Annotated in this window: 209 protein-coding genes, 10 tRNA genes, 1 other RNA gene and 1 pseudogene (1 of these 221 cut by a window edge); 149 read left to right on the top strand and 72 right to left on the bottom strand. The window is 70.3% G+C overall.

Going from position 1 to position 229,579, the window contains the following annotated elements:
* The 4 genes from GH740_RS11565 to GH740_RS11550 form a co-directional block, all read right to left on the bottom strand.
* A protein-coding gene (locus GH740_RS11565) for a mechanosensitive ion channel family protein (RefSeq protein ID WP_153746233.1) crosses the window boundary here: on the bottom strand, window positions 1-827 show its 5' portion. The gene continues 253 nt to the left of window position 1, outside the view; only the first 827 of its 1,080 coding nucleotides appear in the window; the start codon lies at window positions 825-827; its stop codon lies off the left edge, out of view.
* A 122-nt stretch (window positions 828-949) separates the two neighbouring features.
* Entirely contained in the window at window positions 950-3,499 is a 2,550-nt protein-coding gene (gene pepN / locus GH740_RS11560; RefSeq protein ID WP_367641512.1) for an aminopeptidase N, read from the bottom strand.
* A 74-nt stretch (window positions 3,500-3,573) separates the two neighbouring features.
* Window positions 3,574-5,271 (bottom strand): SulP family inorganic anion transporter, encoded by a 1,698-nt coding sequence (locus GH740_RS11555; RefSeq protein ID WP_153746232.1) that lies wholly within the window; start codon window positions 5,269-5,271, stop codon window positions 3,574-3,576.
* A complete protein-coding gene (locus GH740_RS11550) occupies window positions 5,268-5,636 on the bottom strand; it encodes a helix-turn-helix transcriptional regulator (protein WP_153746231.1) in 369 nt (122 codons plus the stop codon). Before GH740_RS11550 ends, GH740_RS11555 begins: the two co-directional genes overlap by 4 nt.
* 81 nt (window positions 5,637-5,717) lie before the next feature.
* Between GH740_RS11550 and GH740_RS11545 the strand changes: the two genes are divergently transcribed.
* On the top strand, window positions 5,718-6,215 hold the full coding sequence (locus tag GH740_RS11545; protein ID WP_153746230.1) for a ribose-5-phosphate isomerase: 498 nt from the start codon (window positions 5,718-5,720) through the stop codon (window positions 6,213-6,215).
* On the top strand, window positions 6,215-7,216 hold the full coding sequence (locus GH740_RS11540) for an Fpg/Nei family DNA glycosylase (RefSeq protein ID WP_153746229.1): 1,002 nt from the start codon (window positions 6,215-6,217) through the stop codon (window positions 7,214-7,216). The genes GH740_RS11545 and GH740_RS11540 overlap by 1 nt, the downstream gene beginning before the upstream one ends.
* A gap of 10 nt (window positions 7,217-7,226) precedes the next feature.
* On the opposite strand, the gene GH740_RS11535 is transcribed toward GH740_RS11540, so the two are convergent.
* The gene (locus tag GH740_RS11535; protein ID WP_153746228.1) at window positions 7,227-7,712 is read right to left on the bottom strand and encodes a Dps family protein; all 486 of its coding nucleotides are present in this window, start codon (window positions 7,710-7,712) and stop codon (window positions 7,227-7,229) included.
* Between the two features lie 152 nt (window positions 7,713-7,864).
* On the opposite strand from GH740_RS11535, the gene GH740_RS11530 reads away from it, so the two are divergent.
* The 8 genes from GH740_RS11530 (at window position 7,865) to GH740_RS11495 (ending at window position 15,255) form a co-directional block, all read left to right on the top strand.
* Window positions 7,865-10,012 (top strand): acyltransferase family protein, encoded by a 2,148-nt coding sequence (locus tag GH740_RS11530; protein ID WP_367641511.1) that lies wholly within the window; start codon window positions 7,865-7,867, stop codon window positions 10,010-10,012.
* Between the two features lie 9 nt (window positions 10,013-10,021).
* Window positions 10,022-10,558 carry a gamma carbonic anhydrase family protein gene (locus GH740_RS11525; RefSeq protein WP_153746226.1) on the top strand — a complete coding sequence of 179 codons (537 nt, stop codon included), beginning with the start codon at window positions 10,022-10,024 and terminating at the stop codon, window positions 10,556-10,558.
* 678 nt (window positions 10,559-11,236) lie between these two features.
* The gene (locus tag GH740_RS11520; RefSeq protein WP_153746225.1) at window positions 11,237-11,620 is read left to right on the top strand and encodes a hypothetical protein; all 384 of its coding nucleotides are present in this window, start codon (window positions 11,237-11,239) and stop codon (window positions 11,618-11,620) included.
* Window positions 11,617-12,219 carry a hypothetical protein gene (locus tag GH740_RS11515; protein WP_153746224.1) on the top strand — a complete coding sequence of 201 codons (603 nt, stop codon included), beginning with the start codon at window positions 11,617-11,619 and terminating at the stop codon, window positions 12,217-12,219. Before GH740_RS11520 ends, GH740_RS11515 begins: the two co-directional genes overlap by 4 nt.
* A 210-nt stretch (window positions 12,220-12,429) precedes the next feature.
* Window positions 12,430-12,891, top strand: a complete 462-nt coding sequence (locus GH740_RS11510; protein WP_153746223.1) for a hypothetical protein — start codon at window positions 12,430-12,432, stop codon at window positions 12,889-12,891.
* Between the two features lie 83 nt (window positions 12,892-12,974).
* Window positions 12,975-13,691: a DUF3800 domain-containing protein gene (locus tag GH740_RS11505; protein WP_153746222.1), complete on the top strand. Its 717-nt coding sequence runs from the start codon at window positions 12,975-12,977 to the stop codon at window positions 13,689-13,691.
* Window positions 13,692-13,874: 183 nt separating this feature from the next.
* Entirely contained in the window at window positions 13,875-14,357 is a 483-nt protein-coding gene (locus GH740_RS11500; RefSeq protein WP_153746221.1) for a hypothetical protein, read from the top strand.
* Window positions 14,358-14,616: 259 nt separating this feature from the next.
* A complete protein-coding gene (locus GH740_RS11495; protein ID WP_153746220.1) occupies window positions 14,617-15,255 on the top strand; it encodes a tyrosine-type recombinase/integrase in 639 nt (212 codons plus the stop codon).
* A 37-nt stretch (window positions 15,256-15,292) separates the two neighbouring features.
* Here the strand turns inward: GH740_RS11495 and GH740_RS11490 are convergent.
* A tRNA-Gly gene (locus tag GH740_RS11490) sits at window positions 15,293-15,366 on the bottom strand.
* A gap of 415 nt (window positions 15,367-15,781) precedes the next feature.
* Here GH740_RS11490 and GH740_RS11485 point away from each other — a divergent pair.
* The 6 genes from GH740_RS11485 (at window position 15,782) to clpX (ending at window position 20,839) form a co-directional block, all read left to right on the top strand.
* Window positions 15,782-15,855: transfer RNA gene (locus GH740_RS11485), tRNA-Pro, on the top strand.
* Between the two features lie 72 nt (window positions 15,856-15,927).
* On the top strand, window positions 15,928-17,427 hold the full coding sequence (tig, locus tag GH740_RS11480; protein WP_153746219.1) for a trigger factor: 1,500 nt from the start codon (window positions 15,928-15,930) through the stop codon (window positions 17,425-17,427).
* Between the two features lie 65 nt (window positions 17,428-17,492).
* Window positions 17,493-17,996, top strand: a complete 504-nt coding sequence (locus GH740_RS11475) for a tetratricopeptide repeat protein (RefSeq protein ID WP_153746218.1) — start codon at window positions 17,493-17,495, stop codon at window positions 17,994-17,996.
* Between the two features lie 117 nt (window positions 17,997-18,113).
* Entirely contained in the window at window positions 18,114-18,698 is a 585-nt protein-coding gene (locus GH740_RS11470; protein ID WP_153746217.1) for an ATP-dependent Clp protease proteolytic subunit, read from the top strand.
* Between the two features lie 20 nt (window positions 18,699-18,718).
* On the top strand, window positions 18,719-19,393 hold the full coding sequence (locus GH740_RS11465; protein ID WP_153746216.1) for an ATP-dependent Clp protease proteolytic subunit: 675 nt from the start codon (window positions 18,719-18,721) through the stop codon (window positions 19,391-19,393).
* 174 nt (window positions 19,394-19,567) lie between these two features.
* Window positions 19,568-20,839 (top strand): ATP-dependent Clp protease ATP-binding subunit ClpX, encoded by a 1,272-nt coding sequence (gene clpX / locus GH740_RS11460; RefSeq protein WP_153746215.1) that lies wholly within the window; start codon window positions 19,568-19,570, stop codon window positions 20,837-20,839.
* Window positions 20,840-20,841: 2 nt separating this feature from the next.
* Here clpX and GH740_RS11455 read toward each other — a convergent pair whose 3' ends face one another.
* Both GH740_RS11455 and GH740_RS11450 read right to left on the bottom strand, forming a co-directional pair.
* Window positions 20,842-21,456 (bottom strand): methyltransferase domain-containing protein, encoded by a 615-nt coding sequence (locus tag GH740_RS11455; RefSeq protein ID WP_153746214.1) that lies wholly within the window; start codon window positions 21,454-21,456, stop codon window positions 20,842-20,844.
* A gap of 5 nt (window positions 21,457-21,461) precedes the next feature.
* The gene (locus GH740_RS11450; RefSeq protein WP_153746213.1) at window positions 21,462-23,519 is read right to left on the bottom strand and encodes a M3 family metallopeptidase; all 2,058 of its coding nucleotides are present in this window, start codon (window positions 23,517-23,519) and stop codon (window positions 21,462-21,464) included.
* Window positions 23,520-23,610: 91 nt separating this feature from the next.
* Between GH740_RS11450 and GH740_RS11445 the strand changes: the two genes are divergently transcribed.
* Together GH740_RS11445 and GH740_RS11440 are read left to right on the top strand one after the other, a co-directional pair.
* Window positions 23,611-24,216: a helix-turn-helix domain-containing protein gene (locus GH740_RS11445; RefSeq protein ID WP_153746212.1), complete on the top strand. Its 606-nt coding sequence runs from the start codon at window positions 23,611-23,613 to the stop codon at window positions 24,214-24,216.
* Entirely contained in the window at window positions 24,213-24,428 is a 216-nt protein-coding gene (locus GH740_RS11440) for a hypothetical protein (RefSeq protein WP_153746211.1), read from the top strand. Before GH740_RS11445 ends, GH740_RS11440 begins: the two co-directional genes overlap by 4 nt.
* Before the next feature lie 10 nt (window positions 24,429-24,438).
* Here GH740_RS11440 and GH740_RS11435 read toward each other — a convergent pair whose 3' ends face one another.
* The 4 genes from GH740_RS11435 to GH740_RS11420 all read right to left on the bottom strand — a co-directional run bounded on the left by GH740_RS11435 (window position 24,439) and on the right by GH740_RS11420 (window position 29,563).
* On the bottom strand, window positions 24,439-24,681 hold the full coding sequence (locus GH740_RS11435; protein ID WP_153746210.1) for a hypothetical protein: 243 nt from the start codon (window positions 24,679-24,681) through the stop codon (window positions 24,439-24,441).
* A gap of 1 nt (window position 24,682) precedes the next feature.
* Complete coding sequence (gene valS / locus GH740_RS11430) at window positions 24,683-27,262, bottom strand: valine--tRNA ligase (protein WP_153746209.1); 2,580 nt, start codon at window positions 27,260-27,262, stop codon at window positions 24,683-24,685.
* A gap of 110 nt (window positions 27,263-27,372) precedes the next feature.
* A complete protein-coding gene (locus tag GH740_RS11425) occupies window positions 27,373-28,203 on the bottom strand; it encodes a CAP domain-containing protein (protein WP_172978358.1) in 831 nt (276 codons plus the stop codon).
* A gap of 7 nt (window positions 28,204-28,210) precedes the next feature.
* Window positions 28,211-29,563: an MFS transporter gene (locus tag GH740_RS11420; protein WP_367641510.1), complete on the bottom strand. Its 1,353-nt coding sequence runs from the start codon at window positions 29,561-29,563 to the stop codon at window positions 28,211-28,213.
* A gap of 332 nt (window positions 29,564-29,895) precedes the next feature.
* Between GH740_RS11420 and GH740_RS11415 the strand changes: the two genes are divergently transcribed.
* The 5 genes from GH740_RS11415 to ndk all read left to right on the top strand — a co-directional run bounded on the left by GH740_RS11415 (window position 29,896) and on the right by ndk (window position 36,842).
* Entirely contained in the window at window positions 29,896-30,735 is an 840-nt protein-coding gene (locus GH740_RS11415) for an endonuclease domain-containing protein (protein WP_153746207.1), read from the top strand.
* Between the two features lie 555 nt (window positions 30,736-31,290).
* The gene (gene ileS, locus GH740_RS11410) at window positions 31,291-34,677 is read left to right on the top strand and encodes an isoleucine--tRNA ligase (RefSeq protein ID WP_153746206.1); all 3,387 of its coding nucleotides are present in this window, start codon (window positions 31,291-31,293) and stop codon (window positions 34,675-34,677) included.
* Window positions 34,674-36,026 carry a folylpolyglutamate synthase/dihydrofolate synthase family protein gene (locus GH740_RS11405; protein ID WP_153746205.1) on the top strand — a complete coding sequence of 451 codons (1,353 nt, stop codon included), beginning with the start codon at window positions 34,674-34,676 and terminating at the stop codon, window positions 36,024-36,026. The genes ileS and GH740_RS11405 overlap by 4 nt, the downstream gene beginning before the upstream one ends.
* Window positions 36,014-36,424, top strand: coding sequence for a DUF4233 domain-containing protein (locus tag GH740_RS11400; protein WP_367641509.1), 411 nt, complete (start codon window positions 36,014-36,016; stop codon window positions 36,422-36,424). The genes GH740_RS11405 and GH740_RS11400 overlap by 13 nt, the downstream gene beginning before the upstream one ends.
* A 1-nt stretch (window position 36,425) precedes the next feature.
* Window positions 36,426-36,842, top strand: a complete 417-nt coding sequence (gene ndk, locus GH740_RS11395; RefSeq protein ID WP_153746204.1) for a nucleoside-diphosphate kinase — start codon at window positions 36,426-36,428, stop codon at window positions 36,840-36,842.
* A gap of 10 nt (window positions 36,843-36,852) precedes the next feature.
* Here ndk and GH740_RS11390 read toward each other — a convergent pair whose 3' ends face one another.
* Window positions 36,853-37,464, bottom strand: a complete 612-nt coding sequence (locus GH740_RS11390; protein ID WP_153746203.1) for a vitamin K epoxide reductase family protein — start codon at window positions 37,462-37,464, stop codon at window positions 36,853-36,855.
* 300 nt (window positions 37,465-37,764) lie between these two features.
* Here GH740_RS11390 and GH740_RS11385 point away from each other — a divergent pair, with 300 nt between their 5' ends.
* A complete protein-coding gene (locus GH740_RS11385; RefSeq protein ID WP_367641508.1) occupies window positions 37,765-40,131 on the top strand; it encodes an Rne/Rng family ribonuclease in 2,367 nt (788 codons plus the stop codon).
* A gap of 9 nt (window positions 40,132-40,140) precedes the next feature.
* Here the strand turns inward: GH740_RS11385 and GH740_RS11380 are convergent, their stop codons facing one another.
* A complete protein-coding gene (locus GH740_RS11380) occupies window positions 40,141-40,407 on the bottom strand; it encodes a DUF4031 domain-containing protein (RefSeq protein ID WP_367641507.1) in 267 nt (88 codons plus the stop codon).
* A gap of 248 nt (window positions 40,408-40,655) precedes the next feature.
* On the opposite strand from GH740_RS11380, the gene rplU reads away from it, so the two are divergent.
* The 10 genes from rplU (at window position 40,656) to GH740_RS11330 (ending at window position 47,424) form a co-directional block, all read left to right on the top strand.
* Window positions 40,656-40,964, top strand: a complete 309-nt coding sequence (gene rplU / locus GH740_RS11375; protein ID WP_367641506.1) for a 50S ribosomal protein L21 — start codon at window positions 40,656-40,658, stop codon at window positions 40,962-40,964.
* A gap of 35 nt (window positions 40,965-40,999) precedes the next feature.
* Window positions 41,000-41,257 (top strand): 50S ribosomal protein L27, encoded by a 258-nt coding sequence (gene rpmA, locus GH740_RS11370; protein WP_153746202.1) that lies wholly within the window; start codon window positions 41,000-41,002, stop codon window positions 41,255-41,257.
* Window positions 41,258-41,338: 81 nt separating this feature from the next.
* Window positions 41,339-42,844 (top strand): GTPase ObgE, encoded by a 1,506-nt coding sequence (gene obgE / locus GH740_RS11365; RefSeq protein ID WP_153746201.1) that lies wholly within the window; start codon window positions 41,339-41,341, stop codon window positions 42,842-42,844.
* Window positions 42,841-43,707 carry a glutamate 5-kinase gene (gene proB / locus GH740_RS11360; protein ID WP_367641505.1) on the top strand — a complete coding sequence of 289 codons (867 nt, stop codon included), beginning with the start codon at window positions 42,841-42,843 and terminating at the stop codon, window positions 43,705-43,707. The genes obgE and proB overlap by 4 nt, the downstream gene beginning before the upstream one ends.
* A 9-nt stretch (window positions 43,708-43,716) precedes the next feature.
* A complete protein-coding gene (locus GH740_RS11355) occupies window positions 43,717-44,976 on the top strand; it encodes a glutamate-5-semialdehyde dehydrogenase (protein WP_153746200.1) in 1,260 nt (419 codons plus the stop codon).
* 63 nt (window positions 44,977-45,039) lie between these two features.
* The gene (locus GH740_RS11350) at window positions 45,040-45,264 is read left to right on the top strand and encodes a hypothetical protein (protein WP_153746199.1); all 225 of its coding nucleotides are present in this window, start codon (window positions 45,040-45,042) and stop codon (window positions 45,262-45,264) included.
* A 9-nt stretch (window positions 45,265-45,273) separates the two neighbouring features.
* On the top strand, window positions 45,274-45,870 hold the full coding sequence (nadD, locus tag GH740_RS11345; protein ID WP_153746198.1) for a nicotinate-nucleotide adenylyltransferase: 597 nt from the start codon (window positions 45,274-45,276) through the stop codon (window positions 45,868-45,870).
* A complete protein-coding gene (locus GH740_RS11340; RefSeq protein WP_153746197.1) occupies window positions 45,867-46,904 on the top strand; it encodes a hypothetical protein in 1,038 nt (345 codons plus the stop codon). The genes nadD and GH740_RS11340 overlap by 4 nt, the downstream gene beginning before the upstream one ends.
* A complete protein-coding gene (gene rsfS, locus GH740_RS11335) occupies window positions 46,901-47,278 on the top strand; it encodes a ribosome silencing factor (RefSeq protein WP_367641504.1) in 378 nt (125 codons plus the stop codon). Before GH740_RS11340 ends, rsfS begins: the two co-directional genes overlap by 4 nt.
* Window positions 47,279-47,351: 73 nt before the next feature.
* Window positions 47,352-47,424 (top strand) — tRNA-Ala (locus tag GH740_RS11330).
* A gap of 242 nt (window positions 47,425-47,666) precedes the next feature.
* On the opposite strand, the gene GH740_RS11325 is transcribed toward GH740_RS11330, so the two are convergent.
* Window positions 47,667-48,437 carry a cache domain-containing protein gene (locus GH740_RS11325; RefSeq protein ID WP_153746196.1) on the bottom strand — a complete coding sequence of 257 codons (771 nt, stop codon included), beginning with the start codon at window positions 48,435-48,437 and terminating at the stop codon, window positions 47,667-47,669.
* Window positions 48,434-49,243 (bottom strand): FadR/GntR family transcriptional regulator, encoded by an 810-nt coding sequence (locus tag GH740_RS11320; protein WP_153746195.1) that lies wholly within the window; start codon window positions 49,241-49,243, stop codon window positions 48,434-48,436. Before GH740_RS11320 ends, GH740_RS11325 begins: the two co-directional genes overlap by 4 nt.
* 121 nt (window positions 49,244-49,364) lie before the next feature.
* Here GH740_RS11320 and GH740_RS11315 point away from each other — a divergent pair, with 121 nt between their 5' ends.
* Genes GH740_RS11315 through GH740_RS11300 form a run of 4 tightly spaced genes read left to right on the top strand, consistent with a single transcriptional unit; the run spans window position 49,365 to window position 53,379 of the window.
* A complete protein-coding gene (locus GH740_RS11315) occupies window positions 49,365-50,459 on the top strand; it encodes an ABC transporter ATP-binding protein (RefSeq protein ID WP_153746194.1) in 1,095 nt (364 codons plus the stop codon).
* Window positions 50,456-51,670: an ABC transporter substrate-binding protein gene (locus GH740_RS11310; RefSeq protein WP_367641503.1), complete on the top strand. Its 1,215-nt coding sequence runs from the start codon at window positions 50,456-50,458 to the stop codon at window positions 51,668-51,670. Before GH740_RS11315 ends, GH740_RS11310 begins: the two co-directional genes overlap by 4 nt.
* Window positions 51,671-51,673: 3 nt before the next feature.
* Window positions 51,674-52,591: an ABC transporter permease gene (locus tag GH740_RS11305; RefSeq protein WP_367641502.1), complete on the top strand. Its 918-nt coding sequence runs from the start codon at window positions 51,674-51,676 to the stop codon at window positions 52,589-52,591.
* Window positions 52,588-53,379, top strand: coding sequence for an ABC transporter permease (locus GH740_RS11300; RefSeq protein WP_153746193.1), 792 nt, complete (start codon window positions 52,588-52,590; stop codon window positions 53,377-53,379). Before GH740_RS11305 ends, GH740_RS11300 begins: the two co-directional genes overlap by 4 nt.
* Before the next feature lie 86 nt (window positions 53,380-53,465).
* Here the strand turns inward: GH740_RS11300 and GH740_RS11295 are convergent, their stop codons facing one another.
* Window positions 53,466-54,533, bottom strand: coding sequence for a LacI family DNA-binding transcriptional regulator (locus GH740_RS11295; RefSeq protein WP_153746192.1), 1,068 nt, complete (start codon window positions 54,531-54,533; stop codon window positions 53,466-53,468).
* A 79-nt stretch (window positions 54,534-54,612) separates the two neighbouring features.
* On the opposite strand from GH740_RS11295, the gene GH740_RS11290 reads away from it, so the two are divergent.
* Window positions 54,613-55,587, top strand: a complete 975-nt coding sequence (locus tag GH740_RS11290; RefSeq protein ID WP_301538759.1) for an NAD(P)-dependent oxidoreductase — start codon at window positions 54,613-54,615, stop codon at window positions 55,585-55,587.
* Complete coding sequence (locus tag GH740_RS11285) at window positions 55,584-56,819, top strand: Xaa-Pro peptidase family protein (RefSeq protein WP_153746190.1); 1,236 nt, start codon at window positions 55,584-55,586, stop codon at window positions 56,817-56,819. The genes GH740_RS11290 and GH740_RS11285 overlap by 4 nt, the downstream gene beginning before the upstream one ends.
* A 69-nt stretch (window positions 56,820-56,888) precedes the next feature.
* Here the strand turns inward: GH740_RS11285 and GH740_RS11280 are convergent, their stop codons facing one another.
* From GH740_RS11280 to GH740_RS11270, 3 genes are read right to left on the bottom strand one after another with little or no spacing between them, the layout of a single operon-like run.
* Window positions 56,889-58,265, bottom strand: coding sequence for an NADP-dependent succinic semialdehyde dehydrogenase (locus GH740_RS11280; RefSeq protein WP_153746189.1), 1,377 nt, complete (start codon window positions 58,263-58,265; stop codon window positions 56,889-56,891).
* Between the two features lie 37 nt (window positions 58,266-58,302).
* Window positions 58,303-59,592, bottom strand: coding sequence for a dihydrolipoamide acetyltransferase family protein (locus tag GH740_RS11275; RefSeq protein WP_367641501.1), 1,290 nt, complete (start codon window positions 59,590-59,592; stop codon window positions 58,303-58,305).
* A 1-nt stretch (window position 59,593) separates the two neighbouring features.
* Entirely contained in the window at window positions 59,594-61,783 is a 2,190-nt protein-coding gene (locus GH740_RS11270; RefSeq protein ID WP_153746188.1) for a thiamine pyrophosphate-dependent enzyme, read from the bottom strand.
* 124 nt (window positions 61,784-61,907) lie between these two features.
* Between GH740_RS11270 and GH740_RS11265 the strand changes: the two genes are divergently transcribed.
* From GH740_RS11265 to GH740_RS11235, 7 genes are all read left to right on the top strand, one after another.
* Entirely contained in the window at window positions 61,908-62,432 is a 525-nt protein-coding gene (locus GH740_RS11265; protein ID WP_153746187.1) for a VOC family protein, read from the top strand.
* A 19-nt stretch (window positions 62,433-62,451) separates the two neighbouring features.
* Complete coding sequence (locus GH740_RS11260) at window positions 62,452-63,129, top strand: GntR family transcriptional regulator (RefSeq protein WP_153746186.1); 678 nt, start codon at window positions 62,452-62,454, stop codon at window positions 63,127-63,129.
* 273 nt (window positions 63,130-63,402) lie between these two features.
* Window positions 63,403-63,801, top strand: coding sequence for an SgcJ/EcaC family oxidoreductase (locus tag GH740_RS11255; protein WP_153746185.1), 399 nt, complete (start codon window positions 63,403-63,405; stop codon window positions 63,799-63,801).
* A 57-nt stretch (window positions 63,802-63,858) separates the two neighbouring features.
* Window positions 63,859-65,382 carry a sugar ABC transporter ATP-binding protein gene (locus GH740_RS11250; RefSeq protein ID WP_153746184.1) on the top strand — a complete coding sequence of 508 codons (1,524 nt, stop codon included), beginning with the start codon at window positions 63,859-63,861 and terminating at the stop codon, window positions 65,380-65,382.
* A gap of 36 nt (window positions 65,383-65,418) precedes the next feature.
* Window positions 65,419-66,375: an ABC transporter permease gene (locus tag GH740_RS11245; protein ID WP_153746183.1), complete on the top strand. Its 957-nt coding sequence runs from the start codon at window positions 65,419-65,421 to the stop codon at window positions 66,373-66,375.
* Between the two features lie 33 nt (window positions 66,376-66,408).
* On the top strand, window positions 66,409-67,815 hold the full coding sequence (locus tag GH740_RS11240; RefSeq protein WP_153746182.1) for an amidase: 1,407 nt from the start codon (window positions 66,409-66,411) through the stop codon (window positions 67,813-67,815).
* 42 nt (window positions 67,816-67,857) lie between these two features.
* On the top strand, window positions 67,858-68,868 hold the full coding sequence (locus tag GH740_RS11235) for an asparaginase (RefSeq protein ID WP_216644937.1): 1,011 nt from the start codon (window positions 67,858-67,860) through the stop codon (window positions 68,866-68,868).
* Here GH740_RS11235 and GH740_RS11230 read toward each other — a convergent pair.
* Both GH740_RS11230 and GH740_RS11225 read right to left on the bottom strand, forming a co-directional pair.
* Entirely contained in the window at window positions 68,865-70,163 is a 1,299-nt protein-coding gene (locus GH740_RS11230; protein ID WP_153746181.1) for an MFS transporter, read from the bottom strand. The two genes, GH740_RS11235 and GH740_RS11230, sit on opposite strands and share 4 nt — an antisense overlap.
* 111 nt (window positions 70,164-70,274) lie before the next feature.
* Window positions 70,275-70,661: a RidA family protein gene (locus GH740_RS11225; protein WP_153746180.1), complete on the bottom strand. Its 387-nt coding sequence runs from the start codon at window positions 70,659-70,661 to the stop codon at window positions 70,275-70,277.
* A gap of 207 nt (window positions 70,662-70,868) precedes the next feature.
* Between GH740_RS11225 and GH740_RS11220 the strand changes: the two genes are divergently transcribed.
* The 5 genes from GH740_RS11220 (at window position 70,869) to GH740_RS11200 (ending at window position 76,012) form a co-directional block, all read left to right on the top strand.
* Window positions 70,869-71,525, top strand: coding sequence for a helix-turn-helix domain-containing protein (locus GH740_RS11220; protein ID WP_153746179.1), 657 nt, complete (start codon window positions 70,869-70,871; stop codon window positions 71,523-71,525).
* A gap of 198 nt (window positions 71,526-71,723) precedes the next feature.
* Window positions 71,724-72,926 (top strand): oxidoreductase, encoded by a 1,203-nt coding sequence (locus tag GH740_RS11215; protein ID WP_153746178.1) that lies wholly within the window; start codon window positions 71,724-71,726, stop codon window positions 72,924-72,926.
* 129 nt (window positions 72,927-73,055) lie between these two features.
* Window positions 73,056-74,177, top strand: coding sequence for a substrate-binding domain-containing protein (locus tag GH740_RS11210; RefSeq protein ID WP_153746177.1), 1,122 nt, complete (start codon window positions 73,056-73,058; stop codon window positions 74,175-74,177).
* Window positions 74,178-74,283: 106 nt separating this feature from the next.
* On the top strand, window positions 74,284-75,468 hold the full coding sequence (locus GH740_RS11205; RefSeq protein ID WP_153746176.1) for an LLM class flavin-dependent oxidoreductase: 1,185 nt from the start codon (window positions 74,284-74,286) through the stop codon (window positions 75,466-75,468).
* Window positions 75,469-75,577: 109 nt separating this feature from the next.
* Window positions 75,578-76,012, top strand: coding sequence for a VOC family protein (locus GH740_RS11200; protein ID WP_153746175.1), 435 nt, complete (start codon window positions 75,578-75,580; stop codon window positions 76,010-76,012).
* Window positions 76,013-76,075: 63 nt separating this feature from the next.
* Here the strand turns inward: GH740_RS11200 and GH740_RS11195 are convergent, their stop codons facing one another.
* Entirely contained in the window at window positions 76,076-77,458 is a 1,383-nt protein-coding gene (locus GH740_RS11195; protein WP_153746174.1) for a Xaa-Pro peptidase family protein, read from the bottom strand.
* Window positions 77,459-77,562: 104 nt separating this feature from the next.
* Between GH740_RS11195 and GH740_RS11190 the strand changes: the two genes are divergently transcribed.
* Both GH740_RS11190 and GH740_RS11185 read left to right on the top strand, forming a co-directional pair.
* Window positions 77,563-78,015 (top strand): VOC family protein, encoded by a 453-nt coding sequence (locus tag GH740_RS11190; RefSeq protein WP_216644936.1) that lies wholly within the window; start codon window positions 77,563-77,565, stop codon window positions 78,013-78,015.
* A 145-nt stretch (window positions 78,016-78,160) separates the two neighbouring features.
* Window positions 78,161-78,727 (top strand): flavin reductase family protein, encoded by a 567-nt coding sequence (locus GH740_RS11185; protein ID WP_367641500.1) that lies wholly within the window; start codon window positions 78,161-78,163, stop codon window positions 78,725-78,727.
* Window positions 78,728-78,826: 99 nt separating this feature from the next.
* Here GH740_RS11185 and GH740_RS11180 read toward each other — a convergent pair whose 3' ends face one another.
* Entirely contained in the window at window positions 78,827-79,294 is a 468-nt protein-coding gene (locus tag GH740_RS11180) for a RidA family protein (RefSeq protein ID WP_172978357.1), read from the bottom strand.
* Window positions 79,295-79,444: 150 nt separating this feature from the next.
* Entirely contained in the window at window positions 79,445-79,630 is a 186-nt protein-coding gene (locus tag GH740_RS11175; protein ID WP_153746172.1) for a DUF1918 domain-containing protein, read from the bottom strand.
* A gap of 77 nt (window positions 79,631-79,707) precedes the next feature.
* Between GH740_RS11175 and GH740_RS11170 the strand changes: the two genes are divergently transcribed.
* Window positions 79,708-80,397, top strand: coding sequence for a LuxR family transcriptional regulator (locus tag GH740_RS11170; protein ID WP_153746171.1), 690 nt, complete (start codon window positions 79,708-79,710; stop codon window positions 80,395-80,397).
* A 134-nt stretch (window positions 80,398-80,531) separates the two neighbouring features.
* On the opposite strand, the gene GH740_RS11165 is transcribed toward GH740_RS11170, so the two are convergent.
* Window positions 80,532-81,086: a cysteine hydrolase family protein gene (locus tag GH740_RS11165; protein ID WP_367641499.1), complete on the bottom strand. Its 555-nt coding sequence runs from the start codon at window positions 81,084-81,086 to the stop codon at window positions 80,532-80,534.
* Entirely contained in the window at window positions 81,083-82,534 is a 1,452-nt protein-coding gene (locus GH740_RS11160; RefSeq protein ID WP_367641498.1) for a cytosine permease, read from the bottom strand. The genes GH740_RS11165 and GH740_RS11160 overlap by 4 nt, the downstream gene beginning before the upstream one ends.
* A gap of 129 nt (window positions 82,535-82,663) precedes the next feature.
* Here GH740_RS11160 and GH740_RS11155 point away from each other — a divergent pair, with 129 nt between their 5' ends.
* Both GH740_RS11155 and GH740_RS11150 read left to right on the top strand, forming a co-directional pair.
* Window positions 82,664-83,779 carry a sorbosone dehydrogenase family protein gene (locus GH740_RS11155; protein WP_153746169.1) on the top strand — a complete coding sequence of 372 codons (1,116 nt, stop codon included), beginning with the start codon at window positions 82,664-82,666 and terminating at the stop codon, window positions 83,777-83,779.
* 22 nt (window positions 83,780-83,801) lie between these two features.
* Complete coding sequence (locus GH740_RS11150; protein ID WP_153746168.1) at window positions 83,802-85,475, top strand: acyl-CoA dehydrogenase family protein; 1,674 nt, start codon at window positions 83,802-83,804, stop codon at window positions 85,473-85,475.
* A gap of 3 nt (window positions 85,476-85,478) precedes the next feature.
* Here the strand turns inward: GH740_RS11150 and GH740_RS14335 are convergent, their stop codons facing one another.
* The 4 genes from GH740_RS14335 to GH740_RS11130 all read right to left on the bottom strand — a co-directional run bounded on the left by GH740_RS14335 (window position 85,479) and on the right by GH740_RS11130 (window position 88,755).
* On the bottom strand, window positions 85,479-86,195 hold the full coding sequence (locus tag GH740_RS14335; protein ID WP_153746167.1) for a DUF805 domain-containing protein: 717 nt from the start codon (window positions 86,193-86,195) through the stop codon (window positions 85,479-85,481).
* 70 nt (window positions 86,196-86,265) lie between these two features.
* The gene (locus GH740_RS11140; protein WP_153746166.1) at window positions 86,266-86,979 is read right to left on the bottom strand and encodes an SOS response-associated peptidase; all 714 of its coding nucleotides are present in this window, start codon (window positions 86,977-86,979) and stop codon (window positions 86,266-86,268) included.
* A gap of 37 nt (window positions 86,980-87,016) precedes the next feature.
* Window positions 87,017-88,054: an App1 family protein gene (locus GH740_RS11135; protein ID WP_153746165.1), complete on the bottom strand. Its 1,038-nt coding sequence runs from the start codon at window positions 88,052-88,054 to the stop codon at window positions 87,017-87,019.
* Between the two features lie 5 nt (window positions 88,055-88,059).
* On the bottom strand, window positions 88,060-88,755 hold the full coding sequence (locus GH740_RS11130; RefSeq protein ID WP_367641497.1) for a DedA family protein: 696 nt from the start codon (window positions 88,753-88,755) through the stop codon (window positions 88,060-88,062).
* A gap of 93 nt (window positions 88,756-88,848) precedes the next feature.
* Between GH740_RS11130 and GH740_RS11125 the strand changes: the two genes are divergently transcribed.
* The 5 genes from GH740_RS11125 to holA all read left to right on the top strand — a co-directional run bounded on the left by GH740_RS11125 (window position 88,849) and on the right by holA (window position 96,754).
* Window positions 88,849-90,066, top strand: a complete 1,218-nt coding sequence (locus GH740_RS11125; protein ID WP_367641520.1) for an anthranilate synthase component I family protein — start codon at window positions 88,849-88,851, stop codon at window positions 90,064-90,066.
* A 76-nt stretch (window positions 90,067-90,142) separates the two neighbouring features.
* On the top strand, window positions 90,143-92,668 hold the full coding sequence (gene leuS / locus GH740_RS11120) for a leucine--tRNA ligase (protein ID WP_367641496.1): 2,526 nt from the start codon (window positions 90,143-90,145) through the stop codon (window positions 92,666-92,668).
* A gap of 92 nt (window positions 92,669-92,760) precedes the next feature.
* Window positions 92,761-93,357: a helix-hairpin-helix domain-containing protein gene (locus tag GH740_RS11115; RefSeq protein WP_367641495.1), complete on the top strand. Its 597-nt coding sequence runs from the start codon at window positions 92,761-92,763 to the stop codon at window positions 93,355-93,357.
* A gap of 1 nt (window position 93,358) precedes the next feature.
* Window positions 93,359-95,683: a ComEC/Rec2 family competence protein gene (locus GH740_RS11110; protein ID WP_153746162.1), complete on the top strand. Its 2,325-nt coding sequence runs from the start codon at window positions 93,359-93,361 to the stop codon at window positions 95,681-95,683.
* 9 nt (window positions 95,684-95,692) lie between these two features.
* Complete coding sequence (holA, locus tag GH740_RS11105) at window positions 95,693-96,754, top strand: DNA polymerase III subunit delta (protein WP_153746161.1); 1,062 nt, start codon at window positions 95,693-95,695, stop codon at window positions 96,752-96,754.
* Window positions 96,755-96,835: 81 nt separating this feature from the next.
* Here holA and rpsT read toward each other — a convergent pair whose 3' ends face one another.
* Window positions 96,836-97,096, bottom strand: coding sequence for a 30S ribosomal protein S20 (gene rpsT, locus GH740_RS11100; protein WP_367641494.1), 261 nt, complete (start codon window positions 97,094-97,096; stop codon window positions 96,836-96,838).
* Between the two features lie 296 nt (window positions 97,097-97,392).
* Between rpsT and GH740_RS11095 the strand changes: the two genes are divergently transcribed.
* Window positions 97,393-98,652: an MFS transporter gene (locus GH740_RS11095; protein ID WP_153746160.1), complete on the top strand. Its 1,260-nt coding sequence runs from the start codon at window positions 97,393-97,395 to the stop codon at window positions 98,650-98,652.
* On the opposite strand, the gene GH740_RS11090 is transcribed toward GH740_RS11095, so the two are convergent.
* Window positions 98,591-99,325, bottom strand: a complete 735-nt coding sequence (locus tag GH740_RS11090) for an alpha/beta fold hydrolase (RefSeq protein ID WP_153746159.1) — start codon at window positions 99,323-99,325, stop codon at window positions 98,591-98,593. The two genes, GH740_RS11095 and GH740_RS11090, sit on opposite strands and share 62 nt — an antisense overlap.
* Before the next feature lie 65 nt (window positions 99,326-99,390).
* Here GH740_RS11090 and lepA point away from each other — a divergent pair, with 65 nt between their 5' ends.
* The 12 genes from lepA to leuA all read left to right on the top strand — a co-directional run bounded on the left by lepA (window position 99,391) and on the right by leuA (window position 113,162).
* On the top strand, window positions 99,391-101,241 hold the full coding sequence (gene lepA / locus GH740_RS11085; RefSeq protein WP_153746158.1) for a translation elongation factor 4: 1,851 nt from the start codon (window positions 99,391-99,393) through the stop codon (window positions 101,239-101,241).
* Between the two features lie 63 nt (window positions 101,242-101,304).
* Window positions 101,305-101,955, top strand: a complete 651-nt coding sequence (locus GH740_RS11080) for a DUF1990 family protein (RefSeq protein ID WP_153746157.1) — start codon at window positions 101,305-101,307, stop codon at window positions 101,953-101,955.
* Window positions 101,955-103,172, top strand: coding sequence for a radical SAM family heme chaperone HemW (gene hemW, locus GH740_RS11075; protein ID WP_153746156.1), 1,218 nt, complete (start codon window positions 101,955-101,957; stop codon window positions 103,170-103,172). Before GH740_RS11080 ends, hemW begins: the two co-directional genes overlap by 1 nt.
* A 1,022-nt stretch (window positions 103,173-104,194) precedes the next feature.
* Window positions 104,195-105,229, top strand: a complete 1,035-nt coding sequence (gene hrcA, locus GH740_RS11070) for a heat-inducible transcriptional repressor HrcA (RefSeq protein ID WP_153746155.1) — start codon at window positions 104,195-104,197, stop codon at window positions 105,227-105,229.
* 45 nt (window positions 105,230-105,274) lie between these two features.
* Window positions 105,275-106,393: a molecular chaperone DnaJ gene (gene dnaJ, locus GH740_RS11065; RefSeq protein ID WP_367641493.1), complete on the top strand. Its 1,119-nt coding sequence runs from the start codon at window positions 105,275-105,277 to the stop codon at window positions 106,391-106,393.
* Window positions 106,394-106,398: 5 nt separating this feature from the next.
* A complete protein-coding gene (locus GH740_RS11060) occupies window positions 106,399-107,136 on the top strand; it encodes a 16S rRNA (uracil(1498)-N(3))-methyltransferase (protein WP_367641492.1) in 738 nt (245 codons plus the stop codon).
* 57 nt (window positions 107,137-107,193) lie between these two features.
* Window positions 107,194-107,544 (top strand): HIT domain-containing protein, encoded by a 351-nt coding sequence (locus GH740_RS11055; RefSeq protein WP_153746154.1) that lies wholly within the window; start codon window positions 107,194-107,196, stop codon window positions 107,542-107,544.
* On the top strand, window positions 107,534-108,613 hold the full coding sequence (locus GH740_RS11050) for a PhoH family protein (protein WP_153746153.1): 1,080 nt from the start codon (window positions 107,534-107,536) through the stop codon (window positions 108,611-108,613). Before GH740_RS11055 ends, GH740_RS11050 begins: the two co-directional genes overlap by 11 nt.
* Window positions 108,610-109,080, top strand: coding sequence for an rRNA maturation RNase YbeY (ybeY, locus tag GH740_RS11045; RefSeq protein WP_153746152.1), 471 nt, complete (start codon window positions 108,610-108,612; stop codon window positions 109,078-109,080). Before GH740_RS11050 ends, ybeY begins: the two co-directional genes overlap by 4 nt.
* On the top strand, window positions 109,077-110,354 hold the full coding sequence (locus GH740_RS11040) for a hemolysin family protein (RefSeq protein WP_153746151.1): 1,278 nt from the start codon (window positions 109,077-109,079) through the stop codon (window positions 110,352-110,354). Before ybeY ends, GH740_RS11040 begins: the two co-directional genes overlap by 4 nt.
* Window positions 110,351-111,244 carry a GTPase Era gene (gene era / locus GH740_RS11035; RefSeq protein ID WP_153746150.1) on the top strand — a complete coding sequence of 298 codons (894 nt, stop codon included), beginning with the start codon at window positions 110,351-110,353 and terminating at the stop codon, window positions 111,242-111,244. Before GH740_RS11040 ends, era begins: the two co-directional genes overlap by 4 nt.
* 157 nt (window positions 111,245-111,401) lie before the next feature.
* Window positions 111,402-113,162 (top strand): 2-isopropylmalate synthase, encoded by a 1,761-nt coding sequence (gene leuA / locus GH740_RS11030; RefSeq protein ID WP_153746149.1) that lies wholly within the window; start codon window positions 111,402-111,404, stop codon window positions 113,160-113,162.
* A 10-nt stretch (window positions 113,163-113,172) separates the two neighbouring features.
* Here leuA and GH740_RS11025 read toward each other — a convergent pair whose 3' ends face one another.
* The gene (locus GH740_RS11025) at window positions 113,173-113,865 is read right to left on the bottom strand and encodes a trimeric intracellular cation channel family protein (RefSeq protein WP_367641491.1); all 693 of its coding nucleotides are present in this window, start codon (window positions 113,863-113,865) and stop codon (window positions 113,173-113,175) included.
* Window positions 113,866-113,901: 36 nt separating this feature from the next.
* Between GH740_RS11025 and recO the strand changes: the two genes are divergently transcribed.
* The 3 genes from recO to GH740_RS11010 are packed head-to-tail and all read left to right on the top strand — an operon-like array spanning window position 113,902 to window position 116,178.
* Complete coding sequence (gene recO / locus GH740_RS11020) at window positions 113,902-114,651, top strand: DNA repair protein RecO (RefSeq protein ID WP_367641490.1); 750 nt, start codon at window positions 113,902-113,904, stop codon at window positions 114,649-114,651.
* A complete protein-coding gene (locus GH740_RS11015) occupies window positions 114,648-115,457 on the top strand; it encodes an isoprenyl transferase (RefSeq protein ID WP_367641489.1) in 810 nt (269 codons plus the stop codon). Before recO ends, GH740_RS11015 begins: the two co-directional genes overlap by 4 nt.
* Before the next feature lie 46 nt (window positions 115,458-115,503).
* Entirely contained in the window at window positions 115,504-116,178 is a 675-nt protein-coding gene (locus GH740_RS11010; RefSeq protein ID WP_367641488.1) for a DsbA family protein, read from the top strand.
* Window positions 116,179-116,247: 69 nt separating this feature from the next.
* Here GH740_RS11010 and GH740_RS11005 read toward each other — a convergent pair whose 3' ends face one another.
* Entirely contained in the window at window positions 116,248-116,754 is a 507-nt protein-coding gene (locus GH740_RS11005; RefSeq protein ID WP_153746147.1) for a glutathione peroxidase, read from the bottom strand.
* Between the two features lie 57 nt (window positions 116,755-116,811).
* On the opposite strand from GH740_RS11005, the gene dusB reads away from it, so the two are divergent.
* From dusB to GH740_RS10970, 7 genes are all read left to right on the top strand, one after another.
* Entirely contained in the window at window positions 116,812-117,975 is a 1,164-nt protein-coding gene (gene dusB, locus GH740_RS11000; RefSeq protein WP_367641487.1) for a tRNA dihydrouridine synthase DusB, read from the top strand.
* Complete coding sequence (locus GH740_RS10995; protein WP_367641519.1) at window positions 117,968-119,350, top strand: deoxyguanosinetriphosphate triphosphohydrolase; 1,383 nt, start codon at window positions 117,968-117,970, stop codon at window positions 119,348-119,350. Before dusB ends, GH740_RS10995 begins: the two co-directional genes overlap by 8 nt.
* Window positions 119,350-121,200: a DNA primase gene (dnaG, locus tag GH740_RS10990; RefSeq protein ID WP_153746145.1), complete on the top strand. Its 1,851-nt coding sequence runs from the start codon at window positions 119,350-119,352 to the stop codon at window positions 121,198-121,200. Before GH740_RS10995 ends, dnaG begins: the two co-directional genes overlap by 1 nt.
* A 41-nt stretch (window positions 121,201-121,241) precedes the next feature.
* On the top strand, window positions 121,242-122,033 hold the full coding sequence (locus GH740_RS10985; protein ID WP_153746144.1) for an ATP-binding cassette domain-containing protein: 792 nt from the start codon (window positions 121,242-121,244) through the stop codon (window positions 122,031-122,033).
* Window positions 122,034-122,089: 56 nt separating this feature from the next.
* Window positions 122,090-122,165, top strand: a tRNA-Asn gene (locus tag GH740_RS10980).
* 306 nt (window positions 122,166-122,471) lie between these two features.
* On the top strand, window positions 122,472-122,675 hold the full coding sequence (locus tag GH740_RS10975; protein WP_153746143.1) for a hypothetical protein: 204 nt from the start codon (window positions 122,472-122,474) through the stop codon (window positions 122,673-122,675).
* Between the two features lie 94 nt (window positions 122,676-122,769).
* On the top strand, window positions 122,770-123,315 hold the full coding sequence (locus tag GH740_RS10970; protein ID WP_367641518.1) for a ribonuclease H: 546 nt from the start codon (window positions 122,770-122,772) through the stop codon (window positions 123,313-123,315).
* Window positions 123,316-123,319: 4 nt separating this feature from the next.
* On the opposite strand, the gene def is transcribed toward GH740_RS10970, so the two are convergent.
* On the bottom strand, window positions 123,320-123,886 hold the full coding sequence (gene def, locus GH740_RS10965; protein ID WP_367641486.1) for a peptide deformylase: 567 nt from the start codon (window positions 123,884-123,886) through the stop codon (window positions 123,320-123,322).
* Between the two features lie 42 nt (window positions 123,887-123,928).
* Here def and GH740_RS10960 point away from each other — a divergent pair, with 42 nt between their 5' ends.
* The 3 genes from GH740_RS10960 (at window position 123,929) to GH740_RS10950 (ending at window position 125,516) form a co-directional block, all read left to right on the top strand.
* Window positions 123,929-124,927 (top strand): DMT family transporter, encoded by a 999-nt coding sequence (locus GH740_RS10960; protein WP_367641485.1) that lies wholly within the window; start codon window positions 123,929-123,931, stop codon window positions 124,925-124,927.
* A 64-nt stretch (window positions 124,928-124,991) separates the two neighbouring features.
* Window positions 124,992-125,065: transfer RNA gene (locus GH740_RS10955), tRNA-Ile, on the top strand.
* Between the two features lie 139 nt (window positions 125,066-125,204).
* Window positions 125,205-125,516: a hypothetical protein gene (locus tag GH740_RS10950; protein ID WP_153746141.1), complete on the top strand. Its 312-nt coding sequence runs from the start codon at window positions 125,205-125,207 to the stop codon at window positions 125,514-125,516.
* Between the two features lie 89 nt (window positions 125,517-125,605).
* On the opposite strand, the gene GH740_RS10945 is transcribed toward GH740_RS10950, so the two are convergent.
* The 3 genes from GH740_RS10945 to GH740_RS10935 all read right to left on the bottom strand — a co-directional run bounded on the left by GH740_RS10945 (window position 125,606) and on the right by GH740_RS10935 (window position 128,887).
* A complete protein-coding gene (locus GH740_RS10945; protein ID WP_153746140.1) occupies window positions 125,606-126,271 on the bottom strand; it encodes an NAD(P)H-hydrate epimerase in 666 nt (221 codons plus the stop codon).
* 44 nt (window positions 126,272-126,315) lie between these two features.
* The gene (locus GH740_RS10940; RefSeq protein ID WP_153746139.1) at window positions 126,316-126,771 is read right to left on the bottom strand and encodes an SRPBCC family protein; all 456 of its coding nucleotides are present in this window, start codon (window positions 126,769-126,771) and stop codon (window positions 126,316-126,318) included.
* A 118-nt stretch (window positions 126,772-126,889) separates the two neighbouring features.
* Complete coding sequence (locus GH740_RS10935) at window positions 126,890-128,887, bottom strand: DUF262 domain-containing protein (protein ID WP_153746138.1); 1,998 nt, start codon at window positions 128,885-128,887, stop codon at window positions 126,890-126,892.
* 198 nt (window positions 128,888-129,085) lie between these two features.
* On the opposite strand from GH740_RS10935, the gene GH740_RS10930 reads away from it, so the two are divergent.
* Together GH740_RS10930 and GH740_RS10925 are read left to right on the top strand one after the other, a co-directional pair.
* Window positions 129,086-129,859, top strand: coding sequence for a hypothetical protein (locus tag GH740_RS10930; RefSeq protein ID WP_153746137.1), 774 nt, complete (start codon window positions 129,086-129,088; stop codon window positions 129,857-129,859).
* Between the two features lie 205 nt (window positions 129,860-130,064).
* Window positions 130,065-130,568, top strand: a complete 504-nt coding sequence (locus GH740_RS10925; protein ID WP_153746136.1) for a DUF3145 domain-containing protein — start codon at window positions 130,065-130,067, stop codon at window positions 130,566-130,568.
* Window positions 130,569-130,710: 142 nt separating this feature from the next.
* Here the strand turns inward: GH740_RS10925 and GH740_RS10920 are convergent, their stop codons facing one another.
* The 6 genes from GH740_RS10920 to aceE all read right to left on the bottom strand — a co-directional run bounded on the left by GH740_RS10920 (window position 130,711) and on the right by aceE (window position 138,277).
* The gene (locus GH740_RS10920) at window positions 130,711-131,949 is read right to left on the bottom strand and encodes a beta-ketoacyl synthase (RefSeq protein WP_153746135.1); all 1,239 of its coding nucleotides are present in this window, start codon (window positions 131,947-131,949) and stop codon (window positions 130,711-130,713) included.
* Window positions 131,950-132,008: 59 nt separating this feature from the next.
* The gene (locus tag GH740_RS10915) at window positions 132,009-132,257 is read right to left on the bottom strand and encodes an acyl carrier protein (RefSeq protein WP_153746134.1); all 249 of its coding nucleotides are present in this window, start codon (window positions 132,255-132,257) and stop codon (window positions 132,009-132,011) included.
* Between the two features lie 72 nt (window positions 132,258-132,329).
* On the bottom strand, window positions 132,330-133,331 hold the full coding sequence (locus tag GH740_RS10910; protein WP_153746133.1) for a beta-ketoacyl-ACP synthase III: 1,002 nt from the start codon (window positions 133,329-133,331) through the stop codon (window positions 132,330-132,332).
* Window positions 133,328-134,245 (bottom strand): ACP S-malonyltransferase, encoded by a 918-nt coding sequence (locus tag GH740_RS10905; RefSeq protein WP_367641484.1) that lies wholly within the window; start codon window positions 134,243-134,245, stop codon window positions 133,328-133,330. Before GH740_RS10905 ends, GH740_RS10910 begins: the two co-directional genes overlap by 4 nt.
* Before the next feature lie 83 nt (window positions 134,246-134,328).
* Window positions 134,329-135,543 (bottom strand): CdaR family transcriptional regulator, encoded by a 1,215-nt coding sequence (locus tag GH740_RS10900; RefSeq protein WP_153746132.1) that lies wholly within the window; start codon window positions 135,541-135,543, stop codon window positions 134,329-134,331.
* 7 nt (window positions 135,544-135,550) lie between these two features.
* Window positions 135,551-138,277 (bottom strand): pyruvate dehydrogenase (acetyl-transferring), homodimeric type, encoded by a 2,727-nt coding sequence (aceE, locus tag GH740_RS10895; RefSeq protein ID WP_367641483.1) that lies wholly within the window; start codon window positions 138,275-138,277, stop codon window positions 135,551-135,553.
* A 179-nt stretch (window positions 138,278-138,456) separates the two neighbouring features.
* Here aceE and GH740_RS10890 point away from each other — a divergent pair.
* From GH740_RS10890 to GH740_RS10880, 3 genes are all read left to right on the top strand, one after another.
* Window positions 138,457-138,529 (top strand) — tRNA-Val (locus GH740_RS10890).
* 1 nt (window position 138,530) lies between these two features.
* Window positions 138,531-139,268, top strand: a complete 738-nt coding sequence (locus GH740_RS10885; RefSeq protein WP_367641482.1) for a zinc ribbon domain-containing protein — start codon at window positions 138,531-138,533, stop codon at window positions 139,266-139,268.
* 22 nt (window positions 139,269-139,290) lie between these two features.
* Window positions 139,291-141,015 carry a bifunctional 3'-5' exonuclease/DNA polymerase gene (locus GH740_RS10880; protein WP_367641481.1) on the top strand — a complete coding sequence of 575 codons (1,725 nt, stop codon included), beginning with the start codon at window positions 139,291-139,293 and terminating at the stop codon, window positions 141,013-141,015.
* A gap of 3 nt (window positions 141,016-141,018) precedes the next feature.
* Here the strand turns inward: GH740_RS10880 and GH740_RS10875 are convergent, their stop codons facing one another.
* Window positions 141,019-142,779 carry a DUF4012 domain-containing protein gene (locus GH740_RS10875; protein WP_153746131.1) on the bottom strand — a complete coding sequence of 587 codons (1,761 nt, stop codon included), beginning with the start codon at window positions 142,777-142,779 and terminating at the stop codon, window positions 141,019-141,021.
* Window positions 142,780-142,782: 3 nt separating this feature from the next.
* Entirely contained in the window at window positions 142,783-143,445 is a 663-nt protein-coding gene (locus GH740_RS10870; RefSeq protein ID WP_253941377.1) for a cell wall protein, read from the bottom strand.
* 155 nt (window positions 143,446-143,600) lie between these two features.
* Between GH740_RS10870 and rnpB the strand changes: the two genes are divergently transcribed.
* Window positions 143,601-143,967: RNase P RNA component class A (gene rnpB / locus GH740_RS10865), an RNA gene on the top strand.
* A 115-nt stretch (window positions 143,968-144,082) separates the two neighbouring features.
* On the opposite strand, the gene ppgK is transcribed toward rnpB, so the two are convergent.
* On the bottom strand, window positions 144,083-144,847 hold the full coding sequence (ppgK, locus tag GH740_RS10860) for a polyphosphate--glucose phosphotransferase (RefSeq protein WP_153746130.1): 765 nt from the start codon (window positions 144,845-144,847) through the stop codon (window positions 144,083-144,085).
* A gap of 117 nt (window positions 144,848-144,964) precedes the next feature.
* On the opposite strand from ppgK, the gene GH740_RS10855 reads away from it, so the two are divergent.
* From GH740_RS10855 to GH740_RS10845, 3 genes are read left to right on the top strand one after another with little or no spacing between them, the layout of a single operon-like run.
* Window positions 144,965-145,186: an SPOR domain-containing protein gene (locus GH740_RS10855; RefSeq protein WP_153746129.1), complete on the top strand. Its 222-nt coding sequence runs from the start codon at window positions 144,965-144,967 to the stop codon at window positions 145,184-145,186.
* 38 nt (window positions 145,187-145,224) lie between these two features.
* Window positions 145,225-146,562: a type I glutamate--ammonia ligase gene (gene glnA, locus GH740_RS10850; protein WP_153746128.1), complete on the top strand. Its 1,338-nt coding sequence runs from the start codon at window positions 145,225-145,227 to the stop codon at window positions 146,560-146,562.
* Window positions 146,563-146,569: 7 nt separating this feature from the next.
* Window positions 146,570-149,560: a bifunctional [glutamine synthetase] adenylyltransferase/[glutamine synthetase]-adenylyl-L-tyrosine phosphorylase gene (locus GH740_RS10845; protein WP_153746127.1), complete on the top strand. Its 2,991-nt coding sequence runs from the start codon at window positions 146,570-146,572 to the stop codon at window positions 149,558-149,560.
* 294 nt (window positions 149,561-149,854) lie between these two features.
* On the opposite strand, the gene glnA (GH740_RS10840) is transcribed toward GH740_RS10845, so the two are convergent.
* Window positions 149,855-151,279 (bottom strand): type I glutamate--ammonia ligase, encoded by a 1,425-nt coding sequence (gene glnA / locus GH740_RS10840; RefSeq protein WP_153746126.1) that lies wholly within the window; start codon window positions 151,277-151,279, stop codon window positions 149,855-149,857.
* 127 nt (window positions 151,280-151,406) lie between these two features.
* Here glnA (GH740_RS10840) and GH740_RS10835 point away from each other — a divergent pair, with 127 nt between their 5' ends.
* Window positions 151,407-151,835 (top strand): RDD family protein, encoded by a 429-nt coding sequence (locus GH740_RS10835; RefSeq protein WP_367641480.1) that lies wholly within the window; start codon window positions 151,407-151,409, stop codon window positions 151,833-151,835.
* A 6-nt stretch (window positions 151,836-151,841) separates the two neighbouring features.
* Here GH740_RS10835 and GH740_RS10830 read toward each other — a convergent pair whose 3' ends face one another.
* Window positions 151,842-152,552, bottom strand: coding sequence for a DUF4191 family protein (locus tag GH740_RS10830; protein ID WP_153746125.1), 711 nt, complete (start codon window positions 152,550-152,552; stop codon window positions 151,842-151,844).
* A 115-nt stretch (window positions 152,553-152,667) separates the two neighbouring features.
* On the opposite strand from GH740_RS10830, the gene GH740_RS10825 reads away from it, so the two are divergent.
* Complete coding sequence (locus GH740_RS10825) at window positions 152,668-153,951, top strand: hypothetical protein (protein ID WP_153746124.1); 1,284 nt, start codon at window positions 152,668-152,670, stop codon at window positions 153,949-153,951.
* Between the two features lie 9 nt (window positions 153,952-153,960).
* Here the strand turns inward: GH740_RS10825 and sucB are convergent, their stop codons facing one another.
* The 3 genes from sucB to GH740_RS10810 all read right to left on the bottom strand — a co-directional run bounded on the left by sucB (window position 153,961) and on the right by GH740_RS10810 (window position 158,647).
* Entirely contained in the window at window positions 153,961-155,736 is a 1,776-nt protein-coding gene (gene sucB / locus GH740_RS10820) for a 2-oxoglutarate dehydrogenase, E2 component, dihydrolipoamide succinyltransferase (RefSeq protein ID WP_153746123.1), read from the bottom strand.
* 65 nt (window positions 155,737-155,801) lie between these two features.
* Complete coding sequence (lpdA, locus tag GH740_RS10815) at window positions 155,802-157,175, bottom strand: dihydrolipoyl dehydrogenase (RefSeq protein WP_153746122.1); 1,374 nt, start codon at window positions 157,173-157,175, stop codon at window positions 155,802-155,804.
* Window positions 157,172-158,647, bottom strand: coding sequence for a leucyl aminopeptidase (locus GH740_RS10810; protein WP_153746121.1), 1,476 nt, complete (start codon window positions 158,645-158,647; stop codon window positions 157,172-157,174). The genes lpdA and GH740_RS10810 overlap by 4 nt, the downstream gene beginning before the upstream one ends.
* A 100-nt stretch (window positions 158,648-158,747) precedes the next feature.
* Between GH740_RS10810 and GH740_RS10805 the strand changes: the two genes are divergently transcribed.
* The 3 genes from GH740_RS10805 (at window position 158,748) to GH740_RS10795 (ending at window position 162,011) form a co-directional block, all read left to right on the top strand.
* Window positions 158,748-159,680: a proteasome assembly chaperone family protein gene (locus GH740_RS10805; RefSeq protein ID WP_153746120.1), complete on the top strand. Its 933-nt coding sequence runs from the start codon at window positions 158,748-158,750 to the stop codon at window positions 159,678-159,680.
* A gap of 238 nt (window positions 159,681-159,918) precedes the next feature.
* A complete protein-coding gene (locus GH740_RS10800) occupies window positions 159,919-161,316 on the top strand; it encodes an RNA polymerase sigma factor (protein ID WP_367641479.1) in 1,398 nt (465 codons plus the stop codon).
* Entirely contained in the window at window positions 161,313-162,011 is a 699-nt protein-coding gene (locus GH740_RS10795; RefSeq protein WP_367641478.1) for a coenzyme F420-0:L-glutamate ligase, read from the top strand. The genes GH740_RS10800 and GH740_RS10795 overlap by 4 nt, the downstream gene beginning before the upstream one ends.
* Before the next feature lie 4 nt (window positions 162,012-162,015).
* On the opposite strand, the gene GH740_RS10790 is transcribed toward GH740_RS10795, so the two are convergent.
* On the bottom strand, window positions 162,016-163,035 hold the full coding sequence (locus tag GH740_RS10790; protein ID WP_153746119.1) for a sugar-transfer associated ATP-grasp domain-containing protein: 1,020 nt from the start codon (window positions 163,033-163,035) through the stop codon (window positions 162,016-162,018).
* Window positions 163,036-163,208: 173 nt separating this feature from the next.
* On the opposite strand from GH740_RS10790, the gene GH740_RS10785 reads away from it, so the two are divergent.
* The 3 genes from GH740_RS10785 to GH740_RS10775 are packed head-to-tail and all read left to right on the top strand — an operon-like array spanning window position 163,209 to window position 165,912.
* Window positions 163,209-164,225, top strand: coding sequence for a sugar-transfer associated ATP-grasp domain-containing protein (locus GH740_RS10785; RefSeq protein ID WP_172978356.1), 1,017 nt, complete (start codon window positions 163,209-163,211; stop codon window positions 164,223-164,225).
* 2 nt (window positions 164,226-164,227) lie between these two features.
* On the top strand, window positions 164,228-164,887 hold the full coding sequence (locus GH740_RS10780) for an alanine racemase C-terminal domain-containing protein (RefSeq protein WP_153746117.1): 660 nt from the start codon (window positions 164,228-164,230) through the stop codon (window positions 164,885-164,887).
* A complete protein-coding gene (locus GH740_RS10775; RefSeq protein WP_153746116.1) occupies window positions 164,884-165,912 on the top strand; it encodes an alanine racemase in 1,029 nt (342 codons plus the stop codon). Before GH740_RS10780 ends, GH740_RS10775 begins: the two co-directional genes overlap by 4 nt.
* A gap of 7 nt (window positions 165,913-165,919) precedes the next feature.
* Here the strand turns inward: GH740_RS10775 and GH740_RS10770 are convergent, their stop codons facing one another.
* The gene (locus GH740_RS10770; protein WP_153746115.1) at window positions 165,920-166,138 is read right to left on the bottom strand and encodes a hypothetical protein; all 219 of its coding nucleotides are present in this window, start codon (window positions 166,136-166,138) and stop codon (window positions 165,920-165,922) included.
* Window positions 166,139-166,325: 187 nt separating this feature from the next.
* On the opposite strand from GH740_RS10770, the gene GH740_RS10765 reads away from it, so the two are divergent.
* Window positions 166,326-168,410 carry a type IIA DNA topoisomerase subunit B gene (locus GH740_RS10765; protein WP_367641517.1) on the top strand — a complete coding sequence of 695 codons (2,085 nt, stop codon included), beginning with the start codon at window positions 166,326-166,328 and terminating at the stop codon, window positions 168,408-168,410.
* A gap of 497 nt (window positions 168,411-168,907) precedes the next feature.
* On the opposite strand, the gene GH740_RS10760 is transcribed toward GH740_RS10765, so the two are convergent.
* Window positions 168,908-171,364 (bottom strand): DNA topoisomerase (ATP-hydrolyzing) subunit A, encoded by a 2,457-nt coding sequence (locus GH740_RS10760; RefSeq protein ID WP_153746113.1) that lies wholly within the window; start codon window positions 171,362-171,364, stop codon window positions 168,908-168,910.
* 60 nt (window positions 171,365-171,424) lie between these two features.
* Here GH740_RS10760 and GH740_RS10755 point away from each other — a divergent pair, with 60 nt between their 5' ends.
* Window positions 171,425-172,552 (top strand): alkaline phosphatase family protein, encoded by a 1,128-nt coding sequence (locus tag GH740_RS10755; RefSeq protein ID WP_153746112.1) that lies wholly within the window; start codon window positions 171,425-171,427, stop codon window positions 172,550-172,552.
* Between the two features lie 24 nt (window positions 172,553-172,576).
* On the opposite strand, the gene sepH is transcribed toward GH740_RS10755, so the two are convergent.
* Window positions 172,577-173,629: a septation protein SepH gene (gene sepH / locus GH740_RS10750; RefSeq protein WP_153746111.1), complete on the bottom strand. Its 1,053-nt coding sequence runs from the start codon at window positions 173,627-173,629 to the stop codon at window positions 172,577-172,579.
* 219 nt (window positions 173,630-173,848) lie between these two features.
* Between sepH and GH740_RS10745 the strand changes: the two genes are divergently transcribed.
* Window positions 173,849-174,142, top strand: coding sequence for a DUF4193 domain-containing protein (locus tag GH740_RS10745; protein ID WP_153746110.1), 294 nt, complete (start codon window positions 173,849-173,851; stop codon window positions 174,140-174,142).
* Window positions 174,143-174,150: 8 nt separating this feature from the next.
* On the opposite strand, the gene GH740_RS10740 is transcribed toward GH740_RS10745, so the two are convergent.
* On the bottom strand, window positions 174,151-174,651 hold the full coding sequence (locus GH740_RS10740; protein WP_153746109.1) for a DUF3093 domain-containing protein: 501 nt from the start codon (window positions 174,649-174,651) through the stop codon (window positions 174,151-174,153).
* 12 nt (window positions 174,652-174,663) lie between these two features.
* On the opposite strand from GH740_RS10740, the gene dut reads away from it, so the two are divergent.
* The 6 genes from dut to GH740_RS10710 all read left to right on the top strand — a co-directional run bounded on the left by dut (window position 174,664) and on the right by GH740_RS10710 (window position 182,288).
* Window positions 174,664-175,119, top strand: coding sequence for a dUTP diphosphatase (gene dut / locus GH740_RS10735; RefSeq protein WP_367641477.1), 456 nt, complete (start codon window positions 174,664-174,666; stop codon window positions 175,117-175,119).
* Window positions 175,116-175,712, top strand: coding sequence for a DUF3710 domain-containing protein (locus GH740_RS10730; RefSeq protein ID WP_153746108.1), 597 nt, complete (start codon window positions 175,116-175,118; stop codon window positions 175,710-175,712). Before dut ends, GH740_RS10730 begins: the two co-directional genes overlap by 4 nt.
* On the top strand, window positions 175,709-176,476 hold the full coding sequence (locus tag GH740_RS10725; RefSeq protein WP_367641476.1) for a DUF3159 domain-containing protein: 768 nt from the start codon (window positions 175,709-175,711) through the stop codon (window positions 176,474-176,476). The genes GH740_RS10730 and GH740_RS10725 overlap by 4 nt, the downstream gene beginning before the upstream one ends.
* A 137-nt stretch (window positions 176,477-176,613) precedes the next feature.
* Complete coding sequence (gene acnA / locus GH740_RS10720; protein ID WP_367641475.1) at window positions 176,614-179,442, top strand: aconitate hydratase AcnA; 2,829 nt, start codon at window positions 176,614-176,616, stop codon at window positions 179,440-179,442.
* 92 nt (window positions 179,443-179,534) lie between these two features.
* A complete protein-coding gene (dxs, locus tag GH740_RS10715; protein WP_153746106.1) occupies window positions 179,535-181,475 on the top strand; it encodes a 1-deoxy-D-xylulose-5-phosphate synthase in 1,941 nt (646 codons plus the stop codon).
* Window positions 181,476-181,829: 354 nt separating this feature from the next.
* Complete coding sequence (locus tag GH740_RS10710) at window positions 181,830-182,288, top strand: hypothetical protein (RefSeq protein ID WP_153746105.1); 459 nt, start codon at window positions 181,830-181,832, stop codon at window positions 182,286-182,288.
* A gap of 8 nt (window positions 182,289-182,296) precedes the next feature.
* Here GH740_RS10710 and GH740_RS10705 read toward each other — a convergent pair whose 3' ends face one another.
* The 4 genes from GH740_RS10705 to GH740_RS10690 all read right to left on the bottom strand — a co-directional run bounded on the left by GH740_RS10705 (window position 182,297) and on the right by GH740_RS10690 (window position 187,515).
* A complete protein-coding gene (locus GH740_RS10705) occupies window positions 182,297-184,465 on the bottom strand; it encodes a 3-hydroxyacyl-CoA dehydrogenase NAD-binding domain-containing protein (protein WP_367641474.1) in 2,169 nt (722 codons plus the stop codon).
* A complete protein-coding gene (locus tag GH740_RS10700; protein ID WP_367641473.1) occupies window positions 184,462-185,667 on the bottom strand; it encodes an acetyl-CoA C-acyltransferase in 1,206 nt (401 codons plus the stop codon). Before GH740_RS10700 ends, GH740_RS10705 begins: the two co-directional genes overlap by 4 nt.
* A gap of 77 nt (window positions 185,668-185,744) precedes the next feature.
* On the bottom strand, window positions 185,745-186,941 hold the full coding sequence (locus tag GH740_RS10695) for an HRDC domain-containing protein (protein WP_367641472.1): 1,197 nt from the start codon (window positions 186,939-186,941) through the stop codon (window positions 185,745-185,747).
* A complete protein-coding gene (locus tag GH740_RS10690; protein WP_367641471.1) occupies window positions 186,934-187,515 on the bottom strand; it encodes a DUF3000 domain-containing protein in 582 nt (193 codons plus the stop codon). The genes GH740_RS10695 and GH740_RS10690 overlap by 8 nt, the downstream gene beginning before the upstream one ends.
* Before the next feature lie 25 nt (window positions 187,516-187,540).
* Here GH740_RS10690 and GH740_RS10685 point away from each other — a divergent pair, with 25 nt between their 5' ends.
* A complete protein-coding gene (locus GH740_RS10685) occupies window positions 187,541-188,743 on the top strand; it encodes a S9 family peptidase (protein ID WP_153746103.1) in 1,203 nt (400 codons plus the stop codon).
* Between the two features lie 3 nt (window positions 188,744-188,746).
* Here the strand turns inward: GH740_RS10685 and GH740_RS10680 are convergent, their stop codons facing one another.
* Both GH740_RS10680 and GH740_RS10675 read right to left on the bottom strand, forming a co-directional pair.
* Window positions 188,747-189,187 carry a SufE family protein gene (locus tag GH740_RS10680; RefSeq protein WP_153746102.1) on the bottom strand — a complete coding sequence of 147 codons (441 nt, stop codon included), beginning with the start codon at window positions 189,185-189,187 and terminating at the stop codon, window positions 188,747-188,749.
* Window positions 189,188-189,207: 20 nt separating this feature from the next.
* Entirely contained in the window at window positions 189,208-190,113 is a 906-nt protein-coding gene (locus tag GH740_RS10675) for a sulfurtransferase (protein ID WP_367641470.1), read from the bottom strand.
* Window positions 190,114-190,325: 212 nt separating this feature from the next.
* Between GH740_RS10675 and zapE the strand changes: the two genes are divergently transcribed.
* The 3 genes from zapE to GH740_RS10660 all read left to right on the top strand — a co-directional run bounded on the left by zapE (window position 190,326) and on the right by GH740_RS10660 (window position 193,268).
* Window positions 190,326-191,288, top strand: coding sequence for a cell division protein ZapE (gene zapE / locus GH740_RS10670; protein WP_153746250.1), 963 nt, complete (start codon window positions 190,326-190,328; stop codon window positions 191,286-191,288).
* A 107-nt stretch (window positions 191,289-191,395) separates the two neighbouring features.
* Window positions 191,396-192,700, top strand: a complete 1,305-nt coding sequence (locus tag GH740_RS10665; RefSeq protein ID WP_153746101.1) for an ammonium transporter — start codon at window positions 191,396-191,398, stop codon at window positions 192,698-192,700.
* A gap of 16 nt (window positions 192,701-192,716) precedes the next feature.
* On the top strand, window positions 192,717-193,268 hold the full coding sequence (locus tag GH740_RS10660; protein ID WP_367641469.1) for a type II toxin-antitoxin system PemK/MazF family toxin: 552 nt from the start codon (window positions 192,717-192,719) through the stop codon (window positions 193,266-193,268).
* 25 nt (window positions 193,269-193,293) lie between these two features.
* Here GH740_RS10660 and sigJ read toward each other — a convergent pair whose 3' ends face one another.
* Window positions 193,294-194,181 (bottom strand): RNA polymerase sigma factor SigJ, encoded by an 888-nt coding sequence (gene sigJ, locus GH740_RS10655; protein WP_153746100.1) that lies wholly within the window; start codon window positions 194,179-194,181, stop codon window positions 193,294-193,296.
* A 145-nt stretch (window positions 194,182-194,326) separates the two neighbouring features.
* Here sigJ and GH740_RS10650 point away from each other — a divergent pair, with 145 nt between their 5' ends.
* Entirely contained in the window at window positions 194,327-194,674 is a 348-nt protein-coding gene (locus GH740_RS10650) for a DoxX family protein (protein ID WP_153746099.1), read from the top strand.
* 51 nt (window positions 194,675-194,725) lie between these two features.
* On the opposite strand, the gene GH740_RS10645 is transcribed toward GH740_RS10650, so the two are convergent.
* A tRNA-Val gene (locus tag GH740_RS10645) sits at window positions 194,726-194,798 on the bottom strand.
* A gap of 153 nt (window positions 194,799-194,951) precedes the next feature.
* On the opposite strand from GH740_RS10645, the gene GH740_RS10640 reads away from it, so the two are divergent.
* The 7 genes from GH740_RS10640 (at window position 194,952) to GH740_RS10610 (ending at window position 199,841) form a co-directional block, all read left to right on the top strand.
* Window positions 194,952-195,024: transfer RNA gene (locus tag GH740_RS10640), tRNA-Gly, on the top strand.
* A 50-nt stretch (window positions 195,025-195,074) separates the two neighbouring features.
* A tRNA-Cys gene (locus GH740_RS10635) sits at window positions 195,075-195,148 on the top strand.
* A 30-nt stretch (window positions 195,149-195,178) separates the two neighbouring features.
* Window positions 195,179-195,253, top strand: a tRNA-Val gene (locus GH740_RS10630).
* A 122-nt stretch (window positions 195,254-195,375) separates the two neighbouring features.
* Window positions 195,376-196,572: an acyltransferase gene (locus tag GH740_RS10625; protein WP_172978355.1), complete on the top strand. Its 1,197-nt coding sequence runs from the start codon at window positions 195,376-195,378 to the stop codon at window positions 196,570-196,572.
* A 40-nt stretch (window positions 196,573-196,612) separates the two neighbouring features.
* Window positions 196,613-197,122 (top strand): glycine cleavage system protein R, encoded by a 510-nt coding sequence (locus tag GH740_RS10620; protein ID WP_153746097.1) that lies wholly within the window; start codon window positions 196,613-196,615, stop codon window positions 197,120-197,122.
* A 161-nt stretch (window positions 197,123-197,283) separates the two neighbouring features.
* Entirely contained in the window at window positions 197,284-199,293 is a 2,010-nt protein-coding gene (gene thrS / locus GH740_RS10615) for a threonine--tRNA ligase (RefSeq protein ID WP_367641468.1), read from the top strand.
* Window positions 199,290-199,841 (top strand): HIT domain-containing protein, encoded by a 552-nt coding sequence (locus GH740_RS10610; protein WP_367641467.1) that lies wholly within the window; start codon window positions 199,290-199,292, stop codon window positions 199,839-199,841. The genes thrS and GH740_RS10610 overlap by 4 nt, the downstream gene beginning before the upstream one ends.
* 122 nt (window positions 199,842-199,963) lie before the next feature.
* On the opposite strand, the gene pdxY is transcribed toward GH740_RS10610, so the two are convergent.
* Window positions 199,964-200,815 (bottom strand): pyridoxal kinase PdxY, encoded by an 852-nt coding sequence (gene pdxY, locus GH740_RS10605; RefSeq protein WP_367641466.1) that lies wholly within the window; start codon window positions 200,813-200,815, stop codon window positions 199,964-199,966.
* A gap of 7 nt (window positions 200,816-200,822) precedes the next feature.
* Window positions 200,823-202,145, bottom strand: a complete 1,323-nt coding sequence (locus GH740_RS10600; protein ID WP_153746096.1) for an aminotransferase class I/II-fold pyridoxal phosphate-dependent enzyme — start codon at window positions 202,143-202,145, stop codon at window positions 200,823-200,825.
* Window positions 202,146-202,223: 78 nt separating this feature from the next.
* On the opposite strand from GH740_RS10600, the gene pdxS reads away from it, so the two are divergent.
* The 3 genes from pdxS to GH740_RS10585 are packed head-to-tail and all read left to right on the top strand — an operon-like array spanning window position 202,224 to window position 204,242.
* On the top strand, window positions 202,224-203,120 hold the full coding sequence (gene pdxS, locus GH740_RS10595; RefSeq protein WP_153746095.1) for a pyridoxal 5'-phosphate synthase lyase subunit PdxS: 897 nt from the start codon (window positions 202,224-202,226) through the stop codon (window positions 203,118-203,120).
* The gene (pdxT, locus tag GH740_RS10590; RefSeq protein WP_367641465.1) at window positions 203,110-203,718 is read left to right on the top strand and encodes a pyridoxal 5'-phosphate synthase glutaminase subunit PdxT; all 609 of its coding nucleotides are present in this window, start codon (window positions 203,110-203,112) and stop codon (window positions 203,716-203,718) included. The genes pdxS and pdxT overlap by 11 nt, the downstream gene beginning before the upstream one ends.
* On the top strand, window positions 203,715-204,242 hold the full coding sequence (locus GH740_RS10585; RefSeq protein WP_153746093.1) for a DUF1697 domain-containing protein: 528 nt from the start codon (window positions 203,715-203,717) through the stop codon (window positions 204,240-204,242). The genes pdxT and GH740_RS10585 overlap by 4 nt, the downstream gene beginning before the upstream one ends.
* Here GH740_RS10585 and GH740_RS10580 read toward each other — a convergent pair.
* Window positions 204,232-205,608 carry an aminotransferase class V-fold PLP-dependent enzyme gene (locus tag GH740_RS10580; protein WP_153746092.1) on the bottom strand — a complete coding sequence of 459 codons (1,377 nt, stop codon included), beginning with the start codon at window positions 205,606-205,608 and terminating at the stop codon, window positions 204,232-204,234. The genes GH740_RS10585 and GH740_RS10580 overlap by 11 nt on opposite strands.
* 85 nt (window positions 205,609-205,693) lie before the next feature.
* On the opposite strand from GH740_RS10580, the gene GH740_RS10575 reads away from it, so the two are divergent.
* From GH740_RS10575 to GH740_RS10540, 8 genes are all read left to right on the top strand, one after another.
* Entirely contained in the window at window positions 205,694-206,452 is a 759-nt protein-coding gene (locus GH740_RS10575; RefSeq protein WP_153746091.1) for a YebC/PmpR family DNA-binding transcriptional regulator, read from the top strand.
* Window positions 206,453-206,513: 61 nt separating this feature from the next.
* Window positions 206,514-207,086 carry a crossover junction endodeoxyribonuclease RuvC gene (gene ruvC, locus GH740_RS10570; RefSeq protein ID WP_153746090.1) on the top strand — a complete coding sequence of 191 codons (573 nt, stop codon included), beginning with the start codon at window positions 206,514-206,516 and terminating at the stop codon, window positions 207,084-207,086.
* A gap of 49 nt (window positions 207,087-207,135) precedes the next feature.
* Window positions 207,136-207,753 carry a Holliday junction branch migration protein RuvA gene (gene ruvA, locus GH740_RS10565; RefSeq protein WP_153746089.1) on the top strand — a complete coding sequence of 206 codons (618 nt, stop codon included), beginning with the start codon at window positions 207,136-207,138 and terminating at the stop codon, window positions 207,751-207,753.
* Window positions 207,746-208,777, top strand: a complete 1,032-nt coding sequence (gene ruvB, locus GH740_RS10560) for a Holliday junction branch migration DNA helicase RuvB (RefSeq protein ID WP_153746088.1) — start codon at window positions 207,746-207,748, stop codon at window positions 208,775-208,777. Before ruvA ends, ruvB begins: the two co-directional genes overlap by 8 nt.
* A gap of 75 nt (window positions 208,778-208,852) precedes the next feature.
* On the top strand, window positions 208,853-209,266 hold the full coding sequence (yajC, locus tag GH740_RS10555; protein WP_153746087.1) for a preprotein translocase subunit YajC: 414 nt from the start codon (window positions 208,853-208,855) through the stop codon (window positions 209,264-209,266).
* 31 nt (window positions 209,267-209,297) lie between these two features.
* The gene (secD, locus tag GH740_RS10550) at window positions 209,298-211,037 is read left to right on the top strand and encodes a protein translocase subunit SecD (RefSeq protein WP_367641464.1); all 1,740 of its coding nucleotides are present in this window, start codon (window positions 209,298-209,300) and stop codon (window positions 211,035-211,037) included.
* On the top strand, window positions 211,037-212,026 hold the full coding sequence (secF, locus tag GH740_RS10545) for a protein translocase subunit SecF (RefSeq protein WP_153746086.1): 990 nt from the start codon (window positions 211,037-211,039) through the stop codon (window positions 212,024-212,026). The genes secD and secF overlap by 1 nt, the downstream gene beginning before the upstream one ends.
* Window positions 212,027-212,100: 74 nt before the next feature.
* Window positions 212,101-214,356, top strand: a complete 2,256-nt coding sequence (locus tag GH740_RS10540) for a bifunctional (p)ppGpp synthetase/guanosine-3',5'-bis(diphosphate) 3'-pyrophosphohydrolase (protein WP_153746085.1) — start codon at window positions 212,101-212,103, stop codon at window positions 214,354-214,356.
* Here GH740_RS10540 and GH740_RS10535 read toward each other — a convergent pair.
* The 3 genes from GH740_RS10535 to GH740_RS10525 form a co-directional block, all read right to left on the bottom strand.
* Window positions 214,326-214,889: a type IV toxin-antitoxin system AbiEi family antitoxin gene (locus GH740_RS10535; protein WP_153746084.1), complete on the bottom strand. Its 564-nt coding sequence runs from the start codon at window positions 214,887-214,889 to the stop codon at window positions 214,326-214,328. The genes GH740_RS10540 and GH740_RS10535 overlap by 31 nt on opposite strands.
* Window positions 214,890-214,984: 95 nt before the next feature.
* Window positions 214,985-216,226, bottom strand: coding sequence for a DUF349 domain-containing protein (locus GH740_RS10530; RefSeq protein WP_367641463.1), 1,242 nt, complete (start codon window positions 216,224-216,226; stop codon window positions 214,985-214,987).
* Window positions 216,227-216,387: 161 nt separating this feature from the next.
* Window positions 216,388-216,672 (bottom strand): dioxygenase, encoded by a 285-nt coding sequence (locus GH740_RS10525; RefSeq protein WP_216644935.1) that lies wholly within the window; start codon window positions 216,670-216,672, stop codon window positions 216,388-216,390.
* 98 nt (window positions 216,673-216,770) lie between these two features.
* Here GH740_RS10525 and GH740_RS10520 point away from each other — a divergent pair, with 98 nt between their 5' ends.
* From GH740_RS10520 to GH740_RS10465, 12 genes and pseudogenes are all read left to right on the top strand, one after another.
* Window positions 216,771-218,099 carry a replication-associated recombination protein A gene (locus tag GH740_RS10520; protein ID WP_367641462.1) on the top strand — a complete coding sequence of 443 codons (1,329 nt, stop codon included), beginning with the start codon at window positions 216,771-216,773 and terminating at the stop codon, window positions 218,097-218,099.
* 360 nt (window positions 218,100-218,459) lie between these two features.
* Window positions 218,460-219,089: a 30S ribosomal protein S4 gene (rpsD, locus tag GH740_RS10515; RefSeq protein WP_367641461.1), complete on the top strand. Its 630-nt coding sequence runs from the start codon at window positions 218,460-218,462 to the stop codon at window positions 219,087-219,089.
* A 117-nt stretch (window positions 219,090-219,206) separates the two neighbouring features.
* Window positions 219,207-219,467 (top strand): ATPase, encoded by a 261-nt coding sequence (locus GH740_RS10510; protein ID WP_153746083.1) that lies wholly within the window; start codon window positions 219,207-219,209, stop codon window positions 219,465-219,467.
* Between the two features lie 70 nt (window positions 219,468-219,537).
* Window positions 219,538-222,198 (top strand): alanine--tRNA ligase, encoded by a 2,661-nt coding sequence (gene alaS / locus GH740_RS10505; RefSeq protein WP_153746082.1) that lies wholly within the window; start codon window positions 219,538-219,540, stop codon window positions 222,196-222,198.
* Between the two features lie 13 nt (window positions 222,199-222,211).
* Window positions 222,212-222,685 carry a Holliday junction resolvase RuvX gene (gene ruvX, locus GH740_RS10500; RefSeq protein ID WP_153746081.1) on the top strand — a complete coding sequence of 158 codons (474 nt, stop codon included), beginning with the start codon at window positions 222,212-222,214 and terminating at the stop codon, window positions 222,683-222,685.
* Between the two features lies 1 nt (window position 222,686).
* Window positions 222,687-224,147: an endolytic transglycosylase MltG gene (mltG, locus tag GH740_RS10495; RefSeq protein WP_153746080.1), complete on the top strand. Its 1,461-nt coding sequence runs from the start codon at window positions 222,687-222,689 to the stop codon at window positions 224,145-224,147.
* Window positions 224,117-224,980 carry a shikimate dehydrogenase gene (locus GH740_RS10490; protein WP_367641460.1) on the top strand — a complete coding sequence of 288 codons (864 nt, stop codon included), beginning with the start codon at window positions 224,117-224,119 and terminating at the stop codon, window positions 224,978-224,980. Before mltG ends, GH740_RS10490 begins: the two co-directional genes overlap by 31 nt.
* 30 nt (window positions 224,981-225,010) lie before the next feature.
* Window positions 225,011-226,284, top strand: a pseudogene (gene aroC, locus GH740_RS10485) (chorismate synthase).
* On the top strand, window positions 226,281-226,820 hold the full coding sequence (locus GH740_RS10480; RefSeq protein WP_153746079.1) for a shikimate kinase: 540 nt from the start codon (window positions 226,281-226,283) through the stop codon (window positions 226,818-226,820). The pseudogene aroC and the gene GH740_RS10480 overlap by 4 nt, the downstream one beginning before the upstream one ends.
* A complete protein-coding gene (aroB, locus tag GH740_RS10475; RefSeq protein WP_153746078.1) occupies window positions 226,817-227,899 on the top strand; it encodes a 3-dehydroquinate synthase in 1,083 nt (360 codons plus the stop codon). Before GH740_RS10480 ends, aroB begins: the two co-directional genes overlap by 4 nt.
* Window positions 227,896-228,354, top strand: a complete 459-nt coding sequence (aroQ, locus tag GH740_RS10470; RefSeq protein WP_153746077.1) for a type II 3-dehydroquinate dehydratase — start codon at window positions 227,896-227,898, stop codon at window positions 228,352-228,354. Before aroB ends, aroQ begins: the two co-directional genes overlap by 4 nt.
* A gap of 51 nt (window positions 228,355-228,405) precedes the next feature.
* Window positions 228,406-229,579, top strand: a 1,174-nt coding sequence (locus tag GH740_RS10465) for a DUF222 domain-containing protein (RefSeq protein ID WP_153746076.1), incomplete at its 3' end; no start/stop codon positions are given.

The raw sequence follows: 229,579 nt of genomic DNA, 5'->3' as shown, positions 1-229,579 counted from the left end.
TTCATGACCACGCGCAGCACGAGCGTGTCGCCGGCCACCGACTGCAGGCCCCACAGCTCGGGATACCCGGTGATCCGGGTGCGCCAGCTCGGGTCCTTCGTGAGCGTGGTCGCGGCCTCCAGCATCCGCTTCTCCGCCTCGGCGACATCCGCGTCGTGCGACATCGTCACGTCGACGATCACCCGCGACCACCCCTTGGACATGTTGCCGATGCGGGTGACCTCGCCGTTGCGGACGTACCAGAGCGTCCCGTTCACGTCGCGCACGTGCGTGACGCGCACGCTCACGTACTCGACGACGCCGGTGGCAAGACCCAGGTCCACGACGTCGCCGATGCCGATCTGGTCCTCGGCGACGATGAAGATCCCGTTCAGCACGTCCTTGACGATGTTCTGCGCGCCGAAGCCGAGGCCGGCGCCCAGGGCCGCGGTCAGCAGTGCGAACGAGCCCAGGATGCCGGGGAACAGGATGTTCACGATCAGGATGATCGCTATCACCGCGACGAGCACGTTCACGATGTTGCTGAGGATCGTGCCGAGCGTGCGGGTGCGCTGCACGACCCGCACCGCGGCGATCGGCGAGCGTTCCAGCGCCTGCGTGTCCTGCACCTGCGCCTTGTTCTTGGCGCCGTTGACGATGCGGGCGACGACCCGCCGGATGACGATGCGCAGCAGCCACGCGACGATGGCCGCGCCGACGACGACCCCGACGGCTCCCGCGACGCGGAGACCCGCATCGGCGAGGGACTGCAGCACCGTCTCGAGCGGGGTCGGGTCGTCCTTGGCGGCGGCGGCCGCGGTCACCACGGAGAGCAGGAGGGGGGACATCGTCTCGATCCTAACGAGGGATGCTCCGGCCCCGCTGGCAGGCGGGCCCGCCGGTCACCCGAATGCCGGCGCGGTCGGGGCGGATTCGTGCGCAGGATGCTGCACGAATCCGCCCCAACCGGTCAATCCTGCCGGTCGCGGGCCTGCACGGACAGCGCCCGCTCGACACCGGCGAGGTTCTCGGCCACGATCCGGCGCAGCGCCGCCGGAGCGTCGGGGTTCTCGGCCAGCCAGGCCCGCGTCGCGTCTCGCAGCGCGGTGTTCGCCAGCGGCGCCGGGTACAGCCCCGAGATCAGGTAGTGCGCGATCTGGTACGTGCGGCTCTGCCAGATCGGCAGCAGCATCGCGAAGTACTGCGGCACGAACGCGTCGAGCACTCCCACCCCGGCGGGGTGCACGAAGCCGGCGGCGGCGGCGCGCACGACGGTGTTCGGCAGGTCGTCCCGGCTGATGAGGCTGTCCCACGCGGCCCGCTTGGCGTCCGGGGTCGGCAGCGCGGCGCGCGCCTGCGCCGCGAACTCCCCGCCCTTGGCGGTGTTGTCGGCCGCCAGTGCCGCATCGATGTCGCCGGAGGAGACCTGGCCGCCGGCGGCGAGGGACACCAGCAGCTGCCACGACAGGTCGGTGTCGATCTCCAGGCCGGCGAGGGTGGTGGCGCCGTCGCGCAGCGCCCGCACCTGCTCCCACTGGCGATCCTCGGCGGCCGCGGATGCGAACGCCGTGACCAGCTGAAGCTGGCTGTCGCTGCCGGCATCCGCCGCCTGCGCGAGCGTCCACAGGCGGTCCGCGACCTGCACGCGGGTCGTGTCGCGGTGCTCGGGCGCCACATACTCGTTGGCGGCCAGCAGCAGCTGTGCGAGCGTCGTGCGGATCGTCGTCGACTCGGTCTCCGAGCCGATGTTGCCCAGGACCAGTTCGACGTAATCGCTCGGCGAGGCCTCGGCATCCCGGGTCTGATCCCACGCCGCACCCCACACGAGCGACCGGGCGAGCGGGTCGCTGATCTTGTCCAGGTGCGCGATGGCGGTGACCAGCGACCGGTCGTCGAGACGGATCTTCGCGTACGCGAGGTCGTCGTCGTTCAGGAGCACGAGGTCTGGCCGCTTCATGCCCTTCAGCTCGGGCACGTCGGTGCGGTCGCCGTCGACGTCGAGCTCGAGGTTGTGCACGCGCACGAGCGCATCGCCCTGCAGGTTGTAGAAGCCGATGCCGAGGCGGTGCGGGCGGATCGTCGGGTAGTCCGCGGGCGCCGTCTGCACGACCCCGAACCGGGTGATCAGGCCATTCGCATCGTCCTCGATGAGCGGCGTCAGCGTGTTCACGCCGGCGGTCTCCAGCCATTTGCGCGACCAGGTCCCCAGGTCGCGGCCGCTCGTGACCTCGAGTTCGGCGAGCAGATCGCGCAACTCGGTGTTGCCCCACTCGTGCTTCGCGAAGTACGCGGCGACGCCTGCGAAGAAAGCGTCGATGCCCACCCACGCGGTCAGCTGCTTGAGCACCGATCCGCCCTTCGCGTAGGTGATCCCGTCGAAGTTGACCTGGACGTCCTCGAGGTCGTCGATGCGGGCCACGACCGGGTGGGTCGAGGGCAGCTGATCCTGGCGGTACGCCCAGCTCTTCTCCATCGCGTTGAACGTGGTCCACGCCCCGGTCCATTCGGTGGCCTCGGCGGTGGCGATCGTGGAGGCCCATTCGGCGAACGACTCGTTCAGCCACAGGTCGTTCCACCACTTCATCGTGACGAGGTCGCCGAACCACATGTGCGCGAGCTCGTGCAGGATCGTGACGACCCGGCGCTCCTTGACCGCGTCGGTGACCTTGCTGCGGAACACGTACGTCTCGGTGAACGTCACCGCCCCGGCGTTCTCCATCGCGCCCGCGTTGAACTCCGGTACGAAGAGCTGGTCGTACTTCTCGAACGGATACGGGTACTGGAACTTCGACTCGTAGTACGCGAAGCCCTCCCGGGTCTTGTCGAAGATGTAGTCCGCGTCCATGTACTGCCACAGGCTCTTGCGGGCATACACCCCGAGCGGGATGACACGGCCGGACGCGCTGGTCAGCTCGGAGAACGTCGCCTCGTACGGGCCGGCGATGAGGGCCGTGATGTACGAGGAGATGCGCTTGGTGCGCGGGAACTCCCACGTGGCGACGCCGTCGCCGGACGGGACCGGTTCGGGGGCGGGCGCGTTGGAGACGACCTTCCACGCCGCCGGCGCGGTCACCGTGAACCGGAAGGCCGCCTTCAGGTCGGGCTGCTCGAACACCGCGAACATGCGGCGCGAGTCCGGAACCTCGAACTGGCTGTAAAGGTACACCTCGCCGTCCACCGGGTCGGTGAACCGGTGAAGCCCCTCACCGGTGTTCGTGTACAGGCAGTCCGCCACCACGACGAGCTCGTTCTGCGCGGCGAGGGACTCAAGGGCGATCCGCGAGTCGGCGAACGCGGTCGCGGGGTCGATCGCCTGGCCGTTCAGGGTGATCGAATGGACGTCCCGAGCGATCAGATCGACGAATGTCGCGGCCCCCGGGGTGGCGGCGAAGCGGATCGTCGACGTCGAACGGAACACCTCCGGGCCGGTGGTCAGATCGAGGACGACGTCGTACTCCTCGGTGTCGACGACGGTGCGGCGCTCCAGCGCCTCGATGCGGGTGAGGTTCTCTCCTGGCACTGCATTGCTCCCGTGGGTGTGGGGTGATGGATGCCGCGCACGGCGCTGCTGGCACCGGCGACAACCCACCCAGCCTAGGCGCTCCGCGCGCGGGCATTGCGCTGGATATGGGATCGCGCGTGGTCGACCGCGTCGTCGAGCCGGGTGAACAGGTGCTTGTGGTGACGCAGCGATGCGAGCACGCCGACCGAGCGGAACAGCTCTTCGTGCCCGGCCTGGACACCCTTGATCAGCACGGTGACTCCGCGGCGCTCGAGCGTCTGCACGATGTCGCTGAGGATGTGGGCGCCGGTCGCGTCGACGAGTTCGAGTTGCGACATCCGCAGGATGACCACCTCCACACCGCTCAGCTTCGTGACGGTGTCGAACACGCGATCGGCGGCCGCGAAGAACAGCGGCCCGTCGAACCGGATGATCGCGATCCGCTCGTCTCCGGTGTCTGCGGCGCCCGGGAGCGGCTCGCGTCGCACGCCGGTGCCACGGGAGAGGTTGCGGACGGCGAAGAACCCGGCGACCAGCACACCGATCACGACGGCGACGATCAGGTCGACCGAGACGGTGACCACGGCGGTCACGACGAAGCCGACGGCATCCGCTCGGGTGGAGCGCAGGATTGAGCGCACGGTGCCCGTCCGGATCATCCGTGCCGCCGTCACCATGAGCACCCCCGCCAGAGCCGCCAGCGGGATGCGCCCAACCGGGCCGGATGCGGCGAGCACGACGACCAGCAGGACGACCGCGTGGAAGGCGGAGGCCAGGCGGGTGCGCCCACCGGAGCGGACGTTCACGGCCGTGCGCGCTATCGCCCCCGTCGCCGGCATCCCTCCGAACAGCCCCGACCCGATGGATGCCAGGCCCTGACCGACCAGTTCCCGATCCGGGTCGTATGCGCCGGTGTCGGCCATCGAGGCGGCAACCCGCGCGGACAGCAGCGACTCGATCGCCGCGAGGGCTGCGACGGTGACGGCCGGCATGATGAGTGCTCCGACCGTCGCCGCATCGAGGTTCGGCAGGCTCGGCAGGGGCAGCGTGCGCGGAAGCTCGCCGATCACCGCGAGCGGAGACGGGATGGCGAATGCCAGGACCGCGACGATGATGATGCCGATCAACGACCCGGGCAGGGCGCGGTGGAGGCGGGGCGCGAGGAGCATGACCGCCACCACGAGGACCACGGCACCCAGCGACCACAGCAGATATCCCAGATCGGCGGACGTGAGCGACTGCACCGCCGCGATGACCGCATTGGAGCTGTGCTCACCGGCGCTGGGCCGATGCGGGGACGTGATCATCGGAATCTGCTGCATGAAGATGATCACCGCGATGCCGAGCGTGAACCCCTCGATCACCGGCCAGGGGATGAACGAGATCGCCCGCCCCAGGCGGAGGGCTCCTGCAGCGAGCACGATAAGGCCTGCGAGGACGCTGACCGCGGCGACCGCTCCCACGCCGTGACTGGCGACGATGGGAAGGAGGACCACCACCATGGCGCCGGTGGGGCCCGAGATCTGCACGTGCGAGCCGCCAAACACCGCGGCCAGCACACCAGCGATGATCGCGGTGATCAGGCCGGCCTCGGCGCTCACGCCCGAGCTCACGCCGAAGCCGAGGGCGAGCGGGAGCGCCACGATGCCGACGGTCAGACCCGCCAGCAGGTCCGATCGCCACGATCGTCGTGCACCCCGATAGTCCTCCGGCGCGGGCAGCAGCGCACGCACGGCGGCCCACGCACGGACGAGCCGACCGCTGGACCCGAGACGGAGGGAAGAGGTCATCGGCTGCCCGGCCCGATCGCCGGCAGTGCGCGGGCATCGTCCAGCATCGCACCGTCGTGCTCGAGCAGCACCAGCAGCAGGGCACGGGCGGTGGCGAGCAGCTCTGCGACCGCCGGGTCGGTGAGACGGTAGTACACGTGGCTCCCGCGCCGCTCGGACTCCACCAGGCGGTGACGTCGCAGCACCGTGAGGTGCTGCGAAAGGTGCGAGGCCTCCAGCCCGGTGTCGTGCTGGAGTACCGCTACGGAGACCTCCGGGGCGGCACTCAGCAACTCCAGCACGCGGATCCGGAAGGGGTGGGCGAGTCCCTTGAAGAGGTTGGCCTTCACCTCATACAGGGGCAGCCGCTGGTGATCTATTGACATGATGGATCCATCATGCCGCAGGGCGCCTGGGAGACCGATGGACGAGGGCGCCCCGCTGTGGCCGCTCCCTAGGATGAAGACATGCGCATCCATATCGCGACCGACCACGCCGGCCTCGAGTTCTCCACCCATCTGCAGCACCACCTCGGCGACCAGGGGCACGAAATAGTGGACCACGGGCCCCTCGAGTACGACGCCCTCGATGACTATCCCGCGTTCTGCATCCGCGCCGCGCAGGCCGTCGTGCGTGATCAGGAGGCGGGGATCCCGACTCTCGGCGTCGTGTTCGGCGGCTCCGGCAACGGCGAGCAGATGGCGGCCAACAAGGTCGTCGGCGTCCGGGCGGCGCTGGTCTGGAACATCGCCACCGCCGAGCTCGCCCGCGAGCACAACGATGCGAACGTGATAGCGATCGGCGCGCGCCAGCACACGTTCGACGAGGCGGCCTCATTCATCGACCGGTTCATCGCCACCCCGTTCTCCGGCGAGGAGAGGCACGCCCGCCGGATCGCGCAGATCCGGGAGTACGAGGTCGACGGAACCGTGCTGCCGGACCCGCGCGCCACCGAGACCGCCTGATGCCCGAGGGCCATTCCGTCCATCGCATCGCTCGCCAGTTCGATCGCAACTTCGTGGGCCGCCAGGTCGTGGCATCCAGCCCCCAGGGGCGCTTCGCCGAAGGAGCCTCACTCCTGTCGGGTCGTGAGGCGACGGCAGTCAAGGCCGTCGGAAAGCAGATGTTCCTCGCGTTCGACGACGAGCTGTGGCTGCGCGTGCACCTGGGGCTCTATGGCGCGTGGGACTTCGCCGGCGAAATCCTCGTGGACCCGACGATCGCGGCCGCGAACGGCCGGATGGGACAGACGAATCAGCGTGGAACGGTCCTCGACCCCGAAGCGGTGATGGATGACGCGGGCGAGAACTCACTGACCTCCATCGGCGCGCCGCGCCGCGCCCGTGTCCACATGCGGATGTCGGAGCAGACCAGCGGCCTGGCCGATGAGGGCACGGAATGGCCGCCGCCGGTGGTGGGACAGGTGCGGCTGCGGCTGCTCACCGACCTCACCTGCGCGGATCTGCGCGGTCCCACCGCGTGCGAGCTGCAGACGCCCGACGAGATGCTCGCGGCGGTGGCGAAGCTCGGCCCGGACCCGCTCGTGGATGACCCGGCCGCGGGCGAGGAGCGCTTCACGGCGATCGTCCGCCGCAAGCCGACCGCGATCGGCCTGCTGCTGATGGATCAGAGCGTGGTCAGCGGGATCGGCAACGTGTACCGGGCCGAGATGCTGTTCCGGGCCCGGCAGAACCCGCACACGCCGGGACGGGATGTCCCCGAGGACGTCGTCCGGGAACTGTGGCGGGACTGGACGCGGCTGCTGCGGATCGGCGTCGAGACCGGCCAGATGATGACGATGGACGATCTGACGCCGGCGGAGTACCGCAAGGCGATGGCGCACCGCGACGACCGGCACTGGGTGTACCACCGCGCGGGCCTGCCGTGCCGCGTGTGCGGAACCGCCATCGTCGTGGAAGAGGCGGCGGCCCGCAAGCTCTACTGGTGCCCGCGCTGCCAGGCGTGAGACCCGGCGGTCACGCGGCGAGGTGGGCGAAGAGGAACCAGCGGTCCTTCTCGATGCCTTCCTTGATCGTGATGACGATGTCCTGACTGGTCAGGTCGATCTCGTCGAGGCCGTCGATAGCGGTCTGGATGTCGGCGATCACCACGTCCATGTCGGCGATCACGGCGCGCACGACGTCCTCCCATGGAGTGAACCCGGCGGGAACGGCGGTCGCGGCGACCTTCTCCGCGATGGTGCCCAGGCGCGCGTCGATGGGAAGGCCCACAGCGACGACACGCTCGGCCGCCAGGTCGGCCCACTCCTGTGCGTGTGCGACCACGCTGTCCAGAAGTTCGTGGATTGCGATGAAGTTCGCGCCGCGCACGTTCCAGTGCGCCTGCTTGCCGTTGACAGCGAGCGCCTGCAGGCCGAGGACGACCGGGGCCAGGAACTGCGCGGAACCGGCCGCGACGGTCGCGTCGACTGCGGCGGCGGGGGTGGTGTGGATGTCGGTCATGTCATGCCTCCGTCTGGTGAGGGCAACGTCGTCGTCGTCAACGTTACGTGCGTCGTGGGAATCCGCAAGGAAGCGAAGGCTCGGCTCACCTGAGGGCGGGGCACGGCCGCGCCGATGCGGGCATGGGCGCCGGCAGCGGCTACCGTCGAGGGGTGCCTTCCGCAGACCACGACCTCGGCCCGCAGGATCTGACCGTCCCCGCAGCGCCTCGCCGGCGGCTGCGCCGTGACCGCTCGCGCGAGCACGCGGAGCCGTCGCGATTCATCCCGCACGTGCAGGGCCTGCGCGCGATAGCGGTGCTGCTGGTCGTGCTCTACCACTTCTGGCCCGGCCGGCTGCCGGGCGGATACGTCGGCGTCGACGTGTTCTTCGTGATCTCGGGCTACCTCATCACCGCGCACATCTGGCGGGAGCTGAGCACGACCGGAGGAGTGCGGCTGGGGCAGTTCTGGGCGCGCCGCGCGCGGCGGCTGCTGCCGGCATCCCTTCTCGTGCTGCTGTTCTGCGCGCTGTGCGTGATGTCGCCGTACCTGATGCCCACCTCGGCGCTGCAGAACGAGGTGAAGGAGATCACGGCGTCCACCTTCTACGTGGAGAACTGGTTCCTCGCCCTGAACTCCGCCGACTACCTCGGCCACTCCGGGAGCCCGACCACGGTCCAGCACTACTGGTCGCTGTCGCTGGAGGAGCAGTTCTACGTGATGTGGCCGCTGCTGATCCTGCTGGCCGCGTGGATCGCGGTGCGGTGGATGCGCGGCCGGCGCCGGTCCGCCGTGGTCGCCACCCTTGCCGCGGTGTCGGTGGCATCGTTCGTTTTCTGCGTGGTGTTCACCCTCACGAACCCGGCACCGGCGTACTTCGTCACGTTCGGGCGGATGTGGGAGTTCGGCCTCGGCGGGATCATCGCGCTCGTGCCCGGAATGCACGTGCGCCAGCGGTGGCTGAGCTTCGTGCTGGGCTGGGGCGGCATCCTCGCCCTGATCTACACGGCGTTCACGTTCGACGGGCAGACGGCGTTCCCCGGGTACGCCGCGGCCCTGCCGGCCCTGGGCGCGGCGGCCGTGATAGCGGCATCCAACACCGACCGCTGGTGGTACCCCACCCGCGTGCTGGCGTGGCGTCCCGCGCAGTTCACCGGCGACATCTCGTACTCGCTGTACCTGTGGCACTGGCCGCTGATCATCATCGCGCCGTCGGTGCCGTTCTGGGGGCTGACGATCTACCATCGCGTGGCGCTGCTGGTGATCTGCTTCGTGCTCGCGTGGCTCACCAAGCGGTTCGTCGAGGACCCGGTGCGGCGCTGGAAGAAGCTCACGACCCGGCGTGCGCGCGTGTCGCTGCTGGCGTCGCTGGCGGCGATGGTGCTGGTGGCCGGTACCGCGGGCGCCGCCTGGGCCGTCAATGCACCGGCCTACCGCGAGGGGGTGCAGGCGATCCAGCAGGTCCGCGACGATCCGCCGGCGTGCTTCGGCGCCGCCGTCGCCCTCGACCCGTCGTGCGCGGGAACCGAATTCGGCACCACGATCCTGCCGGCGCCCGGGTTCGCCGGGGCCGACACACCGCACGACGACCAGTGCTTCGTGCAGCTGAACGACGCCCGTCCGGTGGAGTGCGGGTTCGGGTCGGAGGATGCCGCGGCCCCCGTGGTCGTGCTGATCGGCGACAGCCACGCCTACCAGCTGCTTCCCACGTTCCAGCGGATGGCCGACCGCAACGGGTGGCGCCTGGTCACGTTCTTCAAGGGCGCGTGCCCATGGAGCACTTCGCCGCTGGCGACGCCGGGCGCGTTCGGCGACGCGTGCACGCAGTGGCGCGGCGCCGTACAGAAGCGCCTCGCCGACCTGAAGGCGGATGTCGTGTTCACGGCGGCGCTGGCCACGACGCCGTACGCCGCGGACGGATATCCGACCGTGCACGACGCGGCCGTCGCCGGGTATCGCGACGCGTGGAAGCCGGAGCTGGCGCGCGGCACGAAGATCATCACGGTCGTCGACAACCCGGTCTGGGAGACCGACCCGAACAAGTGCCTGCGCACGCGTGCGCAGTCCGACTGCGTGCGTCCGCGCGCCGAGGCGCTGGCCGCGGACGATGCCCTGGCGGCGGCCGCGAAGGGCGTGGAGGGGGTGACGCTGCTGGACTTCACGAACGCGTACTGCGACGACACGACATGCTTCCCGGTGGTGGGCGGGGCGAACCTTTTCCGCGATCAGGATCACCTGACGGTGACGTGGGTCAACACGCTCGAGCCCTGGTACACGGCCGCGATCAAGGACGCGCTGGGGGAGAGAGCTGCGGGATAAAGTCGGAGCATGACGACTGACCCCGCAGCATCCGTCCTGTCCGTCGGCGGCGTGTCGCCGCAGATCGACGTCTCCGCGTTCGTGGCCGCCGGCGCCCGGGTGATCGGGGCCGTGCGGCTGGCCGAGGGCGCGAGCGTCTGGTACAACGCGGTGCTGCGCGGCGACGGCGACACCATAACGATCGGCGCCGGAAGCAACCTGCAGGACAACGTGTCGGTGCACGTCGACAAGGGTTCCCCGGTCGTGATCGGGCGGGATGTCTCCGTCGGTCACAACGCGGTCGTGCACGGCTGCACGATCGGCGACGGGTCGCTCGTCGGGATGGGCGCGGTGGTCCTCAACGGTGCACGCATCGGCGCCGGGTGCCTGATCGCCGGGGGAGCCGTCGTGCTGGAAGGCGCCGACATCCCGGCCGGATCCCTCGTCGCGGGCGTCCCCGGCAAGGTGCGGCGCGAGCTCAGCGACGCGGAGAAGGCGCGGCTCGTCGCGAACGCGCACACATACCGGGAGCACCTCGCCGCGCATCGCGACGCCCGGCCGGCGTAAGGACCGCGTCGCGCGTCGCGGCCGCGGCGGCGCGGCGGTGCGTCTCGCTCGGCGCGTCTCGCTCCGCGCGCTGTGTGACGGCTCGCGTGGTGCCGCCCCGCGGCATCCCGCACCACGACTGCGGCACCTTCCTGCAACCGCGGCATCGATCGGTGGCGCGGTCGCCGGAAACAGGCGCAGACGTGGGGTTGGCAGACTACGTGGCCGGCGAGCGTGTCGGATCGTGCGGCTCCGTTCCAGATTGCGCGATTGCGGCCCCTGTGGCGCAGTTCTTGCAATCTCGGCGGTCTCGTTGCCGAAAACCTCGGGGCGCGGCCGCTGGGAACAGGCGCGGACGTGACGCGGTGGAGGGGATGACGGGAATCGAACCCGCGTAATCAGTTTGGAAGACTGATCTGCCCCGAATCCGACTGCGGCGGGATCTTGCGGAACACCTGATCGGCCGGGCAAAGACTCGTTGCACCCTGCGTCATGCTGACTCACCTTTGTGCCACTCCTTATGGCACGCGGATGGCACGCGCGGCCGAATCTGAGAGCCACCCCCCGGCATGGTGATTTCGTCGCGTAGGCGGGCGGATATCGGTATCTGGCCTTACATCCGACAGGGGGTCGAGAGCATCCCAACTTAGGGCATTAGTAGGGATAGCCTGTGAGCGAATCAAGTGGAAGGTGAGCGGGATGCGGACCATGGCCGGCGGGCTGGCAGGTCGAGTAGGCGCGGGACTCGTACTCGCCGGGCTGGTGCTCGGCCTTGCGGCGTGTTCGGGAGGGGCGTCGTACTCCTCGCCCGAGGCGCTGAAGGATGCCTACGTGGATGCGGGCGGCTCGTGCGACCACCCCCAGGACCTGCCCGAGTCGATGATCTCCGAAGGCGCGCACGCGATTCTTTGTGCTCCGCCGATGGCGATGCTCTTCGTCTTCGATTCCGAGGATGCCAAGAATCGGTGGATCGCCACGACCGGGGATTCGGATATGTACACCGTTGCCGGTGAACGCTGGGCGGTGGCGGGTGAGGATAAGGGCATCATCGACAAACTCGGGGGCGCCGAGGTCAAACGGTGAACTGGCTCGGCACGGTCCTTACTGCGGCAATCGCCGTGTTTGGCACTCTGACCGCAACGTGGATGACACATGCATACGCCAACCGTCGCGACGCGCGGGCGTCGCAGCGGGAACAGGTCCAGCATCGCGCCGATGACCTTCGGAGCGCGGCCCGCCGGTTGTCCGATCTTCTGTTAGCCGAGAACATCGCTCACGAGAGACTGAGCCACGAGAGCCGCGGCCGTGACGATGATTTCAACGAGCACTATGAGGCTCACCTGTGGGAGGGGAGCCTCTTTAGTCTGCGCCAAGCCGTCGCAATGCTCCCGGATGAGGTCGCCCGGCAGCGCTTGGAAATCTTGATGCGCGACCTCGCCGATTCCGAGGTGTTTCCCAAGTTTCAAGGACAGGCCTGGTCACTCACCTCCGGGGTAATCCTCCGGGTCGCGAGCGCAATTGCCAACTCATGCGCACGCGGACAGGAACCGGACGACGACACCACCGAGCAATACTGGGAACTGAAAGAAGTACATGAGGCGGTAAGCGCTGCTAGCCTCGCGCAGGCCAAGGCACTGCACCCATCAACCTTCATGAAGCAGAGAGTGGCCGATACTCGCTAGGTCGCTTGTCCGAGAACTCGGCCAGGCTACCCGCAGCGACCTCCTGATCGCAGGCGCGGGCCTCTTGCTCGGGCTCGGTGCGAGCATCTGGGGTACGTCCAGTTAGAGCAGGATTGCCCATCCGGCGTGTCATCTCCGCATCGCAATGCTAGGCAGAATACGACTGAAGCGCAGCGCTCGGCTGTGGAGCGTTAACGGAAGGATTACGCAATGGGGGTATCAAACATCTGGTTTGCCCGTCGACTGACTGCGGGGGCTGCACTTGCCGGACTCGCATTGAGCCTTGCAGCCTGCGGCGGCACCCCTATTGCACAGGAAGGGTCGCCGACGACGTCATCGATCGCCTCGCCGTCCGTAACGGCGCCCGCAACCATCGAGACCGTATGGCAATCGCTCGCCTGCAAGACCAACGACGTTATGGGGACGCTCGGCATCTTGGAGAGTGGCGACGCGCCAGTCGAACAGCACGGCTCGTGCAGGCCATACGAAGACGGCGGCACAGTCTTCTTCTTTCAACTCCCCACCCCAAGCCAAGCGGTCAACTATCTACGCAGTGGCGCCCTGGACATCGGAGCGAAAGAAGCGGTCTTCGTCGAGCGCCGCGTAATCATGATCACGTCCGATGCGGTCGCGTCCAGCCGACTCGCCGAGCAATTCAAGGCCTACCAGTGACGGGATGCCGAGCATGGCGGCTCAGCGACGCCTGTCTCGGGGCGAGTTGCTTTGCCTTTTGCGGCCGGGGATAGATTCGCACTATGCGCGCGGTCTACATCGATGAGTCGGCTCGAGGTAACGACTACTACTTCTTCGGGGCACTCATCGTGGACGACGAAGCGGTCCTAAAGGTAGAGCGAGGGTTGAACGGCGTGGGGAAACTTCTCGCGGAGCACGTTGACGGCTTTCGTCCGCGGACGGAGTTCCACGGATCATGCATGTTCCAGGGCAACGAGGAGTGGAAGTCAGTCCCGATCGCGTGGCGCGTGAAGGCAAGCGACCTCGTGGCTAAAATTCTCGAACAGTCCGGCGCCGAGTTCATCTGGCGGGGTATCGACCTGAACGCGTTGCGGCGCCGCTACATCGACCCGTACCCGCCACACCTTCTGACTCTGGCTCAGATTCTCAACCAGGTCGACAAGCGACTGTCGCGCCTTGGGGACGTTGGGGTTGTACTTGCTGACGAGCATCACAGCGCTGCCACGAGCAGGCGAAAACTGGTGGATTTCAAGATCGGCAGCGTGCCCGGGTACACGGGGAGAGTGCTCACCAATCTCGCTGACACTCTGTACTTTGGTCCCTCCCATGCCAGCCGTCTACTTCAGGCAGCGGACGTCGCGACCTACTTCTTGAATCGTCAACGAACGATGACTGAATCGGATCCCCGCAGCGCCGCCGCAGTACGAAGAATCGCGCGCCGGATCCTAAACATCACAGTTCATCGCTACATCTGGGCACCACAACCAACCTGGCGATAGTCCCGACCGACAGAACACAACACCCCGCCGAGGCGGGGTGTTGGCTGGTACGGGAGGCCCGGAGGCGTCCTGTTATTGCAACGCTACACTCACGGTCTGACACCGGGCCCTATTGAGGATCCACAAGTTGCGGCCAGGGTCCTCGCCAGGGAGCGATGTCCGTTTTCCGCTAGTCTTGATCTCATGGCGGGTGATGACAACTCTCGGACAAACCGGCCGATGCGGCGCGGAGACGGGATGCAGCGGGCGGCCGAGGGTTGGCACCTTCGCGTCATCGGCCGGACGTGGCAGCAGATCGCCGACGAGTTGGGATACGCGAATCCGAGCAACGCATACCGGGCGGTAATGCGCTTCGCGGGCACGGTCCCCGATCCGCAGCCGAACACTCTGCGGGAGTTGTGGCGGGCTCGGATGGAGCGGCTGTGGACGATTGCGCAGCGGGATGCTGAGGCGTCGCGGCCTGGCGCTCTCCGTGCCGGTGTGGCGGTCGCACAGCGGGCGGCGCAGTTGGACGGGCTGGATGCGCCGAGCCGGGTGGTCGTGACGCCTGAGGATGCAGAACTGGAGCGCATCGTGGCGCGCCTTCTGGAGCGGGGCGGGCAGGTCGATGTCGTCGAGGCCGAGGTATTGGAACTGGAGCAGTTGCCTGACGACGCTACCGATTAGCGCGTGGGGCGACCGGCCGGATCCAGCCGCCCCACGCTGACCGGGAGAGCACCGGCCGCCCGCTACGCACGGCCACGACGCGCCGACTGTCGCGCCGTCTCGCCCGGATTCTGGTCACGTCGAGGGCGCGACTCGACTTCGCCAGTCGTACGCAGTCCTGAAGGCCGTCCTCAACACGGCAGCATCTGACGCATTGATCGCAGATAACCCATGCAGGATCGTCGGCGCCGGGGTGGCGCAATCGCCCGAGCGTCCGCACATGGACCCGCATGCGCTCGCCGAGATCGTCGCCGCGATGCCCGGTCACTACGCGCTCGCCGTCCGCGTCATGTTCGGCGGCCACCTCCGGCTCGGCGAACTCCTGGCGCTCCAGCGCGCCGACTTCGATGCAGCGACCGGCGCGCTTCGAATCGAGCGGCAAGAGATCGTCGTGCAGGGCGAAACGCTCGTGACCGACACGAAGACAGGTGGGGCGCGCACGGTCACGCTGCCGCCTTCGGTCGCCGTGGCGCTCGCACAGCACCTGGCAGAGACCAAGGGATTCGGACGTGGGCCCATGTTCAGCCAAACCGACGGCGCAGCGCTCACCAGGCACGGAACACAGCAGGCATGGCGCAAGGCGGCACGGTCGACCGGGCACGAGCGCTACCACCTCCACGACGTGCGCCACGCGGGGCTCACGCTGGCAGCGCAGAGCGGCGCGACGACGCGGGAACTGATGGCGCGAGCCGGGCACCGCACAGCCCGCGCGGCGATGATCTATCAGCACGCCGCGGAGGAGCGAAACGCGCTCATCGCAGCGGCCATGGACGGCCTCTCCGGCGGCGCTCTCGGGGGTACTAGTGGCACGCGGGTGGCACGACCAACCCCTCCAGCAGTGGAGCGTGGCAACGCCTGAGATGCGGAAACCCCCGGCTCACCGGGGGTTTCTCTCATGGAGGGGATGACGGGAATCGAACCCGCGTAATCAGTTTGGAAGACTGAGGCTCTACCATTGAGCTACATCCCCGGGGGCGCGAGGCGCACCTCGGCAAGTGTACTGGATGCCGTTGCCTCGTCCCGCAGCGCCCGCAGAAGTATCCGTCCCGTCGTGCCGCATCGCGGCGTCGAGGCGACCACACGGGACGGCGATTCGGTGCGGCCGGCCCGGCTAAGACAATTCCCGTCCCGTCGTGCCGCATCGCGGCGTCGAGGCGACCACACGGGACGGCCATTCGGTGCGGCTGGCCGACTCAAGCCACATCCCCGTCCCGTCGTGCCGCATTCAGACGCCGGATGCGACCACAGGGGACGGGATGTCGAACCCGGCGCCGACGCGCCCAGGATGCCGCGCCGCCACCCCTCCCCGCCCGCCCAACGCCCCGCGCACGCCGTCACAGTCGCGTCGGCTAGACTTTCCCAGGCCGTTTCGGCGCCGCGCGCCCCGGGGCGTAGCTCAGCTTGGTAGAGCGCCCGCTTTGGGAGCGGGAGGCCGCAGGTTCAAATCCTGTCGCCCCGACGTCACGGCCCCCAAGACCCACGACCTTCAGCCGCCGCCTCGCGTGCGGAAACCAGAGGAGAACGAACAGGCATGGTCACGAGCACCGTCGAGAAGCTCAGCCCGACCCGCGTGAAGCTGCACATCAGCGTGACGCCCGACGAGCTTGGGCCCAGCATCAAGCACGCGTACGAGCACATCGCTCAGGACGTCCAGGTGCCCGGCTTCCGCAAGGGCAAGGTGCCGGCGCCGATCATCGACCAGCGCATCGGCCGCGGCGCCGTGATCGAGCACGCCGTCAACGAGGGCTTGGACCGCTTCTACCGCGAGGCCGTAAGCGCGCACGAGGTGCACACCGTGGGCCGGCCCAGCGCCGAGATCATCGAGTGGCCGAGCGAGAAGGACTTCACCGGCGACCTGAAGGTCGAGATCGAGGTCGACGTGCGGCCCGAATTCGACCTGCCCGACTACGAGGGCACCACCATCACCGTCGACGCCGCCGAGACGGACGAGGCCGCGGTCGATGCCGAGCTCGACCGCCTGCGCGGCCGCTTCGGCACGCTGATCACCGTGGACCGCCCGGCCAAGACGGGCGACTTCGTCGAGCTCGACCTCGTCGCCACGATCGACGACGCCGAGATCGACCGCGCCGAGGGTGTGTCGTACGAGGTGGGCTCGGGTGAGCTGCTCGAGGGCATCGACGAGGCTATCGAGTCGCTCACCGCCGGCGAGGACACAACGTTCCGCTCCACCCTGATCGGCGGCGACCACGCCGGTGAGGAGGCCCAGGTCGCGGTCACCGTCAAGGCCGTCAAGGAGCGCGAGCTTCCCGAGGCGGACGACGACTTCGCCCAGATCGCCAGCGAGTTCGACACCATCGCCGAGCTGCGCGAGTCCCTCGCCGGGCGCGTCGACCAGCAGGCCGTGTTCACGCAGGGCACCGCGGCGCGCGACAAGCTCGTCGAGGAGCTGCTCGCCAAGGTCGACATCCCGGTCCCCGCGCAGCTGGTCGAGGACCAGGTCCGCGAGCACCTCGAGCAGGAGGGGCGCCTGGAGGACGACGAGCACCGCGCCGAGGTCACGGAGGCCAGCGAGAAGCAGTTCCGCACCCAGGTGCTGCTGGACAAGATCGTCGAGAAGCACGACGTCCAGGTCTCGCAGGACGAGCTGACGCAGTACATCGTCCAGTCCGCCGCCCAGTACGGCGTCGCGCCGCAGGAGTTCGTCGAGGCCCTCCAGCAGAACGGCCAGCTGCCGGTCCTGGTCGGCGAAGTCGCCCGCAACAAGGCCCTCGCGGTCATGCTCGGCAAAGTCACGGTCGTCGACTCCGCGGGCAAGCCCGTCGACCTGACCGGCTTCATCGCCGTCGAGGACGAGGATGCCGCGGCCGGCGATGCCGCCGCGGACGACGCCCCGGGCGAGACCGCCGCCGCGGACGAGAAGCCCGCGAAGAAGGCGCCCGCCAAGAAGGCTCCGGCGAAGAAGGCTCCGGCCAAGAAGGCGGACGCCGAGCCGACCGAGAAGCCCGCGAAGAAGGCCCCCGCCAAGAAGGCGCCGGCGGCCAAGGCCGCGTCTGAGAAGGCCGCGGAGTAGGACCACCCGAGAAAGGGGCGGATGACCACGGTCGTCCGCCCCTTTCCGCTCCCGGAAGGACGAACATGGCCGACCTCATCGACGACTGGCAGCGACGCGTGGACGCGGTATGGCGGGACCGCACGCTCGACGACGCCGCGCGGATAGCGGCGATCGACGCGCTGGCCGCCGAGCTCGGCGACACGCACCCGGTGGCCCTTTTCGAACGCGCCGGCGTCCGCGACACCGCCGGCGCGGAGCTCGACGCCGAGCCGCTGTACCGGGCGGCGCTGGCGGCCGGGCTCGACCCCGCCCGCCGTACCCGCGCGGTGATCCAGCTGGCCAGCACCGTGCGCAACCTCGGCCGCGTCGAGGAGGCGCTCGGGATGCTGCGCGATGAATATGCCGCGACCCGCGGCGGCGCGCTGGCCGACGAGGCCGCCGCGTTCTACGCACTCGCCCTCGCCTCGTCCGGGGACGCCGTGCAGGCGGCATCCGTGGCCCTCACCGCCCTCGCCCCGCATCTGACCCTTTACACCCGCTCCGTCACCGGCTACGCCGCCGAGCTGCGCGACCCGCGGCCGCAGTGACCCGCGCGGCCGGGATGCCACGCCCGGCAGCCCGCCCGCTCTGCCCAGGGCGAACAGGGGCGGGTCGCCGTGCCCGCCCCGGTATGTTCGAAACACGCAACCGAATCAGGAGCAGGAATGGCTGAACCCCTTGTCGCGACCAGCGTCTTCGACAGGCTGTTGAAGGACCGCATCATCTGGCTGGGATCAGAGGTGCGCGACGACAACGCCAACGAGATCTGCGCGAAGATCCTCCTTCTCGCCGCAGAGGACTCCCAGAAGGACATCTACCTCTACATCAACTCGCCGGGCGGATCGATCACCGCCGGGATGGCGATCTACGACACGATGCAGTTCGTGCCCAACGACATCGTCACCGTCGGCATCGGGATGGCCGCGTCGATGGGTCAGCTGCTGCTGACCAGCGGAACCAAGGGGAAGCGCTACATCACCCCGAACGCCCGCGTCCTGCTGCACCAGCCGCACGGCGGGTTCGGCGGCACCGCCAGCGACATCCAGACCCAGGCGCAGCTGATCCTCGACATGAAGAAGCGTCTCGCCGAGATCACCGCGGCGCAGACCGGCAAGACCGTCGACCAGATCAACGCCGACGGCGACCGCGACCGCTGGTTCACGGCCGACGAGGCGCTCGACTACGGCTTCGTCGACCACATCCGCGAGCACGCCGAAGACGTGCACGGCGGCGGCGGAACCAACCAGTGAGACACGACGGAGACATGAGCATGCACACCCCCTCTTTCGGTCTTCCGATCACGCCCCGCGCGTTGCAGATGCCCTCGAGCCGGTACATCCTGCCGCAGTTCGAGGAGCGCACCGCCTATGGCTACAAGCGCCAGGACCCGTACAACAAGCTGTTCGAGGACCGCGTGATCTTCCTGGGCGTCCAGGTGGACGACGCGTCCGCCGACGACGTGATGGCGCAGCTGCTGGTCCTGGAAAGCCAGGACCCCGACCGCGACATCGTCATGTACATCAACTCGCCGGGCGGCTCGTTCACCGCGATGACGGCGATCTACGACACCATGCAGTACGTGTCGCCGCAGATCCAGACCGTGGTGCTCGGGCAGGCCGCCTCCGCCGCCGCCGTGCTCCTGGCCGCCGGCGCCCCCGGCAAGCGGCTCGCGCTGCCGAACGCCCGCATCCTGATCCACCAGCCCGCTGTCGGCGAGGCCGGGCAGGGGCAGGCGTCGGACATCGAGATCCAGGCGAACGAGATCATGCGGATGCGCACGTGGCTGGAGGAGACGCTCTCCAAGCACTCCAAGCGCACGCTCGACGAGGTGCACAAGGACATCGATCGCGACAAGATCCTGTCGGCCCAGGATGCCGTGGAGTACGGCCTGGTCGACCAGGTCCTGACCACGCGCAAGCGCGGGCAGACCGCTCTCACCGCGTAACGCGCATCCGCGCACAGGCCCCGTCGACCGCTCGGTCGACGGGGCCTTCCGCTGTCGGCAGAACCCGCGGCCGGCCTCGACATCTGCGCCGCCGCAATGCGTTCGGATGTCGCCGCCTGCGATTAGGCTCGAACGAGGCGGGCGCACCTGGCCCGCCGCAGACGAGGAGGGCCCATGGCACGCATCGGCGAAAGCGCTGACCTGTTCAAGTGCTCGTTCTGCGGAAAGAGCCAGAAGCAGGTGCAGCAACTGATCGCCGGTCCCGGTGTGTACATCTGCGATGAGTGCGTCGAGCTGTGCAACGAGATCATCGAGGAGCGGATGGCCGAGTCCGGCGACGGCACGGTCTCCGAGTTCGATCTTCCCAAGCCCCGCGAGATCTTCGCGTTCCTCGAGGAGTACGTGGTCGGTCAGGACGACGCCAAGCGCGCCCTCGCCGTCGCCGTGTACAACCACTACAAGCGGGTGCGCGCGCACGCGACGATCCAGTCCGCGGAGGAGCGGGCCGAGGAGATCGAGATCGCCAAGAGCAACATCCTGCTGCTCGGGCCCACCGGCTGCGGCAAGACCTACCTTGCGCAGACACTCGCGAAGAGACTGAACGTGCCGTTCGCCGTCGCCGACGCCACGGCGCTCACCGAGGCCGGGTACGTCGGGGAGGATGTCGAGAACATCCTGCTGAAGCTGCTGCAGGCCGCCGATTTCGACACGAAGCGCGCCGAGACCGGGATCATCTACATCGACGAGGTCGACAAGATCGCGCGCAAGGCGGAGAACCCCTCGATCACCCGGGATGTCTCCGGTGAGGGCGTGCAGCAGGCGCTGCTGAAAATCCTCGAGGGCACCGTCGCATCGGTGCCCCCGCAGGGCGGCCGCAAACACCCGCACCAGGAGTTCATCCAGATCGACACCACGAACGTGCTGTTCATCGTCGCCGGCGCGTTCGCCGGCCTCGAGGACATCATCTCGGCGCGCGTGGGCCGGCACGGTGTCGGATTCGGGGCCTCGCTGCACCGCAAGGACGAGGACCTCAACCTGTTCGGCGAGGTCCAGCCTGAGGATCTGCACAAATTCGGCCTGATCCCGGAGTTCATCGGGCGGCTCCCCGTCGTCGCGTCGGTGTCGCCGCTGGACCGCGAGGCGCTGATGGAGATCCTCACCACGCCGAAGAATGCGCTCGTCAAGCAGTATCAGCGGATGTTCCAGCTCGACGACGTGCAGCTGGAGTTCGAGCACGACGCACTGGAGGCGATCGCCGACCTCGCCGTGCTCCGCAAGACCGGTGCCCGCGGCCTGCGCGCGATCCTCGAGGACGTGCTCGGCCCGATCATGTTCGAGATCCCCTCGACTCGGGATGTCGACAAGGTGATCGTCACGCGCGCCGCCGTCGAGGAGGGCGCCGCACCCACGCTGGTGCTGCGGGAGAAGCGCCGCAAGAGCGCCTGAGGTCAGCCGCGCACGGCCTGCGCGATCAGGATGCGGTCGTCCGCGCGCGCCCATGTGGCGATGCGGTCGATGCGCAGTCCGAGCGGGGTGTACGCGCCCTGCAGGCGCTCCGGCGTCGCGAACGGGGCGTGGTCGCGCCGATAGGGGACCGCCTCGGGCTCGCCGTGCGGCGTGTGGTGGCCGGCGCTGACGAATGTCGCCGTGACGACCCGGCCGCCCGGGCGCAGAATGCGCGTCCACTCCGCAATGGCGAGTTGGGCATCGGGGAACAGGTGCAGCGCCGTGACGCACGTGACGAGGTCCGTGGACGCGTCTGCGATCGGCAGCGCGGCGGCATCCGCCTGCACCCACGCGGCGGACGGGAGCGCCGCGCGGGCCACCGCCAGCATGCCGCCGGAGATGTCGACGCCGGTGATCCGCAGCCCGGGATGCCGAGTCGCGAGCGCGCGGGCGACGAGCCCGGTGCCGGTCGCGACATCCACCACCACCTCGTCCTCGGCGACGTGCGCGAACTGCGCGGTCGACGTGGCGAGCGCGCGATGCATGGCGTTCGCGTCGTACTGCAGGGCCCGCGCGTCGAACGAGTCGCGGATCGCCGCCAGCTGCCCGTCGGTCATCGCGGTCAGCCCTCGAGCCCGCGGCGCTTCAGCAGCGGCTGGATGTCGGCATCCCGGCCCCGGAAGTCGCGGAACGCCTCGAGCGGGTCCTTCGCGCCGCCGACACCGAGCAGGCGGTCCCGGAACCTGTCGCCGTTGGCTCTCGTCAGCCCGCCGTTGTCCTTGAACCATTCGACGGTGTCGGCGTCGAGTACTTCGCTCCAGATGTACGAGTAGTACCCGGCGCTGTAGCCGCCGGAGAAGATGTGCTGGAAGTACGTCGAGGAGTAGCGGGTGGGGACGGCGGGGTTCGCAAGGCCGATGGATGCCAGGGCTGACGCCTCGAACGCCGCCACGTCGTCCACGGCGGCCGCCTCCGCCTCGGTCAGCGTGTGCCACGCCTGGTCGAGCCACGCTGCCGCCAGGTACTCGCTGGTCGCGAAGCCCTGGTTGAACGTCTCGGACGCGTGCAGCTTCTCGACCACCTCGGCCGGCAGCGGCGCGCCGGTGTCGATGTGCCGCGCGTAGTGGTCCAGGACCTCGGGCCACAGCATCCACATCTCGTTGACCTGGCTGGGGAACTCGACGAAGTCGCGGAACACCGCGGTGCCCGCGAAGTGCGGGTAGGTCACGGTCGCGAAAAGGCCGTGCAGGGCGTGCCCGAACTCGTGGAAGAGCGTGCTCACCTCGTCGAACGTGAGAAGTGTCGGCCGCCCGGCGGCGGGCTTGGGCACGTTGAGGTTGTTCACCACGACGGCCTGCGTGCCCAGGAGCGCCGACTGGTCGACGATGGCGTTCATCCACGCCCCGCCGCGCTTCGTGTCGCGCGTGTACAGGTCCAGGATGTACAGGCCCTGCGTCGACCCGTCCTCGTTGTGCACCTCGAACACGCGGGCGTCGGGATGGTACGCCTGCAGGTCTCCGCGCTCCGTGAACGTGATGCCGTACAGCTGTGTGGCCGCCCAGAACACGCCGTCCTGCAGCACGCGCTCGGCCTCGAACCACGGCCGCAGGGCCGCGGTGTCGATGGCGTACTCGGCCTGCCGAACCTTCTCGGTGTAGAACGCCCAGTCGTGCGCGGCCAGGGGGAAGGCATCCGGGCTTTCGTCGACGATCCGCTGCAGGGCGGCCTGCTCGCGCTGCGCGTTGCGCGCGGCGGGCGCCGCGAGGCGATGCAGCAGCTCGCTCACGGCCTGCGGTGTGCCGGCCGTCTCGTCCGCGGTGACGTACGCGGCGTGCGAGTCGTATCCGAGGAGCGCCGCGCGCTGCGCGCGCAGGCGCACGATCCGCCGCAGCACGTCGCGGTTGTCGTCGGGGTTCCCGCGCGAGCCGCGCGCGCGAGACGCGTCCATGATCCGCCGGCGCGCATCGCGGCCCCGCAGCCCGGCGAGATAGGGGTGTCCCGTGAACAGGGGCAGGGTGACCACGTATCGGCCGGAAAGGCCCCGGTCGGTGGCCGCGGATGCCGCAGCCGACAGTTCGCCGTCGCTGAGTCCGTCCAGGTCGCCGGCGTCGTCGAACACGACCGCGAGGTCGTTCGTGTCGGCCAGCAGGTGCTTGTCGAACAGCGTCGTCAGCGTGGACAGCTCCTTGTTCAGCTCCGTGACGGCGGCCTTCGCCTCGTCGTCCAGGCCCGCGCCCGCGTGCGTCATCTCCCGGTGCCAGCGCTGCACGAGGTATTGCTGCTCGGCGCCCAGGTCCAGCTCGTCGAGCCGGTCGTGCAGTGCGGTGATCCGCTCGTACAGCTGCGCGTCCAGCCGGACCGCGTCCTCGTGGGCGGCCATCAGCGGCGCGAGCTGCTCCTCGACCTGCTGGATCTCCGGCGTCGCGTCGGCGGAGGAGACCGTGTAGAACGCGCGCGCGACATCGCCGAGGAGGCGTCCGCTGCCCTCCAAGGGCACCATCGTGTTCTCGAACGTCGCCGCGGACCGCACACGCGTGATGGCGGCGATCTCCTCCAGGTGCTGCGCGAACGCGGCCTGGAACGCCGGCAGATAATGCGCCGGATCGATCAGCGCGTACGGCGGCAGACCGTAGGGAAGCGGACTGGGGGACAGCAGAGGGTTGGCCGAGGCATCCGTCATGGTCTCAGCGTAATCCGGGCGACCCGCATCACAAAGAATCTCTTGCAAAGAAGTTCTTGCAAAGGGATGAGTGCAAAGGTATCTTTGGAGCATGTCCGATGAGAGCAGATACCCCGACGGCGCCGAGCCCCGGCCCATCGACGGAGGAGCCCTGCGCGCCCTCGCTCACCCGCTGCGGATCGAGATCTACGACATCCTGTCCCAGTACGGTCCGCAGACCGCCAGCACGCTCGCGGAGCTGACCGGCGAGTCCACGGGATCGACGAGCTACCACCTGCGGGCCCTCGCCAAGCACGAGCTGATCCGCGAGGTCGAGGGGCGGGGCAACGCGCGCGAGCGCTGGTGGGAGCGTCCCAAGGGGTCCGTGACGTTCGGCAGCCCCGAGGGGATGAAGACCCCGGCCGGGCGCGCCGCGACGCAGTTCGTGATGAACGAGTTCTTCACGCGCCGGCACGAGCAGCTGATGCGCTACATCGCCGACGGGCTGCGCAACCCCGACGAGGTCGAGGACACCGGCATGATCACGACCGCCACCGCGCGGCTGACCCCCGAGCAGATGAAGGGCCTGACGACGCGGCTCACCGCGATCATCGACGAGGTCGTGGCCGAGCACCGCGACCAGGTCGGCGACGACGTGCGGACCGTGACGATCCGTGCCGACGTGTTCGCCCTTCCCGAGAAAGGACCACGGACATGACCGCGATGACAACCCGGGCTCTCCCGGTGCGGCCGTATCTGGCGCCGCCGACGTTCGTCGAGCGGATGCTGCTGTCCGGCGCGCGCGCCCTCGAGGCATCCGCCCTGCGTCGGATGGCCCGGCGCCAGCTGGACGCCCGGCGCGCCGTCGACGGCTTCGACCCCGTCGAGCAGCGGCGCGCGCACATGGCCGACGCGTACCGGCGCCGCTGAGGCTCGCGACTTAGGCGAACCCGTCCTCGTCATCGTGCCGGACGACGACTGCGCCGGCGTGATCGACGGTCACGATGATTCCGACGTCGAGCTCGGCGACGGGCCGGCCCTCCAGCCAGGTGAGCGTCCACCGGGCCGCGCCCCGCTCGGTCGGGGGCAGGTCGGCCTCGACGGACCGCAGCTGCGCGACGAACTCCGGCGTCAGCCGCGCCGGCGGCTCTGCGCCGGCGGCCCAGCGAGTGCCCAGCTGCATGTCAGGCCTCCTGGATAGCGAGTTCGATCGCGGCCACGCCGAGGTCGTCCGCCGTCGCGTACGAGGCCTCCGCGATCCGGCCGACGGCCTTCAGGTCGCCCTCCGCGAGCCGGATCGCGGCCAGCGCATCCTCGGGCCCGGCGATCGTGACGTGCGCGACCGGGGTCTTCTGCGACGCCTTCGCCTCGGTCTTCGCGCGCCGGATCCCCACGAGCGCCGCGCTCACGGCCACCAGGACCGCCGGGTCGCCGTCGAGCCCGAGCGGCTCGGGCCAGGCGGCGCGGTGGATCGAGCCGTCCTCGAACCACGACCAGGCCTCCTCGGCCGCGAACACGAGAACGGGTGCCAGCAGGCGCAGCAGCGTCGACAGCGCGAGCCGCAGGGCGAGGGCGGCCGAGGCCTGGCCCACGTCGGTGCGGTCGTAGGCGCGCTCCTTGACGAGCTCGAGATAGTCGTCGCAGAACGTCCAGAAGAACGCCTCGGTGACCTCCAGCGCCCGGGCGTGGTCGTACGCCTGGTACGCCTTCGTCGCCTCGCGCACGACGCCGTCGAGCGTCGCCAGCATCGAGGCGTCCAGCGCGTGCGTGACCTCGGCCCCGTCGGGGACCGGGAACGACAGCACGAACTTCGCCGCGTTCAGCACCTTGATCGCGAGGCGCCGCCCGATCTTGACCTGGGTAGGATTCTGCGGGTCGAACGCCGCGTCGGCGCCCAGCCGGCTGGATGCCGCCCAGTACCGCACCGCGTCCGTGCCGTGCTGGTCCAGGATGTCGGCGGGCGTGACGACGTTGCCCTTCGACTTGGACATCTTCTTGCGGTCCGGGTCAACGATGAACCCGGAGATCGCCGCGTCGGACCAGGGCGCGCGGTGGTCCTCGAGGGCGCTGCGCAGCATCGTCGAGAACAGCCAGGTGCGGATGATGTCCTGTCCCTGCGGACGCAGGTCGAACGGGGCGACCATGCTCCACAGTTCGTCGTCGCGCTGCCAGCCGCCGGCCAGCTGCGGGGTCAGCGACGATGTCGCCCACGTGTCGAAGATGTCCTTCTCGGCGACGAACCCGCCCGGCACGCCGCGCTGCGCCTCGGTGTACCCGGGCGGCACGTCGGTCGTGGGATCCACGGGCAGGGCGGCCAGATGCGGGGGTAGCACGCGGTCGTGATCGGGCTCGCCGTCCGCGTCCAGCGCGTACCAGAGCGGGATCGGCACCCCGAAGAAGCGCTGCCGTGACACGAGCCAATCGCCGGTCAGGCCGTTCGTCCAGTTCTCGTACCGCACCCGCATGAAGTCCGGATGCCACGCCATGCCCTGTCCGAGGGCTATCAGCGTGTCGCGCACGGCCCCATCCCGGGCGCCGTTGCGCAGGTACCACTGCCGCGTGGAGACGATCTCCAGCGGCCGGTCGCCCTTTTCGAAGAACTTCACGGCGTGGCTGAACGGTTTGGACACGTTCTTCAGGTCGCCAGACGCCTCCAGCAGCTCGACGATCACCTTGCGGGCGCTGAACACCGTCTTGCCCACCAGCTGCGCATACGCCGCGGCGCCGGCATCCGAGGTGATCGCGTCCGGGGTCTCGGCGAGGATTCGTCCGTCCTTGCCGATGATCGTCCGGTTGGGCAGGTCCAGCTCGCGCCACCACACGATGTCGGTGACGTCGCCGAATGTGCAGATCATCGCGATGCCCGAGCCCTTGTCCGGCTGGGCCAGGGGATGGGCGAGCACGGGAACCTCGACATCGAACAGCGGCGTGCGCACCGTGGTGCCGAACAGCGGCTGGTACCGCTCGTCATCGGGGTGGGCGACCAGGGCCACGCACGCCGGCACGAGCTCGGGTCGCGTGGTCTCGATGAGCACGTCCCCGGTCCCGTCAGCGCGGTGGAACGCGACGCGATGGAAGGAGGCCTGCTGGTCGCGATCCTCGAGCTCGGCCTGGGCTATCGCCGAGCGGAAGTCGATGTCCCACAGGGTGGGGGCCAGGGCCTGGTACGCCTCACCGCGCTCCAGGTTGCGCAGGAACGCCAGCTGGCTCGTGCGCATCGTCTCATCCGAGATGGTGCGGTACGTCTGCGTCCAGTCCACGGACAGACCGAGCTGGCGGAACAGGCTCTCGAACTGCTTCTCGTCCTCGAGCGTGAGCCGCTCGCACAGCTCGATGAAGTTGCGGCGGCTGATCGGCTGCTGGTCGGCGGCCTTGCTGCTCTTGTTCGTGCCGCCTTCGTACGGCGGGGTGAAGTCCGCCTCGTACGGCAGCGACGGGTCGCACCGCACGCCGTAGTAGTTCTGCACGCGGCGTTCGGTGGGCAGGCCGTTGTCATCCCAGCCCATCGGGTAGAACACCACCTTGCCGCGCATCCGCTCGAAGCGGGCCTTCAGATCGGTGTGCGTGAACGAGAAGACGTGCCCGATGTGCAGGCTCCCGGACGCGGTCGGCGGAGGCGTGTCGATCGAGTACACGCCGTTGCGGCCCTTGGCGCGGGCGGAATCGCGGTCGAACAGGTACGTGCCCTGCTCGCGCCACTGCGCGTCCCACTTCACTTCGAGACCCTCGAGGGCGGGCTTGTCGGGAATGTGCGCGTCGGCCATGGGTCTCCTTGAGCGATATGGGCGGCACTGTGTGAGCGTGCCTGAGTGTGGGATGCCCCTTCATCTTATGCGGGTGGCCCGGGATGCCGCGGCCCGGCGGCGGCGTGCGGTCAGGTCCGGCGGCGGCGCACCATGCCGACGATCACGATGCCGAGCCCCAGCAGCAGCACGGCCACGCCGAGCGGCGCGACGGACGGCGCCGCATCGGTCGCGGCCGTCTCCAGCAGGGCGAGCGGTGTCGCGGTCGCCGTGGCGGTGGGGGCGGGTGGAGCGGATGCCGCGGACACGGCGGCGGTCGGCGTGGGCGTCGCGGCAGGTGTGACGGCGGGCGTCGGGGCGGGTGCCGACCGGGCCTGTGCGGACGCCGGCCCCGCGGGCCGGTTCGGCGCGGGCGGGGCGTTGTGCGCGGGGGCCGGGGCCGCCTTCGGCGGGGCCTTCGCCGGCGGTGCGGCGGGTTTCGGCGCGGCCGTCGCGTACTTCGCGAACACCTCGACGCCCCAGACCTGGCCGTTCGCGACGAGGAAGGCGACGCCGACGTGCGTATAGTCGCCCAGGATGTTGGCGCGGTGACCGGGGGAGGCCATCCACGCCGCCTCCATCGCCTCCGGGGTGGGCTGGCCCATCGCGACGTTCTCGCCGAGGGCGCGCCACCCCGCAGGCGCCTGGGTCGCGAGGTTCGGGTTGTGCGACATCCGGCCGCTGTCGGCCATGTGGTGCGCCCACGTCACCGCGATGGCGTCCAGGGACGCGCTGCGCGCGAGTGCGGGCACCCCATGGGCGGCGCGATCGCGGTTGACGAGGGATGCGAGGGTTCCGCTGCCGCTCGCGAACGCCGGAGAGGCGAGGCCGAGCAGCGTGAGAGCGGCGGTGAGGATGATCGCGACGACGGCGACCGGGCGGCGGTAGGTGCGGGAGCGGGCAGCCGGTGCGGTCGTCGTCATCCCAGTCCTATCCGTTGGGGGCGGTGTCGGATGCCGCGCCGACGGCGCGCAGCTGACCCTCATCCTGCCTGATCCAGGGCGAATTCCGGTGCGCGACCCACGCTGCGACCAAAGTGATCGCAGAGAGGATCGCGAGCACTATCCCGGGGTGCCACCAGGCGAAGCCGGTCGCGTCGCCGAGCGCGAGCGTGATCAGGGGGATGAACCCGCTGATCGTGGCGGCGATCGCGTAGGCGATCGACAGGGCGGAGTAGCGGAAGTGGTCGGGGAACAGGTCGTCCATGAGCCCGCCGAGGGCCGCCCACGACATCGTCGGAAGGATGCCGCCGATGATCATCGTGCCCACGAGGATCGGGAACGTCGCGAACTGAAGCATCCAGTACATCGGGAACGTGATCAGCAGCGTGCCCAGCGCGCCCCACAGCACGACGCGCGCGGAGCTGCGTCGGCTCGCCCAGGCGCCGAACAGCGGGATGGTGATGAACTGCAGCAGCGCCCCGATCGTCGTGGCGATCAGCAGGTCCTGGAACGCGAACCCGAGATGGGCGACGCCGTAGTTGATCGTGTACGTGTTCATCAGCGAGTAGGAGCCGATCCCGAGCAGCGCCGCACCGATGGCGACGATCAGCGCGATGGGCCGCTGCCGGAACACGGTGGCCACCGGCATCCGGTCCCGGCGTCCCTCGGTGACGACGCGGCGGAACACCGGCGTCTCGTCGATCGACCAGCGCAGGTAGAGGGAGACCGCGAGCAGCGGGATCGCCAGCAGGAACGGGATGCGCCAGCCCCAGCTGGCGAGGGCCTCCGCGGGCATCGTCGCGGCCATCACGAGGAACACCGTCGCCGACAGCGTCGAGCCCGCGGGTGAGCCGAGCTGGGGGATCGCCGCATAGAACGCGCGCGAGACGCGGCCGGAGTGCTCGGTGGCCAGCAGGATCGACCCGCCCCATTCGCCGCCCAGGGACAGGCCCTGCACGACGCGCAGCAGGACCAGGAGCACGGCGCCGAGCCACGCCGCCTGCCCGAACGTGGGCAGCAGGCCGATGAGCCCGGTCGCGACGCCCATGATGCCGACGGTCCACAGCAGCGTGGCGCGGCGGCCGAGGCGGTCGCCCATGTGGCCGAAGATCACGGCGCCGATCGGGCGCACCACGAACGCGACCGCGATCGTCGAGAACGCGGCGAGCGTCGAACCCACCGGGCCGAGCGGGTCGAAGAACAGGGGGCCGATGAAGTACGCCGAGAAGTAGGCGAACACGTAGAAGTCGAACGACTCCAGGGACGTGCCCACCATGGACGCCCAGGCGACGCGTCGGGTGGGGGCGGTGGATGTCGGGGGCACCGTGGTTGCTGTGGTCACGGGGATCCATCATGCCACCTGGCGGGCATACCTGGACGCGGTACATCAATTGGAGGGTGAGCGCCGGGCCCCTCCCCGTGCGCTCCCTCTGCCCGTGCCTCTGCCCCTGCCCCTCGCCGTGCCTCTGCCCCTGCCCCTCGGCCGAGCCGAGGAGAATGGCCGAGCAGAGGGGGGTTTCGCATGCTCTGGTCCTCGCCTGGTCCAATCCCCTCGGCTCGGTCGAGGAAATGCGGGATGCCGCGCCCGGCGGCGGCTCCTCCCCAGGCCCGCCACTGTCCACACATGGGCGAATCCCGCACCGGACGGGTCGCTGCCGCGGCAGTGTTCACTGCATGCAGAACCGAATCGATGCCGTGGTGCGCCAGGTGCGCAACCGGGGCGGGGTAGTCCGCAGCCAGACCCTCGTGCGCGCCGGCATCGACAAGCACGACATCGAGGCAGCGATCCGCGCCGGAGTTCTCGTCCGCGAGAGACGCGTGTGGGTCGCGACGCCGGATGCCGACACGATGCTGCGGTTCGCGGCGCGTGCCGGTGTCATCCTCTCGTGCGTGACGCAGGCGAAGCGGCTCGGGCTGTGGGTGCTCGAGGCGTCGACGGTGCACGTGGCGTGTGGAGCGCACGCGGGCATGGTCGCGGTGCCGGGCGGCGTTCTGCACCGGTTCGCTCCGCTGGTGCCGCGCAATCCGAACGCCCTCGTCGACGCTGTCGAGAACGTGCTGCAGGCGGTCGCGCTGTGCCAGCCCTACGAGGCGGCGCTCGCCATCTGGGACAGCGCGATGAACAAGGGGCTCATCGACATCAAGAAGCTCGAGCGGCTGCCGTTCCGTGGGCAGGCGCGGGCGCTCGTGACGGCCGTCGTGCCCTTCCATGATTCCGGGCTCGAGACGTTCATCTACCCTCGGCTGAGCTGGCTGAACGTGCCGATCCACGCGCAGTCGTGGCTGTACGGGCACCGCGTGGACTTCCTCATCGGGGAGCGACTCGTCCTCCAGATCGACGGAGGCCACCACGTCGGTGCGCAACGAGCGGCCGATCTCGCCCATGACGCGGAGCTGATGCTGCGCGGCTACTTCGTCATCCGGGTGGGGTACGACGACGTGATCAACCACTGGCCCGAGGTGCAGGAGCGGATCCTCGCCGCGATAGCGCAAGGCCTGCACCTGGCCGCGTGACGGCATCCCGCCCCTCGTCTCAGCCGACCCGGAGATGCCCGCTGGCCCTGACATCCCGGAACTCCTCGGCTCGGCCGAGGGGAATGGCCGAGCAGAGGACCGATTGCGGCAAGACTGTCCTCGCGTCGGCCGATCTCCTCGGCTCGGCCGAGGGCTGGGGCCGGGGCGCCGGGCGCGAGGAGGAGGGGGCCGGCGCGCCGGGCGCGCTGGGGCCGGCGCGCCGGGCGCGAGGAGGAGGGGCCGGCGCGCCGGGCGCGAGGGGGTGGGGGCCGGCGCAGCCGCGTGGGTGGACAGGGCACGGCGAAGGCGTGGGATGCCGCGGCCGGCCGCCCCGGCGCATAGACTGGGCAGACAGGCATCGATCCGGTCATCACCGGGGAGCTCTCGGAAGAACGGCGCAAGCCCAGTAGAACCGAGCGGGGCAGGCCCGTCACAGCCGCCGTGAAAGGGGAGCGTACGCCGCGGGCGTGCGCTCACGCGGGGTGGTACCGCGGCTCGGTGCTGAAGTGGACCGGGTCGTCCCGGCGCAGAAGATCCGAGCCCTGCGAGACGCCCATGCCCTACCCCCGCGAATCCGCCTTCGGCCCCGCCGCGGACCTCGTCCCGAGCCCCCGGTTCCCCCAGATCGAGCGCGACACCCTCGCGTTCTGGGACAGCGACGACACGTTCCGGGCATCCATCGCGCAGCGCGACGGCGCGCAGGAGTGGGTGTTCTACGACGGCCCGCCGTTCGCGAACGGGCTCCCGCACTACGGGCACCTGCTCACCGGGTATGCCAAGGACGTGTTCCCGCGCTTCCAGACAATGCGCGGCATGAAGGTCGACCGCGTGTTCGGCTGGGACACCCACGGCCTTCCCGCCGAGCTCGAGGCGATGAAGCAGCTCGGGATCACCGAGAAGGACGAGATCGAGCGGATGGGCATCGCCACCTTCAACGAGAAGGCGCGCAGCTCGGTGCTCGAGTACACCCGCGAATGGCAGGACTACGTCACCCGCCAGGCGCGCTGGGTCGACTTCGACCGCGGCTACAAGACCCTGGACACGTCGTTCATGGAGTCCGTGCTGTGGGCGTTCAAGACCCTGTACGACAAGGGCCTCGCGTACGAGGGCTACCGCGTGCTGCCCTACTGCTGGCGCGATGAGACGCCGCTGTCCAACCACGAGCTGCGCATGGACGACGACGTCTACCAGATGCGGCAGGACCCGTCGGTGACCGTCACGTTCCCGCTTACCGGCCCGAAGGCGGCCGCGATCGGCATCGAGGGCGTGCGCGCCCTGGCCTGGACCACCACGCCGTGGACCCTCCCGACGAACCTCGCGCTCGCCGTGGGGCCCGACATCCCGTACGTCGTCGTCCCCGCCGGTCCGGACGGCGCGCGCGACGGTGGCGAGCACCGCTACCTGCTGGCGCGGGACCTGCTCGGCGGCTACGCGAAGGACCTCGGCTATCCGTCCGCGGATGCCGCCGCCGCGGCCGTCGTGCAGACGATCGCCGGTTCCGACCTCGCCGACGTCACGTACGAGCGCCTGTTCGATTACTACGCGGATGTCGACGCGTACGGCACGCAGAACGCCTGGCGGGTCCTCGTCGACGACTACGTCACGACGACCGACGGCACCGGCATCGTCCACCAGGCGCCCGCCTACGGCGAGGACGACCAGCGGGTCACCGGCGCCCACGGCATCCCGGTGGTGCTGAGCCTCGACGACGGCGGGCGGTTCCTGCCGCAGGTGGCGGATGTCGCCGGCCAGCTGTGGATGGATGCGAACCGTCCGCTCATCCGGCTCCTGCAGCAGCGCGGGCGGCTGCTGCGCGAGGCCAGCTACGAGCACTCGTACCCGCACTGCTGGCGCTGCCGGAACCCCCTCATCTACCGCGCCGTCTCCAGCTGGTTCGTGCGCGTGACCGACATCAAGGACCGGATGCTCGCGAACAACGCGCAGATCACCTGGGTGCCTGAGAACGTGAAGGACGGGCAGTTCGGCAAGTGGCTCGAAGGCGCCCGGGACTGGTCGGTGAGCCGCAACCGGTACTGGGGATCGCCGATCCCGGTGTGGCGCAGCGACGACCCGGAGCACCCGCGCATCGACGTGTACGGCTCGCTCGCCGAGCTCGAACGCGATTTCGGCAGGCTGCCGACGGGCCCGGACGGCACCGTCGACCTGCACCGCCCGTACATCGACGAGCTCACCCGTCCGAACCCCGACGACCCGACCGGCCGCAGCACGATGCGCCGGATCGAGGACGTGTTCGATGTGTGGTTCGACTCGGGGTCGATGCCGTACGCGCAGGTGCACTACCCGTTCGAGAACCAGGAATGGTTCGACTCGCACGCGCCCGCAGACTTCATCGTCGAGTACATCGGGCAGACGCGCGGCTGGTTCTACGTGATGCACGTGCTGTCCACGGCCCTGTTCGACCGCCCCGCGTTCACCGGCGTGAGCTGCCACGGCATCGTGCTCGGCAGCGACGGACAGAAGATGTCGAAGTCGCTGCGCAACTATCCCGACGTGTCCGAGGTGTTCGACCGCGACGGGTCCGACGCCATGCGCTGGTTCCTGATGTCCAGCTCGGTGCTGCGCGGCGGCAACCTCGTCGTCACCGAGGAGGGCATCCGCGCCGGCGTGCGCGAGTTCCTGCTGCCGCTGTGGAACGCCTGGTACTTCTTCGCCACGTATGCGAACGCGGCCCGCCCGGGCGGCTACCACGCGCAGTGGCGGACCGACTCGACGGATGTCCTGGACCGCTACATCCTCTCGCTCACCGGCCGCCTGGTGACGGACGTCGCCGCGGACCTGGAGGGCCTGGACTCGACGACCGCGACCGAGCGGCTGCGCGACTTCGCCGAGGCGCTCACGAACTGGTACATCCGCCGGTCCCGCGACCGGTTCTGGCTGGGCGTGGACGACGCCGACTCGCGCACCACGGAGGCGTTCGACACGCTGTACACGGTCCTGGAGACCGTCTGCCGCGTCGCGGCGCCGCTGATCCCGCTCGTGTCCGAGCGGGTCTGGCAGGGGCTGACCGGGGGCCGCAGCGTGCACCTCACCGACTGGCCGGACGCGGCCGCGTTCGACCCCGCCGACGAGATCCGCACGGCAATGGATGCCGCGCGTGAGGTGTCCTCGATCGCGAACGCCCTCCGCAAGAAGGAGGGCAAGCGCGTGCGGCTCCCGCTGCCGGCGCTGTCGGTCGTGACGACGGATGCCGCGGCCCTCGCCGCCTATGAGGACATCCTGCGGGACGAGCTGAACGTGAAGGGCGTCGCCCTGATCGAACTGGGCGCGTCCACGGCATCCGAGTACGGGATCACGCACCGGCTGAGCGTGAACGCCCGGGCCGCCGGCCCACGCCTGGGCAAGCAGGTGCAGCAGGTCATCCGGGCCGCGAAGGCGGGGGGCTGGAGCGAGCGGGACGGCGTCGTGACCGCGGGCGGGATCGCCCTCGAGCCCGCCGAGTACGACCTCGTGCTGGAGACGACCGGCCGACCGGACGGGGAGGCGCTCGCGCTGCTCCCGCGCGGCGGATTCGTCCTGCTGGAGACCGCCACGACCCCCGAGCTGGAGGCGGAGGGGCTGGCGCGCGACGTCATCCGCGCCGTGCAGGACACCCGAAAGGCGGCCGGCTTCGACGTGAGTGACCGCATCCGCCTGGAGCTGCTGTTCGCGAGCACCGCGGACGGGGACGCCGTCGCCGACGCTTTCGCGGTCGCCGGCGTCGCCGAGGAGACGCTCGCGGTCGAGCACGACCTGAAGGTCGTCGGTCGCGACGTCCACTTCGCCGACGACCTCGCCGAGCAGCCCGATAGCTGGTCCGGCGAGACCCTCGCCGGCGTCGCGTTCGAGCGGCCGCCGCATCACGTCGCGTCGTTCCCGGCGCGAGCATTCGCCAACACAGGCCCGTTCTGGGTCGCGGTCACGAAGGTTGAGGCATCCGTATGAACGATCGCGAGCGCGCAGACGCCGTCTACGCCGAGCTCCTCAAGCGGCAGGGCGAGCGGTGGGTGCAGCCGCGGGTCGAGCGCACCCGGCGCGTGCTGGAGCTGCTGGACGACCCGCAGCGCACGTATCGCGTCGTTCACATCACGGGAACCAACGGTAAGACGTCCACGGCGCGGATGATCGAGAGCCTGGTCCGCGCGCACGGCCTGCGCACCGGACTGTTCACGAGCCCGCACCTGGAGCGCTTCACCGAGCGGATCATGATCGACGGCGCCCCCGCAGACGACGGCGTCGTTGCCGACGCGTGGGACGAAATAGTGCCGTTCATCGGGATCGTGGATGCCGAGCTGGAGGCGGCCGGGGACGCTGCCCTGACGTTCTTCGAGATCCTCACGGTGCTCGCGTTCGTGGTGGCCGCGGACGCCCCCGTCGATGTGCTCGTCCTCGAGGTGGGGATGGGCGGCTCGTGGGATTCCACGAATACCGCCGACGGCGAGGTCGCCGTGTTCGCGCCCATCGACATGGACCACGCCGATCGTCTGGGGGACACGATCGAGAAGATTGCGACGGTCAAGTCCGGGATCATCAAGGACGGCGCCGCCGTCGTGTCCGCGCGGCAGCGGCCCGAGGCCGAGCGGGTGCTGCGGGCCGCCGCCGCCGCCCGCGGCGCGACGATAGCGTTCGAAGGCGAGGAGTTCGCCCTCGTCGAGCAGCGCCTCGCCGTCGGCGGGCAGCAGATCACGCTGCGCGGCCTGGCGGGCGTCTACCCCGACGAGTACCTGCCGCTGTACGGCGCGCACCAGGGGTTCAACGCCGCGCTGGCCGTCGCCGCCGTGGAGTCGCTGATCGGCGGCGGGACCACGCCGATCCCGGCCGGCATCGTCACAGACGGGCTCGCCGGGGCGACCTCGCCCGGCCGGCTGCAGCTGCTGGGCACCGCGCCGACCGTGCTCGTGGACGCCGCGCACAACCCGCACGGGGCGCACTCGCTGCGGGCCGCGCTGCGAGAGTCGTTCGACTTCGACGAGTGGGGTCTGGTGTTCGGCGTGTTCGCCGACAAGGACGCCGCGGGGATCGTCGATGAGCTGTCGACGGTCGTCTCCCGCGTGTTCGCCACCTCGCCGGAGTCCGAGCGGGCGCTGGATGCCGACGCCGTCGCCGATCTCGTGGAGGGGGCGGGCCTTCCGGTCACCGTGCACCCCGACCTCTCCGACGCGGTGGACGCGGCGCGGGAGTGGGCCGCGGCATCCGATCGCCGCGCCGTCGTGATCGCGGGGTCGATCGTGCTGGCGGGGCAGGCCGTGGTGCTGTCGGCTGCCGAGGACTGGAAGGCCGGGTGGCACGGGTGACCGGCACCGCGCGCCCCCGCCGCCGTCGCGGCGCCGCCGAGTCGCTCGGGCAGATAGTCCTCGTGTTCGAGTCGATCATCGTGTTCCTCGCGGGCCTGGTGGTCTTCGGCCTGAAGGCGCTGCCCGCCGGCATCCCGGACTGGTGGGGGATCGTCGGCGGTGCCGTCGCCGCCGTCCTGATGCTGCTCGTCGGCGGCTTGCTGCGTCACCGGTGGGCGCTCGTGCTCGGCTGGGTGCTGCAGGTCGTGGTCGCCCTCGCCGCGTTCCTGGTGCCGGCGATCGTCGTGGTCGCGGTGGTTTTCGGGGGAATGTGGGCGTATGCGACGATCAAGGGGGCGTCCCTGGACCGCCGCAACGCGCGGCTCGCGTCGGAAGCGGACTCTGCGAATGGAGAATGACATGGCCACCGAAGAGACCCTCGTCCTGGTCAAGCCCGACGGCGTCGCACGCGGACTGACCGGCACTATCCTCGCGCGCGTCGAGGCGAAGGGCTACTCGCTCGTCGATCTGCGCCTGGTCGAACCGGACCGGGAGCGCCTCGAGCAGCACTACGCCGAGCACGCCGGAAAGCCGTTCTACGAGCCGCTGCTCGAGTTCATGATGCAGGGCCCGTCGGTGGCGATCCGCCTGGCGGGCGAACGGGTCATCGAGGGCTTCCGGTCGCTGGCCGGCACCACGGATCCGACGACGGCGGCGCCCGGCACCATCCGCGGCGACTTCGGAAGGGACTGGGGGCTCAAGGTGCAGCAGAACCTGGTACACGGCTCCGACAGCCCGGAGTCGGCGGCCCGCGAGCTTCAGATCTGGTTCGGCTGAGGCGGCCGGGTCACCCGAAGATGGTCTGCAGGATGTTCGGGATGGCGTCCAGGCGGAGCTGGGCCATCAGCACCACGATGCCGTAGCCGAGGATCGTCATCAGCGGCACCCAGGCCATCAGCCGGTCCGCGACGCGGCGGCCTCCTGCCGACATCGGCACCACCCCGGAGCGCAGCAGGTGCACGGTGACCGCGAAGAACGACGGGATCGTCACCGCCCACGTCACCATGCACCATGGGCACAGCGTGCCCAGCACGAAGATGCTCTGGAAGATCAGCCAGCCGACGAATCCGATAGCGAAGACGAACCCGGCCCAGAAGGTCCACCAGAACCAGGCGGCGAAGCGGGCGCCGGCGAGGATCGCGAACCCCACGACGATCGGGGCGACCCAGCAGGCCACGCCGATCAGCGGATTCGGGAAGCCGAAGGCGTTGCCCTGAGGCGACTCGATGTTCTTGCCGCACTGCACGAGCACGCTGAAATCGCACGATGCGCTCGAGCCGGGATGCTCCAGCAGGAAGATCTTCTCCAGGGTGAGCTGGAACGCCGCCCACCATCCGATCACCGCCGCGATGATCAGCCAGATGGCCAGACCTTTCGGGTGCGTGTGCGTCTGCGGCATGGCCGGATTATGGCATCCGCCGCTATGGAGCCGGGCGCGGCAGGCCGTGATAGCCCGCCACTCCGCCTCGCCGGAGCGCTCGCTTCGCACTTTCCGGCCGGGAAGTGCGATAATGACCTGAGATGCATTCGCGGCCGCGCCGCGAGTCCATCGCCGAGACTTCGGGCGACGAAAGCCCTTCGCAGCAGCGCCGTGAGCCTGTTGCAGACCGAGTGAGTTCGCGGCCCCCTCCCGGAGCGGGACGGCGCCGCACGAGATTTCGCCGGGTGACGCGCGGTGTCACCCGCAGGGAGTACGCCGGTGACGGTCGATGAGAACAACGAGACCCGTGACGATCAGCAGGCAGGGGATGCGGCAGGCGAGGGGCCAGCGGCGCTGACCCCGGACGCCTCGCCCACGGCGGTGACGCCCGACGACGCGGCGCCCGTTGCCGAGCCGAGCGCTGAGCCGTCAGTGGATGCCGCGGAGCAGCCCACCGCGGAAGAGCCTGCCGCGGCGGAGGATGTCGCGGCAGAGCCTGCCGTGGACGAGCCCGCGACGGACGAGCCCGCCGCGGACGAGCCCGTAACGGACGAGCCCGCAACGGACGAGCCCGCAACGGACGAGCCCGCAACGGAAGAGCCCGCCGCGGCGGAGGATGTCGCGGACGAGCCCGCAACGGACGAGCCCGGTGCCGAAGAGCTCGCCGCGCCGAGCGCGGTGAGCCTCGGCCTGCTGCCGGAGACGTTCGTGTCCGCGGTCTCGACGGACCTGCACTTCTACGCCCCGCAGATAGCGCTGCTGCCCCCGCTGCCGGTCGAGCCGAAGCCTGCCGAGCCGAACGGCTCCCGTCGGCGCAACCGTCGTCGCGGTGGGGACACTGAGGACACCCGCGAGCGCATCGTCGAGGTGGTCACCGAGCCGCAGCGCATCAAGGGATCCACGCGGCTGGAGGCCAAGAAGCAGCGTCGCCGTGACGGCCGCGAGGCCGGGCGTCGCCGTCCCGTGGTGACGGAGGCCGAGTTCCTCGCCCGCCGCGAGTCCGTCGACCGCGAGATGATCGTGCGCTCCAAGAACGGCCGCATCCAGATCGGCGTCCTCGAGGACAAGGTCCTCGCCGAGCACTACGTCGCCCGCAGCCAGGACGCCTCGCTGATCGGCAACGTGTACCTCGGGCGCGTCCAGAACGTCCTGCCCAGCATGGAGGCCGCGTTCGTCGACATCGGGCGCGGACGCAACGCCGTCCTGTACTCCGGCGAGGTGGACTGGGATGGCGTGGAGACCGGCAACCAGCCACGTCGCATCGAACTGGCGCTGAAGAGCGGCGACCGGGTCCTCGTCCAGGTGACGAAGGACCCCGTCGGCCACAAGGGCGCCCGCCTGACGAGCCAGATCTCACTGCCCGGCCGCTACCTCGTGTACGTGCCCGGCGGGGCGATGAACGGCATCTCGCGCAAGCTTCCCGACACCGAGCGGGCGCGGCTCAAGCGCATTCTCAAGGAGGTGCTGCCGGAGTCGTCCGGCGTCATCGTGCGTACGGCCGCGGAGGGCGCGACCGAAGAGCAGCTGACCCGTGACGTCCAGCGGCTCACCGCGCAGTGGGAGCACATCAGCCGCCTCGTCGAGACGACGCAGGCGCCGACGCTGCTGCACTCCGAGCCGGACCTGCTCGTGAAGATCGTCCGGGATGTCTTCAACGAGGACTTCTCGACCATGCTGATCCAGGGCGAGGACGCGCACAACACGATCTCCAGCTACCTGCAGGCGGTCGCGCCGGACCTGCTCGAGCGCGTCGGCCGGTACGAGGGTGACGGTGATCCGTTCGACGAGTTCCGGATCACGGAGCAGATCGAGAAGGCGCTGGACCGGAAGGTGTGGCTGCCCTCGGGCGGATCGCTCGTGATCGACCGCACCGAGGCGATGACCGTCATCGACGTGAACACCGGCAAGTTCGTGGGCACCGGCGGGAACCTCGAGGAGACCGTCACGAAGAACAACCTCGAGGCGGCCGAGGAGATCGTCCGTCAGCTGCGGCTGCGCGACATCGGCGGGATCATCGTCGTGGACTTCATCGACATGGTGCTCGAGTCCAACCGCGACCTCGTGCTGCGCCGCCTCGTGGAGTGCCTGAGCCGGGACCGCACGAAGCACCAGGTGGCCGAGGTGACGTCGCTGGGACTCGTGCAGATGACCCGCAAGAAGATCGGGCTCGGCCTGGTCGAGACGTTCAGCGAGCCGTGCGAGGTGTGCGCAGGCCGCGGGATCATCGTGCACCACGACCCGGTGGTCAAGCACCGCGCCCCCGCAGGCGGTTCGCGCCGCTCACGGCCGGCCGTGCCGACCACGACGCCGGTCGGTGCGACGCACGTGATCACCGAGGGTGCGAAGTCCGCGCTCGCGCAGATAGTGGCATCCACGATCCACCCCGTCGAGGGCGAGGATGTCACGGCCGCGGACGAGCCGGAGCCCGCCGAGCAGCCCGCTGTGGAGCGTCCTAAGAAGCGGAAGAAGCGCAAGGAGAAGGACGCGGGTCGATCGCACGAGCCGAAGACCGAGCGCGACATCCTGCTGGACTCGGTGCTGGACGCCCTCCCCGAGCCGAAGGCTCCCGGTCAGGGGCGCTCGCGTCGCCGGGTCACGACGGCGGCGCTGACCGGCACCCCGGTGCCGACGGGCACGGAGGACTGACGGCCCGGCTCACCGCCGGTCACGGGCCCGCACCCGCAGGCCCGAGGCGATGAGCCGGCGCACGAGCTCATGGCCGTCCACGTGCTCGGCGCCCGCGGCCACGAGCCGCGCGTGCGCGTCGGCGGGGACGTCGTAGTGATCGACGTCGAACGCGCGCCGGGGGATGCCGTTGCGCTGCGCGAATGCGTGCAGCTCGTCCAGCGAGCTGTCCGTGACCAGGTGCGCCCACAGCCGGCCGTGTGCCGGCCAGCGGGGGTCGTCGATCAGGATCGCCACGGGCTCGATCCTAGAACTCCGGGCGTGTTTTGCCGGGTGCCCCGGTATCCGGTAAAGTGGACCCCTGGTGCATCCGGTCGTGCCGCTCCCCGCGTGCGTCGGCCGGCCCGGACCGTGTCCGGGCCGTTCCCGCACCGTGACTTCATCTTTCCCACGGGCGCAGCCTCGCAAGAGAGCAGAGTCTCCAAAGAGAGCAGAGTCTCGAAAGACAACCGGAGCCGTGCGCTCCCAGACGAAACAGGTGTGAAGTGGTTTACGCAGTTGTGCGCGCCGGTGGCCGGCAGGAGAAGGTCGAGGTCGGCTCGATCGTCGTCCTGGACCGTCAGAAGGCCCAGGTCGGCGACACCCTCGAGCTGCCGGCGCTACTCCTGGTGGACGGCGACGCCGTGACCAGCGACGCCGCGAAGCTGGCCAAGGTCACCGTCACCGCCGAGGTGCTCGGCGAGGAGCGCGGCCCCAAGATCGTGATCCAGAAGTTCAAGAACAAGACCGGCTACAAGAAGCGCCAGGGACACCGTCAGGACCTCACGCGCGTCAAGGTCACCGGCATCAAGTAGGCCCCGGCATCCGGTAGGCAGAGAGAAGACGCGAGATGGCACATAAGAAGGGCGCAAGCTCCACCCGCAACGGCCGTGACTCCAACGCCCAGCGCCTGGGTGTGAAGCGCTTCGGCGGGCAGGCCGTGAGCGCCGGCGAGATCATCGTCCGCCAGCGCGGCACCCACTTCCACCCCGGCGTGAATGTCGGGCGCGGCGGAGACGACACGCTGTTCGCGCTGTCGGCGGGCGCCGTCGAGTTCGGCACCAAGGGCGGCCGCAAGGTCGTCAACATCGTCGCAGCCGCGGAGTGATCCCGGCTCGAGCGTGATTTCTGCGAGGGGCGGGCTTCGGCTCGCCCCTCGCGGCATATCCCATCCACAACGAGGAGCGTCATGGTCACCTTCGTCGATCGCGTGACGCTGCACCTGCGCGCGGGTAGGGGCGGCAACGGCTGCGTGTCGGTGCGTCGTGAGAAGTTCAAGCCCCTCGCCGGCCCCGACGGCGGCAACGGCGGCAACGGCGGCGACATCATCCTCGTCGCCGACCCGCAGGTGACGACGCTCCTGTCGTACCACCACTCCCCGCACCGCAGCGGGGGCAACGGCGGGTTCGGCATGGGCGATAACCGCTCCGGCGCGCTCGGCGAGTCCCTGGAACTGGCGGTGCCGGTGGGGACCGTGGTCCGGGATGTCGACGGTGAAGTGCTCACCGACATGATCGAGCCCGGCATGCGCTTCGTCGTGGCGCCCGGCGGCCGCGGCGGCCTCGGCAACGCGGCGCTCGCGACCACGAAGCGCAAGGCGCCCGGGTTCGCGCTGCTGGGCACCCCCGGCTGGGAGGGGGATGTCGACCTCGAGCTGAAGACCGTCGCCGACGTGGCCCTCGTCGGGTTCCCGTCCGCGGGCAAGTCCAGCCTCGTCGCCGCGGTGTCCGCGGCACGGCCCAAGATCGCCGACTACCCGTTCACGACGCTGCATCCGAACCTCGGCGTGGTGCAGGCCGGGGATGTGCGGTTCACCGTCGCCGACGTCCCGGGCCTTATCGAGGGCGCGAGCGAGGGCAAGGGGCTGGGCCTGGAGTTCCTGCGGCACGTCGAGCGCTGCACCGCGCTCGTGCACGTGCTGGACTGCGCCACGCTGGAGTCCGGCCGCGACCCGATTACCGATCTCGACGTGATCCGCGCCGAGCTCGCCGCGTACCCCGTGCCCGACGGGCAGGTGCCGCTGCTGGAGCGCCCCCAGCTCGTGGTGCTCAACAAGGTGGACGTCCCGGAGGCGAAGGACCTCGCCGCCCTCGTCCGGCCCGAGCTGGAGGACCGCGGTTACCGGGTGTTCGAGGTCTCCACGGTCAGCCACGCGGGCCTGCGCCCGCTGACGTTCGCGCTGGCCGAGATCCTGTCCGCGCACCGGGCGGCCGAGGCGGCGAAGCCGGCCGCGCCGCGCATTGTGATCCGCCCGCAGGGATCCGAGCGGGACTTCGTCGTGCGCGTCGAGGGCGGCACATACGGACCGCTGTACCGGATCCTCGGCGCGAAGCCCGAGCGGTGGGTGCAGCAGACGGACTTCCAGAACGACGAGGCCGTCGGATTCCTCGCCGACCGCCTGGACAAGCTCGGCGTGGACGCCGAACTGTACAAGGCCGGCGCCATCCCCGGGGCGACGGTCGTGATCGGCCCCGGCGACGGGGTCGTGTTCGACTGGCAGCCGACGCTCACCTCCGCCGCCGAGGTGATGGTCGCGCCTCGCGGCAGCGATCCCCGCATCGACCCCAGCACGCGGCGCACCACCGCGCAGCGTCGTGAGCGCTACCACGAGCGTATGGATGCCAAGAGCGCCGCCCGCGCGGAGCTGGAGGCCGAGCGGCTGAGCGACCGCGCCGAGCAGGACGACGAACGGTGAGCGCCGTGCAGCGCACGGACCTGCCGAGTGCCCGGCGCGTGGTCGTGAAGGTCGGCTCGTCGTCGATCAGCGGCGACCGCGCCGGCAGCATAGCCCCGCTCGTGAACGCTCTCGCCGCCGCGCACGGCCGGGGCACCGAGGTGGTCCTGGTATCGTCCGGTGCTATCGCAACGGGGATGCCATACCTGCAGCTGACCTCCCGCCCCACGGATCTCGCGACCCAGCAGGCCGCCGCCGCGGTCGGGCAGAACGTCCTGATCTACCGGTACCAGGCCGCTATGCGCGAGTTCGGGATCGTGGCCGGGCAGGTGCTGCTCACCGCCGGCGACCTGGAGAACCGGGTGCACCGGTCCAACGCGCGCCGGGCCATGGAGCGCCTCCTGAGCCTGCGGATCCTGCCGATCGTCAACGAGAACGACACCGTGGCCACGCACGAGATCCGCTTCGGTGACAACGACCGGCTTGCCGCCCTGGTCGCGCGGCTCATCCGCGCGGACGCGCTCGTGCTGCTCAGCGACATCGATTGCCTCTACACCTGCCCGCCCGAGCTGCCCGAGGCGCGCCCGATCGAAGACGTCGCGTTCGGTGACGACCTGGCGGCGTTCGAATTCGGCTCGGTCGTCGTCAACAGCGTCGGCACCGGGGGAGCGGCCACCAAGGTGTCCGCGGCCCGGCTCGCTGCGGCATCCGGCATCGGCGCCCTCGTCACCAGCGCCGATCTGGTGGCGCAGGCCCTGTCCGGGCAGCACGTCGGCACCTGGTTCGCGCCGAACCCGTCGCCGCCGGAATCGACGCTGACGGCCGCTCTGCGCCTGGCGTCACCGGGTGCCGCGGCGCATGCCGGGGCACCGGCCGCTGGATAGACTCGTGGCATGACCTCGCCTGCCGCCACCGCCCGCGACCGCATGCTGAGGGCGAAGGATGCGGCACGCTCGGTGGCCCTGCTCACGGACCTGCAGAAGCAGGACGTGCTGCACGCCGTCGCCGACGCCATCGACGCTGCGGCACCCGCTGTCGTCCGGGCGAACGAGAGCGATCTGCGCCGCGGCCGTGATGACGGCCTGTCCGTCGCCATGCAGGACCGGCTGCGCCTGGACGAGGCACGGGTCGCCGCGCTGGCAGCCGCGGTGCGGGATGTCGCTGCGCTGCCCGATCCCGTCGGTCGCGTGCTCGACGAGCGGTCGCTGCCGAACGGCGTGCGGCTGCAGAAGGTGTCCGTCCCGTTCGGTGTGGTGGGTGCCATCTACGAGGCGCGCCCGAACGTGACCGTCGACATCACGGCGCTGGCACTGCGGTCCGGCAACGCCGTGGTGCTGCGCGGCGGGACGGCCGCGCAGGAGACGAACGCGGCGCTCGTGGACGTCATCCGCGGGGCGCTCGCGTCGGCGGGCGTGGACGCCGAGGCGGTGCAGACGCTCGACGAGTTCGGCCGCGACGGTGCGCGCGAGCTGATGCACGCGAGGGGTGTCGTCGACGTCCTTGTCCCACGGGGGAGTGCCCAGCTGATCGAGACCGTCGTCACGGAGTCCTCCGTGCCGGTGATCGAGACCGGTGCCGGGGTCGTGCACATCCTGCTCGACGAGACCGCCCCGCTGGACTGGGCGCGCGACATCGTCGTGAACGCGAAGGTGCAGCGGCCGAGCGTGTGCAACGCCGTCGAGACGGTCCTCGTGCACCGGGCGGCGGCGCAGCGCCTGGTCGGTCCGGTCGTGGCGGCGCTGCAGGGTGCCGGGGTCACGGTGCACGGCGATGAGGATGTCGCCGCGCTCGCATCGGACATCGTGCCGACCACCGACGAGGACTGGGCCATCGAGCACCTGAGCCTGGACCTGTCGATGCGCGTCGTGGACGACCTGGACGACGCGCTCGCACACATCCGCCGCTATTCGACGCACCACACCGAGTCGATCATCACGACCGACGAGGCGAATGCGGAGCGGTTCCTCGCCGAGGTGGATTCGGCCGTTGTGATGGCCAACGCGTCCACCCGCTTCACCGACGGCGGCGAGTTCGGCTTCGGCGCGGAGGTGGGCATCTCGACGCAGAAGCTGCACGCCCGAGGCCCGATGGGGCTGGCCGAACTGACCAGCACGAAGTGGCTGGCGCGCGGTGCCGGGCAGGTGCGGGTCTGACGGCCTAGACTGGACTGCGGCGCGCTCGACCGCGCCACCGGAATCTTGGGAAACGGAGCACCGATGACCTTCGCCTCGCTGATCGCGTTCGCCGCCGAGGAGGCCGAGCACTCGGGCAACGCCATGCTCGAGACGCTCTGGTTCCCGATCGTTGCGATCGCCGTGTTCACGTTCCTGGGGATCGTGACGCTGTCCCACCGGAACGTGTCGAACCGGCACGCGCACAAGGCGGAGGCGTATGCGCGGGAGCACGCGGTGGACGTTCAGCAGAACGGACACGGCCACTAGGCCCACGGCATGACGTCGACCCGACCGCCCCGCGTGGGGGTGATGGGCGGAACGTTCGATCCGATCCATAACGGACACCTCGTCGCGGCATCCGAGGTGGCCGAGTCGTTCGACCTCGACGAGGTCATCTTCGTGCCCACCGGCCGGCCGTGGCAGAAGTTCGAGGTCAGCGCCAGCGAGCACCGCTACCTGATGACGGTGATCGCCACGGCATCCAACCCACGGTTCACGGTGAGTCGCGTCGACATCGACCGCACCGGATTGACGTACACGATCGACACGCTGCGCGACCTGAAGACGGAGCGACCCGGGTCCGATCTCTTCTTCATCACCGGCGCCGATGCCGTAGCGCAAATTCTCAGTTGGAGGGACCATGATGAACTGTGGGATCTCGCCCACTTCGTCGCGGTCTCGAGGCCCGGCCATGTCCTGAGCACGGACGGCCTCCCGAGCGATGACGTCAGTCAGCTCGAGATACCCGCATTGGCGATCTCCTCGACCGACTGTCGGGAGCGCGTGCGCAAAGGCCACCCCGTGTGGTACCTCGTGCCCGACGGGGTCGTCCAGTACATTGCGAAGCATCACCTTTATCGGAGCAAGGCATGAGCACACCCGAGCAGCCGAGCACTCCGCCGCTGACCCGAAAGCAGCTGCGCGAGCTGCGCAACACCGGCGCGACCCCCGTCGTGCCCGCCGGCGGCGCGCCTGCACCCGCCCCGGACGACGCGGCGGATAGCGGCACAGCGCCCAGCGACCCCGCCGCCGTCGAGCCCGCCCCGGCCCCGCCGGCCCCGCTTCCGCGCGCCGCTGAGCCGGTGCAGATGCACACCGCGCCGGTACCCGACGCGTCGGTCGACCTCGGTGAGTCGCCGCTGACCCGGCGCCAGGCCAGGCAGCAGGAGCGGATCCGCACCGCGTCGGTCCCCGTGATCAGCCCGGATCTGGGCGCGGTCGCCGCTGCCGGCCAGACGATCACGCCGAGCGCGCCGGTGGCCCTGATCGACTCCTCCCCGTGGCCGTTCGAGGACGATCCCGTCGCCGCGACGCCGGCGGCCGGGGTCGGCCAGGTGGCGCAGCCCGTCGTCGAAACGGCGCACACCGAGGCGCCGGCGGTGTCTCATGAACCCTCCTCGGAGCGGGCCGTGCTCAATCCGATGTTCGGAGCGGGCCTGCTGGCCGGCGAGGCGGCTGCGAACCGTCCGGCATCCTCGTTCGAACAGCTGCTGACCCGCGACCTGGACACGACCGGTTCGGTCGCGGCATCCAGCGCCCTGATCATGTCGCACGCCTCTGCGGCGCCGCTGGTCGGCCCGATCGGTGGAACCGGCGAGGTGCTCGTCACCGGCACCTTCGCGCTGCCTGAGGGACTGGGGTCGACCGGCCAGATCCGCGGCACCGCCGACGGCCGCGAGGTGGATGCGGTGCTCGTGGACGGCGAGCTGCCCGCGCACTCGTCGCCGACGCCGATCGCCGCGAGTGCGGCGGTGAGCACGATCAAGTCCAGCGAGGACATCATCCAGCCGCCGGCACCCGACAAGGGCGGCAGGCTGATGCTGACCCTCGCCATCACCGCAGGCGTGCTTGCGCTGGCGCTGGTCGGCGTGCTCGTCTATGCGCTGGTGACCGGGGTCATCTCGTGACGGCGACCGATCAGGCGCGCGAGATGCTGCAGGTCGCGGCCGCCGCCGCGCAGGCGAAGGGCGGCGAGGACCTCGTAGCCCTCGATGTGTCCGAGCCGCTGCCGCTGGTGGACGTGTTCCTCATCGTCTCGGGGCGCAGCGAGCGCAACGTCGCCGCCATCGCGGACGAGATCGAGGAGAAGCTGCTCGAGGCCGGCCACAAGCGTCTGCGTCGCGAAGGACGACAGGAGGCACGCTGGATCCTGCTTGATTTCGGCGACCTCGTCGCGCACGTCTTCCATGAGCAGGAGCGCACGTACTACGGGCTCGAGCGCCTGTGGAAGGACTGCCCGGTCGTGGCGATCGAGCCGGTGGCGGCCGCCGCCGCGGAGTGACCGGGATTTCGCCCCCGCATCGGAATGTAGTAATCTGAACGGGTTGTCCCGGAGCGATCCGGGACGAATTTCTGGGCCTGTGGCGCAGCTGGTAGCGCACCTGCATGGCATGCAGGGGGTCAGGGGTTCGAGTCCCCTCAGGTCCACATTTTCTTCCGCTGCATCACCGGCATCGTGACGGCTCAGTCCCTCTCCGTACATGGGCCTGCAGATCTCGGGGCGGTGGCGCGAGCGTAGGTCTTCCCTCCTTTCGCGAGGCATCCCTCAACTTCGCGAGGCATCCCTCAACTTCGCGAGGCATCCCTCAATTTCGGGGCTGCCTCGCGAAGTTCGGGGCTGCCTCGCGAGGTGTGAATCGCCCGGGCTCGTGGAGGGCGAGTTCTCCCAGTCACGCGGTCCGTCGAAACTCTGCCGCGGTGACGGGCGGGCCGGTGACGACATACAGGGGCAGATCCGCGATCTGTCGTACCAGATCTCCGGCGGTGGGCACTGTCGGGTCGCCGCGGAATGGCATTCGCATGCGCTGACCGGGAGCCAGATCCGTGTGCACGGCGGCGACGACGCGGCCGGAACCGTTCACGAGCGCGCACGGTCCGGGGTGACGCGTCATCCGGGCTATCGCGAGCCGTTCGACGTCGTCGGCGTACACATCCGCGCCGATGATGCCTGCGAACCGGCCTGCACGCCGGACGGGGACGCTGAACGTCAGCGTGTACTGGTCGGTGCACATGTAGTCCACGTACGGGCCCGCGATGTGCCGGCTGCCCGACCGGGCCGACACCGAGAACCATCCGAGCTCCGTGTAGTCGCGGAACAGCTCGCCGGCGGGGTCGAGCTCGACGTGCAGACGCCGGGCGGTTCCGGTGGCGGGGCGGTCGTAGTCCGACCACCACTGCAGCCAGTACGTGGAGTCGGCCAGAATGCCCGGGGCCGCTGCGTAGCCCGCCCCCACGATGAGGGCGTCGCCCTCTTCGACGGCGGCGATCGAGGGAGCGTCGATGGCCGCGAGGTCCGCGGTGTGGGGGCTCGGCGCCGCGAGCGCCGTCTCGACGGCAGTGCGGAGGTCTTCGAGGGCGGCGAAGACGCCGTCGAAGGTCTCGGTGAGCTCGGCTGCGATGCGGTCGATGCCGGCATCGTCCGACGTCCGGGGGCGGGTCACAATGTCTCCTTCAACTCGCGCGCCCAGGCGAAGGCCTGGTCGATGTGGTGCTCGGCGGCACTCCGCGCCGCGACGGCGTCGCCGGCGGCGACCGCCTCCGCGAGCTGCACGTGATGGGCCGCCGCCGTGCGAAGGGACGTTGCATCGGTGATCGGAAGCCACAGCACGGGCGCGATCTCGCGCTGCAATGCGATCTCCTCGCGGGTCAGCCGGGGTGACTGCGACGCCGCGGTGACCTCTAGATGGAACTGTCCCTCGGCGTGGCGATGTGCACGCCGGTCCGCGGCGGGCAGCTCGACCGCGGCGGCCGCACGGATCCGGTCGGCGTCCTCATCGTCGACCCGCGCCGCCGCGAGAGCGGCCGCTGCCCCGTTGACCGACCGGTAGTGGTCGCACAGGTCGCGCAGATCGGCCATCGACATGTCCCTGAGCCGGGCGCGCACCACGTCGCGCGCCGTGTCGCCGGGCGCCTTCACGAAGCTGCCGCCGTTGCGCCCACGCCGGGTTGCGATGAGACCCTGCTCCCGCAGCATCCCGAGCGCCTGCCGCACCGACACGGTCGAAACTCCGAATTCGTCGGCGAGCTCGGATTCCGACGGCAGCTGTTCGCCATCGCGCAGCACCCCCAAGGCGATGCCGTCTGCGAGGCGCCGCGCAACGATGTTGGGCCGGCTCAACTGTGTGAGGGGCGCGAACACCGCGCTGTACGCCAACTGCGACCAGCGCACCGTGGCTGGAATCGGAGTGGGGTCGTCGAGGTAGTCCGGTGCACGCGACACGACGGCGGTCAGTCTCTCATCGGCCATGTGTACGCCTCCCGTCGTCCCGATTCGCCCCTAGGCTATCCGATGCCTGATCCAAACGCATTGACCAATGAGGTTATATGTTATTCTTCTGGTCTCGACAGAGACGTGGGGAGTGACCTGCATGAGAACAGCGCCGATCGCGCAGGAGCGAGAGCAGGCACGGCCGGCCATCGGCGTCTCGACGCCGGCGGTCAGCCTGCGCGCGGTGCGGAAGACGTTCGGCGACGTCGTGGCGCTGGACGGCGTCGACCTTGACGTGCGCGCCGGCGAATTCTTCACGATGCTCGGGGCCTCCGGTTCGGGCAAGACGACGATGCTGCGGGTGATCGCGGGGTTCGAGCAGGCCGATTCCGGCACAGTCATGCTGCACGGCGTCGACGTGACCCGCGTGCCGCCGTACGACCGGGATGTCAACACCGTCTTCCAGGACTATGCGCTGTTCCCGCACATGAACGTCCTCCAGAACGTCGAGTACGGTCTGCGCGTCAAGCACGTGCCGACTGTGCAGCGGCGCCGTCGGGCGAACGACGCCCTGCGGATGGTGGGCCTTCCCGACTACGGTCGCCGTAAGCCCGATCAGCTCTCCGGCGGGCAGCGGCAGCGGGTGGCGCTGGCGCGGGCGATTGTCAACCGACCCTCCGTGCTGCTGCTGGACGAGCCGCTGGGCGCGCTCGACCTGAAACTGCGGCAGAGCATGCAGCTAGAGCTGAAGCGCATTCAGCGTGAGGCCGGCATCACCTTCATCTTCGTCACGCACGACCAGGAGGAGGCACTGACGATGAGCGATCGCATCGCGGTGTTCCATCTGGGACGCATTGAGCAGGTGGGCTCGCCGGTGGAGATCTACGAGAACCCCGCGAACGAGTATGTCGCGGACTTCATCGGCGTGTCGAACACGATCCCGTTCGGACCCGACCGCTACGCGGTCCGACCGGAGCGGATGCGCCTGCTGCCGGCCGAAGCTCCGGTCCCGGATGCCGCGCAAGTGCTGCAGGGCACGGTCGGCGAGGTCATTTATCTGGGCGTCCTGACCCGGGTGCACCTGACTCTCGACGACGCCCGGACCGTGTCGGTTGCCATGCAGAACGAGACCTCCACCAGCGCCCTGCGGATGCCCTCCCCGGGCGAGCGGGTGCGCATCGCCTGGTGGCCGGCGCAATCCCATCGGCTGGCCCCCGCGGTCACCGGGGGCGCACAGACAAGGAGTGAACAGTGAGCAGAATCCATGCGACGATCGTCGCGTCCACCGCGGTCCTGGCGGTGGGCATGCTGTTGTCGGGCTGCGGTTCGGCAGGCCCGGGTCCCTCATCGACGGGCGGCGGCAACGGCGCGGTCGCGGGCCTGAAGCCGCCGATGCAGGATGCCGCGGTTCCGACGTCGATCGGAAAGACCGAAGGCCAACTGAACCTCATCGCTTGGGAGGGGTACACGCAGCCGGATTGGGTGCAGCCGTTCGAGAAGCAGACGGGCTGCCAGGTCAACTCCAAGTACGCCGGATCCTCCAGTGAGATGGTCTCGCTCATGGCCGGAGGCGGCGGCGGGCAGTATGACATGGTCTCGGCCTCGGGCGACGCCGACCTGCGTCTCATCTACGGGGGCGACGTCCGGCCGGTCAACATCGACCTGATCCCGGAGTGGAACAACTTCTACGAATTCCTCAAGAGCCCGAGCTTCAACACCATCGACGGCAAGCACTACGGCGTCTCCTACGAGTTCGGTCCCAACGTGCTCATGTACAACACGTCGGTCGTCACTCAAGAGCCGACCTCCTGGGCGACGCTCTACGACAAGAAGTACACGGGCCAGGTCACCGTCCCCGACAACCCCATCCAGATCGCCGATGCGGCCCTGTACCTGAGCAAGACGAAGCCCGACCTGGGCATCACCGACCCGTACGAACTGACCCAGAAGCAATTCGACGCCGCCGTCAGTCTGCTCAAGGAACAGCGTCCGCTCGTGAAGAAGTACTGGGGACTGGCGTCGCAGGAGATCAGCCTCTTCCAGTCCGGCGCCACGGTCGTCGGCGCCGCCTGGCCGTACCAGACCAACACGCTGCAGGCCGGCAAGGCGCCGGTGGCCGATACGATTCCCGCCGAAGGGGCCACAGGCTGGGCCGACACCTGGATGCTCGCGTCGAAGGCGCCGCACCCGAACTGCGCCTACAAGTGGATGCAGTGGGCGACAACGCCCGAGGTTCAGGCGCAGCAGGCGATCTACTTCGGCGAAACGCCCGCGAACCAGAACGCCTGCAAAGTGATGGACTCCCTTCAAGCGGGATCGTGCGCCGCGTACCACGCCAACGCACCGGAGTCGTACTTCAGCCAGATCAAGTTCTGGAAGACGCCTTTGGCTCAATGCGGCAACGGGAAGAACGATTGCGTGCCGTTCCAGCAGTGGCAGGCGGCCTGGACCGAAATCACGGGCTGACCCGTGACAGGTCTCGCCGATCCGGCCCGCACTCCGGCCACGGCGCCACGGGGCCGCGGATTGTCCGCGGCCCTGTGGCGGCGGCCGTGGCTGCGCGGACTGCTCACCCTGACCCCGCCGATGGGGTGGCTGGTGATCATTTACCTCGCCTCCCTCGCTGTCATGCTCGCCACGGCGTTCTGGTCCGTCAATCCGCTCACCAACCAGCTGCAGCGGGAGTTCACGCTCGACAACTTCACGCACATCTTCACTCCCACCTACCTGTCCGTGATCGGCCGCACGATCGTCATGGCACTGCTGGTCACCGTCACCGACGCGCTGATCGCGTTCCCGGTGGCCTACTACCTGGCGCGGGTCGCATCGCCGCGGATGCGCAACATCCTCTTCACTGCCGTCGTGCTGCCGCTGTGGGCCAGCTACCTCGCCCGCGTGTACGCATGGATCGTGATCCTGCAGAAGGGCGGCACGCTGAACTGGACCCTCGAGCACCTGGGGCTGCCGCCGGCGAACATCGGGTACACGAATGTGGCGATGTGGATAGTGTTCTCGTACATTTGGCTGCCGTACATGATCGTGCCCGTCTATGCGGCAATGGAGCGGATCCCGGACTCCTATCTGCAGGCGTCCGCTGACCTCGGCGCACATGGTTCGCGCACGCTCTGGCGGGTGGTCGTGCCGCTCGCCCTGCCCGGCGTGGTCGCCGGCTCGATCTTCACGTTCTCGCTGACGCTGGGCGACTTCATCACGCCGATCCTCGTCGGCGGCACCGGGTCGAACTTCATCGGCAACGTCATCTACTCGAATATCGGGGTGGCCGGAAATCTGCCGTTCGCCGCAGCACTGGCCATCGTGCCGATCGTGATCATGATCGTCTACCTTTCCGCTGCACGGTTCGCGGGCGCCTCCGAGGAGTTCTCATGAGCGGACGACTCAGTCGCATCCTGCTGCGGATATGGATGGCGCTGGTTCTCGTGTTCCTGTTCGCCCCGATCGTCATCGTGTGCCTGTACGCGTTCAACGGCTCGAACATCCAGAGCTGGCCGATCGCGTCATTCTCGACGAAGTGGTTCATTCTCGCCTGGAACGACGCGCAGGTGCGCGAAGCACTGTGGCTCTCGGTGCGGGCGGGGCTCATCTCGACGGCGATCGCGCTCCTGCTCGGTTCCGCGGCTGCGTTCGGCGTGCACCGCTACCGCTTCTTCGGGCGTGAGACGATCTCGTTCCTGGTCGTGCTGCCGTTGGCTCTGCCCGGGATCATCACGGGTGTCGCGCTGAACTCCGCTTTCAGCTTCGCCGGGATCGGCCTGTCGCTGACGACGATCATCGTGGGCCATGCCACGTTCTGCATCGTCGTGGTCTACAACAACGTCATCGCGCGCCTGCGGCGCACCGGCACGAGCTTTGTCGAAGCTTCGCAGGACCTCGGGGCCCGGCCGCTGCAGACCTTCCGGTTCGTCACCCTGCCGAGTCTGGCGACGGCCCTCGTGTCGGGCGCCCTGCTCGCATTCGCCCTATCGTTCGACGAGGTGGTGGTGACGACCTTCACGGCGGGCGCGCAGAACACATTGCCGCTGTGGATCTTCGGCGCCATTCGACTCGGTCAGCACCTGCCGGAGGTCAACGTCGTGGTCATCGTCGTCCTCCTGGTCACCATCATCCCCGTGGCGATCTCGAGCCGGCTCGCCGGGGGCGGCGTCGCCCGTCGGTGAGCCCATCGTCGCACCCGCGCACAGTGTTCCGCATGGCACGGATCCGCAGGGGACGCGTCGGGTGGATTGGTCGCCCGGATTCCCAACTAGCTCGAGGAGGGAGTCGAGTCGTGCGTCAACGGTCCGCGGATACTGTGCTCACGGGGCTGGGCGGTCGACGAGCGCACGACGAGCTCCGCGGGGAGCGTGATCGTGATCCCGTGCTGCGCGCCTGACTCGATGCCTTCCAGCAGAAGGCGAGCGGCCTGAACGCCCATCTCGTGATGAGGGATGTGGACAGTCGTCAGCGGTGGATTCAGGTCTTCCGCGAACGGCATGTCGTTGAAACCCACCACGGACACGTCGCCGGGGGTGGCTAGACCGTGCGCGCGGAGCGCGCGCAGCACGCCGACGGCGATCAGGTCGTTGCCGGCCACGACCGCGGTGGGCAGCTCCTCCGGCCGCGCGAGCAGCTCGGCCATGGTGGCCTCGCCTGCCGCGATGCTGAACGCAGAAGCGAGGATGATGGAGTGTTTCAGACCCGGATGTCTGCGCGCGGCTGCCGTGAACGCCTCGGAGCGTGCCAGGCTGGTGGTGAAGTCGGCAGGCCCCGCCAGGTGCACGAGGTCCCGGTGGCCGAGCCGGACGAGGTGTTCGACGGCATCGGTGACGCCCTTCGCGTCGTCGCCGACGACGAGCGGATACTCGCCGCGCGCGGTGCCCCGATTGAGCATGACGACGGGGATGCCGCGCGCGTACGCGTCGGCGAGGAGCGGGTGCTCCACCTTCCCGGTCGCGACGATCAACCCGTCGACGCGGCGCTCCAGAAGCGAGTCGAACGCCGCGAGCTCCGCGTCATCCTTGCCGTCGGTGTTCACCACGAGGGCGGTATAGGAACGGCCGGAGAGATGGCTCTCGATTCCTCGCACGATTGGGGGGAAGAGCGGGTTGGTGAGATCAGGCAGGATGACGCCTATCGTCATGGACAGGCTGGTGCGCAGGCCCCGCGCGATGACGTTGGGCACGTACCCGAGTTCGCGTGCCGCGCGCTGGACGCGCTTGACCGTGGCCGTGTTCACCTGGTGCTGGGTGCGCGCGTTCAGGGCGCGCGACACGGTCGCCTTGTGCACCCCCGCGCGCGTGGCGACATCCGCGATCGTCACTCGTCCCGGCATGCCGCTAACGCTATCAACCGGTTGCCGACTTCGGGGTTGTTTCACCCACACTTGACAACGAGGGGAGGCCCCGAGAGGATTGCAATCGATTGCATCGTCATCGTCAAGGGAGAACGGGATGCCAACGAAAGACCTCAGGATCGGCTGGATCGGCGTCGGTCGGATGGGATTCCAACTGGCCACGAGGCTCCTGGAGGCCGGATACGACGTCGCCGTCTACAACCGCACCCGCTCCAAGGCTGAACCGCTCGCCGCGCGGGGCGCCAGCGTCGTCGACCGTCCGGTCGAGTTGGCCGACCGTGACATCGTCTTCTCGATGGTCGCCGCGTCGAAGGATCTCGAGCAGGTCATGCTCGGCGAGGGCGGCTTGCTCACCGGTGACGCGGTGCCCGGCATCATCGCCGACGCCTCGACCGTGTCGGTGGAGGCGGGCGAGCTCATCCGTGACGCCGCCGGCAAGCGTGGCACCCAGGTGCTCGCGACGCCCGTGAGCGGCAACCCGGCGGTGATCGCCGCCGGCAAGCTCACCGTCGCGGTCTCCGGTCCGCGCGCCGCCTACGACCGGGCCGAGGCGGTGCTGAAGGTCTTCGGCCGCGGCGTCACCTACGTCGGCGAGGGCGAGACCGCCCGGCTCGTCAAGATCGCGCACAACGTGTTCCTCGGCGTCGTGACGCAGTCGCTCGCCGAGATCACCGTGCTCGCGGAGAAGGGCGGGGTGTCCCGACAGGCGTTCCTGGAGTTCCTCAATGATTCGGTCATGGGTTCGACGTTCACGCGCTACAAGTCGCCCGCGTTCGTCGACCTCGACTTCACGCCCACCTTCACGATGCCGCTCCTGCAGAAGGACTTCGATCTCGGCCTGACGGCGGGTGACAAGCTCGGTGTCCCCATGCCGATCGCGTCCGCGACGCGCCAGATCGTCGCGCAGGAGGTCGGGGAGGGCAACACCGAGGATGACTTCGCGACCCTCCTGCTCCGGGTGGCGCGCGGTGCCGGACTGGACATCCGCTCCGAGGACGCGCAGCTCGGCGACGGGCTCAAGGGGGACGCATGACGCAGCTCCATGCCCCCGGCCATATGGCGGTGGACTACGAGGCACGGGTCGACTTCGACCGTCTTCGTCAGTACCGTCTCGGGAGGGCCCGGGCGGCGCTCGAGACGAGCGAGTGCGGCGCATTCCTGCTGTTTGACTTCTACAACATCCGCTACACGACCCAGACCTGGATCGGCGGCGCTCTGGGCGACAAGATGATCCGGTACGCGCTGCTCACGCGCGACGCGGAGCCGATCCTGTGGGACTTCGGATCGGCCGTGCGCCACCACAAGCTCTACTCGAAGTGGCTGCCGGAGGAGAACAACCGTCCCGGGTTCCTCGGGTTCCGCGGAGCCGTCGCGCCCGAGGCGGGCCTCATGCGCGACGCGGTCACGGAGATCAAGGCGATCCTCAAGGAGGCGGGTGTCGCGGACGCTCCCGTCGGCGTCGACATCGTCGAGCCTCCGTTCCTGTTTGAGATGCAGCGCCAGGGGCTTACGGTCGTCGACGCGCAGCAGCGGATGCTGGATGCCCGCGTGATCAAGTCCCAGGACGAGATCATGCTGCTCAACCAGGCCGCCGCGATGGTCGACGGCGTGTACCAGGACATCGTCGACGTGCTCAAGCCGGGCATCCGGGAGAACGAGATCGTCGCGCTCGCCAGCAAGCGTCTCTACGAGCTGGGCTCCGACCAGGTGGAGGCGATCAACGCGATCTCGGGGGAGCGCTGCAACCCGCATCCGCACAACTTCACCGACCGGATCATCCGCCCGGGCGATCAGGCGTTCTTCGACATCATCCATTCGTTCAACGGGTACCGGACGTGTTACTACCGCACCTTCGGGGTCGGCAGCGCGACGACGCCGCAGCGCGACGCCTACCGGCAGGCGCGGGAATGGATGGACCGGGCCATCGACGCCATCAAGCCCGGCGTCGGTTCGGACCAGATCGCACGGCTGCTGCCCAAGGCCGAGGAGTTCGGCTTCGAGAACGAGCTCGCCGCGTTCGGGCTGCAGTTCGCCCACGGCCTGGGCCTCGGCCTGCACGAGCGACCGATCATCTCGCGCCTGAACTCGCTCGAGAACCCGGTGGAGATCGAGGCGGGCATGGTCTTCGCGATGGAGACGTACTGCCCCGCCAGTGACGGCGTCTCCGCGGCGCGCATCGAGGAAGAGGTCGTCGTGACCGAGAGGGGCCCGGAGATCCTCACGAAATTCCCGGCCCAGGAGCTGTTCGTCGCGAACGAGTACTGAGCGGACTTCGCGGAGGGGTGGCGGTTCCCCGCCACCCCTCCGCGTGGTCCGACCGTCGGGCGGCGGACCTCAGGCCACCCAGACCGTCTTGAGGTTGCAGAACTCGCGGATGCCGTCGGCGGCGAGCTCGCGGCCGTAGCCGGAGTTCTTGATGCCGCCGAACGGCAGCTCGGGGTAGGACACCGTCATCCCGTTGATGAACACGGCTCCCGCCTCGAGGTCGCGCGCGAGGCGCTCCTGCTCCACTGGGTCGTTGGTCCACACCGCGGAGCTGAGCCCGAAGTCGGTCGCGTTGGCAAGCGCTATCGCCGCGTCAATGCCGTCGACCTTGTAGAGGCTCGCCACCGGGCCGAACGCCTCCTCGCGATAGAGCCGCATCTGCGCAGTGATGCCCGTGATCACCGTCGGCGGGTAGAACCAGCCGGGTCGGTCGAGCGGTGCGCCGCCCGTGAGCGCAACCGCGCCCTTGCCGAGAGCGTCGTCGACGAGCTCGGCCAGCTCCGCCACACCGGATGCCGTCGCCAGCGGGCCGACCTGCGTCGCCTCGTCCATGGGATCGCCTACCCGCAGCGCGGCCATCGCCGCCGCGAAGCCCGCTGCGAAGCGGTCGTAGACGTCCTCGTGCACGATGAAGCGCTTGCCGGCGATGCAGGACTGGCCGTTGTTCGCCGTCCGGGCAGACACCGCGGTCGCGATCGCGGCGTCCAGGTCGGCGCTGGGAAGCACGACGAACGGGTCGGAGCCGCCCAGCTCGAGGACGGACCTCTTGATCTGGGCGGCCGCGGTGGCCGCGACCGATCGCCCGGCGGGCTCGGACCCGGTGAGTGTGACCGCGACGATCCGCGGGTCCTCAATGACGGCGGCAACCTCGCGGGATCCGATCAGGAGGGTCGAGAAGGAGCCTGAGGGGAAGCCGCCGCGCTCGAAGAGAGTGTCGAGGTACAGCGCGGACTGCGGCACGTTGGAGGCGTGCTTGAGCACTCCGGTGTTGCCGGCCATGAGGGCCGGCGCTGCGAATCGGATGACCTGCCACAGCGGGTAGTTCCACGGCATCACGGCGAGCACGACGCCGAGTGGCTGCCACCGCGTGTACGCGCGCGTCGCGCCCACCGCACCGGGCTCGTCCAGCGGCTGATCCGCGAGGAAACGCTCGGCCGTGTCCGCGTAGAAGCGCATGGCCTTCGCGCATTTGGCGACCTCGCCCCGGGAGGCGGCGATCGGCTTGCCCATCTCGGTCGTGATCATCGCGGCGAGCTCGTCGGCCTCCGCGTCCAGCACGGCGGCACTCGCGCGCATCCACTCGGCGCGCTGGTCATAGCCCGTGCTCGCGAGGGCGGCGAAGGCCGCACTCGCGCGCCCGAGCCGCGCCTGGACCTCGTCGGGCGAGTGGGGGTTGAACTCGTGCTCGGTCGTACCGGTCGCGGGGTTGATGGTCGCGATCGTCATCTGACACTCCTTCGGGTATTTCGGACAATGCAACGGGTCAGACGAGGATCGTGAGGGGATTCTCGATGCGCTCTTGGAACGCGGCGAGCCAGCGCGCGGCGAGTGCGCCGTCGACGGCCCGGTGGTCGGCCGACAGCGTGCAGCGCATGACCGTCGCCGGCACGAGCTCGTCGTCGACGACGACCGGCTGCTTCTTCGCGGCGCCGACCGCGAGGATGCCCCACTGTGGCGGGTTGAGGATCGCCGCGAACTCGACCGTGCCGTACATGCCAAGGTTCGACACCGAGAACGTGCCGCCCTCGAGATCTTCCTGTTTGAGCCGCTTGCCGTGCGCCCGCGCGGCGAGCTCCCGGATGCCGGCGGCGATGTCCGAAACGCTTCGCGAGTCGACGTCGCGCACCACGGGGGTCACGAGTCCGCCCTCCGTCGCGACGGCCACCGAGATGTCGACGGTGCGGTGCTGGAGCATGCCTTCGTCCGTCCACGTGACGTTCGCTTCCGGAACGCTCTCGAACGCACTCGCGACCGCCTTCACGACGAAGTCGTTGACGGAGATCCTGTTCTCCCGCGTGGCGTTGACCCTTGCGCGCAGCGCGAGCAGCTCGTCGACGCGACACTCGGCCACGAGATAGAAGTGCGGTACCGTCGCCTTGCTCTGGGTGAGGCGTCGCGCGATCGCGCGACGCATGCCGGTGTGCGCGACGAGTTCGGTCGCAGGGCCCGATGCGGCGGCCCCCTGTGGCACAGGCGCCGGGACGGGTTGCGCCGACCGCGCGTGCGTCGGCGCCGCGGCGACGTCGCGACGTGTGATGCGGCCGCCCGGGCCGGTTCCGATCATGGCGGACAGTTCGATACCGCGTTGCGCGGCGAGCTTGCGGGCGATCGGGCTCGCGAACAGCCGCTCGCCTGCGCGTGCACCCGCCACCGCAACCGCGGGTTCGGCAAGGGCGGCGGCGCCTTCGACGGATTCGTCCGCTCCCGACGCCTCCGCCAGGGACTCGCTTCCGCCCGGTCCGGACGCCGTCCCGGAGTTCTGCGCGTCGCCGCCCTGAGCACCGAGCGCGGCGTCGATCTCGGACGCACTGTCGCCTGCGGCCAGCAGCACCGCGATCGGCTCGCCGATCGCGGCCGACGCGCCGGCCTCCAGCACGATGCGGCCGATCGTGCCGGACTCCTCGGCCGCGTACTCGACGACGGCCTTCTCGGTCTCAATCTCGGCGATCGGGTCGCCCACGGCGATCTCGTCGCCTTCGGCGACGAGCCAGGTCGCGATGGCGGCTTCTTCCGCGCCGGCGAGAACGCTCGGCATGCGCACGATCGAGGCCACGTCAACTCACCTTCCCGAATCCGGCACGAACCCGCTCCAGGCCGGCGACGACCTCCTCGGTGCGTGCGATGGCCGCCCGCTCGAGCACCTTCGAGATGCTCGGTGCGGACTCCGCACCGGTGACGCGCTGCACGGGCTGGTCGAGCCAGTCGAAGAAGCGGCGCTGGATCTCGTCGGCGAGCCAGCCGCCGTAGGAGGTGCCCTGGGCGCCTTCTTCGACGATGAGCACGCCGTTCGTCTTGCGGATGCTCGCGCCGATGGTGTCCCAGTCCAGGCTGGCGCGGTCCAGGAAGCGCAGGTCGATGAGTTCTGCATCCACACCGGTCTGTGCGATCGCTTCGGCGCTGCGATGCACCATCGACAGGTAGCTCAGCACCGTCACGTCCGCGCCCGTGCGGCGCACCGCCGCCTTCCCGAACGGGATGTGGTAATCCCAGTCTTCGGGGATCTCGCCCGGCTCGGCGTATAGGTCGACGTGCTCGATCATGAGCACGGGGTCCTCGAGGGCGAGCGCGGTGTTCATGAGGCCGATGTAATCGAACGGGGTCGACGCCGCCATGATGCGCCAGCCGGGGCTCGTCGCGAAGATGCCGGCGGGGTCCATGAGGTGCTGGGAGCCGTAGCCCGAACCCATTGCGACCTTGGTGCGCAGCACGAGCGGCACGCCGTCGCCCCCGCCGAACATGTGGCGAGCCTTGCCGATCTGGTTGAACACCTGGTCGGCAGCGACCCAGAGGAAGTCGGGGTACATGAACTCCACGACGGGCCGGAACCGGCCATCGAGGGCCATGCCGCCGCCGAGTCCGGCGAACGCGTTCTCGCTGATCGGCGTCCCCAGCACCCGCCCCGGGTACTTCTCGGCCAGACCCTTGGTGGCACCGTTGGTGCCGCCCTTGAGCCGGTGGATGTCTTCGCCCATGACCACGATGCGCTCGTCTTCGGCCATGCGCCGGTCCATGACGCCGGCCACAGCGTCGACGAACTTGCCCTGCTTCGTCGCGCCGGTGTACTCGGCGCGCTCAAGCGTGCGCGCGCCCTCGAGCTCGCTGAGATCGCCGCGGATGCCGACGTCGACGAACGCCGGTTCGGGCCAGAGCTCAGGGCGGATGCGACGGACGTCGCCGTTCGCATCGGGGTCCGGTTCGGTGAGCGCGTCCGCGGCCTGCCGGAACGCAGCCTGTGCCTGTGCGCGCACGGCGACGGCTGCCTCCTCCTGAAGGAGTCCGCGGCCCCGCAGTTCGGTCTCGACGCGCTCGATCGGGTCGCGGTCGCGCCATGACCGCTCCTCGTCCTTGCTGCGGTAGCCGAAGGCGCTGCCGGGATAGGACCCGTTCTGATGGAAGTAGCGGTAGACCTCCGCCTCGATCACGGCCGGCCCGTTGCCCGCGCGCATGTACTCGAGCGCCTGCTCCATCGCGAGGTGGACAGCGAGCGGATCCATTCCGTCGACGCGCCAGGACGGGATGCCGAATCCGAGTGCGCGCGCCGACAGCCGCGGCTCTCTCGTGACCTCGCTGACGTGGGTGGAGACGGCGTAGAGGTTGTTCTCGATGAAGAAGCACAGCGGGAGCTTCCACGCGGAGGCGAGGTTCATCGTCTCGAGCACCGAGCCGATGTTGGTCGCGCCGTCACCGAAGTAGCTCACGCTCACGTCGCTCGTCCCGCCGTGGCGCTGGTTCCACGCGTGTCCCGCAGCGAGCGGGACCCCGCCGCCCACGATCGCGTTCGTGCCGAGCGCACCCGCCTCACTCCACTTCAGGTGCATCGATCCGCCGCGGCCGTTCGAGAAGCCCTGGGCCAGGCCGAGGATCTCCGCAAGGGTGCGCTGGAGCACCCGCTGGATCTCCGGCGTCACCAGTTCGGCGAGGTCGAGTCCGCCCGGGGCGGCGTAGGAGAGTGCCTTCGCGAGGAACTGGTGGTGGCCGCGGTGTGAGCCGTTGACGGCGTCGGTCGGCCGCAGACCCACGATGGATCCAACCGCGCCGCCCTCCTGGCCGATGCTCGAGTGCGCGGGTCCGTGCACGAGTCCCGCGGCGGCGAGTTCGAGGACCCCCTCCTCGAAGGTGCGGATCAGGTGCAACTGGCCGAGCATCGTCGCCAGGAGCCCCGGGTCGGCGTTCCTCCAGTCAGCGGGGGTCGACGTGAGCTTCACCCACGGCGCGGCGGGGTGCAGCTTGATGGTCTTGGGCATGCGCCGACGTCTCCTTCGAAGGTCTGTGGTTCCGCTACTCTAACCGGTGAATGTATCCAATTCAACGCCTCAGTGCGTAATATTTGCTCATCGATGTCCAATATGTATCCATCAGGAGGTCATGATGGCTATCCCCGGCCTACGCGGCACCGATCACATCGGCGTCACGGTCCCCGATATCGAGCAGGCCCACCGCTTCTTCGTCGACATCCTCGGGTGCGAGCACGTCTACTCGCTGCCCGGTATCCACCGCGATGAAGACTGGATGCGCGTCCACCTCGATGTGGGCCCCGGGACCGAGGTGACCGACATCCGCTTCTACCGCTGCGCTTTCGGCTCCAACTTCGAGGTGTTCGAGTACCGCTCGCCCGGACAGCGTCTCGAACCGCCCCGAAACAGCGACATCGGCGGCCACCACCTCGCCCTCTACGTCGATGACCTGGATGCCGCCGTCGACTACTTGCGCGGGCACGGCATCCGCGTGCTCGGCGAGCCGACCGTGAGTGCGAATGCGTCGGAGGGGCAGCGCTGGGTCTACTTCCTCAGCCCGTGGGGCCTGCAGTTCGAGCTCGTCAGCTTCCCCGCCGGCAAGGCCTACGAGAAGGACGCGCGGGTGCTCCTGTGGCACCCTGCCCGTCCGGAGGCGTGACGCCCCTAGAGTGAGCACGATGAGTGGAATTCCGCGCCCAGCCGCCGCCGTGAACGGCGGCTCCGTGGCGAGCCGGCGCATCGCCGACTCGCTGCGCACCGCGATCCTCGAGGACGAGCTCACGCCCGGCACGAGGATCCTGCAGGAGGAGATCGCCGAACGACTTGGTGTGAGCCGGATACCGGTGCGCGAGGCGCTCCGCATGCTGAATGCGGACGGGCTGGTCACGATCGTCTCCAACTCTGGGGCATGGGTCTCCCGGCTCACGCAACGCGAGTGTGCGCAGGCCTACCGCATGCGTGAGCGGCTCGAGCCGCTCTTGCTCAGCGCGAGCATGGAACGCATCGCCGACGACGACGTCGACCGGCTGGGTGCGCTCGTGGAGGCGATGGAGCGCACTCGGTCCGTCGACGAGTTCATGCGACTGGACCGCGAGTTCCACCTGGGAAGCTACGCGGCCGCCGAGCCCTCCTATCTCGGCGAGGTCGTGCACCGGCTCTGGAACACGACCCACCACTATCGGCGCGCGTACACGAAGCTCACGGGCGCGGCCACGCTCGACGTGACCCATCTCGAGCACCGGCTGCTGCTCGACGGCATCCGGCGCCGCGACGACGGGGACGCCGAGCGGGTTCTTGTGACGCACATCCGCCGGACGCGAAACGAACTCGGCCGGCATCCCGAGCTGTTCGGCTGAGCTGCTTCGTCCGTCGGATCGACGGTCGCCCCGAGTACTTGTTCGAGGGGATGTCGTTCAGTTCAACTTGACGAACTTCTCCGAAAAAGCGCGCCGTGTCGCCAAGAAGGCCGGTATCGGTTACGATGGCGTTCAGTCTCTCTGAACACCCTCGGAAGGCCAGACAATGAAGTTCGGAATCCTCGCAGAATTCGAGTGCGCACGCGTCGCCGACGATGCCAGCACACGCCCGCAGATGACCACCACCGCTTCCACCCGCGCTGGTGCGGCGGCATGAGCAGGGAAGCCAAGGAGCGGACCCCCCTGGAGGTGGTGAAGGCTGTTGTGGCGGCGGCGGCGGCGAAGGATGTCGAGGCCTACATCGCGAACTACCACGACAACGCGGTGATGCGTCTGCGGGACGGCTCCGTGATCTCGGGCAGGGACCGGATCAGGGAACGTTTCGTCGGCGTCGCCGCGTCGGGGCTCACAAGAGACGTCGAGCTGCGGGAGGAACTGACCGTCTACGGCGATGGAATCGCGCTTGTCTGCACGGGATACGTGATGCGACTGGACGACGGTGAAACCGTCGACCAGTTCCGGGGGAGCGCCCACGACGTGCTGACGCAGGACGCAGACGGCGCTTGGCTGATCTCGATCGATCACCCATTCGAAGAGTGGGCTTCGCAATGACCCGGACTGCCGGATTCCCCGTCAGAGCCGACGACTCCAGACAGCAGGGATAGGGATGTGAAGAACACAGACAACGACGTCGTGCTCGCCGTGCGCGGCGCGGTCAAACAGTACGGCGACATGCGTGCCGTGGACGATGTCAGCCTCGACGTGTACAAGGGCGAGATCCTCGGCCTGGTGGGCGCCAACGGCGCCGGCAAGAGCACCGTGATCGGGATGGTCTCCGGCGCCACGGTGCCGGACGAGGGCACCATCACCGTCGATGGCGTGCTGCTCGAGCACCACACCCCGAGTGAGTCACTTGCCGCCGGCGTGGCGGTGATCTACCAGGAACCTCACCTGATCGACCACCAGACGATCGCGGAGAACGTCTTCTTCGGGCATCGCAAACCAGGATTCGGCCCGCTCATCAGCTGGCGGCAGACGGAGGCGCGGGCCAGCGAGATCCTCGCCCGCATCGGGGTCGCCGTCGACGTGTCCAAGCCGATCTCCGAGGCCTCGCTCTGGGAGAAGTGGGTGGCCTCGCTCGGGCATGCGCTCGTCGCAGAGCCCAAGCTGTTGATCCTGGACGAGCCGACGTCGGCGCTCGACCATGACGGCGTCGAGATGCTGTTCTCCGCCGTCAGGGAAATGCAGAAGCAGGGCACGGCCATCATCTTCGTCTCGCACCGCCTGGACGAAGTCCTGGCGCTCTGCTCGCGCGTGCACATCATGCGGGATGCCCGATCGGTGTTCGACGCACCCACAAGCGAGATCACCCGCGACACGCTGGTTCACTACATCTCCGGCCCGCTCGATCGACCCGTCGAGGTGAGTGTCGAGGCCGGGGACACCCCCGACGCGGTCCATCGCCCGATCGGCGAGGTCATGCTCGACGTCGAGAACCTCAAGCTGGCGCATCGCCGCACCCCGGTCTCGTTCTCCGCGCGGTCGGGGGAGATCCTCGGCCTCGCGGGCCTGGTGGGTTCGGGACGGACGAGTGTGCTTCGCGCCCTGGCGGGGGCAGACCGCCAGGCCACCGGCTCGGTCACCGTGGACGGCCGACGGGTGCGGCTGGGCTCCACCGCGCGGTCTCGCCGCCGCGGCTTCGCCTTCCTGCCCGAGGACCGCATCCACCAGGGGATCGTCGACAATCTCACAATCGGCGCGCACATGACGATCGGCAGGCGCACCCCCACGGCGAAGATCCCCTGGTGGATCGGGTATGCCTCCGAGTTCGAGACCGCGCGCAAGTGGATCGACAGTCTGCGCATCCGCGGCGCCAAGCCGGCGGCACTGATGCGGACGCTGTCCGGCGGCAACCAGCAGAAAGTGCTGTTCGCCAGGATGATCGAACACAACCCGCAGGTGCTCCTGCTCGACGAGCCCTCTCGCGGCGTCGACGTGGGAAGCCGCCGCGACATCTACGCCATGGTGCGGCAGCTCGCCGCCGAGGGCATGGCCGTCGTCGTCGCGATCTCGGAGCTGGACGAACTGGTCGATGTCGCCGACCGGGTCGTCGTGCTCCGCGAAGGAGCGGTCGTCGCCGAACTCTCCGACGCCGACCTGACGAAAAGCAACATCATCGCTGCTTGTTTCTGATCCGCCCACCGATCCCGTTTGGAATGTTCATAGACCATGAAGAGAATCACACCCAGCATCCCCCCCATCGCGGCCCTCGGCGTCCTCCTCGTCGTGATCATCGTCTTCTCGATCTTCTGGCCCAATTTCGCGTCCTTCTCCAACGCCTCCGTGATCCTGTCCCAGGTCTCGGTACAGGCGATGGTGGCCTTCGGTGTCGCGCTCGCGCTCATGAACGGCGAACTGGACCTCTCGGTCGGAATGGTCACGACGTTCACCGGCGTGCTCTTCGCGATCAGCCTCGGGGCGGGCGTGCCGTTCATCATCGCGCTGCTGATCGCGCTGATCGTGTCGCTGATCTTCGGCCTGGCCACGGCGGCGGCCGTGGTGTGGTTCAAGGTCCCCTCGATCGTGGGCGGCCTCGGCATGATGTCGATCGTCCTGGGCGTCACGCATGGCATCAGCGGTGGCATCTACCAGCCGATCGAGGTGGAGCCCTTCGTGCTGTTCGGACGTGCCTCGGTCGGGTTCCTTCCGCTGACCGCGGTGGTGATGCTCGTGGTCGCGGTGATCCTGACCGTCCTGCTGCGCTACGCGGTGGGCGGGCGCAGCCTTCAGGCGGCCGGCCGTAACCCCGAGGCCACGCGGCTGGCGGGCATCAGGGTGTCGGCGTACACATTCTGGGCACTCGGCGGAGGAACCCTCCTCGCCGGCATCGGCGGCATCCTCGTCGCCGCCCAGCTCGGCTCGGGCAACCCGAACCTGGGGAACACCTACCTGTTCTCCGCCTTTACGGCGGTGTTCGTCGGCGCGGCGGCCAGCCGCACGGGTGCCTTCACCATCCCGGGCACGCTGTATGGCGCCATCCTGGTCCCCACGATCACGAACGGCCTCGTCATCGCGAACGTGCCGACGTGGACGAGCGACCTCGTGATCGGCGCCATCCTGATCATCGCGGTCGCCATCGGCTCCATGAACCGGCGAGCCGAGGATGTTCTGGGATCCGCCAAGTAGGACCACACCACCTGCTGGGAGGCGGACGGAATCGTGACCGAGTCGATTGCATTCCTTCCGGCCTCCCGGCAGTTGGCCGAGTTCCGCGCGAAGACGCTGTCACCGGTGGAGGTGCTCCGCGAGCAGCTGGGAAGGGATGAGCGCCACGGCGCGATCGTGAACGCCTTCACCGAGCGGATGTACGACGACGCCCTGCACAGTGCGCGCGCGGCCGAGCGGGTGTATTCCAGGGCGGGGGCGGACGACGTGCTGCCCTCGCTCTTGGGCGTGACGGTCGCCGTGAAGGCGTCGCATGACATGGCCGGCCGGACCGTGGAGACCGGTGCGCACGCGGCATCGCCGAAGCGGATCGCCGCCAAGGACCACCCGGTGGTCGCCTCGTTGAGGCGGGCCGGTGCCATCCTCCATGCCCGGACGACGACTCCGGAATTCAACTGCTCTACCGTGACGCACAGCGCGCAGTGGGGCGTCACCAGGAATCCGTGGAACCTCAGTCTGTCGCCGGGCGGCTCGTCCGGGGGATCCGCCGCCGCTGTCGCCGCGGGAATGAGCACCCTCGCGACAGCGAGCGACATCGCCGGGTCCATCAGGATCCCCGCCACGTTCTCGGGTCTGGTGGGTCTCAAGCCGCCATGGGGCTGGACGGCCGGCGACGGCCCCATGTCAGCGGACCGGTATCTCGTCCAGGGCGGCCTCGCGCGAACAGTCGCCGACAGCGTGCTGCTGCTTCGTGCGATGCTCGATTCGTCGCCGGGAGCAGGCGGCGCGCCGGAGTCGCTTCCCCTGCCGACCGAGGGGATCCGGCCACTGCGCATCGCGCTCAGCCGTGACCTCGGCGGATACCTGATCGACGATGACGTCGAGGCGAATCTCCTGCGCACCGCCGCCGACCTGGAGGCGCTCGGGCACACTGTTCACCGCATCGACATCGCACTCGAGCCGTCGGACGTGCACGCGGCGAGTTTCGCGCACTTCGGGCACATCTTCGTGAAGGCTCGGAACCTGGAGGCGGGGCCTGTCGACGAGCTCGCGCCGTACACTCGCGCGTTCCTGAGAGAATCCCTGCACTACGCGAACGAGCTCAGCTACTACGACTCGATGGTGCTCGAGCATCGCATCCGCCAAAGGATCCTGGCGACGTTCGACGAGTACGACATTCTGCTGTGTCCGACCTCCGGTATCGCGAGCCTGCCTGCGGACGGGAACTTCGACGACGGCATGGAGCTCGGTGGAGGTGCCAGGGGACACTACTGGCAGCGGCACCTCACCCTGCCCTTCAACATCGTCGATGCGGTTTCCGTCGTGTCGGTGCCGAACGGGCTCGGAGCGGCCGGCATCCCGACGTCGGTGCAGATGTCGTCACCCCGGATCTCCTGCCTGCTCGATCTGGCCTCACAGATCGAGCAGCTCGGCCGGGTCGGCTCGCCCACGATGGGATAGCGTCGCGATGGGCGGGTCGGTGTCGCTGGACACAGAGGGGGCATGATGACGCGTGTAGTGGTCCTGGCGACGGGGGGAACCATCGCCTCCCGCTTCGACGCCTCCGGCTCCGCCTCGGTGAGGGATGGCGGAGCCGACTTGCTCACCGGCCTGGCGGGACGGCCGGCCCAGGAGGACGTCGTCGACGTGCTCCACACCAACTCCTACCTCATGACGCTGCGCGACATCCGAACGGTGGTCGATGCCGTTGCGACGCAGGTCGCGCGGCCGGACGTTCGCGGGGTGGTGGTGGCCCACGGCACCGACACGCTCGAGGAGACGGCGTGCGCTGTCGCGCTGTGTGTGGACACTCCCAAGCCGGTCGTCTTCACGGGGGCGCAGCGCACCCCGGATTCCGAGGACCCGGATGGGGAGCGCAATCTTCGGGATGCGCTGCACGTGGCGGCCGCCGAATCGTCCCGCGGTCGTGGCGTGATGGTGGTCTTCGCGGGAAAGGTGCTCCCGGCCGTCGGGTGCCGCAAACTGCGCACGCTGGACCTCGATGCGTTCGACGCGGTCAACGTGCCGCCGCTGGGGAAGATCACCGGCTCGCGCCTGCGCTACTCCGGGCCTGCGCAGCGTGCCCTCGGCGCGCTGGAGGCGCTTCCGATGACTGCCGCGTTCGATCACGCCCGCGTCGCCGTCGTCATGCTCTATCCGGGCTTCGACGCGCGGCTCCTCGACGCGTGCGTCGCGCAGGGATCGGCGGCGGTGATCCTGGGAGGCATGGGCGCGGGCAACGCCAATCCCGCCGTGCAGGCGTGGGTCGCCCAGGCCGTTGCCGACGGCACGATGGTGGGCCTCTCCTCCCGCGTGCCGTTCGGTCCCGTCGCGGCGCTGTATGGCGCGGGCGGCGGCGCGAGCCTTGCCGCAGCGGGCGCCGTCGGGATGGGCGGGCTGTCGATCTTTCAGGCGCGGATCCTGGTGGCGGTGCTGGCGTCGGCATCCGGCCAGTCCCTCGCGCCACGAACGCGTTCCGCGGTGGAGGCGCTCGAACATCGGAGCTCGCGCTAGTCCGGCCGGCCGGAGACGTATCGTCTGTCGTCGCCCACGACAAGCCCCGAGCCGAACTGCAGGGCGGCGACCAGTGCGAGCAGGCCCACGGGGAGCAGCCAGTCGCCGGCGAGGTGGTGCAGAAGGCCGAACGTGATGGGGCCCACCGCCGCAACGCTGTAGCCGATCGATTGGGCCATGCCGGACAAGGCGGTGGAGGTGAGGTAGTCGCGCGTGCGGATCAGCGGCAGGGTGAGGGCGACACTGAGCGAGAGGCCCGCCAGGAGGCCGCCGAACAAGGTTGCCAGGGGGATCAGGTCGGCCGCGAACACCAGGAGGAGTGTCATCCCCAGCATGAAGACGGGAAGCACTGCCGGCAGCCAGCGTTCAAGCCGACCGCGATACACGAGCGGCACTGCGAACGAGCCGAGGATGCTGCTGAGCTGAAAGATCATGACGTCGAAACCCGCGACGACGAGCGGACGGCCGTGAGAGACGCTGATCAGGGGGATCCAGGTGGACAGGATGTAGAAGCTCGCCGACTGCGACCCCATGTAGATGCCGACCAGCCACGCGAGTGTGCTGCGCCACACGGAGCCGGTGCGCGAGCCGACGCCGGTTTCACGGATGCTCGCAGCAGCGGAGCTCGGTCGGCTGAGCCGACCGGTCCTTGCAGCGGGCGATGAACCGCGCGCCCGATACGCGATAACCCAGCAGAGGAGGGCGGGTAGCAGCGGCGCGCCGGTCATCAGGAGCGCGAATCGCCAACCCAGCGGTGCGCCGCCTACCTCGAGCTGGGCGAGGGGGACCATCACGCCTGCGCCGATTGCGCCCACGCTCGCCATCAGACCCGTGTACATGCCGATCATCAGGGGAGTGCGAGACCCGAAGTCCCGCCGGATGAGCGGCGGAATGAGCACGTTCCCGATCGCCAGCGATGCGCCGATGATGAAGGTCCCGATCCAAATATTGGCGACCTCACCCGGCCACGATCGGCATAAGGTCCCGAGTCCGAGCGTGACCAGGGATACGAGGACGGTTCGATAGGTTCCGAATCGTGCGCTCAGCGCGTGCGCGAACGCAGAGACGAGCCCCCACGCGAAGAGGGGAACGGACACGAGTCCCCCGAGGGAGGCCACTGCCACCGACTCCTGTGTCGCGACGAGTTCGATCAGCGGTCCCACGCTGTACACCGAGATCCGCATGTTCGCGCCCACGAGGAAGACGGCCAGCAGCACGAGCACCACCGACCGCCCGGCGGTCACCGTGTCGGGCCCGGTGGCGGAGATGGTGGTGGACGGCTTTTCGACGGCCAAATCGAGTCACGGCTTCCGCATGGGGGCGGCCGGCATCGGCGCGCGCCGCTTTCGAACAGTGTGAACGCCTCGGTACGCCGACGCTGCGACGCAGGGCGGGCGAGGATCCGCTTAGACCGCCGCGATGGCGTCGACTTCGATCTTGGCGCCGTTGTAGAGGGAGTGCACGCCGATGACGGTGCTCGCGCACGGATTGTCGACCTTCACGATCTGATTGCGGGTCTCACGCCAGATCGCAAGCTTCTCGTCGTCGAGCTGAGTGATGTAGACGTTGACCCGTACGAGGTCTTCCCACGTTGCGCCTCCCGCCTTGAGTGCGCGTTCCACCTCGGCATACGTGAGATGGATCGCCCGCGCAAGGTCCTCTGGGATCGAACCATCATCCTCGAACCCGACCTGACCCGATACGAAAAGTAGCTCGCCGGCCTTGACTCGGACGCTGTCCGAGATCCCTGGCACGACGGGCGCCGGGTTGTAGGTGATTCGATCATTGGACATTGCAGCCACTCCTCAGCCTTCCGGGGCTCGATTGACGAGCCATCCACCCAAGTACAGCAGGCCTAAACAAATCTGTCCAGTGAAGGTGTGCGATTGATCAGCCCAATTGAGGCCGTCGGATGGTTTCGGGCAATATGGTGGACGTAGCAGGTCAGCAGACCGAGCGCCCTGTCCTGTCGGCGCGCCTATTCTGAGCCGGAGAGGACCATGACCACTCAAGAGACCATCGGTGAACGCCTGCGCGCAGCGCGACTGGAACGCAAGATGAGCCTGCGGCATCTCGCCCAGGAGGTGGGTGTTTCCGCCAGCCTCATCTCGCAAGTGGAGACGGGGAAGACGCGCCCCTCGGTCGCCACGCTGGTTTCGCTCGCGAACCTTCTCGGCATCTCGATCGATGAGGTGCTCGGCCTGGAGGTCGACCACCAGGGCGAGGACGAATACACGGATCTGAGGACCTTGGGTCCCGAGATCCAGAGGGCGGCCGAGAACCCGACGATAGAGATGGAGAACGGGGTCCGTTGGGAGCGGCTGGCCATGGGCCGCAACAGCCCGGCGGAGGCCATGGTCGTCACATACGAGCCCGGGGCGACGAGTTCTGTCGAGGGCAAGCTCATGCGGCACACCGGCATCGAGTACGCCTACATCATCGAGGGCGTCCTCACCTTTCAGCTCGAATTCGAGACGTATCAGCTGGAACGCGGGGATTCGCTACGGTTCAACTCGGCGAGGCCCCACATGTTCTCGAACCTCGGGGACGTGCCGGCACGCGGAGTGTGGTTCACTCTGGGCAGACACTCCGCCGAAGTCTTGCCGCGTGGCCGGGGTTCCGTCGCAGGGGCGCTCCGTCACGCCGATGGTCCGTGATTCCGCGGGAGAACACGGATGCGCACGGTGCGTCCGCACGCCGGCGCCCGCACTTCGGCCACCCTCGTTGTCGTGGATTCTTCTCGAACCTGGTCGTGATGTTCAGCAATAGTTGACACTATCGGCGAAACCTGTCATCGTTACTGAACACCCCGGCGGCCCGGGGCTTCGACTCGATGACGAGCAGGGAGTGTCCGGATGGCGGATGCAGGTATCAGGCCCGAGATTGCGGCAATCGTGGAGCGCATCGACCAATTGCGTCCGATGCTCAACGAACGCGGACGGGAAGGAGAGCAGCTTCGTCGCCTGCCTGACGACATCTTCACGGCTCTGGCGGGTACCGGTGCGTTCGGTGTATCTGCTCCTCCTCGCTTCGGCGGCCTTGCGGCGAACACGCGTGAGATCCACTCGATCTCCCGCGCAGTAGGACGCTGCGACGGTGGTGCCGCGTGGATCTGCGGCATCCTCGACTCCGGCGCCTGGGTGCTGAGCCTCATGGACGATCGCGCCCAGGAAGATGTCTGGGGCGAGAAGGGCGCACAGGGTGCGTTCGTCTCGATCGTCCTGGCGACCTCGTCCGACGCTGTGAAGGTGGACGGCGGCTACCGTGTGACGGGAAAGTGGGGTTACGGCACGGGGAGTCTGCACTCCGACTGGTCGCTGCTCGGGATCCCCCTCAAGGACGACGCCGGTCAGGTGGTGGACGCGGGCCTCGTCCTGATTCCGAGCGCAGACCTGAGCTATCAGGACAATTGGTATGTGGCGGGCATGAAGTCCAGCGGCAGTGTCATGCAGGTGGCCGACGATGTCTTCGTTCCTGCGCACCGCGTATTCCCGCTCACTGCGGCGGTGGAGGGCGGCTACCTGGGCACCAACACGGAACAGAGCTACCGAACGGTATTCGTCCCGTCATTGTTCATGAAGCTCGTCGGGCCGCATCTGGGCATGGGGCGCGCAGCGCTGGACTACGCCATCGCGAAGGCCGACTCGAAGGCCATCACGTTCACGAGCTTCGCCAAGCAGTCCGACTCCGCGGCGTTCCAGATCGCGATCGCCAAGGCTTCGGTCATCCTGAACGCCGCCGAGCAGGTGGCCGGGCAGCTGGCGGACCGGATCTACGACGGCGCCGGACGCGGTTACTACGCGCCGTACGGCGAGCGCATCGAGATGCGGGCCAAGGCCGGCTGGGTCGTGGAGTCCATCACCCAGATGATCCACGAGCTGATGACGGCTCACGGGTCCGGAGGATTCGCCGACTCGGCATTGCTGCAGCGCATGTGGCGCGACCAGGCAACCGCCGCGCGGCACGGGCACACGCTCGGCGCCAGCGGCTATGAGTCCTACGGCAAGGTCATCTTCGGCCGGGAGGACGAGGCACGATTCGTCCTGCCCGTCGTCTAGGCACGACACGCCGGAGGCAGTCAGGCCGGGGCCACAGGCCTCGGGCCCGGAATAATACCCGACCACGTACAGCGACTGTTCGACGCACCAATCCATCAATCACCTTCACCAATCACAAAGGAGTGCCACATGAAGCTGAAGGTCTTCAAGCCCATTGCCATCGCAGGAGCCGCAACGCTTCTCCTGATGACGGCTGCCTGCAGCACCGGGGGCTCAGATGCCCCCACGCCGGCACCGACGAACACCGAAAGCAAGGCCGAGCAGCTGAAGGATGTGCCGCGTTACAACCTCGACGAGTTCTTCAAGGAGAAGAACCCGGCGCAGAAGGGCAAGACGTTCGGCATGATGGTCATCGACATGTCGACGGACCCGTTCGCTGAACAGGTCGAACTCGCCAGGACGTACGCAGAGCACCTCGGTTGGGAGTTCAAGGTCGCCGACCTCAAGGGTCAGGTCGGCCAGGCCGGACCGACGTTGAAGACGATGGTCGAGGCGGGTGCCGACGTCATCCTGACCGGCTCCATGGGTCCGGACCTGATCGGACGAGACGCGCTTGCCACCGCCAAGGAGGCGGGCGTCTTCGTGATCAGCGAGACCTCCGGAGTCAACGCATCCGGGTCCAAGGGCGCTTTTGCGTCGTCGGTCGAGTCGAACCTGCTCGAGCAGGGGAGGCTCGTCGGCGAGCGCCTGATCAAGGAGGTCCCTGCAGGGTCCAAGATCGGCTTGCTCTTCGACCAGCAGGCCGCCAGCGGCCGACTCCTGGAGCAGGGCTTCCGGAAGGCGATCGGCGACAAGTTCGACATCGTCGCCCAGAAGCAGTTCGACTATGCCAAGGGCGTGCCCGGCGGCGCGGCGGATGCCAATGCCATGATGCAGGCGCACCCGGACATCGCCGCCTTCTGGTGCCCCTACGACGGACCGTGCTCCGGCGTCGGCAACGCTGTGCTGGCCACCGGGAAGAAGGTCAAGGTCTTCTCGAAGGGCGGTTACCCGGCGTTCCTCGACTACATCCGCAAGGGTGTGAGCGGCTACACCCTGGCCGAGCCGAACACGATCAAGGTGCTCATGGGATTCGACCAGGCCGTCAAGCTCACCCGTGGGGCCAACCTTGAGAAGACGGACATCATCCTGGACCTCGGCGGCATGATCACCGCGTCCAACATCGGCAGCGCTGCCGAGGTCGCGGACGGCACCGTGTCATACGGGCCGGGCCTGGACAAGAGGTTCTACGAGCGGTGGGGCGTGAAGTAGTTCCGCGGATACCGCGACTGAGGGTGGGGTGTCCATCGACCGGTGGGCGCCCCACACCTCTTTTCCCGCAGCCGGCTGCAAGAGAAACACAAAGGAGCGATTGACAATGCGATTTGGCCTGATCATGGAGAACGAGACACCGCGGGGGACGACCCACGAGTATCGATACCACGAGCTTGTGCGGGAGGTCCAGAAGGCCGAGGACGTCGGCTTCGACTTCTGGGGCGGCTCCGAGCAGCACTTCTACCACCAGTCGTCGACGACATCGCAGCCGCTCGTGTTCTACGCCTACGTCGCAGCGAAGACGCACACCATCAAGCTGCGTTCGCAGATCGTGCTGGCACTGCCTAAGGTGAACGATCCGATACGGCTCGCCGAAGCCGTGAACACGGTCGACATCCTCTCGAAGGGGCGCTTCGAACTCGGCCTGGGCCGCGGAAACAGCCCCACGGTCCTCGACACCTTCGGGGTCGACGCCAAAGAGACGCGCGAGCAGATGCTCGAGTTCATCGAGGCGGTCGCCGGACTGCTGGCAAGCACGGAGCCGTTCGAGTATCACGGCAAGCACATCGACTTTCCGCCGGCCATGATCAGCCCGCGGGGGGCGCAGCACCCGCACCCGCCGATCTACATGGTGGCGACCAGCGCGGAGTCGCACAAGCTCGCGGCCGAGCGTGGCCTGGGCTGCATCTCCTCGGACAACTGGCTCGGCATGGACGTCTTGTACGAGCCCATCAAGCAGTACCGGGAGGAGATCCTGAACCCTTCGCGGCCGGTGAGCTCGCGGATCACCAACGGACTGTGCTACACGATGATCCCGGCCTACTGCGCCCCGACCAAGCGGGAGGCCGTCGAGACGGGCGGGCCGATCGCCCTGAGCTACCTCGGGCGAGTCTCCAAGTTCACGTATGGCAATCTCGCGAAAAGGTCGAAGGACTTCGCGTACATGGGGGAGGTCGGCAACCAGCTCGGTGGCCTGTACGAGGACCAGGACGTGGTCGGGCTGATGAATCGGACCCCCCAGGTCATGCTCGGCGATCCGGACGACTTCATCGAGAGCATCAAGACGCTCGAATCACTCGGCTACGACGAGGTCACCATGCGCATCGAGGGGATGGGCCACGAGAAGGTCATGCGCTCGTTGGACCTCATCGGGCGATACGTGATCCCCGAGTTCACCAGGCCCGGTTCGGTCGTGCGGGGACAGTACGGGTTGCCGGATCCGGTCGAGGCCGGCGGGGCCGCGGATGGCCAGGGCGACTCGGACCAGCGCATGGGCCGCGTCGTCTAGCGGCAATCCTCGCCCATCGGCGGCGCCGTGGAGAGCGTTGCCGGCGCCTCGTCTCGACGTTCAGTAAGAAGCGAAAGGTCACGCACGCATGTCGACAAGAATCGATCACGTGACGATCGGTACCGTTGATCCCGATCACTTCGAGAACCTGCTCGTGGGGGTCTTCGGGCTGGAGAAGGTCCGGGAGACGCGGGAGCAGATCGAGCAGCACCCGGTGAACCGGTTGTTCGGCTGGGAGGACGGTGACCCCATCGTTCCCCGGACCAATCACTACGGTTCAGAAGGGAGCCAGTCCCTGATCGAGGTGGTGCACCTGCGCAACGCTGTGGAAGTGCGACGCGACTACACCAAGCCGCCGCAGGCGGTGTTCCACATCGGGCTCGCGGTGACGAATCTCGAGGAGATCATGGAGAAGGCGCGCGCGATGGACCTCGAGTATGTGAGCGATATCGTGGACTTCGCCGCGCCGGGGCGGGTCTTCCGCGCCGGATTCATCCGCACCTTCGGGGTCGAGTTCGAACTCATCGAGCGCCCCGCGGCATAGCCTCGAGCGCCTTCGGGGGCGCCGGACATCCATGTCCGGCGCCCCCGCTCGTGTCTGGCAAGGTCATGCCTGGCCGCGCCCCCACGCCGTGTTGCGGTGGGACTGCGAATCGCGCTCGTTGTTGAGTGGTCCGCCGACCGCGATGTAGCGAGGGCCGGCGATGAGCAGCTCCTCGGCGGGGAACTTCGTGATCAGCTCGCAGCCGTCGGCGGTCACGACGACCTCTTCCTCGATGCGAGCCGCCCCCCAGCCATCGGCCGACGGCCAGTACGTCTCGAGCGCGAAGACCATACCTTCCTCGAGTACTTCCGGGTGGTCGAACGAGGTGAGGCGGGAGAAGATCGGCTTCTCCCATATGGACAGGCCGACGCCGTGGCCGTACTGGAGGGCGAAGGCCGCCTCCTCGTCGGGGAAGCCGAATTCCCGGGCGGCAGGCCAGACCGCGCAAATGTCTGCCGTCGTCGCTCCCGGCTTCACGAGCGCTATCGCCCTGTCCATGTACTCCCGTGCGCGTGTGTAGGCGTCCTTCTGAGCAGACGATGCCGATCCGACGGCGAACGTACGGTAGTAGCACGTGCGATAGCCGTTCCAGCTGTGGAGGATGTCGAAGAACGCGGGGTCCCCGGGTCGGATGAGTCGGTCGCTGAAGACGTGGGGGTGGGGAGAACATCGTTCCCCCGAGATCGCGTTCACGCCTTCCACATACTCCGAGCCGAGGTCGTAGAGCGTCTTGGCCACGAGGCCGACGGCCTCGTTCTCCCGGACCCCCGGGCGCAGGAAGCGGTAGAGCTGTTCGTATGCGGCATCCACCATCGAGCAGGCCTGTGTGAGCAATCGGATTTCGTCGCCCGTCTTGATCCGTCGGGCCTCCATGAACACCTGCTGTCCGTCGACCACCCGGATGCCCTCGTTCTGCAGCGCGAACAGAATCGGGAGCTCGATGACGTCGACGCCCAGCGGTTCGCCGGCGACGCCGAACTTCTCAAGCTCACGCTTGATCTTCCGGGCCACTTCTTCGGCGATCCCTGCGTCCGGCGGAAAGGCGCCGCGCAGTGTGGAGATTCCTGCCCGCGCTCCGGACTCGAGGCGCGGGTGCGTTGCGCCCTCGTGCGGCGCATGCGGATCGGCATCGAGCTCCGAGGTGGTGACGTCGAGCCAGGGGTTGTACAGTGCGTGGTGCTTGGCCGCCGAACCGAAGTCCCACGAGATGGGGTCCGTGTTCCGGGTGAGCAGGCTGAAGCGGATGAGCTTGTCCATCGCCCACGTGCCGATGTGCGTCGCCGTCATGTAGCGGATGTTCGAGAAGTCGAATGCCAGCAGGGCGCCCATGTCGGAGACCGCGAGGTGTTGCTTCAATCGCGCGAGACGATCCGCTCGCAGCCGGTCGAAGTCGACTCGGGCCTCCCAGTCGACGCCGTTCGTACCGGTGGTGCCGGTGTTCCTCATTCGCCCTCCATCCGGTTGTGCACCGTGCGCATGATTACTCCGACTGTACATTAGTGCATAGCTATACTGTACGAAAGAGACGCTCGCGGACAAGGGAGATTCACGTGCCACTTCCGGGTTTACAGGGCATGGACCACGTCGGCTTCACGGTGCCCGACATCGAGCAGGCGCATGTCTTCTTCGTGGGACTGCTGGGCTGTGAGCACGTCGGCTCCGTCGCCGTGCAGCGGTGGGACGACGACTGGCTGCGAGACCACATGAACGTCGGGCCGGGAGCGGAGATCACCGCCATTCGCACTTACCGTTCCCCCGCGGGCTCCGGCTTCGAGGTTTTCGAATACGCAAGAGCGCGCCAACGACGCGAGCAGCCACGTAACGACGACGCGGGAGGGCACCACCTCGCCTTCCGTGTGGCCGACATGGGCTCGGCCGTCGCGTTCCTGCGCGAGCAGGGCATCACGGTGCTGGGCGAACCTTCCGCTGCCGGCGAAGGCAGCTGGGTCTATTTCCTCTCGCCGTGGGGCATGCAACTCGAACTGGTGAGTGCGACCGCGTAGCAGGATGCCTTCCGTTCAAACACAGTGAACTGCCCAGATCGGCGTGAGCGGGATCGTTGACTGTTCAGTGACACTGTACTAAACTGAACAGTGGAATTGGACGCGAGGTAACCGGCGCCCGCTCAGCAGCCCAACGGAGGGACCTATGATGACCATGGTCAGTCAGCTCGACGATGCGATCACGCCGGACGCCAACGGTGACGTCTCGCTTTCGCCCGATGCGTTCAAGGCGGCCTTTCGAAACCATGCGGCGGGCGTTGCGCTCGTGACCGCGGATCCCGGCGACAGTCCTGTGGCGATGACGGTCAGTTCGCTCGCGTCCATCAGCGCGACGCCCGCCCTCCTGATGTTCTCGGCCTCAGCTCTCTCGTCCAGCACGCCGATCCTCGATCGGTGTGACACCGTCGTCATCCACATGCTCAGCGCCGAACAGCTGTGGCTCGCGCAACTCGGAGCCACCAGCGGCATCGACCGCTTTGCGGACACGCAGGCCTGGAGCCGCTTGTCCACCGGGGAGCCGGTCTTCCACGGTGCATTCGCGTGGCTGCGCGGTCGGGTGCGCCAGCGTCTGATCGCCGGGGCGTCCGTCGTCTACATCGTTGAGGCCCTCGAGGCGTCCCCGGCCCGCCAGCCGGCGGATCGTGACGTGCCGCCGCTCGTGTATTACAACCGCACGTGGCATGCGCTGGGCCCGGCATCCGTGATCGCCTGACCATCGACGCGGCACAGCGATCGAGGGCTCGACGCGGGTCGGGCCCCCTGATCGACTGCGAGTGGACTTCCGGCCTTCGCGTCCGGGATGTCCGCCCCGTCACCCCGCCGGGGCGGCGGCGACGGCGTGGATCTCCAGGCGCAGCCGATGATCGGTCGCGAGGCGGGTCACCTCGACCGAGGTGCTCGTGGGGATATGACCGCCGAACCACTCCTTCTGGTGCTTGTTGACCGTGTCCTGATCGTTCTCGACGTCGGTGAAGAAGCGGATGAGGTTGACGACGTCCTGCCGCTGGCACCCGGCGGCTTTCAGGGCAAGCTCCAGGTGATCGAAGGCGTCACGGACCTGATCCGCCATGTCCGGAGAGATCGTGTCGAAGTCTTCCGGTCGATGGGGGTGGTCGTGGTACACGGGTGCCCCGGTCACTCCGCTGATGAAGACGAGGCGCGCCCCGTCGACGACCCTGATCGCCGGCACGAACGGGCTCACGATTCCGGTGTCGTAGCCCTCGTGGTGGATGATGTGGGCGCTTCCGACGAGCCGGGGCTCGGGGATGTGGGTGGGCATGGCGACCTCCTCGTCGTGCAATCGATTGCAACGACGATACGGGATCATGGACGGCGAGTCAAAAGCGCTGTCAGCATCGCGCAACCGGAGCCGGCAGCGACGATCGAGCAATGGCGAAGGGCGCCGTTGTTCGCTCTTGAGGAGGGGTCCTCACTGCGCGTGCACTATCTCGCAGTCCGTGCCGGGCGCCAGCACCGCCTCGTGCCCATCATCGAAACGGACGACCAAGGTTCGCACGTCGCCGTGCTCGCGCACGTCGATCACGTCCCCCAGCCGCTCGGCCGCACCGACCGTTTTGCCGTGGATTCGGACGCGATCGCCGACTGTCGGATTCATCGTCGCCACCCCCTATGTCACGATACGCCGGGCGGCCGGGGAGGACTAGAGTCGAGGGATCCTATCGAGGAGGGCGAATGGCCCAACTCATCCGCGTGGCGCTGGTGGACGACTACGAGGTCGTCGTCCGCGGCATCGCCGCGATGCTGCGCAGCTATCGCGATGTGATCGACATCGTCGAGTTGGATGCCAACCGGCCCGTGGATGCTCGCGTGGACATCGCCCTGTACGACACGTTCGCAGCCACGCAGGGGGACGAGGATGCTGTCCGCGACCTTGTCGATGACCCGCGGATCGATCGGGTCGTCGTCTACACCTGGGTTCGCGAGCCGGCCGCCGCCGCGGCGGGCCTGGCGAACGGCGTCGCCGCATATCTGTCGAAGGAGCTGCCCGCTGGCGAACTCGTGGCGGCCCTGACCGCGGTGGCACGGGGGGAGCCGCTGCCGGTCCCCCCGCCGGCCCGCGGCGTGCCGGTGCCGGCGGGGGACTGGCCGGGTCGCGAAGAGGGGCTCACGCAGCGCGAGAGCGAAGTACTGGCGCTGATCACGCAGGGACTGAGCAACGACGAGATCACCGCCCGAACCCATCTGTCGATCAACTCCGTGAAGACGTACATCCGCAGCGCGTACCGGCGGATCGGCGTGACGAACCGCGCGAACGCGGTCCTGTGGGGTGTCGACCACGGCTTCCGCCCGAACCGGGTACGGGTGCGCAGGCCGACGGCGTCGCTGAGCGACACGCCGCCCGGGGCGCTGCCGCCGGTCTGACCGGATCCCACCCCTGTGGGTGGAGTGCACCGGGCAGGCAGGAATACCATCGCCTGCACCGGGCGATGCGCGTCCCGACGGTGGGGACCGCGGGCCGCACTGCCCCCGGTTCCCGACGGGCGGACCGGTGCCGATCAGCCCAGCGAGGCGAGCACCGTCGCGGTGTCGGTCACCGTGATCTGCGGGGGATAGAGACCCATCACGTGCAGGGCAGCCGCATGGTTTTCGGCGGTCGAGCCCGCGCACGCGTCGGCGGCGATCGTCACGTGTGCACCGGCGTCGGCGGCGGGCAGCGCGGTGGAGATCACGCAGCAGTCGGTCGATACGCCGCAGACCACGAGATCCGGCGCGGGGCCCGTGATCGCCTGCAGCGCGGGACCCCACTTGCCGAACGTCGGAAGGTCCAGGGTCGGATGCGGTGTCAGCCCCGCGGCATCCGGAACCAGCGCGTACAGCCGGTCATCGGCCGGCACGTCCGCGAACGGCCACGCCGCGAAGTAGTCGCCCCACGATGTGGTCCGGTCGGCGGTGGGCAGCCACCGCGTCACGATCACGTGGTCGCCGAAGTCGTCCGCCAGGCGGCGGATCTGCGTCATCGCCTCGCCGAAGAACGGCGAGCCCCACGGCGATTCGGCGGAGGCGAAGATCTCCTGCGGGTCGACGACGACCAGCCAGCGCTGCGGCGTCACGCGGCCTCCTGCGCGCGGATCTTCTCGGCCCGCGCGAACCAGGTCACCAGGAACGACAGCACGAGCGCGAAGAACACGCCGAGGTTCGCGTAAGCCCACTCGCCGTCACGACCGCCGATCAGGAACAGGAAGTACCCCTGCCAGTTGTTCCAAGCCGCGTCCTCCGCGAAGAGGTTCACGACGAACCCCCAGCCGATGACCGATGTCACGACCATCGTGGTGATCGCGGTCCAGTCCCAGGCGCCGTAGCGGCCCTTCGCGTCGAACAGGGCCTCTTCGTCGTAGTCCTTGCGACGGCGCAGGATGTCGGCGATGAGGATGCCGGCCCACGCGGCCAGTGGGACGCCGAGCGTGATCAGGAAGCTCTGGAACGGGGCGATGAAGCTCTGCGCGAAGAACACGACCCAGATCGTGCCGAGCGTCAGGATCACGCCGTCGATCGCCGCCGCCGAGGGCCTCGGGATGCGGATGCCGAGGCTCAGCAGGGTCAGGCCGGACGAGTAGATGCCGAGCACCGCCCCCGACACGAGGGCGAGGATCGCGGTGATGAGGAACGGCACGAGCACCCACACCGGGAGGATCTTCGCGAGGGCGCCCACAGGGTCGTTCTGCACGCCCTGGAACAGCGCGTCGTCGGACCCCGCCAGCAGCAGCCCGAAGACCACGAGGATCACCGGGGCGAGCGCGCCGCCGAACGTGTTCCACCAGATGATCGCGCCATCCGAGGCGGTGCGCTTCTGATAGCGCGACCAGTCGGCGGCGATGTTGATCCAGCCCAGGCCGAACCCGGTCATCACCAGCACGAGCGCGCCGATCACCTGCCCGACGTTGCCGCCGGGGTGCGCCATCACCGCCGCCAGGTCGATGTGCGGGATCGCGAGGATGACGTACAGGATCGTCACTATCCCGGTGACCCACGTGAGCACCGACTGCAGCGTCATGATCGTGTGGTAGCCGAGGACGGATGCCGTGACGATCAGTGCCGCGACCACGACGGTCGCGATGAGCTTCACGGCGACGCCGCCATCTCCGCCCAGCTGCGTGATGATTGTTGCGGTTGCCAGCACCGCCGTGATCGCCAGGAACGTCTCCCAGCCGATGGAGGTGAGCCACGACACGATGCCGGGCACCTTCTGCCCATGCACCCCGAACGCCGACCGCGACAGGATCATCGTCGGCGCGGAGCCGCGCTTGCCGGCGATGGCGATCAGCCCGCACAGGAAGAACGAGACCACGATCCCCACGATCGAGACGATTGTGGCCTGCCAGAACGAGATGCCGAAGCCCAGCACGAAGGCGCCGTAGGACATCCCGAACACCGACACGTTCGCGGCGAACCACGGCCAGAACAGCTGGCGGGGCGTCGCCGTGCGGTCGGACTCCGGGATGATCTCGATTCCGGTGCGCTCGATGAGCGTGGAGCGCGGAACGTCGGTGGATGCAGACACGATGGCCTCCTGCGGGTCGCCGTCGGGCGGGCTATAGCACCATCCTGGCATCGCGCACGGCCGCGGGACCAGAAGCCCGGTGTGTTGCGGCCGGCGTGGCGAGCGGTGAAGCTGGAGGCGGAGGCCGTGATGAGACGAGCGCAGGCGACCGCGGTGATCGCGGTGCTCCTCCTGGCCGGATGCAGTCCGGCACCCGATGCCACGACCGGCACCCCGAGCGCACCCGCCGGCACCCCGAGCGGCACGTCGACGTCCGCGACCGGGCCGCAGACGCTCGGCAGGCCCGCGACCGTCGTTGATGGGCTGGACGCTCCCTGGTCCCTTGCCGCGCTGCCGGGCGGCGGGTTCCTCGTGTCGCAGCGCGACGACGGCCGGATCCTCGAGGTCGGCCCCACCGGCAGCGTCCGCGTGGCCGGAACCGTGCGCGGCGTGGTGCACGTCGGCGAGGGCGGGTTGAATGGCATCGCCCTGTGGACCGGCGACGGCGGCACCTGGCTGTACGCGTACCACGCGACCGCCGCCGACAACCGGGTCGTGCGGATGCGGCTCACCGGCGCCGCCGGATCGTACGGCCTGTCCGCCCCGCAGCCGGTGGTCACCGGCATCCGCACGGCGTCCACCCACAACGGCGGACGGCTCGCGTTCGGTCCGGACGGGATGCTGTACGTCACGACCGGCGACGCGCAGCACTCCGACGACGCGCAGGACCGGGACAGCCTGAACGGCAAGATCCTCCGTGTGACGCCGAGGGGCGATCCGGCGGCGGGCAACCCGTTCGGCAACGCCGTGTACAGCTACGGCCACCGCAACGTGCAGGGCATCGCCTGGACACCGGACGGCACCATGTGGGCGACCGAGTTCGGGCAGAACACGTGGGACGAGCTGAACGTCATCGTCCCCGGCGGCGACTACGGCTGGCCGGTCGTGGAGGGCCGGGCGGGTGACCCGCGCTACCGCGACCCGCTTCTGCAGTGGCCCACCGACCAGGCCAGTCCGAGCGGGCTCGCCGCCGTCGGCGACACGCTGTACCTCGCGTGCCTGCGCGGCGCGCGCGTCTGGCAGGTTCGCACGGCGGGCGCGCAGGTCGTGGGGGACGCCGTCGCGCAGTTGACCGGGTTCGGACGGATCCGGGATGTCGCCCCCGACGGGAACGGCGGGCTGTGGGTGCTCACGAACAACACGGACGGCCGCGGCTCCCCGCGTCCCGGTGACGATCGGGTGCTGCGCGTCACGGTGAACGGCTGAGCCGGGTCGGTACGGTGAGCACATGAGTACGCTCGGCCGGGGCCGGCAGCCCGGCGGCACGCACGTCGTGGACAACCAGCCGGACTGGCGCGTGGACATCGACGAGTATGCGCTGAACACGCCGCTGCGCGAAGCCGTCACCGCGTTCGGCGGCGCATGGGCGCACGACACACTGCACGAGGTGGGGGCCCTCGTCGGCAGCGAGCAGTTCCAGCGGGACGCGGAGCTCGCCCACCAGCATCCCCCCGTCGCCCACCCGTTCGACCGGTGGGGGTACCGGCTCGACGAGGTCGAGTACGACCCGTCGTACCATCGCGTGATCGCGGCGGCCGTCGGCCACGGCGCGCACACATCGGCGTGGGCCGATCCCGGCCCGGGCGCCGCGGTGGCGCGGGCGGGCGTGTTCATGCTGTTCGCGCAGGTCGAACCCGGTCACGCCTGCCCGATCTCGATGACGCACGCCGCCGTCGCCTCCCTGCAGGACTCGCCGTGGGTCGCCGACGAGTGGCTGCCGCGGCTGTATGCCCGCACGTATGACCCCCGGCTGCTGCCCGCCGATGCGAAGCCCAGCGCGCTGGTCGGGATGGCGATGACGGAGAAGCAGGGCGGGTCGGATGTCCGCGCCGGCACGACGACCGGCGTGCACGTCGACGGCCACCGGTACCGGCTCACCGGGCACAAGTGGTTCTGCTCCGCACCGATGTCCGACGCGTTCCTGGTCCTCGCCCAGACGCGCCGCGGCACCGCCGACGAGGGTCTGTCCTGCCTGTTCGTGCCGCGCGTGCTGCCGGGCGGCGAACGCAACGTGTTCCAGATCCAGCGGCTCAAGGACAAGGTGGGCAACCGGTCCAACGCCTCGGCCGAGGTCGAGTTCGACGGCACCGACGCCATCCTGCTCGGCGAGCCCGGCCGCGGGGTGCGCACGATCATCGAGATGGTGCAGCGCACGCGCCTGGACTGCGTCCTGGGCACCGCGGCGGGGATGCGGCAGAGCGTAGCCGAGGCGCTCTGGCATGCGCGGCAACGTCGCGCGTTCGGGCGGGTCCTCGTGGACCAGCCGGCCATGGCGGCGGTGCTGGCCGACCTCGCCCTCGAGGCGGAGGCGGCGACGCTCACCGGCCTGCGCCTCGCCCACGCGTTCGAGGCGGACGCCTCGGCGGAGGATGTCGCGTTCCGGCGCCTCGCGACGCCGGTATCGAAGTACTGGGTGTGCAAGCGCGGACCGCAGCACGCGTACGAGGCGATGGAGTGCCTGGGCGGCAACGGCTACATCGAATCCTTCCCGGTCGGGCGCCGCTACCGTGAGCAGCCGGTGATGGCGATCTGGGAGGGATCCGGCAACGTCATCGCCCTGGATGTGCTGCGGGCGCTCGCGCGTGACCGGGAGTCCGCCGCCGCGATGCGCGGCGAGTTGGCGGCGACGGCGGGTGCGCATCCGCTGCTGGACGCGCACACGCAGCGCACGCTCGCGCTGCTGCACGAGGTTGTCGCCGCCGACGCGGATGCCGCGCAAGCGCTCGCGCGGCGGCTGACCGAGGCGCTCGCGCTCGCGCTGCAGGCGAGCGTGATGATCCGCTGGGCGCCGACCGTGGACGCTGAGGCGTTCATCGCCGCGCGCCTCGGCGACGACCGGGGGTGGCAGTACGGCGTGCTACCGCAGGGGACGGACGCCCAGGCGATCCTCGCCCGGCAGTGAGGATCAGGGGTATTTGCTGGGCATGGCGCACATCACAAGGACCGCGATGGCCCCGAACGGCACGAGGCTCAGGAAGACGAATCCCCAGTGGTATCCGCCGTCGCGCAGGCGCCGCACCTGCACCGCCAGCGTCGGCAGGAACGCGGCCAGCACCCACAGCCAGATCAGCACGCCGAACAGGCCGCTCACCGGTGCCATGCCGTCGCCGTACCGCATCCCGAACGACGCGAGCGCGCCGACGATCACGAGCGCGTAGGCGGCGGCGAGGATGATCGCGTAGAACAGCGTCCAGTACCAGAACTCGGGACGGCCGGCGCGGCCGTCGAAGCGCGCGTACTTCATGAAGACGGTGCGGATGGCACCGCCCATCCCGGTCACGACGGGACGGTCGTCGGCGGGGGAGCGCCACGATCCGATCGGCGCGCTGCCGTACGCGTACCCGGACGGCTGGTATGGGTTCGCCGCACCGTACGCGGGCGGCGTGCCGTAACCGGGCGGGGTGGCATATCCGGGCTGGGCGGGGTACCCCGGCTGAGCACCGTACCCCGGCTGCACCGCGCCGTACCCGGGCCCGGCATACGGCGGCACGGGAGGCACCGGTGGTGCCGGCGTCGCACGGGTCTGCGCGGACCACGCGCTGCCGTTCCACCAGCGCTGACCGCCCGTGCCCTGTGGGTCGGGATACCAGCCGGCGGGCGGCTGCGGGGTGTTCGTCGTCACGATGCGCTCCTCGATATTGGCGCCCCCTACGCTACCGGCGCCGGCAGACGTTCGCGCAATGCCGTACGGGTCAGGCTTCGACGGGCTCGATCAGAGCGGGGGAGTCGTTGCGGACGTTGCCGACCGCCTTCGAGACGACGTGGTCTTCGAGCGTTGCGGCGACCTCGGGTGCGGCGTCGATCGCCGCGTCGAGGATGTCGCCGACGTTGTCGGTCGTCGGGTCCAGCCAGGCGTCCGCGAAGTCGGGATCCAGGAACAGCGGCATCCGATCGTGGATCGACCCGAGCCGGCCGATCGAGTCGCGCGTCAGGATCGTGAAGCTGAGCACCCACCGCGCGTCGTCGTCCTCGGCGAGGGCCGGGTTCTTCCACCACTCGTACAGCCCCGCGAAGAACATCGGGGCTCCGCCGGCGGGGTGGATGTAGTGCGGCACCTTGACGCCCTCGCCCGTCTTCCATTCGTAGTAGCCGGATGCCGGGACCACGGCACGTCGCTTGATCAGCGCGTTGCGGAACATCGGCTTGTCCTCGACCTCCTCGGCGCGGGCGTTGAACGCGCGCGAACCGATCGAGACATCCTTCGCCCACGACGGGATCAGTCCCCAGCGCGCCGCCTCCAGGCGGCGGGTCGGCGGGTCGGTCTTCGCCGAGTCCAGCACTATCGCCGCGCGGTCGGTGGGCGCGACGTTGAACGACGGCGCCGGCAGATCGTCGCCCTCCACGTCGACGCGCAGCACGCCGACCAGCTGTGATCCGACATCGGCCACCACGAACCGTCCGCACATGTCGGCCAGCCTACGCGGCGGTCCTGACGCCGTCCGGCTACGGGCGGAGCACTCCGGCCTCTTCGAGGCGCTCCAGCAGCGCCGCCCCGTCCTCGCCGGTGACCCACGGGACACCCGACGCGGAGTGGTCGTCGACCGTGGTCCGCCCGCCGGCGAGCATCGCCTCGGTCGAGGACAGGCGGCGGATCGCCACGGCCGCGACATTGCCGGCATTGCTGCCCGCGAACCCCGTGTAGATGGCGTCGTCGCGCTGCCCGTCGTCTCCGATCAGCAGCCACCGCACGTGCGGGAACTGCTCCGCGAGGCGGTCCAGGTTCGACCTCTTGTGATCGGCGCCGCTGCGGAACCAGCGGTCGTGCGTGGGACCCCAATCGGTGAGCAGGAGCGCGCCTGCGGGGAACAGATGTCGGCCGAGGAACCGCAGCAGCGTCGGTCCCACGTTCCACGCGCCCGTCGACAGGTAGATCACGGGCGCACCGGGGTTCTCGCGCACGAGCCGCTCCAGCAGGACCGACATCCCGGGCACCGGCTGCCGTGCGTGCTCGTCCACCACGAACGAGTTCCACGCCGCGACCAGGGGCCGGGGCAGCGCGGTGACCATGACGGTGTCGTCGACGTCGCACACGATGCCGAAGCGCACCTCGGACCCCACCACGAACACCCGGCTCGCCACGGGCTCACCGCCTTCGACGGACATCGTGATCGCGTGCCAGCCGGGGGAGAGGGATGCCGGCAGTACGGTGTCCACGACGCCGCCCCGGTCCGAGACGACCTCGTGGTCCACACCGTCGATGCGCACCGTGACCTGGGCGAAGCCGATCGGCACCGAGACGAAGCTGCGCCAGCCGCGCACCGTCGCGTACTCACCGCCGCCGCGCGGACGTGTCGGTGGGGTGATCAGGACGCGGCCGAGGACGCGGACCCAGTCCTCGGCGCCGTATCCCGGAAACGCCGCCACCGTCGGGGCCAGGCCCCGACGCCGCGCGCGCCGCTCACGCCATGCGTGCAAGCGGTATTCAAGCCGCGCAGGCCACCGCACGTCGGCGCGCCGCGCCGCGGCAGTGTTCTCGGGCATCCATCTCAGTCTCCCATGCCCGGCGACGTGCTGTCTGCCGGTCGCGCCGGCTCGGACTCGTCGGCTTCGGACAGATGCCGGCGCTCGACCCGCTCGATGACCTTCGTGCCGACCATCACGAGTACCAGGAACACGGCGATCACGCCGATGAACAGGTAGCTGGCGAAGTGCAGTTGATCGGCGAGCTCGCGGTACGTCGCCGCCGCGGCGCCCGCGACCGTGACGTACAGCGTGGCCCACAGCACGCACGCCGGCGCGGTCCACGCGAGGAACCGGCGGTAGCGGAACCTGCTCATCCCCACCGTCAGCGGCACGAGCGAGTGCAGCACCGGGAGGAAGCGCGAAATGAACACGGCGACGCCGCCGCGCCGCGTCAGATAGCGCTCCGCTCGTCGCCAGTGCGCCTCGCCGATCCACGCGCCCAGCCGCGAGTCGCGGATGCGCGGACCGAGCACTCGCCCGAGCCAGAACCCGATGCTCTCGCCGATGAGCGACCCGATCACGATGGCCACAACAAGCCAGAATCCCTGCCACGCGTCGTCCACGGCGGTGCCCGCGACGATGACGATCGTGTCACCCGGCACGAACAGGCCGACCAGCACGCTGGTCTCCAGCAGCATCGCGACACCGGCGAGGAGAACGCGCACAACGCCGTCGACGCCCTGGACGGCATCGAGCAGCCACGTGAGCACGTCGTTCACCAGTCCGAGCATAGGGGCGCGGACGCCCCTTAGCCTGTGAAGGTGCCCGACACTCTCCTGCTGACGCCGTCGCCGTGGCGCGACCCCGCCGATGTGTTCCTCGCGGTCGCGCGCCAGCACCACGACGTCTTCTGGCTGGATGCCGGGCCCGGCGCCGCGCAGGGGTGGAGCTGGATCGGCTGGGGGAGCGCCGACGACCCCACCGTCGTGCACGCGGCCGGCTGCGTCGGCGGCGTCCCGGCGGGCACGCCGGCCCCGTTCGCGGGCGGCTGGGTGGGCTGGATCGGGTACGAACCGGGCGCCGCCGCGGCCGGCGCACCCGTGCACCCGGCGGATCCCGGCATCCCGCAGCAGCTGTGGCTCGCCGTGCGGGGACTCGTCGCGTTCGACCACGCCACGGGCCGGATGTGGTCCGGCGGCGCCGTCGACCCGGCCGCGCCCGCCCCGGCGCCCCCGGAGCCGGATCCGCGCACGCGCACGGCGCGGGGACGGAACACGCCCGACGAGTACGCCGGTCTCATCGAGGACTGCCGCGCGGCGATCCGCGCCGGCGACGCCTATCAGCTGTGCCTGACCACGCGGTTCACGGTGGACGGCGACGTCGACCCGGTCGCCGCGTACCTCGCGCTGCGCGCCGCTTCCGCCGCGCACCACGGCGGCATCATCCGCTCGGGCTCCGTCGCTCTGCTCAGCTCGAGCCCGGAGCGGTTCCTCGAGGTGCACGGCACGACGGTGCAGACGCACCCGATCAAGGGCACCCGGCGCCGGGGGGCGGATGCCGCGTCAGACGCGGCGCTGGCCGCCGAGCTCGCCGCCGACCCGAAGGAGCGCGCGGAGAACGTCATGATCGTCGACCTCATGCGCAACGACCTGTCGCGGGTGTGCGTTCCGGCGACCGTCCGCGTGGACCGGCTGCTCGAGGTCGAGTCGTACCCCAGCGTGCACCAGCTGGTCAGCGCCGTCGCGGGCACCCTGCCCGCGCATACCACGGTGGGTGAGCTGCTGACGGGTGCGTTCCCCGCCGGCAGCATGACCGGAGCCCCGAAGCTGTCGGCGATGACGATCCTGCACCGGCTCGAGGCGGCGCCCCGCGGTGTGTACGCAGGGTGCTTCGGATGGATCGGGGCGACCGGGGGCCTCGACCTCGCGATGGTGATCCGCTCGATCGTGACGCACCCCGGCGGTGCGTACGTCGGCGCCGGCGGCGGGATCACGTGGCGATCGGTCGCCGCCGCCGAGGTCGCGGAGGTGGGCCTGAAGGCGCGCGCACCGCTCGCGGCGCTGGGCGCCGAGGTGCCCGCGGGCTGGTGAAAACCGCCGGTCGGGTACCCTGAAAGGTGCGCGTTTCCCCCGCGGCATCCCGATTCTCTTCCGATTGGCTCCCTCCGTGTCACAGACCACATCCACCGACGCCGCCGCCCCGGCCGAGAGCGGCTTCGATCCGCACGCGATCCAGGCGAAGTGGCAGCAGCGGTGGGAGGCGCAGGACCCGTTCCGCGCCGGCGGCGACGACGACCCGCGACCGCGCAAGTACGTGCTCGCGATGTTCCCGTACCCGTCCGGTGACCTGCACATGGGCCACGCGGAGAACTATCTGTACTCGGACATCGTCGCGCGGTACTGGCGGCACCGCGACCACAACGTCCTGAACCCGATCGGGTGGGACTCGTTCGGGCTGCCGGCGGAGAACGCCGCGATCAAGCGCGGAGCCGACCCCCGCGAGTGGACGTACGCCAACATCGCCCAGCAGAAGGCCGGCTTCCGCCAGTACGGCGTGTCGTTCGACTGGAGCCGGGTGCTGCACACGAGCGACCCGGAGTACTACCGGTGGAACCAGTGGCTGTTCCAGCGCCTGTACGAGCGCGGCCTCGCATACCGCAAGTCCAGCGCGGTGAACTGGTGCCCCAACGACCAGACCGTGCTGGCCAACGAGCAGGTCGTCGACGGACGCTGCGAGCGCTGCGGCGCCGAGGTCGTGAAGAAGAAGCTCACCCAGTGGTACTTCCGGATCACCGACTACGCCGACCGGCTGCTCGACGACCTGGACACGCTGGAGGGCCACTGGCCGTCGCGGGTCCTGCAGATGCAGCGCAACTGGATCGGCCGGTCCGTCGGCGCCGACATCGACTTCCAGATCGAGGGCCGTGACGAAAAGGTCACCGTCTTCTCCACGCGCCCTGACACGTTGTACGGCGCCACGTTCTTCGTCGTCGCGCCGGACTCCGACCTCGCCGCGGAGCTGGCCGCCGAGGCGCCCGCCGACGTCCGCATGCGGTTCCAGGCATACCTCGACGACGTGGCCAAGCAGACCGAGATCCAGCGCCAGAGCACGGATCGCCCGAAGACCGGCGTGTTCCTCGGCCGCTACGCGATCAACCCCGTCAACGATGAGCGGCTGCCGATCTGGGCCGCCGACTATGTGCTGGCCGACTACGGACACGGCGCCGTCATGGCGGTGCCCGCGCACGACCAGCGCGACCTCGACTTCGCCCGTGCCTTCGACCTGCCCGTGAAGGTGGTCGTCGACACGACGGGCGACGGCGAGCAGACCCTCGACGAGCTGGATCCCGTCGTCACCGGCGTGGCCCTCGTGGGCGAGGGCCGGATGATCGCCTCCGGCCCGCTGGACGGGCTCGGAAAGAAGGATGCCATCGCCGGCATGATCGCCGAACTGGAGAAGCGGCAGGGCGGCCGGGCCGCCACGACGTTCCGGCTGCGCGACTGGCTCATCTCCCGGCAGCGCTTTTGGGGCACGCCGATTCCGATGGTGCACACCGAGGACCAGCGGATCGTTCCGGTCCCGGAGGACCAGCTGCCGGTGACCCTGCCCGACGTGACGGGCCTCGACCTGAAGCCCAAGGGCGCGTCGCCGCTGGGCGCCGCCACCGACTGGGTGACCACGACCGACCCGGACACCGGCGCACCCGCGCGCCGCGATCCCGACACGATGGACACGTTCGTGGACAGCTCGTGGTACTTCCTGCGCTTCCTGTCGCCGACCTCGGACACCGCGGCCTTCCCGCCCGCGCAGGCCGCGCGCTGGGCCCCGGTGGACTTCTACATCGGCGGTGTCGAGCACGCGATCCTGCACCTGCTGTATGCGCGGTTCATCACGAAGGTCCTGCACGACATGGGGCTGGTCGACTTCGACGAGCCGTTCTCCAGCCTGATCAACCAGGGCATGGTGATCCTCGACGGCGCGGCGATGTCCAAGAGCAAGGGCAACCTCGTGCTGTTCCAGGAGGAGTTGGACGCGCACGGCGCCGACACGCTGCGCGTCGCGCTCGCGTTCGCCGGCCCGGTGGAGGACGACAAGGACTGGAACGACGTGTCGACCACCGGCGCGACGAAGTTCCTCGCCCGCGCGCTGCGCATGGCCCACGACGTCACCGCCGCGGCGGGCGCCTCGGCCGCGGACGGCGACGGCGCGCTGCGGCGCCTCACGCATCGCCTGCTCGCCGACGCCCCGGGACTTGTCGAGCAGACGAAGTTCAACGTCCTCGTGGCCCGTCTCATGGAGCTCGTCAACGCCACCCGTAAGACGATCGACACCGGCGCCGGACCGGCCGACCCTGCGGTCCGCGAAGCGGCCGAGGTCGTCGCGCAGGTGCTGGACGTGGTCGCCCCGCACACCGCGGAGGAGATGTGGGAGGTCCTCGGCCACGAGCCGTTCGTGGGCCTGGCGGTATGGCCGCAGGCGGACCCGGCGCTGCTGGTGGAGGCGAGCGCGACCGCCATCGTGCAGATCGACGGCAAGGTGCGCGCGACGCTCGAGGTGCCCGCCGACATCGCCGGCGACGCGCTGGAGGCGCTGGCCCGCGACGACGCCCGCGTACAGCGGTCGCTGGCTGGTCGCGACATCCACCGCGCCGTGGTGCGGGCGCCGAAGGTCGTCAGCTTCAGCACGAAGTAGCGACGCCTCCCCAGCCGGACACCCGGCGCGGGTTGTCCACGGATCCGCGGACCCGCCGCCGGCGGGCGCGTGCGGCCGCATAGCGTGGGGCGGTGCCGCCCGCCGAGACCGAACCGCGGGCGCCCGCGCGACACCGGCTCGGCGCGGGCGCCGTGGTGGTCGTCGTCCTGATCGCCCTCGCAGCGACGGTGGGCATCGGCATCCTGCGCGCGGAGGGCGGCGGCGGCGAGCAGACCGTCGCCGTCTCGCCCACAGCGACGCCACACGCTGGAGACCTGTACGTCCACGTGTCCGGTGCGGTGCGCGCGCCCGGGTTGTACATGCTGCCGTACGGGTCTCGGGTGATGGATGCCGTCGCCGCGGCCGGGGGATTCGCGCGCGACGCCGTGCGCGACGGGGTGAACCTGGCGCAGGTGCTCGGCGACGGCGAGCAGCTGGCCGTGCCGCACGAGGGCGCCGCGCCCGCCGCCGGAGGACCCTCCGCGGCAGCGGCGGGCGGCAAGGTCGACCTCAACACGGCGGACGAGACGGCGCTGGACACGCTGCCGCGCATCGGGCCGGCCATGGCGCAGCGGATCATCGCGTGGCGCACGCAGCACGGCCGGTTCACGAGTGTCGAAGATCTGCTGGCGGTGCCCGGCATCGGCGACAAGATGCTCGAGGCGCTGCGCGACCTGGTCACGGTGTGACATGCGCGCCCGGGATCTGCGGCTCGTCCCGGTCGCCGCCGCGGCGTGGATCGCGGCGGTGGTCACGGTGTTCATGCCGGACACCGCCGCCTGGTTCGCCTGCGGGCTGTGGGCGGCCGCCGTCGCCCTGGTTGCGGTGTGCGTGCTGCGCCCGGGGGAGCGCACCCGGTGGGCGCTCGCGGCGGTGTGCGTGGCGATCGCTGCGGCGGCGGCATCCCACGTCGCGTTCGCGCAGCCTGAACGCGCCGCCGCCGCGCAGCTCGCCGTCGACGGCGGCCGCGCACTCGTCGTGCACGCGACCATCGTCGGCAAGGCGGAACGCACCGCCGGCGGCGACATCGCCGTCGACGCGCGCGCCCACGCCATCGACATCGGCGCGCACCGGCACGTCGTGGACGTGCCGATCACGATCCGCGTCGCCGACGATCGGCCCGACGTGGGCGCCGAGGTCATCGCGGCGGGCACCGCGACCCGCAGCGACCTCGGGCGGCGGGCGGCGCTGCTGGTCCGGGCATCCCGGGGGCTGCAGATCGTCCGTCCACCGACCGGCGCGGCCGCCGTCGCCGCCGGCCTGCGCCACGCCCTGGCGGCGGAGACCCGCGGGCTGCCGCAGCCGGCGGCCGGCCTGATACCGGGGCTCGCCGTCGGCGACACCGGCGGTGTGGGTCCCGGCCTGGATGTCGCGATGAAGGCCAGCTCGCTGTCACACCTCACCGCGGTGTCGGGCGCGAATTGCGCCATCGTGGTGGGGCTCGCGTTCGGCGCCGCGGCGCTGTGCGGCGCGAGACGCGGCATCCGGGTGGCCGTGAGCCTTCTCGCCCTCGCCGGATTCGTCCTCCTCGTCACCCCTGAGCCGAGCGTCGTCCGCGCCGCGGCGATGGCGACGGTCGCGATGCTCGGCGTCCTCCTCGGGCGGGTCGGTGCCGGGGTGTCACTGCTGTGCGCGGCGGTGACCGCATCGCTGGTCGCCGACCCGTGGCTGTGCTCGTCCCTCGGATTCGCGCTGTCGGTCGCGGCGACCGGAGCGCTGCTCGTGCTGGCCGCGCCCCTGGCGCGCGGCATGGCGCAACTGCTGCCGCGTGCGGTCGCGCTCGCGCTCGCGGTGCCGCTGGCCGCGCAGCTCGCGTGCGGACCGCTGCTGGTCCTCGTCAACCCGACCGTTCCGCTGTACGGGGTGGCCGCGAACCTCCTCGCCGCCCCCGCCGCGCCGGTGGCCACCGTCCTCGGCCTGGCGGCCTGCCTCGCCACGCCGATCCCGGTCCTGGCATCCGGACTGGTCACGCTGACGTGGGTGCCGGCGGCATGGATCGCGGCCACCGCGCAGACCGCCGCCACCCTTCCCGCCGCGGCGGTGCCGTGGCCCGAGGGGATGCCGGGAGCCCTGGCCCTGACCGCCGTCGGCGTCGCGGTGCTCGTGCTGCTGGTGCCGCATCGGCCGGTCCGCGTGGCGAGGATGGCCCGGCGCATCTCGGCGGCGACGCTCGCGGTCACCGTGGGCGTGTGCGCCGGGACCGCGGCCATGCGCACGGTCGCCGGCCCGCTGACGCTGCCGTCCCGCTGGGCGATAGCGGCCTGCGACGTCGGCCAGGGCGACGCGCTGCTGGTTCGCTCGGCCGGCGCGGTCGCGCTCATCGACACCGGCCCGGACCCCGGCCTGTTGCGCGCGTGCCTGGACCGCTTCGGCATCCGGCGCCTGGACCTGGTGGTGCTCACCCACTACGACCACGACCACATCGGCGGCCTGGTCGCGGCCGCCGATCGTGCCGTCCGGGTGCTGCACGGTCCGCCCGGGGGCCCGGCCGATGAGGCGAAGCTCATCGTCGCCGCATCGCACGGCGCCGAGGTGCTCGCCGCCCACGCGGGCATGACCGGCGCGCTGGGGGATGCCACGTGGACCGTGCTCTGGCCGCGGGCCGGCGACCGGGTCTTTCGGACCGGGAACACAGCCAGCGTCACGATGGACGTCCGCGGCGGCGGCGTGCCGCCTGCGATCTTCCTCGGCGACCTGGATGCCACCGGGCAGAGCGCGCTGCAGGCGTCGGGTGCGCTGCGTCCCCCGTACGCCGTCGTCAAAGTGGCCCACCACGGCAGCGCCGACCAGTCCGCCGACCTGTACCGGACCCTGGCCGGGGCGGTCGCGATCATCTCGGTTGGCGCCCACAACGACTACGGGCACCCGCGCGCGCAGACCCTCGCGTTCCTGCGCGCCGACGGGTACACGATCGCCCGCACGGATCAGGACGGCACGGTCACGGTGGCCGCGGACGGCGGCCTCGTGCGGCTGTGGCGGGAGCGCGCCCCGCCGGGCGTCCGCGCCCCCGGATAGGCTGGAGCCATGCCTGCCCGCCGTCCCGCCGCCCGCTCATCGAGGTCGTCGGGTGCGACCCGGTCGGTGATCCCGCAGCTGGACTGGCGCGCCCCGCAGCCGGCGCCGATAGTGCTGGTCTCCGGTCCGGAGGAGGTCTGCGCGGAGCGGGCGTCGGCCGGCATCCGCGACTACCTGCGCGCCGAGGATCCCAGCCTGGAGATCTCGGACCTGCGCGCCGACGACTACGAAGCCGGAACGCTCCTGGTCGTGACCTCCCCGTCGCTGTTCGGCGAACCCCGACTGGTCCGCGTCAGCGGCGTCGAGAAGGCATCCGACGCGTTCCTCACCGAGGCGCTCGCCTATCTCGCCCACCCACAGGACGGCGCGACCGTGGTCCTCCGGCACACCGGTGCCACGGTCCGCGGCAAGAAACTGCTGGACGCCGTCCGCGCCGGCACCGGCGGGGGAGTCGAAGTGCCCTGCCCCGCGGTCAAGCGCGACGGCGACCGGCACGACTTCGCCGCCGGCGAGTTCCAGGCCGCTCGCAAGGGAATCGCCCCCGCCGCGCTGCGCGCGCTGGTGTCCGCGTTCACCGATGATCTCACCGAGCTCGCCGCCGCCTGCCAGCAGCTGATCGCCGACGTGCCCGGCGACATCACCGCCGACATCGTCGAGCGGTACTACGGCGGCCGGGTGGAGACATCCGCGTTCACCGTCGCCGACACCGCTATCGCCGGGCGCTTCGGTGACGCGCTGATAGCGCTGCGGCACGCGCTGGCCTCCGGGGCCGACCCGGTGCCGCTCGTGGCCGCCGTCGCCATGAAGCTGCGCACGATGGCCAGGGTCGCCGGACAGCGCGGGTCCTCCGCCGCTATCGCCGCCCAGGCCGGCATGAAGGACTGGCAGGTCGACCGTGCCCGCCGCGATCTCGCCGGGTGGAACGAGGAGAGCCTGAGCCGGGCGATCCAGGCCACTGCGCGCGCCGACGCCGAGGTCAAGGGCGCTTCGCGCGACCCCGTATTCGCGCTGGAGCGCATGATCACGGTCATCGCGACCCGCGCGCCGTTCGGCGAGCCCGCCTCCCGCTGACAGTTCTCGGCGCCCGGACCGCATCCCGGACGACGACGCCCGCCCCACCGAGGTGGAGCGGGCGTCAGGACGGCACCGGCGTCAGAGCGCGGCGACTCGCTTCGCGATCGACGACTTGCGGTTCGCTGCCTGGTTCTGGTGGATGACACCCTTGCTGACAGCCTTGTCGAGCTTCTTGCTCGCACGCACGAGGGCCTTCTCGGCGGCGGCCTTGTCACCGGCGGCGATGGCCTCGCGGGTGCGCCGCACCTCGGTCTTCAGCTCGCTCTTGACGGCCTTGTTGCGCTCGCGCGCCTTCTCGTTGGTCTTGTTGCGCTTGATCTGCGACTTGATGTTTGCCACGTGTGGACGTTCTTTCGTTCAGGTGATCGGTTGAGTGCCGTCCGGCGAAGAGGGCGCCATCCGGCGTGTGCGGGAAGACCCACACGCAAGCCAATCAGCGAGTCTACCAGGTGGGGTCGGATGCCGAGAACGCGGCCGGTTCTGCGACATCCGCCGCACTCCTGCGCGCCGGCCGGGCGTGCGTACGCCAAGATCGAGACACCCGGTCCACTCCCACGACGCGGCGAGGAGAACAGCATGGCGTCGACGATGGCACCCTTCGGCGGGTGCCGCACACTCATCGAGGCGGCCCGGGCATGAACGTCCCGCGCCCCGGAAAGGTCTCCGCCGGCTGGTTCGCGCTGTTCACGCTGGCCTGGCTCGCCATCTGGACCGTGCAGCTCACTCCGGTGCAGCTGCTGCTGCCCGACCAGTTGGACACCCCGGGCGCGGCGGGCACCTGGGTGTACGGGGTTGTCTACTCCGGGATGGTGCTCGGCGTCGGGGGCCTGGCGGGCGTGATCGCCGGACCGCTGTCGGGCGCGTTGTCCGACCGCACCCGCACGCGCTGGGGGAGGCGCCGCCCGTGGGCGGTCGGGGCCAGCTGGCTCGCCGCGGCCTGCCTCCTGCTGACCGGCATCGCCCAAGGACCGTGGGCCATCGGCGTCGCATGGATGGGCGTGTCGATCGGGATCGCCGTGGCCTCCGCGGCGTTCACGGCCCTGATCGCCGACCAACTGCCCGAGCGTCAGCGCGGCGGCGCATCCGCGGCCGCGAGCTCATCGCAGGCGGTCGGGATAGTGCTGGGCGTCGGCGCCGTCGTGCTGCTGGGCCTGAGCGTGTTCGCCGGCTACCTCGCGCTCGCGCTGTTCATCGCCGTGGTCGGCACCGCCGCCGCGATCCTGCTGCCCGACCCGCAGCCGGATGCCGCGCAGCAGCCGGTGCGCGAGCGCCGGTCGCTGCCCTGGGCGTCGCTGCGCGACCGCGACTTCGCGTGGGTGGTGTGGGGCCGATTCGTCGTCAACATCGGCAACGCGCTGCCGACGACGCTGTTCTTGTTCTTCCTGATGTACGGCCTCGGCCGCCCCAAGGCGCAGGCGCAGGACGACCTGCTGCTGGTCATCGTCGTGTACACGATCTTCGTCGTGATCGCGTCGGTGCTGGCCGGCTGGTGGTCGGACCGCACCGGATCACGCCGCCGGCTCACGGTGATCTCCGCGCTCGTGCAGGCGGCCGCCGCCCTCGTCATCCTCGCCTCGCCGAGCCTTGCCACCACGATGGCCGCCGCCGCGGTGCTGGGCGTCGGCTACGGCGCGTTCTCGACGGTCGGGCTCGCGTTCGCCACCGATCTGCTGCCGAACCCCGAGGACCACGCCCGGGACCTGGGCCTCGTGAACACGGCCGCCGCCCTCGGACAGCTGGTCGGCCCGCTGCTCGGCGCGATGCTCGTCGCTCTCGTCGGCGGGTTCTGGCTGCTGCTGGTGTTCAGCTTCGTGATGTCGGCGGTCGGCGGGATCATGTCGGGATCCGCTCGCGAGCGTCGATCGTCGCCGCTGCCAGATCCAGCAGCGCATTGAACACCCGCGGCCGCATGGCCGTGACCAGGTGCGTCGTGCGCGGCACGACGACGAGCTCGGCGTGCGGCACCAGGCGTGTGAAAAGGCGCTCGTTCACGCGCAGCTGGTCGTACTGGCCGTTGACGAACCACATCGGGATGCGGATGCGCCGCAGCGCCTCCATCAGATCCAGCACCGACAGACTCTTCAGCGCTATGTCCTGCGCGGCGTACGCATAGCCGCCGGCGCCGAAGTCCGCGCGCGTCTCGTCCGGCAGCGTCAGCTGCAGCACGCGATCCGCGAGCCACTGGCCGTGGTCCGGAAGGCCGTCCACGCGCCGGGCGAGGAAACGGTACGCGGCCAGGCCCGCCCCACGGGGGATGGCCGTGCATGACGCGGCGATGAACGCGGCCACCGGCGGCGGCTGCGCACGGCCCACATACTCCGTGCACAGCAGGCCGCCCATCGAGTGGCCCACGAGGAGCACCGGGCCGCGGGCCGCGGCATCCCGCACCGCCGCATCGATCGTCGCGAACGCCGCGTCCAGCGTGAACGGCTCGGCCATCCGGGTGCCGTGCGCGGGCAGGTCCAGGGCGGTGGCGGGGATGCCGCGGGAGGCCAGATGCGCGAGCTGGGTGCGCCACATCGTCGCGGACGTGCGGATCCCGTGCACGAGCACCGCCTGCACCGTCATGACGCCAGGGTAGACGGCGGTCCGCGGATCGGAGGCAGCGGCGGTCCCCGTAGAATCGACGGAACATGTCACCACGCGCCCTTACGCCCCTCGAGCCGTCGCAGACGCCCCCGGAGCTGATCCGCAACTTCTGCATCATCGCCCACATCGACCACGGCAAATCCACCCTGGCCGACCGCATGCTGCAGATCACCGGCGTCGTGTCGGACCGTGACATGCGCGCCCAGTACCTCGACCGGATGGACATCGAGCGCGAGCGCGGCATCACGATCAAGAGCCAGGCGGTGCGGATGCCGTGGGCCAGCGGATCGGGCACGTATGCGCTGAACATGATCGACACCCCCGGCCACGTCGACTTCACGTACGAGGTATCCCGGTCGCTGGCGGCCTGTGAGGGCGCGGTCCTGCTCGTGGACGCCGCGCAGGGCATCGAGGCGCAGACCCTCGCGAACCTGTACCTGGCGCTGGAGAACGACCTGCGCATCATCCCGGTGCTGAACAAGATCGACCTGCCCGCCGCCGACCCGGAGAAGTTCGCCGTCGAGCTGTCCAACCTCATCGGCGGCTCGCCCGACGACGTGATGCGCGTGTCCGGGAAGACCGGGCAGGGCGTCGAGGAACTGCTGGACCGGATCGTCGCGGAGATCCCGGCACCCACCGGTGACGTGGACGCCCCCGCCCGCGCGATGATCTTCGACTCCGTGTACGACGCGTACCGCGGTGTGGTCACGTACGTGCGGATGGTCGACGGCACGCTCGAGCCGCGGCAGCGCATCCAGATGATGTCGACCCGGGCCACGCACGACCTGCTCGAGCTGGGCGTGTCCAGCCCCGAGCCGGTGCCGACGAGGGGCCTCGGCGTCGGCGAGGTCGGCTACCTGATCACGGGCGTGAAGGACGTGCGCCAGTCGAAGGTCGGCGACACCGTCACCGACGCGCGCCGGCCCGCCACCACGGCGCTTCCCGGGTATACCGACCCGAAGCCGATGGTGTTCTCGGGGCTGTACCCGATCGACGCCAGCGATTACGGCGACCTCCGCGAGGCCCTGGACAAGCTGAAGCTGTCGGATGCCGCGCTCGCGTACGAGCCGGAGACGTCGGTGGCGCTGGGCTTCGGGTTCCGCTGCGGGTTCCTCGGCCTGCTGCACCTGGAGATCGTCACCGAGCGACTCGCGCGGGAGTTCGACCTCGACCTGATCACCACGGCGCCGTCCGTCGTCTACGAGGTGACCACCGACACCGGCGACGAGGTGACCGTGACGAACCCCAGCGAGTACCCCGACGGGCGCGTCGCCGCGGTGTCCGAGCCGATGGTGAAGGCCGCGATCCTCACCCCGAAGGACTACGTGGGCACCGTCATGGAGCTGTGCCAGTCCCGCCGCGGGAGCCTGCTGGGCATGGACTATCTCAGCGAGGACCGCGTCGAGCTGCGGTACGACATCCCGCTCGGTGAGATCGTGTTCGACTTCTTCGACCAGCTCAAGAGCCGCACGCAGGGGTACGCGTCGCTGGACTACGAGCCCAACGGCACCCAGGAGGCCGATCTCGTCAAGGTCGACATCCTGCTGCAGGGGGAGCGGGTGGATGCCTTCAGCTCCATCGTGCACCGGGAGAAGGCATACGCATACGGGACGATGATGACCGAGCGGCTGCGCAAGCTCATTCCGCGCCAGCAGTTCGAGGTGCCGATCCAGGCCGCCATCGGCGCCAGGATCATCGCCCGCGAGAACATCCGCGCTATCCGCAAGGACGTGCTGGCCAAGTGCTACGGCGGCGACATCTCCCGCAAGCGCAAGCTCCTGGAGAAGCAGAAGGAGGGCAAGAAGCGCATGAAGATGGTCGGGCGCGTCGAGGTCCCCCAGGAGGCGTTCATCGCCGCGCTCTCGGGGGACGTCGAGGGGAAAGAGAAGAAGTAGCCGGTCGTGCGACACCGGTGATCCGCATGCTGCTTTCAGCATCCCGTCGCTAGGCTGACACGCATGCGCCGAGGGACCTTCCGTGACGAGACGGTGGACTACGCGGCGGTCGGCGCGACGCAGGCGGCGGACCTCATGCAGTACCCGCCCGAACGTAGCCGCCCCGCGCAGGAGCGGTGGCGGATCGGCAGCGGGGAGGACCGGTTCCGGACCGCGTCGGACGCGCTGCTGGCGTGGCGCGCGCAGCGCGACGGCGGGCTGACGGTGTCGGATGTCCGCCCGGCGGCGGGCCCGATGTACTCCGGCGTCAGCTTCGACGGGGAGGGGCACCCGATTGCGCCCAGCAAGCTCGAGGCCGACCAGCGCTTCGACGCCGACGGCATGCCGTGGGTGGCATCCGGCACCACGATCCGGCTCCACGGGCGCGTGAAGGGGTTGAAGGCGGATGGCGAGCTGCGCGTGATCTTCGCGATCGAGGAGCCGCGCCGGGTCGGGTTCGCCCTCGGCACGGTCGACGACTGCGTCGTCAGCGGTGAGGAGTCGTTCATGGTCGACTGGTACGAGAACGACGAGGTCTGGTTCACCGTGCGCGCGTTCGACGCGCCCCGGGCGTTCCTGTACCGGATGCTGCCGGCCCTCATCACCCGGCGCCGCAAGGCCCTCTTCCAGCGGTACCTGCGGGCCATATCGCCGCTGTACACGACCCCCGCCTGATGGGCTCCGCTCTCCCCGTCGGCGATCCGGCACCCGCCGACGGTGCGCTGCCGGCCGATCTGGCGGTCGACCCGGCCGTCCCGTTCGGCGTGTACCTGCACGTGCCGTTCTGCCGGGTGCGATGCGGATACTGCGACTTCAACACGTACACCGCCACCGAGCTGCGTGGCGCCCGCCAGGACCAGTACGCCGACACCCTGCTGCGCGAGGTGGAGTTGGCTCGCGGGGTGCTGTCGGGCGCCCGGGCGCCGCGCGCGGCATCCACGGTGTTCTTCGGCGGCGGCACACCCACGCTGCTGCCGCCGGGCGATCTCGCGCGGATGCTGGACGGGGTGCGGGATGCGTTCGGGCTGACGGACGGTGCGGAGATCACGGTCGAGGCGAATCCGGACACGGTGACGGATGCCGTCGCCGCCACGCTCGCCGAGGCCGGAGTGACACGGCTCTCGGTGGGGATGCAGTCGTCGGTGCCGCACGTGCTGGCCGCGCTGGATCGCACGCACGACCCCGCGAACGTGCGCACCGCGGTGGCGGCCGCGCGCGGGGTGGACCTGGATGTCAGCGTGGACCTCATCTATGGGGCGCCGGGGGAGTCGCTGGACGACTGGCGGGATTCGCTGGTGACGGCGCTCGGGCTCGAGCCCGACCACGTCTCGGCGTACGCGCTGATCGTCGAGGAGGGCACCAAGCTCGCACGGCAGATCCGGCGCGGGGAGGTGCCCGCTCCCGACGACGACCTGCAGGCGGACATGTACGAGCTGGCCGACGGGATGCTCACCGGCGCCGGGTTCTCCTGGTACGAGGTGTCGAACTGGGCGCGGGACGACGCGCACCGAGCCCGCCACAACCTCGCGTACTGGCGCGGCGACGACTGGTGGGGATTCGGGCCCGGCGCGCACAGCCATATCGCCGGACTGCGGTGGTGGAACGTGAAGCATCCCGCCGCGTATGCGCAGCGCCTGGCGGCCGGCACGTCGCCGGCCGCGGCGCGGGAGCGGCCGGATGCCGTGGCCCGCGCGCTCGAATCCGTACTGCTGCGGACGCGGATCCGTGAGGGTATGCCGGTGGCGGACCTTCCCGACGACCGCCGCGCTGCGGTGGCCGGCCTCATCGCGGACGACCTCGTCGACGGTGCGGCTGCGGTGGGGGGTCGCGTCGTGCTGACGCTGCGCGGACGACTGCTCGCCGACGCCGTGGTGCGCGCGCTCACTGAGTGACGCCGGCGCGGCGGGGCGCGGCGGGACGTGCGGCGCTTCGTCTGGGCTTGCGGTGCGCTCGCGGTTCGCGATGTCTACGGTGACCCCCGCAGGCGCTGCGTGCGCGCTGGCGCTGCACTTTTCGGCATCCGCGCTACGGATTCGCTGGCGCGTTCGCGGATTCGTGCAGCGCGAGCGACCGGGCGGCCGCACGGAAGCGGATTGGCGCAGCGTGCGCGGATCGGCGCAGCATTCGCCGACTCGTGTAGCGCGTGGCGTGTCCCGGCGATCGTTCCGCGGTGGCGCTGCACTTTTCGGCATCCGCGCTACGGAATCGCTGGCGCGATCGCGGGTTCGTGTAGCGCGAGTGGCTGGCGCGTCTCCGTGGTGCGAATCGGTGCAGCGCGAGCAGAGTTCGGCAGAGCCCAGGGGGTCGTGGCGCGCAGCAGGATGCCGCGGGATAGCCGGTGCGCTCGCGCTGCACTTCTCGGCATTCGCGTTACGGACTGCCTGGCGCGTTTGCGGGTTCGTGCAGCGCCAGCGATGGCGGCGACTGCGCACGCGGATCGGTGCAGCGCGTGCGGAATCGTGCCGCGTTCGCCGATTCGTGTCGCGCGACGGGATGCTGCGGCGCGGGCTCCGCGCTCCCGCTGCACTCTTCGACATCCGCGCCATGGATTCGCTGGCGCGTTCGCGGGGTCGTGTAGCGCGAACCTCCGAGCGCTCGCCGCGCGTGGCGCGGACGCGGATCGGTGCAGCGCGTGCGGAATCGTGGAGCGTTCGTCGATTCGTGTCGCGCGACGGGATGCTGCGGCGCGGCCTCCGCGCTCCCGCTGCACTCTTCAACATCCGCGTCACGGAATCGCTGGCGCGATCGCGGATTCGTGTAGCGCGAACGGATGCCGCACTTTGCCAAGCCCCGCGCGCACCCGCCCCCGCGCTCGGTGCGCGCCCGCGCCCCGCGCGCCCGAGCGCGTCCCCAGCCGCAATCGGTAGAATTGGCACTCGGTACACTCGAGTGCCAGCCGAGGGAAGGAGCACGAATGGTCACGGAGCGTGGGCTGCAGGTTCTCCAAGCCATCGTGCAGGACTACGTGGAGACGCGGGAACCGGTCGGCAGCAAGTCCATCGTCGACCGGCACGCGTTCGGCGTGTCGGCCGCCACGATCCGCAACGACATGGCCCTCCTCGAGGACGAGGACCTCATCGTCGCCCCGCACACCTCGTCCGGACGCGTGCCCACCGACAAGGGCTACCGCGTGTTCGTCGACCACCTCGCGCGGATCCGCCCGCTCTCGTCCGCCCAGCGCGCCGCCGTCGCGACGTTCCTGGAGGGATCCGGCGATCTCGACGACGTCCTCACCCGCACGGTGCGCGCCCTGACCCGGCTCACCGGACAGGTCGCGATAGTGCAGTACCCGTCGTTCTCGCGCGCCAACGTCTCCCACGTCGAGCTCGTCGACCTCGGCGGGCGGATGCTCGTGATCCTCGTGACCGACACCGGCCGGGTCTCGCAGCGCATCGTGATGCTGCCCGACGAGTTGGACGAGACGGATGTCGCGCAGCTGCGCGCCCGCGTGTCGGTCATGATCACCGGACGCAGCGTCCGCGACGGCGCCCAGGCCGTCACCGAGGCCCTGGCGGCGGATGCCACGCCCAGCCGGCTCGAGGCGGGCCTGCGCACCGTGCTGTACGTGGTCGGCGAGGAGCTGGAGGAGTTCCGCCAGGACCGGCTGCTGATGGCGGGCGCCGCGAACCTCGCCAAGAGCGAAGCCGACTTCCGCGGCAGCATCTATCCCCTCCTGGAGGCCATCGAGGAGCAGGTGACGCTGCTGCGCCTGATGAGCGACATGGTCGCCGACCAGGAGGGCCTGGCCGCCTCGATCGGACGCGAGAACGAGGCGTTCGGCCTGAGCGAGGCATCCATCGTCACGGGAGACTACGACGTCACCGGCGCCCGCGCCCGCGTCGGCGTCCTGGGCCCCACGCGGATGGACTACCCGACCAACCTCGCGGCCGTGCGCGCGGTCGCGCACTACCTGAGCCGGCTGCTCGAGGACGACGACACGTCGCGCTGAGCGACCGGAGCACACACGACCCCGCGCAGGGGCAGGAAGGCTATTGTGGCGGATCAGGACCACTACCAGGTCCTCGGGGTGTCGCGGGACGCGGCGCCGGAGGACATCAAGAAGGCGTACCGGCGGCTCGCGCGCGAACTGCACCCGGACGTGAACCCCGGTGCCGACGCGGAGGAGCGCTTCAAGCACGTGACGCACGCCTACGACGTGCTCAGCGACCCCGAGCAGCGGCGCCGGTATGACATGGGCGGCGACTCGCCGTTCGGCGGTGGCGCGGCCGGCTTCGGCGGCTTCAGCGACATCTTCGAGACGTTCTTCGGGGCGGCCGGCTCGGGTCGCGGAGCCCGTCCGCGGTCGCGGCGCGAGCGGGGTCAGGATGCCTTGGTCCGCGTGGATCTCGAGCTCGGCGACGTCGTGTTCGGCGTCCACCGCGACATCGAGGTCGACACCGCCGTGCTGTGCGAGACGTGCGACGGCTCGTGCTGCCAGCCCGGCACCTCGCCGGTCACGTGCGAGATCTGCCACGGCACCGGACACGTCCAGCGCACCGTGCGGAGCCTGCTCGGCAACGTCGTGACGAGCGCGCCGTGCACGGTCTGCCACGGCTACGGCACGACGATCCCGTACCCGTGCGCGACGTGCCAGGGCCAGGGCCGGGTGCGGTCGCGGCGCACCGTGGGCATCGACATCCCCGCCGGCGTCGAGTCCGGGCTGCGGCTGCAGCTGCCCGGCTCCGGCGAGGTCGGCCCCGCCGGTGGCCCCAACGGAGACCTGTACCTGGAGGTCACCGTCGCCCCGCACGACGTGTTCAGCCGCGAGGGCGACGACCTCATCGCCACGCTGGACGTGTCGATGCCCGACGCGGTGCTCGGCACCACGACCACGATCGACTCGCTGGACGGCACCGTCGACCTCGAGATCCGCCCCGGCGTGCAGAGCGGCGACGTGCTGACGATCCACGGGCGCGGCATCACGCCGCTGCGCGGCTCGCAGCGCGGCGACCTGCGCGTCGGCGTGCACGTGGTCACTCCGACCCGTCTGGACGCGAAGGAGCGCGCGCTCATCGAGGACTTCAAGAAGCGCACGAAAGCGCCCGCGCCCAAGCTCGCGGAGTTCCAGCAAGGGCTGTTTGCGCGGCTGCGCGACCGCTTCCGGAACGGCTGAGCGGGGTGGCCCTGCACTTCCTGACGGAGGACGCCGCGACGGCGGCCGTGGGCGCGCTCGTCACGCTCACGGGCTCCGAGGCGCATCACGCGGCCATGGTCCGCCGGGTCCGCCCACAGGAGCAGGTCACGCTCGGCGACGGCGCCGGCGTGTGGCTGACCGGGGAGTGCACGCTCGTCGAGCCGAAGCGGGTCGAGGTGCGGATCACCGCGCGCGAGCAGATCCCCGCCCCGACCCCGCGGATAGTGCTCGTGCAGGCTTTGGCCAAGGGCGACCGCGACGAGCTCGCCGTGCAGGCGGCCACCGAGCTCGGCGCCGACGAGATAGTGCCGTGGCAGGCCTCCCGCAGCGTCTCGCGGTGGCTCCCCGGCAAGGCGGACAAGGGCCGCGCGCGCTGGCAGACGATCGTGCGCGAGGCGGCCAAGCAGGCGCACCGCGCGTGGGTGCCGCGCGTGGCCGAGGTCGTCCCGACGAGCGGGATCGCGGCGCGGGCCGCGGCATCCCGGGTCCTCGTGCTCGAGCCGACCGGGACGGTGCGACTGACCGCGGTCGAGTTCGACGCGTCGGACGGACGGGATGTCGTGCTCGTGGTCGGCCCGGAGGGCGGCATCGCGCCCGAGGAGCTGACGGCGCTGACGGATGCCGGTGCCACCGTGGTCGCCCTCGGCGACACCGTGCTGCGCACCTCGACCGCCGGGCCCGCCGCCCTCGCCGTCGTCAGCACGCTCCTCGGCCGCTGGTGAACACCGCGCGGTCCCGTCCCCACGCACAGCCAGCGACGTGAAACATAGACTGGAGCAATGAGCGAGCCTTCGATCTTCACGCGCATCCTGGACGGCGAGATCCCGTCGGACATCATCGCGGAGACCCCCACGCTGTTCGCGATCCGCGACATAGCGCCGAAGGCCCCCGTGCACCTGCTCGTGATCCCGAAGACCGCGCAGTACCGGGATGTCACCGAGCTCGCCGCCGGCGACCCGGGGCTTCTCGCGGAGATCGTCGAGCTCGCGAACACGCTCGCGGCGGAGCACTCCGACGGCGACTTCCGGCTCGTGTTCAACACCGGCGCGAACGCCGGCCAGACGGTGTTCCACGTGCACGCGCACGTGATGGCCGGGGGACTGGACGAGAAGAGCATGAATGCCGGATGACGCACCCGCCGTCGAGCGGATCTACGCCGACGGTGTCGCGATGGTGCAGCTGCTGGGGCCGCAGGACCGCCTCCTGCGGGTCGTGGAGCGCGAGCACCCCGATGTCGACGTCCACGTGCGCGGCAACGAGATCACTATCACCGGGGCCGCGGCCGCCGTCTCCGCCGCCCGCGCCCTTGTCGAGGAGCTGCTGCAGATGACCCGCGCCGGGCAGGGACTGGATCCCGTGGATGTCGTCTCCTCGAACCGGATGCTGCAAAGCGACGGCGGCCTGCGCCCCTCCGAGGTTCTCGGCGAGGCCATCCTCACCTCCCGCGGCAAGGTCATCCGCCCGAAGACCGTCGGTCAGAAGGCGTATGTCGACGCCATCGACGAGAACACCATAGTGTTCGGGATCGGTCCGGCCGGCACCGGGAAGACGTATCTTGCGATGGCGAAGGCCGTGCAGGCGCTGCAGCGCAAGGAGGTGAGCCGCATCATCCTCAGCCGTCCTGCGATCGAGGCGGGCGAGCGGCTCGGCTTCCTGCCCGGCACGCTCACGGACAAGATCGACCCGTATCTGCGCCCGCTGTACGACGCGCTGAACGAGATGATGGACCCCGAGCTTGTGCCCAAGCTCCTGGCCACCGGCACCATCGAGGTGGCGCCGCTGGCGTATATGCGTGGCAGGACGCTCAACGACTCGTTCGTCGTGCTCGACGAGGCGCAGAACACCACGCCCGAGCAGATGAAGATGTTCCTCACCCGGCTCGGGTTCGGCACCCGGATGGTCGTCACCGGCGACATCACGCAGGTCGACCTGCCGCAGGCGGCCTCCGGGCTGCGGCTGGTGACCCGGGTCCTGAAGGAGATCGACGACATCCACTTCACCTACCTGACCAGTGACGACGTCGTCCGGCACACGCTCGTGGGCAGGATCGTGGACGCGTACACCGAGTACGACGAGCGGCGCTTCGCGGCGCGGCGCGAACGCGACGAGGCCGAGGAGTTCGCGAACCGCGCCGAACGGCGCTCCGTCGCGCGCGTGCACGGCGCGCGCGACCACATGCCGAAACGAGGACGATCATGACGGTCGAGATCACGAACGAATCCGGCGTCGCGGTCGACGAGGCCGTCCTGCTGCGGCTCATGGAGCACAACCTCGCCGAACTGCACGTCAGCCCCGACGCCGACGTGGCGGTCCTGCTCGTGGACGAGGGCGCCATGGAAGCCCTGCACGTGCAGTGGATGGACGAGCCCGGCCCCACCGATGTGCTCAGCTTCCCGATGGACGAGCTGCGCCCGGGGACCGCGGATGTCCCGACCCCGCCGGGACTGCTCGGGGACATAGTGCTGTGCCCCCAGGTCGCCGAGTCGCAGGCCGTCGCCGCGAAGCACTCGACATTGGACGAGCTGCTGCTGCTGACCACCCACGGCCTCCTGCACCTGCTCGGCTTCGACCACGCCGAACCGGATGAGGAGCGCGAGATGTTCGGGCTCCAGCGCGACCTGCTCCTCGGCTTCCACACCGCCGAGCGACGACGACCGCACGCATGACGCCGGCCCTCCTCCTGATCGCCGCCCTGCTGCTGGTCGCGTTCGGCGGTCTGATGGCGGCGCTGGATGCTGCGATGGGCGTCACCAGCCGACAGGATCTGCTCGAGATGGCCGATCAGGACGAGCGGCGCGCTCCGCAGCTGCGCCGGATCGCCGACGACCCCGACGGGCACCTGGAGGCGATGGTGTTCATCCGGGTGCTCGCCGAGACCACCGCCGCGGTGCTGGTGACGGTCGCCTTCACCATCCTGTTCGCGAACATCTGGTGGGCGATGCTGGCGGCGGCGATCCTGATGACCGGCATCTCGTTCGCCCTTGTCGGCGCGAGCCCCCGCTCGGTCGGCCGCCGGCATGCCGAGCGCCTGCTGGCCAGGACCGCGCACATCGTCCGCGCGCTGCGCATCATCCTCGGCCCGATAGTGCACGGCCTGAGGGCGCTCGGCGACCGGGTGACCCCCGGTGGTGTGCGCGGCGCGTCGTTCGCGAACGAGGAGCAGCTGCTGAGCATGGTGGACGAGGCCGCCTCGCAGGACCTCATCGAGGAGGACGACCGCGACCTCATCCACTCGGTGTTCGACTTCACCGACACGTACGTGCGGCAGGTCGCCGTGCCACGCACCGACATGGTGACGGTGCACGCCGACAGCACCGCCCGCGAGGCCATGAGCGTGTTCCTGGAAAGTGGGATCTCCCGGGTCCCGGTGGTGGACGACGAGGCCGACGACGTCGTCGGCGTGCTTTACCTGAAGGACCTGGTCCTGGTCAGCTTCCGCGACGAGACCGGGTGGGGGGATGCCCCGGTCAGCCGGATCGCCCGGCCGCCCGTGTTCGTGCCCGAGTCGATGCGCGCCGAGACGCTGCTGCAGCAGATGAAGCGCGACGCCGTCCACGTCTGCATGGTCGTCGACGAATACGGGGCGGTGTCGGGCCTGGTCACCCTGGAGGACCTCATCGAGGAGCTGGTGGGGGAGATCGCCGACGAATACGACCCGCGCGCCGCCGAGGTGGTCGAGCTGGAGCCGGGACGGTACCGGGTGAGCTCCCGGCTCGCGGTGGACGACGTGGGCGAGCTGTTCGGACTCGAACTGGACGACGAGGACGTCGACTCGATCGGCGGGCTGCTCGGCAAGGCGCTGGGGCGCGTCCCGCAGCCGGGCGCCACCGCGGTGTACGACGGGCTGCGGCTCACCGGCGGCGCGTCGCGCGGCCGCGGCCGCGGCATCGCCACGGTGTTCGTGGAGCGGGCGGCGCAGGAGGAGGCGAAGGACCGATGAGTGAGATCCGATGCGGGTTCGTGACGTTCGTGGGACGCCCGAACGTGGGCAAGTCCACTCTCACGAACGCCCTCGTGGGCGAGAAGGTCGCCATCACCAGCGAGAAGCCGCAGACCACGCGGCGCGCCATCCGCGGCATCCTGAACCGCCCCGACGGTCAGCTGATCATCGTGGACACCCCCGGCATCCACCGTCCGCGCACCCTGCTCGGGCAGCGGCTGAACGACCTCGTCGAGCAGGTGCTCGGCGACGTCGACGTGATAGCCTTCTGCGCGCCGGCGACCGAGAAGGTGGGCCCCGGCGACCGCCGGATAGCGGCATCCCTGGACGGCTACCCGAGGGCGGTGAAGGTCGCCATCGTCACGAAGACGGATGCCGCCACCCGCGACCAGATCACCGAACGGCTCATCGAGGTCGACGCGCTGCGCGAGGACTGGGCTGCCGTGATCCCGCTGTCGGCGCTGACCCGCGACCAGCTGGACGTGGTCACGAGCGAGCTGCTGGCGCTCATGCCGGTCGGACCCGCCCTGTACCCGGACGGCGTCGTCACCGACGAGAGCCTGTCCGACCGGATCGCGGAGACGATCCGCGAGGCGGCGTTGGAGGGCGTGCGCGACGAACTGCCGCACTCCATCGCCGTCGTCGTGCAGGACATGGCGCCGCGCGAAGACAGCGACCTCACCGACGTGTACGCCGACATCGTCGTGGAGCGCGACAGCCAGAAGGCGATCATCATCGGGCACAAGGGCAGCCGGCTGCGGGATGTCGGGGCTCGCGCCCGCGCGGGCATCGAGCCGCTCGTGGGCACCCGGGTGTTCCTGTCCCTGCACGTGCGGGTCGCGAAGGAATGGCAGCGCGACCCGAAGCAGCTCGGGCGGCTCGGATTCTGACCCCGGAAAAGGGCCGGTGCGCGCCGGGTGTAAGCTGTGGGCATGCGCGCAGGCTTCGTGCTTCTCCTTAGCTGCCGCGACGAGTCCTCGTTCTAGGGCCTCCTCGTCGCGGAGCTTGTCGTCGGCCCGCCATCCTGACGAGAGAAGAAGCCGCATCATGGACAACAACCAGAAGCCGTCCGGCATGCCGATCCACAAGTACCGGCCGTTCCACGAACAGATCCGTGTCGAGCTGCCCGACCGCACCTGGCCGGGTGCGCGCATCACGACCGCGCCGCGCTGGTGCGCCGTCGACCTGCGCGACGGCAACCAGGCCCTGATCGACCCGATGAGCCCCGAGCGCAAACGGATCATGTTCGAGCTGCTCGTGTCGATGGGGTACAAGGAGATCGAGGTCGGCTTCCCGTCGGCGAGCCAGACCGACTTCGACTTCGTGCGCCAGCTGATCGACGAGAACCTGATCCCCGACGACGTCACGATCCAGGTGCTCACCCAGTCCCGCGCCCATCTGATCGAGCGCACGTACGACGCCATCGCGGGCGCGAAGCAGGCCATCGTGCACCTGTACAACTCCACCAGCATCCTGCAGCGCGAGGTCGTGTTCCGCACCGACAAGCAGGGCATCATCGACATCGCCCTGGAGGGCGCGCGGCTGTGCCGCGAGAACGAGAAGCGCGTTCCCGGCACCACGGTCTACTACGAGTACTCGCCGGAGAGCTACACCGGCACCGAGCTGGAGTTCGCGGCGGAGATCTGCAACCAGGTGCTGGAGGTGTTCGAGCCCACCCCCGAGCGCAAGGTCATCATCAACCTGCCGGCCACCGTCGAGATGGCCACCCCGAACGTCTACGCCGACTCGATCGAGTGGATGAACCGGCACCTCGCGCACCGCGACAACGTCATCCTGTCGCTGCACCCGCACAACGACCGCGGCACGGCCGTCGCCGCCGCCGAGCTCGGATACCTGGCCGGCGCCGACCGCATCGAGGGATGTCTGTTCGGCAACGGGGAGCGGACCGGAAACGTCGACCTCGTCACGCTCGGCGTGAACCTGTTCACGCAGGGCATCGACCCGCAGATCGACTTCAGCGACATCGACCATGTCAAGCGCACCGTCGAGTACTGCAACCAGCTGCCGGTGCCCGAGCGCACCCCATGGGGCGGCGACCTCGTGTTCACCGCGTTCAGCGGCTCGCACCAGGACGCGATCAAGAAGGGCTTCGAGGCGATGGACGCCCGCGCCGCCGCGGCCGGGGTCACCGTCGACGAGATCGACTGGGCCGTGCCGTACCTACCGGTCGACCCGAAGGACCTGGGTCGCTCGTACGAGGCCGTGATCCGCGTGAATTCGCAGTCCGGCAAGGGCGGTGTCGCGTACCTGCTGAAGACGGACCACGCCCTGGACCTGCCGCGCCGGCTGCAGATCGAGTTCTCCGGCGTCGTTCAGGCCAAGACAGACGCAGAGGGCGGCGAGATCACGAGCGACGAGATCTGGTCCGTGTTCACCGACGAATATCTGCCCTCCGACGACGCGCAGGCGCGCTGGGGCCGGTTCGAGCTGCTGAGCACGCGGATCTCCAGCGAGATGACCGGGGATGTCGCCCTGGAGGTCACGCTGCGCGACGGCGAGTCCCGGGTGCAGTCGCACGCGTCCGGCAACGGGCCGGTCGCGGCGTTCCTCGAGGTGCTGCGCGCCGAGGGCATCGACGTCACGGTGTACGACTACGTCGAGCATGCGCTCGGCTCCGGCGGCGATGCGCACGCCGCGGCGTACGTCGAGCTGCAGGTGGACGGTCGGCGCCTGTGGGGCGTCGGCATCGACGGCGACATCTCGACCGCGAGCCTGAAGGCCATAGTGTCGGGCGTGAACCGCTCGATCCGCACCCGACAGGCCGCACCGGAGCTCGCCGCCGTCTGAGCCCTGCGGATCACTTCTCCGGCCTGACGATCGGGATGGCGCTGGTCTCGACCGCCACCTTGCGGCGGTGCAGCATCCGCTGCTCGGGCAGCGACACGTCGAAGACCACGGCCAACAGCCGGATGACGGCCGTCAGCACGATGCCGGCGACCGCGGCCACGACGATCGGCACGCCGAAGGCGTGCATCGTCGCCAGCAGGACGCATCCCGCCCCGGCGGCGACGGCGTACAGCGACCCGACGTGCATGATCGCGACGGGAAGTCCCACGAGGATGTCGCGCAGGACGCCGCCGCCGACGGCCGCGCACACGCCGACGAACACGGCGGGCACGGCCGGCAGTCCGAGGGTCAGCGCCTTGCTGGTCCCGAACGCGCCGAACAGGGCGATCACGACAGCGTCCAGCCCGACGATCACCCCGTTCACGCGGGCCAGCGGCCCGGCCAGCAGCATCCCGACGAGGGACGCGGCCGTCGCGGTCAGCAGATACCAGTTGCTCTGCAGTGTGGTCGGCGTCACATTCAGCAGCAGGTCGCGGATGAGGCCGCCGCCCATCCCGACCATGATCCCGATGATCGCCACTCCGAGGAAGTCCAGGCGGCGCTGCCCGCGGAATCCGGCGGCGAACAGCGCGCCCTGTAGGCCGCCCAGGGCGACGGCGATGAGGTCCGCCCACAGCGGAATCACGAAGACGGCGTCGGTCACGCATCCATTCTGGCCGCTTGCCGGGATAATCGAGGGGTGCCCACCTACCGTGACGAAGTCGTGGTCCTGCGCACCCACAAACTGGGGGAGGCGGATCGCATCGTCACGTGCCTGAGCCGCCGCAACGGCAAGATCCGCGCGGTCGCGAAGGGGGTGCGGCGCACGTCGTCGCGGTTCGGGGCGCGCCTGGAGCCGTTCATGGTCGCCGACGTGCAGCTGTACCGGGGACGCAGCCTCGACATCGTCCAGCAGGCGGAGTCCCTCGGCGCGTACGGCGCCGAGATCGCGGTGCACTACGACCGGTACACGGCCGCCAGCGCGATGGTGGAGACCGCCGACCGGCTCAACGAGGCCGAGGCCACCCCGCAGCAGTACCTGCTGCTGGTCGGCGGGCTGCGGGCCCTGTCCCGCGGCGACCACGCCGCGCGCAGCATCCTGGACTCGTACCTGCTGCGCGCGATGGCGATGTCGGGCTGGGCGCCGGGGCTCGGCGACTGCGCCCGCTGCGGGCTGCCCGGACCCCACGGTGCGTTCGTCGCACAGCTGGGCGGCATCGTCTGCACCGACTGCGCGCCCGCCGGCTCCGTGCACGTCGATCTGACCACGACGGACCTCTTGCAGGCGCTGATCGCCGGCGAGTGGGAGACGGTGGATGCCGCCCCCGCGGCCGCGACGGCGGCGGCGTCCGGGCTCGTGGCAGCGTATGCGCAGTGGCACCTCGAGCGCGGCATCCGGGCGCTCGAGCACGTCCTGAACGACCCCGGGCCGCAGGAGGCCCGCCGGTGACGCCGAAGCCCTACACGCACAAGGACGCAGTACCGTACCGCCCCCTGGACTGGACCGGGCTGTACCCGCCCGCGTATCCGAAGGGCGCGGTGCCGAACCACGTGGCGCTCGTGATGGACGGCAACGGGCGGTGGGCCAACCGCCGGGGCCTGACCCGCATCGAGGGGCACCGCGCGGGGGAGTCGACGCTCCTGGATGTGGTGGCCGGCGCGATCCAGGCCGGCGTGCGGCATCTGTCGGTGTACGCGTTCTCGACGGAGAACTGGGCCCGCTCTCCTGACGAGGTGCGGTTCCTGATGGGGTTCAACCGCGAGGTGCTGCACCGCCGCCGCGACCAGCTCAACGAGTGGGGCGTGCAGGTGCGGTGGGCGGGCCGCCGGCCGCGGCTGTGGGGTTCGGTGGTCCGCGAGCTGGAGTACGCGCAGCGCCTCACCGCCGGCAACGACGTGCTGACCCTGACGATGTGCGTGAACTATGGCGGCCGCGTCGAGCTCATCGACGCCATGCGGTCGATCGCCGAGGACGTCGCCGCGGGCCGGCTGAAGCCCTCGGCGGTGAGCGAGAAGCTCGTGCAGCGCCGCCTGTACGTGCCGGACATGCCGGATGTCGACCTCTTCGTGCGTTCGTCGGGCGAGCAGCGCACGTCGAACTTCCTGCTGTGGGAGTCCGCGTACGCCGAGTTCGTGTTCCTGGATACGCTGTGGCCGGACTTCACCCGTGAGCACCTATGGCGCGCTATCGACGTGTACCTCGACCGCGACCGCCGGTTCGGCGGAGCCGTCGACGCACCGGACACCGCTCTCTAACGCATGCGCGGGAATACACGCGGCGCCCGGCGAGGTTGCACCCGTCGTGACTGAACCCATCACCATCGACGTCTGGTCCGACATCGCCTGCCCATGGTGCTACATCGGCAAGCGGAACCTGGAGAAGGGGCTGGCGGCGGCATCCACTGCCGAGGACGCCCCGCAGGTCGAGGTGGTGTTCCACTCCTTCGAGCTATCGCCAGATACACCCGTCGACTTCGACGGCGATGAGCTGGACTTCCTCGCCGGGCACAAGGGCATGCCGCGCGAGCAGGTGCGGCAGATGCTCGACCGGGTCACCGGCGTGGCCGCCGATGCCGGCCTGGAGTACCGGTTCGACATCCTCCAGCACACGAACACGGTGAAGGCGCACGAGCTGCTGCACTTCGCGAAGGAGCAGGGCCGCCAGCACGAGATGGCCGAGCGGCTGATGTCGGCGTATTTCACGGAGGGGCGCCACGTCGGCCGGGTCGATGACCTCGTCGAGCTCGCGGATCAGGTGGGGCTGGATGCCGCGTCCGCCCGCGATGCGCTGGAATCCGGTCGTCACCTCGACGACGTCCGTGCCGACCAGGCGCAGGCCGCCGCGTACGGCATCAACGGCGTGCCGTTCTTCGTGATCGACGGCAAGTACGGCGTGAGCGGGGCGCAGCCGCCCGAGGCGTTCACGCAGATCACCCGCCAGGTGTGGGACGAGCACCGCGCGGCGGCCGCCGAGTAGGCATCGCGCCGCGGGTGGGCTGCGCCGCGGCGCCGTTGGTGTCGCAGAAGATGCGACATCCCGTTCTGCTCAGCCGGGCAGGTTCTGCTCGATCACGGCCACGATGGCCGGGTCGTCTGGCTTGGTCTGCGGCCGGAAGCGGTGCACGGTGCCGTCGGGCGTCAGGATGAACTTCTCGAAGTTCCAGTGGATGCGCCCGCGCATGCCCTCGGGATCCGGAGCCTCCTTCAGCGCCTTGTACAGCGGCGCGGCGTCCCGGCCATTGACCTTGATCTTCTCGAACACCGGGAACGTCACCCCGTACGTCGACGAGCAGAAGTCGAGGATGTCCTCCATCGACCCGGGCTCCTGCCCCATGAACTGGTTGCACGGGAATCCGAGCACCGAGAATCCGCGCTCTCCGTACGTGCGCTGCAGATGCTCCAGCTGCTCGTACTGCGGGGTCAGCCCGCACTTGGACGCGACGTTGACGATGAGCAGCACCTTGTCGGCATCCGCCGCGAGGGTGCGGGTACTCCCGTCGGCGGTCGTGAACGGGATGTCGCGCAGTGCCGTGGTCGTCGTGGTGTCGCCCATGTTCCACAGCCTAAGCGCCTCGCGGCCACGCGGCGCGGGGTCTGGAACAATGGTCAGGTGACTGTCACCGCCGCGCCCGCGCGCACGCTGCGCATCGGGCCCATCGAGCTCGACGCGCCGGTCGTGCTCGCGCCGATGGCGGGGATCACGAACACCGCGTTCCGGCGGCTGTGCCGCGAGTACGGGGCGGGACTCTACGTCAGCGAGATGATCACGACGCGGGCGCTCGTCGAGCGCAACGCCACCACGATGCGCCTGATCCGCCACCACGAGTCCGAGTCGCTGCGCTCGATCCAGCTGTACGGCGTCGACCCGCGTACGGTCGGCGAAGCCGCCCGTATGCTCGTCGCCGAGGATCGCGCCGACCACATCGACATGAACTTCGGCTGCCCGGTCCCGAAGGTCACCCGCAAGGGCGGCGGATCGGCGCTACCGTGGAAGCTTGACCTTTTCCGCGACATCGTCACCGCTGCCGTGAGGGCCGCCGGTCCCGTGCCGGTCACCGTGAAGATGCGCAAGGGCATCGACGACGACCACCTCACGTACTTGGACGCCGCCCGCATCGCGGAGGACGCCGGCGTCTCGGCGATAGCCCTGCACGCGCGCACCGCGAGTCAGTTCTACTCCGGCAACGCCGACTGGGACGCGATCGCGACGCTGAAGGACACCATCACCTCCGTCCCGGTGCTCGGGAACGGCGACATCTGGGATGCCGCCGACGCGCAGCGGATGATGACGAAGACCGGGTGCGACGGCGTGGTGGTCGGCCGCGGCTGCCTTGGCCGTCCGTGGCTGTTCGGCGACCTCGCGCGCGCTCTCGGGAGGCCGGATGCCGCGGGAGGCGCGCCGGTGGACGCGACGCTGCGGTTCGTGGCCCGGGCGTTCCGCCGCCACGCCGAGTTGCTGGTGGAGTTCTTCGAGGACGAGGACCGTGGATGCCGCGACATCCGCAAGCACGTGGCCTGGTACTTCAAGGGCTACCCCGTGGGCGGCGATCTGCGTGCACGGCTGGCCACAGCATCCAGCCTCGCCGAGATCGACGATCTGCTCGGCGAGCTGGACCTGGATGCCCCGTATCCGGGCGCGCCCGCCGAAGGGCAGCGCGGCCGCGCGGGCACGCCGAAGCGGACCGTGCTGCCGGAGGGCTGGCTCGATTCCCGCGAGATCGGCGCCCACGCGGCATCCCTCACCGAATCGGAGGCCGACACGAGTGGTGGCTGAGGGCGGGTCCGCGGTCGAGGTCGCCCCGGGGCGGCCGAGCGGATATGACGACGCGGACGCCGCGCGGTTCTTCGGCGAGCGGCATCGCTCCCAGCGCGACGACTTCGCCCGCGACCGCGCCCGCGTCCTGCACTCCGCCGCCCTGCGGCGCCTCGCCGCCAAGACGCAGGTGCTGAGCCCCGCGTCGCCGGCCGACTTCGCCCGGAACCGGCTCACGCACTCGCTGGAGGTCGCGCAGGTCGGCCGCGAACTGGCCACGGCTCTGCGCCTGTCGCCGGACGTGGTGGACACCGCGTGTCTGAATCACGATCTCGGGCACCCGCCGTTCGGGCACAACGGGGAGCGCGCACTGAACGACTGGGCGCAGGACATCGGCGGGTTCGAGGGCAACGCGCAGACCCTGCGCATCGTCACGCGCCTCGAGCCGAAGGTGCTCGGGCCGGACGGCACCAGCTACGGGCTGAACCTGACCCGCGCGAGCCTGGATGCCACGTGCAAGTACCCGTGGACGGCCGACCGGCCTCTGCCGGACGCCGGGGGCCGGCTGAAGTTCGGCGTGTACGCGCAGGACGAGGAGATCTTCCACTGGATGCGCGCGGACGCGCCCGGGCGGGTGCGCTGCATCGAGGCGGAGGTCATGGACCTGTCCGACGACATCGCATACTCCGTGCACGACTTCGAGGACGCCGTCGTGAACGGCTACCTGGACCCGGCCCGGCTCACCGCGCCCGGCGAGCACGCGGGGCTGCTGGACGCCATCCAGTCCTGGGTGGGATACGACTTCCACCGCGACGAGCTCGAGGACGCCCTGTTCCGGCTCACGGCGCTGGGGGAGTGGCTCACCGCCTTCGACGGGTCGCGGCCGGCGCTGGCGCGGCTGAAGAACCTCACGAGCGACCTCATCGGCCGGTTCGCGCGGGCCGCGACCACGGCCACGCGCGAGGCGTACGACACGCCGGTGCTGACCCGGTACCGCGCGCATGTCGTGGTGCCGCGGGTGATCGAGGTGGAGATGGCGGTGCTCAAGGGCATCATCGGCGCCTTCGTCGTCTCGATCGAGGGCCGCAAGGCGCTGTACAAGGAGCAGCGGCGCGTGCTGGCGCGGCTCGCGGACGCGCTGTGGCGGCATCCCGAACAGCTAGATTCGGTGTTCGCCGGCGATTTCGCCGCGGCGCGGACGGATGCCGAGGCCCGGCGCGTGGTCGTCGACCAGGTCGCGAGCCTGACCGACCAGCTGGCGCTCGCCTGGCACGACCACCTGGTCGGGCCGGTGGATGCGCCCTCGCTGGGCGTCTGGGTGCCTCCGCTGCGGGTCGGCGGGCACCCTCGGCCCGGCGGGGCGCCGGAACCGTCGCACCTGCGGGGGGCGCACTGATGCCGCGGATCGCACAGGCCGACATCGACGAGGTCAAGGCGCGGATCAGCATCGCCGACATCATCGGCGAGCGGGTCGCCCTCAAGTCGGCGGGCATCGGTTCGCTGAAGGGGCTGTGCCCGTTCCACGACGAGAAGAGCCCCAGCTTCAACGTGCGGCCGCAGGTCGGCTTCTACCACTGCTTCGGGTGCGGCGAGTCGGGGGACGTGTTCACGTTCCTGCGGCAGATGGACCATCTGACGTTCACCGAGGCCGTCGAGCGGCTCGCGGCGCGGATCGGCTTCACGCTGCACTACGAGGACGGCGGGGCCGCCCCCGAGACGTCGGGACGGTCGCGGCTGTACGCGGCGAACGCCGCGGCGGCGGAATGGTTCCGCGGGCGGCTGATGACGCCGGAGGCCGACGCGGGCCGGCGCTTCCTCGGCGAGCGGGGCTTCGACGCCGGTGCGGCCGCGCACTTCGGCGTCGGCTACGCGCCGAAGGGGTGGTCGGGCCTGCTGGACGCGCTCACCGCGCAGGGGTTCACGCGCGATGAGCTGCTGGCCGCCGGACTGGTCTCGCAGGGACCGCGCGGCGTGTACGACCGGTTCCGCGGGCGCGTGATCTGGCCGATCCGCGACATCGCCGGGCAGACCCTCGGGTTCGGGGCGCGGCGCCTTTTCGACGACGACAACGGGCCGAAGTACCTGAACACCCCGGAGACCGTGCTGTACCGCAAGACGCAGGTGCTGTACGGCCTGGACCTCGCCAAGCGCGACATCTCCCGCGGCGATCCGCGGCGCGTGGTCGTGGTGGAGGGGTACACCGATGTGATGGCGTGCCACCTGGCGGGGGTGACCACCGCGGTGGCCACGTGCGGAACGGCGTTCGGGGTCGACCACATGGGCATCCTGCGCCGCGTGATCGGCGACGACGCGGCCGCCGAGGTGGTTTTCACGTTCGACCCCGACGCCGCCGGGCAGAAGGCCGCCGTGCGCGCGTTCGCCTCGACGAAGGGCCTGCAGGCGCAGAGCTTCGTGGCCGTCGGCCCGGAGGGGCTTGACCCGTGCGACCTGCGGCTGCAACGGGGGGATGCCGCGGTCCGGTCGCTCATGGACACGAAGGTGCCGATGTTCGAGTTCGTGATCGATCAGCGCCTCGCGGGGTTCGACCTGCGCACGGTCGAAGGGCGCATCGGTGCGCTGCGATCGGCGGGCCCGGTCGTCGCGGAGCTGCGCGACCCGATCGTGCGGAGGGAGTACGAGCGGGTGCTGGCGCGGCGGCTGGGCATGGACCCGGGCGAAGTCCACCGCGAGGTGGATCGGGCGGGGCGCGCCGAGAAGACGGAGCCCGCCGCGCCGCGGCATCCCGCCGGGCCGGAGACGCCGGTGGAGGCGCAGTTGCGGGTGACCGTCGCGAGCCTGCCGCGCACCGCCGACGTCGTGCTCGAACGCGATGCGCTGATGGGCTTCCTGCAGTTCGGGCACCGGGTGGACGCCGATCTGCTGCGACGGGCGATCGGGCTGCCGCTGCGGCATCCCGGTCTGGATGCCGTGCGGCAGAGCATCGCCGCGGTCCCGGACATGTCGCGGCACGGCTGGGCCGTCGGGGCGGTGTCGGCGGTGCGCGAGCCGTACCGGGGCCTGGCGGCGGAGCTGCTCACGGGGGAATTCCCCGCCCGAGACGACGACCACGCGGCCGCGTCTACGCAGGACCTCGCGCGCCGGCTCATCACGCGCGAGCTCGACGCGCGCAAGCGCGAACTGCTCGGCGAGATCCAGCGGGTGCCGGCGGAGTCCGAGCAGGGGCGCACGGTGCGGCTGCAGCTGAGGGAGCTGGATGCGGAGCGTCAGCGTCTCGTGGCCGAGTGACTCCGGTGGCGGCACGGCCCGCGGCAGGGCAGGATGAGGGCATGGCCCGCCATCGCGACGCGGATGTCGCCATTCGCTGCACAGATCTGTCGATCGGCCGGGGACCCGGCCGAGGCGCGGCATCCGTGCGCGTCGTGGACGGCGTGGACCTCAGCCTCACGCACGGTGGCGCGCTGGCGGTGCTCGGTCCGACCGGGGCGGGCAAGTCCAGTCTCGCGGCGGTACTGGCGGGTGCGCCCGGTGAGGGGCTGAGCGTCGCCGGCGGCGACGCGTGGGTGGAGGGGATCTCGGTGCGCCGGCCCGGCCGGTCACGGCGCGCGCTGACGTATCTCGTCGGGCATGTCGCCCAGGGCGAGGCGGCGCGGCTGCCGTCGCGGCTGACGGTGGAGGAGATCATCGCGTCGCCGGTGACCAGTCGGGACCGGAGGGTGAATCCGCGCGCGCTGGCGATTCGGGTCGCCGCGCTGCTCGACGAGCTCGCACTGCCGCTCGGGGTCAGCGTCAAGTACCCGTATGAGCTGAGTGCCGGCATGCGCCAGCGGGTCGCGTTCGCGAGGGCGCTCATGCTCGATCCGCGGGTGCTCATCGCCGACGACCTTTTCGCCAATCTCGACGTGCAGGCGCGGGCGGCGGTGGCAGATGCGGTCATCCGTCGCCGCAGGGGATACGGGATGTCGACGCTGCTGATCGGCAACGACCGGGGCGGCATCGCAGCCCTCGAGGCGGAGGTGCTGGTGCTCCGCGGCGGGCACGTCGTGGCCTACGGGCGGAGCGTCGACGACGTGCTCTGGACGCCGAGTGCGCAGGCCGATCCTCGGATCATGGCGTCCTGAGCCGCGCGCGAAGTTTGCTACGATGGTCAGGCTGTCCGCGGGAACGCGGAACGTATTCCTCCATAGCTCAATTGGCAGAGCAATCGGCTGTTAACCGATAGGTTCTTGGTTCGAGTCCAAGTGGGGGAGCCACAAGCCCCGGAATCTCGATGAGGTCCGGGTGATGCCGAGACCTGGACGAGGTTGGGGCTGACACCATGGTCGCCGCCGGCGAACGCGCTGCCAGACGGCGATCAGTTCCCCGCGGCGCGAGCGCCCAGAGTCTGTGAGTCGCCCTATCATCTTGTCGCGACCGAGGTCAACCCGGTGCGCAGGATCCTTCGAAGTGTCATGCTCTTCGTGAGGGGCTGCGGTCCCGCGGTCGCACGGGGGTTCGTCCGCGGGACCGGGCTTTACGGTCACGGAGCAGGCGCTTCGAGTCGGAGAGGGCGTGTGCGCATGGATGAGTGGGCGAAATCGCGAATATCGGATCTTTGCCAGGCCACAATTCGCGAACTGCTCGTGGAACTCGAGCAGGTGGAGAAGGCACGCCAGCAGGAGGACCGCTTTCCGCTGCGCTCGCGCGAGCGGGCACTGCGGGCCGAACTCGGGCGCCGACGGCAGGAGATGGCGGCGGAGCTGCCCCGGGTGTCCGGCCTCTGACCACAAGCCCTTCGCGTCACGGTTGACTTCGCCGACCCGGTAGGCTGATCGGTCGGGTCGCGGTCCCGTTCCCGGCCCACGGCTGGGAGGACGGATCATCGACAGGTACACGGTCGCGACGGACGGCGCGTGCTCAGGCAACCCCGGCCCCACCGGCTGGGCCTGGATCGGCGAGGACGGACAGTGGGCTGCGGGCTCGCTCCCGCAGGGCACGAACAACATCGGCGAACTGCTCGCCCTGCTGAACGCCATTCGCGATCACCGGGCGGTGCGCGAGCTCACCGTGCAGGCCGACTCGAAGTACGCCATCGACACGTATCGCTCCTGGATGGACGGGCATGCGCGGCGCGGCTGGAAGACCAGCGCGGGCGCTCCGACGAAGAACGTCGACATCCTGAAGGATCTCATCGCGGAGCGCGACGCCCGGCGCGCGCACGGGCTGCCGGATGTCATCCTCGAGCACGTCCGCGGCCACGCGGGTCACCGGCTCAACAGCTGGGCCGACGAGCGCGCCGTCCGGGCCGCCGCGCACGCCGCCAAGGGCACCGAGGGCCGGTGGTCGTCGCTGGACGGCCAAGATCCGATCGACGTGGATGTCGCCCCGCCGCGCTCCGCACAGGACAAGGTCGGGCGCCGGTGAGAGCTCAGGCGTCGAGGTCGTCGACCCCGGGCGTCCAGGCCTGACCGGGGCCGCCCCACCCGCGCTTGCGGGCGATCTTCTGCGTCGTCTTCCAGTCCGCGTCGGAGAGCCGGTCGATGTAGAGAATGCCGTCGAGGTGGTCGAACTCGTGCTGCATGATCCGTGCGCGCCATCCGTCCGCCTCGATGCGCACGGGCGCACCCTCCAGGTCGGTGCCCGTGACCAGGACCTCATCTGACCGCCGCAGCGGGAACCGCTCCCCGGGGAAGGACAGGCATCCCTCGGACTCGTCGTCGGGGTCCGGGGCCCCCGGCACCAGGGGACGCATCCACAGCACCGGGTTGATGACCACGCCTCGCCACGGCACGCCGTCGTCGTCGGAGTAGGAGTACACGTACACCCGCAGCGGCACGCCGACCTGCGGGGCCGCCAGACCCACGCCGGGCGCGGCATCCATCGTCTCGAACATGTCGGCAACGAGTTGGCGGATCTCGTCGGTGATCTCGTCGATCTCCCCGGCGGGGGAGTGCAGGACGGGATCACCCATGATGCGGATCGGGAGAATGGCCACGTCTTCAGCCTAGCGACGGGTCGCCGCCGGTAATGTCGAAGCGTGACCGCGACAGGCCTGCCGCTGGCTGACGTCACCGACCAGCTGGTCGGGGTGTTCCGTGACCCCGCCATCCTGATCGGCATCCCGCTGGCCCTGCTCGGCGCGGTGTTTATGTCGTTCGGTGCCCAGTACCAGCACCGCGGCGTGACGAAGGTCGAGCGGCTCACCGGTACCAGCGGCAGCGAGGGGCTGAGCTTCCGGCAGCTGTTCGGCCTGCTGCGGCGACCGTCGTGGGTGGCCGGAACGTTCATGCTGCTGCTCGCCATCGCCTGCCAGCTCACGGCGCTCGCGTTCGCGCCGCTGATCCTGGTGCAGCCGCTGGGGGCTATCTCGCTCGTGCTCACGACGCTGCTGAACGCCCGCGTCTCGGGCCACCGCCCGACCCGGCGGTCGGTGCGGTCGATCATCGCGTGCGTCGGCGGGATCTTCGTGTTCGTCACGATCGCGGCGTTCGTGGCCACCGAGACCCCGCTCACCGAAGGGCAGCTGCTCACGGTGCTGGTGATGCTCGGCATCGTGCTGGTCGTGCTCTCCGGCAGCTGGGTGCTCGTCCGCAAGCGCGCCCACCCGCTGTTCTACATCGTGGCCTCCGGCATCCTCTACGGCTTCGTCGCGACGCTTGCGAAGATCGTGATCAAGCGCCTGCAGGCCGGGGACGTCGAGTGGATGACGGTGGTCTGCCTGGTCGGACTGGTCGCCGCAGCCGGGCTGGGCGCGTACTTCGTGCAGACCGCGTACTCGGTCGGCCCGCCGGACCTGGTGATCGCCGGCCTCACCGTGGTCGACCCGATGGTCGCGGTGGTCATCGGCCTGACCGTGCTGAGGGAGGCTGCGACCGCCGGAGCGTGGGCGTTCATCGGCTTCGGGATCGCGGGCGCCATCGCCGTGTACGGCGTGTTCTCACTGGCCCGCAACCATCCGCAGGTGCTCAGCGAGAGCCAGGAGCTGCAGATCCGCCGCGGCAGCCACGGCACCGGCTCCGGCAAGCCCGAGCGCTGAGTTCGACGACGGCGTCCAGATCCGATCATCGCGCGATGCCGGACACGGTAGGCTCTGTAGCCGAGGGGCGGTGGCCAAGCTGGTGAAGGCAGCGGGCTCATAACCCGACGATCGTGGGTTCAAGTCCCACCCGCCCCACAAACGCACTCGGCCGGCATGACCTCGAGCCTGTCTACTAACACTTCTGTGCAAAGGTGTTAGGACGACGTCGCAGTGTGTACACATCGGCGGTCCACCACCCACTGACCTCCCGGCGTCGCGGGCGGACAATGGTGCAATGAAGGTGCAGATCGTCCACATCGAATCGTGCCCGCATCGCACGGTCGCCGGTGAGCGAACTCGCTCCGCGCTCGACGCCCTGGGACATCCCGACGTCCCCGTCGAGTACGTGCTCGTGCGGAACACTGAAGAGGCCGCGGCGGTGGCGTTCGCCGGCTCGCCCACGATCCTTATCGACGGGCGTGACGCATTCGACTCCGCGGGCAGCACGCACGATCTGGCCTGCCGCGCCTATGCCACCGAGCAAGGGCTGGCGGGCGCGCCCACCCAAGGGGCGATCGAAGAGGCCATCCGCGCCCGCTTGGCGTGACAGCACGCGCCGTCACTGCTCGGCAGTAATGTGCAGAGCCCGGACATCGTTGACCACGACACCGCCCTGGCAGCGCTTCCCGCAGCAGCTCAGGGCACAGTGATCGCGGGCGTCAGCCGGGCGAGATCGTCCTCGATGCCGATCGGGACCACCCGCACCTGCCCGGACAGCGCCACGGCGCGGCCGCGCAGGAGCCCAGCCTTGCAGGCGCCGAACGTGACGGTCACGTCGGCAGCCAGCACGACGGGGTCGGGCACGGTGCCATCGTCGGGATGGATTCCGCTCGGGATGTCGACAGCCACCACCCTAGGACGATCGGCCTGCTCGAGGATGGGCAGGATCGCCGCGACCACCTCGCGGCCGCGTCCCCGCAGCGCCGGGCTCGCCGCGGCCCCGGTACCGAGGATGCCGTCGACGACGACGTCGGACGCGGCGGCCAGCTCCGCGGCATCCTCCGCGGGCGACACCCGAGCTCCGGCTGCGACGGCGTCGGCCAGTGCCGCCTCGTGCACGCGCGAGCCGACCTCGATGATCCGGACGTCGCAACCGGAGGCCGCCAAATGCGCGCCGGCGAACAGGGCGTCGCCCCCGTTGTTCCCGGAGCCCACCAGCAGGAGGACCCGCGTTCGTCCGGTCAGCACATCCCGCACCGCGGCGGCCAGGCCGAGGGCGGCACGGGCCATCAGCGGCTCGCCCGCCGCCAGATGCGGCGCCTCGGCATCCCGCACCTGCCGTGCCGTGTAGCCGTGCCTCATGTCGTCACCGGCGCCACACTATCGCGCAGCGCCGGTGACGGCAGTCAGTTCTCGACGTCGCCGCGCCAGGACCCGGTCTCGGCGCCGCGGCTCTCGATGAAGTCCTTGAAGTTGTCGAGATCCTTCTTGATCGCGTGGTCGTCGATGCCGAGCATCGCTCCCGCGCTCTCCACGAACCCCTCGGGTTGCCAGTCCAGCTGTACGGTGACCCGCGTGGCCGCGGGGGAGAGGCGGTGGAACGTCACCACGCCGCCCTGATCCTCGTCGCCGCCCACGCTGTGCCACGCGACCCGCTCGTCGGGATGCTGCTCGGTGATGCGGGCGTCGAACTCGCGCTCGGCGCCGCCGATCTTCACCCGCCACCGGGTGAGGGTGTCGTCGATCTGCCGGATGGATTCGACGAAGCTGAGGAAGCGCGGGAAGTCTTCGAACTGCGTCCACTGGTTGTACGCGACGTCCACGGGCACGTCGACGTCCACGCTTGCGGTGACCTGGGCCATGTCCACTCCTTCGACTCGGTATCGCCGCCACGCTAGGCGTGCGGGGCGGTCCGGGCCGAGGGGATTGTCCTCGCGCGGGCGGCTCCGTATGATGCCCGCGCCACGTCGCGATGCCGCGCTACATCGCCGCGCCGATGTACGAGTACTTCACGAACACCTCGTGGGCGATGCCGGCTTCGTCGAGCACCCCCTGCACGGCGGTCAGCATGTACTTCGAGTCCCAGCCCATGTAGAGGAACGTCGTCTCATCCAGTTCGTCCCACTGGCCGTTCCACGCCTTCGCCGGGAACAGCGGGCCCCCGCGACGCGTGCTGTACGCCACCACGTCGGCCCGGGCGTCTGCCCAGAGCCGGCGGAACACGCGATTGAACAGGTGCCGGACGTCGTGCACCTCCCAGTGCTCGCCACGGTACTCGACGTAGTCGAACTCGCGCTCCCATCCGCGCGGCCAGCCGCGGCGCCGCTTGGCGTCCAGGACCGGGGTGAGACCGTCATCGTCGATCAGTGTCGTCGCCGGGCGTCGCCAGATAGACAGCAGACGGTCGGTGAGGGCGGCGGTCCTGGCGGCGATCGCGGCGGTGCCCCAGCCGTCCTGTTCCGCGAGGTCGCGGGTGATCGGGATGCCGCTGGCGGCATACACCCGCCTCTTGGCGGGGAACGACGCGCCGAAAACGCGCTCGGCGAGAGGCTGCTCGATCACCGTCAGGTTCCCGAGCGACTGCGCGAGCGCCCGATGGCTGTTCTGCTCGTCGTCGGTGAGCTCCTTCCAGACCCGGATGCCGTCCCCGCTCCAGCCGTCGGACGGCGCAAGAGGGAAGACGTGCTCGACGTCGAGGTCCGCAGGTGTCTGCACGCCGGCGATCCGCCCGAGCACATACGCGGCATGCGGGAGATCGCCGTACTTCACCGCGACGCGGATCCGCTCGTCCGACGGCGTGATCCGCGAAATGGCGTGCACGAGGGCATCCTGCCCCTGTCGGCGCGCGCGGCACAGCCGCGCCGCCAGGCGGTCGTTGCCGAGGCCGACGATCTCGCGTCGCAGCAGCAGGGCCTGCACGTTCTCAAGCAGGTCGATGAACGCGCCGCGGTCGATCGCGCCCGTGCGGTGGTCGTGGTATGCCCGCAGCACGAGGGGGTACATCCCGCGGCCGAACGTGTTCACGTACGACAGCTGCCGCGAGATCTCGGAATCGGCCTCCTGCGTGGGGTCGAGGAGGATGCCGTACAGCTGCGAGAACTCGACCCATCGAGCCGCCTGCGTCCGCAGTGTGTCCACGTCCACGCGCGGGACCTGTGCGCGGAAAGCGTCGTACACGCCGCGCTCGCCGGCGACGGTCACCTCGCGTCCCGTGGTCATGATCAAGTAGTGCCGCCAGAATCCGGCGATCTGCTCACCGGTGGCACGTTCGATGGGCATCCAGAACTCGTCCTCGACCTGGGTCTGCTGCTCGTGCGTGAGCCCCATCAGGATGTAGTTGTGGATCAGCTCATGGTCGCGCAGCGGCTCGCCGGTCGAGTTGAGGCTCTCGAAGATCTGCTGGGCGTTCGCGCCGGCGCCGAGCGTGATGGACACGTGCTCGAGCTTCTGGATGCCGTGCCAGATCCGCGGCGCCTCCTCGGGCCCCACCTGGCTGCGGAAGAACGCGTAGTTGTCGTCGAAGCGCGACTCGGGCCGGCGTTGCGCGCGGTCCAGGACGACGTCCTGGAACACGTCGGCCCATTCCCTATGCGGCCGCAGCTTCGTGCGCGCGGTGTCCTCGGCGCGCACGAGCACCCGCTGCAGCTGCGCGGCCAGTTCGGGGTCGGCATCCCGCACCGTGTGGTGGACGGCGGCGATCAGCAGCATGAGCGTCGTGATCCGTTGCTGCCCGTCGATGAGGATAAGGTCGGAGGCTTCGGCGTCGGAGGCCGGGGCGGAGAGGATCGAGCCGATGAAATGCATCGTGCGCGCGTCGGTGTCGGCGACGGCGCGCACGTCCGCCAGCAGCTGCTCGCACCCGCCGATGTCCCAGCGGTACTGCCGCTGATACACCGGCACGACGATGGCGGTCTCGGGCTGGGAGAGCCAGGCGATCGTGTTGACGGCGGTGGCCTCGACGTTGGTGGCGCTGCCCATGCTGAGATCCTCTTCCTCCCGCGGCGCACAGGCGCCCGCTCTACTCTAGGCGCGCGACGCCCCGCGCCCAGGGACCCTCCGCGGGCCGCGGATCTTCACGGCGGCATCCCGGGGATGCCCGGAAACGCGGAGGTAGGCTGGCGGGAGTCGGGCCTGTAAAAACTTCGCTGGCCCCCTACGAAAGGTGATGAAACCACCATGGGTTACATCAAGTGCGCCGCTCTCGAGGAGACGGGTTACGTCGTCCTGGACAGCTACAACCAGGAGCTCGACCCGAAGGAGTGGCTCGACGTCGAATACGTCGACTGGAAGTCCTCCGGCGACACCCGCTTCGCGCCGCTGGCCAGCGCGAAGGGCGAGATCGAGTGCAACGGCTTCTGGAACCACAAGCCGCCGCGCACCGACAAGGACGGCGTGTGGATCGACGCGCAGGTCGCGAAGGCGCCGAACCTCACCCGCCGCGCCCAGGAGCCCGGCGCGAACGTGGGCCGCTGCCGCATCATCGAGCTGCAGCCGACGCCCTACGGCGACTGCCTGTACAACCTGCACCAGGACGACAACAACCGGCTGAACCCGGACGGCACCGGCTGGGTCGTGCGCGGGTTCTTCAACCTCACCGACGACAAGGACAGCTTCTTCGTCCTGCGGGAGAACCGCACCGACCCACAGGGTGAGGTGCGGATAGCGCTGCCGGCCGGCGCGCAGCTGATCATCGACACGCAGCGCCTGTGGCACGCCACGACCCACGTCGGCACCGAGCCGCGGTACAACCTGATCACGTCGTGGACGAGCGGTCCGGAGCTGGACGCCTACATCGAGAAGCACAACGGCCGCAGCCACACCGAGAGCGTGGCGGTCGACCAGGCGATCCTCGACGCCGGCTACGCCGAGCAGGCGCGCAAGGACGCCGCCCGCGCGGCGTACTACGCGGCGCGCGGCCAGGCCGAGGTGAAGGCCATGAGCGAGGCCTGATCCGCCGCTAAACTCCGACAGGGCTCCGATCCGCGATCGGGGCCCTGTTCGTTTCCGGGGATGCCGGCGCACCCGCCCCGACATGGAATCACATGCTTGTGATTCGGGATGCTTCGGGCGATAATGGCGGGAGAACAGAACAGCACGCCGCCACAGGCTCCGTTCAGGTCGTAGGGGAAGACGTACCTGAAGAAACGGAGACAGCATGGCGACGACACAGGCGCGTGGAGTGATCCTCATTCACTCCGCGCCACGGGCGTTGTGCCCGCACCTCGAATGGGCGGTCGGACGCGCACTCGGGCGCGCCGTCAGCGTCGAGTGGGCCGACCAGCCAGTGCTCGTCGGCAGCCGGCGCGGGGAGCTGTACTGGGAGGGACCGGTCGGCACCGGCGCGGCTCTGGCGACCGCGATCCGCGGATGGGAACACCTGCGCTTCGAAGTCACCGAGGACCCGACGCCGCGCAGCGACGGGGGCCGCTGGATGCACACGCCGGGACTCGGCATCCACTACGCGCAGACCGACACCGCCGGCAACGTCGTGATCGGGGAGGACCGGCTCCGGTACGCGATCGAGGTGGCCGCGGGCGACGCGTTCGAGCTGGAGCGCGAGTTGCAGGTGGCCCTGGGCGCCGCATGGGACGAGGAGCTGGAGCCGTTCCGGCATGCGTCCGACGACGCCCCGGTGGTGTGGCTGCACAAGGTCGGATAGCCCGAGGATTCGGGTGGTCGAGGCGCCACTACCGGCCGTCGGATGACATCATCCCCGGGGGCTGAGACCGCGAATCATCCACCCGACAGGTGACGGGGCGCTGCACTGAAGACTCAGTGCAGCGCCCCTCGCTTGTGCCGGATCAGACCGTCGCGAACGCGACGACAGCGTTGTGCCCGCCGAATCCGAACGAGTTGCTGATCGCCAGCTGCTCCCGGTCGCCGAGGGGCATCGGCGAGCCCGAGATCCGGAACGGGACCTCCGGGTCCTGCGTCGTGATGTTGATCGTCGGCGGGGCGACGCGGGCGCGGATCGCCAGGATCGTAAACACGGCCTCCAGCGCGCCGGTGCCGCCCAGCAGGTGGCCCGTGGACGCCTTCGTCGCCGAGACCGGGATCTCGTCGATCCGGTCGCCGAACACCTGCTTGAGCGCCTGATACTCGTTCGGGTCGCCGACCGGGGTCGAGGTGGCGTGCGCGTTGATGTGCGTGATGTCGTCGGGCGAGGCATCCGCCGACTCCAGCGCGAGGCGCACGGCGCGCGCGGCCCCGTGCCCCTCCGGGTCGTTCGCGGTGATGTGGTACGAGTCCGCGGTGACGCCCCCGCCGACCACGACCGCGTAGATCTTCGCGCCGCGCGCGCGGGCGTGCTCCTCGGTCTCGAGGATGAGCGCCGCGGCGCCCTCGCCCATCACGAACCCGTCGCGGTCCACGCTGGCCGGCCGGGATGCATGCGCCGGGTCGTCGTTGCGGCGCGACAGGGCCTGCATCGACGCGAACGCGGCGACCGTGATCGGGTGGATGGCGGATTCCGTGCCGCCGGCGATCACGATGTCGGCGAGCCCGGCACGCAGGTGCTCCATCGCATTCACTATCGACTCGGTGCTCGACGCGCACGCGCTGGCCACGGTCCGGGCGTACGCGCGGGCGCCGAAGTGCAGCGACAGGTTGCCGGCCGCTGCGTTGGGCATCAGCATCGGGACCGTCATCGGCATGACGCGCCGGGGGCCCTTCTCGCGCAGCGTGTCCCAGGCGTCCAGCAGCGTCCACACACCGCCGATGCCGGTGGCGAAGTCGACGCCGAGGCGATCCGGGTCCACGTCCGGGCTGCCGGCATCCGCCCACGCCTCCATCGCCGCGACGAGGGCGAACTGCGAGGCCGGGTCCAGCCGCTTGGCGACGGGCCGTTCCAGGACGGTCTCGGGGCGGACCAGGCCCTCGGCGGCGAACGTGACGGGCAGCTGGTACTGCTCGACCCAGTCGTGCTCGAGAGTGCGGGCGCCGCTGGCTCCGCTCAGCAGGGCGGACCAGCTCTCTGGCGCGGTGCCTCCCAGCGGAGACGAGGCGCCGATGCCGGTGACGACGATGCGGGGGGTGCTCATGTACGAATTCCTCGTGTGGTGCGGTGCCGGTGGGGGCAGGACGCCCCCACCGGAAGCGGTCACGCCTGGTGGGAGGTGATGAAGGTGACGGCGTCACCGACGGTCTTGAGGTTCTTGACCTCGTCGTCGGGGATCGTCACGCCGAACTTCTCCTCGGCGTTGACCACGATGGTCATCATCGAGATCGAGTCGATGTCGAGGTCGTCCGTGAACGACTTCTCGAGGGCGACCTCGTCGGCCGAGATGCCGGTCTCGTCGGTGATCAGCTCGGCAAGGCCGGCGAGGACCTCATCGTTGGTGAATGCCATTTCTGCTCCTTCTGTGGATCGGGGTCGAGGCCCGGCGGGCCGTGGACAAGTCTAAGGTCGCCTGCACGGGCGTCAGGGGAGGACGACCACCTGGGCGCCGAACACGAGGCCCGCGCCGAAGCCGATCTGCAGCGCCAGGCCGCCCGACAGCTCCGGGTGCTCCTCGAGCAGCCGATGCGCGGCGAGCGGGATCGACGCCGCCGACGTGTTGCCGGTGGTCTCGATGTCGTGGGCGATCGCCACGGTGTCGGGGAGCTTGAGCTGCTTGGCGAACTCGTCGACGATGCGCAGGTTGGCCTGATGGGGGATGAACGCCGCGAGGTCCTCGGGGCGCACGCCTGCGGCATCCAGCGCCTGCCGTGCGACCTTGACCATCTCCCAGACGGCCCAGCGGAACACGCTCGGCCCCTCCTGGCGCAGGGTGGGCCACGGCACCTTGCCGTCGCGGAAGTCGGTGAGGGTGCCGTTCATACCGACGAGCTCGGCCTTCGAGCCGTCCGATCCCCACACGGTGGGGCCGATGCCGGGGGTGTCGCTGGGGCCGACCACGACAGCGCCGGCGCCGTCGCCGAGCAGGAACGAGATGCTCCGGTCGGTGGGATCGACGATGTCGCTGAGCTTCTCGGCACCCACCACGACGGCGTAGTGCGCAATCCCGCCGCGGATCAGCGCGTCGGCCTGCGCGACGCCGTACGCGAACCCCGCGCATGCGGCGTTCAGGTCGTAGGCGGCGGCCGGGTTCGCGCCGATCCGGTCGGCGACGATCGCCGACACCGACGGAGTCTGCTTGGGGTTGCTGATGGTGGCGACGATCACGGCGTCGACCTTCTCCGGTGCGACGCCGGAGCGGGCGACGGCCTCCGCGGCGGCGTCCGATGCCAGGTCGATCGCGGTGGTCGAGGCGACGGCACGTGCGCGGGTCACGATGCCGGTGCGCTGCCGGATCCACTCGTCGCTCGAATCGATCGGCCCGACAAGGTCGTCGTTGGGGACGAGGTTCTCTCCGCGGGCGGCGCCGTACGCGTAGATGCGGGTGTGCGCGGGGCCGGTGGGCTGGTTCAGGATGATGCTCATGCGGATTCTCCGGTCAGCAGCGCGGCGGCCGCATCCAGGTCGTCAGGGGTCTTCACGGCGACGGTCGGCACCCCGCGCAGAGCCCGTTTGGCGAGCCCGGTGAGGGTTCCGGCGGGGGCGAACTCGATGATCCCGGTCACGCCGTGCTCCGCGAACGAGGCCATGCACAGATCCCAGCGGACCGGCGAGGCGACCTGCGCGACCATCCGGTCGACGGCCGCGCGGCCAGAGTCGACGACCGTGCCGTCGTTGTTGGTCCACAGTGTGAGGCTCGGGTCGGATGTCGCGGTTCCGGCGGCCGCGGTGCGCAGCACGTCCACGGCGGGGGCCATGTAGCCGGTGTGGAACGCGCCGGCGACCTGCAGCGGGATGACACGGGAGCCGCGCGGGGCCTGGGCGGCGAGCTCGGCGAGGTCGCCGAGGGTGCCGGCGGCGACGATCTGCCCGGCGCCGTTGTGGTTCGCGGGGGTGAGGTTCAGCCGCTTCAGCGCGGCCAGCACGTCCTCCTCGTCGCCGCCGACGACGGCGCTCATGCCGGTGCGCTCGACGGCCGCGGCCTCCGCCATGGCCCGCCCGCGGATGCCGACGAGCCGTAGCGCGTCGGTGTCGCTGAGCACGCCGGCGGCGGCGAGCGCGGCGAGCTCGCCGACCGAGTGTCCGGCGACGCCCGTGGGTCGCCCGGCCCGGGCGGTCAGGGCGGCGTAGGAAAGCAGGCTCGCCGCGACGATCAGCGGCTGGGCGACCTTCGTGTCGCGGATGTGGTCGGCGTCGCCTTCCGTGCCCGCGGCGATGAGGTCGACATCCGCGGCCGTGGAGTACGCCTGGAGGCGCTCACGCGCCCCGTCGAGTTCGAGCCACGGGGCGAGGAAGCCGGGCGTCTGCGAGCCCTGGCCGGGGAAGACGGCGATGATCACCTTCCCATCCTGCCAAACGGGAGGATGTCCAACTGGATGGGATCGCACAAGAATGCCGGATTCGTTTGTGAGCGCCGCACAGGTCAGCGCGTGCGCCGGCCGGATGGGGTGCGGCGGCGAGTGGCGTCCGTGCCGATAGCGCCGAGGATCAGCGCCGTCTGCAGGATGAGCGCCTCCCGGGGGCCGGTGGCATCCCAGCCGATCACCTCGGAGACGCGCTTGAGTCGGTACCGGACCGTGTTCGGGTGCACGAACAGCTCTCGGGCGGTGGCCTCGAGCGAGCGTCCGTTGTCGAGGTAGCTCCACAGCGTCGTGACGAGGTCGGTGCTGTGCGCCTGCAGCGGACGGTAGATCCGCTCCACGAGCGTGCTCTTCGCGAGCGGATCGCCGGCGACGGCGCGCTCGGGCAGCAGGTCGTCCGCCTCGACCGGGCGCGGGGCGTGGCGCCAGGAGCTTGCGACCGCAAACCCGGCGAGCGCGGCACGGGCGCTCTGGCTGGCCTCCACGAGCGCGGGGACGGCGGGTCCCAGCACGAGGTGGCCGGAGCCGAAGCCCGGCTCGAGGTGGCGGGCAATCTGGAGGAACGGCAGCTGCGCGGCCGCGTCGTCCTGCCCGCGCAGCTGCGCCCGGCCGATCACGAGCACGAGTCGGGAGCCCTGCACCCCGATCAGGACGTCCACGCCGAGCTTGCGGGCGGTGCGCCGCAGCTGGTCGACGTCGAACTGGGGCGGGGTGGTGCCCACGAGCACCGCGACCTCGCCGTGGCCGTGCCAGCCGAGCGCGGCGATCCGGCTGGGCAGCTCCTCGTCGGCCTCACCGGTGAGGATCGAGTCGACCACGAGCGCCTCCAGGCGCGCGTCCCAGAGCCCGCGCGCCTCCGCGGCGCGAGCATAGACATCCGCCGCCGCGAAAGCGACCTCGCGCGAGTACAGCAGGATCGCCTCGCGCAGATGCTCGCCGCGGCCGGCGACCTTCTCCTCGGTGACCTCGACGGTGACGCGGATGAGCTGCAGCGTCTGGGTGAGGCTGACGCTGCGCAGCAGCTCGCGGGGCGCGGCCGCGAAGATGTCCGCCGCGATCCACGGGGTCGAGTTCGGGTCCTCATACCACTGGATGAAGGATGTGATGCCGGCCTGCGCGACGAGGCCCACCGCGGAGCGGCGCGCGGGCGGCATCTCGGCGTACCAGGGCAGGGACTCCTCGAGGCGGTTCGTCGTGGCCGTCGCGAGATCCCCCGAGATACGGCGCAGCCAGACGAGGGTCTCGGCCTTGTCCGTCGGGGCGTGCTCGCTGATCATGGGCGCGTCAGCTCTCCCCGCCCGCGTTGCCGCTGGTGCCGGCGTTCACGTCGTGCAGGCGGTACTTCTGGATCGCCTGCCCGGCCAGAGCCCTGTCCACGACGCCGTCCTCGGCGAGCGCCTGGAGCGTTCGCACCACGATCGACGGCCCGTCGATCTTGAAGAACCGGCGGGCGGCGGGGCGGGTGTCGCTGAACCCGAACCCGTCGGCGCCCAGGGTCGCGAACCGGTTCGGCACCCACGGCCGGATCTGATCCTGCACGGCGTGCATGAAGTCGCTGACCGCGACCACCGGCCCGTCGGCGCCCGCCAGCTTGCGGGTCACGTAGGCAGTCTGCGGCTCGGCGTCCGGATGCAGGAAGTTGTGCTCGTCCGCCGCCAGGCCGTCGCGGCGCAGCTCGGACCAGCTCGTCACGCTCCAGACATCCGCCGCCACTCCCCAGTGCTCGCGAAGCAGCTGCTGGGCCTCCAGGGCCCACGGCACGCCGACGCCCGACGCCATCAGCTGGGCCCGGGGTCCGTCGGCGTCGCCGACGCTGATGCGGTGGATGCCGCGGAGGATGCCGTCCACGTCGACGTCCTCGGGCTCGGCCGGCTGCACCATGGGCTCGTTGTAGACCGTCAGGTAGTACATCACGTTCGGGTCGGGATGCTGCCCGCCGTACATCCGGTCCAGGCCCGCGCGGACGATGTGCGCTATCTCGTAGCCGTACGCGGGGTCGTACGACACCGTCGCGGGGTTCGTGGAGGCCAGCAGCGGGGAGTGCCCGTCGGCGTGCTGGAGCCCCTCGCCGGTGAGCGTCGTGCGTCCCGCGGTGGCGCCGATCACGAAGCCGCGCGTCATCTGGTCGCCGGCGGCCCAGTTCGCGTCGCCGGTGCGCTGGAACCCGAACATCGAGTAGAAGATGTAGATCGGGATCAGCGGCTCACCGTGCGTGGAGTACGACGTCCCGGTCGCCGTGAATGCGGCCATCGCGCCGGCCTCGTTGATGCCGACGTGCATGATCTGCCCCTGCGGGCTCTCCTTGTACGCCAGCAGCAGGTCGCGGTCCACGGAGGTGTAGTTCTGCCCGTGCGGGTTGTAGATCTTTGCGGTCGGGAAGAACGCGTCGATGCCGAAGGTGCGCGCCTCGTCGGGGATGATCGGCACTATCCGGTGCCCGAAGTCCTTCGCGCGCAGCAGGTCCTTCAGCAGGCGGACGAACGCCATCGTGGTGGCGACCTCCTGCGTGCCCGAGCCCTTCTTCGGCAGCGCGTACGCGGCGTCGTCGGGCAGGGCGAGGTCCACGTGTCTGCTGCGGCGCTCGGGAAGGTACCCGCCCAGCTCGCGGCGGCGCTCCAGCATGTACTGGATCGTCTCGTCCTGCGGTCCCGGGTTGTAGTACGGCGGCAGATACGGGTTCTCCTCGAGCTGCGCGTCCGTGAACGGGATGTGCATCGCGTCGCGGAACGTCTTGAGGTTCTCGAGGGTCATCTTCTTCATCTGGTGGGTCGCGTTGCGGCCCTCGAAGTACGGCCCAAGACCGTAGCCCTTGATCGTCTTGGCAAGGATCACGGTGGGCTGTCCCTTGTGCCGCACGGCGGCGTCGAACGCCGCGTACACCTTCCGGTAGTCGTGGCCGCCGCGGCGCAGCTTCCAGATCCGGTCGTCGGTGTAGTCCTCCACGAGGGCGAGCGCGCGCTCGTCCTTGCCGAAGAAGTGCTCGCGCACGTAGGCGCCGTTCTCGGCCTTGTATGTCTGGTAGTCGCCGTCCGGGGTGACGTTCATGACGTTCAGCAGCGCGCCGTCCACGTCCCGGGCCAGCAGGTCGTCCCATTCGCGGCCCCAGATGACCTTGATGACATTCCATCCCGCGCCGCGGAAGAAGCTCTCCAGCTCCTGGATGATCTTGCCGTTGCCGCGCACCGGGCCGTCCAGACGCTGCAGGTTGCAGTTCACGACGAACGTGAGGTTGTCCAGGCCCTCATTCGCGGCGACCTGCAGCTGGCCGCGGCTCTCCACCTCGTCGAGCTCCCCGTCGCCGAGGAACGCCCACACGTGCGCATCGGAGAGGTCCTTGATGCCCCGGTTCGTGAGGTACCTGTTCGTCATCGCCTGGTAGATGGCGTTGATGGGACCGAGGCCCATCGAGACGGTCGGGAACTGCCAGAACTCCGGCATCAGCCGCGGGTGCGGGTAGGAGGGGATGCCGTGCGGGGCGTGCGACTTCTCCTGGCGGAAGCCGTCCAGCTGTGCCTGCGTGAGCCGACCCTCGAGGAACGCGCGGGCGTACATCCCGGGGGAGGCGTGGCCCTGGAAGAAGACCTGGTCGCCGCCGGAGGGATGGTCCTGTCCGCGGAAGAAGTGGTTGAAGCCCACCTCGTACAGGGATGCCGAGGATGCGTACGTGGAGATGTGCCCGCCGACGCCGATGCCGGGCCGCTGCGCGCGGTGCACGGTGATCGCGGCGTTCCAGCGGATCCAGGAGCGGTAGCGGCGCTCCAGCTCCTCGTCGCCCGGGAACGGCGCCTCGTTCTCCGGCGCTATCGTGTTGACGTAGTCGGTCGTGGGCACCATGGGCACGCCCAGGCGCAGCTCCTTCGACGTCTTCAGCAGGCTGAGCATTATCTCGCGGCCGCGACCGGCGCCCTTGGCCTGGACGAGCTGCTCGAGGGATTCCTGCCACTCGGTGGTCTCGTCGGGATCGCTGTCGAGGGGGCCCTGGGAGTACGGGTCCTGATCGTGGACGGTCACGGATCACCTTTCGTCGTCTGACGGGTCGCGTCAGCGGGAGCTCGGGGTGGGGCGCCGCACCGGGTCGGGCGCGCGGGACACACCGCGCTCCAGCCTATCCACAGATCCGCGAGCCCACGCGGCACTCGCGCACCGCCGATGCGCAGGTGTAATACACCTCTCGTAGACTGGGCGGTCACGGGCCTTTAGCTCAGCTGGTAGAGCACATCGTTTACACCGATGGGGTCGTCGGTTCGAACCCGGCAGGGCCCACGTGAACGCACAGCCCGCGCAGCAGCGCCGCCTCCTGGATCTCGCCGAACTCGACGCCCTGATCCGTCGCGCCGAGCACGCCAAGGGGAATCCCGCGCAGGCCGAGCGGGTGCGGGCGCTGATAGCACAGCGTCAGGAGTTGAGCCGCGAGCTCACGGCGCGCCAGGGCGCGTGCGACGACCTGCGAACCGAGCTCGGACGCATCGAGTCGGATGTCGCCGTCGTCGACGCGCGCCGCGAGCGCGACGAGCAGCGCCTGGACGCCGTCACGAGCCCGAAGGACGCGCAGGGCCTGGAGAGCGAGCTCGCGTCGCTCGCCCGCCGCAAGAGCGACCTCGAGGACGCGCAGCTGGAGGCGATGGAGAAGCTCGAGGCCGCGGAAGCCGCCGTCGCCGAGCAGGAGCAGCTGCTGGCCGACGTGAACGCCGAGGGTGCCCGGCTCAGCGGCGAGGCCAAGTCCGCCGTGGCGGATGCCACCGCCCAGCAGGAGCAGGCTGTCCGCGACCGGTCCGCCGTGGCATCCGAGCTTCCCGCCGACCTGCTGGCCGCCTACGACCGCGCCGCGCAGCGCTCCGCTGGTGCGGCCCTGCTGCGCCGGCAGACCTGCGAAGGATGCCGGATGGTGCTGTCCGGGACCGACCTGAACGCGGTGCGCCAGGCCGCCCCCGACGCCGTCGTGCTCTGCCCGGAGTGCGGGTGCATCCTCGTGCGCACCGAGGAGTCGGGGCTGGGAGCGTGAGCGCGCGCCACCCGCGGGAGCGGTGACGCCCGACGACGTCGCGTGGGTCGTGGCCGGCGCCGCCGGCGTCGACATCGACCTCGTGCGGTTGGCCGCCGACGGCACCGAGGTCTCCCGCGTCCGGGTCCCGACCGGAGAGTTCGCCGGTCGGGTGCAGGCGGCGCGCGGCACGCGCGTGCGCTGGGTCTGGTCCGACACCGCGCACTGGTACCCGCGGCTCCTCGCCGAGGGCGTGCGGGTCGAACGCTGCCGCGACCTGCGGCTGTGCCACGCGATCCTCCGGGACAGCGCGCTCGTGGCCGATGCCGCCCCGATCCGCTCCGCCCGGGAGTGGGATGTCGACGCCACTACGGTGCCGGCACCGGAGGCTCCCGCGCTGTTCGCGCTGGCGACGGATGCCGCGGCATCCGGGCCCCCGCACGACGCGGCGTCCGCACTGGCGGAGTTCGCGCGGCAGCGGGCGGCCGCCGCCTCCGCGGGAGGGAACGGGCGGCTCGACCTGCTGTGCGCGGCCGAGTCCGCCGGGGCGCTCGTGGCGGCGGAGATGCGCGCGGCCGGGCTGCCGTGGGACGTTGCCGTGCACGAGCGGATCCTCGAGGACGCGCTCGGCGCGCGGCCGGCGGGAGGCGGGCCGCCCGAGCGGATGGCGATCCTCGCCGCCGAGATCCGCGGCCTGCTGGGCGACCCGCAGGCAAGCCTTGACTCGCCGCCGAAACTTGTGCGCAGCCTGCACCGCATCGGCGTGCCGGCCCGCACGACGGCGAAGTGGGAGCTCGGGCAGTACGAGCATCCCGTGATCGCCCCGCTGCTGGAGTACAAGCGCCTGGCGCGGCTGCTGTCCGCGAACGGGTGGGCGTGGCTGGACGAGTGGGTGCACGAGGGCCGCTTCCGCCCGGTGTACATCCCCGCGGGCGTCGTCACCGGGCGATGGGCGTCCTCGGGCGGCGGTGCGCTGCAGATCCCGCGGCTGCTGCGCGCGGCGGTGCGCGCGGATCCCGGCTGGACGTTCGTCGTCGCCGACGTCGCGCAGCTCGAGCCGCGCGTGCTCGCCGGGATGTCCGGCGACACCGCGCTGGCCCGTGCCGCCCGCGGGCACGACCTCTACTCGGGGATCGTCGACAGCGGGGCGGTCGCGACGCGGGCGGAGGCGAAGGTCGCGATGCTGGGCGCGATGTACGGTGCCACGACCGGCGAGAGCGGACGGCTCGTGCCGCGGCTGCGCCGCGCATACCCGCGCGCGATGCGGCTCGTGGACGACGCCGCGCGGGTCGGCGAGGAGGGCGACGTGGTCTCGACGTGGCTGGGCCGGACCTCCCCGCGGGCGTCGGAGCGCTGGCTGCGCGCGCAGCGCGTGGCCGCCGGCGAGACCGGCAGCGCCGTCGACCGCGATCAGGCCCGGCGTGCGGCAGGGGACCGCGGGCGGTTCACCCGCAACTTCATCGTGCAGGGCACCGCCGCCGAGTGGGCGCTGGCCTGGCTCGGGGAGGTGCGGGTGCGACTGGATGCGCTGCCGCCGGTGCCGGCGGAGGAGGCCGCGCCGCGCTCGGGTGCGGCGCTCGGCGACCGACCGCACCTCGCGTTCTTCCTGCACGACGAGCTGATAGTGCACACCCCGGCCCGGCACGCCGATGCGGCGGCGCAGATAGTCCGGGACTGCGCGGCATCCGCGGGCCGCCTGCTGTTCGGAGACTTCCCGATCGATTTCCCGCTCGATCTGAAGGTCACCACCATGGCCGACAAGGCGTGAGCGTCACCCGCAGGCGAGTGTCGTCGTCGACACCGCGGGGGCGGTGAGCATCGGCGTGTGCACGATCCGCACCGCTTGTCCGTGGTCGACCACGAACCGGAATGTCAGCACGTTCGTCTCTCCGGGCTGCAGATTCACGTGGGTGATGCTGCTCGGGTGACCCTCAGCATCCACGTTCACCGACGCGGCCAGAACGCCGTCGATAGTGACCCCGTCGTAGTACGCGCCTGCAGGGGCGGCCACCGTGACGTTCATGCCGATGTCGCCGGCACCCACACCCCACAGGCCGCCGCCGGTCATGCTGATCGGCATGGTGCCCGCGTCGGCGGGGGCGGTGCTCGTCAGCGACACCGAGACCGCGACGCTGCGTTTGCCGTCCGCGCGGCACACGCCTTGCGCGGTGCTGATCGCGGTCGACAGGTAGCCGGCCATCTTGCCGCCGGTGTTGTCGTTGAAGTAGACGGCGTACGCACCGCCGCCGGCGAGCCGCTGCCGGACCAGCGGCCCGCCGAGGGGGCTTGTGGCGAGCTCGGTCTGGACACGCGGGTCGGCGCTCCACGCCGAGACCCGCCCGTCCTGGATCGGCTGCACGAGCGCCTGCGCCCACTGCACGGGGGAGAGCCCGCGCTCGAACAGGCGCTCGAACACGGCGGTCGTCGCATGGGCGAAGAACACACTCTGCTGCCCGGAGGTCATCGTCAGGTACGGGTCGACCAGCACGCGTTGCACGAGATTGCCGGCGCTCAGCTCGGTGCCGTCGGGCAGCGTGACCGGGCCGGTCGCGGCCAGCAGCGCCTGCAGGACCATCGGGTCGATGGAGATCACCGCGTCGGGCGTCGCGCCGCCGTGCGCGGTCCACCACGCCGCCGCGAGCCGGGATGTCAGGGCGAAGTCGGCGGGGATCGAGGCATCCTGCACGAAGCGGCCCACGACGTCGCCGTACAGTGCGGACAGCGGCGCGGGGACCGGCGCTATCGGCGTCGTGCGGTGCGTGAAAGCCGTCGAGTCGCGCATCATCTGCAGCGTGATCCTTCCGGCGTCGGCGTGCAGTTGCACGAAGGCGCCGGTGATCCCGCCGCCGGTGCGCAGCTCGGCGGGGTTCTGGATCATCACGAGCAGCGTCTGCGGCCCGTCGGCGCCCAGCAGGCCGGGCAGGGCGGACGCCGATGCGGCGAGGGGGCGGAGGATGTCGTCGGCGTGCCGGACACCCGCGGTGAGCCGGTCGACGCCGGAGGCGACGGGCGGGATCAGCCCCGTGGACCGGATCGCCGCCAGCGACCGCGCGGCGCCGTGCAGGGCGCTCGCCGCGTCCTGCAGGGGACCGCCGGGGGACAGGGTCCGGCGAAGCTGCGTGGCATCCGCGCTGTCGGTGAGTGTGCTGGCGATGCGCAGGACCGGCGACACGACCCGGGTGCTGACGGTGTCCAGAGCCACGGCGGCGGTGCGCACGGCGGCGAGATTCGGCCCGATCACGGGGAGCCGCTCCGCGGCGGCCCAGAGCGGATCGCCGGTCAAGGCCACGGCCTTGTGCGTGTGGGCGCCGAGGGCGGCGTTGACGGCGCCGATCCGCCCGAGGTTGCGCGCGGCGACGGCATCCGTCATCTGCGATGTCAGGGACTGGATGGCGTCGACCTCGTTCTTCACCATCAGGGCGCGCACGCCCACCCACGCCGCCGCGGCCGCGAGCACGCATACCGCGAGGACGAGCCCGAGGACGTGCCAGGGGAGCCGGCGTCCGCGACGCTCGGCAGCCGTGCCCGCCATCGGTCAGCTGCGCCGCAGGCGACGTGCCAGCAGGAGACCGGTGCCCACCAGGAGCACTATCCCGCCGCCGATCGCGATCGGCACGAGGGCCATGTTCAGGCCCGTCGCCGGGAGGATGCCGGGAAGGATCGCCGCGGACGAGACCGCCTTCGGCGCCGCGCAGCCCGACGTCGCCACCGGGTAGGACAGCGGTACGACGAGCTCCGGGTTCACGGTGAGCGTCGCCGTGATGCGGCCGCGCGTCCAGCCGAAGTTGCCGCCGGTCTGGGTCTGCACGCCGCCTACGACCTCCCAGCCGGGCCAGGCGATGCCGGCACCGCGGCTGTCGACCTTCGCGCCCGGCCACAGCGTGCGCCCGGACAGCGTGTTGTTCACGAGCGGACCGAGGTCGCGCGTGTACGTGTGCGTACCGTCCGTGAGCACGAGCTTCGCCTCGTGGCTGCGCGCCACACCATCGGGGTCGGCCATCACGACCCGGAACGTGATCCACGGCACGTCGCCGTTGCACTCGCTGGTCGCTGTGGACCCGGCCAGGCCCGGCTGCGTGGGCGTGCGCGGCGTGTAGTTGGAATCGTCGGCGCCGGCACCGTGCGCGAACGCCGCGGGTGCACCGCCGAGCATCAGAACACCGGCGACCGCCACGGCCGCCATGGTCTTGCGGATCATCTCTGCCTCCCCAGTAAGGCATCAATCCGACCATCCCCATGGTCGGTCGCACCCTCCCCAGTCGGGGTGCACGCTGATCGTATCGCAGAAGCGCGGGCGGTACGTAGGGTGCCGGGCGTCCTCACGGCATCAGGCGCTAGGCTCGGGGACGCGAATGGGTCGGCCGGATGGTCGCGTCGCGCGCCGGTTTCGGTGCGCGCCGAGGAACGTCCGGGCTCCGCAGGGCAGGGCGGTGGGCAACACCCACCCGGAGTGATCCGCGAGACAGTGCCACAGAGAGCAGACCGCCGGCGCGAGCCGGTAAGGGTGAAAGGGTGGTGTAAGAGACCACCGGGGTCGCGGTGACGCGACCCGCACGGCAAACCTCGCCCGGAGCAAGGCCAGACAGGGGATGATGACGCGGCCCGCCGAGTCCCCGGGTAGGCTGCTGGAGCGTCACGGCAACGTGCCGCCGAGAGAGATGACCATCCACGGGGCCACACGGCCCCCGGACAGAACCCGGCGTACAGGCCGGCCCATTCGCCCTCCCTCCGGTCCGTCTCACAGGACGATCGTGCGCCCGGGATGCCTCACGCGGCGTGTCGCGCCCGTCGGCGCCGATTCTCCTGTGATGTGAACACGCCGCGCGGCGGCGGGGTCAGTCGGCGGCGAGGGCCGCGGCGCCGATGATGCCGGCGTTGTTGCGGTGCACGGCCGGGATCACGGGTGTTCGCAGATCGAGCAGCGGCAGGAAGTCGTCGGCGTTCTTGGAGACGCCGCCGCCGACCACGAACAGGTCCGGGCTGAACAGCAACTCCAGATACTCGTAGTACCACTGCAGCCGCACGGCCCACTTCTTCCAGCTGAGCTGTTCGCGCTCCATCGCCGAGGACGCGGCGTACCACTCGGCGTCCCGCTTGTGGCCCGCCCGCTGCAGGTGGCCGAGCTCGGAATTGGGGACGAGCATCCCGTCGTAGATCATCGCGGTGCCGATGCCGGTGCCGAGGGTGGTCAGCATCACCAGGCCGTCCTTGCCGCGCGCGGCCCCGTACCGCACCTCGGCCACACCGGCGACATCCGCGTCGTTCGCGAAGTGGATGGCGCGGCCCAGGCCGTCCTCGAAGAACTTCTCGGCCTCGAAGTCGATCCACTCCTCGGACACGTTCGCCGCCGACAGGGTGCGGCCGCGCTTGACGATCGCGGGGAAGGCCACGCCCAGCGGCATCCCGTCGTCATCGCCGACTTCGAGAGTGCCGACGACCTCCTTCACGGCGGACAGGACGTCCGACGGCTTGGCGCCCTTCGGGGTCGCGACCTTGATGCGTTCGGAGACCAGTTCGCCCTTGGCAAGGTCGACGATGCCGCCCTTGATCCCGGTGCCGCCGATGTCCACGCCGACAGCACGTGTCGTCTTCGATGCCATGCGTCAAGCGTAACCAGACGTCGTCCGAGATGACGCCGGTGAATCGGGGTCCGCGCTCAGTAGGATCGAGAGCGACCCGCGTGCGCGGGAGACCCCCACGGCATATCAGGAGCGAGCATGGCAGACGAGGACGACAAGTTCTGGTACAACCTGCGCACCGGGCAGGTCGAGCGGGGAATGCAGACGCCCGCCCCCGACCGCGCCGGCCCGTTCGACACGGCCGAGGAGGCCGCGCGGGCGCCCGAGATCATCCGCGAACGCTCCCGTCAATGGGAAGAGGACGAGCGCCGCGAGGACGCGTGGGGCGAGCACTCCGGCGAGGACGGCACCGACCGCTGACAGGCACGACGACACACGTCGCCGGCGAAGGGGAGAGCATGGACAAGCAGCGAGACTTCGTGCTGCGCACGATCGAGGAACGCGGCGTCAAGTTCGTCCGGCTGTGGTTCACGGATGTCGTCGGCACGCTGAAGTCCGTCGCGATAGCGCCCGCCGAGGTGGAGGGGGCCTTCACCGAGGGCATCGGGTTCGACGGCTCGGCGATTGAGGGGCTGACCCGCTCCTATGAGTCCGACCTGCTCGCCAATCCCGACCCCACGACGTTCCAGATCCTGCCGTGGCGCGGCGAGATCGACCCCACCGCGCGTATGTTCTGCGACATCACGACGCCGGACGGCCAGCCTGCGGTCGCCGACCCCCGGCATGTGCTCAAGCGCACGCTCGCGAAGGCGGCTGACGCCGGGTTCACGTTCTATACCCACCCGGAGATCGAGTTCTACCTGCTGAAGTCGTCCAAGTTCGGCGCGAAGGGCCCGGTCCCCGTCGACTCGGCGGGGTACTTCGACAACGTGCCCGGCGGCACCGCGCACGACTTCCGCCGCCGGTCGGTGCGGATGCTGGAGGACCTCGGAATCTCGGTGGAGTTCAGCCATCACGAGGGCGGCCCGGGTCAGAACGAGATCGACCTCCGCTACGCGGACGCGCTGACCACCGCCGACAACATCATGACGTTCCGCACCGTGGTCAAGGAGGTCGCCATCGAGCAGGGCGTGTACGCCACGTTCATGCCCAAGCCGCTCTCGGGCCAGCCCGGCAGCGGAATGCATACGCACATGTCCCTGTTCGAAGGCGATTTCAACGCGTTCTACGAGGAGGGCGCGCAGTATCAGCTCTCCAAGGTCGGTCGGCAGTTCATCGCCGGGCTGCTGCGGCACGCGAATGAGATCGCCGCGGTCACGAACCAGTTCGTGAACTCCTACAAGCGGCTGTGGGGCGGGGACGAGGCGCCCAGCTTCATCTGCTGGGGGCACAACAACCGGTCGGCCCTCGTGCGCGTGCCGATGTACAAGCCCACGAAAAGCCAGTCGTCGCGGGTGGAGTACCGCGCACTGGACTCGGCCGCCAACCCCTACCTGTCGTACGCGCTCATGCTCGCCGCGGGGCTGAAGGGCGTCGAGGAGGGGTACGAGCTGCCCCCGGAGGCCGAGGACAACGTCTGGTCCCTGAGCGCCGGCGAGCGGCGCGCGCTGGGCTTCGCGCCGCTGCCGTCGAGCCTGGAGCACGCACTGGACTACATGGAGGACTCCGAACTGGTGGCAGAGACGCTCGGCGAGCAGGTCTTCAACTACGTGCTGCTGAACAAGCGTCGCGAGTGGGAGGAGTACCGCTCGCAGGTCACTCCGTTCGAGCTGCAGCGCAACCTCGAGATGCTGTAGGACGCGCATGGCGGCGGATCGGGCATCCGGACTCACCGCGCTCGCACGGCTCGGGTTCACCCGGCTCGCTGACGCCGACGGCGCTCTCGCGGAGCTGAGCGCGGCGACCGGAGTGCGCCGGGAAGCCCTCACCGAGGGCGCCGCGGCGGCCGCGGACCCGGATGCCGCGCTGGAGGGGATGCTGCGCGTCGCTCGTCGCGATGCCCCGCCGGTGGCCGCGACGCTGCGCGATCCGCACGGCGCGCGTGCGACGTGGGCACTGTTGGGCGCGTCGCGCGGATTCGCGGACTTCTATCTGCGGCATCCCGAGGAGCTTGCCGACTTGACCGTCGCCCGTGACGGCCTGCCCACCGCGGCGGAACTCGTTGCCGAGCTGACCGCCGCCGTCGGCGCGGAGGACGGGTTCGCCGCGGCCGGGTCCGAGGACGCCTGGGTCGCACTGCGCGTGGCGTACCGGCGGATGCTGGCGCGCATCGCCGTGCACGACCTGCTCGTCGAGGACCCGATCGCGGCGATCGCACCGGTATCGGCGGCCCTCGCGGACGCGGCCGGCGCCGCGCTGGAGGCGGCGCTGTGCGTCGCGCGGACCCGGGTCGCCGCCGGCGGTGCGCTCGGCCTGTACCCCCGCGCGGACGTCGCCGCCACGCAGCTCGCGATCATCGGGATGGGCAAGTGCGGCGCCCGGGAGCTGAACTACGTCAGCGACGTGGATGTCATCTTCGTCGCGGGTGTCGGCGACGGCGCCGATCTCGCCGAGGGGCGTGCGGTGGACATCGCCACGCGCCTCGCGGTGCAGACGATGCGCGGCATCGACGGCATGGAGGTCGAGCCGCCGCTGTGGCCGGTCGACGCGAATCTGAGGCCGGAGGGCGCGCAGGGGGCGCTTGTGCGCACGCTGGCCTCGCACGTGTCGTACTACGACCGGTGGGCGCACAGCTGGGAGTTCCAGGCGCTGCTGAAGGCCCGCCCGATCGCGGGGGACGCCGGCCTCGGCGCCCAGTACGTCACGGCCGTGCACGAGCGCGTGTGGGGAAGCGCGGCGCGCGCGGACTTCGTGGAGAACGTGCAGCGGATGCGCGAGCGGGTGACCGACAACATCCCGGACGAGGACGTCCCGTACCAGCTGAAGCTGGGCCCGGGCGGCATCCGCGACGTCGAGTTCACGGTGCAGCTGCTGCAGCTCGTGCACGGGCTCACCGACGCGGCGATCCGGCAGCCGGGGACGCTGGCGGCGCTGCAGGCGCTGGTCGAGGAGGGGTACATCTCGCGTGCGGACGCGGCCGCGTTCGACCGGGACTACCGGACGCTGCGGGTGCTCGAGCACCGGCTGCAGCTGCGGGATCTGCGGCGCACGCACCTGATGCCGTCGCGGCGCGAGGAGCTGCGGGTGCTCGCGCGGGCAAGCGGGCTCGCGGACGGCGGGGATGCCGTGTGGGCGCTGTGGGAGCAGGTCAAGCGCGAGGTCCGCGACATCCACATCCGCCTCTTCTACCGGCCGCTGCTTTCGGCGGTGGCGGCGCTGCCGGAGCAGGAGCGGAGCCTGTCCACGGCGCAGGCGCGCGACCGCCTGGCCGCCATCGGGTTCGCGGACACCGCGGGGGCCCTGCGCCACATAGCGGCGCTGACGAGCGGTCTGAGCCGTAAGGCCACGATCCAGCGGCACCTGATGCCGATCATGATCCACTGGTTCGGGGAGGGGGTGGATCCGGACTACGGCCTGCTGGCGTTCCGGCGGATCAGCGAGCGGCTCGGGGACACCCCGTGGTTCCTGCGGATGCTGCGTGACTCGTCGGGGGCGGCGGAGAGCCTGACCCGGGTGCTGTCGGGCTCGCGGTACATCGGCGAGCTGATGGAGTGGATCCCCGAATCGGTGGCGTGGCTCGACGACGACGAGCGGCTGCGGCCGCGGCCCGCGGACGTACTGGACCAGGAGGCACGGGCGATCCGGACCCGGCACACCGACATCGCCGTCGCCGCGCGTGCGGTGCGCGGCCTGCGCCGCCGGGAGCTGCTGCGCACGGCGATGGCGACGGTGCTCGGCGTGCTGGAGTTGGAGGAGCTCGCCCGGTCGCTGACCGCGATCACCGAGGTGACGATCCAGGCGATGCTGCGCGCCGTGTACCGGGATGTGGTGCCGGCCGACGACGCCGGGCTGCGGTTCGCGATCATCGCGATGGGCCGGTTCGGTGGGGCGGAGCTCGGGTTCGGGTCGGATGCCGACGTGCTGTTCGTCTCGGAGGCCGGCCCGCTGGAGCCGCAGCGGGCGCAGGAGCTGTCGCGGCGACTGGTCACGGAGCTCCGCGCGCACTCCGACGACCACCGTGTCCCGCTGGAGCTGGACGCCGATCTGCGGCCAGAGGGGCGCAACGGCCCGCTCGTGCGGAGCCTCGACGCCTACCGCGAGTACTACCGGCGCTGGTCGGTGTCGTGGGAGGCGCAGGCGCTGCTGCGCGCGCGGGGCATCGCCGGCGACGAGGACCTCGTCGCCCGCTTCATGGGCCTTGCCGACGAGGTCCGCTACCCCGCCGAGGTGGGGGAGGCGGCGCTGCGGGAGATCCGGCGGATCAAGGCGCGTGTGGAGGCGGAACGACTGCCTCAGGGTGTTGCCCCCGAGCGGCATCTGAAGCTCGGGCCCGGCGGCCTCAGCGACGTCGAGTGGCTCGTGCAGCTGCTGCAGCTGGAGCACGCGCATCGGCTGCCGGAGCTGCGCACGACGGCGACGCTGCAGGCGCTGGATGCCGCGACGCGGGCGGGTCTCGTGCAGGAGCCGGCCGCGGAGCGGCTGCGCGAGGCGTGGCGGCTGGCCAGCCGGCTGCGGTCGGCGAACACGCTGCTGACCGGGCAGACCAGCGACGTGCTTCCCACCGACCGCCGTCAGCTCGACGGCATCGGGCGGCTGCTGGGGTACCCGCCCCGCTCGGCGACGGCTGTGGAGGAGGCGTGGATGCGCGCATCCCGCCGCGCCCGCCGCGTCTTCGAGCAGCTGTTCTACGGGTGACCGGTTCTTGCGCGCCGTGTGCTCCGCGGACGTATCGCAGTAGATGTGGGATGCAGGGCATCCATCCCGCACGTTGTGCGACACGCTCACGATGCGGTCGCAGAAGGTGCGAGTTCGGGAACACATATCTCGCGGTTTGTGCGACACCGTCGTCGGCCGGCCGCAGAAGATGTGGATGCTGCGGCATCCATCCCGCACGTCGTGCGAGACGAACCCGACACACGGCACGGGCCGCGCACGACGGAGCCCGCCGCGGCGTGATGCCGGAGCGGGCTCCTCGGTGTGCCGTGACGCCTACACGCCGTAGTACAGCTCGTACTCGAACGGGTGCGGGCGCTGCGCGAGCGGCTTTATCTCGTTCTCGATCTTGTACTCGATCCAGGTCTGGATAAGTTCGGGCGTGAACACACCGCCCTCGAGCAGGAACGCGTGGTCGGCGGCCAGCGCGTCCAGCGAGTCCTGCAGGGAGTTCGGCACCTGCGGGATGTCCTTGGCCTCCTCGGGCGGCAGCTCGTACAGGTCCTTGTCGACCGGCTCGTGCGGCTCGATGCGGTTCTTGATGCCGTCGAGGCCCGCCATCAGCTGCGCCGCGAACGCGAGGTAGGGGTTGCCCGAGGCATCCGGCGCGCGGAACTCGATGCGCTTGGCCTTCGGGTTCGACCCGGTGATCGGGATCCGGATCGCCGCGGACCGGTTGCCGGCGGAGTAGACGAGGTTGACGGGCGCCTCGAAGCCCTTCACCAGCCGGTGATAGCTGTTCAGCGTCGGGTTCGTGAACGCAAGCACGGCCGGCGCGTGGGCGAGGATGCCGCCGATGTACCACCGCGCGACGTCGCTGAGCCCGCCATAGCCCTTCTCGTCGTAGAACAGCGGCGACCCGTTCAGCCACAGCGACTGGTGCGTGTGCATCCCGGATCCGTTGTCGCCGTACAGCGGCTTGGGCATGAACGTGGCGGTCTTGCCCCACTGCTCTGCCGTGTTCTTGACGATGTACTTGAACTTGAGGATGTCGTCGGCGGCGGCGACGAGAGTGTCGAACCGGTAGTTGATCTCGGCCTGCCCGCCGCTGCCGACCTCGTGGTGCGCACGCTCGAGCACCAGGCCCGCCTCGATCAGCTTCAGGCTAATGTCATCGCGCAGGTCCGCCTGCTTGTCGACGGGCGCGACCGGGAAGTAGCCGCCCTTGAAGGGCGTCTTGTTGCCGAGGTTGCCGCCCTCCTCCTCGCGGCCGGTGTTCCACGCGCCCTCCTCGGAATCCACCGCGTAGAAGCTCGCGTTCTGCTTCACCTCGTAGCGCACGTCGTCGAAGATGTAGAACTCCGCCTCCGGGGCGAAGAACGCAGTGTCCGCGATCCCCGTGGACGCGAGGTACTTCTCGGCCTTCTTGGCCACCTGCCGCGGGTCCTTCGGGTAGATCTCGCCGGTGCGCGGGTTGTAGATGTCGAACACCATGATCAGCGTCTTCGCCTCACGGAACGGGTCGACGTACGCCGTCGTCACGTCCGGGATGAGCTGCATGTCGGACTCGTGGATGCTGGCGAACCCGCGGATGGAGGACCCGTCGAACAGCTGGCCGACGCTGAAGAACTCCTCGTCGACGGTCGAAGCGGGGATGTTGAAGTGCTGCTGCACACCAGGCATGTCCGTGAACCGGATGTCGAGGAATTTCACGTCCTCGTCCTTGATGAACGACAGCACCTCGGCGGGATCCTTGAACATGTCTCTCCAGCAGTGTCGGGTGCGGTGGAATCCGCGGGGGCGGATGGCTACGACGCTACCGGGGCCGCGTTGCCCGGTCATGTCCCGAATGTTTCCGGCGTGTTACACGGCCGTCTAGGCTGGACGGGTGCCCGACGCGAAAGCCCCCACCCATCCCGGCGCACGTCTGGGCCTTCCCGCCTCCGGCCCGAACAGCGTCGCCCGGTTCGGTCGGCGCCTGGCGGCCCTGGCGATCGACGTCGCGACGGCGGCCCTGATCGGCTACGCGTTCTTCCACTCGACCGACCCGGTCACCGGCGTCCTCGTCGCGGACCCGTGGGCGACGAACATCGTGTTCGCGGCCGTGCAGATCCTGTTCATCCCGACGATCGGCGGCAGCCCGGGGCACCGCATCATGGGTCTGCGCCTGGCCCGGCTCGGCGGCGGCTGGGTGGGCGTGTGGCGCCCGGTCGTACGCACAGCGCTGCTGTTCCTGATCATTCCCGTGCTGGTGTGGGATGCCGATCACCGCGGCCTGCACGACAAGGCCGCCGGCACCGTCCTGCTGCGAGTCTGAGACCGGTCAGCGCGGACGCGGCGCGCGCGCCCGCATCGGGTCGATGCCCTTCGGGATCGGCAGCGACGCCAGCGACTGCGACACCGAGTCGATGCGCTTGATCACCGCGGCCTGCGTCGGCCGGTTGATGGCCTTCGGGAGCTTCTTGATGGTCTTCGCGAGGTCGCCGATCGCGACGTCGTCGTCGCCGTGGCCCACGTACAGCACCGTGATCGGCACGCCGCTGGCCACGCGCTTCACCTTGGACCGCTCCTCGTTGATGAGCCGCGTCAGCCGCCCGCGCGCACCCTCGCCGACCACGACGATGCCGCCGCGACCCACCGTGCGGTACACGGCATCCTGCGTCTTCGGGTTCACGCCCACGGGCGTCTCGGCGGCCTGCCACGCGCGGCCCAGCGACGTCGACAGCACGTGGCCCACGGCGCCGGGACGGCCGTCGATCTTCTGGTACATGGCCCGCGTCGACAGCCTCGTCATCGTCATCAGGCAGACGAGGATGCCGAACAGCAGGCCGGTCACGCCCCACAGCACTATGCTCCAGATCGCGAACGGCGGGATCAGGAAGCCGATCAGGATGCCCACCCAGATGCCGGCGAGCAGGATGCCGCCCAGAGCCCACGGCAACCATGGGAAGACGTCCTTCGTGAACACGAAGAGGGACTTGAGCTGGGAGAAGAAGTTCGGCTTCTTCTCGGCGGGGGTACTGCGAGCGGCCATACCCTCCAGCCTACCTTTTGCGGCGGATCCTCCCCAGCCGGGGGCTGCCGCTGAACCCTCCCCAGATCGGTCGCCAGGCGCTCGCAGCGGACGTCGTTCCCGGGACCCTGAGGGTATGACGGATCCCGACATCCCACCGGACCGCGGCGGCGCGCTGACGACGGGTGGCCGTCGGATCCGGCGGCTTGAGCCGCCGGGTGCGCCGTGGCCGGGGTGGCTCGCCGTGATCGACGGTGCGACCTGCATGCTCGTGGAGGTGCGCGAGTTGGACGGGATGTGGACGTGGCGCGCGCCCTCCGACGGGCACATCGCCGCGCCTCGGGATCTGATCCGCTGCGCGGAGGGCCACCTCGCGGTGCTGCCCGTGTGCACGGAGAGAGTCGACGGCTTCCTCGCGCGACGGGCCGGGGCCGGCATCCCGCTGTCGGACGGGGAGGCTGTCACGCTCGCGGTGAGCGTGCTGCGCGGCACGGCCGAGGCGCTGTCCGCGGGCGACACGGGCGGTGCGCAGTGGTGGCTCGCCGAGGACGGGCGTCCTCTTCTCGTCGGCGGGGAGGGACCGCCCGCCGGCGAGGCCGCGGATGCGATCCTGCTCGCCCTGTGCGATGGGGCGGGGCCCGCGCTGGTACACGCGATGGATGCCGCACGGGAACGGGTCGCCGATCCCCGCGCCGTGCGGGCCGGGATCGAGGACGTCGAGGCCGGGCTGTTCGCGGTTGCGCCCCCGGAGCCGCTGGCCACGACGGTGCTCCGGTCGGAACACCCGCGCCGGACGGCGAACATCGTGCCGGCGGAACCGGAGGCGGCGCAGGTGGGGGAGCGCACGCCGTGGTGGCAGCCGCTGGTCCCGCACGTGGACCGGTCGCTGGCCGAGCTCGCGTCCGGGGCCCTCACCGCGCTGTGGCGCCGGGTGCGCGCGGACCGTCCCGGCCGCCGCCGGCATCCCGTGCTGCTTGCGGGCGTCGTCGGCGCGGTCGTCCTCTGCGTGGGCCTGCTGTGGGCGCCGGGCGACGATCCGCCGGCGACGGCGGAGGGCCCCAGCCCGACGCCCTCCGCCACGCGGACGCCCCCGCGCGTGACGCCGACGGCGACGGCGCCCCCGGATGCCGGGGCCGAGGTCACCGCGGCGACCGCGGCGCTGCTGCGCGCCCGGAGGGCGTGCGCGGACCGGTCGTGCCGGGCGAGGACGCAGGAGGACCCGCGAGCCGAGCTCGCGGGCGGTGCGGTCGAGCTGCCGGACGAGGCGCGGACCCTCACGCTGCTGGACGACTTCGGTGGCGCGGCCGTGCTGCGGGTCCACCCCCGCGACGGCGCGGAAGCCGATCAGTTCATCGTCGTCGTGCGCGAAGACGGCTCATGGCTGCTGCGCGATGTACGAGACGTCACGCCGCAGCCATGAGTGCGGTTCTCAGATGCCGAGGACGTCCTCGAAGGCGCCCGCTTCCAGGCGCGCCTTGACTGCGGCCAGGAAGCGTGCAGCGTCGGCGCCGTCGATGACGCGGTGGTCGTACGACAGCGCGAGGTAGACGGAGGACCGGATGGAGATGGCGTCCCGGCCGTCGACCGACACGACTCCGGGGCGCTTGACCACAGTGCCGGTGCCGAGGATCGCGGACTGCGGCAGGAACACGACCGGCGTGTCGAACAGTGCCCCCCGTGACCCGGTGTTGGTCAGCGTGAACGTTCCGCCGCCCAGCTCGTCGGGCTTGAGCTTGTTGTCGCGGGTGCGAGCGGCCAGGTCGGCGATCTCGTGCGCTATCTGGGCGATGTTCTTCGACGCGGCATCCCGGACCACCGGCGTGAGCAGCCCGCGTTCGGTGTCGACGGCTATCGACAGGTTCTCGGAGGGTGGGTACACGATCTCGTCGCCGTCCACCGTCGCGTTGATCACCGGGTAGGCCTGCAGGGCCTCGGTGGCGGCGATCGCGAAGAACGGCAGGAACGACAGCTTCGTCCCGGTCTTGGCGAGGAAGTCCGCCTTCACGCGGTCGCGCAGCGCGGCGAGCCGGGTGACGTCGACCTCGACCACTGTCGTCAGCTGTGCGGTCTGCTGCATCGAGGCCACGGCACGCTCGGCGAGGACCTTGCGCAGCCGCGACATCGGCTGCCGCGTTCCGCGCAGCGGGGAGACCTCCAGTGGCGCGGGTGCGGCGGCGGGCTCCGGAGCCGGGGCGGATGCCGCCTCGGCGGCCTTCAGGACGTCCTCCTTGCGGATGCGTCCGCCGACACCGGTGCCGGTCACCGTGGACAGGTCCACACCCTGCTGCTGAGCCAGTCGGCGCACCAGCGGGGTGACGTACGTGATCTCGTCGCCGGCCGGCGCCGCCGGGGCCGGCCGGGCGGGCGCGGCGGGCTGGGGCGCCGGGGCAGCAGGCGCGGCCTGCCGCGGTGCGGCGGGTGCGGCCTGCTGCGGGGCGGCCGGTGCGGTTGGCTGCGCGGCGGGAGCGGGCTGTGCGGGAGCAGCAGGGGCAGCCGGAGCAGCCGCCTCGGGCGCGGATGCTGACGCGGGCGGCGCGGATGCCGCCGGTGCGGTGGCGTCTGACTGCGCGGGCTCGGCCGTCGCAGCGCCCTCGCTGTCGCCGATGCGGACGAGCGGGGAGCCCACGGCGACGGTCTCGTCCTCGGCCACGAGGATCTCCTGGATCACGCCGGCGAACGGCGACGGGATCTCCGTGTCGACCTTGTCCGTGGAGATCTCCAGCAGCGGCTCGTCGACCTGGACGCTGTCGCCCACCTGCTTGAGCCAGCGGGTGACGGTGCCCTCCGTGACGCTCTCGCCGAGCTCCGGCAGCACGACGTCGTGGGCGCCGCCCGCGGACGGCGTGGTCACCGGCGCGGGCTCCTCGGCCGGCGCGGGCGCCTCAGCGGGAGCGGCTTCCTCAGCGGGAGCGGCGTCCCGAGCGGCGGCGGGCTGCTGCTCGGCGGCGGGCTCCTGCGCGGCGCCGGACCCGTCACCGATCTTCGCCAGCACGGCGCCGACTTCGACGGTCTCGTCCTCGGCCACGAGGATCTCCTCGATCACCCCGCTGACCGGGGAGGGGATCTCCGTGTCCACCTTGTCTGTGGAGATCTCGAGCAGACCCTCGTCCTCCTGCACGGTGTCGCCGACGTTCTTGAGCCAGCGGGTGACCGTTCCCTCGGTGACGCTCTCGCCGAGCGCGGGGAGGACCACGGAAGTGCTCATGGGTGTGTCTCCTTCAGAAGCCATCTGTCATTCCTAGCTTAGTGATGCGCCCGTGCGCACGCCGGTCAGAGCGCGTGCAGCGGTTTGCCCGCCAGGGCGAGGAACGCCTCGCCGAGCGCCTCACTCTGCGTGGGGTGCGCATGGATCAGCGGGGCGATGTCTTCGGGGTTCGCCTCCCACCCGACGGCGAGCTGGCCCTCCGTGATGAGCTCGCCGACCCGGTCGCCCAGCAGGTGCACGCCGAGGACCGGCCCGTCCACCAGACGGACCACCTTGACGAGCCCGGTCGTGCCGATGATTTCGCTCTTCCCGTTGCCCGCCAGGCTGTACTCATACGCGCGGACACCGTCCGCACCGTGGGCCTGCTCCGCCTGGGCCTGAGTGAGCCCGACCGATGCGAGCTCGGGGCTGCAGTACGTGACGCGGGGGATGTGCGCCTCGGGGACGGGCAGCGGGTCGAGGCCCGCTATCTGCTCGGCCACGAACACGCCCTGCTGGAAGCCGCGGTGCGCCAGCTGCAGCCCGCGCACAATGTCGCCGACGGCCCACACCCCCGGCACGTCGGTGCGCAGGCGCTCGTCCGTGCGCACGAACCCGCGCTCGAGGACCACGCCGGCCTCCTCGAAGCCCATCCCCGACGTCGCGGGACCGCGTCCGACGGCGACCAGCAGCAGGTCCGCCTCGAACGTCTTGCCGTCCTCGAGCGTGACGGTGACCGCGTCATCGGTCTGCGTCGCCGAGGCGAACCGCACTCCGAGCGAGAACGCTATGCCGCGCTTGCGGAACGCGCGCTCCAGCCCCTTGCTCAGCGCGACGTCCTCGTTCGGCGCCAGGTGGTCCAGGGCCTCGATGATCGTGACCTCCGCGCCGAACGAGCGCCACACGCTGGCGAACTCGACGCCGATCACGCCGCCGCCGAGGATGGCGACCGTGGCCGGCACCTCGTCGAGCGTCAGCGCCTGCTCGCTCGTGATGATCCGGCCGCCGATCTCCAGCCCCGGAAGACTCCGGCTGTACGACCCCGTGGCGAGCACGACATCGGTCCCGCGCAGCACGTCGTCGCCTACGGTGATGGTGCGGTCGGGCTGCAGCATCCCGTCGCCTGCGACGACCGTGATGCCGCGCGCCTTGATCAGGCCCTCCAACCCTCGGTACTTCTTGGCGACGATGCCCTCCTGGTAGGCGCGGACGCCGGCGACGTCGATGCCCTCGAGCGTCGCGCGCACGCCGAACGACGCCGCCTCGCGGGCCGCGTCGGCCACCTCGGCGGCGTGCAGGAGCGCCTTTGTCGGGATGCAGCCGCGGTGCAGGCACGTGCCGCCCACTTTGTCGCGCTCGACGAGGGCAACGCTCTTGCCCAGTTCCGCCGCGCGCAGGGCGGCCGCGTAGCCGCCGCTGCCGCCGCCGAGGACCACGACGTCGTAGGTGTGTTCTGTCATCGCTGTTCCGCTCCTTGCAGGAATGTGATGAGCGCCCGCACGGTCGAGCCGGTCGGGCCCTTGTCCGTGAATCCGTAAGGGGCGCCCGGGTTCTCGCCGGATCCGGCGATGTCGAGGTGCACCCACGGCAGACGGGGTGCGTCGGTGCGGTCGTCGCGGCGACCGACGAAGCGCTGCAGGAACAGGCCCGCGAACAGCGACCCGCCGGAGCGGTCGCCGATCTTCGCGTTCTGGACGTCGGCGATGGAGGAGTCCAGCTCCTTCTCCATGTGCGCCGGGAGCGGCAGCGGCCACGCGAGCTCGCCGGTGCGCTGCGCGGCATCCAGGAACTCCGACACGGCCTCCTCGTCGCCCATCACACCGGTGTGCCGGGTGCCCAGGGCCACGCTGATGGCGCCGGTGAGCGTCGCGACGTCGATGATCACGTCGGGGTTCTCCCGGCTCGCGGCAACCAGGCCGTCGGCGAGGACCAGCCGGCCCTCGGCATCCGTGTTCAGGACCTCCACGCTCGTCCCGCCGAGGGTGCGCAGCACGTCACCGGGGCGGATCGCGGAGCCCGACGGCATGTTGTCGGCGATGCACATCCACGCCGTGACGCGCACGGGCAGGGACAGCGCGGCGGCCGCGCGGATCACCGCGAGCACCGTCGCGGCACCGGCCATGTCGCCCTTCATCCCGACCATGGATGCCGCCGGCTTCAGCGACAGCCCGCCGGTGTCGAACGTGATGCCCTTGCCGACGAGGGCCACGTGACGGTCCGCGGCGGCGGGGGCGTACTCGAGCCGCACGAGCCGCGGCGGCCGCGCCGAGCCCTGGCCCACGCCGATGATCCCGCCGTAGCCGCCCTCGGCCAGCTGCGTCTCGTCGAGCACCGTGACGTCGACAGGGAGACCCGCGACGGCGTCGACCGCGCGCTGCGCGAGGTCCTGCGGGCCCAGCCACTGCGCGGGCGTGGTGGTGAGGTCCTTCACGAGGGCGACGGATGCCGCGGCCTGCGTGATCCACTCCACGTCGGCGTCGGTCAGGTCCGCACCGTGGACGGTCACCGCGCCCGCGGGGCGCTTGCGGTCCTCGCCGGTCTTGTAGTCGTCGAACCAGTAGCCGCCCAGCATCGCGCCCTCGGCGGCGGCGCGCTGGGTCGCGGCGTCCGCACCCGGGACGGCCACGGCCGCGTGCGCGAATCCGGTGAGCGTGCGCAGCGCCGCCCCGACGGCATCCCGGACCGCATCCGCGGTCGGCTCGGCCCCCGTGCCGACGACGGCGATCGCGCGACCGGGGAGGTCCCCGACCGACACGCGATGCACCGACCCGGCCGTTCCGGTGAACCCGATCACCGTCAGCGCGGCGGCCAGTCCCGGGAATCCGTCGATCTCGGCCGGCGGATCGTCCGTGGGCGGGAGCGCGAGGATCAGGACGTCGGCATCGGAATCACGGATGGAAGAGCTGCTGTGCTCCAGGGTCGGGAACGGCATGTGCTCCATCCTAAGAGCGGGATACGCGGCGCCCATGCAGCCGTGTTCGCTGTGAGCGGGATCGGTCCCGGCTCCGCCCGCCGCCTCCTAGAGTGGGAGCATGCCCCAGTATGCGCCGCTGTTCGAGCGTGCGGCATCCGCGCCGCCGGTGCCGCGGGGTCTTCCGCTGGTCATCGCGCTGACCGGATTCACGGACGCCGGCAATGCCGTGTCGCAGCTTATCGACGTCATGCGCGACGATCTTGATGCGCTGCCGCTCGCCGTGTTCGACAACGACATCCTCCTGGACTACCGGGCGCGGCGCCCGCTCGTGACATTCGACGGCGAGCGCGTCACGGAGTACCGGCCGCAGCGTCTGGAGCTCTCGCTGGTGCGGGATGCCCTGGGTCAGCCGTTCCTGCTGCTCGCCGGGTACGAGCCCGACTTCGTGTGGGAGCGTTTCGCGCGCGACGTGCTCGCGCTCGCCGAAGAGTACGGCGTGTCCACGGTGACGTGGGTGCAGGCCATCCCGATGCCGGTCCCGCACACCCGGCCGATCGGGACCACCGTCAGCGGCACGCGCAGCGATCTCACCGAGGCGCACTCGGTGTGGCGCCCGCACACGCAGGTGCCGGGGACCATCGGGCACCTGCTCGAGCTCCGGTTCGCGCGGGCGGACGTGCCGGTGGCCGGGTTCGTGCTGCTGGTGCCGCACTATCTCGGCGACACCGAGTATCCCGCTGCCACACTCGCTGCCCTGGACAGCATCACCGCCGCCACCGGGCTTGTGTTCACCGGCGACGACCTGCGCGAGCGCAACCGTGAGTTCCTGCAGCGCGTGCAGGAGCAGGTGGAGGAGAACGAGGAGCTCACCCGGATGCTGCACGGCCTCGAGGACCGCTACGACGCGTACATGGCCGGGTCGACCACGCAGGCGGTGCCGATGGTGCACACCGGCGATCTGCCCAGCGCCGACGAGCTCGCGGCGGAGCTCGAGAGGTTCCTGGCCACCCGTCCGTCACCGGACGACGACAAGGGCGGCGCGCGCGGCTGACCCCGCGGAATATCCCGCGCGGACCGGACGTTTCCACGAAGGAACCCGATGTCGGAGCGTCCGGCGTGATGCGCAGGATGTGAGACAATGGGGAACCGACCCGTTGTCAGCGTCCGCGCGGAGAACCTCCTCACCGAGGCCCTCGCCGCCGGATGGACTTGACAAGGGTCTTACTAGTGTCCGAACAACCTCACAGAAGGCCGGGAGTGGGGGACACGCTTCCGGTGAAAGGCGAAACGTGACCGCAGGCACCAAGACCACCACCCGCTCGCGCACCAAGGACACCGACGTCGACGAGGCCGCGGCGACCGAGGCCGCGGCCACGGCGACCACCGCACCGGCGAAGAAGACCCCGGCCAAGAAGGCGCCCGCGAAGAAGACCGCGGCAAAGGCCGAGCCTGCCGCCAAGAAGAAGGCGCCCGCGAAGAAGAAGTCCTCCGCCAAGAAGGCCTCCGACGAGGAGTTCGAGGACCAGGATGTCGACCTCGATGAGGAGTCGGACGCGGACGCCGCCGAGGACGAGCCCGCCGAGGGCGAGCCACAGGCGAAGAAGGACAAGAAGGCCGCCGCGCCCGCCGACGAGGATGCCGACGACGAGGACGACGACGAGCAATCGGCCGGCCAGAAGAAGGTGTTCACCGAGCCGCTGCCCTCCGGCGCGATTGTGATCTCGTCGAAGGACGAGGACGACGTTCCGGTCTACTCCACGCAGATCACCGGCGCGACGGCCGACCCCGTGAAGGACTACCTGAAGCAGATCGGCAAGGTGCCGCTGCTGAACGCGGCCGAAGAGGTCGAACTGGCGATGCGCATCGAGGCGGGACTGTTCGCCGAGGAGAAGCTGTCGCACATGTCGGCCGCGGAGAAGTCGGCCAAGCTCGGCCTCGACCTGCAGTGGGTCGCCCGCGACGGCCAGCGCGCGAAGAGCCACCTGCTGGGCGCGAACCTGCGCCTGGTGGTCTCGCTCGCGAAGCGCTACACCGGCCGGGGGATGCAGTTCCTGGACCTCATCCAGGAGGGCAACCTGGGTCTCATCCGTGCGGTCGAGAAGTTCGACTACACGAAGGGCTTCAAGTTTTCCACGTACGCGACGTGGTGGATCCGTCAGGCGATCACCCGCGCCATGGCCGACCAGGCGCGCACCATCCGCATCCCCGTCCACATGGTCGAGGTCATCAACAAGCTCGCCCGCGTGCAGCGGCAGATGCTGCAGGACCTGGGCCGCGAGCCCACGCCGGAGGAGCTGTCCCGGGAGCTCGACATGACCCCTGAGAAGGTGGTCGAGGTGCAGAAGTACGGGCGCGAGCCCATCTCGCTGCACACCCCGCTCGGCGAGGACGGCGACAGCGAGTTCGGCGATCTCATCGAGGATACCGAGGCCGTGGTCCCCGCCGACGCCGTGGGCTTCACGATGCTGCAGCGGCAGCTGGAGGCGCTGCTCGACTCGCTCAGCGAGCGCGAAGCGGGCGTCATCCGGATGCGGTTCGGACTCGGCGACGGCCAGCCCAAGACCCTCGACCAGATCGGCGACACGTTCGGCGTGACGCGCGAGCGGATCCGTCAGATCGAGTCGAAGACGATGGCGAAGCTGCGGCACCCGTCGCGGTCGCAGTCGCTGCGGGACTACCTCGAGTGAGCGGCGGCGCGAACGCCGGCAAGGCGCTGACCGTCACCGTCGGCGGGGCGTCGTACGCGCGCATCCCGATCCGGACCCGGGTCGTAATGCCCGGCGACGACCTCGACGGCTTCATCGCGGAGTACGCGGCTGACCAGGTGCGGCCCGGCGACGTGCTGTTCGTCACCGAGAAGATCGTCGCCATCACGCAGGGCCGGTCGTTCCCGGTCGCCGAGATCCGGCCCCGCCGGCTCGCGTCGTTCCTCGCGAAGTACGTCACGAAGACGCCGTACGGCATCGGACTCGGCATGCCCGAGACGATGGAGATGGCGCTGCGCGAGTGCGGCACGCCGCGGATCCTGTTCGCCGCCGCCGTCGCGGCCGTCACCAAGGCGTTCGGACGCAAGGGCGACTTCTACCGCATCGCGGGGCAGCGGGCCCGTGCGATCGACGGACCCACGAAGCACACCATCCCGCCGTACAACGAGGCGGTCGTGCTCGGCCCGGATCGGCCCCGGGAGGTCGCCGCGCACCTGAAGGCGCTTGTGGGCGGCCACTGCGACGTGGCCGTGGTCGACATCAACGACCTCGGCGGCAACATCCTCGGGTCCACGCTCGACCGCGCCGGCGAGCAGCGTCTGGTCGCTATCCTCCGCGACAATCCGCTCGGGCAGGGGCACGAGTCCACGCCGCTCGGGATCGTGCGCGCCGCCTGAACGGTCAGAGGTCCAGGCCGGTCGCGTCGCGGTAGCGGGCGAGCAGTCCGGTCCGCACCCCGGAGACGGTCGGCTTCATCTGGAACACGCTCGAGTTGTGGTTGGCCTCGATGACGGCAGGGCCGGTCGGGGTGATGGCGATATCCCAGCCCATGTAGGGGATTTGCGGCAGGCGACGTGCGAGCCGCTCCACGAACGCGACGGCCTCCGCGTACATCGGCACTCGGAAGCCCGCGATCCGCACACCCGTCGCCGGGTGCGTCTGGAACACGTGGCTCTGCTTGTCGACGCCCGCGTACAGGGCGACGCCGTCGTCGTCGAGCATCGTGAACATCCCGCCGCCGGCGAAGTTGTCGATGACCCCGCCGTTGCCGATCCGCAGCACCGAGGCGAGCACGTGGAAGCCGCCGTCCCGGTCCAGGAACGTGATCAGCCGGATCGTGTTGACGCTGCCCGGATACAGCGCCGACAGCTCGGGATGCTGCGGCAGCAGCTCTTCCAGGAGCGTCTGCCCGCGCTCGGTCTGCGCGTCGCGCCACGCTGCGACGTCGGTGATGCCGGCGGTGTCGACCGCGTCGATCCCGGCGCCGCCGAATCCGTTCGACGGTTTCGCCAGCACCCGTTCATGTCGTTTCAGGAATGCGTCCACCGCGTCGGTGTCCGCGTCGGCGAGGTCGATCCAGTCGCGGTGGATGTCGTCGGCGAAATCGCGGTAGAAGCGAGGCTTGTCCTCCACGAGCTGCTTCGCATCGGGGCTGTTCAGAAGCTTCGTGATGCGGAACGACTTGGGGTGGGTCATCCACGTGGCCCGCTCGCGGCCCTTCAGCAGCCGGATGTCCCACACGGCATAATCCCGGAAGCCCATGTCGTAGCGCACGGAGCACCACAGCATGTCGGCGATGATGACCGGGGTCGGGGCCTTCGAGACGCGGTGCACCTGCTCGGTGAACTCCCTCAGGTTCGCCGGGCTGAGGTGACGGGCACGGTCCGCGAGATAGCGCAGCCGCATGGCGAAATGACCCATGCGCTCGACGCTAGCACGCACATCTCGGGGGTCCGCCGCGGCGCGTGTCAGCGGCCGCGCAGGCCGCCGCGGCTATGCTGGATCGGTCCCGCGGGCCACGTCGACGGGCGTCCGACACCACGCCCGCACGCTGCTATCCCGACCCACCGATACGGAAGGCAACCCCGTTTCCGATGAAGATCGACCTGTCTGCGCGCGTGAACTACTTCGTCGGCCGGGTGCGGCGCTTCCGTCCCTCCCGCGTGACGACGTTCGCCCGCCAGATAGCGCGCGAGCAGGGAAAGTGGATGCCCGCCGTGGCCGTCGACATGCTGTGGTCGGCCGCGTTCTGCGACACCGCGTTCATCGACTACTACGAGGCCGACTTCGCTGCGCTGTCGCGGTGTGAGCGCCGCACGTTCATGACGTCGCTGATCCAGCACCACATTGCGAACAGGCTCAACGACCCGGCGGCCGCCGAGGTGTTCGCCGACAAGCGCCGCTTCCACAGGCGGTTCGCGGAGCTCACCGGCCGGGAGTGGCTGGACCTCGAGGAGGCGGGGCCCGCCGAGCTCGAGCGGTTCGCGGCGCGGCATCCCGTCCTCATCGCGAAGGAGCCGGTCAGCCGCGAGGGCCACGGCGTGTTCCGCTACCAGGCCGCCGACGTGCAGGACTGGACCGCGTTCCACGCGGAGCTGGTCGCGAAGGGACAGCTGCTGGTCGAGGAGGCCATCGTGCAGCATCCCGTGCTGGCCTCCTACTGCCCCGGAACCGTGAACACCACGCGCCTGGTTTCCTACTTCGACGGCACCGACGTGCACATAGTGTCGCGCGTGCAGAAGTTCGGGCGCGGCGCGGTGAGCGACCAGTTCACGTGGGGTGGCTTCTTCACGATGCTCGACCACGAGGGGCGCTCGGTCGGCCAGGGCCACTCCGGCAAGAACAACACCTTCTACCCGGTGCATCCCGACTCGGGCGCGTCGATCACCGAGTTCCAGGTCCCGCTGTGGGACGAGGTCGTCGCACTCATCGACAAGGCCGCCCGCGTCGTGCCCGAGGTGCCATACGTCGGATGGGATGTCGCGGTCGGCCCCACCGGGCCGCTGCTGATCGAGGGCAACTGGATCCCCGGCCTCTACGAGACGCGCGTGACAGCCACCGGCATCCGGACCGGTTCCCGGCCCGAGCACGAAGCGGTGATGACCTGGTAGCGATGACCGAGCCCGTTCGCGCGCTCGTCGCGCACGCCGCGCTGCGCGCCAACGCCGACCGGCTGCGCGCGGCCGGCGCCGTGTACGCGGACCTGCGCCGCGACGCGTGGGGACATGGGCTGGCGGCCTGTGCGGAGACTGTGACGGCGGCGGGACTGCGGGTGCTTGTCGACGCGGGGGCGCTGTCAGCGGGCGCCGTCACGCTGGCTCCGGGTGCGGAGATCGCCGAGCCGCGGACGCTGTGGGGGCTGCCCGGCGGCGACGGGCGTCCCGTGCTGTCGCTGGTCGGGCGCCTGCTCAGCACGAAGACGCTGCGCGCCGGCGAGGGAGTGTCGTACGGGTACACGTTCCGTGCCGCCCGCGACACGGTGGTCGGTCTTGTCGCCGGCGGGTACGCGCAGGGGGTCGTCCGTGAGGTCGGCAACCGCGCGTGGGTGCGCGTCGGCGCGCACCGCCTGCCGATCGTCGGCCGGGTCGCGATGGACGCGTGTGTGATCGAGCTCGGGGATGCCCACGCGGCACCCGGCGCCGACGTCGTGTTCTTCGGCGACCCCGGGCGCGGCGAGCCGTCGCTCGCGGGCTGGGAGGCGGCCACCGGGATGCGCGCGGCGGAGATGGTGAGCCTCGCCGGCGCGCGCGCGAGCCGGGAGGACGTCCGATGACGGCCCGCCTCGACGTCGACATGGGCGCGTTCGCCGCGAATCTGCGCCGGATCCGCGAGACGGTCGCCCCCGCACGCCACCTGCTGGTCGTGAAGGACGACGCGTACGGCCACGGACTCGAGCCGGTCGTGCGTGCCGCCGTCGACGCCGGCGTGGACTGGTTCGGCACATTCGACGTCGCGACCGCCCTGCGCGTGCGGGCGGTGGCCGGACCGGATGCCCGCGTCATTGCGTGGACGGTGTACGGCCCCGCCGACGCCGACGCGGCCCTCGCCGGCGACATCGACCTGGGCGTGGGCACGAGACCGCTGCTGGCGATGGTCGCCGAGCGCGCCGCCGCCGCGGGCACGGTCGCACAGGTGCACCTCAAGGTCGACACCGGGCTGCATCGCAACGGCATCCGTCCCGAGCAGTGGAGCGACGCCGTCGCCGAGGCGTGCCGCGCCGAGGCATCCGGGTCCCTGCGCGTCGTGGGCGTGTGGAGCCACATCGCCGAATCCTCGGATGCCGAGGATGACGCGTCGCGCGCCCAGTTCCTCGAGGCGGCCGCGGCATTCGGAAATCGCCCTCTGCTGCGGCATCTGGCCGCCAGTGCGGCGGGGTTCGCGCGCGCCGAGTTCCGGTTCGATCTGGTCCGGATCGGGGCGTACGCCTACGGCATCCGTCCCTCCGGCGGCCCGTCCGACGCCGAACTCGGGATCCTGCCTGTCGCGACCCTCGTCGCGCCGGTCGCGGACGTCACCCGCGACGCCGTGACGCTGGCGATCGGAAGCCTGGACGGACTGGACTCGCGTCTGGCCGGGCACCTGGACGCGGGCACGCCCGGGGGACCGCGCCGTGTCCGCACTGTCGCCGAGACGACGACCATCGTGGAGGCGTGGCCGGGCGCCGCCCCGGGCCAGGACGTCGCCCTGTTCGGCGGCCGCGCACCGCTGTCGGCGACCGACGTCGCGGAACTTCTCGGCACGATCGGCGAACAGGTCGTGCTGCGGATCTCGCCGCGGCTGCCGCGCCGTTACCGCTGACGGGGGATCAGGCCTCGTTCAGCCGGGCGGTCTCGTCGTGCCACGACGTGGCCACGCTGCGCAGCTTCTGCTCGAACTTGCGTCCGTGGTGCGCGCAGTACAGCAGCTCGCTGCCACCGACCTCGACGGCGATGTAGGCCTGCGCTCCGCACGCGTCGCACCGGTCCATCGCGGTCAGGCGGTACTCGAGGAGGCTCTGCTCCTCGGGCGTGGTGAGTGTGCTCATCGTCTGGCCTCCTCGTGCGTGTGATGGACGGTTCGTTCACGACATACAACCACGGGCGGCCTGGGGTCATGCCGTGAACGGTCGGCATTTCGCTGACCGCGTACCCCACGGGCGCCGCAGAGCCACTCGGAGCCCGCCCACCGAGTGTCGGCACGGGCGGTGTCCGGGCCTCCCGATATCCTTGAGGATTGTGACCCCCGAGTATTCCGCCCATCATCTGCAGGTGCTCGAGGGCCTGGAGGCGGTCCGCAAGCGCCCGGGCATGTACATCGGCTCGACGGACTCGCGCGGGCTCATGCACTGCCTGTGGGAGATCATCGACAACTCCGTCGACGAGGCCCTGGCCGGCCACGGCACCCGTATCGAGACGATCCTGTACCCGGACGGCAGCGTCGAGGTCCGCGACCGCGCGCGGGGCATCCCCGTCGACATCGAACCGCGCACCGGACTGACCGGCGTCGAAGTGGTCTTCACGAAGCTGCACGCCGGCGGCAAGTTCGGCACCGGCTCGTACAGCGCGTCCGGCGGCCTGCACGGCGTCGGCGCGTCCGTGGTCAACGCGCTGTCGGGCCGGCTCGATGTCGAGGTGGACCGCGACGGGAAGACATGGGCGATGTCGTTCCGCCGCGGTGAGCCGGGGATGTTCGACGGCGAAGGGCCGGATGCCCCGTTCACGCCGTTCGACAAGGCCAGCAAGCTGCGGACGGTGGGCAAGGTCGCGAAGGGCGTGACCGGGACCCGCGTGCGCTACTGGGCCGACTCGCAGATCTTCACGCGGGATGCCGCGTTCGGCTTCACCGAGCTCGAGCAGCGGGTGCGCCAGACGGCGTTCCTCGTCCCGGGCCTGGAGATGGTGATCCGCGACGAGCGCGAGGTGGCGGCGGGATTCCCGCCGGTGGAGTCGGTGTTCCGCTTCGACGGCGGCATCTCCGAGTTCGCCGAGTTCCTCGCACCCGACGCGCCGGTCACTGACACCTGGCGGCTGACCGGCTCCGGCACGTTCACGGAGACCGTGCCGGTGCTGCAGCCGTCCGGGACGATGATCCCCACCGAGCTCGAGCGACGCTGCGAGGTCGACGTCGCGGTGCGCTGGGGGACCGGGTACGACACGGTCGTGCACTCGTACGTCAACATCATCGCGACGCCGAAGGGCGGCACGCACCAGCAGGGCTTCGAGCAGGGGCTCGTGAAGGCGATCCGCGCGCAGGTCGACCAGAACGCGCGCAAGCTCAAGGTGGGCAACGACAAGCTCGAGAAGGACGACATGCTGGCGGGGCTCACCGTCGTGCTGACGGTGCGTCTGCCCGAGCCCCAGTTCGAGGGTCAGACCAAGGAGGTCCTCGGCACGCCCGCGGTGCGCCAGATTGTCTCGCATGTCGTCAACAAGCAGCTCACCGCGCAATTGACGTCGTCCAAGCGTGACGACAAGGCGCAGGCATCCCAGCTGCTGGACAAGGTCGTCGCGGAGATGAAGGCGCGCATCTCGGCGCGCACCCACAAGGAGACGCAGCGCCGCAAGAACGCGCTGGAGTCGTCATCCCTGCCCGTCAAGCTCGTGGACTGCCGCTCGAACGACGTCGCGGACTCGGAGATGTTCATCGTCGAGGGCGACTCGGCGCTGGGCACCGCGAAGCTCGCCCGCAACAGCGAGCACCAGGCGCTGCTGCCGATCCGCGGCAAGATCCTCAACGTGCAGAAGGCGTCGATCAGCGACATGCTCTCGAACGCGGAGTGCGCGGCGATCATCCAGTCGATCGGGGCTGGATCCGGGCGGACGTTCGACCTCGCCTCGGCGCGGTACGGGAAGATCATCATGATGAGCGACGCCGATGTGGACGGCGCGCACATCCGCACACTGCTGCTGACGCTGTTCTTCCGGTACATGCGGCCGCTGATCGAGGACGGTCGGGTGTTCGCGGCGGTGCCGCCGCTGCACCGGGTGATCGTCGTGAATCCCGGGTCGAAGCCGAACGAGACGATCTACACGTACAGCGAGCAGGAACTGCACAATCTGCTGGCGCGGCTGACGAAGTCGGGCCGGCGGTGGCAGGAGCCGGTGCAGCGCTACAAGGGCCTCGGCGAGATGGATGCCGAGCAGCTGGCCACCACGACGATGGACCCCGCCGCCCGCACGCTGCGCCGGGTGCGCATCGAGGATGCAGAGTCCGCCGCCGCGGTGTTCGAGATGCTGATGGGCAGCGACGTCGCCCCGCGGCGGTCGTTCATCGTCGATTCCAGCGACCGGCTCGCCCGCGAGCGCATCGACGCGTAGCCGCCCGGGCTCCGGACGTCGCACCGTGTGCGACACCCCCTCCATCGCGTCCCAGTACAAATGGCTTCCGCGGCGCCGATCCGGCATCTTCTGCGATGCGCAGCCCGTCGTGTCGCAGAAGATGCGGGATGTCGGAGCCTCAAGCCGCATGTTCTGCGACACGTCGGGGGAATCGGGCGGCCGGACGCCGGACCCGGCTGTCGTGCGAGACGTCTGCGGTCGTGTCGCACGAATTGTGGCATCCGGCGTCCACAACCCGCAGGTTCTGCGACTCGCAGCGTCTCGTGTCGCAGAAAAGGCGGGATGTCGGAGTTTGAAGCCGCATGGTGTGCGACGCGTCCGCGAATGCGTCACAGAACACGCGGGATGTCGGGCGCCGACCCGCACCCCGTGGGGCACGCGTCCGCCACCGCGTCACAGAACACGCGGGATGCCGGGCTGCGGACCCGCAGGATGTGCGACACGCCGCAGGCCGAGCGACTCCGACGCCCCCGATGTCAGCGCACGGCGGTGCCGACGGCCCCGACGACCCCGTCCAGCGGCGTCCCCGAGGCATCTCGCTTCGCCCCCGGCGCGGTCAGCTGCCGCACGCCGCCGTCGGTGCCGACCGCGCGCGGCTCCGCGCCGACCCACGCCAGCCGCAGCGCATCCTCGCCCTTCAGGAACCGCTGCGCCCGCACGCCGCCGGTGCCGCGGCCCTTCGCCGGGAACTCGGCGAAGTCCGACACCTTCGCGGTGCCCGCGTCCGCGCCGGCCAGGGCCTGGCTGGAGCCCGCGATCGTGACCACGGCGACGGATTCGGCATCCGGAGCCACGACGCCGAAGAACACGGCCCGCTCGCCGGCGGCCACGCGCACCCCGGACATCCCGCCGGCCCCGCGCCCCTGCGGCCGTACCGTGGACGCCGGAAAACGCAGCAGTTGGGCGTCGGATGTCACGAACACGAGCTCCGCGTCGTCCGGCGCAGGCGCCGCACCGACGACCGTGTCGCCGGCCTTCAGTGCGACGATCTCGACATCGCGCTTGTTCGTGAGCTCGCTCGCGGCGACACGCTTGACCACGCCCTGCGCGGTCCCCAGCGCGATCACCGGCTCGGCCGCGAGCGGCACTATCGACACCACATGCTCGTCCTTCGTCAGAGCGAGGTATTGCTCGGCACGGGTCCCTGCCGCCGGCTGCACGGAGTTGCCGGGCACGGCGGGAAGATCCACGGGTGAGAAGCGGATGAGCCGGCCCGCCGAGGTCACCGCGCCCAGCTCGCCGCGCACGGTGGTGTCGACGCTGGCACGGATGGCGTCGTGCTTGAACCGGCGCGTCGGCGTCACGATGCCGCCGGACGGCGCGTCCTCGGCCAGATCAGCGCGCACCATGCGGCCGGTGGCCGACAAAAACACGCGGCACGGCGTGTCGGCGATTTGGAGGTCGGATGCCTGCGGCTTCGCACTGCGCGGCCGGATCGGGCCGCCGTCCAGAAGCACGGTTCGCCGCGGCGTCCCGTACGCGTCGGACGCGGCATCCAGCTCGCGCGCCACCTGCTGACGCAGCAGCACTTCGGACCCGAGCAACTCCACGAGCTCGGCGATCGCCGCCATCAGCTGATCCCGCTCGGCCTCCAGCTCGATCCGCGAGAACTTCGTGAGCCGGCGCAGCCGCAGCTCGAGGATGTACTCCGCCTGCAACTCGGACAGGTCGAACACGTCGCGCAGCCGCGTCCGCGCCTGGTCGCTGTCGTCGGATCCACGGATCACCTGGATGACCTCGTCGATGTCGAGGATCGCTATCAGCAGGCCCTCCACGAGGTGCAGCCGCTCGCGCCGCCGCGCAAGACGGTACTCGCTGCGCCGGGTGACGACGCGCACCCGGTGATCGAGGTAGACCTGCAAGAGCTCGCGCAGCCCGAGTGTCTGCGGCTGGCCGTCCACGAGCGCGACGTTGTTGATCGCGAACGAATCCTCCAGCGGCGTCAGCCGGTAGAGGTGCTCCAGCACCGCATTCGGGTCGAACCCGGTCTTCACGGTGATGACCAGGCGCAGCCCGTTCTTGCGGTCGGTGAGGTCGGCGACATCGGCGACGCCGGTGAGCTTCTTCGCGGTGACAGCGTCCTTGATCTTCTCGATCACGCGCTCCGGCCCCACCAGGTACGGCAGCTCCGTGACGACGAGCCCGGTTCGGCGCGGACCCAGGTGCTCGACGCTCACCTTCGCGCGCGTGCGGAAGGATCCGCGTCCGGTCTGGTACGCCTCTTTGATGCCGTCCACGCCGGTGATGACCCCGCCGCCGGGCAGATCCGGGCCGGGGACGAACTCCATCAGATCCTCGACCGTGGCCTCCGGGTTCTCCAGCAGGTGCACGGCCGCGGCGCTGACCTCGACCAGGTTGTGCGGAGCCATGTTCGTGGCCATGCCGACGGCGATGCCGGACGCCCCGTTCACGAGCAGGTTCGGGAACGCGGCCGGCAGTACGGACGGCTGCTGGAACTGGCCGTCGTAGTTCGGCACGAAGTCGACGACATCCTCGTCCAGGCTCTCCGTCAGCGCCAGCGCCGACGGGGCAAGCCGCGCCTCGGTGTAGCGCGCGGCGGCGGGCCCGTCGTCGAGGGAGCCGAAGTTCCCGTGCCCGTCGACGAGCGGGACGCGCAGCGTGAACGGCTGCGCGAGCCGGACCAGCGCATCGTAGATCGCGGAATCGCCGTGCGGGTGGAGCTTTCCCATCACCTCGCCGACCACGCGCGCGCTCTTCACGTGTCCGCGATCGGGCCGCAGCCCCATCTCGGCCATCTGGTACAGGATCCGCCGCTGCACGGGCTTCAGCCCGTCGCGCGCATCCGGCAGCGCGCGCGAGTAGATCACCGAGTACGCGTACTCGAGATACGAGCCCTGCATCTCCGCCGAGACGTCGACGTCCTCGATCCGCTCCTGGTTGGGGGTCGACGGCGAAGGGGGCTTGGCGGGCATGCGTCTCCGGATCTCGGGCGGGCGGACGGGGCGACGGCACCGTGTGCGAGACTTGCCCCGATGACCATCAGCCTACCGGCCGACCCGCCCGGTGCCCGGAGCCTCACCGGTGTCGTCCCGCAGGTGCTGGCGGCACTGGAGGGCCGGTCGGACTGGTTCGCGCCGGCGACCTCCGCCATCGTGCTGGTGGCCGACGGGCTGGGCGCGCACAACCTCTCCGCCCGCGCGGGGCACGCCCGGTTCCTGTCCGGGATTCGGACGAAACGGGATGTCGCCCGCACCGTGTTCCCGGCGACCACGGCCGCCGCGCTGACGAGCCTTCTCACCGGGACTCCGCCGGGCGTGCATGGGCTGGTTGGCTACCGGGTCCTCGATCCGGCGCGGGATGTCACGGTCAACCAGCTCAAGGGCTGGGACGAGGGCGCCATCGACCCACTGACCTGGCAGCGGGCGGAGCCGCTGATGGCTCGCGAGGCGGCCGCAGGTCGGCCGTGCTTCGTCGTCTCCAAGGCCGTGTTCACCGGGTCCGGCTTCACAGCCGCGACGCTGCGGGGAGCGCAGGTGCTGTCGGCGCCGACCGCAACCGGGCGCGTGCTGATCGCCGCAGATCTCGCCGCCCGCCACCCCGGCGCGCTGATCTACGTGTACACCGCGGCCCTGGACACCGCCGGGCACAAGCACGGCTGGCAGTCCGAGCAGTGGTCGGCGGCGTTGGAGCGCGTGGACGCCGCCGTGCGGGCGCTGTCAGACGCGCTGCCGCGCGGCGCGGGGGCCGTCGTCACCGCCGACCACGGCATGGTCGACGTCCCACGCCACCGTCAGGTGCTGTTCGGAGCCGACGACGGCCTCGCGGACGGGGTGCGGCACGTCGGCGGGGAGCCGCGGATGCTGCACCTGTACACCGAACCGGGGCGGGATCGGCGGGTTCTCGAGACGTGGCGAGCCGCCGAGGGCGGCCGCTCGTGGGTGCTGAGCCGTGATGAGGCGATCGGCGCCGGGATCTTCGGCGCGGTCTCCGCCGAGGTCCGTCCGCGGATCGGCGATGTGCTCGTGGCCGCTCGCACCGGCGTCGCCTATTACGACGATCGTGAGGCCGACAAACGCCCGCAGGCGATGATCGGGCAGCACGGGTCGCTCACCGACGACGAGCGCATCGTCCCGCTGCTGCGGCTCGGCGCGTTCGCCTGACCGCAGCGCCCTTCCGGGACCGCGTCAGCTGTCCTCGGACCGCGCGCCGAACACGATCTCGTCCCACGACGGCATCGCCGGGCGACCCTTCCGCCGACCGTCCGCATTCTGCGGCGCCGGGCTCTGCTCGTTCGGATCGAGGCTACCGCCGGCGGTCTGCTCGGCCCCGGCGTAGCCCGGCTCGAGCGCATCGAACAGCGCGACCGGCTGCGGGCCGTCGTCTTCGCTGAAGCCCTCGTCCGCGCCCGACGGCAGCGGCATCCGCTGTCCGCGGCGTCGGCGGAGCGCCTCCAGCAGGTCGGCCGTCTCGGTCGATGTCTGGGACTGCTCGGGAGCCCGCTTGATGGCGGCATCCTGCACGGCGGCCGGTGCCGGGGCGTGACCGGCCTCCGGCGCCCACTCCGACTCGCTCTCGACGTGCAGCCGGCGTGGTCCGAACGCGGCGCTGTCAAACCGGGAGTCGTCCTTCGGGCCGGGAGCGTCCAGGGCCCGTAGGCGCGGGATGAGCCCGTCCGGCAGCGATCCCTGCCGGGACAGCTGCGACGCGTCGGCGTTCAGCGGCGACAGCGTGCTGCGGCGGGGATCGAAGCTCCAGCGGGCGTCGTGGTCGACATCCGACGCCGTGAACTCGAGCTTGAGGATCCAGCCGGCCTCTTCCTTCCAGCTCGTCCAGCGCTCCCCGGTGGCGGCGGCCTCGGTGAGCTTGGCGCGGACGGCACCGCCGAACGTCGGGGGAGTGTCGTCGAGTCCTCCCGCCACGAGGACCGGCACGGCGAGGGCCTGACCGACCATGTGCTCGCGTTCGGCGAGGACGGGTCCTTCGTACCGCGCCACGTCGTCGACGCCGATCCCGAGGGCCTCGGCGACCTCCGCCGCGGACAGGCCGGCACGCACGCGCGCCTGGATGTCGCGGGGACTCGGCCGCGGACCGCGCTGCGGGACGCGCTCGGAATGACGCTGCGAGCGCTTGAGCTCGGCGTGCAGCACGTCGTCCACCAGGAGCGTGAAGCGCTGCCCCGCTTCGGTCGCCAGGACGATCACATCGTCTTCGGATCCGATGACTCTGAGCTGTTCCATACGAACCGCGCCTTTCCATGTGCGGGTGTGCGCCCATGTTCGCACGACCCCGTGCCGGGAGTGGGAATATCGCGGGCGTGCCGTCCGTTTCACCGCAGGATCGTCACAAGACAGGCCCATCTCACGGCCGCATTTGCGAAATGGGCTCATGTCGTGCAAACTATCGCCGCCCCGACCCGAACGCGGCATCACACCATGGGAAAGTAGAGACCTTCAGGAATGGCCACCGATTACGACGCACCCCGCAAGAACGAGGACGACAGCGAGTCGATCGAGGCCCTCAAGGAGCGCGTACCCGACAAGCTCTCCGGCAACGTCGGAGACGAGGATTCGGACAACCCGTCCGGCTTCGAGCTCCCGGGCGCGGATCTGTCGGACCTGGAGCTCGACGTCGTCGTGCTGCCCCCTCAGGAGGATGAGTTCACGTGCATGAACTGCTTCCTCGTCAAGCACCGCTCACAGCTGGACCACGAGGACGCCTCAGGCCCCATCTGCATCGAATGCGCGGCCTGACCGGACGACTATGAGGCGCTGCGATCCGCGCCGCCGGCCCGCTGGGCGCGACGGATCGCAGCGACCAACCGGTCCGGTGTCCGTGACGAGATGACCCACGCCGGCGCCGGATCGTCGGGATCGACGACCGCGACGCGGATGACGCCGTCGATGCCGCCGCGAATGAGATGCCACGCGTCCCGGGGCAGGCCCGGACCGCGCAGCTGACGGGCGTCCTCCCCGGTGAACCACTCCCCGTCGCCGAGCAGCGTGACGGGGATGTGGGCGCGACCGGCGTAGAGCACGCCGTCCCGCACCTCGATCCGCGGCGAGGCGGCCAGCAGCAGCCAGATCACCAGCACGGCCACCACCACGCCGGCCGCCAGCGCGAGCGTCGTGTCGAACGGCACGAACGCCATGGCCGCCATCGGCGCCGCCACCGCGGCCCCTGTGAACGCCCACAGGGACGGCGTGAGGCGCTCCGTGTATGTGCTCCCGGTGCCGGTGGCACCGCTCGTCGTCTTCTGCATTACCCTCGATGAGTGACCGAAACCGTGGACGTCCCCATTATCGCCCCCGAGATTCCGGCCTACGCGCATCCCGGTGACGCCGGCGCGGATCTTGTCTCCACGCAGGCGCTGCGCCTGCAGCCCGGCCAGCGCGCGCTCGTGGGCACCGGCGTGCGCATCGCGCTGCCGGACGGATACGTCGGCTTCGTCGTGCCGCGCAGCGGCCTGGCCACGAAGCACGGAATCACGATAGTGAACGCGCCCGGGACCGTGGATGCCGGATATCGCGGCGAGCTGAAGGTGACGCTGCTGAACACGGACGCCACCGCACCGTATGACATCGAGGTGGGCGCACGCATCGCCCAGCTGATCGTGATGCCGATCTCCCGAGCGGCATTCATCCCGGTGGAGACGCTGCCGGAGAGCGTGCGCGGTGAGGGCGGATTCGGCTCCACCGGCTACGCGAACGAGACGAGGAGTCTTTCATGACCGATGCCACGTCCCCGCTGGGACCGGGCAAGTCCGCGCCCGGGGATCGCTCGGCGGCGGGACCGTTCGACGACTCCGAGGCGAACCCGGTCCGCCCGTACATCGACCTCGGCGGCATCAAGATCCTGCCCCGCGAGGGCCTGAACCTGCGCCTCGAGGTCGAGGAGCAGTCCCAGCGCATCGTCGCCGTCGGGCTGGACTACGCCGAGTCGACACTGCAGGTGCAGCCGTTCGCCGCGCCGCGGTCGGCCGGCCTGTGGGATGAGACGCGCGAGCAGATCCGCCAGCAGGTCAAGCAGCAGGGCGGCCGTGTAGAGGAGCGGGACGGCCCGCTCGGCGCGGAGCTGCTCGCCGAGGTGCCCGTGGTCGCCACCGACGGCACCGCCGGCCGACGACTGGCCCGCTTCATCGGCGTCGACGGCCCGCGCTGGTTCCTGCGCGGCGTGATCGGGGGAGCGGCGACCGCGGACGTGGACGCCGCGACCCGCGTGGAGGACCTGTTCCGCTCTATCGTCGTGGTGCGCGGCGGCTCGCCGATGCCGCCGCGCGACCTCATCCCGCTGCGGATGCCCATCGCGCCGGGCGCGGCGTGACCGAACCCGGGCCCGACGAGCGGGATGCCGACCCCGCGGCATCCGATCTGCTCGGCGCCGCCCTCGGCGGTGCGGCGAAACGGGCCGGATTCGACCCGGGTGCGTCGGCGACCACCGGCCACATCGTGTGGAAGGCGATGGGTGGATGGCGCGGCATCCTCGAGTCCGTCCTGCCCACCCTCGTGTTCGTCGTCGTCTGGACCGCCACTGTCGACCCGCGCACGCGCGAAGGCGACCTGTGGCTCGCCGTGGGCACGTCGGTCTCACTCGCGCTCGTGTTCACCGTCATCCGGCTCGTCACCCGGTCGACCGCATCCGCGGCCATCGGCGGACTGGTGGCCACGGCCGCGGCCGCGGCGCTGGCGCTGTGGACCGGGCGGGCGGCCGACAACTTCATCCTGGGCCTGGTCACGAACGCCGGCTACGGCGCCGCGATGCTCGTCTCTGCGCTGATCGGCTGGCCCCTGATCGGCCTGGCCGTGGGCTGGCTCATGAACGAGGGCACGCGGTGGCGCGCCGAAGCCCGCAAACGACGCGTGTTCTTCTGGCTCACGCTCGCGTGGGCGGCACTGTTCGGCATCCGGCTCGCCGTCGAGCTGCCGCTGTTCCTCACCGACCAGGTCACCGCCCTGGGCACGCTCAAGATCATCATGGGACTGCCGCTTTTCGCCCCCCTGGTCGCGGTCACCTGGCTGGCCGTGCGCGGCCTGTACCCGAAGCCCGACACGGGCCCGCAGGCGCCGTCGCCGACGAACCAGGGGTGATACATTTATCTTGATATCAAGATAAATTCACTCCCGCGCGAGTAAGGCGAACCTGACTGGCCACGGCCCGTGCGCACGGGGATGATGGGACCGCGGGCGCGTGCCCGCGCTTCCGCCGCCGACGAAGGAGACGAGACGTGTCCACGGTTGACAGCTTCGGTGCCAAGAGCACCCTGACGGTCGGCAGCACCGACTACGAGATCTATCGGGTCGACGCGGTTCCGGGGTCGGACAAACTGCCGTTCAGCCTCAAGGTGCTGCTGGAGAACCAGCTGCGGACCGAGGACGGCGCGAACGTCACGGCGACGCAGATCACGGCGCTCGGGTCGTGGGACCCCCAGGCCGAGCCGGACACCGAGATCCAGTTCACGCCAGCGCGCGTGCTCATGCAGGACTTCACCGGCGTGCCGTGCATCGTCGACCTCGCCACGATGCGCGAGGCCATGGTCGACCTCGGTGGAGACCCAACCAAGATCAACCCGCTCTCGCCGGCCGAGATGGTGATCGACCACTCCGTGATCGCGGACCTGTTCGGCACACCGGACTCGTTCCAGCGCAACGTCGAGATCGAGTACCAGCGCAACGGCGAGCGCTACCAGTTCCTGCGGTGGGGTCAGACCGCGTTCGACGACTTCAAGGTCGTCCCGCCGGGGACCGGCATCGTCCACCAGGTGAACATCGAGTATCTCGCCCGGGTGACGTTCACCCGCGAGGTCGACGGCGTGCTGCGCGCATACCCCGACACGCTCGTGGGTACCGACTCGCACACCACGATGGTCAACGGCCTCGGGGTCCTCGGATGGGGCGTCGGCGGCATCGAGGCCGAGGCGGCCATGCTCGGCCAGCCCGTGTCCATGCTGATCCCGCGCGTGGTCGGCTTCAAGCTCGCCGGCGAGATCCCCGCCGGCGTCACCGCGACCGACGTCGTCCTCACGATCACGGACATGCTGCGCAAGCACGGCGTCGTCGGCAAGTTCGTCGAGTTCTACGGCGCCGGCGTCGCCTCGGTGCCGCTGGCCAACCGCGCCACGATCGGCAACATGAGCCCGGAGTTCGGCTCCACCGCCGCGATCTTCCCGATCGATGACGTCACGCTGGAGTACCTGCGCCTGACCGGACGCAGTGACGAGCAGGTCGCGCTCGTGGAGGCCTACGCGAAGGAGCAGACGCTCTGGCACGACCCGTCGCGCGAACCGTCCTTCAGCGAGTACCTCGAGCTGGACCTGTCGACGGTGGTGCCCTCGATCGCCGGGCCGAAGCGCCCGCAGGACCGGATCCTGCTCAGCGAGTCCAAGCACCGGTTCGAGCAGGACCTGCTGAACTACGCCGACGCCGAGCACGACCTCGTCGACCTCGAGGTGGCGGAGTCCTTCCCGGCATCCGACCCGCCGGCGAACTCGCCGGAGGACGCGCACAGCATCCACCACCACTCGCACCGCTCGCACGCCCCGGCGACGGCATCCAAGCCCACCCCGGTCACCACGCCCGACGGCGAGGAGTACACCCTGGACCACGGCGCCGTCACGATCGCGGCGATCACGTCCTGCACGAACACGTCGAACCCGTCGGTCATGCTCGCCGCGGGACTGCTCGCGCGCAATGCCGTCCGGAAGGGCCTGAAGGTCAAGCCGTGGGTGAAGACCACCCTCGCGCCGGGATCCAAGGTCGTCACCGAGTACTACGACAAGTCCGGCCTCACCGACGACCTCGAGAAGCTCGGCTTCTACACGGTCGGCTACGGCTGCACGACCTGCATCGGCAACTCGGGTCCGCTCATCGAGGAGGTCTCCGCCGCGGTCAACGCGAGTGACCTCGCCGTCACGGCGGTCCTGTCCGGCAACCGGAACTTCGAGGGCCGGATCAACCCCGACGTGAAGATGAACTACCTCGCGTCGCCGCCCCTGGTGATCGCGTACGCGCTGGCCGGGTCGATGAACTTCGACTTCGACAGCGACGCGCTGGGCACCGACGGCGCCGGCAACGACGTGTTCCTCAAGGACATCTGGCCGGATGCCAAGGAGGTGCAGTCGACGATCGACTCGTCGATCTCGACCGACATGTTCGACCGCGAGTACGCCTCCGTGTTCGACGGCGACGACCGCTGGCGGTCGCTGCCGACCCCGACCGGGGCCGTGTTCGAGTGGGATGACGCGTCCACCTACGTGCGCAAGCCCCCGTACTTCGAGGGGATGGGCGCCGACCCGGAGCCGGTGGCCGACATCGCCGGCGCTCGCGTGCTCGCCAAGCTCGGCGACTCGGTCACCACCGACCACATCTCGCCGGCCGGCTCGATCAAGGCCGACAGCCCCGCGGGCCGGTACCTGACCGAGCACGGCGTGGACCGCAAGGACTTCAACTCGTACGGGTCGCGACGCGGCAACCACGAGGTGATGATCCGCGGCACGTTCGCGAACATCCGGCTGCGCAACCAGCTGCTGGCCTCGGCCAACGGGGGAGCGGGCGTCGAGGGCGGATACACCCGCGACTTCACGCAGTCCGGTGGACCGCAGTCGTTCATCTACGACGCGTCGCAGCACTACCAGGCCGCCGGCATCCCGCTGGTGGTCCTGGCCGGCAAGGAGTACGGTTCCGGCTCGTCGCGCGACTGGGCGGCCAAGGGCACGACACTGCTGGGCGTGCAGGCGGTCATCGCCGAGAGCTTCGAGCGGATCCACCGTTCGAACCTGATCGGCATGGGCGTCATCCCGCTGCAGTTCCCCGCCGGCGAGACGGCCGACTCGCTCGGCCTGGACGGCACCGAATCGTTCGCCATCACCGGGATCGAGGCGATGAACGCGGGATCCACGCCGAAGACCGTGCACGTCGTGGCGACGCCCACCGACGCGTCCGAGGGCGGCAAGACGCCCGTCGAGTTCGACGCCGTGGTGCGCATCGACACGCCCGGTGAGGCCGACTACTACCGCAACGGGGGCATCCTGCAGTACGTGCTGCGCTCGCTGGCCTGAGCCTGTGAAAGGCCCCCGTCGTCCGCGGACGACGGGGGCCTTTGCGCATCCGGCTCCTAGACTTGGCAGGCCAGACCGGCGAGGGGAGAGAAATGGCGATCCTTCCGACGATCCGCGGCCCGCGGGATCTCGATGCCCTGAGCCGCGCGCAACTCGCGCAGCTGGCCGGTGAAATCCGGGCGTTCCTGATCGAGAACGTCGCCCGCACCGGCGGCCATCTCGGCCCAAATCTCGGTGTGGTCGAGTTGACGATAGCCATCCACCGCGTGTTCGACTCGCCGAACGACCCGATAGTGTTCGACACCGGCCACCAGGCGTACGTGCACAAGCTCCTGACCGGGCGGCAGGACTTCTCCCGGCTGCGATCGCAGGGCGGTCTTGCCGGGTATCCGCAGCGTGCGGAGAGCCCGCACGATGTCGTCGAGTCCTCGCACGCGTCGAGCGGCCTCAGCTGGGCGGACGGGATATCCCGCGCGTTCATCCGCACCGGTCGGCGCGACCGGCATGTCGTCGCGGTGGTGGGCGATGGCGCGCTCACCGGGGGGATGACGTGGGAGGCGCTGAACAACATCTCCGACGATAACGACCGCAACCTCGTGATCGTCGTCAACGACAACGGCCGGTCGTACGCGCCCACGATCGGCGGGATGGCACGGTACCTCAACCGCATCCGCACCGCGCAGACCTACCGTCAGCTCGACGAGAGGTCGCAGAGCCTCTTCCACCGCTTCGGTCCGGTCGGCCGCGCTATGCACCGCGGCCTGCGCGGCGGGACTCGCGGGTTCCTGTCCCGCTTCACCGGCAACGAGGCGCTGTATTCCAATCTCGACATAAAGTATCTGGGTCCGGTGGACGGGCACGACATCCCGGCCCTGATCGAGACCCTGCGCCTCGCCAAGCGGTACGGCGCCCCGGTGATAGTGCATGCGATCACCGAGAAGGGCCGCGGATACGACCCGGCGCGGCACGACGACGCAGACCAGTTCCACGCCGTCGGGCGGATCGATCCGCGCACGGGCGAGGCGCTCGGAGGCGCCGGCGCGCAGACGTGGACGGATGTCTTCGCCGGCGAGCTGCCGGAGCTCGGCGCCGCGCACCCTGACGTCGTCGCGGTGACCGCCGCGATGCTGCGGCCCACGGGGCTGTTGCCGTTTGCGCAGCGGTTTCCGGATCGGGTGCACGACGTGGGCATCGCCGAGCAGCACGCCGTCGCCTCCGCCGCCGGCCTCGCGTACGGCGGCCTGCACCCGGTGATAGCGCTGTACGCGACATTCGTCGGGCGCGCGTTCGACCAGGTGCTGATGGACGTCGGGCTGCACCGCGCGGGCGTCACGTTCGTGCTGGACCGCGCGGGGATCACCGGACCGGACGGGCCCAGCCACCACGGCATCTGGGACCTGGCGACACTCCAGATAGTCCCGCACATCCGGATCGCGGCGCCGCGCGACGCGGCGCGGCTGCGCGAGGAGCTGGGAGAGGCGGTCGCGGTCGGCGATGCGCCGACTGTGGTGCGGTTCCCCAAGGGCAGCGTCGCGGACGAGCTGCCGACATTGGAACGCCTCGCCGACGGCGTGGACGTGCTCGCCCGAGGCGAGTCGCCGGATGTGCTGCTGGTCGGCATCGGGCCGATGGCGCATCTGGCGATGGATGTCGGGCAGCGGCTGCGTGCACAGGGCATCGGCGCCACGGTGATCGACCCGCGCTGGGTGGTGCCGGTCGCCCCGTCGATCGTCGAGCTCGCGGCATCCCACCGTCTCGTGATCACGATCGAGGACGGGATCCGCGTGGGCGGCATCGGGACCCGCGTGCGGCAGGTGCTGCGGGAGGCCGGCGTCGACACCGCGGTGGACGAGCTGGGGCTGCCCGACGAGTTCATTGCGCACGCTTCGCGTGACGAGATCCTCCGCGACGCGGGTCTCACGGCGGCCAAGATCGCGCAGGACGTGGTCGCGCAGGTGCTGGGCACCCGCATCCCGTCCGCCCGCCCCGCCGCCGCGCCACAATGGGCGGATCTCGCCCCGCGCGGCGAGTAGCCCCCGGCCGAGGCGAGGATTTCGGCCGAGGCGAGGATGTCTCGGCGCGATGTGGCCCTCTCCTCGGCCAATCTCCTCGCCTCGGCCGAGGAGATGCGGGATGCCGCGCCCAGCCGCGCCGAACCTGGCCGCGTCGCGCATCCCACGCGCAGCCCAGTGCGCCACCTGCAGCCCGTCGCGCATCCCACGCGCAGCCCCGGTGCGCCACCCGCAGCCCGCCGCGCCTGTCTCCCGCGCATCCTCGGCCGAGCCGAGGTTTTCGGCCGAGGCGAGGACGTCTCGTCGCGCATCCGCCCTCGCCCGGGCCGATCTCCTCGGCTCGGCCGAGGCCGACGGGTTGGATACGGTGGAGGGATGCTGTCTCGTCCCATGGTCCGCGGCGCCCTCATCGTCGTCGCCGGCGTCGTCCTGGCCGCGTGGGTGGCGTTCGGCCGCGCCCTGTTCGGAGTCGCCGGTCCGTTGACGCCCGTCTACGCACTGACGCTGGGCACCCTGCTCGTCGTCCTGCACCTGTTCGTCGCCCGCGGCGTGGTTCGCACCGCGCACGCGGGATACCACCACCGCGGCGCCACGTTCGGCACCCTGTTCGCGTCGTGGGGCTGCGCGGTCCTGTTGGGCCTGCTGATCCCCGACATCACCGCGGACGGGCTGCAGACCATTCTCACCGGGACGGCCGAACCGGGCCTGGGCATCGCGATCGGCTTCGCGAACCCGCTCGGCGTGATCATGCTCGTGTTCGGCGTCCTCGCCGCCGTACTGGCCCGCGGAGACGCGCTGGGCAGGGCTGATGCGCCTCACGAAGAGGACTTGTAGGCTCCCTGTCAGCCGCCGATTCCGCGGATCACCGGATGATGGAAGGTGTCGCCGAACACGCGCTCGGACGCGCCCTCACGATCGAGGTAGACGGATGCCCCGCCGTCGATGAACGGCCACGCGGCGCCGAGGACGAGGCACAGGTCGATGTCTTCGACCTCGGGCACGACGCCCTCGTCGAGCATGAGCCGCATCTCGCGGGCCAGCCCGTCCTGAACGCGGGTGAGGATCTCTGCCTCCGTGGCCGGGGTCGAACCCACCGCGCCCTTGAGCACCTTCTCGGCCGCCTTCGACCAGCCGGTCACCCGACCCGACTTGTCCTTTTCGACAACCTGCTCGAGCTCGGCCAGGCGGTGGAAGTTGTCCGACGCGAAGAACCGGTCCGGGAACGCCCGTGCCATCGTGTCCTGCACGTGCGCCGCGACCTTCCAGCCGACCAGGTCGATCAGCTGGAACGGGGTCATCGGCAGCCCGAGCGGCGCGAAGGCCTTCTCCACGGTCATCAGCGGCGTGCCCTCGTAGAGGGCACGTGCCGCCTCTCCCATCACCTTCGCCAGCAGCCGGTTCACGACGAACCCTGGCGCGTCCGCCGTCAGTACGGCGCTCTTGCCGAGGCCCTTGGCCACCACGAACGCGGTTGACAGCGCGGCATCCGTCGTCTGCGGCGTCTTCACGACCTCGATCAGCGGCATCACCGCGACCGGATTGAAGAAGTGGAATCCGACCAGCCGTTCCGGGTGCGCGAGCTTCGCGCCGATCTCGGTGACGGACAGGGACGACGTGTTCGTGGCCAGGACCGCGTCGTCCGCGATGATCTGCTCGATCTGCGCGAACACGTCCTGCTTGACCGAGACCTCTTCGAAGACCGCCTCGATCACGAAGTCACAGTCCGCGTACTCGCCGCGATCCGTCGTTCCGTGGATGAGGCCGCGCAGCTTGCTCGCCGTGTCGGCGTCCACGCGTCCCTTGGCCTCGAGCTTCCCGATTTCTTCGCGAATGTATGCCAAACCCTTGTCGACGCGCGCCTGGTCGAGATCGGTGATGAGCACCGGGACCTGGAGCTTCCGCACGAACAGCAGCGCGAACTGGCTCGCCATCAGGCCGGCGCCGATCACGCCCACCTTGGTGACCTTGCGCGCAAGCTCCTTGTCGGGTGCCCCGACCGGCCGCTTCGCCCGCTTCTGCACGAGATCGAAGGCGTACATGGATGCCGCGAACTGGTCGCCGGCGACGAGATCGGCGAGGGCCTCGTCCTCACGGGCGAACCCTTCCGCCTTCGTACCGCCGCGGGCCTTCTCGAGCAGGTCCAGTGCGGCGTACGGCGACCGCGGCACGGTGCCGATGCGGCTTTCCAGCATGCCCCGCGCCACCTTGATCGCGACCGGCCACTTGACGGTGCGCTCGATCCTGCCCGGCTCGTTCCTGCGCTCGACCCTCACGGTGCCTGCGAGTACGCCGTCGGCCCACCGCAGCGAGTCCTCGAGGTAGTTCGCGGGCTCGAAGATGGCGTCGAAGATCCCGTACTCGAACGCCTGCCGGGGCTTCAGCATCCGGTTCTGCTTCAGCGGATTGGAGATCACGACCTCGAGGGCGTTCTCGATGCCGATGAGGTTCGGCAGCAGGTACGCGCCGCCCCACCCCGGAACGAGTCCGAGGAAGACTTCGGGGAGGGCTATCGCGGCCGCCGAGGCATCCACCGTGCGGTACGTGGAGTTCAACGCTATCTCCAGCCCGCCGCCGAGGGCGAGCCCGTTGACGAACGCGAACGACGGCACACCCATGTCACCGAGGCGTCCGATGACCTGGTGGCCGCGCTGCGCGATGAGCTTCGCGTTCGCCTTCGAGCCGAGCTTCGAGATGTCCGACAGGTCGGCGCCCGCCGCCATGATGTACTGCTTGCCGGTGATGCCGACGGCGTGGATGTCGCCGGCCGACGCACGCGCCGCGAGCGTGTCGAGCGTGTGAGCGAGCTCGGTGAGCGTCGCCGGCCCGATCGTGTTGGGACGCCGGTGGTCACGGCCGTTGTCGAGCGTGATCAGTGCCAGCACGCGGCCGGAGGGCAGCCGGATGTCGCGGACAGGCGACCGGGTGACGACCTCGTCCGCGGCCAGGGCGTCCAGCGGGGTGAAATCGATGTCTTCGTACTGATCGGAGACCTTCTTCGCCACCGCGGTCACTTCCTCTTCCTGCCGTTGTAGTGGGGGTTCTCCCAGACCACCGAGCCGCCCTGACCGAGCCCGACGCACATGGCGGTAAGGCCGTACCGGACATCCGGGCGCTCCGCGAACTGAGCGGCCAGCTGGATCATCAGCCGGACGCCGGAGGCCGCCAGCGGATGGCCGACCGCTATCGCCCCGCCCCACTGGTTCACGCGCGCGTCGTCGTCGGCGATGCCGAAATGATCCAGCAGCGAGATGACCTGGATGGCGAACGCCTCGTTCAGCTCGAACAGGCCGATGTCAGAGACCGACAGGCCGGCTTTGCGCAGCGCCTTCTCCGTCGACGGGATGGGGCCGATGCCCATGATCTCCGGCTGCACGCCGGCGAACGCGAACGAGACGAGCCGCATCTTCGGGGCGAGGCCGAGTTCCTTGACCGCCGCGCCGCCGGCCAGCAGCGCCATCGTGGCGCCGTCGGTGAGCGGCGAGGACGTGCCCGCGGTCACCCGGCCGTGCGGGCGGAACGGCGTCTTCAGACCCGCCAGGCCCTCCATCGTCGTCTCCGGACGGCGTCCCTCGTCCTCGGTCGCCAGACCCCACGCGCCATCGGCGCCCTTGATCGCGACCGGCACTAGATCGGGCTGGATCTTCCCCGCGTCGTACGCGGCCTGCGCCTTCTGCTGGCTGAGCATGCCATAGCGGTCGGCGCGCTCCCGGGTCAGCTCCGGGAACCGATCGTGGATCCGCTCTGCCGTCACGCCCATGTTCAGGGCGGCCGGGTCCACCAACCGCTCGGCCACGAACCGGGGGTTCGGATCCGCGTTGGCGCCGATCGGGTGATGCCCCATGTGCTCGACACCGCCGGCCAGGGCGACGTCGTACATCCCGGTCGCGAGCGCCCCGGACATCATCGCGACGCTCGTCATGGCGCCCGCGCACATCCGGTCGATGGCGAACCCGGGCACCGTCTCCGGGAGCCCGGCGAGCAGGCCCACCGTGCGCCCCAGGGTCAGGCCCTGGTCGCCGGTCTGGCTCGTCGCGGCGACGGCGACGTCGTCGACACGGGATGCCGGGACTTGCGGGTTTCGCTCCATCAGCCCGATCGTCGCCTTGACGGCGAGATCGTCCGCACGGGTGTTCCAGTACATGCCCTTTTCGCCGGCACGCCCGAACGGCGTGCGCACTCCATCGACGAAGAAGACGTCCGAAAGCTCGGCCACTCTGCCTCCAAACAATTGGGGAATCGAGGCAAGCCTATGCAGGCGGAGGAATCCGTCCCGAACCGGGTGTGGCGAATCTACGAAGCGGCTTCCGGGGCGTCCTCGACAGCTTGCACGGAAGCCACAAAAGCATCGGCGATGATGTGTGCGGTCTGTGCAACCTGCCAGCGTCGGGCGCCGAGCTCGGTGAGGGCGTCGCCGACGGCGTCCGCGGTCGCCGGCTCCGGGGGCTGCCAGGCGACGCGGCGCAGCAACTCGGGCGTGAGCAGGTTCTCGGTGGGCATGCCGAGCGCACTGGCATGCTCCTCGACGGCGGGCTTCGCGGCCTTCAGCCGCCGGTCAGCCTCCGGGTTCCGGTCGCGCCATGCCCGCACCGGCGGCAGGCCGTCGCCGTGCACACGCTCGAGGGGCAGGTCTGTCGTCTCCCGGCCGCGGACGATGGCCTCCCACCAGCGGTCGAGCTGGGTCCGGCTGGCACGCCCGGTGAAGTCCTTCAAGGCCGCCAGGTCGGGCTTGCTGGCGGGTTCGGCCCGCACCGCCGCGATCAGGGAGCGGTCCGGGACGAGGCGCCCGGGGGAGACGTCCACCTCACGGGCGTAGGCCTCACGCGACTGCCACAGCTCGCGGGCGATCGCGAAAGCACGGCGGCCGCGCACCGAGTGCAGGCCGCTCAGCCGCCGCCACGGGTCCGTGCGCGGCGGCTTCGGCGGGCGGGCGAGCTCGGCGGCGAACTCCTGGCGCGCAAACTCCTCCTTGTCCTGGTCGGCGAGCTCCGCGTCCAGGGCGTCACGGACGTCGATGAGGTACTCGACGTCGAGGGCCGCGTATTCCAGCCACGACTGAGGCAGCGGGCGCGTGGACCAGTCGGCGGCGGAGTGCTCCTTCGCGAGCGTGATGCCCAGCGTGTCGGAGACGACGGCGCCGAGGCCCACGTGATCGTGCCCGAGCAGGCGCGCGGCAAGCTCGGTGTCGAAGATCACCGCCGGCACGAGCCCGAGCTCGCGCAGGGACGGGAGATCCTGGCTCGCCGCGTGCAGCACCCATTCCTCGCCGGCGATCGCCGCCTGCAGCGGCTGGAACTCGCCGATCGCGGGCGGGTCGAACAGGAACACCCCCGCGTCTCGGCGGTACATCTGCACGAGGTACGCACGCTGCGAGTAGCGGTAACCCGACGCCCGTTCCACGTCCACCGCGATGGGTCCGGTGCCGGAGGCGAGGATGTCGACCGCGCGCCGGAGGGCGTCGCCGTCGGCGAGCACCTGATAGTCAGTCACGCATCATCCTCCGCGCCGTGAACACTTCCACCCCCTCCGACCCGGGCGGAAGGCCGGCGAGCATGCAGACCAGTTCCGCCCATGCCTGGACATGGTCGGTCATGTCGCCGTCCGGCGACCAGGAGGCGCGCAGTTCGATCTGGGAGCCCTCGCCCTCGGCCGCCAGCGCCCCGAAACCGCGGGACAGCGTCTTCGTGGCCGTTCCCGCCGCCGCGCGGTAGCCGGCGTGGCGGGAATCGAGCGCGTCGACGAGCCAAGACCAGGCGACGTCCGCGAGCAGGGGATCGCTGCCGATCTCCGGCTCCAGAGGGGCCTGCGCGAAACTCACAATACGCCATGCGCCCTGCCAGGACTCCGGCTCCTCCGGGTCGTGCAGCAGCACGAACCGGCCGGTGCCGTACTGCGACTGCCCGCCCTCCTCGTCGGGACGGATGTCGCCGGCCAGCGCGAGCGCGAACGGGGCGAGACCGCCGGGGGCGGGAATCTCGCGCACGACGAGGTCGGAGCGGAACGTGGTCGCCCGCACCTGGGCGGCGGCACGTTCGAAGGGCGACGGCTGAGAGGGGTCTGCCACCCGGACAGACTAGAGTGATCGGTCGATGATGCCCTCCAGGCGCGCCGCATCACACGGCGCCGCACCCCTGCTCCGATCCGGCGTCGGCCCCGTTGTGGCGACGCTGGCCGGCGCCCTCGCGGGCGTTCTCGCGGTGTGGGGCGTGCTGTCGGTGCGGCTCGCCCGCAAGGTCGTGACGCCGTCTGCCCGCGTGCCGGACACCGAGATCGTCGACCTCGACCTGCCCGCGCAGACTATAACGCTCGCGCGCACCCTCGACACCGAGCTGCCGGGGCGCTACGGCCTTTTCACGTCGGGCACGGAGTCGTATGTGAAGCTCGGCAGCGTGCTGGGCACCGACGCCCGCACCGTGAAGCGCAAGCTGCTCACCGAGATCGGCCCCGCCTCGCGGCTGTCGGCGCAGGCGGCGTTCAGCGGGTGGTACTTCGACGCGCCCGAGCAGCTGCACCTGCCGTTCAGTTCGGAGCTGATCGGGTCGGCGCTCGGGCCGTGCCCGGCGTGGCTGTTCCCGGCGGAGGACGGCCTGGACACGTGGGTCATCCAGATCCACGGGCGCGGCACACGCCGTCAGGAATGCCTGCGCGCGGTTCCCGTCTTCCACGCCCTGGGGATGCCGGTGCTCGTCGTCTCGTACCGCAACGACGGCGATGCGCCGCGCAGCCGGACCGGGCGCTACGCGCTCGGCGCGACGGAATGGCGCGACGTGGACGCGGCGATAGCGTTTGCGCTGCGGCGCGGCGCCCGGCAGGTGCTGCTGATGGGCTGGTCGATGGGCGGTGCCATAGCGCTGCAGATCGAGCTCGGCTCACCGCACCGGGACGCCATCGCGGGGCTCGTGCTCGACTCACCCGTCGTGGACTGGCGCGTCGTGCTCGGCTTCCAGGCGCGGCAGCTGCGGGTGCCCGATCCCGTCACGGGACTCGCCCTCGGCGCCCTGCAGACGCACTGGGCTGCGCCCCTGACCGGGACCCCGGCGATCCCGCTGGACCGGTTGGATGTCGTGTCCCGGGCGGCCGAGCTGCAGCATCCCATCCTCATCCTGCACAGCGACGACGACGGATTCGTCCCCTCGGACGCCTCGCATGTGCTCGCGGCGGCCCGGCCCGATCTGGTCACCCTGGAGTCGTTCCAGGTGGCCCGGCACACGAAGCTGTGGAACTACGACGCGCAGCGCTGGGCCGATGCGATCCGGGAGTGGGTGACCGCCCACGCGCTGACTGCGCCGTGACGGTCACACGGACGTGATGGCGCGCACCTGGCGCTGGGTGCGCACGAGCATCCCGGTCATCCCGGAGATCCGCAGCGGCGAGACCGCACGGGTCAGCCCGAGGCTCTGCGGATAGTCGCCCGGGACGGCCAGCACTGCCTCTGCGGACAGGCCGGAAAGCCCCTGGACCAGGATGCTGGCGAATCCGCGCGTGGTCGGCGCTTCGACCGGCGCGGTGGCGTGCATCGTCACGATCTTCTCGTCGGACACCTCGACGGCGATGAACACCGGCGACTGGCATTCGGCGACCCGCTCGTACAGCTCCGGGTGGTCCGTGTACCGTGCCGGCGCCTCCGGCAGCTCCTTGGAGAACTCCAGGAGCAGCTGGAGGCGGTCCGGCTCGTCGAGTTCGAGGAACTCGTCACGGATCTCGGCGAGGACCTGCGGGAGCTGCGTCTGCGTCATCCCCGCCATTGTCCCATCCGCTAGCGCAGGACCGGCGCCGCACCCGGCTCCGAGCCCGCCGCGATCGGCACGCGCACCGACGAACCCCACTCGCTCCACGAGCCGTCGTAGTTGCGGACGTCCTCGAAACCGAGCAGGTGCTGCAACACGAACCAGGTGTGGCTGGACCGCTCGCCGATCCGGCAGTACGCGATGATCGCGTCGCCGTCGCCGAGCCCGATCTCGTCGCGGTAGATCTTCTCGAGGTCGGCGCGGGCCTTGAACGTGCCGTCGTCGGCCACCGCGCGCTTCCACGGGACGCTGCGCGCCGTCGGGATGTGGCCGCCGCGCAGCGCGCCTTCCTCGGGGTAGTCGGGCATGTGCGTGCGCTCTCCGCTGTACTCCTCGGGGGAGCGGACGTCGATCAGGGGCTTGCCGAAGTGCGTGAGCACGTCCTCGCGGAACGCGCGCAGCTCGCTGTCGTCGCGTTCCACGACCGGATAATCGGTGGCGCTGCGCACGGTGGCGTCGGTGGTCACGGGGCGTCCCTGCGCGAGCCACAGGTCGCGGCCGCCGTCGAGCAGGCGGACGTCCTCGTGGCCGAACAGCGAGAACACCCACAGGGCGTACGCCGCCCACCAGTTGTTCTTGTCGCCATAGATGACGACGGTGTCGTCGCGGGCGATCCCCTTCTTCGACAGGAGCTTCGCGAAGCCTTCGCCGTCCAGGTAGTCGCGGACCACCGGGTCGTTCAGCTCGGTGTGCCAGTCGATCTTCACGGCGCCCGGGATGTGGCCGGTCTCGTACAGGAGCACGTCCTCGTCGGATTCCACGACCACCAGGCCCGGCGTGCCGAGGCGTTCCTGCAGCCAGTCCGCGGTCACGAGCCGCTGCGGGGCGGCGTACTCGGCGAATTTTGCGGATGAGGTGTCGGGGTCGACGGACACGGAAAGTCTCCTCGGATCGGGCGTGCGGATTCGACGGCGTAGGGTGGATGCCGTCTCTTTCGAGAGTAGTCGCCTGTTCAGGCGCCTGGCCCTTTCGTTCACACTCCGTCATGATCGGTCACCCACCGGCATGGCCGCCTGGCAGGAGCGCGTCTTTGACCCCCGGAATCGTCCATCTGACGGATCGTCTCCCGCAGGTCTCCGGCGCCGAGATGGTCGCGTCCCTCGTTCCGCCCCGCCAGTTCCGGGATGCCACGTTCGACAGCTACCGGCCGGACCCCGCCTACCCCTCCCAGCAGGAGGCGAAGCTGAAGCTGGCGGCGTTCGCGGGCCCCGCCGCGGCGCCTGCGAAAGGCGGACTGTTCCGGAAGGCGAAGAAGGTCGCGCCAGCCAAGCCGGGCGTGTACCTGGACGGCGGTTTCGGCGTCGGCAAGACGCATCTGCTCGCGGCGGTCTACCACGCGATGCCCGCGCGTCAGAAGTACTTCGGATCGTTCATCGAGTACACAGCACTGGTCGGGGCGCTCGGCTACCAGAAGACCGTCGACCTGTTCCGTGGGTCGCAGCTGCTGTGCATCGACGAGTTCGAGCTGGACGATCCCGGCGACACGATGGTGATGACCCGGCTGCTGGGCGAGCTCGTCGCGGGCGGCACTCGACTGGCGGCGACATCCAACACCCCGCCGAACGCGCTCGGCGAGGGACGGTTCGCCGCCCAGGACTTCCTGCGTGAGATCCAGGCGATGGCCGACGCGTTCCATACGATCCGCATCGACGGCACGGACTACCGGCAGCGCGCGGTGGACGGCGAGGCGCCGGCGCTGGATGCGGCCGGCTACGAGCGCGCCATCGCTGAGGCCGCGATCTCCGGGGTCGCCTCCGACGACCCGTTCGGCGGGCTGGTGGCGCACCTGGCGAAGGTGCACCCGTCCCGCTACATCCGGCTGATCGAGGGCGTCGACGCCATCGGGCTGCGGGATGTCGAGCAGCTGGACGATCAGTCCGCCGCGCTGCGCCTGGTGGCGTTCATCGACCGCGCGTACGACGCGCAGATCCCGATCCGCGCGACCGGGCGGGCGCTCAGCGACGTGTTCGGGCAGGAGATGCTCGGCGGCGGCTACCGCAAGAAGTACCTGCGGGCCGTCTCGCGGCTGATAGCGCTGACGACATCCTGACCCCGGGCCCCTCCTGAAACGCGATGTTCACACGGCGCCCGCGCCTGTAACACCGCGGAAACACGATGACGCGACCGCGGTAACGCGCCGGTTCCAGACTGTCCCGCATGGACAGCGGAAACCTCTCGTGGTACATCGTGGCGACGGCCCTGGTACTGCTGATGACGCCGGGTGTGGCGTTCTTCTACGGCGGGCTCGTGCGGGCCAAGAGCGTCGTCAGCATGATGATGATGAGCTTCGGCGCGATGGGCGTGGTCGCTGTGCTCTGGATCCTCTACGGGTTCAGCATGCAGAACGTGTCGACCGGCTGGGTGGGTTTCGTCGGGAACCCGCTCTCGGACTTCGGCCTCGGTGATCTCGCCTCCGGCGGCAGCTCGAACGTGGACCTGGTGGGAGTGGCGTTCGGGGCGACGTTCGCGATCATCACCGTCGCGCTGATCTCCGGCGCCATCGCGGATCGAGCGAAGTTCGGCGCGTGGATGGCGTTCGTGGCCCTGTTCGTGACGTTCGACTACTTCCTCGTGGCGGGGTGGGTGTGGAACCCGGACGGGTGGATAGCGACGCTGGGCACGCACCTGGGGCTGTCGGCGAACGTCATCGACTACGCGGGCGGGACCGCCGTGCACATCAACGCGGGGGCGGCCGCGCTGGCGCTCGCACTGGTGCTGGGCAAGCGGGTCGGCTTCAGCAAGGACATCAACAGGCCGCACAACGTGCCGCTGGTGCTGCTGGGGGCGGCGCTGCTGTGGTTCGGATGGTTCGGGTTCAACGGGGGAGCAGCGGCGGCCGGCGACGGGATCGCGGCATCCGGATCGCCGATCGGCCTGATCACCATCAACACGCTGGGGGCGACCGCCGCGGCGATCCTCGGCTGGCTGGTCATCGAGAAACTCACGGGGCGCAAGCCGACCTCGGTGGGCGCGGCGTCGGGGGCCGTCGCGGGACTGGTGGCGATCACCCCGGCGTGCGCGAATCTCACGCCGGGGTGGTCGCTGCTGCTGGGGCTCATCGCCGGCATCGTGTGCGCGAAGGCGGTGGAGCTGAAGTATCTGCTGCGCATCGACGATTCCCTGGACGTGGTCGGCGTGCACCTCGTCGGCGGCCTTATCGGCACGCTGTACCTGGGGTTCTTCGCGACCGGCACGGGCCTGTTCACCGGGGGCAGCGCCGACCAGCTCATCGTGCAGACGATGGCGGCGCTGTCGGTGCTCGTCTTCTCGTTCGGCATCTCGTGGGCGGTCGGGTGGGGCATCCAGAAGACGATGGGATTCCGGATTCGCAGTGAGGACGAGCTGGCGGGCGTCGACACCGCCGTGCACGGCGAGAGCGGCTACGCGTTCCCCGAGGAGGCCTCCACGGGACCGGTCGCCGTGCAGGCGGTCGCGCCGGAGCCGGTTCTGCACGGAGCCTGATCGATAGGGTGGCGGGGTGACGTCCCGCCCCGGCATCCTGTCTCGACTTCTCGGACTGCTGCGCCCCTCGACGGGCCCGACACGGCGGCGCCGCCCGTCGTTTCGCGGTTCGGGCGGCGCCAGGCCGCGGGATGCCTCGCCCGGCCAGTCGGGCGGTACGGCGACCCTCGAGATAACGCCCCCGGCGATGGACGGGCTGCGTATCGCGTACGCCCCGAAGATCAACGGCGCGCCGGATGCGGGCGAGGTCGTCTGGACGTGGGTGCCGTTCCAGGAGCACGACGGGCGCGGCAAGGACCGCCCGGTGCTGGTGATCGGGCGGCGAGACGCCGAGTACGCGTATGCGGTCAAGCTGACCAGCAAGGCGCACGACGGGGACCGCGAGTTCCTGCCGATCGGCTCGGGCCCGTGGGACTCGCGTGGCCGGCCGTCCTGGGTCGACATCGACCAGGTGTACCTCGTGCACCGGTACGGGCTGCGCCGTGAGGCCGCGGCGCTGGACCGTGAGCGGTTCGCGCGCGTCGCGGCGGTGCTGCACCGCCGCTACGGGTGGACTGTGGACGCCTGACCGGCACCGCGGGCGGCGCTGTTTGTCAGGACCAGCCGGCCAGCTTGTCGGGGTTGCGGGTCACCCACAGCCGCTGGATGAGTCCGTGCTCGACCGCGACCGCGGCGATGGCGAGGGCGGCGCCCGCGCCGTCACGGGCGACCAGTCCCCGTTGCCCGTTTACGGTGGCCAGGTGAAAGCGCAGATCGGGCTGGCGTCGATAGAGCCCGAGCAGGTACTGCGCAATCTGCTCCGCTCCCTCGATGGGATCCAGCGCCGCGGCGACGCGTCCGCCGCCGTCGGGGATGGCACGGGCCGCGGGGTCGAGGAGGGCGACGAGCCCGTCGAGATCGCCGGTCTCCAGTGCGGCGTGGAAGGCGGTCACGACGTGCTCGTGCTCCTGCGCCGGGACGCTCCTGCCGCGCGCATCGCGGACCCGGCGGCGCGCCGACGCCGCGAGCTGCCGGCATGCCTGAGGTGATCGGCCGACGATCTCACCGACCTCGGCGAACGTGTACCGGAAGACGTCGTGGAGGACGAACGCGACCCGCTCCGGCGGCGTCATTGCCTCCAGGACGACCAGAAGCGCCATGCTCAGCGACTCGTCGAGGGACACGCGGTCGGCCGGGTCCGCCGCCCGGGAGGACGGCTGCTGGCTCGTCCAGTGGGCGGCATCCGGAACGGGCTCGGGCAGCCATTGCCCGACATACCGCTCCCGTCGCACGCGCGCCGAACGCAGAGTGTCGAGGCAGATCCGCGTGGTGACGGTCACGAGCCACGCCGTCGGCGACGCTATGCCGTCGCGGCGGCCGTCGGGCAGCGCGTACCAGCGCTCATACCCGTCCTGCACCGCGTCCTCCGCCTCGGATACCGACCCGAGGAGGCGATACGCGACGTTCATCAGGAGGCGGTGATCGGCGGGGGTCGGGCCCATCGGCAACCTCCTCTGAGGGTGGCATCCATCAATGAGATGACGAAACGCACTCAGGAAGTGTGAGGCGGTTGCGGTGTCACGTTCGCCAAGGCTACGTCGTCAGGGATGCAGGGGAGCGGCCCGCGCTGCCCCGGAAGGCGAGACCATGATCATCCCCGTCACCATCACTGTCGTCGCGATCGCCGCCAACGCGCTGATCGCGGTCGCCACGTTCGCGCGCGCCCGGTTCGTGACCGACAACCTCGGGGACGTCGACCTGCCGCCCTCACGCATCCCTGTGTTCGCCGCACTCCAGGCCGCCGGTGCGGCGGGACTGCTGGTGGGACTGGTGGGCTTTCCGACTGTCGGCGTGGCCGCAGGAGTCGGTCTCGTACTGTTCTTCGTCGTCGCGGTAGGCGTGCACCTGCGCGCGCACGCCTACAACAGCCTGCCGTCGCCGCTGCTGTTTCTCGTACTGGCCGTTGCCGCACTCGTCTGCGCGGTGATCCGATGAGGCGCACGGGGGGAGCACTGCGGGATTCCGCGTGATTCCGGGGTATCTGGGTGGGCGATGCCGGACTCGAACCGACGACCTCTTCCGTGTGAAGGAAGCGCGCTACCAACTGCGCCAATCGCCCAGATCCCGCAGGGGGACGAGTACCGATCGTACCGGATGTCGGGGACAGATCCGAACCGCGCACACCGGACACGCGCGGGCGACGCATGGTTTTGCGCGGGGCCGGTGATCGGCTACAGTCGTACCTGCGCCGGAGAGATCCGGAGTGCGAAATGCGGATGTAGCGCAGTTGGTAGCGCATCACCTTGCCAAGGTGAGGGTCGCGAGTTCGAGTCTCGTCATCCGCTCGAGTGCGGGGTCCTCTCAGGAGGAGCACGCCGTGGGGTTCGAACCACGCGGTGGCGTGGCCGAGAGGCTAGGCACCGGCCTGCAAAGCCGTTCACACGGGTTCGAGTCCCGTCGCCACCTCCACTCCCGGTTCCGGCCGGCGGAGGATGACTCGGGCGATTGGCGCAGCGGTAGCGCGCTTCCCTGACACGGAAGAGGTCACTGGTTCGATCCCAGTATCGCCCACCACACAGAAACCCCCGGGTGACCGGGGGTTTCGTCGTATCCGGTGCCGCCCAGGGCGATGAGACTCCTCTCACAACCGCCGGATGTCCAGGAATCCTTCATCACGGGTTCGTAACGTCGAGGGGATGCCAGTAGCGAATCGATTGTCCGCTCTCGACGGGCTCCGCGGCATCGCAGCGCTCGTCGTGGTCGTCCATCACGCGCTGCTGGTTTCACCGTCTCTTGCAGCCGCGTACTTCGGCGGCGATGTGCAGGAGACCCCATGGCGGATCGCCCTTGTCTACACGCCGCTGCACCTCGTGTGGGGCGGCGCGGAGGCCGTCGTCGTGTTCTTCGTGCTGTCCGGGTTCGTGCTGGCCCGCGCCGTGCGATCGCGCTCGTTCGACTGGTTCTCGTACTTCCCGTCGCGGATCCTGCGCCTGTACGTACCGGTGCTCGGCGCTGTCGCGTTCGGGTTCGCGGTGCTCCTCCTGCCGCATGACGGTGCGACCACGAGCCCATGGCTGCTCGACCGCGACGCGGGCTACCCGTTCCACGACATCGTGCAGGACATCACCCTGCTCGGTGGGACCTCCGGTGTGGTCTCCCCGCTGTGGACGCTGCGCTGGGAGATCATCTTCTCGCTGCTGCTGCCGGTCGCCGCCTACGCGGCCCGGCTGATCCCCGCGTGGGTGCTGGGCGTCGCCTGCATAGCGCTGTCCGCGGTCGGCGCCAGCCAGGACGTCGCCGCGCTGCAGTACCTGCCGGTCTTCGGCGTCGGCGTGGCGATCGAGGGCGAGTGGGACCGCATCGGCGCCGTCGTGCGGCGGATGACCCGCCGCGGCGGCGCGTTCGTGTGGGCCGGGATGCTGCTGCTGGCGGCGGTCCTGCTCAGCATGCACTGGGAGCTGGTGGGGCTGCTCGGCCATGCCGCCGCGGTCACCATCGCCCAGGCCCCGATCGTGATCGGAGCCGGCATCCTGGTGATAGCGGCCGTGCACTGCACGACCCTGCGCCGCGTGCTCACCTGGCGGCCGGTGGCGTGGCTCGGCGCCGTCTCGTTCAGCCTCTATCTGGTCCACGAGCCGATTGTGATCCTCATGGCGAACGTCACCGACGCGATGCCGTGGACTCTCCTCACCGCGGTGCCCCTGGCCGTCGCGGTGGCATGGGTGTTCTGGCTGATCGCCGAGCGCCCCGCGCACACGTTGGCGCGGCGCGTGCGCGCACGCGCGACGTGGGTCGCGCAGCCCGGCGGCGATCCCGTGCAGAATGCGCACGGTGAACAACGGGAGCATGAGCGCATCGACGAGCGCGAACCGGCCCACGCGGGCATGCGCTGACACCCTTCGCTGCGCAGACTGCGGGCGGTAGGCTCAGCGCATGGCCCACCTCGTGCTCACCGTCGCCGGCTCCGACCGGGCCGGGCTCGTGCAGGCCCTCGCGGATGTCATCGCCGCGCACGGCGGCAACTGGGAGCGCAGCGAGCTCGCCGAACTTGCGGGCACGTTCGCGGGCGTCGTGCTCGTCGAAGTGCCCGACGCGCAGAGAGCCGCGCTCACCGGGGCACTCGGAGACCTCGCGGGCCTCCTCACGGTCACCGAGTACCCCGGTGTCGAGACGTCCGCCGTCGCACCCGCGGAGCACGTCACGTTCACGGTGCTCGGCAACGACCGCCCCGGCATCGTCCGCGACATCACGCACGCCCTCGTCGGTCGCGGCCTGACTATAGACCGGCTCACGAGCCGGACCACAGCGACGCCGATGGCCGGCGGTGAGCTGTTCGAGGCCACCGTCACCGCGCACGCGGCCGCCGGCGCAGACATCGCCGCCGCGGTCGCCGAGCTCGAGCAGCTGGCCGCCGAGATCCAGGTCGACCTCACCGTCGCCTGAGGGCTCCGGACCGCGCGACTAGACTCGGGACATGGAGCTTCGCGGGTGGACCCGGATCGTCGCCGTCGCGGTGTGCGGCCGTCGAACGCTCTAGGCGCGAGAGCGTTCCGCGCCTCTGCGCCCCCGTCGCCGAGCCATCCGAGCACCCTGGAGTTTCGCCTGTGACTGACACCGTCATCCCGTCTGACGTGAACTATCCCGCCGACGGCTTCGCCCTTTTCCCCGACCGCAGCATCGTGGCGCTGCGCGTGAACGGCGAACTGAAGGACCTCGCCACGACCGTGGCATCCACGGACACCGTCGAACCGGTCACTGTCGACAGCCCGGACGGTCTGAGCATCCTTCGCCACTCGACCGCGCACGTGCTCGCTCAGGCCGTGCAGCGGATCCGGCCGCAGACGAATCTGGGCATCGGCCCGCCGATCACCGACGGGTTCTACTACGACTTCGGCACCACGGAGCCGTTCACCCCGGACGACCTGAAGGCCATCGACAAGGAGATGCAGCGCATCGTCCGGGAGGGCCAGCGGTTCGTCCGCCGGCCGGTCTCCGACGAGGAGGCACGGGCCGAGCTCGCCGACGAGCCGTTCAAGCTCGAGCTGATCGACCTCAAGGGCGGCGGCGCGGCCAAGACCGAGGGCGCCAGCGTCGAGGTCGGCGCCGGTGAGCTGACGATCTACGACAACGTGGACCGCGACGGGACGACGGTATGGAAGGACCTGTGCCGCGGGCCGCACCTGCCCAGCACGCGCCTGATCGGCAACGGCTGGGCGCTGTCCCGCGTGGCCGGCGCGTACTGGCGCGGCAGCGAGAAGAACCCGCAGCTGCAGCGCATCTACGGCACGGCGTGGCCGAGCAAGGACGAGCTGCGCGCCTACCAGCAGCGGCTGGAGGAGGCCGCCAAGCGGGACCACCGGCGCCTGGGCCGCGAGCTCGACCTGTTCTCGTTCCCCGACGAGATCGGGTCTGGCCTGTCGGTGTGGCACCCCAAGGGGGGTGTCGTGCGGATGGAGATGGAGCAGCACGCGCGCCGCCGGCACATTGCGGCCGGCTACACCTACGTGTACACGCCGCACATCGCGAAGGAGGACCTTTTCCTCCAGTCGAACCACCTCGTGACGTACCGCGAGGGCATGTTCCCGCCGATCCGGATGGACGAGGAGCACGACGAGAACGGGGATCTCGTCAAGGCCGGGCACGACTACTACCTCAAGCCGATGAACTGCCCGATGCACATCCTCATCTACAAGGAGCGTGCGCGCAGCTATCGCGACCTTCCCATGCGGCTGGCCGAGAACGGCACGGTGTACCGCAACGAGCTCTCCGGTGCCCTGCATGGGCTGACCCGGGTGCGCGGGTTCACGCAGGACGACTCGCACCTTTTCGTTACCCCGGAGCAGCTGGAGTCTGAGGCCACCCACGTCCTCGAGTTCGTCATCTCGATGCTGCGGGACTTCGGGCTGACCGACTTCGAGCTCGAGCTGTCGATGCGCGACGACGAGAAGTCCAAGTGGATCGGGTCGGACGAGTTCTGGGACTACTCCACGAATGCGCTGCGCAACGTCGCCGTGGCCAGCGGCCTGAAGCTGACCGAGGTGCCCGGCGAAGCCGCGTTCTACGGGCCGAAGATCGACCTGAAGACCACCGACGCCATCGGCCGCGTCTGGCAGCTGTCCACGGTGCAGGTCGACCCGAACCTGCCGGAGCGGTTCGGCCTGGAGTACACCGGCCAGGACGGCGAGAAGCACCGGCCGATCATGATCCACCGCGCTCTCTTCGGGTCGATCGAGCGGTTCTTCGCGATCCTGCTCGAGCACTACGCCGGCGCGTTCCCCGCCTGGCTCTCGCCGGTGCAGGTCGTCGGCATCCCGGTCGCCGCCGAATACGAGGCGTACCTCGACGACGTGATCGCCCGGCTGAAGGCCGAAGGGGTGCGCGCCGAGGTCGACCACAGCGACGACCGCATGCAGAAGAAGATCCGCACCCACACCACGCAGAAGGTGCCGTTCCAGCTGATCGCCGGCGAGCAGGACCGCGCCGACGGCGCCGTGTCGTTCCGCTTCCGCGACGGCTCCCAGCGCAACGGCGTGCCGGTCGACGAGGCGGTTCGGCTGATCCGCACGGCGATCGACACGCGGGCTCTGGTGAACACCGCCAAGGACCTGCCGTGACGGATGCCACGACCGACGACATCCCGGGCCTTGTCGCCGAGAGCGACCTGCCGGGGGTGCCGGACGGGTTTCAGCGGCTGTGGACGCCGCACCGGATGGCGTACATCCAGGCGGGCGCGGATGCCATGCGTGCGGCGTGCCCGTTCTGCGCCGCGCCGCACAAGAGCGACGAGGACGGCCTCATCGTGCACCGAGGCCGCACCGCGTTCGTGCTGCTGAACCTGTTCCCATACAATTCCGGCCACCTGCTCGTGTGCCCGTACCGTCATGTCGCCACCTACGACGAGGCCACGGCCGAGGAGGTCGAGGAGATCGGCATCCTCACCCAGCACGCGATGCGGGTGCTGCGGGATGTCTCCCGCTGCGACGGGTTCAACATCGGCATGAACCAGGGGCGCGTGGCCGGCGCGGGTGTCGACGAGCACCTGCATCAGCACGTCGTGCCGCGCTGGGAGACCGACGCGAACTTCTTCCCGATCATCGCGCGGACCAAGGCCCTGCCGCAGCTGCTCGGCGACGTGCGCCGCGCCGTCGCCGACGCCTGGTGAGGCGCCGCGCCGCCTGAGCCCGGCGTCCAATTCGCAGGACTATCTGCCGGCGCACGGCGTGTCGCGCGGCGTGTCGCGGCCCGCGGCGCGGTTTGCCCTGCGAGCTGAACGCGCTCGGCGCGTCAGCGGAGCCGGCTGACCTCGAACTGCATGCGCGGGTGCGCGTACGCCTCCTGCGACTGGACGAGCTGCAGCTCCCGCTGGCCGGACAGCTGCGTGCGCTCGAGCAGGTCGAACACGCTGGACGCCGTGCGCGCGAGGGCGGTCGCGGCGTCCCCCGTCGCACGATAGTGCGCGGTGAACAGCGCAGCGGTCACGTCACCGGACCCGTTGGCCTTCAGCGGCAGGTGCGGGGTCTGCACGATCCACGCGTCGTCGTCGTCGGCGGCCAGCATCTCGATGGTGCCCTCCCGCCGGTCGGGCCGTTGCACGCTCGTCACGAGGACGGTGGACGGGCCCATCGCACGCGCTGCATCGACGGAGGCCAGCGTGGATCGCAGGTCGCCCGGCTCGGTGCCGGTGAGGAACCCCAGCTCGAACTGGTTGGGCGTGATGATGTCGGCGACCGGCACGACCCGCTCGCGCAGCAGGACCGGGATCGCGGGCGCGACGAAGCAGCCAGATGCCGCGTTGCCCATCACCGGGTCGCAGGCGTATACGGCGTCGGGGTTGGCCGCCTTCACGCGCGCGACGGTCTCGATGATGACGTCGGCGATGCCCTCGCCGCCCTGGTATCCGGACAGGACCACGTCGATCTCGGGGAGGATGCCGCGCTCCTCGATCCCGGTGATCACCTCGCGGACGTCCTCCGGGCTGATCATCGGCCCGCGCCAAGCGCCGTACCCGGTGTGGTTCGAGAACGTGACCGTGTACACCGGCAGCACCTCGACGCCGATGCGCTGCAGCGGGAAGACGGCGGCCGAGTTGCCCACATGGCCATGCGCCACCGCGGACTGGATGGAGAGGATCTTCACCGGTCGATCATCCCATCTCGGCGTCGACGGCCCTCACCGAGGCGGCGAGCGCGGCCGCCAGCTGCGCGGCGTCCGGATCGTCGAGGTCGTGGACGGTCAGGCGCAGGTGCCGCGAGGCCGGCTCGTCGAGGCCGAACTCGTCGCCGCTGCGGGCGAGCCAGCCGCGCCGCCTCAGCTGATCCGCCGCGCGCCGCGCCGCCACCGGCAGCGCCACCCACACGTTCAGGCCGTCGCCGGCGGAGGCCGGCAGCCCCGCGTCGGCCAGTCGCGCCGCGAACGCCGCGTTGCGCTGCGCGTAGTGGACGCCGGCATCCGCGATCCGGTCGCGGACGGCGGGATCCGCCAACAGCGCATGCGCGAGCCGCTGCAGCAGGTGGCTGACCCACGTGGTGCCCGGGCTCAGCCGCAGCGCGAGCCGCTGCGCGGTGTCGGGATCGGACGCCGTCACCGCCAGGCACATGTCCGGGCCGAGGAACTTCGACACCGATCGCACGAGCGCGAAGCGCCGGTGCTCCGGACCGACGATGCTGTGGAACGGCTGCTGGGACAGCAGCGAGAAGTGGTCGTCCTCGATGACCAGGACGTACGGATGCGCGCGCAGCAGCTCGCGCAGCGCCACGGCGCGCGCCGCGGACAGGCTCGCCCCCGTCGGGTTCTGGGCGCGTGGCGTGCAGATCACCGCGCGCACCCCCTCGTCGAGCGCGGCCCGCAGTCCCTCGACCGTCATCCCCTCGTCGTCCGTCGGCACCGCCACGGCGCGGTAGCCGCCCAGTCGCACGGTCTGGATGCCGGCCAGCCAGCACGGATCCTCCAGCGCCACCGCGTCGTCCCGGGTCAGGGCCTGGTTCAGGAGCCGTTCGACCGCGTCCACGGCGCCGGATGTCACGGTGAGCCGGATGTCCGCGGGCGCGAGATCCTGCGCCATCCACGGGTGCGCCCACTGTTCGAGGCCCGCATCGATCACCGGCTCGCCGTACAGCACCGTCCGGCCCGCGATCGCCGCCAGCGCCGCGGACGGGTCCGGGATCCAGCGCGGATCCGGGTTGCCGGTGCCGACATCCCGCAGCGCGCTGTCCCGGGCGTAGCCCTCCTGCGCGACGGGGGCGGGATCGGCCAGGCGCGTGCCGCCGCGGCCGCGGGTGACCACGACCCCGGCCTGCGTCAGCTGCCGGTACGCGGCGACGATGGTGTTGCGGTTCACGCCGAGCTGCTGCGCGAGCGCCCGCACCGGGGGCAGCAGCTCGCCCGCGCGCAGCTCGCCGCGGTCGCGCAGCATCCGCACGCTGCCGGCGATCTCCGCGGCGGTCCGCCCGGCGATCGAATCGTCCATGTGTCGACTGTACGCGGACGTGGTAAATTTTGGCATAGGCCAATGCAGGGTCTGGCACACACCGACGAGAGGGACAGCATGGCAGAGGACACTCGCACCGCCGGAACGGGGCGCGTCAAGCGCGGTCTGGCCGAGATGCTCAAGGGCGGCGTGATCATGGACGTCGTCACGGCCGACCAGGCGAAGATCGCCGAGGATGCCGGTGCCGTGGCCGTGATGGCGCTCGAGCGGGTGCCCGCCGACATCCGCGCTCAGGGCGGCGTGGCCCGGATGAGCGACCCCGACCTGATCGACGGGATCATCGAGGCCGTGTCGATCCCGGTGATGGCCAAGGCGCGGATCGGGCACTTCGTCGAGGCACAGGTGCTGCAAGAGCTGGGCGTGGACTACATCGACGAGTCCGAGGTGCTCTCGCCCGCGGACTACGTCAACCACATCGACAAGTGGAAGTTCACGGTCCCGTTCGTGTGCGGTGCCACGAACCTCGGCGAGGCGCTGCGCCGCATCAACGAGGGCGCGGCGATGATCCGCTCGAAGGGCGAGGCGGGCACCGGCGACGTCTCGGAGGCCACGAAGCACATCCGCAAGATCTCCGGCGAGATCAACGCCCTGCGGTCGATGACCAAGGACGAGCTGTACGTCGCCGCGAAAGAGCTGCAGGCGCCGTACGAGCTGGTCGCCGAGGTCGCCGCCACCGGGAAGCTGCCGGTCGTGCTGTTCGTCGCCGGGGGAGTGGCAACGCCCGCCGACGCGGCGATGATGATGCAGCTGGGCGCCGACGGCGTGTTCGTCGGCTCCGGCATCTTCAAGTCCGGTGACCCCGCCGCCCGAGCGGCCGCGATCGTGAAGGCGACGACGTTCTACGACGACGCGAAGGTCATCGCCGACGTGTCGCGGGGCCTGGGCGAAGCCATGGTGGGCATCAACGTCGCGGATCTCGCCGCGCCGCACCGCCTTGCCGACCGTGGCTGGTAGCACGCGGATCGGCGTCCTCGCGCTGCAGGGGGATGTGCGCGAGCACGCGCGCATCCTCACCGACCTGGGCGCCGACGTCGTCCTCGTGCGCCGCCCGGAGGAGTTGGCGCGCGTGGACGGCCTGGTGATCCCCGGCGGCGAGTCCAGCGTGATGGACAAGCTGTCGCGTGCGTTCGGGCTGCAGGGCCCGCTGCGGGATGCCATCGCCGGCGGGCTGCCGGTGTACGGCACGTGCGCGGGGCTGATCATGCTCGCCGACCGGATCGTCGACGCCATCGACGGGCAGGAGACCCTCGGCGGGCTGGATGTCACGGTGCGGCGAAACGCCTTCGGCAGCCAGGTCGAGTCCTTCGAGATCGACCTGGACGTCCCGGCCGTCGGGACCCCGCCGGTGCACGCCGTGTTCATCCGGGCGCCGCTCGTGGAGCACGTGGGCCCCGGCGTCGAGCCGCTCGCGGCACTGCCGGACGGGACCGTCGTCGCGGTCCGGGCGGGAAACCTCGTCGGGACGTCATTCCACCCCGAGATGAACGGCGAACCGCGCTTCCATCGGCTGCTCCTGGATGCCGCACGCGACCGGACGGGCATCGCCGCATGACGCTGTGGGTCGCGCTGCTGCGCGGGGTGAACGTGAACGGCATCACGATCCGCTCCGCCGACCTCGCCGACCTTTTCCGCGCTCGGCTCGGCTTCGACGACGTGCGCACCGTGCTCGCCAGCGGCAACGTGCGCTTCACGTCAGCCGGCAAGCAAGCCGCGCTGAAGACGGCGATCGAGGCGGCGCTGCGCGAGCGCTTCGCCTACGACGCCTGGATCGTCCTGCTGACGGCGGACGAGTTGCAGGCGGCGGTCCACGGGTTCCCGTTCGACGCCGACGACCCCGCGCGGCAGCCGTACGTCGTGTTCGCCTCCGACCCGGCCGCCATCGACACGCTCGCCGCGGCGGCGGAGAAACTCGACCACGATGTGGACCCCGTCCAGGCCGGTGACGGCATCCTGTACTGGAATCCGGTGAGGGGCTCGACCACGACGACACCGTTCGCGCGGGAGCTGGCCCGGCCGGTGTACAAACGCACCACGACGAACCGGAATCTGCGCACCCTCGTCAAGCTCACGGCGTAAGCCGCGCGGTCAGCCGCGCTATCGCGGCGACCGTCGCGTCGATGTCGGACTCGGTGGTCGCCCATGACGACATCGAACAGCGCAGCACGGCCCGACCGCGCCATTGCGCGCCGGTCAGCGCCGCGGTGCCGTCGGCGAGGATGGCGTCCCCCAGCGCCCGGGTCGCGTCGTCGTCCCACAGCCGGAGCATCACCTGCGTGAACGGCACCTCGCTGACGACCTGCACCCCGTCCACGGCACGCAGGCGCGCCTCCAGGCGCCGGGCATTCGCGTGCAGCCGGTCGACCAGCCGTGCGACGCCGGACCGGCCGAGGCTGCGCAGCGCCGCCCACGCCGGAACGCCGCGCGCCCGGCGGGACAGCTCCGGGCCGAGGTCCCAGGGGTCCAGGCTCGCGTACATCAGGTAGTCGCCGCCGGTCCGGAACGCGGCGACAGCGTCCGCGGGATCGCGGACTATCGCCATCCCGCAGTCGTACGGCACGTTGAGCGTCTTGTGCGCGTCGGTGGTCCACGAGTCGGCGTCCGCCGCGCCCGCGGTCAGGTGCCGCAGAGAAGGGGATGCCGCGGCCCACAGTCCGAACGCGCCGTCGATGTGCACCCACGCGTCATGCTCCTTCGCGAGCGGGACGAGCCGGGCGATCGGGTCGAACGCCCCGGTGTGCACCTCTCCGGCCTGCAGGCACACTATCGTCGCGGTGCCCTCGCCGGCGTGCAGCGCCGCCTCGAGCTCCGCCGGCAGCATCCGACCCTGGTCGTCGGCGGCGACGACCACCAGCTCGTCCGCGCCGATCCCGCAGAAGCGCGCGGCGCGGTCGATCGAGCCGTGCCGGTCGCCGCCGACGATCAGCCGCACCGGGGGAGCGCCCCGCAGCCCGCGCCGCGTGAGGTCCCAGCCGGCTCGTCGCAGCACGGCGTGCTGCGCGGCGGCCAGGCACACGAAGTTCGACATCTGCGCGCCGGTGACGAAGCCGACGGCGCTGGATGCCGGCAGGCCGAGCAGGTCGCAGATCCACCGGCCGGCGACCCGCTCGGCGGCGACGGTGGCCGTGGTCATCGTGCTGGACCCGCTGTTCTGGTCCCATGCGGAGACCAGCCAGTCCGCCGCCAGGGCCGCCGGGAGAGTGGCGCCGATCACGAAGCCGAAGAACCGGCCGCCGGGAATCGCCACCAGGCCCGGGGACGCCCGCTCGGCGAGCTCGTCGATCACGGCGGCCGCGTCGGCTCCCTCCTCGGGAAGCTCGCCGCCGAACGCCGTCAGCATCTCGTCCAGGCCCGCCCGCGGCCAGACCGGGCGCTCGTCGACGGTGTCGAGGAATTCCTGCGCCGCGCGGTGCGCGGCGGCGAGGGCACGGGTGCGGTCGTCCATGCCACCGAGTGTGGCCCGCGGCGCGTGTGCAGGCAAGGCGCAGGCCCCGTGGGCCGTGGTGCGCCGACCACGTAAACTTGTCTGCATGTCCGGCCACTCCAAGTGGGCGACGACGAAGCACAAGAAGGCCGTCATCGACGCGCGTCGTGCCAAGTCGTTCGCCAAACTCATCAAGAACATCGAAGTCGCGGCGAAGATCGGCGGGGCCGACCTCGCCGGCAACCCGACCCTGTACGACGCCGTGCAGAAGGCGAAGAAGACCTCGGTCCCCAACGACAACATCGACCGCGCCATCAAGCGCGGCGCCGGGGTCTCCGGAGAGTCCGTCGACTACCAGACGATCATGTACGAGGGCTACGCCCCCGGCGGCGTCGCGCTGCTGATCGAGTGCCTCACGGACAACAAGAACCGCGCGGCCGCCGAGGTGCGCACCGCGCTCAGCCGCAACGGCGGCAACCTCGCCGACCCCGGGAGCGTGTCCTACAACTTCACCCGCAAGGGCGTCATCGTCGTCTCCGGCGAGGGCACCACCGAGGATGACGTCATGATGGCGGCCCTGGAGGCCGGCGCCGAGGAGGTCGAGCCGCACCCGGACGGGTACGCGGTGACGACCGAGGCATCCGAGCTCGTTCCCGTCCGCGTCGCCCTGCAGGGGGCAGGGCTCGACTACGAATCTGCCGACGTCGAGTTCGTCCCGTCGCTGAAGGTGGAGGCCGACGCCGACACGGCCCGCAAGGTCTTCCGCATCATCGACGCGCTCGAGGACAGCGACGACGTGCAGAACGTCTACAGCAACATCGACCTGACCGCCGACGTCCAGGCGGAGCTCGAACAGGACGAGTGAGGTCCCTCCACCGGCGCGCGTCGATCCCGGTCCCTGCCCGCTACCTGCCTATCGTGGAGGGATGGGCGCCGGACGACTGCGGGTGCTGGGGGTCGACCCCGGCCTGACCCGGTGCGGAGTGGGCGTGGTGGACGTGGCCCCCGACCGGTCGGCCCGGCTCGTGCACGTGGGCGTCGTCAGATCGGCCCCCGACGGGCGCATCGAGCAGCGGCTCGCGGCGATCGCCGCCGGCATCCGCGCGGTGGTCGCCGAGCATGCCCCCGACGTCCTCGCCGTGGAGCGGGTGTTCGCGCAGAACAACCGCAGCACCGTGATGGGGACCGCACAGGCCAGCGGCATCGCGCTGCTGATAGCGGCCGAGTCCGGCATCCCCGCCGCCACGCACACACCGAGCGAGGTGAAGGCCGCCATCACCGGGTACGGCAATGCCGACAAGCGCCAGGTGCAGACGATGGTCGCGCGGATCCTGCGCCTGGACGAGCTGCCCCGGCCCGCGGATGCGGCCGACGCGCTGGCCCTCGCGCTGTGCCACGCGTGGCGGCGCGGCGACATCACCGCACCGGCCGTGCAGACGACCGGACTGACACCCGCGCAGCGGGCATGGGCGGATGCCGAGCGCCTCACCCGGCGGTGAGACGCGTGTCGGTCGAACATACGTCCGAAGCCTCCCGTAGACTTCCGGCATGATCTCTTCACTGCGCGGCTTGGTCCTGCACGCCGGCTCGGATCTCGTGGAGATCGAGGTCGGCGGTGTGGGGTTCACCGTCGCGGTGCCGGCGGAGGTGGCCCGCACCGCCCGCATCGGGCACGAGCTGCGCCTGCACACGAGCCTCATCGTGCGCGAGGACGCGCTGTCGCTGTACGGGTTCGCCCAGCGGGCGCAGTGCGCGCTGTTCGGCGTGCTGCTGGGGGTCACCGGGGTCGGCCCGAAGTCGGCGCTCGGCGTGCTGTCCGCGATGAGCGTGGACGAGATTGCGCAGGCGGTGGCCGACGACGACGAGGTCCCGTTCCGGCGGGTTTCCGGCATCGGGCCGAAGACGGCGAAGCTCATCGTCGTGCAGCTGGCCGGCAAGCTCGCCCCGCCGAGCGCCCCGGCCGCCGGCGCCCCCGGCGCTCCCGCTGTCGGTGGCCAGGTCGTGGCGGCACTCGTGGGCTTGGGCTGGTCCGAACGCGTCGCCATCGAGGCCGTCGAGACGGTGTCGGCGGATGCCGCGGACGGCGAGCGCGCACAGGTGCCGGTGCTGCTGCGCCTGACCCTGGCCTACCTCGGCCCCGCCCGGCAGGGGGCCGTGCATGGATGAGCTCGACCCGGAGGCGCTCGACGAGACGGAGCTCGCCATCGAGGGCGCCCTGCGCCCGGCATCCCTCGCGGAGTTCGTCGGTCAGCAGAAGGTGCGCGGCCAGCTGCAGCTCCTGCTGGACGCCGCCCGCATCCAGCAGCGCCCGCCGGACCACATCCTGCTGGCCGGCCCGCCTGGCCTCGGCAAGACGACCCTCGCGATGATCGTCGCCCACGAGAGCGGTCGCGCGCTGCGCCTGTCCAGCGGGCCGGCGATCCAGCACGCGGGGGACCTGGCCGCACTGCTGTCGAGCCTGACCCCCGGTGAGGTCCTGTTCATCGACGAAGTCCACCGGATGGCGCGCTCCGCCGAGGAAATGCTGTACCTCGCGATGGAGGATTTCCGCATCGACATCATGGTCGGCAAGGGCGCTGGAGCCACCAGCATCCCGCTCGACCTCGCGCCGTTCACGCTCGTGGGTGCCACGACCCGCTCGGGGCTGCTGCCCAATCCGCTGCGCGACCGCTTCGGCTTCACCGCGCATCTGGAGTTCTACGAGCCGGCCGAGCTCGAGCAGGTCGTCGCGCGCTCCGCGGCGATGCTCGATGTCCGCCTCCCTCAGCCGGCACGCGCCGAGATAGCGCGCCGCTCCCGCGGCACCCCCCGCATCGCGAACCGCCTGCTCCGGCGCGTGCGCGATTACGTCATCGTGCACGGATCCGGGACGGACGGGCCGGGGGTGGACACCGCGACGGTGGACGCCGCGCTCGACCTGTACGACGTCGACGCCATCGGCCTGGACCGTCTGGACCGCGCGGTCCTGGACGCGCTGATCCGCCGCTTCCACGGCGGCCCGGTGGGCCTGAACACTCTCGCGGTGGCCGTGGGCGAAGAGGCCGAGACGATCGAATCCGTCGTCGAGCCGTACCTCGTGCGAATCGGGTTCATGGGGCGCACGCCGCGCGGGCGGATAGCGACGCCCGAGGCGTATGCGCATGTCGGCGCGGCGCGCCCGGGGGAGTCGCTGAAACTCGATGGCCTATAATCGCTGAAGGCTTCTCCCCGACTCTTCCCGGCAGCGCCGCTGTGCGCGCCGCAATCGAAAGGTACCCCTCGCTTCATGGACCTCGGAACGTTCTTCCAGAATTACGGCCTGATCATCCTCCTGGTGGTCCTCCTCGTCTTCATGTTCTGGAGCTCACGGCGCCGCATGGCCAAGCAGAAGGCCGAACAGGAGGCGAAGGCGCGGCAGACCGTGCCCGGCGCCGAGGTGCTGCTTCAGGGCGGACTCTACGGCACCATCGTGTCCTACGACCCCGACAACCTCGACCAGCCGGCCCTCGTCGAGATCGCCCCCGGCGTAGACATCAAGGTGCACAGCCAGGCGATCCTGCGCGTCGTGAACGCGGAGGAGCCGGTGACCGAGGTCGCCGATGAGCCGGAGGCGGAGTCGGCGCCCCAGATCGAGACGGCGGACGAGACCGCCGAGCGGCTGCGCGCCGAGAACGACAAGAAGGACACGCCCGAGGCCTGATCCACCCCTTTCGCGAGAAAGCTGACCCTCCGTGGCCGCATCCACCCCCGTCAAGCATGCCTGGCGAGCCCTGCTGGGCCTGCTCGTGGTCATCGCCGTCCTGTTCGGCTTCAACGCCCTGGGCGTGTACGTGTTCAAGGCGGCGTCCTGGGTCCCCGAGCTCGCGCTCGACCTGCAGGGCGGCACGCAGATCATCCTGCAGGCCAAGACGCCGGACGGCGCGGCACCCACCAGCGACCAGATGGCGCAGGCGGCCACGATCATCCGGCAGCGCGTGGATGCCTCCGGCGTCGGCGAGTCCGACATCAACACCCAGGCCGGCAACCAGATCGTCGTGCAGATCCCCGGCCAAGCCGACGATGAGACCCGCGCCCGCATCGAGGCGTCCGCGCAGATGCAGCTGCGTTCGGTGCTGTTCACCGGCGCGCCGGCGACATCCTTCGTCGGCGACGACGGCAAGCAGACGCCGTACCCGACCCCGGCGCCCACGCTGCAGGCGACGCCCACCGCATCGCCGAGCAACGGCAGCGACCCCAGCTGGATCACCCCGAAGCTGCAGGCCGAGTTCCTCGCGTACGACTGCGGCGCGGAGGGCAACGATCCCGCCAATGCTCCCAAGGACCAGCCGCTGATCACGTGCGAGGCCGACAACTCGGTCAAGTACATCCTCGGACCTGTTGAGCTCGACGGCTCGCTGATCAACGACGCGTCGTACGGCATGAACTCCCAGACCGGCCAGTGGGAGGTGCAGCTGAAGTTCAACGGCGACGGCACGAAGCTGTTCGCGGACGTCAGCACACGCCTGTACGGACTGAAGGCGGAGTCCCCGCGCGACCAGTTCGCGTTCGTCCTGGACGGCCAGGTGATCTCTGCCCCACGGATGAACGCCGTGATCACCGACGGCAACCCGTCGATCACCGGCAGCTTCACCGAGCAGAGCGCGAAGACGCTCGCGGACCAGCTGAAGTACGGCGCGCTGCCGCTGAGCTTCACGGTCGTCAGCTCGGACACCATCTCGGCCACGCTCGGCTCGCAGCAGCTGCAGATCGGGCTCATCGCCGGACTCATCGGCCTCGCCCTCGTCGCCGCCTACTCGCTGCTGAGCTACCGGGCCCTCGGCTTCGTGATCATCGCCTCGCTGATGGTGATGGGCGTGATCACGTACGCGCTGCTGTGCATCCTCGCCTGGCGGATGGGCTTCCGACTATCGCTGGCCGGCGTCGCCGGTCTTATCGTGACGATAGCGTTCACCGCCGACTCGTTCATCGTGTACTTCGAGCGAATACGCGACGAGCTGCGTGACGGCAAGTCGATCACCGGCGCGGTGGAGGACGGCTGGGCCAGCGCGAAGCGCACCATCTACATAGCGAAGGCCGTCAACATCCTGGCCGCCGTCGTGCTGTACATCCTCGCCGACGCGACCGTGAAGGGCTTCGCGTTCACGCTGGGACTGACCACCGCGATCGACATCCTGATCTTCATCCTGTTCACGCACCCGGTGATGCAGCTGGTCGCCCGCACGCCGTTCTTCGGCGAGGGGCACCGGTTCTCGGGCATGGATCCGGAGGCGCTGGGCGCCGTCTATCGCGGCCGTTCGCAGTTCCGGACTCCGGTCATCGAGGGCAAGGGCGCCGCAGTGCGCCGCACCGCCCGCTCACGCGGCGAGGCGGAGCGCCGCCAGACGATCGCCGAGCGCAAGCTCGCCGCCGAACGGGCGACGAAGGATGCCGCGGTCGGCACCGACACGTCGAAGAAGGGGGCTGATCGCTGATGGGCGTCATGAGCCAGTTCGGCAACGACCTCTACTCGGGGAAGGTGTCCTTCCCGTTCGTCGGGCGGCGGCGGCTGTGGTTCATCATCGCCACGGTGCTCGTGATCGCATCGGCCCTGGTGCCGCTGATCCGTCCCGTCCAGTTCTCGATCGAGTTCACCGGCGGGTCGCAGTTCACCGTGTCCGGCATCCATCAGCCGGACCAGTCGAAGGCGACGGATGCCGTCATCAGTGTGGTCTCGGGAGCCACCACGAAGGTGACGACGGTCGGCTCGGACGGCGTCCGGGTCCAGACCGACCAGATGACACCCGACCAGACGCAGGCGGTCCGCGCCGCGCTGGCGAAGACGTACAACGTCGACGTCAACGAGGTCACGGCATCCTTCATCGGACCCAGCTGGGGCGCGGATGTCACGCGGCAGTCGCTGTGGGGCCTGGCGATCTTCCTCGCACTGACGTTCCTGATCCTCGCCCTGTACTTCCGCACTTGGAAGATGTCCGCGGCGTCGATCATCGGCCTCGTCGACGTGCTCGTGATCACGATCGGGGTGTACGCGGCTGCCGGGTTCGAGATCTCGCCGGCGGCGGTGATCGGGTTCCTGACGATCCTCGCGTACTCGCTGTACGACACCACGGTGGTGTTCGACAAGGTGCGGGAGAACACCCACGCGGAAAGCGATCATGCGAGCCGCACGTTCGCCGAGTCCGTGAACCTCGCCGTCAACCAGACCCTGGTGCGATCGATCAACACGACGATCGTCGCGGTGCTGCCGGTGGGCGCGATTCTGTTCATCGGCGCCATCTGGCTGGGCGCCGAGACGCTCAGCGACATCTCGCTGTCGATCTTCGTGGGCATCATCGTCGCGGCGTACTCGACACTGTTCGTGGCCGCGCCGCTGTACTCGCTGTTCCGCGAGAACGAACCGGCGCTGAAGGCCCACGACGCGAAGGTGCGCAAGGCCCGCGCACAGGCCGCCCTGGCGGCGTGAGACCGGCCGCCCCCGGCGGTCGCCGAGGGGTGCGGGCGTAGGATCGTACCAGTCGACGGGGAGGGGGTGCGGGCATGGCCGAGACCGTCCACACCGGGCAGAGCTCCTCGCTGCGCCGGCTGGTACCCCGCATCTTCTCGCGCAGCCAGCGCCGCGACGACGTCGAACAGCTGATCCGCACGGTCCGCTCGCATCACCCCAAGGGCGACCTGTCGATCATCGAACGCGCGTACTCCACCGCCGACACCGCGCACACCGGGCAGAAGCGGCAGAGCGGGGAACCGTACATCACGCACCCGCTCGCTGTCGCGCAGATCCTCGCCGACCTCGGTTTGGGGCCCCGCGCCGTCGCGGCCGCGCTGCTGCACGACACCGTCGAAGACACCGAATACGGGCTCGACCGGCTCACGATGGAGTTCGGCGACGAGGTGGCGATGCTCGTGGACGGGGTCACCAAGCTCGACAAGGTCAAATACGGGGAGAGCGCACAGGCCGAGACCGTCCGCAAGATGATCGTGGCGATGTCCCGCGACATCCGGGTCCTGCTGATAAAGCTCGCCGACCGGCTGCACAACGCGCGTACGTGGGGCTTCGTGCCGCCGGAGAAGGCGAAGAAGAAGGCGACCGAGACGCTCGAGATCTACGCGCCGCTCGCACACCGTCTGGGCATTCAAGCGATCAAGGCGGAGCTGGAAGACCTCTCCTTCGCGGTGCTGCAGCCGAAGCTGTACGCCGAGATCGACAGCCTCGTCAAGCAGCGCACCCCGCAGCGCGAGCAGTACATGCACACCGTGATCACGGACGTGGAGACGGACCTGCGGGACCTGAAGATCCGCGGCCAGGTGATGGGGCGGCCCAAGCAGCTGTACTCCGTGTACCAGAAGATGGTCGTCCGCGGCCGCGAGTTCGACGACATCTACGACCTCATCGGCATCCGCGTGCTCGTGAACACCGTGCGCGACTGCTACGCCGTGCTGGGGGCGATCCACGCGCGGTGGACGCCGCTGCCCGGCCGGTTCAAGGACTACATCGCCACACCGAAGTTCAACCTGTACCAGTCGCTGCACACCACCGTGATCGGACCCGGCGGCCGCACCGTGGAGATCCAGATCCGCACCCACGAGATGCACCAGCAGGCCGAGTACGGCGTCGCCGCGCACTGGAAGTACAAGGAGCGGGTCAACGGCGGCAAGGCCGACGCGCGGGCGGTCGACGCCGACATGGCGTGGCTCGCGCACATCTCGGACTGGCAGGCGGAGACCGCCGACCCGGGGGAGTTCCTCGAGTCGCTGCGCTTCGAGATCGGGGCGAAGGAGGTCTACGTCTTCACCCCCAAGGGGCGGGTGGTCGGCCTGCCCGCCGGGGCGACCCCCGTGGACTTCGCGTACGCCGTGCACACCGAGGTCGGCCACCGCACGATGGGCGCGAAGGTGAACGGCCGGCTGGTACCGCTGGAGTCGGAGCTGCACTCCGGGGATGTCGTCGAGGTGTTCACCTCGAAGAACCCGGATGCCGGCCCCAGCCAGGACTGGCTGAGCTTCGTCAAGAGCACCCGGGCACGCAGCAAGATCCGCGGCTGGTTCACGAAGGAGCGCCGCGAGGAGGCCGTCGAGCAGGGCAAGGAGGCGATAGCCCGCGCGATGCGCCGGCAGAACCTGCCGCTGCAGCGCCTGATGAGCCAGGACTCGTTCTCCGAGGTGGCGCAGCAGCTGCGCTACGAGGACGTCTCGGCCCTGTACGCCGCCGTCGGCGAAGGACACGTCTCCACGCAGTCGGTGCTCGAGAAGGTGACCGCCCTGGTCACCGCGAACGAGACGGTGACCGGGCCGATCGATCTGCCTCCGCACGGCGGACGGCCGCGGTCGCAGCGCGGCGGCAGCGACTCCGGGATCCTCGTGCGCGGCGCCCCCGACATCCTCGTCAAGCTGGCGAAGTGCTGCACCCCGGTCCCCGGCGACGCGATCGTGGGGTTCGTGACCCGCGGCAGCGGCGTGTCCGTGCACCGCGCGGACTGCACGAACGTGAAGTCGCTGATGGCGGATCCGGAGCGGCTCATCGAGGTGGAGTGGGCGCCGACGACGAAGAGCGTGTTCCTGGTGCAGATCCAGGTCGAGGCGCTCGACCGATCGGGGCTGCTCAGCGACGTGACGCGGGTGCTCAGCGACCACCACGTGAACATCCTGTCGGCGACGGTCTCCACCAGCGACGACCGGCTGGCGATCAGCCGGTTCGTGTTCGAGATGGGCGACACCGTGCACCTGGATCGCGTCCTCAACGCCGTGCGCCGGATCGACGCCGTCTACGACGTGTACCGGGTCACCTCCGGCTGATCCACCCACCCGCGCAGCAGCGCGAGAGCCGCCCGCTTGTTCTGCAGCGGACCGGCGGCCTGAAGCCACGCGATGCCCGCACCGACGTCGGCGAGGCCGCTGCCCAGCAGCATCCGTGCGGCCTCTTCGGAGACAGGACCGGGTTGCCTCGCCAGGTCGGCCAGCGTACGGGTCGGCGTGGTGACCCAGACTCCGCCGATGAGGACGAGGTCGCCGGCCGGGACCCGGCGGTCGTGATAGTCGAGACGCCGGTCGATGACGTGGTGCAGCCGCCGGGCCGTCACGCGCTGCACCCGGTGCCGGGATGGGGGCGCGTGCAGCGCCCCGTGCACCCACGCCGCGCTCAGCCCCGTCGCCGCGAGCGCGTCGCGAAGCAGCGGGCGCAGCGACCCGCCGCGGAGGGCCGCGGTCTCGACGGCGTCGGCCGCGACGAACGCCTCCCCGAGCGCGACCAGGTGCCCGTCCAGGCACGCCGCCGTCAGCTCGGCCTCGGAGAGGAGCTGCCCGGGGAAGTACAGGTGCGCGGACGTCATACACCGCAGTGTGCCGCACCGGGCGCGTACAGCGGACCGCGGGCGCCCGGTCTGTGGAGGGCTCGACCGCCGCGCCCTGCCTGTGGAGAGCTCGGTCAGCCGCCGACGGCGCGCAGCCAGGCGCGGCGCGCGTCGAGCGCCTCGCGGGCCGCCGCTATCGCGCGGTCGTCCCCACCGGACTCGGCGTCGGCCAGCTCCTGCTCGAGCTTCGCGATGGCCTCGGTCAGCTGGCGCGTCATGTCATTGGCGCGCGCCTTGGTCTCCGGGTTGTTGCGCTTCCAATCGGCATCCTCGCGGGTGCGGACGCTCTGCTCGATCGTGCGCAGCTCGTCGTCCAGCGCCCGCTCGCGGTCGCGGGGGAAGATCCGGCCGATCTCGTCCCAGCGGCGCTGGATGCCGGTCAGCGCGGCCCGCGCCTTGGCGAGGTCGCGCTCGTCGACGATCGGCGCGGCTTCCTCCAGCAGGGCGCGCTTCGCGTCGATCTTCTCCCGGGACGCTTCGACCTCCGCCGTCTCCCGCTCGGTGCGTGCACCGTACAGCGCGTCGCCGGCAGCCTTGAACCGCGCCCACAGCGCGTCATCGGCCTTCTTGCCGGCGCGGCCCGCGTTCTTCCAGGCATCCAGCAGGTCGCGGTACGCGGCGATGCCGTCCTCGCCCTTGGTCGCGAGCGCCTCGGCACGGTCGATGAGGTCCGACTTGCGCGACCGCGCGGCCTTGTGCGTCTCGTCGAGTCCGGCGTAGAACTCGCGGCGCTGCTTCTCGACCACAGCGCGCGCGTCACGGAACCGCTTCCAGAGGCGCTGCGCCGCCGACTTCGGCAGCCGCGGGCCGTCCTTCTGCTGCACCTGCCACTGCTCGAACAGCTCGCTCAGCTGCGCGGTCGTCTGCTTCCACTGCACATTCGCCGGATCGCGCTCGGCGAGGGCCTCGACCTGCTCGACGAGGGCGGTGCGCTGCGCGATGGCGGCATCCACAGCCTCGCGAGCCGCGGCCGACTCGGCGACCGCCGCCTCCTCGAGCTGATCGACGAGGGCGTCGAGCCGGCGCTGCAGACCGGCGAGGTCGCCGACGGCGGCGGCGTCGACGGTCTTCGCGCGTGTCGTGGCGGCCGCTTCGCGCAGGTCGGATGCCGATGCGCCGCCGCCGCGGTGGCGGGCCTCTAGCAGCGCCACCTCGCCGGCGAGATCGGCGAACTTCCGCTCGAAGTAGCCCAGGGCCTCGGCGGGGGTGCCGTCAGGGTATTCGCCGACGACGCGCCACTGATCGCCATCCCGGACCGACACCACACCGGCGTCGTCGACGCGACCCCACGGCTCGGAGCCGGACGTGGCTCCCACCGCCGGAGCCAGGCTCGGCGCGGCCGTCGGCGGAGGCCCGGGGAGGGGGGTCGGTACGGGGGTGTTCTCTGCGTCGGCAGTCACGGGTGCACCTCATCACGGCTGGCGCCGTCTGTGGGGGGTATGGACGGGTCACCAGCCTAGTACGACACGGGCACCGGTCACGGGGTGACGGTCGGTGCCGGAGTCGTTGGCGCGGTCGTGCTGGGAGCGGGTGTCGCGACCGTGGCGGAGTGCGTGGGAGTGGGGCGGCCGGGGCCGGACGCGTAGTACCCGACCTGGGCGCCGATCGCGGCGATCAGCAGCACGCCGCCCACGATGCCGCCGATCAGATTGTCGCGCACCCGACGGCGTTCGCGGTGGGTGTTGAACTGCTGCCGGGCCTGGAAGGCACGTGCACGGTCGCGTAGGACGCGGGCATCCTTCTTCTTCGCTGCCGCCGCCACGGCGCCTCCTTCGCGCTCGGTCTGTCCGGGACGATCCTATGGCGGCCCCGCGCGCGCCGACAAAGCCGACTGTCGCACGGCGTCGATAGCCTGGACGGGTGAGCTCCCCATCCGCCCTGTTCTCCGGTCAGACGCCGTTGGCGGTGCGGATGCGGCCCACGTCGCTGGGCGAGGTGGCCGGGCAGCGGCATCTGCTGCGCCCGGGATCCCCGCTCGTGAAGCTCGCGGACCCGGATGCCGCGGCCGCGGGCGTGGTGTCGGTGATCCTGTGGGGTCCGCCGGGGACCGGGAAGACGACACTGGCCCAGGCGATAGCACGGTCGTCGGGGCGGCGCTTCGTGGAGCTGTCGGCGGTGACGGCCGGCGTGCGCGACGTGCGCGAGGTGATGCAGGAGGCGCTGAACCAGCGCGATCTCTACGGGCAGTCGACGATCCTGTTCCTCGACGAGATCCACCGCTTCACGAAGGCGCAGCAGGATGCGCTGCTGCCGGGCGTGGAGAACGGCTGGGTGGTCCTTATCGCGGCGACCACGGAGAATCCGTCGTTCTCGGTGATCTCGCCGCTGCTGAGCCGTTCGCTGCTGCTCACGCTGCAGCCGCTGTCCGACGAGGATCTCGGGATGCTGGTTGATCGCGCGGTGACGGATCCGCGGGGATTGGCGGGAGCCGTCGCGGTGACGGCGGAGGCGCGCAGCGCGCTGGTCCGGCTCTCGTCGGGGGACGCGCGGCGCGCGCTGACCGCGCTGGAGGCCGCGGCATCCCTCGCCGTCCCCGGCGATGACGCGGAACAGCCGGAGATCACCGCGGATCAGGTGGCGCAGGCGGTCGACAAGGCGCTGCTGCGGTATGACAAGCAGGGTGACGAGCACTATGACGTCATCAGTGCGTTCATCAAGTCGATCCGGGGCTCGGACGTCGACGCGTCACTGCACTACCTGGCGCGGATGATCGAGGCGGGGGAGGACCCGCGGTTCATCGCGCGACGGCTCGTGATCTCGGCGGCCGAGGACATCGGACTCGCCGATCCGCAGGGGCTGCTGATCGCGGTGGCGGCGGCGGATGCTGTCGCCTTCATCGGGATGCCGGAGGGCCGAATCCCGCTCGCGGAGGCCACCGCGTACCTCGCGACCACCGCCAAGTCGAACGCCGCCTATGTCGCGATCGACGCCGCTATCGCCGACGTCCGGTCGGGCGGCTTCGGGAGGGTGCCCGCGCATCTGCGCGACACGCACTACGCCGGAGCGAAGCGCCTCGGGCACGGCAAGGGGTACGTGTACCCGCACGACAGCGAGGTCGGCGTCTCGCCTCAGCAGTATCTGCCCGACGAACTTGTGGGGCGGCGGTACTACGAGCCCAAGGCGCTCGGCGCCGAGCGGGATGTGCAGGCGCGCCTGGAGAAGATCCGCCGCATCCTCGGCGGCGCCTGAGCCGCGGATCATAGGCGTCGCACAAGGTGCGGGATGTCGGCGCCGCAGGCGACGGCTTCTGCGACCGGTTGGGGTGCGTGTCGCACAAGGTGCGGGATGTCGCCGCCGCATGTCGCATCTTGTGCGACATCCCCGGGCACGGGTCTCACGAGACCTCACCGCAGCCGGCCGGATGCCGCAGTTTCTGCGACTCAACACCCCTGTCTGATAGCATGAATCGGCTTGAAACAGTGTTTTCGGGCATCCCCCTCCTCCTGAACAACCGCCACCTGCGCTCCGGCGTGCGCATCCGGCGGGCGGAGTCGGGCGATACGCCCGCGAGTCGTGATCGTCACGGCCGCGTCATGGAAGGAACACTTCGTGGCATCGAAGTCCCAGGACCGCCGCAAGGTCCGCCTGTCCCGCGCCCTCGGCGTCGCGCTGACCCCCAAGGCCGCGCGCTACCTCGAGAAGCGCCCCTACGGCCCCGGTGAGCACGGCCGCACCAAGCGGAAGGCCGACAGCGACTTCGCCGTCCGCCTGCGCGAGAAGCAGCGCCTGCGCGAGCAGTACGGCATCCGTGAGAAGCAGCTGCGCATACAGTTCGAGGAGGCCCGCCGCAAGGACGGCCTGACCGGTGAGAACCTCGTCGAGCAGCTCGAGATGCGGCTGGACGCGCTCGTCCTGCGCTCGGGCCTGGCCCGCACGATGGCGCAGGCGCGCCAGTTCGTGGTGCACCGACACATCCTGGTCGACGGTCAGCTTGTGGACCGTCCCTCGTTCCGCGTGAAGCCGGGCCAGCTCATCCACGTCAAGGAGCGCAGCGAGGGCACCGAGCCGTTCCAGGTGGCAGCCGCCGGCGGCAACGCCGAGGTCCTGCCCCCGGTCCCCGGCTACCTCGAGGTCGACCTCGACAAGCTGCGGGCGCGCCTCGTGCGCCGCCCCAAGCGCGCCGAAGTGCCCGTCGTCTGCGACGTGCAGCTCGTCGTCGAGTACTACGCCGCCCGCTGATCCGGCTCGATCCGATCGCGGTACGCACGGAAGGGCGTCGGGCCACCCCCGACGCCCTTCCGGCGTTTCCGCCTACGATGGGGGATGCCGCGCCCGCGGCCGCTCGGAAGGGATGACATGAAGAAGCTTCTGTGGCTCCTGTTCGGCGTGGCAGGCGGTTTCGTCCTCGCCCACGTCATCGACAAGGACCCCCGCGGCCACGAGGTGCTCGCCGACCTCGACGCGCGCGTCACCGAGTTCACGGACCGGATCGGCGACGCCTACCGCGCCCAGGAGGCGCACCTGGCCGCCGCCGTCGCCCGTGCAGAGGATGCCGCTGCCGCAGCCACGTCCGCCCAGGGCGGCGCCGCGCCGCACAGCGACGCCCCCGTTATCTGAGATCGCACGCCGCCCCGCGCCCCGAGCCGGGCGATGGCGTCTTGGTTCCGAATCCCCACGAAAGACATGAATGAAGACCGCTGAGATCGCCCAGCGCTACCTCGACTACTTCGAGAAGAACGACCACGTCATCGTCCCGTCCGCCTCGCTGGTCAGCGGCGACCCGTCGATCCTGTTCACGATCGCGGGCATGGTGCCATTCATCCCGTACCTGAACGGGCTCGTCCCCGCGCCGTTCCCGCGCGCCGCCGACGTGCAGAAGTGCATCCGCACGCTCGACATCGAGGAGGTCGGGCACACCGCCCGGCATGGGACCTTCTTCCAGATGCTCGGCAACTGGTCGTTCGGCGACTACTTCAAGGAAGGCGCCATCTCCTACGCCTGGGAGCTGCTGACCGGCCCGGAAGCAGACGGCGGACTCGGGTTCGCCGAGGGCGACCTGTGGGTCACCGTCTACGAGGACGACGACGAGGCCGCCGCCCTGTGGCGCCGGATCGCGGGCCTGCCCGACGAGCGCATCCAGCGGATGGGCAAAGAGGACAACTACTGGCACACCGGCCAGCCCGGGCCCGCCGGCCCCTGCTCGGAGATCTACTTCGACCGTGGCCCCGCGTACGGGCGTGACGGCGGCCCCGCCGTCGACGACAGCCGGTTCACCGAGATCTGGAACCTCGTGTTCATGCAGGAGCAGATCCGGGATGTCCGCTCGAAGACCGAGTTCGAGGTCGTCGGTCCGCTGCCCAAGAAGAACATCGACACCGGCATGGGCCTGGAACGCGTGGCGTTCATCAAGCAGGGCGTGCAGAACATGTACGAGATCGACCAGGTGCGCCCGGTGCTCGACCGAGCCGTCGAGCTCAGCGGACGTGGCTACGGCGCCGAGCAGGAGGACGACGTCCGCTTCCGCGTGATCGCCGACCACGTGCGGTCCTCACTGATGCTGCTGTCCGACGGCGTCACACCCTCCAACGAGGGGCGCGGCTACATCCTGCGCCGGCTCATGCGCCGGTCCGTGCGGGCGATGCGGCTGCTCGGCGTGGACGGAGCGACCTTCCCGGAGCTGTTCACGGCATCCCGTGACGCCATGAAGGACGCCTACCCGGTCGTCGCGAGCGACTGGGCGCGCATCTCGCAGTACGCGTTCGCTGAGGAGGAGACGTTCCTGCGCACGCTCGCGGCCGGCTCCGCGATCCTCGACCTGGCCATCACCGAGACCAAGGAATCGGGCGCGGCCGCGATCAGCGGACCCGAGGCGTTCCTGCTGCACGACACGTACGGGTTCCCGATCGACCTGACGCTCGAGGTGGCACAGGAGGCGGGCCTGGATGTCGACCGCGCGGCGTTCGACACCCTCATGCACGAGCAGAAGGCGCGGGCGAAGGCCGATGCCAGGTCCCGCAAGCGGGCTCTCGCGGACCAGAGCGTGTACCGCCAATTCCGCGCGGCGGGGGAGACCGTCTTCACCGGCTACGGCGAGCTGCAGACCGAGTCCAGCGTGCTCGGCCTGCTCGTGGACGGCGTGCCCGCCCAGAGCGCGGTCCAGGGGCAGATCGCCGAGGTCATCCTCGCCGAGACGGCCCTGTACGCGGAAAGCGGCGGCCAGGTCGCCGACAAGGGCATGATCGTCGGGCCCGGCTACGAGCTCGAGATCCTCGACGTGCAGAAGCCCGTGCCCGGCCTGGTGAGCCACACCGTCGAGGTGACGCAGGGCGAGGTCGGTGTCGGACAGGCGGCCACGAGCGTCGTGGATGCCGCGAACCGGCGTGCCGCCGCCCAGGCGCACTCCGCGACGCACCTCGTGCACGCCGCGCTCCGCGACACGCTCGGCCGCACCGCCACGCAGGCGGGCTCGCTGAACCGGGCGGGATACCTGCGGTTCGACTTCGCGTGGGGTCAGGCGCTGTCGGAGGCGACCCGCAGCGAGATCGAGGAGATCGCCAACAACGCGGTCCGCGACAACCTGCAGGTCTCCACGCGCGTGCTGCCGCTGGCCGAGGCGAAGGAGCTCGGCGCGATGGCGTTGTTCGGCGAGAAGTACGGCAACACCGTCCGGATGGTCGACATCGGCGGGCCGTGGTCGCGCGAGCTGTGCGCGGGCACGCACGTCTCCTCGAGTGCCGAAGTCGGGCTCATCAGCCTCGTCGGCGAGTCGTCGGTCGGCGCCTCGAACCGCCGCGTCGAAGCGCTCGTGGGCGTGGATGCGTTCCGCGAGCTGGCGGCCGAACGCGCAATCGTTTCGCAGCTGACGGCCGCGCTGAAGACGCCGCGCGACCAGCTGCCCGGCCGGATCGCCGACCTTGGCGCGCAGCTGAAGGCCGCGGAGAAGAAGATCGCGGCGTTCGAGGCGCGTGCCCTCGCCGATCGCGTGCCGGCCCTCGCCGGCACCGCGGCGCCGGTGGGCGGTGTGCGCCTCGTGGCGCAATCGCTGGGCGCGGTGGCATCGGCCGATGACGTGCGCTCGCTCGCCCTGCAGGTACGGGACCGGCTCGGCGCGGACGCGGCCGTTGTCGCACTCGGCGGCGACGTGCACGGGCACTCGATGGTGGTCGTCGCAACGAACGACGCCGCCCGCGCCGCGGGCGCCACGGCGGGTCCGCTGGCCAAGGCTGCGGCGGCAGCCCTGGGCGGCGGCGGCGGCGGCCGCGACGACGTGGCGCAGGGCGGCGGGTCGGATGTCGCCGCGCTGCCGGCGGCGCTGGCCGCCGTGCGCGCCGGGCTGGAGCGGCCGTGACGGAACGGCGGGGATGAGCGGGTTCCGCCGGGGCGCGCGGATCGGCGTCGACGTGGGCAAGGTCCGTGTCGGCGTCGCACGCAGCGACCCCGACGGACTGCTCGCGGTGCCCGTGGAGACCGTTCCCCGGAACGGGGAGCCGCTGACGCGGATCCTCGCCCTCGCCGACGAGCACGCCGCTATCGAGTTCGTCGTCGGGCTGCCGTTGAATCTGCGCGGGCTGGAGACGCCCTCCACCGCCGACGCCCGCGCGTTCGCGACCGCGCTGGCAGCGGCATCCCGGCTCCCGGTCCGGCTCGTCGACGAGCGCCTCAGCACCGTGAGCGCACACGCGGCGCTGCGCGGATCGGGCAGATCCCAGCGTTCGTCTCGTAGCATTGTGGATCAGGTCGCCGCCGTGGTCTTCCTCCAGCAGGCCCTCGACATCGAGAAGCGCACGGGACACCCGGCCGGCGACCTCGTCCCCCCAGTGCAGGAGCCCGCCTGACATGCCCGATGCCCGCTCTCCCGATGACGACCCGATGGCCGACAAGGACGGGAGGCTGCCCGATCCTCGGCCGCATGCCGTGAACACCGGGGACCCCGCCCATCGGGCCCCGCTGTCGCGGCGGGCCGCCCGCGAGGCCGCCGCCCGCGCGGCGGCCGCCAGGGCGGAGGAGGACGCAGCCGAGGTCGCCGCCGCGCCGCATCCGGCCCGACCTGCAGAGCGCGCATCCGCCGAGCCCGACACGCCCGCCGCGCCCCCGGCATCCGCGGGTCCGCGTCCGGCGGTATCCGCGGCCCCTCGCCCCTCGTTCGAGGACCTCTTCATCGGCACCGCCGGCACGGACGCCATCGGCGCAGTGCCAGCGAAGAAGACGAGGCGGCAGAAGCGCCGCCGCCGCTGGATAGCGCTGGCGATCGTGCTGGTCCTCCTGGGCGGCATCGGCGCCGGCGGCCTCTACGTGTGGACCGCGAACGAGGACCGCATCCGCTCGTTCATGGGCTGGGAGGAACCGAAGGACTTCGAAGCCGGGCAGGCGCACGGCGAGGCCCTGGTGACGATAGTGGACGGCGACACCGGGGCATCCATCTCCCGGTCCCTCGCGACGGCGGGCGTCACCAAGACGCCGGGCGTCTTCTACGACATGCTCGTGGCAACCGGCACGAGCCCCACGTTCTACCCGGGCGTGTACAAGCTGCAGAAGCAGATGACGGCCGCCGCGGCGCTGAAGGCCCTCACCGACCCGGCCTCGAAGCTGGAGAACTCTGCACTGCTGCAGGAGGGGCTCACCGAGGATGTCATCCTCAAGCGACTCTCCGACGCGCTGAAGATCCCCCTGGCCGACTTCACGGCCGCCGTCAAGGACCCGTCCGCGTACGGCGTCACGGCGAAGACGCTCGAGGGCTGGCTCTTCCCGGCGATGTACACGTTCGGGCCGGGCGCCACCGCCGGCGACGTGATCAAGACGATGGTGGCCCGGACCGTGAAATCCCTGGATGACGCCGGCGTGCCGACCGCAGACCGGCAGCGGGTCCTCACCGTCGCGTCCATCATCCAGCGCGAGGCGCGCTCGGCGGACGACTTCTACAAGGTCTCGCGTGTCATCGAGAACCGGCTCGACCCCGGCAACCAGCAGACGTTCGGCAAGCTGCAGATGGACTCGACGGCCCAGTACGGGTACGGCGAGATGCACGACGGGACCGCGAGCTCGAGCCAGGCTGCGCTCGACGACGACAATCCGTGGAACACGTACGTGCATACGGGACTTCCGGTCGGGCCCATCTCGAACCCCGGCGACCAGGCGATCGACGCGGCCATGCACCCCGCCCCGGGCCCCTGGCTGTACTTCGTGACGGTGAACCTCGACACCGGGCAGACCGTGTTCTCGACGACGTACGCCGAGCATCAGAAGGCCATCTCGCAGATGCACGAGTGGTGCCGGGCGCACCCGGACTCGGGATGCTGACCGGCGCCACCCGCCTCGCGGTGTGGGGCGACCCTATCGACCACAGCCTCTCGCCGCGCCTGCACGCAGCCGCGTACCACGCGCTCGGGCTGGACTGGGAGTACGGGCGCCGGCAGGTGGATGCGGCCGGCTTCGACGGCGCGCTGGCAGGCCTGGACTCCGCCTGGCGGGGCCTGTCGCTGACGATGCCGCTCAAGCGCGCCGCATTCGAGGCCGCCGCTGTCCGTGATCACCGCGCCGAGCTCTCCGGCGCCGTCAATACGCTGCTGCTGGATCCCGACGGGCCACGGGGCTTCAACACCGACGTGGGCGGCATGGCCCGTGACCTGCGCACGCACGGTTTCGCGTCAGTGGACGTCGTGCGCATCGTCGGGGCCGGCGCCACGGCCACCTCCGCCCTGCTGGCGGTCGCCGAGCTCGGCGCCACCGCCGTCGAGGTCGCGACACGCCGGGCGAACGCCGCCGATGGGCTCATCGCCCTCGGGGCGCGGATCGGCGTGCACGTGGGCGCCGTCGCGATGGACGCCTCCGAGCACGCGCGCGTGCCCCTCACCATCGCGACGCTGCCTGGCGCCGCCGCCCTGCCCGCTGCGGTCGCCGATGCCCTCGCCGCCGGCGGCGGACTCCTGTACGACGTCGTGTACGGGCCCTGGCCCACCGACCTCGCCCGAGCCTGGGAGCGCGTCGGTGCACCCGCCGTGGCCGGACGCGGAATGCTGACCGAGCAGGCGCTGCTGCAGGTGCGGATCTTCGTGCACGGCGATCCGACCGCGCCCCTGGACCACGAAGCGGCCGTGCTCACCGCCATGCGGGAGGCCGTCTCGGGCGCCTGAGGGCCGCCTGCGGCATGGGAGACTGGACGCATGCTCCGCGTGCTCACGGCCGGCGAATCGCACGGCCCCGAACTCGTCGCCCTCATGGAGGGACTGCCCGCCGGCGTCCCCGTCTCCCGCGAGGCCATCCAGGCCGACCTCGCCCGCCGCCGCCTCGGCTATGGGCGCGGATCGCGGATGAAGTTCGAGGAGGACGAGCTCACGATCTCCGCGGGCGTGCGGTTCGGCCTGAGCATGGGCAGCCCGATAGCGGTGCGGATCGGCAACACGGAATGGCCGAAGTGGACCGAGGTGATGAGCGCCGAGCCCACCGAGCTCACCGACCGCTCCCGGGGACGCGGGGCGCCGCTGACCCGCCCCCGTCCGGGCCACGCCGACCTCGTCGGCATGCAGAAGTACGGGTTCGACGAGGCCCGCCCGATCCTCGAGCGCGCGAGCGCCCGCGAGACGGCAGCCCGGGTCGCCCTCGGGGCGATAGCGCGCGCGTTCCTGGCCGAGCTCGGCATCCGGCTCGTCAGCCACACGCTGTCGATAGGACCGGTCCGGGTCCCCGACGGGTCCGCGCTGCCGTCGCCCGACGACGTCGACAAGCTGGACGCGGACCCGCTGCGCTGCTTCGACGCCGCCACCAGCGCGCAGATGGTCGCCGAGGTGGATGCCGCCCGCAAGGACGGCGACACGCTCGGCGGGGTCGTCGAGGTGCTCGCATACGGCCTGCCCCCGGGGCTCGGCTCGCACGTGCAGTGGGACCGGCGGCTGGACGGCCGGCTTGCGCAGGCGCTGATGAGCATCCAGGCGATCAAGGGCGTCGAGGTCGGCGACGGCTTCGAGACCACCCGGCGTCGCGGCTCCGCCGCGCACGACCTCGGCGATCGCCGCCATCAGCGGATCCCGCTCGGCCTCCAGCTCGATCCGCGAGAACTTCGTTCGCGACCGACGGGGGCATCGCCCGCAGCAGCGACCGCGCGGGCGGCACCGAGGGCGGGATGTCGACCGGCACCCTGCTGCGCGTCCGGGCCGGGATGAAGCCGATCGCCACAGTTCCGCACGCGCTGCGCACCGTGGATGTCGCGACCGGCGACACCGCCGCCGCACACCACCAGCGCTCCGACGTGTGCGCGGTGCCGGCCGCCGGCGTGGTGGCGGAGGCGATGGTGGCCATCGTGCTCGCGCAGACGGTGCTGGAGAAGTTCGGCGGCGACAGCGTCGCCGAGACCCGGCGCAACCTCGAGTCGTACCTGGCCGCCATCCCGCAGACGCTGCGCACGACCGATGCGAGCGATCCGGAGCTGCTGCAGGCATGACCGACCGCAGCGTCGTGCTCATCGGCCCGATGGGCGCCGGCAAGACGAGCGTGGGGCGGAAGGCCGCGAAGGCGCTCAGGGTGGAGTTCTTCGACACCGATATAGCGGTCAGCCGCGTGCACGGCCCCGTGGCCGAGATCTTCGCGGCCCACGGCGAAGCGCAGTTCCGCGAGTGGGAGCGCGACGCCGTCCGCGAAGGACTCGCCGGCTCCGGCGTTGTCGCGCTCGGCGGCGGCGCCGTGCTGCATCCCGACACGCAGGCGGATCTCGCGCAGCATCCCGTCGTCCTGCTGACCGTGGATCCGCGGATCGTGGCCGCGCGCATCCGGAACACCACCCGACCGCTGCTGCAGGGCGAGGACGCCATGACGCAGTGGCAGAACGTCGCCGCTGAGCGGCGCGACCTGTACGCCCGGCTCGCCGACGTGACGTTCGACACGTCGACCGGGCACATCCGCGACATCGTCGCCGCCGTCGCCGACTGGGTCCGCGACCGGTGGGAGCAGGATGCCGCCACGACGGAAGGAATTCGATGACGGACACGACGATCATCCCGGTGGCGGGGGACCGGCCCTACGACGTCACGGTCGGGCGCGGCATCCTGCGGGGCGCCTTGAACGCCGCCGTGCCGGACGCTGCCCGCAAGGTCCTCCTCGTGCATCAGCCGTCGATGGCGACCGCCGCCGGGCAGCTGCGGGCGTCGCTGTCGGAGTCCGGACGGCAGATCCTGCTGGCGGAGATCCCGGACGCGGAGGAGGGCAAGCGCATCGAGGTCGCCGCTTTCTGCTGGCAGGTCATGGGGCAGGCGGACTTCACGCGGACCGACCTCGTGATCGGGTTCGGCGGCGGAGCCGTCACCGACCTTGCGGGATTCGTGGCGGCGACGTGGCTGCGCGGCGTCGAGGTGATCCAGCTGCCGACGAGTGTGCTGGGGATGGTGGATGCCGCGGTCGGCGGCAAGACCGGGATCAACACGAACGAGGGCAAGAACCTGGTGGGGGCGTTCTGGCCCCCGCGGGCCGTGATCTGCGACCTGGACCTGCTGGACTCGCTGTCCCAGAACGAGCGGATAGCGGGGTTCGCGGAAGTGCTCAAGGCCGGCTTCATCCGGCATCCCGAGATCCTCGACCTCGTCGAGGCAGACCCGGAGACGGCGCTCGACCCGGCAAGTGACGCGTTCCGGCGGTGCATCGAGCTGGCGATCGGGATGAAGGCGCAGGTGGTCGGCGAGGATCTGCGCGAGGCCGGGCTGCGCGAGATGCTGAACTACGGGCACACGCTCGGCCACGCCATCGAGTACGCCGAGCGGTATCAGTGGCGGCACGGGGCCGCGGTCAGCGTCGGGATGATGTACGCGGCCGAGCTGTCACGGCTTGCCGGGCGCCTGTCCGACGACGTGGTGGACCGGCACCGCGACATCCTGACATCCCTGGGCCTTCCCACGACGTACCGGGCCGGCGCGTGGACCTCGCTGCTGGCGACGATGCGCCGGGACAAGAAGGCACGGGGGAGCATGCTGCGCTTCGTGGTGCTCGACGACCTCGCGCGCCCGACGATCATGCAGGCGCCCGACGAGTCGCTGCTGTTCGCGGCGTATCAGGAGATCGGCGCATGAGTGCGCCGCGGCGCCTGCTGCTCGTGAACGGGCCGAACCTGAACCTGCTCGGCACGCGCGAGCCGGAGATCTACGGCACGGCGACGCTGGGAGACGTGGAGCGGATCACGCAGGATGCCGCGGGCCGGCACGGGTTCGAGGTGCGCGCGGTGCAGAGCAACCACGAGGGCGTGCTGATCGACGCCATCCACGCGGCGCGCACGGACTGCGCGGGGATAGTGATAAACCCGGGCGGACTCACACACACGTCCGTGGTGCTGCGCGATGCACTGTCCGGCGTCGCGCTTCCGGTCGCGGAGGTGCACATCTCGGATGTGAACGCGCGTGAGGAGTTCCGGCGGCACTCGTATGTCGCCGACATCGCCGCCGTGCACGTGGTCGGCGAGGGCGTCGCGGGATACGCGACGGCGGTCGATCTCCTCATCGACGTGATTGCGGGGCAGTCGGAGGGCTGACGCTATACGCACGTAACTTCGAATGTCGGGGGCCCCTGCGATGATTCGTGTATGGCATTCATGACTGATCTTCAGGAGCACGTGGACATCGTGCGTGCGGTGGTGGGTGCGGGCACGGATGCTGCGTCGCTCCCGCTGCTGTTGTCGGGATTGAGTGATGCCCAGGTCGTGTCGGTGATGGCGGAGGCGTCGGCGGTGATCCGCGCGTTCGAGTCGCTGCGGGTGGCCGCCAGCGGGGTGGTGGCGGCGCGGTCCTCGCGCGAGGCGGGGCATGCGGGGCTGGCGCAGGTGCGCGGGCACCGGTCGCCGGTCGCGTTGGTGCAGGAGATCACCGGCTCCACCCGGACCGACGCGGTCAAGCAGGTCCGGCTCGGGCAGGCCCTGCTCGCCCAGGTGCCCGTACCTGCCGGTGCGGATGAGGGGGATCCCGCGCCGGCGGTGACACCGGTGTGGCATGCCCCGCTCGGGGCGGCGCTGCTGGCGGGGCGGATCACGGTCGGCCAGCATGACGCGATCCTGCGTGGCCTGGGCGACCCGCCCACCATCGACGCGGACACCGTGTCCGGCCAGAGCACCCCTGCCGGGGATGCCGGCGAGGTCGCCGGGCTGGTGGCGGCGGCGCGGGAGGAGGCCCGGGCGGCGTGGGAGACCGCCGCGGTCCAGCTGATCGGCGAGGCCGACTGCCGGACGGTGGAGGAACTTGCCGGGCAGGCCCGCGCGATCCGGGACATCCTGGACCCGGACGGGGCGGCCCGCCGGTTCCAGGAACGGTTCGAGCGGCGCTCCTTCCGGATCTGGACCGACCCGGACGGGATCGCGCACGGGTCGTTCCTGTTCGACGATGAGGCCGCCCTGTGGGTGCGCACCGTCCTGGACGCGGCGCTGGCCCCGCGCCGCGGGGTCCGCTTCGTCGACCCCGGCCAGCAGGCCCGCGCCGACGAGGTCGCGACCGACCCGCGCAGCACCGACCAGCTCGCGCACGACCTGCTCATCGACCTGCTCCGCGCCGGCGCGCTCACCGACGCCGAGACCGTGTTCGCAACCCGGCAGGCCGGCGTGCGGATCATCATCACCGAGCAGGCGGTGACCGCCACCGCGCAGGGCGGGGCGGCCGCGGTCGCCGGCGTGCTGGACGACTGCACCACCCTGCCCGGATGGGCCGCCACCCGGCACGCGTGCGACACCGGCACCAGCCGCTGCCTGCTCGACACGGACGGGAACCCAC

It is taken from the genome of Microbacterium sp. SYP-A9085, assembly GCF_009649635.1.
GTDB lineage: Bacteria > Actinomycetota > Actinomycetes > Actinomycetales > Microbacteriaceae > Microbacterium.
Note: the sequence above shows the minus strand (reverse complement) of the source record. Positions and strands in the feature narration are given on the sequence as shown.

Excerpts from the sequence above, each read along its gene's own strand:
- holA (WP_153746161.1), top strand. The coding sequence starts at position 95,693 with ATGCCTGCCCGCCGTCCCGCCGCCCGCTCATCGAGGTCGTCGGGTGCG.
- GH740_RS11155 (WP_153746169.1), top strand. The coding sequence starts at position 82,664 with ATGAGACGAGCGCAGGCGACCGCGGTGATCGCGGTGCTCCTCCTGGCC.
- GH740_RS11550 (WP_153746231.1), bottom strand. The coding sequence starts at position 5,636 with ATGTCAATAGATCACCAGCGGCTGCCCCTGTATGAGGTGAAGGCCAAC.
- GH740_RS10680 (WP_153746102.1), bottom strand. The coding sequence starts at position 189,187 with ATGACGCAGACGCAGCTCCCGCAGGTCCTCGCCGAGATCCGTGACGAG.
- lpdA (WP_153746122.1), bottom strand. The coding sequence starts at position 157,175 with ATGACAGAACACACCTACGACGTCGTGGTCCTCGGCGGCGGCAGCGGC.
- GH740_RS11225 (WP_153746180.1), bottom strand. The coding sequence starts at position 70,661 with ATGTCCAATGATCGAATCACCTACAACCCGGCGCCCGTCGTGCCAGGG.
- dxs (WP_153746106.1), top strand. The coding sequence starts at position 179,535 with ATGGCGATCCTTCCGACGATCCGCGGCCCGCGGGATCTCGATGCCCTG.
- leuA (WP_153746149.1), top strand. The coding sequence starts at position 111,402 with ATGGACAACAACCAGAAGCCGTCCGGCATGCCGATCCACAAGTACCGG.
- zapE (WP_153746250.1), top strand. The coding sequence starts at position 190,326 with ATGGTCGCGTCCCTCGTTCCGCCCCGCCAGTTCCGGGATGCCACGTTC.
- ybeY (WP_153746152.1), top strand. The coding sequence starts at position 108,610 with ATGACGGTCGAGATCACGAACGAATCCGGCGTCGCGGTCGACGAGGCC.
- GH740_RS11405 (WP_153746205.1), top strand. The coding sequence starts at position 34,674 with ATGAACGATCGCGAGCGCGCAGACGCCGTCTACGCCGAGCTCCTCAAG.
- GH740_RS11465 (WP_153746216.1), top strand. The coding sequence starts at position 18,719 with ATGCACACCCCCTCTTTCGGTCTTCCGATCACGCCCCGCGCGTTGCAG.
- GH740_RS11525 (WP_153746226.1), top strand. The coding sequence starts at position 10,022 with ATGACGACTGACCCCGCAGCATCCGTCCTGTCCGTCGGCGGCGTGTCG.
- GH740_RS10540 (WP_153746085.1), top strand. The coding sequence starts at position 212,101 with ATGGCCGAGACCGTCCACACCGGGCAGAGCTCCTCGCTGCGCCGGCTG.
- GH740_RS10920 (WP_153746135.1), bottom strand. The coding sequence starts at position 131,949 with ATGAGCACCCCCCGCATCGTCGTCACCGGCATCGGCGCCTCGTCTCCG.
- GH740_RS11090 (WP_153746159.1), bottom strand. The coding sequence starts at position 99,325 with ATGACGGTGCAGGCGGTGCTCGTGCACGGGATCCGCACGTCCGCGACG.
- GH740_RS10585 (WP_153746093.1), top strand. The coding sequence starts at position 203,715 with ATGACGCTGTGGGTCGCGCTGCTGCGCGGGGTGAACGTGAACGGCATC.
- ruvB (WP_153746088.1), top strand. The coding sequence starts at position 207,746 with ATGGATGAGCTCGACCCGGAGGCGCTCGACGAGACGGAGCTCGCCATC.
- GH740_RS10915 (WP_153746134.1), bottom strand. The coding sequence starts at position 132,257 with ATGGCATTCACCAACGATGAGGTCCTCGCCGGCCTTGCCGAGCTGATC.
- GH740_RS10875 (WP_153746131.1), bottom strand. The coding sequence starts at position 142,779 with ATGGCGGGCACGGCTGCCGAGCGTCGCGGACGCCGGCTCCCCTGGCAC.
- GH740_RS10930 (WP_153746137.1), top strand. The coding sequence starts at position 129,086 with ATGGGTTACATCAAGTGCGCCGCTCTCGAGGAGACGGGTTACGTCGTC.
- hemW (WP_153746156.1), top strand. The coding sequence starts at position 101,955 with ATGGGCTCCGCTCTCCCCGTCGGCGATCCGGCACCCGCCGACGGTGCG.
- GH740_RS10940 (WP_153746139.1), bottom strand. The coding sequence starts at position 126,771 with ATGGCCCAGGTCACCGCAAGCGTGGACGTCGACGTGCCCGTGGACGTC.
- ruvX (WP_153746081.1), top strand. The coding sequence starts at position 222,212 with ATGAGCGGGTTCCGCCGGGGCGCGCGGATCGGCGTCGACGTGGGCAAG.
- GH740_RS10780 (WP_153746117.1), top strand. The coding sequence starts at position 164,228 with ATGACCGAGCCCGTTCGCGCGCTCGTCGCGCACGCCGCGCTGCGCGCC.
- hrcA (WP_153746155.1), top strand. The coding sequence starts at position 104,195 with ATGGTCACGGAGCGTGGGCTGCAGGTTCTCCAAGCCATCGTGCAGGAC.
- GH740_RS11455 (WP_153746214.1), bottom strand. The coding sequence starts at position 21,456 with ATGACCGACGGGCAGCTGGCGGCGATCCGCGACTCGTTCGACGCGCGG.
- pdxS (WP_153746095.1), top strand. The coding sequence starts at position 202,224 with ATGGCAGAGGACACTCGCACCGCCGGAACGGGGCGCGTCAAGCGCGGT.
- GH740_RS11080 (WP_153746157.1), top strand. The coding sequence starts at position 101,305 with ATGCGCCGAGGGACCTTCCGTGACGAGACGGTGGACTACGCGGCGGTC.
- GH740_RS11285 (WP_153746190.1), top strand. The coding sequence starts at position 55,584 with ATGACGCAGCTCCATGCCCCCGGCCATATGGCGGTGGACTACGAGGCA.
- GH740_RS10790 (WP_153746119.1), bottom strand. The coding sequence starts at position 163,035 with ATGGGTCATTTCGCCATGCGGCTGCGCTATCTCGCGGACCGTGCCCGT.
- GH740_RS10710 (WP_153746105.1), top strand. The coding sequence starts at position 181,830 with ATGCTGTCTCGTCCCATGGTCCGCGGCGCCCTCATCGTCGTCGCCGGC.
- GH740_RS10810 (WP_153746121.1), bottom strand. The coding sequence starts at position 158,647 with ATGCCGTTCCCGACCCTGGAGCACAGCAGCTCTTCCATCCGTGATTCC.
- GH740_RS10755 (WP_153746112.1), top strand. The coding sequence starts at position 171,425 with ATGACCATCAGCCTACCGGCCGACCCGCCCGGTGCCCGGAGCCTCACC.
- dnaG (WP_153746145.1), top strand. The coding sequence starts at position 119,350 with ATGCCGCGGATCGCACAGGCCGACATCGACGAGGTCAAGGCGCGGATC.
- GH740_RS10510 (WP_153746083.1), top strand. The coding sequence starts at position 219,207 with ATGAAGAAGCTTCTGTGGCTCCTGTTCGGCGTGGCAGGCGGTTTCGTC.
- GH740_RS11390 (WP_153746203.1), bottom strand. The coding sequence starts at position 37,464 with ATGCCGCAGACGCACACGCACCCGAAAGGTCTGGCCATCTGGCTGATC.
- GH740_RS10625 (WP_172978355.1), top strand. The coding sequence starts at position 195,376 with ATGCCAGTAGCGAATCGATTGTCCGCTCTCGACGGGCTCCGCGGCATC.
- GH740_RS11505 (WP_153746222.1), top strand. The coding sequence starts at position 12,975 with ATGCGCGCGGTCTACATCGATGAGTCGGCTCGAGGTAACGACTACTAC.
- GH740_RS11555 (WP_153746232.1), bottom strand. The coding sequence starts at position 5,271 with ATGACCTCTTCCCTCCGTCTCGGGTCCAGCGGTCGGCTCGTCCGTGCG.
- GH740_RS11215 (WP_153746178.1), top strand. The coding sequence starts at position 71,724 with ATGGCGGATGCAGGTATCAGGCCCGAGATTGCGGCAATCGTGGAGCGC.
- GH740_RS10975 (WP_153746143.1), top strand. The coding sequence starts at position 122,472 with ATGGATGAGTGGGCGAAATCGCGAATATCGGATCTTTGCCAGGCCACA.
- ileS (WP_153746206.1), top strand. The coding sequence starts at position 31,291 with ATGCCCTACCCCCGCGAATCCGCCTTCGGCCCCGCCGCGGACCTCGTC.
- aroB (WP_153746078.1), top strand. The coding sequence starts at position 226,817 with ATGACGGACACGACGATCATCCCGGTGGCGGGGGACCGGCCCTACGAC.
- GH740_RS11445 (WP_153746212.1), top strand. The coding sequence starts at position 23,611 with ATGTCCGATGAGAGCAGATACCCCGACGGCGCCGAGCCCCGGCCCATC.
- alaS (WP_153746082.1), top strand. The coding sequence starts at position 219,538 with ATGAAGACCGCTGAGATCGCCCAGCGCTACCTCGACTACTTCGAGAAG.
- sigJ (WP_153746100.1), bottom strand. The coding sequence starts at position 194,181 with ATGGGCCCGACCCCCGCCGATCACCGCCTCCTGATGAACGTCGCGTAT.
- GH740_RS11180 (WP_172978357.1), bottom strand. The coding sequence starts at position 79,294 with ATGCCCACCCACATCCCCGAGCCCCGGCTCGTCGGAAGCGCCCACATC.
- glnA (WP_153746126.1), bottom strand. The coding sequence starts at position 151,279 with ATGTTCAAGGATCCCGCCGAGGTGCTGTCGTTCATCAAGGACGAGGAC.
- ndk (WP_153746204.1), top strand. The coding sequence starts at position 36,426 with ATGGCCACCGAAGAGACCCTCGTCCTGGTCAAGCCCGACGGCGTCGCA.
- GH740_RS10580 (WP_153746092.1), bottom strand. The coding sequence starts at position 205,608 with ATGGACGACCGCACCCGTGCCCTCGCCGCCGCGCACCGCGCGGCGCAG.
- GH740_RS10935 (WP_153746138.1), bottom strand. The coding sequence starts at position 128,887 with ATGGGCAGCGCCACCAACGTCGAGGCCACCGCCGTCAACACGATCGCC.
- GH740_RS11520 (WP_153746225.1), top strand. The coding sequence starts at position 11,237 with ATGCGGACCATGGCCGGCGGGCTGGCAGGTCGAGTAGGCGCGGGACTC.
- GH740_RS11545 (WP_153746230.1), top strand. The coding sequence starts at position 5,718 with ATGCGCATCCATATCGCGACCGACCACGCCGGCCTCGAGTTCTCCACC.
- GH740_RS11535 (WP_153746228.1), bottom strand. The coding sequence starts at position 7,712 with ATGACCGACATCCACACCACCCCCGCCGCCGCAGTCGACGCGACCGTC.
- GH740_RS10535 (WP_153746084.1), bottom strand. The coding sequence starts at position 214,889 with ATGACGTCCGCGCACCTGTACTTCCCCGGGCAGCTCCTCTCCGAGGCC.
- GH740_RS10760 (WP_153746113.1), bottom strand. The coding sequence starts at position 171,364 with ATGCCCGCCAAGCCCCCTTCGCCGTCGACCCCCAACCAGGAGCGGATC.
- ruvA (WP_153746089.1), top strand. The coding sequence starts at position 207,136 with ATGATCTCTTCACTGCGCGGCTTGGTCCTGCACGCCGGCTCGGATCTC.
- GH740_RS11005 (WP_153746147.1), bottom strand. The coding sequence starts at position 116,754 with ATGGGCGACACCACGACGACCACGGCACTGCGCGACATCCCGTTCACG.
- GH740_RS11195 (WP_153746174.1), bottom strand. The coding sequence starts at position 77,458 with ATGAGGAACACCGGCACCACCGGTACGAACGGCGTCGACTGGGAGGCC.
- era (WP_153746150.1), top strand. The coding sequence starts at position 110,351 with ATGAGTGAGATCCGATGCGGGTTCGTGACGTTCGTGGGACGCCCGAAC.
- GH740_RS10910 (WP_153746133.1), bottom strand. The coding sequence starts at position 133,331 with ATGAGCATCATCCTGAACCAGCCCACCGGCCCCGCGCACACCCGCATC.
- valS (WP_153746209.1), bottom strand. The coding sequence starts at position 27,262 with ATGGCCGACGCGCACATTCCCGACAAGCCCGCCCTCGAGGGTCTCGAA.
- GH740_RS10650 (WP_153746099.1), top strand. The coding sequence starts at position 194,327 with ATGATCATCCCCGTCACCATCACTGTCGTCGCGATCGCCGCCAACGCG.
- GH740_RS11500 (WP_153746221.1), top strand. The coding sequence starts at position 13,875 with ATGGCGGGTGATGACAACTCTCGGACAAACCGGCCGATGCGGCGCGGA.
- GH740_RS10900 (WP_153746132.1), bottom strand. The coding sequence starts at position 135,543 with ATGATCAGCGAGCACGCCCCGACGGACAAGGCCGAGACCCTCGTCTGG.
- GH740_RS11260 (WP_153746186.1), top strand. The coding sequence starts at position 62,452 with ATGAGTGGAATTCCGCGCCCAGCCGCCGCCGTGAACGGCGGCTCCGTG.
- GH740_RS11140 (WP_153746166.1), bottom strand. The coding sequence starts at position 86,979 with ATGTGCGGACGGTTCGTGGTGGCCGATGTCGGATCACAGCTGGTCGGC.
- GH740_RS10855 (WP_153746129.1), top strand. The coding sequence starts at position 144,965 with ATGGCAGACGAGGACGACAAGTTCTGGTACAACCTGCGCACCGGGCAG.
- sucB (WP_153746123.1), bottom strand. The coding sequence starts at position 155,736 with ATGAGCACTTCCGTGGTCCTCCCCGCGCTCGGCGAGAGCGTCACCGAG.
- lepA (WP_153746158.1), top strand. The coding sequence starts at position 99,391 with ATGTCACCACGCGCCCTTACGCCCCTCGAGCCGTCGCAGACGCCCCCG.
- GH740_RS11135 (WP_153746165.1), bottom strand. The coding sequence starts at position 88,054 with ATGCCCGAGAACACTGCCGCGGCGCGGCGCGCCGACGTGCGGTGGCCT.
- GH740_RS10945 (WP_153746140.1), bottom strand. The coding sequence starts at position 126,271 with ATGAGGCACGGCTACACGGCACGGCAGGTGCGGGATGCCGAGGCGCCG.
- GH740_RS11315 (WP_153746194.1), top strand. The coding sequence starts at position 49,365 with ATGAGAACAGCGCCGATCGCGCAGGAGCGAGAGCAGGCACGGCCGGCC.
- GH740_RS10830 (WP_153746125.1), bottom strand. The coding sequence starts at position 152,552 with ATGGCCGCTCGCAGTACCCCCGCCGAGAAGAAGCCGAACTTCTTCTCC.
- GH740_RS11540 (WP_153746229.1), top strand. The coding sequence starts at position 6,215 with ATGCCCGAGGGCCATTCCGTCCATCGCATCGCTCGCCAGTTCGATCGC.
- GH740_RS11245 (WP_153746183.1), top strand. The coding sequence starts at position 65,419 with ATGAAGAGAATCACACCCAGCATCCCCCCCATCGCGGCCCTCGGCGTC.
- GH740_RS11320 (WP_153746195.1), bottom strand. The coding sequence starts at position 49,243 with ATGGCCGATGAGAGACTGACCGCCGTCGTGTCGCGTGCACCGGACTAC.
- clpX (WP_153746215.1), top strand. The coding sequence starts at position 19,568 with ATGGCACGCATCGGCGAAAGCGCTGACCTGTTCAAGTGCTCGTTCTGC.
- GH740_RS11425 (WP_172978358.1), bottom strand. The coding sequence starts at position 28,203 with ATGACGACGACCGCACCGGCTGCCCGCTCCCGCACCTACCGCCGCCCG.
- GH740_RS11185 (WP_367641500.1), top strand. The coding sequence starts at position 78,161 with ATGATGACCATGGTCAGTCAGCTCGACGATGCGATCACGCCGGACGCC.
- GH740_RS11340 (WP_153746197.1), top strand. The coding sequence starts at position 45,867 with ATGAGCACACCCGAGCAGCCGAGCACTCCGCCGCTGACCCGAAAGCAG.
- GH740_RS10730 (WP_153746108.1), top strand. The coding sequence starts at position 175,116 with ATGACCGATGCCACGTCCCCGCTGGGACCGGGCAAGTCCGCGCCCGGG.
- aroQ (WP_153746077.1), top strand. The coding sequence starts at position 227,896 with ATGAGTGCGCCGCGGCGCCTGCTGCTCGTGAACGGGCCGAACCTGAAC.
- GH740_RS10785 (WP_172978356.1), top strand. The coding sequence starts at position 163,209 with ATGAAGATCGACCTGTCTGCGCGCGTGAACTACTTCGTCGGCCGGGTG.
- GH740_RS11220 (WP_153746179.1), top strand. The coding sequence starts at position 70,869 with ATGACCACTCAAGAGACCATCGGTGAACGCCTGCGCGCAGCGCGACTG.
- obgE (WP_153746201.1), top strand. The coding sequence starts at position 41,339 with ATGGTCACCTTCGTCGATCGCGTGACGCTGCACCTGCGCGCGGGTAGG.
- yajC (WP_153746087.1), top strand. The coding sequence starts at position 208,853 with ATGGACCTCGGAACGTTCTTCCAGAATTACGGCCTGATCATCCTCCTG.
- GH740_RS11450 (WP_153746213.1), bottom strand. The coding sequence starts at position 23,519 with ATGACGGATGCCTCGGCCAACCCTCTGCTGTCCCCCAGTCCGCTTCCC.
- GH740_RS10480 (WP_153746079.1), top strand. The coding sequence starts at position 226,281 with ATGACCGACCGCAGCGTCGTGCTCATCGGCCCGATGGGCGCCGGCAAG.
- GH740_RS11175 (WP_153746172.1), bottom strand. The coding sequence starts at position 79,630 with ATGAATCCGACAGTCGGCGATCGCGTCCGAATCCACGGCAAAACGGTC.
- GH740_RS11350 (WP_153746199.1), top strand. The coding sequence starts at position 45,040 with ATGACCTTCGCCTCGCTGATCGCGTTCGCCGCCGAGGAGGCCGAGCAC.
- GH740_RS11415 (WP_153746207.1), top strand. The coding sequence starts at position 29,896 with ATGCAGAACCGAATCGATGCCGTGGTGCGCCAGGTGCGCAACCGGGGC.
- mltG (WP_153746080.1), top strand. The coding sequence starts at position 222,687 with ATGCCCGATGCCCGCTCTCCCGATGACGACCCGATGGCCGACAAGGAC.
- tig (WP_153746219.1), top strand. The coding sequence starts at position 15,928 with ATGGTCACGAGCACCGTCGAGAAGCTCAGCCCGACCCGCGTGAAGCTG.
- GH740_RS11040 (WP_153746151.1), top strand. The coding sequence starts at position 109,077 with ATGACGCCGGCCCTCCTCCTGATCGCCGCCCTGCTGCTGGTCGCGTTC.
- GH740_RS11150 (WP_153746168.1), top strand. The coding sequence starts at position 83,802 with ATGAGTACGCTCGGCCGGGGCCGGCAGCCCGGCGGCACGCACGTCGTG.
- GH740_RS11295 (WP_153746192.1), bottom strand. The coding sequence starts at position 54,533 with ATGCCGGGACGAGTGACGATCGCGGATGTCGCCACGCGCGCGGGGGTG.
- GH740_RS10925 (WP_153746136.1), top strand. The coding sequence starts at position 130,065 with ATGGCGACGACACAGGCGCGTGGAGTGATCCTCATTCACTCCGCGCCA.
- GH740_RS10770 (WP_153746115.1), bottom strand. The coding sequence starts at position 166,138 with ATGAGCACACTCACCACGCCCGAGGAGCAGAGCCTCCTCGAGTACCGC.
- GH740_RS11050 (WP_153746153.1), top strand. The coding sequence starts at position 107,534 with ATGCCGGATGACGCACCCGCCGTCGAGCGGATCTACGCCGACGGTGTC.
- GH740_RS11255 (WP_153746185.1), top strand. The coding sequence starts at position 63,403 with ATGAGCAGGGAAGCCAAGGAGCGGACCCCCCTGGAGGTGGTGAAGGCT.
- GH740_RS10620 (WP_153746097.1), top strand. The coding sequence starts at position 196,613 with ATGGCCCACCTCGTGCTCACCGTCGCCGGCTCCGACCGGGCCGGGCTC.
- sepH (WP_153746111.1), bottom strand. The coding sequence starts at position 173,629 with ATGGAACAGCTCAGAGTCATCGGATCCGAAGACGATGTGATCGTCCTG.
- secF (WP_153746086.1), top strand. The coding sequence starts at position 211,037 with ATGGGCGTCATGAGCCAGTTCGGCAACGACCTCTACTCGGGGAAGGTG.
- GH740_RS10825 (WP_153746124.1), top strand. The coding sequence starts at position 152,668 with ATGACGGATCCCGACATCCCACCGGACCGCGGCGGCGCGCTGACGACG.
- GH740_RS11265 (WP_153746187.1), top strand. The coding sequence starts at position 61,908 with ATGGCTATCCCCGGCCTACGCGGCACCGATCACATCGGCGTCACGGTC.
- GH740_RS11280 (WP_153746189.1), bottom strand. The coding sequence starts at position 58,265 with ATGACGATCGCGACCATCAACCCCGCGACCGGTACGACCGAGCACGAG.
- GH740_RS10845 (WP_153746127.1), top strand. The coding sequence starts at position 146,570 with ATGGCGGCGGATCGGGCATCCGGACTCACCGCGCTCGCACGGCTCGGG.
- GH740_RS11495 (WP_153746220.1), top strand. The coding sequence starts at position 14,617 with ATGGACCCGCATGCGCTCGCCGAGATCGTCGCCGCGATGCCCGGTCAC.
- ruvC (WP_153746090.1), top strand. The coding sequence starts at position 206,514 with ATGGGCGCCGGACGACTGCGGGTGCTGGGGGTCGACCCCGGCCTGACC.
- glnA (WP_153746128.1), top strand. The coding sequence starts at position 145,225 with ATGGACAAGCAGCGAGACTTCGTGCTGCGCACGATCGAGGAACGCGGC.
- GH740_RS11205 (WP_153746176.1), top strand. The coding sequence starts at position 74,284 with ATGCGATTTGGCCTGATCATGGAGAACGAGACACCGCGGGGGACGACC.
- GH740_RS10775 (WP_153746116.1), top strand. The coding sequence starts at position 164,884 with ATGACGGCCCGCCTCGACGTCGACATGGGCGCGTTCGCCGCGAATCTG.
- GH740_RS10805 (WP_153746120.1), top strand. The coding sequence starts at position 158,748 with ATGCCCCAGTATGCGCCGCTGTTCGAGCGTGCGGCATCCGCGCCGCCG.
- GH740_RS11440 (WP_153746211.1), top strand. The coding sequence starts at position 24,213 with ATGACCGCGATGACAACCCGGGCTCTCCCGGTGCGGCCGTATCTGGCG.
- GH740_RS11110 (WP_153746162.1), top strand. The coding sequence starts at position 93,359 with ATGCGCGCCCGGGATCTGCGGCTCGTCCCGGTCGCCGCCGCGGCGTGG.
- GH740_RS10950 (WP_153746141.1), top strand. The coding sequence starts at position 125,205 with ATGAAGGTGCAGATCGTCCACATCGAATCGTGCCCGCATCGCACGGTC.
- GH740_RS11355 (WP_153746200.1), top strand. The coding sequence starts at position 43,717 with ATGACCTCGCCTGCCGCCACCGCCCGCGACCGCATGCTGAGGGCGAAG.
- GH740_RS11210 (WP_153746177.1), top strand. The coding sequence starts at position 73,056 with ATGAAGCTGAAGGTCTTCAAGCCCATTGCCATCGCAGGAGCCGCAACG.
- GH740_RS11300 (WP_153746193.1), top strand. The coding sequence starts at position 52,588 with ATGAGCGGACGACTCAGTCGCATCCTGCTGCGGATATGGATGGCGCTG.
- GH740_RS10985 (WP_153746144.1), top strand. The coding sequence starts at position 121,242 with ATGGCCCGCCATCGCGACGCGGATGTCGCCATTCGCTGCACAGATCTG.
- GH740_RS11095 (WP_153746160.1), top strand. The coding sequence starts at position 97,393 with ATGAACGTCCCGCGCCCCGGAAAGGTCTCCGCCGGCTGGTTCGCGCTG.
- GH740_RS10740 (WP_153746109.1), bottom strand. The coding sequence starts at position 174,651 with ATGCAGAAGACGACGAGCGGTGCCACCGGCACCGGGAGCACATACACG.
- GH740_RS11475 (WP_153746218.1), top strand. The coding sequence starts at position 17,493 with ATGGCCGACCTCATCGACGACTGGCAGCGACGCGTGGACGCGGTATGG.
- GH740_RS10870 (WP_253941377.1), bottom strand. The coding sequence starts at position 143,445 with ATGATCCGCAAGACCATGGCGGCCGTGGCGGTCGCCGGTGTTCTGATG.
- GH740_RS11510 (WP_153746223.1), top strand. The coding sequence starts at position 12,430 with ATGGGGGTATCAAACATCTGGTTTGCCCGTCGACTGACTGCGGGGGCT.
- GH740_RS11235 (WP_216644937.1), top strand. The coding sequence starts at position 67,858 with ATGATGACGCGTGTAGTGGTCCTGGCGACGGGGGGAACCATCGCCTCC.
- rpmA (WP_153746202.1), top strand. The coding sequence starts at position 41,000 with ATGGCACATAAGAAGGGCGCAAGCTCCACCCGCAACGGCCGTGACTCC.
- GH740_RS11170 (WP_153746171.1), top strand. The coding sequence starts at position 79,708 with ATGGCCCAACTCATCCGCGTGGCGCTGGTGGACGACTACGAGGTCGTC.
- GH740_RS11055 (WP_153746154.1), top strand. The coding sequence starts at position 107,194 with ATGAGCGAGCCTTCGATCTTCACGCGCATCCTGGACGGCGAGATCCCG.
- GH740_RS10685 (WP_153746103.1), top strand. The coding sequence starts at position 187,541 with ATGATGCCCTCCAGGCGCGCCGCATCACACGGCGCCGCACCCCTGCTC.
- GH740_RS10665 (WP_153746101.1), top strand. The coding sequence starts at position 191,396 with ATGGACAGCGGAAACCTCTCGTGGTACATCGTGGCGACGGCCCTGGTA.
- GH740_RS10745 (WP_153746110.1), top strand. The coding sequence starts at position 173,849 with ATGGCCACCGATTACGACGCACCCCGCAAGAACGAGGACGACAGCGAG.
- GH740_RS11435 (WP_153746210.1), bottom strand. The coding sequence starts at position 24,681 with ATGCAGCTGGGCACTCGCTGGGCCGCCGGCGCAGAGCCGCCGGCGCGG.
- nadD (WP_153746198.1), top strand. The coding sequence starts at position 45,274 with ATGACGTCGACCCGACCGCCCCGCGTGGGGGTGATGGGCGGAACGTTC.
- ppgK (WP_153746130.1), bottom strand. The coding sequence starts at position 144,847 with ATGGCATCGAAGACGACACGTGCTGTCGGCGTGGACATCGGCGGCACC.
- GH740_RS11270 (WP_153746188.1), bottom strand. The coding sequence starts at position 61,783 with ATGCCCAAGACCATCAAGCTGCACCCCGCCGCGCCGTGGGTGAAGCTC.
- GH740_RS10575 (WP_153746091.1), top strand. The coding sequence starts at position 205,694 with ATGTCCGGCCACTCCAAGTGGGCGACGACGAAGCACAAGAAGGCCGTC.
- GH740_RS10600 (WP_153746096.1), bottom strand. The coding sequence starts at position 202,145 with ATGGACGATTCGATCGCCGGGCGGACCGCCGCGGAGATCGCCGGCAGC.
- GH740_RS11470 (WP_153746217.1), top strand. The coding sequence starts at position 18,114 with ATGGCTGAACCCCTTGTCGCGACCAGCGTCTTCGACAGGCTGTTGAAG.